Annotated in this window: 183 protein-coding genes and 1 tRNA gene (2 of these 184 running past the window's edge); 80 read left to right on the top strand and 104 right to left on the bottom strand. The window is 41.8% G+C overall.

Annotated elements, in window-relative coordinates; genetic code table 11:
- The 12 genes from ABH008_RS06480 to ABH008_RS06425 form a co-directional block, all read left to right on the top strand.
- Positions 1 to 1,066, top strand: the 3' end of a protein-coding gene (locus ABH008_RS06480; RefSeq protein WP_347989040.1) for an MdtB/MuxB family multidrug efflux RND transporter permease subunit. Its footprint begins 2,072 nt before the window's first position; 1,066 of the gene's 3,138 nt are visible here — the last part of the coding sequence; its start codon lies beyond the left edge, outside the window; its stop codon occupies positions 1,064 to 1,066.
- On the top strand, positions 1,066 to 4,194 hold the full coding sequence (locus ABH008_RS06475; RefSeq protein WP_347989039.1) for an efflux RND transporter permease subunit: 3,129 nt from the start codon (positions 1,066 to 1,068) through the stop codon (positions 4,192 to 4,194). The genes ABH008_RS06480 and ABH008_RS06475 overlap by 1 nt, the downstream gene beginning before the upstream one ends.
- 17 nt (positions 4,195 to 4,211) lie before the next feature.
- Positions 4,212 to 5,762: an efflux transporter outer membrane subunit gene (locus ABH008_RS06470; protein ID WP_347989038.1), complete on the top strand. Its 1,551-nt coding sequence runs from the start codon at positions 4,212 to 4,214 to the stop codon at positions 5,760 to 5,762.
- Positions 5,763 to 5,933: 171 nt separating this feature from the next.
- Positions 5,934 to 6,323: a GFA family protein gene (locus ABH008_RS06465; protein ID WP_347989037.1), complete on the top strand. Its 390-nt coding sequence runs from the start codon at positions 5,934 to 5,936 to the stop codon at positions 6,321 to 6,323.
- A gap of 176 nt (positions 6,324 to 6,499) precedes the next feature.
- Positions 6,500 to 7,039: a GNAT family N-acetyltransferase gene (locus tag ABH008_RS06460; RefSeq protein ID WP_347989036.1), complete on the top strand. Its 540-nt coding sequence runs from the start codon at positions 6,500 to 6,502 to the stop codon at positions 7,037 to 7,039.
- 661 nt (positions 7,040 to 7,700) lie between these two features.
- Positions 7,701 to 8,123 (top strand): DUF6152 family protein, encoded by a 423-nt coding sequence (locus ABH008_RS06455; protein ID WP_347989035.1) that lies wholly within the window; start codon positions 7,701 to 7,703, stop codon positions 8,121 to 8,123.
- A gap of 39 nt (positions 8,124 to 8,162) precedes the next feature.
- Positions 8,163 to 8,972: a hypothetical protein gene (locus ABH008_RS06450; protein ID WP_347989034.1), complete on the top strand. Its 810-nt coding sequence runs from the start codon at positions 8,163 to 8,165 to the stop codon at positions 8,970 to 8,972.
- Positions 8,973 to 9,003: 31 nt separating this feature from the next.
- Positions 9,004 to 10,020 (top strand): hypothetical protein, encoded by a 1,017-nt coding sequence (locus ABH008_RS06445; RefSeq protein ID WP_347989033.1) that lies wholly within the window; start codon positions 9,004 to 9,006, stop codon positions 10,018 to 10,020.
- An 82-nt stretch (positions 10,021 to 10,102) separates the two neighbouring features.
- Positions 10,103 to 10,600: a DUF6644 family protein gene (locus ABH008_RS06440; RefSeq protein WP_347989032.1), complete on the top strand. Its 498-nt coding sequence runs from the start codon at positions 10,103 to 10,105 to the stop codon at positions 10,598 to 10,600.
- A 36-nt stretch (positions 10,601 to 10,636) separates the two neighbouring features.
- Positions 10,637 to 11,110, top strand: coding sequence for a DUF6644 family protein (locus tag ABH008_RS06435; protein WP_347989031.1), 474 nt, complete (start codon positions 10,637 to 10,639; stop codon positions 11,108 to 11,110).
- A 4-nt stretch (positions 11,111 to 11,114) separates the two neighbouring features.
- The gene (locus ABH008_RS06430; RefSeq protein ID WP_347989030.1) at positions 11,115 to 11,720 is read left to right on the top strand and encodes a cytochrome c; all 606 of its coding nucleotides are present in this window, start codon (positions 11,115 to 11,117) and stop codon (positions 11,718 to 11,720) included.
- 286 nt (positions 11,721 to 12,006) lie between these two features.
- On the top strand, positions 12,007 to 12,942 hold the full coding sequence (locus tag ABH008_RS06425; protein ID WP_347989029.1) for a secA translation regulator SecM: 936 nt from the start codon (positions 12,007 to 12,009) through the stop codon (positions 12,940 to 12,942).
- Positions 12,943 to 13,204: 262 nt separating this feature from the next.
- Here ABH008_RS06425 and ABH008_RS06420 read toward each other — a convergent pair whose 3' ends face one another.
- Both ABH008_RS06420 and ABH008_RS06415 read right to left on the bottom strand, forming a co-directional pair.
- Complete coding sequence (locus ABH008_RS06420) at positions 13,205 to 13,369, bottom strand: hypothetical protein (protein WP_347989028.1); 165 nt, start codon at positions 13,367 to 13,369, stop codon at positions 13,205 to 13,207.
- Complete coding sequence (locus ABH008_RS06415; RefSeq protein WP_347989027.1) at positions 13,366 to 13,662, bottom strand: hypothetical protein; 297 nt, start codon at positions 13,660 to 13,662, stop codon at positions 13,366 to 13,368. Before ABH008_RS06415 ends, ABH008_RS06420 begins: the two co-directional genes overlap by 4 nt.
- A 644-nt stretch (positions 13,663 to 14,306) precedes the next feature.
- On the opposite strand from ABH008_RS06415, the gene ABH008_RS06410 reads away from it, so the two are divergent.
- Complete coding sequence (locus tag ABH008_RS06410; protein WP_347989026.1) at positions 14,307 to 15,431, top strand: helix-turn-helix transcriptional regulator; 1,125 nt, start codon at positions 14,307 to 14,309, stop codon at positions 15,429 to 15,431.
- A complete protein-coding gene (locus tag ABH008_RS06405) occupies positions 15,431 to 15,979 on the top strand; it encodes a DNA-binding protein (protein WP_347989025.1) in 549 nt (182 codons plus the stop codon). The genes ABH008_RS06410 and ABH008_RS06405 overlap by 1 nt, the downstream gene beginning before the upstream one ends.
- 598 nt (positions 15,980 to 16,577) lie before the next feature.
- On the opposite strand, the gene ABH008_RS06400 is transcribed toward ABH008_RS06405, so the two are convergent.
- From ABH008_RS06400 to flgA, 9 genes are all read right to left on the bottom strand, one after another.
- A complete protein-coding gene (locus ABH008_RS06400; RefSeq protein ID WP_347989024.1) occupies positions 16,578 to 16,904 on the bottom strand; it encodes an XRE family transcriptional regulator in 327 nt (108 codons plus the stop codon).
- Positions 16,894 to 17,262, bottom strand: coding sequence for a type II toxin-antitoxin system RelE/ParE family toxin (locus ABH008_RS06395; protein WP_347989023.1), 369 nt, complete (start codon positions 17,260 to 17,262; stop codon positions 16,894 to 16,896). Before ABH008_RS06395 ends, ABH008_RS06400 begins: the two co-directional genes overlap by 11 nt.
- A gap of 274 nt (positions 17,263 to 17,536) precedes the next feature.
- Complete coding sequence (locus tag ABH008_RS06390) at positions 17,537 to 18,421, bottom strand: hypothetical protein (protein WP_347989022.1); 885 nt, start codon at positions 18,419 to 18,421, stop codon at positions 17,537 to 17,539.
- 156 nt (positions 18,422 to 18,577) lie between these two features.
- The gene (locus ABH008_RS06385; RefSeq protein WP_347989021.1) at positions 18,578 to 19,342 is read right to left on the bottom strand and encodes a hypothetical protein; all 765 of its coding nucleotides are present in this window, start codon (positions 19,340 to 19,342) and stop codon (positions 18,578 to 18,580) included.
- 109 nt (positions 19,343 to 19,451) lie between these two features.
- Positions 19,452 to 19,528, bottom strand: a tRNA-Arg gene (locus ABH008_RS06380).
- Positions 19,529 to 19,660: 132 nt separating this feature from the next.
- Positions 19,661 to 20,443: a flagellar regulator YcgR PilZN domain-containing protein gene (locus ABH008_RS06375; protein ID WP_347989020.1), complete on the bottom strand. Its 783-nt coding sequence runs from the start codon at positions 20,441 to 20,443 to the stop codon at positions 19,661 to 19,663.
- A 35-nt stretch (positions 20,444 to 20,478) separates the two neighbouring features.
- Positions 20,479 to 20,973: a flagellar protein FlgN gene (locus ABH008_RS06370; RefSeq protein ID WP_347989019.1), complete on the bottom strand. Its 495-nt coding sequence runs from the start codon at positions 20,971 to 20,973 to the stop codon at positions 20,479 to 20,481.
- Between the two features lie 5 nt (positions 20,974 to 20,978).
- Positions 20,979 to 21,287 (bottom strand): flagellar biosynthesis anti-sigma factor FlgM, encoded by a 309-nt coding sequence (gene flgM / locus ABH008_RS06365; RefSeq protein ID WP_347989018.1) that lies wholly within the window; start codon positions 21,285 to 21,287, stop codon positions 20,979 to 20,981.
- Positions 21,288 to 21,357: 70 nt separating this feature from the next.
- Complete coding sequence (gene flgA, locus ABH008_RS06360; RefSeq protein ID WP_347989017.1) at positions 21,358 to 22,050, bottom strand: flagellar basal body P-ring formation chaperone FlgA; 693 nt, start codon at positions 22,048 to 22,050, stop codon at positions 21,358 to 21,360.
- A gap of 150 nt (positions 22,051 to 22,200) precedes the next feature.
- Here flgA and ABH008_RS06355 point away from each other — a divergent pair, with 150 nt between their 5' ends.
- The 4 genes from ABH008_RS06355 to ABH008_RS06340 all read left to right on the top strand — a co-directional run bounded on the left by ABH008_RS06355 (position 22,201) and on the right by ABH008_RS06340 (position 25,549).
- On the top strand, positions 22,201 to 23,133 hold the full coding sequence (locus ABH008_RS06355) for a chemotaxis protein CheV (RefSeq protein WP_347989016.1): 933 nt from the start codon (positions 22,201 to 22,203) through the stop codon (positions 23,131 to 23,133).
- Between the two features lie 6 nt (positions 23,134 to 23,139).
- Entirely contained in the window at positions 23,140 to 24,000 is an 861-nt protein-coding gene (locus ABH008_RS06350) for a protein-glutamate O-methyltransferase CheR (protein ID WP_347989015.1), read from the top strand.
- 287 nt (positions 24,001 to 24,287) lie between these two features.
- Positions 24,288 to 24,995 carry an aquaporin Z gene (gene aqpZ / locus ABH008_RS06345; protein ID WP_347989014.1) on the top strand — a complete coding sequence of 236 codons (708 nt, stop codon included), beginning with the start codon at positions 24,288 to 24,290 and terminating at the stop codon, positions 24,993 to 24,995.
- A 188-nt stretch (positions 24,996 to 25,183) separates the two neighbouring features.
- On the top strand, positions 25,184 to 25,549 hold the full coding sequence (locus ABH008_RS06340) for a hypothetical protein (RefSeq protein WP_347989013.1): 366 nt from the start codon (positions 25,184 to 25,186) through the stop codon (positions 25,547 to 25,549).
- A 31-nt stretch (positions 25,550 to 25,580) separates the two neighbouring features.
- Here ABH008_RS06340 and ABH008_RS06335 read toward each other — a convergent pair whose 3' ends face one another.
- Complete coding sequence (locus ABH008_RS06335; protein WP_347989012.1) at positions 25,581 to 26,486, bottom strand: PfkB family carbohydrate kinase; 906 nt, start codon at positions 26,484 to 26,486, stop codon at positions 25,581 to 25,583.
- The gene (locus ABH008_RS06330) at positions 26,487 to 27,962 is read right to left on the bottom strand and encodes a RimK family protein (protein WP_347989011.1); all 1,476 of its coding nucleotides are present in this window, start codon (positions 27,960 to 27,962) and stop codon (positions 26,487 to 26,489) included.
- A gap of 115 nt (positions 27,963 to 28,077) precedes the next feature.
- Here ABH008_RS06330 and ABH008_RS06325 point away from each other — a divergent pair, with 115 nt between their 5' ends.
- Entirely contained in the window at positions 28,078 to 29,175 is a 1,098-nt protein-coding gene (locus tag ABH008_RS06325) for a DUF2817 domain-containing protein (RefSeq protein WP_347989010.1), read from the top strand.
- Between the two features lie 246 nt (positions 29,176 to 29,421).
- Positions 29,422 to 31,242, top strand: coding sequence for a hybrid sensor histidine kinase/response regulator (locus ABH008_RS06320; protein ID WP_347989009.1), 1,821 nt, complete (start codon positions 29,422 to 29,424; stop codon positions 31,240 to 31,242).
- On the opposite strand, the gene ABH008_RS06315 is transcribed toward ABH008_RS06320, so the two are convergent.
- Positions 31,239 to 31,925, bottom strand: coding sequence for a response regulator transcription factor (locus ABH008_RS06315; protein ID WP_347989008.1), 687 nt, complete (start codon positions 31,923 to 31,925; stop codon positions 31,239 to 31,241). The two genes, ABH008_RS06320 and ABH008_RS06315, sit on opposite strands and share 4 nt — an antisense overlap.
- A 348-nt stretch (positions 31,926 to 32,273) precedes the next feature.
- Here ABH008_RS06315 and ABH008_RS06310 point away from each other — a divergent pair, with 348 nt between their 5' ends.
- Both ABH008_RS06310 and ABH008_RS06305 read left to right on the top strand, forming a co-directional pair.
- Positions 32,274 to 33,125, top strand: coding sequence for a S1/P1 nuclease (locus ABH008_RS06310; protein ID WP_347989007.1), 852 nt, complete (start codon positions 32,274 to 32,276; stop codon positions 33,123 to 33,125).
- A 136-nt stretch (positions 33,126 to 33,261) separates the two neighbouring features.
- Positions 33,262 to 34,731: an alkaline phosphatase family protein gene (locus ABH008_RS06305; RefSeq protein WP_347989006.1), complete on the top strand. Its 1,470-nt coding sequence runs from the start codon at positions 33,262 to 33,264 to the stop codon at positions 34,729 to 34,731.
- Between the two features lie 97 nt (positions 34,732 to 34,828).
- On the opposite strand, the gene ABH008_RS06300 is transcribed toward ABH008_RS06305, so the two are convergent.
- From ABH008_RS06300 to ABH008_RS06290, 3 genes are all read right to left on the bottom strand, one after another.
- Entirely contained in the window at positions 34,829 to 36,004 is a 1,176-nt protein-coding gene (locus tag ABH008_RS06300; protein WP_347989005.1) for an NnrS family protein, read from the bottom strand.
- Positions 35,997 to 36,797, bottom strand: a complete 801-nt coding sequence (locus ABH008_RS06295) for a ferritin-like domain-containing protein (protein WP_347989004.1) — start codon at positions 36,795 to 36,797, stop codon at positions 35,997 to 35,999. Before ABH008_RS06295 ends, ABH008_RS06300 begins: the two co-directional genes overlap by 8 nt.
- Before the next feature lie 94 nt (positions 36,798 to 36,891).
- Positions 36,892 to 37,281, bottom strand: coding sequence for a hypothetical protein (locus ABH008_RS06290; protein ID WP_347989003.1), 390 nt, complete (start codon positions 37,279 to 37,281; stop codon positions 36,892 to 36,894).
- 299 nt (positions 37,282 to 37,580) lie between these two features.
- Between ABH008_RS06290 and purB the strand changes: the two genes are divergently transcribed.
- From purB to mtaB, 3 genes are read left to right on the top strand one after another with little or no spacing between them, the layout of a single operon-like run.
- Positions 37,581 to 38,948, top strand: a complete 1,368-nt coding sequence (gene purB, locus ABH008_RS06285) for an adenylosuccinate lyase (RefSeq protein WP_347989002.1) — start codon at positions 37,581 to 37,583, stop codon at positions 38,946 to 38,948.
- Positions 38,949 to 38,965: 17 nt separating this feature from the next.
- A complete protein-coding gene (locus ABH008_RS06280; protein ID WP_347989001.1) occupies positions 38,966 to 40,195 on the top strand; it encodes a nucleoside recognition domain-containing protein in 1,230 nt (409 codons plus the stop codon).
- Positions 40,196 to 40,201: 6 nt separating this feature from the next.
- Positions 40,202 to 41,506 carry a tRNA (N(6)-L-threonylcarbamoyladenosine(37)-C(2))-methylthiotransferase MtaB gene (gene mtaB / locus ABH008_RS06275; protein WP_347989000.1) on the top strand — a complete coding sequence of 435 codons (1,305 nt, stop codon included), beginning with the start codon at positions 40,202 to 40,204 and terminating at the stop codon, positions 41,504 to 41,506.
- Positions 41,507 to 41,729: 223 nt separating this feature from the next.
- Here mtaB and xrtE read toward each other — a convergent pair whose 3' ends face one another.
- The 3 genes from xrtE to ABH008_RS06260 form a co-directional block, all read right to left on the bottom strand.
- Positions 41,730 to 43,340 (bottom strand): exosortase E/protease, VPEID-CTERM system, encoded by a 1,611-nt coding sequence (gene xrtE / locus ABH008_RS06270; protein WP_347989952.1) that lies wholly within the window; start codon positions 43,338 to 43,340, stop codon positions 41,730 to 41,732.
- 346 nt (positions 43,341 to 43,686) lie between these two features.
- Positions 43,687 to 43,884, bottom strand: a complete 198-nt coding sequence (locus tag ABH008_RS06265; protein WP_347988999.1) for a hypothetical protein — start codon at positions 43,882 to 43,884, stop codon at positions 43,687 to 43,689.
- Positions 43,885 to 44,084: 200 nt separating this feature from the next.
- On the bottom strand, positions 44,085 to 45,515 hold the full coding sequence (locus ABH008_RS06260) for an IS66 family transposase (protein WP_347985933.1): 1,431 nt from the start codon (positions 45,513 to 45,515) through the stop codon (positions 44,085 to 44,087).
- Positions 45,516 to 46,297: 782 nt separating this feature from the next.
- Between ABH008_RS06260 and ABH008_RS06255 the strand changes: the two genes are divergently transcribed.
- From ABH008_RS06255 to ABH008_RS06240, 4 genes are all read left to right on the top strand, one after another.
- Complete coding sequence (locus ABH008_RS06255) at positions 46,298 to 48,997, top strand: SdrD B-like domain-containing protein (protein ID WP_347988998.1); 2,700 nt, start codon at positions 46,298 to 46,300, stop codon at positions 48,995 to 48,997.
- A gap of 635 nt (positions 48,998 to 49,632) precedes the next feature.
- Positions 49,633 to 51,357, top strand: a complete 1,725-nt coding sequence (locus ABH008_RS06250) for a type I secretion system permease/ATPase (RefSeq protein WP_347988997.1) — start codon at positions 49,633 to 49,635, stop codon at positions 51,355 to 51,357.
- A 60-nt stretch (positions 51,358 to 51,417) separates the two neighbouring features.
- Positions 51,418 to 52,746 (top strand): HlyD family type I secretion periplasmic adaptor subunit, encoded by a 1,329-nt coding sequence (locus tag ABH008_RS06245; protein ID WP_347988996.1) that lies wholly within the window; start codon positions 51,418 to 51,420, stop codon positions 52,744 to 52,746.
- Between the two features lie 7 nt (positions 52,747 to 52,753).
- Complete coding sequence (locus ABH008_RS06240) at positions 52,754 to 54,079, top strand: TolC family protein (protein ID WP_347988995.1); 1,326 nt, start codon at positions 52,754 to 52,756, stop codon at positions 54,077 to 54,079.
- Positions 54,080 to 54,129: 50 nt separating this feature from the next.
- Here ABH008_RS06240 and ABH008_RS06235 read toward each other — a convergent pair whose 3' ends face one another.
- Positions 54,130 to 54,984, bottom strand: a complete 855-nt coding sequence (locus ABH008_RS06235; protein ID WP_347988994.1) for a VacJ family lipoprotein — start codon at positions 54,982 to 54,984, stop codon at positions 54,130 to 54,132.
- 36 nt (positions 54,985 to 55,020) lie between these two features.
- Between ABH008_RS06235 and rnt the strand changes: the two genes are divergently transcribed.
- Positions 55,021 to 55,653, top strand: coding sequence for a ribonuclease T (gene rnt, locus ABH008_RS06230; protein WP_347988993.1), 633 nt, complete (start codon positions 55,021 to 55,023; stop codon positions 55,651 to 55,653).
- Positions 55,654 to 55,755: 102 nt separating this feature from the next.
- Here the strand turns inward: rnt and grxD are convergent, their stop codons facing one another.
- A complete protein-coding gene (gene grxD / locus ABH008_RS06225; protein ID WP_347988992.1) occupies positions 55,756 to 56,082 on the bottom strand; it encodes a Grx4 family monothiol glutaredoxin in 327 nt (108 codons plus the stop codon).
- 224 nt (positions 56,083 to 56,306) lie between these two features.
- Entirely contained in the window at positions 56,307 to 56,696 is a 390-nt protein-coding gene (locus ABH008_RS06220) for a hypothetical protein (protein ID WP_347988991.1), read from the bottom strand.
- A 239-nt stretch (positions 56,697 to 56,935) separates the two neighbouring features.
- Here ABH008_RS06220 and ABH008_RS06215 point away from each other — a divergent pair, with 239 nt between their 5' ends.
- Positions 56,936 to 57,295 (top strand): VanZ family protein, encoded by a 360-nt coding sequence (locus ABH008_RS06215; RefSeq protein ID WP_347988990.1) that lies wholly within the window; start codon positions 56,936 to 56,938, stop codon positions 57,293 to 57,295.
- A gap of 2 nt (positions 57,296 to 57,297) precedes the next feature.
- On the opposite strand, the gene lnt is transcribed toward ABH008_RS06215, so the two are convergent.
- The gene (lnt, locus tag ABH008_RS06210; protein ID WP_347988989.1) at positions 57,298 to 58,812 is read right to left on the bottom strand and encodes an apolipoprotein N-acyltransferase; all 1,515 of its coding nucleotides are present in this window, start codon (positions 58,810 to 58,812) and stop codon (positions 57,298 to 57,300) included.
- 108 nt (positions 58,813 to 58,920) lie between these two features.
- On the opposite strand from lnt, the gene ABH008_RS06205 reads away from it, so the two are divergent.
- Positions 58,921 to 60,414: a hypothetical protein gene (locus tag ABH008_RS06205; RefSeq protein ID WP_347988988.1), complete on the top strand. Its 1,494-nt coding sequence runs from the start codon at positions 58,921 to 58,923 to the stop codon at positions 60,412 to 60,414.
- 101 nt (positions 60,415 to 60,515) lie between these two features.
- On the opposite strand, the gene ABH008_RS06200 is transcribed toward ABH008_RS06205, so the two are convergent.
- The 13 genes from ABH008_RS06200 to smpB all read right to left on the bottom strand — a co-directional run bounded on the left by ABH008_RS06200 (position 60,516) and on the right by smpB (position 72,371).
- The gene (locus ABH008_RS06200) at positions 60,516 to 61,703 is read right to left on the bottom strand and encodes an O-succinylhomoserine sulfhydrylase (RefSeq protein WP_347988987.1); all 1,188 of its coding nucleotides are present in this window, start codon (positions 61,701 to 61,703) and stop codon (positions 60,516 to 60,518) included.
- Between the two features lie 12 nt (positions 61,704 to 61,715).
- Positions 61,716 to 63,227, bottom strand: a complete 1,512-nt coding sequence (gene purF, locus ABH008_RS06195) for an amidophosphoribosyltransferase (protein WP_347988986.1) — start codon at positions 63,225 to 63,227, stop codon at positions 61,716 to 61,718.
- A 15-nt stretch (positions 63,228 to 63,242) separates the two neighbouring features.
- Positions 63,243 to 63,749, bottom strand: coding sequence for a CvpA family protein (locus ABH008_RS06190; RefSeq protein WP_347988985.1), 507 nt, complete (start codon positions 63,747 to 63,749; stop codon positions 63,243 to 63,245).
- 45 nt (positions 63,750 to 63,794) lie between these two features.
- Complete coding sequence (locus ABH008_RS06185; RefSeq protein WP_347988984.1) at positions 63,795 to 64,595, bottom strand: SPOR domain-containing protein; 801 nt, start codon at positions 64,593 to 64,595, stop codon at positions 63,795 to 63,797.
- 11 nt (positions 64,596 to 64,606) lie between these two features.
- On the bottom strand, positions 64,607 to 65,875 hold the full coding sequence (folC, locus tag ABH008_RS06180) for a bifunctional tetrahydrofolate synthase/dihydrofolate synthase (RefSeq protein ID WP_347988983.1): 1,269 nt from the start codon (positions 65,873 to 65,875) through the stop codon (positions 64,607 to 64,609).
- Between the two features lie 9 nt (positions 65,876 to 65,884).
- Positions 65,885 to 66,826 (bottom strand): acetyl-CoA carboxylase, carboxyltransferase subunit beta, encoded by a 942-nt coding sequence (accD, locus tag ABH008_RS06175; RefSeq protein ID WP_347988982.1) that lies wholly within the window; start codon positions 66,824 to 66,826, stop codon positions 65,885 to 65,887.
- Complete coding sequence (trpA, locus tag ABH008_RS06170; protein WP_347988981.1) at positions 66,827 to 67,651, bottom strand: tryptophan synthase subunit alpha; 825 nt, start codon at positions 67,649 to 67,651, stop codon at positions 66,827 to 66,829.
- Positions 67,648 to 68,850: a tryptophan synthase subunit beta gene (gene trpB / locus ABH008_RS06165; RefSeq protein WP_347988980.1), complete on the bottom strand. Its 1,203-nt coding sequence runs from the start codon at positions 68,848 to 68,850 to the stop codon at positions 67,648 to 67,650. The genes trpA and trpB overlap by 4 nt, the downstream gene beginning before the upstream one ends.
- Positions 68,843 to 69,475: a phosphoribosylanthranilate isomerase gene (locus ABH008_RS06160; RefSeq protein WP_347988979.1), complete on the bottom strand. Its 633-nt coding sequence runs from the start codon at positions 69,473 to 69,475 to the stop codon at positions 68,843 to 68,845. Before ABH008_RS06160 ends, trpB begins: the two co-directional genes overlap by 8 nt.
- Before the next feature lie 80 nt (positions 69,476 to 69,555).
- A complete protein-coding gene (locus tag ABH008_RS06155; protein WP_347988978.1) occupies positions 69,556 to 70,182 on the bottom strand; it encodes a DUF2231 domain-containing protein in 627 nt (208 codons plus the stop codon).
- Positions 70,183 to 70,284: 102 nt separating this feature from the next.
- A complete protein-coding gene (locus ABH008_RS06150; RefSeq protein WP_347988977.1) occupies positions 70,285 to 71,295 on the bottom strand; it encodes an FAD:protein FMN transferase in 1,011 nt (336 codons plus the stop codon).
- A gap of 24 nt (positions 71,296 to 71,319) precedes the next feature.
- Positions 71,320 to 71,886 carry an isochorismatase family protein gene (locus ABH008_RS06145; protein WP_347988976.1) on the bottom strand — a complete coding sequence of 189 codons (567 nt, stop codon included), beginning with the start codon at positions 71,884 to 71,886 and terminating at the stop codon, positions 71,320 to 71,322.
- Positions 71,886 to 72,371, bottom strand: a complete 486-nt coding sequence (smpB, locus tag ABH008_RS06140) for an SsrA-binding protein SmpB (protein WP_347988975.1) — start codon at positions 72,369 to 72,371, stop codon at positions 71,886 to 71,888. The genes ABH008_RS06145 and smpB overlap by 1 nt, the downstream gene beginning before the upstream one ends.
- Before the next feature lie 103 nt (positions 72,372 to 72,474).
- On the opposite strand from smpB, the gene ABH008_RS06135 reads away from it, so the two are divergent.
- From ABH008_RS06135 to ABH008_RS06110, 6 genes are all read left to right on the top strand, one after another.
- Positions 72,475 to 73,833 (top strand): sodium-dependent transporter, encoded by a 1,359-nt coding sequence (locus tag ABH008_RS06135; protein WP_347988974.1) that lies wholly within the window; start codon positions 72,475 to 72,477, stop codon positions 73,831 to 73,833.
- 2 nt (positions 73,834 to 73,835) lie between these two features.
- A complete protein-coding gene (locus ABH008_RS06130; protein ID WP_347989951.1) occupies positions 73,836 to 74,270 on the top strand; it encodes a type II toxin-antitoxin system RatA family toxin in 435 nt (144 codons plus the stop codon).
- Positions 74,260 to 74,544, top strand: a complete 285-nt coding sequence (locus ABH008_RS06125) for an RnfH family protein (RefSeq protein WP_347988973.1) — start codon at positions 74,260 to 74,262, stop codon at positions 74,542 to 74,544. Before ABH008_RS06130 ends, ABH008_RS06125 begins: the two co-directional genes overlap by 11 nt.
- A gap of 160 nt (positions 74,545 to 74,704) precedes the next feature.
- Positions 74,705 to 76,291, top strand: coding sequence for an HD domain-containing phosphohydrolase (locus tag ABH008_RS06120; protein ID WP_347988972.1), 1,587 nt, complete (start codon positions 74,705 to 74,707; stop codon positions 76,289 to 76,291).
- Positions 76,292 to 76,337: 46 nt separating this feature from the next.
- The gene (locus ABH008_RS06115; RefSeq protein WP_347988971.1) at positions 76,338 to 77,354 is read left to right on the top strand and encodes an ATP-dependent Clp protease proteolytic subunit; all 1,017 of its coding nucleotides are present in this window, start codon (positions 76,338 to 76,340) and stop codon (positions 77,352 to 77,354) included.
- A 648-nt stretch (positions 77,355 to 78,002) separates the two neighbouring features.
- Positions 78,003 to 78,752 (top strand): flagellar brake protein, encoded by a 750-nt coding sequence (locus ABH008_RS06110; protein WP_347988970.1) that lies wholly within the window; start codon positions 78,003 to 78,005, stop codon positions 78,750 to 78,752.
- An 8-nt stretch (positions 78,753 to 78,760) separates the two neighbouring features.
- Here ABH008_RS06110 and ABH008_RS06105 read toward each other — a convergent pair whose 3' ends face one another.
- The 4 genes from ABH008_RS06105 to ABH008_RS06090 all read right to left on the bottom strand — a co-directional run bounded on the left by ABH008_RS06105 (position 78,761) and on the right by ABH008_RS06090 (position 84,994).
- Positions 78,761 to 79,009 carry a hypothetical protein gene (locus tag ABH008_RS06105; RefSeq protein WP_347988969.1) on the bottom strand — a complete coding sequence of 83 codons (249 nt, stop codon included), beginning with the start codon at positions 79,007 to 79,009 and terminating at the stop codon, positions 78,761 to 78,763.
- A 79-nt stretch (positions 79,010 to 79,088) separates the two neighbouring features.
- Positions 79,089 to 80,579, bottom strand: a complete 1,491-nt coding sequence (locus ABH008_RS06100) for an efflux transporter outer membrane subunit (RefSeq protein ID WP_347988968.1) — start codon at positions 80,577 to 80,579, stop codon at positions 79,089 to 79,091.
- A complete protein-coding gene (locus ABH008_RS06095) occupies positions 80,576 to 83,776 on the bottom strand; it encodes a multidrug efflux RND transporter permease subunit (protein ID WP_347988967.1) in 3,201 nt (1,066 codons plus the stop codon). Before ABH008_RS06095 ends, ABH008_RS06100 begins: the two co-directional genes overlap by 4 nt.
- 3 nt (positions 83,777 to 83,779) lie before the next feature.
- On the bottom strand, positions 83,780 to 84,994 hold the full coding sequence (locus ABH008_RS06090) for an efflux RND transporter periplasmic adaptor subunit (protein ID WP_347988966.1): 1,215 nt from the start codon (positions 84,992 to 84,994) through the stop codon (positions 83,780 to 83,782).
- A gap of 105 nt (positions 84,995 to 85,099) precedes the next feature.
- Here ABH008_RS06090 and ABH008_RS06085 point away from each other — a divergent pair, with 105 nt between their 5' ends.
- The 4 genes from ABH008_RS06085 (at position 85,100) to ABH008_RS06070 (ending at position 88,176) form a co-directional block, all read left to right on the top strand.
- Positions 85,100 to 85,732: a TetR/AcrR family transcriptional regulator gene (locus ABH008_RS06085; RefSeq protein WP_347988965.1), complete on the top strand. Its 633-nt coding sequence runs from the start codon at positions 85,100 to 85,102 to the stop codon at positions 85,730 to 85,732.
- A 71-nt stretch (positions 85,733 to 85,803) separates the two neighbouring features.
- On the top strand, positions 85,804 to 86,541 hold the full coding sequence (locus tag ABH008_RS06080; RefSeq protein WP_347988964.1) for a hypothetical protein: 738 nt from the start codon (positions 85,804 to 85,806) through the stop codon (positions 86,539 to 86,541).
- A gap of 364 nt (positions 86,542 to 86,905) precedes the next feature.
- A complete protein-coding gene (gene hpnA / locus ABH008_RS06075; RefSeq protein WP_347988963.1) occupies positions 86,906 to 87,901 on the top strand; it encodes a hopanoid-associated sugar epimerase in 996 nt (331 codons plus the stop codon).
- Between the two features lie 119 nt (positions 87,902 to 88,020).
- A complete protein-coding gene (locus ABH008_RS06070; RefSeq protein WP_347988962.1) occupies positions 88,021 to 88,176 on the top strand; it encodes a hypothetical protein in 156 nt (51 codons plus the stop codon).
- 34 nt (positions 88,177 to 88,210) lie between these two features.
- Here ABH008_RS06070 and ABH008_RS06065 read toward each other — a convergent pair whose 3' ends face one another.
- The 10 genes from ABH008_RS06065 to pgaB form a co-directional block, all read right to left on the bottom strand.
- Complete coding sequence (locus ABH008_RS06065) at positions 88,211 to 91,468, bottom strand: EAL domain-containing protein (protein WP_347988961.1); 3,258 nt, start codon at positions 91,466 to 91,468, stop codon at positions 88,211 to 88,213.
- 690 nt (positions 91,469 to 92,158) lie between these two features.
- Entirely contained in the window at positions 92,159 to 93,226 is a 1,068-nt protein-coding gene (locus tag ABH008_RS06060; protein WP_347988960.1) for an OmpA family protein, read from the bottom strand.
- Between the two features lie 274 nt (positions 93,227 to 93,500).
- Positions 93,501 to 94,628: a sodium ion-translocating decarboxylase subunit beta gene (locus ABH008_RS06055; protein WP_347988959.1), complete on the bottom strand. Its 1,128-nt coding sequence runs from the start codon at positions 94,626 to 94,628 to the stop codon at positions 93,501 to 93,503.
- A gap of 47 nt (positions 94,629 to 94,675) precedes the next feature.
- On the bottom strand, positions 94,676 to 96,481 hold the full coding sequence (oadA, locus tag ABH008_RS06050; protein WP_347988958.1) for a sodium-extruding oxaloacetate decarboxylase subunit alpha: 1,806 nt from the start codon (positions 96,479 to 96,481) through the stop codon (positions 94,676 to 94,678).
- Positions 96,482 to 96,627: 146 nt separating this feature from the next.
- Positions 96,628 to 96,861, bottom strand: a complete 234-nt coding sequence (locus ABH008_RS06045; RefSeq protein ID WP_347988957.1) for an OadG family transporter subunit — start codon at positions 96,859 to 96,861, stop codon at positions 96,628 to 96,630.
- 265 nt (positions 96,862 to 97,126) lie between these two features.
- Complete coding sequence (locus tag ABH008_RS06040) at positions 97,127 to 97,594, bottom strand: peroxiredoxin (protein ID WP_347988956.1); 468 nt, start codon at positions 97,592 to 97,594, stop codon at positions 97,127 to 97,129.
- A gap of 4 nt (positions 97,595 to 97,598) precedes the next feature.
- Positions 97,599 to 98,123, bottom strand: coding sequence for an ACT domain-containing protein (locus ABH008_RS06035; RefSeq protein WP_347988955.1), 525 nt, complete (start codon positions 98,121 to 98,123; stop codon positions 97,599 to 97,601).
- Positions 98,124 to 98,182: 59 nt separating this feature from the next.
- On the bottom strand, positions 98,183 to 98,635 hold the full coding sequence (pgaD, locus tag ABH008_RS06030; RefSeq protein WP_347988954.1) for a poly-beta-1,6-N-acetyl-D-glucosamine biosynthesis protein PgaD: 453 nt from the start codon (positions 98,633 to 98,635) through the stop codon (positions 98,183 to 98,185).
- Positions 98,632 to 99,981 carry a poly-beta-1,6-N-acetyl-D-glucosamine synthase gene (gene pgaC / locus ABH008_RS06025; protein ID WP_347988953.1) on the bottom strand — a complete coding sequence of 450 codons (1,350 nt, stop codon included), beginning with the start codon at positions 99,979 to 99,981 and terminating at the stop codon, positions 98,632 to 98,634. Before pgaC ends, pgaD begins: the two co-directional genes overlap by 4 nt.
- An 11-nt stretch (positions 99,982 to 99,992) precedes the next feature.
- Positions 99,993 to 101,906 (bottom strand): poly-beta-1,6-N-acetyl-D-glucosamine N-deacetylase PgaB, encoded by a 1,914-nt coding sequence (pgaB, locus tag ABH008_RS06020; protein ID WP_347988952.1) that lies wholly within the window; start codon positions 101,904 to 101,906, stop codon positions 99,993 to 99,995.
- A gap of 273 nt (positions 101,907 to 102,179) precedes the next feature.
- Between pgaB and mutS the strand changes: the two genes are divergently transcribed.
- The 9 genes from mutS (at position 102,180) to ABH008_RS05975 (ending at position 116,084) form a co-directional block, all read left to right on the top strand.
- Positions 102,180 to 104,753 (top strand): DNA mismatch repair protein MutS, encoded by a 2,574-nt coding sequence (mutS, locus tag ABH008_RS06015; protein ID WP_347988951.1) that lies wholly within the window; start codon positions 102,180 to 102,182, stop codon positions 104,751 to 104,753.
- A 275-nt stretch (positions 104,754 to 105,028) separates the two neighbouring features.
- Positions 105,029 to 106,495 carry a glucose-6-phosphate dehydrogenase gene (gene zwf / locus ABH008_RS06010; protein WP_347988950.1) on the top strand — a complete coding sequence of 489 codons (1,467 nt, stop codon included), beginning with the start codon at positions 105,029 to 105,031 and terminating at the stop codon, positions 106,493 to 106,495.
- 30 nt (positions 106,496 to 106,525) lie between these two features.
- Complete coding sequence (gene pgl / locus ABH008_RS06005) at positions 106,526 to 107,236, top strand: 6-phosphogluconolactonase (RefSeq protein ID WP_347988949.1); 711 nt, start codon at positions 106,526 to 106,528, stop codon at positions 107,234 to 107,236.
- A gap of 454 nt (positions 107,237 to 107,690) precedes the next feature.
- Entirely contained in the window at positions 107,691 to 109,511 is a 1,821-nt protein-coding gene (gene edd, locus ABH008_RS06000; protein ID WP_347988948.1) for a phosphogluconate dehydratase, read from the top strand.
- Between the two features lie 24 nt (positions 109,512 to 109,535).
- The gene (locus ABH008_RS05995; protein WP_347988947.1) at positions 109,536 to 110,168 is read left to right on the top strand and encodes a bifunctional 4-hydroxy-2-oxoglutarate aldolase/2-dehydro-3-deoxy-phosphogluconate aldolase; all 633 of its coding nucleotides are present in this window, start codon (positions 109,536 to 109,538) and stop codon (positions 110,166 to 110,168) included.
- A gap of 501 nt (positions 110,169 to 110,669) precedes the next feature.
- The gene (locus tag ABH008_RS05990) at positions 110,670 to 112,523 is read left to right on the top strand and encodes a methanol/ethanol family PQQ-dependent dehydrogenase (RefSeq protein ID WP_347988946.1); all 1,854 of its coding nucleotides are present in this window, start codon (positions 110,670 to 110,672) and stop codon (positions 112,521 to 112,523) included.
- Between the two features lie 88 nt (positions 112,524 to 112,611).
- The gene (locus ABH008_RS05985) at positions 112,612 to 113,460 is read left to right on the top strand and encodes a quinoprotein dehydrogenase-associated putative ABC transporter substrate-binding protein (RefSeq protein ID WP_347988945.1); all 849 of its coding nucleotides are present in this window, start codon (positions 112,612 to 112,614) and stop codon (positions 113,458 to 113,460) included.
- A 63-nt stretch (positions 113,461 to 113,523) separates the two neighbouring features.
- A complete protein-coding gene (locus ABH008_RS05980; protein ID WP_347988944.1) occupies positions 113,524 to 115,065 on the top strand; it encodes an MBOAT family protein in 1,542 nt (513 codons plus the stop codon).
- Between the two features lie 185 nt (positions 115,066 to 115,250).
- The gene (locus ABH008_RS05975; RefSeq protein WP_347988943.1) at positions 115,251 to 116,084 is read left to right on the top strand and encodes a hypothetical protein; all 834 of its coding nucleotides are present in this window, start codon (positions 115,251 to 115,253) and stop codon (positions 116,082 to 116,084) included.
- Here the strand turns inward: ABH008_RS05975 and malQ are convergent.
- From malQ to glgC, 3 genes are read right to left on the bottom strand one after another with little or no spacing between them, the layout of a single operon-like run.
- Entirely contained in the window at positions 116,052 to 117,533 is a 1,482-nt protein-coding gene (gene malQ, locus ABH008_RS05970) for a 4-alpha-glucanotransferase (RefSeq protein WP_347988942.1), read from the bottom strand. The genes ABH008_RS05975 and malQ overlap by 33 nt on opposite strands.
- Positions 117,534 to 117,551: 18 nt before the next feature.
- On the bottom strand, positions 117,552 to 119,237 hold the full coding sequence (locus tag ABH008_RS05965; protein ID WP_347988941.1) for a glycoside hydrolase family 57 protein: 1,686 nt from the start codon (positions 119,235 to 119,237) through the stop codon (positions 117,552 to 117,554).
- Complete coding sequence (gene glgC, locus ABH008_RS05960; RefSeq protein WP_347988940.1) at positions 119,227 to 120,507, bottom strand: glucose-1-phosphate adenylyltransferase; 1,281 nt, start codon at positions 120,505 to 120,507, stop codon at positions 119,227 to 119,229. Before glgC ends, ABH008_RS05965 begins: the two co-directional genes overlap by 11 nt.
- A gap of 203 nt (positions 120,508 to 120,710) precedes the next feature.
- On the opposite strand from glgC, the gene glgB reads away from it, so the two are divergent.
- The 3 genes from glgB to ABH008_RS05945 are packed head-to-tail and all read left to right on the top strand — an operon-like array spanning position 120,711 to position 125,112.
- On the top strand, positions 120,711 to 122,891 hold the full coding sequence (gene glgB / locus ABH008_RS05955; protein WP_347988939.1) for a 1,4-alpha-glucan branching protein GlgB: 2,181 nt from the start codon (positions 120,711 to 120,713) through the stop codon (positions 122,889 to 122,891).
- Between the two features lie 9 nt (positions 122,892 to 122,900).
- Positions 122,901 to 124,334 (top strand): glycogen synthase GlgA, encoded by a 1,434-nt coding sequence (gene glgA, locus ABH008_RS05950; protein ID WP_347988938.1) that lies wholly within the window; start codon positions 122,901 to 122,903, stop codon positions 124,332 to 124,334.
- Positions 124,324 to 125,112, top strand: coding sequence for a type II and III secretion system protein (locus ABH008_RS05945; protein WP_347988937.1), 789 nt, complete (start codon positions 124,324 to 124,326; stop codon positions 125,110 to 125,112). The genes glgA and ABH008_RS05945 overlap by 11 nt, the downstream gene beginning before the upstream one ends.
- A gap of 20 nt (positions 125,113 to 125,132) precedes the next feature.
- On the opposite strand, the gene ABH008_RS05940 is transcribed toward ABH008_RS05945, so the two are convergent.
- Positions 125,133 to 125,699: a hypothetical protein gene (locus tag ABH008_RS05940; protein WP_347988936.1), complete on the bottom strand. Its 567-nt coding sequence runs from the start codon at positions 125,697 to 125,699 to the stop codon at positions 125,133 to 125,135.
- Positions 125,700 to 126,239: 540 nt separating this feature from the next.
- On the bottom strand, positions 126,240 to 126,761 hold the full coding sequence (locus tag ABH008_RS05935) for a DUF1097 domain-containing protein (protein ID WP_347988935.1): 522 nt from the start codon (positions 126,759 to 126,761) through the stop codon (positions 126,240 to 126,242).
- A 272-nt stretch (positions 126,762 to 127,033) separates the two neighbouring features.
- Here ABH008_RS05935 and ABH008_RS05930 point away from each other — a divergent pair, with 272 nt between their 5' ends.
- On the top strand, positions 127,034 to 128,305 hold the full coding sequence (locus ABH008_RS05930) for an HD domain-containing phosphohydrolase (RefSeq protein ID WP_347988934.1): 1,272 nt from the start codon (positions 127,034 to 127,036) through the stop codon (positions 128,303 to 128,305).
- Positions 128,306 to 129,029: 724 nt separating this feature from the next.
- On the opposite strand, the gene ABH008_RS05925 is transcribed toward ABH008_RS05930, so the two are convergent.
- The gene (locus ABH008_RS05925; protein WP_347988933.1) at positions 129,030 to 129,968 is read right to left on the bottom strand and encodes an HDOD domain-containing protein; all 939 of its coding nucleotides are present in this window, start codon (positions 129,966 to 129,968) and stop codon (positions 129,030 to 129,032) included.
- A gap of 325 nt (positions 129,969 to 130,293) precedes the next feature.
- Between ABH008_RS05925 and ABH008_RS05920 the strand changes: the two genes are divergently transcribed.
- From ABH008_RS05920 to ABH008_RS05880, 9 genes are all read left to right on the top strand, one after another.
- Positions 130,294 to 131,454, top strand: a complete 1,161-nt coding sequence (locus tag ABH008_RS05920; protein WP_347988932.1) for a methyltransferase — start codon at positions 130,294 to 130,296, stop codon at positions 131,452 to 131,454.
- 83 nt (positions 131,455 to 131,537) lie between these two features.
- On the top strand, positions 131,538 to 132,680 hold the full coding sequence (locus tag ABH008_RS05915) for an ABC transporter permease (RefSeq protein WP_347988931.1): 1,143 nt from the start codon (positions 131,538 to 131,540) through the stop codon (positions 132,678 to 132,680).
- Positions 132,681 to 132,682: 2 nt separating this feature from the next.
- Positions 132,683 to 133,465, top strand: a complete 783-nt coding sequence (locus ABH008_RS05910; protein WP_347988930.1) for an ATP-binding cassette domain-containing protein — start codon at positions 132,683 to 132,685, stop codon at positions 133,463 to 133,465.
- Positions 133,462 to 134,454 carry an MlaD family protein gene (locus tag ABH008_RS05905; protein WP_347988929.1) on the top strand — a complete coding sequence of 331 codons (993 nt, stop codon included), beginning with the start codon at positions 133,462 to 133,464 and terminating at the stop codon, positions 134,452 to 134,454. Before ABH008_RS05910 ends, ABH008_RS05905 begins: the two co-directional genes overlap by 4 nt.
- Entirely contained in the window at positions 134,444 to 135,070 is a 627-nt protein-coding gene (locus ABH008_RS05900; RefSeq protein ID WP_347988928.1) for a PqiC family protein, read from the top strand. The genes ABH008_RS05905 and ABH008_RS05900 overlap by 11 nt, the downstream gene beginning before the upstream one ends.
- 708 nt (positions 135,071 to 135,778) lie before the next feature.
- On the top strand, positions 135,779 to 136,366 hold the full coding sequence (locus tag ABH008_RS05895) for a hypothetical protein (protein WP_347988927.1): 588 nt from the start codon (positions 135,779 to 135,781) through the stop codon (positions 136,364 to 136,366).
- A 777-nt stretch (positions 136,367 to 137,143) separates the two neighbouring features.
- Entirely contained in the window at positions 137,144 to 137,536 is a 393-nt protein-coding gene (locus ABH008_RS05890) for a helix-turn-helix domain-containing protein (RefSeq protein ID WP_347988926.1), read from the top strand.
- A gap of 48 nt (positions 137,537 to 137,584) precedes the next feature.
- A complete protein-coding gene (locus tag ABH008_RS05885) occupies positions 137,585 to 138,895 on the top strand; it encodes a hypothetical protein (protein WP_347988925.1) in 1,311 nt (436 codons plus the stop codon).
- A 12-nt stretch (positions 138,896 to 138,907) separates the two neighbouring features.
- The gene (locus ABH008_RS05880) at positions 138,908 to 140,443 is read left to right on the top strand and encodes a hypothetical protein (RefSeq protein ID WP_347988924.1); all 1,536 of its coding nucleotides are present in this window, start codon (positions 138,908 to 138,910) and stop codon (positions 140,441 to 140,443) included.
- 103 nt (positions 140,444 to 140,546) lie between these two features.
- Here ABH008_RS05880 and ABH008_RS05875 read toward each other — a convergent pair whose 3' ends face one another.
- A complete protein-coding gene (locus tag ABH008_RS05875; protein WP_347988923.1) occupies positions 140,547 to 141,209 on the bottom strand; it encodes a peptidoglycan-binding protein in 663 nt (220 codons plus the stop codon).
- Positions 141,210 to 141,233: 24 nt separating this feature from the next.
- Positions 141,234 to 142,091, bottom strand: a complete 858-nt coding sequence (locus ABH008_RS05870) for a hypothetical protein (protein ID WP_347988922.1) — start codon at positions 142,089 to 142,091, stop codon at positions 141,234 to 141,236.
- Between the two features lie 425 nt (positions 142,092 to 142,516).
- On the opposite strand from ABH008_RS05870, the gene ABH008_RS05865 reads away from it, so the two are divergent.
- The gene (locus ABH008_RS05865; protein WP_347988921.1) at positions 142,517 to 143,221 is read left to right on the top strand and encodes a hypothetical protein; all 705 of its coding nucleotides are present in this window, start codon (positions 142,517 to 142,519) and stop codon (positions 143,219 to 143,221) included.
- A gap of 248 nt (positions 143,222 to 143,469) precedes the next feature.
- On the opposite strand, the gene ABH008_RS05860 is transcribed toward ABH008_RS05865, so the two are convergent.
- Both ABH008_RS05860 and ABH008_RS05855 read right to left on the bottom strand, forming a co-directional pair.
- Positions 143,470 to 144,117 carry a hypothetical protein gene (locus tag ABH008_RS05860; RefSeq protein ID WP_347988920.1) on the bottom strand — a complete coding sequence of 216 codons (648 nt, stop codon included), beginning with the start codon at positions 144,115 to 144,117 and terminating at the stop codon, positions 143,470 to 143,472.
- A gap of 617 nt (positions 144,118 to 144,734) precedes the next feature.
- Positions 144,735 to 145,199, bottom strand: a complete 465-nt coding sequence (locus ABH008_RS05855) for a GyrI-like domain-containing protein (protein WP_347988919.1) — start codon at positions 145,197 to 145,199, stop codon at positions 144,735 to 144,737.
- Between the two features lie 268 nt (positions 145,200 to 145,467).
- Between ABH008_RS05855 and ABH008_RS05850 the strand changes: the two genes are divergently transcribed.
- Complete coding sequence (locus ABH008_RS05850) at positions 145,468 to 145,668, top strand: hypothetical protein (protein ID WP_347988918.1); 201 nt, start codon at positions 145,468 to 145,470, stop codon at positions 145,666 to 145,668.
- 313 nt (positions 145,669 to 145,981) lie between these two features.
- Positions 145,982 to 146,560 carry a carbonic anhydrase gene (locus ABH008_RS05845; protein WP_347988917.1) on the top strand — a complete coding sequence of 193 codons (579 nt, stop codon included), beginning with the start codon at positions 145,982 to 145,984 and terminating at the stop codon, positions 146,558 to 146,560.
- A 46-nt stretch (positions 146,561 to 146,606) separates the two neighbouring features.
- On the opposite strand, the gene ABH008_RS05840 is transcribed toward ABH008_RS05845, so the two are convergent.
- The 5 genes from ABH008_RS05840 to ABH008_RS05820 all read right to left on the bottom strand — a co-directional run bounded on the left by ABH008_RS05840 (position 146,607) and on the right by ABH008_RS05820 (position 153,021).
- Entirely contained in the window at positions 146,607 to 147,824 is a 1,218-nt protein-coding gene (locus ABH008_RS05840; RefSeq protein WP_347988916.1) for an aspartate kinase, read from the bottom strand.
- Positions 147,825 to 147,905: 81 nt separating this feature from the next.
- On the bottom strand, positions 147,906 to 150,515 hold the full coding sequence (gene alaS, locus ABH008_RS05835; protein ID WP_347989950.1) for an alanine--tRNA ligase: 2,610 nt from the start codon (positions 150,513 to 150,515) through the stop codon (positions 147,906 to 147,908).
- Positions 150,516 to 150,618: 103 nt separating this feature from the next.
- Entirely contained in the window at positions 150,619 to 151,107 is a 489-nt protein-coding gene (locus ABH008_RS05830) for a regulatory protein RecX (protein WP_347988915.1), read from the bottom strand.
- Positions 151,076 to 152,128 carry a recombinase RecA gene (gene recA, locus ABH008_RS05825; RefSeq protein WP_347988914.1) on the bottom strand — a complete coding sequence of 351 codons (1,053 nt, stop codon included), beginning with the start codon at positions 152,126 to 152,128 and terminating at the stop codon, positions 151,076 to 151,078. The genes ABH008_RS05830 and recA overlap by 32 nt, the downstream gene beginning before the upstream one ends.
- A 179-nt stretch (positions 152,129 to 152,307) precedes the next feature.
- Entirely contained in the window at positions 152,308 to 153,021 is a 714-nt protein-coding gene (locus ABH008_RS05820; protein ID WP_347988913.1) for a TatD family hydrolase, read from the bottom strand.
- Positions 153,022 to 153,105: 84 nt separating this feature from the next.
- Here ABH008_RS05820 and ABH008_RS05815 point away from each other — a divergent pair, with 84 nt between their 5' ends.
- Positions 153,106 to 154,818: a glycosyl hydrolase family 17 protein gene (locus ABH008_RS05815; RefSeq protein ID WP_347988912.1), complete on the top strand. Its 1,713-nt coding sequence runs from the start codon at positions 153,106 to 153,108 to the stop codon at positions 154,816 to 154,818.
- 122 nt (positions 154,819 to 154,940) lie between these two features.
- Here the strand turns inward: ABH008_RS05815 and purL are convergent, their stop codons facing one another.
- The 27 genes from purL to ABH008_RS05680 all read right to left on the bottom strand — a co-directional run bounded on the left by purL (position 154,941) and on the right by ABH008_RS05680 (position 202,012).
- Complete coding sequence (purL, locus tag ABH008_RS05810) at positions 154,941 to 158,825, bottom strand: phosphoribosylformylglycinamidine synthase (RefSeq protein ID WP_347988911.1); 3,885 nt, start codon at positions 158,823 to 158,825, stop codon at positions 154,941 to 154,943.
- A 137-nt stretch (positions 158,826 to 158,962) separates the two neighbouring features.
- Positions 158,963 to 159,700 carry an outer membrane protein assembly factor BamC gene (gene bamC / locus ABH008_RS05805; RefSeq protein ID WP_347988910.1) on the bottom strand — a complete coding sequence of 246 codons (738 nt, stop codon included), beginning with the start codon at positions 159,698 to 159,700 and terminating at the stop codon, positions 158,963 to 158,965.
- Entirely contained in the window at positions 159,697 to 160,578 is an 882-nt protein-coding gene (gene dapA, locus ABH008_RS05800; RefSeq protein ID WP_347988909.1) for a 4-hydroxy-tetrahydrodipicolinate synthase, read from the bottom strand. Before dapA ends, bamC (ABH008_RS05805) begins: the two co-directional genes overlap by 4 nt.
- A 274-nt stretch (positions 160,579 to 160,852) precedes the next feature.
- Entirely contained in the window at positions 160,853 to 162,841 is a 1,989-nt protein-coding gene (locus ABH008_RS05795; RefSeq protein WP_347988908.1) for a type VI secretion system tip protein VgrG, read from the bottom strand.
- 48 nt (positions 162,842 to 162,889) lie between these two features.
- Positions 162,890 to 163,183: a PAAR domain-containing protein gene (locus ABH008_RS05790; protein WP_347988907.1), complete on the bottom strand. Its 294-nt coding sequence runs from the start codon at positions 163,181 to 163,183 to the stop codon at positions 162,890 to 162,892.
- 19 nt (positions 163,184 to 163,202) lie between these two features.
- Entirely contained in the window at positions 163,203 to 163,796 is a 594-nt protein-coding gene (locus ABH008_RS05785) for a hypothetical protein (RefSeq protein WP_347988906.1), read from the bottom strand.
- Between the two features lie 431 nt (positions 163,797 to 164,227).
- Positions 164,228 to 166,924 carry a type VI secretion system ATPase TssH gene (tssH, locus tag ABH008_RS05780; RefSeq protein WP_347988905.1) on the bottom strand — a complete coding sequence of 899 codons (2,697 nt, stop codon included), beginning with the start codon at positions 166,922 to 166,924 and terminating at the stop codon, positions 164,228 to 164,230.
- A gap of 150 nt (positions 166,925 to 167,074) precedes the next feature.
- Positions 167,075 to 168,127, bottom strand: coding sequence for a type VI secretion system baseplate subunit TssG (gene tssG / locus ABH008_RS05775; protein ID WP_347988904.1), 1,053 nt, complete (start codon positions 168,125 to 168,127; stop codon positions 167,075 to 167,077).
- Positions 168,109 to 169,995, bottom strand: a complete 1,887-nt coding sequence (gene tssF / locus ABH008_RS05770) for a type VI secretion system baseplate subunit TssF (protein ID WP_347988903.1) — start codon at positions 169,993 to 169,995, stop codon at positions 168,109 to 168,111. The genes tssG and tssF overlap by 19 nt, the downstream gene beginning before the upstream one ends.
- A gap of 2 nt (positions 169,996 to 169,997) precedes the next feature.
- On the bottom strand, positions 169,998 to 170,501 hold the full coding sequence (gene tssE, locus ABH008_RS05765) for a type VI secretion system baseplate subunit TssE (protein ID WP_347988902.1): 504 nt from the start codon (positions 170,499 to 170,501) through the stop codon (positions 169,998 to 170,000).
- Positions 170,501 to 171,307, bottom strand: a complete 807-nt coding sequence (locus tag ABH008_RS05760) for a type VI secretion system accessory protein TagJ (protein ID WP_347988901.1) — start codon at positions 171,305 to 171,307, stop codon at positions 170,501 to 170,503. Before ABH008_RS05760 ends, tssE begins: the two co-directional genes overlap by 1 nt.
- Before the next feature lie 76 nt (positions 171,308 to 171,383).
- A complete protein-coding gene (locus ABH008_RS05755) occupies positions 171,384 to 171,878 on the bottom strand; it encodes a type VI secretion system tube protein Hcp (protein WP_347988900.1) in 495 nt (164 codons plus the stop codon).
- Positions 171,879 to 172,042: 164 nt separating this feature from the next.
- Complete coding sequence (gene tssC, locus ABH008_RS05750; RefSeq protein WP_347988899.1) at positions 172,043 to 173,533, bottom strand: type VI secretion system contractile sheath large subunit; 1,491 nt, start codon at positions 173,531 to 173,533, stop codon at positions 172,043 to 172,045.
- A complete protein-coding gene (gene tssB, locus ABH008_RS05745) occupies positions 173,534 to 174,052 on the bottom strand; it encodes a type VI secretion system contractile sheath small subunit (protein WP_347988898.1) in 519 nt (172 codons plus the stop codon).
- Positions 174,053 to 174,096: 44 nt separating this feature from the next.
- Positions 174,097 to 175,134, bottom strand: coding sequence for a type VI secretion system protein TssA (gene tssA / locus ABH008_RS05740; protein ID WP_347988897.1), 1,038 nt, complete (start codon positions 175,132 to 175,134; stop codon positions 174,097 to 174,099).
- 452 nt (positions 175,135 to 175,586) lie between these two features.
- On the bottom strand, positions 175,587 to 177,926 hold the full coding sequence (locus ABH008_RS05735; protein WP_347988896.1) for a CHAT domain-containing protein: 2,340 nt from the start codon (positions 177,924 to 177,926) through the stop codon (positions 175,587 to 175,589).
- Between the two features lie 10 nt (positions 177,927 to 177,936).
- Positions 177,937 to 179,715 (bottom strand): POTRA domain-containing protein, encoded by a 1,779-nt coding sequence (locus ABH008_RS05730; RefSeq protein WP_347988895.1) that lies wholly within the window; start codon positions 179,713 to 179,715, stop codon positions 177,937 to 177,939.
- A gap of 46 nt (positions 179,716 to 179,761) precedes the next feature.
- Entirely contained in the window at positions 179,762 to 187,792 is an 8,031-nt protein-coding gene (locus tag ABH008_RS05725) for a hypothetical protein (RefSeq protein WP_347988894.1), read from the bottom strand.
- A gap of 238 nt (positions 187,793 to 188,030) precedes the next feature.
- Entirely contained in the window at positions 188,031 to 190,184 is a 2,154-nt protein-coding gene (locus ABH008_RS05720; protein WP_347988893.1) for a protein kinase, read from the bottom strand.
- A 121-nt stretch (positions 190,185 to 190,305) separates the two neighbouring features.
- On the bottom strand, positions 190,306 to 190,974 hold the full coding sequence (locus ABH008_RS05715; RefSeq protein WP_347988892.1) for an OmpA family protein: 669 nt from the start codon (positions 190,972 to 190,974) through the stop codon (positions 190,306 to 190,308).
- Between the two features lie 147 nt (positions 190,975 to 191,121).
- Positions 191,122 to 192,666: a type VI secretion system-associated protein TagF gene (tagF, locus tag ABH008_RS05710; protein WP_347988891.1), complete on the bottom strand. Its 1,545-nt coding sequence runs from the start codon at positions 192,664 to 192,666 to the stop codon at positions 191,122 to 191,124.
- On the bottom strand, positions 192,663 to 196,196 hold the full coding sequence (tssM, locus tag ABH008_RS05705; RefSeq protein WP_347988890.1) for a type VI secretion system membrane subunit TssM: 3,534 nt from the start codon (positions 196,194 to 196,196) through the stop codon (positions 192,663 to 192,665). Before tssM ends, tagF begins: the two co-directional genes overlap by 4 nt.
- A gap of 10 nt (positions 196,197 to 196,206) precedes the next feature.
- Entirely contained in the window at positions 196,207 to 197,508 is a 1,302-nt protein-coding gene (icmH, locus tag ABH008_RS05700; protein ID WP_347988889.1) for a type IVB secretion system protein IcmH/DotU, read from the bottom strand.
- A 6-nt stretch (positions 197,509 to 197,514) separates the two neighbouring features.
- Positions 197,515 to 198,855 (bottom strand): type VI secretion system baseplate subunit TssK, encoded by a 1,341-nt coding sequence (gene tssK, locus ABH008_RS05695; RefSeq protein WP_347988888.1) that lies wholly within the window; start codon positions 198,853 to 198,855, stop codon positions 197,515 to 197,517.
- 72 nt (positions 198,856 to 198,927) lie between these two features.
- Positions 198,928 to 200,538: a type VI secretion system-associated FHA domain protein TagH gene (gene tagH / locus ABH008_RS05690; RefSeq protein WP_347988887.1), complete on the bottom strand. Its 1,611-nt coding sequence runs from the start codon at positions 200,536 to 200,538 to the stop codon at positions 198,928 to 198,930.
- A gap of 154 nt (positions 200,539 to 200,692) precedes the next feature.
- Positions 200,693 to 201,466, bottom strand: coding sequence for a ParA family protein (locus tag ABH008_RS05685; protein ID WP_347988886.1), 774 nt, complete (start codon positions 201,464 to 201,466; stop codon positions 200,693 to 200,695).
- A 60-nt stretch (positions 201,467 to 201,526) separates the two neighbouring features.
- Positions 201,527 to 202,012 carry a zinc ribbon-containing protein gene (locus ABH008_RS05680; protein ID WP_347988885.1) on the bottom strand — a complete coding sequence of 162 codons (486 nt, stop codon included), beginning with the start codon at positions 202,010 to 202,012 and terminating at the stop codon, positions 201,527 to 201,529.
- An 82-nt stretch (positions 202,013 to 202,094) separates the two neighbouring features.
- On the opposite strand from ABH008_RS05680, the gene leuS reads away from it, so the two are divergent.
- The 4 genes from leuS to ABH008_RS05660 all read left to right on the top strand — a co-directional run bounded on the left by leuS (position 202,095) and on the right by ABH008_RS05660 (position 206,687).
- Positions 202,095 to 204,683: a leucine--tRNA ligase gene (leuS, locus tag ABH008_RS05675; RefSeq protein ID WP_347988884.1), complete on the top strand. Its 2,589-nt coding sequence runs from the start codon at positions 202,095 to 202,097 to the stop codon at positions 204,681 to 204,683.
- Between the two features lie 24 nt (positions 204,684 to 204,707).
- Positions 204,708 to 205,220: an LPS assembly lipoprotein LptE gene (gene lptE, locus ABH008_RS05670; RefSeq protein WP_347988883.1), complete on the top strand. Its 513-nt coding sequence runs from the start codon at positions 204,708 to 204,710 to the stop codon at positions 205,218 to 205,220.
- On the top strand, positions 205,210 to 206,256 hold the full coding sequence (gene holA, locus ABH008_RS05665) for a DNA polymerase III subunit delta (RefSeq protein WP_347988882.1): 1,047 nt from the start codon (positions 205,210 to 205,212) through the stop codon (positions 206,254 to 206,256). Before lptE ends, holA begins: the two co-directional genes overlap by 11 nt.
- Positions 206,257 to 206,342: 86 nt before the next feature.
- A complete protein-coding gene (locus ABH008_RS05660; RefSeq protein WP_347988881.1) occupies positions 206,343 to 206,687 on the top strand; it encodes a DUF6868 family protein in 345 nt (114 codons plus the stop codon).
- A 169-nt stretch (positions 206,688 to 206,856) separates the two neighbouring features.
- On the opposite strand, the gene glk is transcribed toward ABH008_RS05660, so the two are convergent.
- From glk to rlmH, 9 genes are all read right to left on the bottom strand, one after another.
- Complete coding sequence (gene glk, locus ABH008_RS05655) at positions 206,857 to 207,828, bottom strand: glucokinase (protein ID WP_347988880.1); 972 nt, start codon at positions 207,826 to 207,828, stop codon at positions 206,857 to 206,859.
- Complete coding sequence (locus ABH008_RS05650; RefSeq protein ID WP_347988879.1) at positions 207,825 to 211,052, bottom strand: glycoside hydrolase family 15 protein; 3,228 nt, start codon at positions 211,050 to 211,052, stop codon at positions 207,825 to 207,827. The genes glk and ABH008_RS05650 overlap by 4 nt, the downstream gene beginning before the upstream one ends.
- Before the next feature lie 28 nt (positions 211,053 to 211,080).
- Positions 211,081 to 211,647 carry a dCTP deaminase gene (gene dcd, locus ABH008_RS05645; protein ID WP_347988878.1) on the bottom strand — a complete coding sequence of 189 codons (567 nt, stop codon included), beginning with the start codon at positions 211,645 to 211,647 and terminating at the stop codon, positions 211,081 to 211,083.
- A gap of 139 nt (positions 211,648 to 211,786) precedes the next feature.
- Positions 211,787 to 212,476 carry an outer membrane protein assembly factor BamC gene (gene bamC, locus ABH008_RS05640; RefSeq protein WP_347988877.1) on the bottom strand — a complete coding sequence of 230 codons (690 nt, stop codon included), beginning with the start codon at positions 212,474 to 212,476 and terminating at the stop codon, positions 211,787 to 211,789.
- A 4-nt stretch (positions 212,477 to 212,480) separates the two neighbouring features.
- Positions 212,481 to 213,305 carry a carbon-nitrogen hydrolase family protein gene (locus tag ABH008_RS05635; protein ID WP_347988876.1) on the bottom strand — a complete coding sequence of 275 codons (825 nt, stop codon included), beginning with the start codon at positions 213,303 to 213,305 and terminating at the stop codon, positions 212,481 to 212,483.
- Between the two features lie 75 nt (positions 213,306 to 213,380).
- Positions 213,381 to 217,160: a YhdP family protein gene (locus ABH008_RS05630; RefSeq protein WP_347988875.1), complete on the bottom strand. Its 3,780-nt coding sequence runs from the start codon at positions 217,158 to 217,160 to the stop codon at positions 213,381 to 213,383.
- Positions 217,161 to 217,169: 9 nt separating this feature from the next.
- A complete protein-coding gene (gene rng, locus ABH008_RS05625) occupies positions 217,170 to 218,624 on the bottom strand; it encodes a ribonuclease G (protein WP_347988874.1) in 1,455 nt (484 codons plus the stop codon).
- Positions 218,621 to 219,196: a nucleoside triphosphate pyrophosphatase gene (locus ABH008_RS05620; RefSeq protein WP_347988873.1), complete on the bottom strand. Its 576-nt coding sequence runs from the start codon at positions 219,194 to 219,196 to the stop codon at positions 218,621 to 218,623. The genes rng and ABH008_RS05620 overlap by 4 nt, the downstream gene beginning before the upstream one ends.
- A 102-nt stretch (positions 219,197 to 219,298) precedes the next feature.
- Positions 219,299 to 219,763 (bottom strand): 23S rRNA (pseudouridine(1915)-N(3))-methyltransferase RlmH, encoded by a 465-nt coding sequence (gene rlmH, locus ABH008_RS05615; RefSeq protein ID WP_347988872.1) that lies wholly within the window; start codon positions 219,761 to 219,763, stop codon positions 219,299 to 219,301.
- A 202-nt stretch (positions 219,764 to 219,965) separates the two neighbouring features.
- On the opposite strand from rlmH, the gene ABH008_RS05610 reads away from it, so the two are divergent.
- The 4 genes from ABH008_RS05610 (at position 219,966) to pyk (ending at position 224,055) form a co-directional block, all read left to right on the top strand.
- A complete protein-coding gene (locus ABH008_RS05610) occupies positions 219,966 to 220,295 on the top strand; it encodes a Rap1a/Tai family immunity protein (RefSeq protein ID WP_347988871.1) in 330 nt (109 codons plus the stop codon).
- A 166-nt stretch (positions 220,296 to 220,461) separates the two neighbouring features.
- Positions 220,462 to 220,623, top strand: a complete 162-nt coding sequence (locus ABH008_RS05605) for a hypothetical protein (protein WP_347988870.1) — start codon at positions 220,462 to 220,464, stop codon at positions 220,621 to 220,623.
- Positions 220,624 to 221,587: 964 nt separating this feature from the next.
- Positions 221,588 to 222,601 carry a type I glyceraldehyde-3-phosphate dehydrogenase gene (gap, locus tag ABH008_RS05600; RefSeq protein WP_347988869.1) on the top strand — a complete coding sequence of 338 codons (1,014 nt, stop codon included), beginning with the start codon at positions 221,588 to 221,590 and terminating at the stop codon, positions 222,599 to 222,601.
- Positions 222,602 to 222,609: 8 nt separating this feature from the next.
- Positions 222,610 to 224,055, top strand: coding sequence for a pyruvate kinase (pyk, locus tag ABH008_RS05595; RefSeq protein ID WP_347988868.1), 1,446 nt, complete (start codon positions 222,610 to 222,612; stop codon positions 224,053 to 224,055).
- Between the two features lie 52 nt (positions 224,056 to 224,107).
- Here the strand turns inward: pyk and ABH008_RS05590 are convergent, their stop codons facing one another.
- The gene (locus tag ABH008_RS05590) at positions 224,108 to 225,079 is read right to left on the bottom strand and encodes a D-glycerate dehydrogenase (protein WP_347988867.1); all 972 of its coding nucleotides are present in this window, start codon (positions 225,077 to 225,079) and stop codon (positions 224,108 to 224,110) included.
- A gap of 557 nt (positions 225,080 to 225,636) precedes the next feature.
- Positions 225,637 to 226,803, bottom strand: coding sequence for an aminotransferase class V-fold PLP-dependent enzyme (locus ABH008_RS05585; protein ID WP_347988866.1), 1,167 nt, complete (start codon positions 226,801 to 226,803; stop codon positions 225,637 to 225,639).
- A gap of 215 nt (positions 226,804 to 227,018) precedes the next feature.
- Between ABH008_RS05585 and ABH008_RS05580 the strand changes: the two genes are divergently transcribed.
- The 4 genes from ABH008_RS05580 to ABH008_RS05565 form a co-directional block, all read left to right on the top strand.
- On the top strand, positions 227,019 to 227,972 hold the full coding sequence (locus ABH008_RS05580; protein ID WP_347988865.1) for a CoA ester lyase: 954 nt from the start codon (positions 227,019 to 227,021) through the stop codon (positions 227,970 to 227,972).
- A gap of 152 nt (positions 227,973 to 228,124) precedes the next feature.
- Positions 228,125 to 229,306, top strand: coding sequence for a malate--CoA ligase subunit beta (locus tag ABH008_RS05575; RefSeq protein WP_347988864.1), 1,182 nt, complete (start codon positions 228,125 to 228,127; stop codon positions 229,304 to 229,306).
- A 9-nt stretch (positions 229,307 to 229,315) separates the two neighbouring features.
- The gene (sucD, locus tag ABH008_RS05570; protein ID WP_347988863.1) at positions 229,316 to 230,203 is read left to right on the top strand and encodes a succinate--CoA ligase subunit alpha; all 888 of its coding nucleotides are present in this window, start codon (positions 229,316 to 229,318) and stop codon (positions 230,201 to 230,203) included.
- 287 nt (positions 230,204 to 230,490) lie between these two features.
- A protein-coding gene (locus tag ABH008_RS05565) for a sulfite exporter TauE/SafE family protein (protein ID WP_347988862.1) crosses the window boundary here: on the top strand, positions 230,491 to 230,686 show its 5' portion. It continues 530 nt past the right edge of the window; only the first 196 of its 726 coding nucleotides appear in the window; it begins with the start codon at positions 230,491 to 230,493; the stop codon falls past the right edge of the window.

Below are 230,686 nucleotides of genomic sequence, written 5' to 3'. Positions count from 1 at the left end.
AGTGGAATGGGTACAAGAGCAACCCGCATTTAGTGATGTTGCAAGTGACGTGCAGGATCAGGGTCAACAAGTTTACGTCAAAATTGATCGAAGTACCGCCAGTCGACTGGGAGTCAGTACTTCTGCGATCGATAACGCACTCTATGACGCCTATGGACAGCGTTTGGTATCTACCATTTTCACTCAATCCAATCAGTATCGGGTAGTCCTGGAGGTGGATCCAAGTGAACAAATAACGCCGAATATGCTCAATGATTTACGTATTCCATCTACCAACGGCACCCAAGTACCCTTGTCTGCCATTGCGGAATTATCTATTCAACCCACACCCCTTTCAATCAATCACTTGAATCAATTTCCGGTTTCCACACTCTCGTTTAATCTGGCTAAGGGCAGTTCTTTAGGTGATGCGGTGCAAACCATCGAACGAGGCAAACAAGAAATTGGTTTGCCGTTAAGTGTGCATACCAGTTTTCAAGGTGCTGCACTAGCCTTTAAAGCCTCATTAACTAACACGTTATGGTTAATTTTGGCCGCTATTGTTACGGTTTACATTGTATTGGGCGTCTTATATGAAAGTTATATACATCCTGTTACTATTTTATCTACCTTACCGTCCGCCGGTGTCGGCGCGTTGGTAGCACTAATGCTGTCAGGCACCGACCTAGATATCATTGGTATTATCGGTATCATTTTGCTGATTGGCATCGTTAAGAAAAATGCCATTATGATGATCGATTTTGCCCTGGAAGCTGAGCGTAAACAGTTTATGTTGCCCGCTGAGGCCATTTATCAGGCTTGCGTATTACGATTTCGCCCAATTTTAATGACTACTTTAGCAGCACTACTAGGTGCATTACCCTTAATGATTGGTACTGGAGTAGGTTCAGAATTACGTCACCCGTTGGGCTTATCCATGGTAGGTGGTTTACTGTTAAGTCAATTATTAACTTTATACACCACGCCAGTCATCTATTTGTGGATGGATAAATTAGCCAAAAATGTTGCTGGTTGGTTAAAGCTAAAACCCATTGATGAACAAACAAATACGGATTTGAATCCCTGATGAACATCTCCGCACTATTTATTAATCGGCCCGTAGCCACCAGCCTGCTAACGCTTGCCATTACCTTGGCCGGTGCCCTGGCATTTCTAAATCTGCCAGTGTCATCTTTGCCACAGGTTGACTTCCCAACCATTACCGTACAATCCAACTTGCCTGGCGCAAGTGCCGAAACTATGGCAGCAACCGTAGCTACACCACTGGAGCGAGCGCTTGGCCGTATTGCTGGCATTAATGAAATGACTTCAACCAGCTCACTCGGCTCTACACGTATCACAATGCAATTTGATCTGGCGCGTGATATTTATGGTGCGGGCCGAGATGTTCAGGCAGCTATTAACGCTGCAGCCACTTTGTTACCAACAGGCTTACCATCACGCCCCAGTTATAGACGTGATAATCCTGCTGACTCACCCATCTTGATTCTGGCACTCACCTCTGAAAAATTTGATCGTGGTCAGATGTATGATCTCGCCTCAACAATTCTGGCACAAAAAATTTCGCAAATTTCCGGTATCAGTCAGGTACAAGTGGGCGGTGCAGCCTTGCCCGCAGTGCGCCTGGATCTCAATCCAAATGCTTTGACCAAATACGGTATCGGACTGGAGGATGTTCGTAACACTATCAGCCAAACCAATATTAACCGCCCCAAAGGCGTCATAGAGAATGCTGAACAGCGCTGGCAAATACAAGCTAATGATCAGGCACGCCTGGCTAAAGACTATATGCCATTGATTGTCAGTTACAAAAACAATGCCCCAGTCAGAATATCCGACTTGGGAGACGTAACAGATTCTGTAGAAGATTTGCGCAATACCGGGCTAAAAAATGGTAAACCCTCTGTATTACTCATACTCAAAAAACAACCTGCTGCCAATGTCATAGAAACAGTAGATCAAGTATTGGCACTCGTACCGGAATTAAAAGCCAGCCTACCCAATAGTGTGGATCTATCTGTGGTGGTAGATCGCTCGTTGACCATTCGTGCATCAGTTCGCGAAGTTGAACATAGTTTATTTATTGCGATTGGATTGGTCATGCTGGTAGTGTTACTGTTTTTACAGGATTTACGCTCTACCCTAATCCCCATCGTTTCCGTGCCGGTTTCACTAATTGGTTCCTGTTTAGTGATGTATTTTCTGCACTATAGCTTGAACAATCTATCTTTAATGGCACTAACCATAGCAACAGGTTTTGTGGTTGATGATGCTATCGTGGTGGTTGAAAATGCAAAACGGCATATTGAAAATGGCATAAAACCCTACAAAGCAGCACTGATGGCTAGCAAAGAAGTCAGTTTTACCGTACTCGCCATGAGCGTTTCTCTGGTCGCTGTGTTCTTGCCGATTTTACTGATGGGTGGCGTGGTGGGGCGTATTTTCAGGGAGTTTGCCGTTACCCTGTCAGCATCGGTACTGGTATCATTACTCATTTCTTTGACCACCACACCCATGCTCTGTGCACGCTGGTTAAGTAAGGAAAATCCTAATCCTGGTCGTTTTTTTTATGGTATTAGTCGATCCATTGAACGCGTACAGAAATTTTATGAACAGTCACTAAACTGGGCGCTAAGGCATAGCCGCATTATGTTGCTACTATTGTTTGGCACCATCGGCCTAAATTTTTATTTATACATCAACATAGAAAAAGGATTTTTTCCCACCCAAGACGGTGGCCGATTAATTGGCGGCATTCAAGCTGATCAAGGCGTTTCATTTTGGGCATTACAGAAAAAATTGTTCGAATTTGCCGCCATTATCAAACAAGACCCAGCCGTAAGCAATGTGGTGGGATTTGCGGGTGCCCAACAAAATACCAATAGTGCCGACCTATTTACCGTATTGAAACCTCATGAGGAACGCGAACCCATTGAACAAGTCATGGAACGTTTGCGTGACAGTTTAAAACGTATTCCCGGTGCAAGAATACATTTATTTCCGGCACAGGAGTTACGTATTGGCGGAAGACCATCACCCAGTATGTTTGATTACGCATTGCAATCCGATGATCTGGATTTACTGCGTACCTGGACACCTAAAGTTGTCGAGGCCATGTCAAAATTACCAGAACTCAGTGATGTCAATACCAATCAACAGGATCATGGGCAACAAATTGGCCTAGTGGTAAACCGCGATGCTGCCGCCCGTTACGGAGTGACGCAAGCCATGATAGATGCCAGTTTAAATGATGCATTTGGGCAAAGACAGGTTTCTGTTATCTATAACCCCCTCAATCAATATCATGTGGTGATGGAATTGGCACCGGAATACTGGCAAAGTCCAGAAGCGCTGAAACAGATATTTATTAGTGTGCCAGCATCAAACTCAAAATCAGGGGCTCAGATACCCGCTCATCAGGTACCGTTGGCGAGCATAGCCAACTTTTCTCCCACCAGCACACCATTAACAGTGAATCATCAAGGGCAATTTGCCGCAGCAACTATTTCCTTTAATCTTAAAGAAGGCATATCATTATCTGATGCCACAAAAGCTATTGAAAAATCGATGATTTCTATCGGTTTACCCACCAGTTTAAAAGGTAGCTTTCAAGGCTCTGCGAAAGCTTTTAAAGACTCCTTACGAAACCAACCCTGGCTGATTCTGGCGGCACTAGTGAGTATTTATCTGGTACTGGGCATACTCTATGAAAGTTATATTCATCCACTAACCATACTCTCAACGCTACCTTCAGCGGGTGTTGGCGCCCTATTGGCCTTAATGGCTTGTGATACAGAATTCAGCATAATAGCCTTAATTGGTGTAATTTTACTGATCGGCATAGTCAAAAAAAATGCCATTATGATGATCGATTTTGCTTTACATGCTGAACGCACAGAAGGTTTGAGTTCTCGCGATGCCATTTTTAAGGCTTGTATACTGCGCTTTAGACCCATATTGATGACCACTTTAACCGCGCTGTTTGGTGCCCTGCCCTTGGCGCTAGGCTCGGGCTATGGTGCTGAATTACGCCAACCCCTAGGGATTTCAATAGTCGGTGGTTTAGTTTTTAGTCAATTACTTACGCTATACACCACTCCGGTAGTTTATTTATATCTGGATCGATTTCGTTTAAGTTTTCGTACCCGTTTTACCCACTCTGCATCCGTTCACCCTGCAGATACATCAGCTTAAAATTCGTCTATGTGCGCATGAAATTTCGTCCCAACAAAACTTTACTTTATACCGTTATAGCCACCAATCTAACAGCTTGCATGATGGGTCAGGATTATGTCCGTCCACCGCTAACCACGCCAACTGATTTTAAAGAAGCAAAAGGCTGGAAACAAGCGCAGCCCCGCGATAATGTGGTACTGGGTAACTGGTGGGAAATTTTTGCAGATCCCAAACTAAATGAGTTGGAAGAACAAGTAGCCAAAGCTAATCAATCCTTGGCAAAAGCTGAAGCGCAATTCCGTCAAGCAGAACACTTGGTATTATCGTCACAATCGTCCTTATTTCCGGTCGGCACGGGTACTGGGCAGTTTAATCGCTTTGTCGCTGCCAGTGGTACCAGTGTGGCTCCTGCCGGGGTTAGAAACCTCATTGGTAATGCAATATCCATGACCTGGCAACCGGATTTATGGGGTGGAGTACGGAGACAAATTGAAGCCAATACTGAATCTGCACAAGCCAGTGCAGCCACTATGCAGGCCTTACAACTATCCCTACAAGCCAGTCTGGCCGCTGATTATTTTCAATTAAAAATACTGGATGAACAAAAGAGATTGTTAGATGAAAATACTGCCGCTTATACAAAAACTCTGGATATTACCCGTAACCGGTATGGTGCAGGTGTGGCCGCTAAAAGCGACGTAGCCCAGGCCGAAGCACAATTGGAAGCCGTTCGCGCTCAGAACATCAACCTAGGCATACAACGCGCTCAACTTGAGCATGCGGTTGCAGTACTGATAGGCAAAGCCCCCGCCGAATTAAGCCTGTCTAACGATCTATTAAACGTGCAAGTTCCTGCTATTCCGGTGGAATTACCTTCCGAACTATTGGAAAGACGGCCCGACATTGCCGTTGCGGAACGCCAACTGGCTGCCACCAATGCCTTAATCGGTGTTGCGAAAGCCGCATATTTTCCGACTCTGAACCTGAGTGCCACCGATGGTGTGCAGAGTGGTTTTTTAAATTTAAATACGTTGTATTCGCTGGCTAAAAATTATTGGTCATTTCCTGCTGCGGGAGCAATAACATTGTTTGATGGTGGCGCAAAAAATGCCCAGTATAAACAGGCAATAGACAATTACGAAGCCAATGTCGCCAATTACAGGCAAACAGTGTTAACCGCATTTCAACAAGTGGAAGACAATCTGGTGGCTTTACGCATCCTCGCCGACGAAATCGAGGTACAGAATAGAGCGGTTGCCGCTGCAAACGAAGCGTTAATGCTGACTATTAATCAATACAAAGCCGGAACAGTCAATTATATCAATGTTATGACCGCACAAACCAATGCATTGAATAATCAGGTAACCGCAGTACAACTGAAAGGCTCTCGTTTAACGGCTTCTGTACAGTTAGTCACCGCACTGGGTGGTGGCTGGGATCTAAAAAAAGTGCCTAACTCCGATCAGATTGGCGGTGAAATCAAATGGACCGATTATTTGATCATTCCAGGTATGGACCAGGGAAAAAGCGAAAACACCTTTACAAATCCGTTTAGCGATATGCTGCAATTCCATTTTTTACCTTAATTAAACAATGATTGACTTTAATCTGTGGGATACGGTTAAAACCTATTCCAACTTATGAAAATAAACACTTTTTTGAATACGCTTTATGGCTTTTCTGATCAAGAAATTATCGTATGGAAGAGTTTTCGTTGGTAGATATAAGGTTAACTATCTAATCCCTTGTAATAAGTTATGACAAAATATAAAGGTTCGTGCCATTGTGGAAGAGTTCGCTTCGAAATCGAAGCAGAAATAGATCATGTGCGTGTTTGCGATTGCTCTATTTGTAAGAAACGGGGGGCATTGAATCACAGGATTCCAAAAGAGAATTTAAATTTGCTTACCCCATGGGATGATCTTGTTTTGTATCAATGGGGAAGTAAAACCGCGAAAGATTTCTTTTGTCCCTCTTGCGGCATCCTACCATTCAGACGCCCAAGTGATCCAACACCTGAAGAAATTCTCGAAGGCTCGAAGCCTTTCGATGGATGGGCAGTCAATGTCCGGTGCTTGGAAGGTCTAGATTTGGAATCGATTCCCATAAAAAAAATTTATGGAAGCAAAATCAAACACCATGCATAACATAAGTCCATAAGCCGCAATCATAATAGTGGTTACCCATAGGGCGTCAATAGCGAAAAGTATTGCGCAGAATGATCGAAGACACCTGCGCAATACGGCTTCACCTATTACGACCTATTCCTGCTTATCGAGTTGTAAATATATTAAAAACTTATTAAAAAATAGGAACCAACATCGTGCAGACCCGTACCCACATTCGATTCAGCTCAGTTACGATAAATGGTGTACGGGTAAAACTAATACCTATTGCTGATCAATATGCGGACATAATTTTTAAAGAGTTTACTGATGAAATAACGCAGTTTATGGTTCCATCAACACCTACTCATATTAATCAGATTTACGAGTTTATTCGAGCAAGTAATAAAAAGATGGAAGAGAACACTGATTTAACTTTTGCAATTCTTGATAATACATCGGATGAATTCTTGGGCGTTTGTGGGCTTCATGGAAAGCCTTCCCCAGACGAACCCAGCTTGGGTATATGGCTAAAAAAACAAGCTCATGGTAATCGTTTCGGTCAAGAGGCCATAAAAATTCTGGCTAATTGGGCCAGAGAAAATCTGATTTTCAGTTTTATGGTATATCCTTGCGACAGAGATAATATACCCAGCAGGAAAATTGCAGAAAAATTAAACGGCAGAATATTTAGAACTGGCAAAGTAACAAGTATGTCAGGTCGAATCCTTAATGAAGTTGCATATAAAATCGTTTAGATTGTTTTCTAACAATACTCTCGTTCCGAAAAAAAGGGGTCGTGTTGAATAAACTCAAAATCAACACACTCAATTTTAATACATCTCGCATGGTAAACATCAGTTCAAGAAATTACCAGCAAACAAAATTTCTACCAACAATCAATTGCATCCACAACAACAGCAAGTGCACATGGCTTGCTGATTTTTGAACAATCCCATTTAGCTATCGCGCAATATTTTACTTAAGCTACATCTGAAGCCTACAAATATTATAAATCCACTAAGTCTTAATAAATAAAGTCTTACCAATAAATAGCATCTATCTCAATGCACAAATAATAAGATTGGCTTATTTTTTGCTGTTACTAATCGGTTAAAACCTTAAATGGAGCAACGAAACAGCTTCCGGCTTTGATTTTATTAAACATTACTGTAATTACATTCCGCGTTTTTCAAAAACTGTTAAAAAGCTGACGAATTGGCTTTTGGCTATGGGATTTCTTGGCTGAGTTGTGCCATGCGTAGATTGGGTTACGCTCTATCGAGCCACCCCCAACCACCTAAAGAGATCAATAACTGGGTAAGTAGTTACACATTAACCATTTAATAAAAATACGCTGATTCGATGTGCTTCGTCGTGGGACAAAAAATTAGTTTCAATAACACTTTGGAGTGATTTATGCGTACAAACAGCAAGTTATTTGGCATTCTTGCATTAATGACTGCTTTCTGCCATGTGGTTCCAGCACAGGCTCATCATGCCTTCTCAGCGGAATTTGATGCAGAGCAGCCGATTGAATTGAAAGGCGTTGTCACTAAACTGGAACTGGTTAATCCACATAGCTGGCTATATCTAGATGTTAAACAAAATGACGGCAGTGTTGCTAATTGGGGATTTGAATTCGGCGCCCCATTCAGTTTGAAAGAAAAAGGTATCACTAAAGCCAGCCTACCGATTGGCAGCGAAGTCAGCATTCAGGGCTTTCGTGCCAAAAATGGCAAAAGTTTCGGCTATGCTGTCACCACCATACTGGCAGATGGTAGAAGTGTTAAAACGGGTGGCGCACAGGATGCGCCCGGTGCTCAGCCAGCAGCACAATAAACGAACCGTAACTGATTCGTTACACAAGGAGAACATTACTTGAATATACTATCGATGAAACCATCGTCACATAACGCCTGCCTCGGCATTATGCGGCTACTAGCTGCCAGTTTTATACTGTCAATGCTATGGACCAGCATTGTTTCAGCGGCAGACAAAAAAATTCCACGTTTAGCCAACGGCAAACCCGATTTCTCAGGTATCTGGCAAACCACCAGCGCCGCCGACTACGATCTTGAGCCGCATGGCAATCGTGCCGATGCTCCGCCAAGCGCAGGTATCGTAGAAGGGAAATTTATTCCCTATCTGCCAAAAGCTCTGGAACAAAAGCAGAAAAACTTCGCTGCCCGCACTACTAACGATCCCGCTTTAAAAGGCTATACCTTAGGTGTACCGCGCGGCATTTACTATCCAGAACCGTTTCAGATTTTCCAACGCAAACAAGATCTGACTCTGGTGCATCAGTTTGGACACTCGGTACGAAGCATTCATACCGACGGAACAGATCACCCCAAAGATCCTTATGACTGGTGGCTTGGTGATTCAAGAGCTCATTGGGAGGGCGACACGCTAATCGTTGATGTTAAACACTTTAATGATAAAACATGGTTTGACCATGCTGGCAACTTTCATAGTGATGCACTGCATGTCATCGAAAAATGGACTTTTCTGGATGCCAATACTATCGAGTACAAGGCCACGATTGAAGATCCCAATGTATTTAGCAGGCCATGGGATATCGATGTAATTCTACACAGACACCGGGAAAAAGACTTTCAGCTAATAGAAGATTACCGCTTTACGCTGGATTACGACCAATATTATCCGCCAAAGCCCGGCGCACAATGATGAATTCTATCGAACACATTTTGAGGATTATATGAACCACAGTAAGATTCATCTACTTATAGGCCTGTCGGAAGCAATAGCAGCAATACTGCTAATCACGCCTATGATAGGTATGGCGGCAGAAGATATCAAGAAACCGACTACGGAGCCAGCCGCTACGCAAAGACCGCTAAGCTTAGGCGGCCCCGGAATTCAGCAGGAACACAGTTTTGCTGCGATTAGCTCGGGCAAATGGACCGGCCCACGCTTGGCAGATGGACAACCGGACGTACAAGGCCATTGGTCAAACACCATCGCTAACCATGATAATTTTACCGACCCGCAAGGCGGCATCCCCAACGACCCCAATCCCAATCGTCGAGCTAAAGGTCCGCGAGAGCAACGCGCACCCAGCCGCGTTAGTGATCCTGGAGATGGGCAAGTGCCTTTCCAACCCTGGGCATTGGAGAAAGTTAAAGAGTTTCAGGCAAATTTCAATAACCCAATCAAACCTCAATACATTGAACCTTTAGCACGTTGTGCGCCAGCCGGTGTACCCAAATCGCTGTATTGGCATGGCTATGAAATCAATCAATATCCTGGCTATGTAGTGTTTTTGTTCAACTCTGGCACGCGTATCATTCATCTGGGTGACAAACCACATTTGCCGGAGAGCATAAAACTATGGAATGGCGACTCACGCGGCCATTGGGAAGGCAATACCTTAGTGGTAGATGTCGCCAATCACAACGGCAAAGCTTTGTTTGGCCGCTCTGGCGAATTCATCAGTGAAAACGGCCATATTCAGGAACGCTACATTTTTAGCAATGAGCAACGCGACCGTTATAATTACGAAGCGGAATTGACCGATCCTAGCGTTTATACCCGACCATTCACTATCACAATTCCCGCCCGCAAGTGGACCGAAAAAGACAAGCCCAATGGCTGGCATTTCGAGGTAGAACCCGCCACGCATGCAGGCAAAGAAATCATCCTTGATCAGTATGAACGCATTTGCGCAGAAAACAATGGCGGATTTGGCTTGGTCGCGGAAGAAGGAAAAAAATAAGCATGCTGTCCTTGTTCAATATCCTATTACACAATATCGGCTCGTCTAAGCGGCATGCGACAAATCCCATACGGCAGAAAATATGACGCTAATCGAATTTTCTCAATTACTCTACGATTCTGAAATAGGTACGGGGCTGCGTGAATCCGTGTACGCATTTCCTATCATAGAAGGCCTACACCTGATTGGACTAAGCTTATCTGTTGGCCTGATTTTGTTCGTTGACTTGCGACTAATGGGCTATTTTTTAGCGGATGTAGCAGTCGAGAATATCATGCAGCCGCTCAGACCCTGGTTGTTAGGCGGCTTTGCCACCACCATTGCTACTGGCATTTTGCTGTTTATTGCGGCGGCCTCCAAAATCATTCTGCTTACAGTGTTTATCTATAAATTGATTTTCATTGCCCTGGCAGGTCTTAATGCGGGGTGGTTTGAATATCGCTGGGGACGGCGTGTTAACGAATGGAGTACACAATCAATTTTACCCAAAGGTGTTCGCATCGCAGGCATTACCTCGCTAACCTTGTGGAGTCTGGTTGTAATTGCCGGCCGCCTGATCCCATATTTAAGTTACCAATAACACCCATTACTGGGGTTATATTAAGGAAAGCACGTCATGTCTACATTTGAAATATTCAAAATCATACAGACCAGCAGTATAGGCCGGGCAATCGGCGGTCTGGATCACCTTTTTTGCGCCGCCATCGAACTGGCACATATCCTCGGCATGCTGCTAGTGCTTTCGTCTGTCATACTGGTGAGCCTGCGTTTACTGGGACTTGGCTTGCACAACCAATCGCTTACCAGACTCTACCGTGCAACCTCTGGTTTTATATGGGCCGGATTAGGATTACTCGTTATATCAGGCCTGCTGATTTTTATACCTGCGGCCACTAGCTACTATCCCAATGAATTCTTCTGGATCAAGTTCATTCTGCTTGGACTGACCCTGCTAATTCATTTGACGGTATTCCGCAACATTAGCCTAGCGGATATGCCAAATTCCATTGCATCCAAACTCACCGCGTTACTCAGCTTGAGCCTATGGTTTGGTGTGGCTTTCGCCGGACGTTTTATCGGATTTTTTTAATTTAATGCCAATTATCAGCCAAGAAACGATAACCAATCTCCCCACATTTAGAGATATTACTTTGAAAATAAAACAGATTTTTCCAGCCATTCCATTTGCCGCATTGCTGGCCGCCTGTTCCCAATCGTCTCCGCCGTCGGCAACGCTATTCAAACCCATCGCCACACTGCAAGATATCATGCAGTCAATTATCGATCCGAATGTCGATTTTGTCTGGAACGCCGTATCCTCTGTTAGCACCGCAGAAGGTACGCAAGAACACCGTCCCGAGACGGACGAAGAATGGGAACAACTTAGACAACACGCGCTCACCCTAGCCGAAGCGGGCAACCTATTGTTGATAGAAAACCGAATTGTAGCGCATCAGAATGCCAACACCTCTTCTGGTGGCGCAGAACTCAATTCGCAAGATATTCAAAAACTTATCGAAAGCAATCGCGAAGATTATGTTCAACGTGTACATTCACTACAAAATGCTACAGAATTGGTCCTGGCAGCGATTGATAAAAAAAATGCGGATGAATTGGAAAAAGCGGGTGGTGATGTGGAACACGCCTGCGAACAATGCCATTCACAATTTTGGTATCCTAATGACAAACGACCTAAATAAATCTTTTATTGTTAGTAATTACTCAGAATCAATTCTTAAAAGTATAATAGTCAGCTAATCAATATCAAAAGCCAAAATTATTAGCACTTGCATATGCATGAACAATACTCTGAGCAATGACTATTACTTTAAACTTAAGCCTTTGTCGCACAATACGACTGGATATCAATAAAGCAAAAGTCAATCTACAGATTAACGTAAATCAGGTTATAAATCCGATTCAATCGATTTTAAAATCTTCAAAAAATAATCACTATCGGAATGATGTTGAATAGGGAAGCAATGAATGTTTAGATCTACTAAAGAATGTAATATACATCCGCAAAACGAAACTATAGTCGCTCGACGAAACTTTTTTAGTCGCCTGGCTTTTGGGGTGGCTGCGTCGATAGCGTTGCCGAATGTTGTGCAAGCTGCGAAAAATACCGCTGAGAATACTAAAATAAACCATCAAGCGGCCAAAAAAGCGGTGCGATTACCTAAACACACAACTCAACAAGCGAATAATGCCAGCAGAATTGCAACCTCTAGCAGTAAAAAGGCAACTTCCGAACAAAAGCACTTGAATGTCTCTGGTGCGGATCACCCTCATGCACAACACAACAACCGAGTAAAGACTGTTTACAACAGTAAAACTCAGGTACCACCGAATAAAAACCATACTCAGGTTGAGAACGGCAGATCGCACTCGATTATTCAACCCAGAGCAAAAACTTCGATGAGTAACTCAGCCTCAAATTCTGTGCTACAAAAGGATCACGTACAGTTGATCACGCAGCGCTCATTGGCATTTCAAAATCCGCATACAGGCGACAAATTAAGCCTGACTTATTATGAACAAGGCCGTTATCTGGACGATGCACTAAACGAAATAAGCTTTTTGCTACGTGACCACCACTCTGGCGAAGTACACCCTATCGACCCCGAACTCTTGGATCAATTACATGAAATAAAGCAAATGCTGGGGTTAAAGCAACCGTTTGATATAGTTTGCGGTTATCGATCACCGTTGACTAATGCAAAACTGCATGCCGAAAGTGTTGGCGTAGCAAATAATAGTTTCCATATTCACGGTCGGGCAATCGATATTCGTATCGAGCGTTACAGTCTAAGTCGTATCCACAATGCTGCACTGGCTATGCATCGAGGCGGCGTTGGCTATTATCCAGAATCTAACTTTATCCACTTAGACACAGGGACATTCAGAAACTGGACACTATAGGGAACTTCGAAAAACCTGGCTTTTGTGCTTAAATAGGCTCAGCACGAACGATAAGTTATTGATACATAAATACCACCGTTCGCCCTGAGCTTGTCGAAGGTTGGTTTTTCGAAGTACACTATAGATGCTTGCAGTGATTACAAAATGTTCCAACTACAAAAATTAAATTGTATTATTTAAACTTAAATTTCATTGGTTTCTACCAACTCACGCATGTAATCTGGCATTCGCATTGCGTCTGGCGGTAAATGCTCTGATTGAGCTATTCTGACAAGGTTTGTCGATAGGCTCCAGGTATTGCATCACCTTCACGCTCCAATTCTGTAACGGTAATACTATGCAGTTCACGAATAAAAAATTCGCTAAGCTCATCACCACTATGGAAATGTTCTTCAATATACGCCATAGCGACTTCAATATTGGTCATTTCACGTAATTGATCGGTAGGATTTTGCAGCCCCCCTCCAGCTTGCTTTCTACATAATCCACCAACGTTGCATGATTGCCCTCAATACGCACAGAACCCAAGCTCTCCAGCATGTGAAAAATCGCTTTCAGTTGAAAAAATACCTGTGGAAGGGTTGTACCCCCCAACTGCAAACGCCGTAAATGCTCCAACTCCGTCAATACATCCACCAATAGGGATTCGAATGCGGGGTTGAGCAAGGATAATTCATGGTGATTAAATTCAGGCATGGGTATTATTTTCTGTAAAGGCATATTTCAGGATCTTTAATACTCCAACATAAACCATTATTTTTCAATGCCTTACAGCTTTAATAGTAAAAGATAATCTCGAATAGAATATAAAATTATATTGATACGTTACTTAAGAGAACGGCGAAACGCAGCCTAACTTAAGGTTTAGCGTGTTGTGGGAAGGCACCAAAGGGTCATTGATTTAAATGGCGTCCCGGATACAATTTGAACGTACGACCCGCCCCTTAGGAGTAAGCAGATTACCTTTTCTGCATAATTCTAAATACCCTTATTATTTTGTTGATTTAAATAAATATATTAAGGGGAGCTTCGAAAAACCACCCTTCGACAAGCTCAGGGCGAACAGTGGTATTTATATATCAATAGCCTACCGTTCGTGCTGAGCCTGTCGAAGCACAAAAGCCAGGTTTTTCGAAGTTCCCTAAGGTTAGTGCCTCATAGCAGTTATCCCCATTGTTCTATAAAAACCCGTACTATTCTTGGCGCGATTACATCAAAATTACACAGAACATTGTGTGTATAAATTCATTGGCATAAGCGTAAAATCCAATCTTGAATCGTCTAAACTCTAATTTTCACCTTGTATTTACTCAAAAACAACACCATAACTTGACTAAACTTGACCAACATCTATAATGATTTTTATGCAAAATAAACTTAATCTAGACAATATTAGTCAAAAAATGACCCATAATGGGCTAACGCAAACAGCGTTAGCGAATCTGCTTGATGTCTCGAAAGAGGCAGTTTCTCAATGGCTAAGTCATAAAGCATTTCCAAGACCTAATAAATTATTGCAACTTGGCAAACAATTATCACTAAACTTTGATGAGTTAGTCATCAAAGAAAATACATATGAACCCGTTGTTGCTTTTCGTAAAATGAAAGGTACAAAAACGAAAGATCATCATATCGAAAAAGCCCAAGAAATGGGGCGCTTCCTTAAACATTTGGCTAACTATTTGCCGTTTGACACCTTGGAAATGCCGCCAATTCTAAAAAATCCGATCAATGATTATGATTATCTACAAAAGGTAGTTGAAAAAGTCCGAGCTGATATTCATGTTAGTCCTGAAGCAATAATAGATTTTCAGCATTTAATACGTCGTTTTAACGAACTGCAAGCCGTGTTGATTCCGATTTTATGGGGTAATAAGCAACGTCATGAGAACGCAGTACATATTTATCTACCAGACTCGGAAACGACTTGGATATATCTTAATCTTGATGTCAATATTCATGATTTTAAATTTTGGATGGCTCATGAATTAGGACACTGTTTAGCACCTAATCTTAAAGGCGAATTAGGTGAAGACTTTGCTGACGCATTTGCCGCAACGTTACTATTTCCAGAAATAAAGGCTAAGCAAGCATACAAGATTATTTCAAAATGTAAGACAGAATCAACAAGATGGCAAGCCATAAAAAAAATTGCTGAAGAAGAAACTATTTCACCTTACACTATTTTTTATCAAGTTAATGCTTTTGCTAACTATACGAATAACCCACCCATTGCATTAAAAACACTACATGCAAAGGTTAGCCTTTTTAACAATCAATATCAAAATGTCAGCCAATTGCTTTTTACTGACAACGAAAACATTACGGCTAAACACTATATAGAAACTGTAAAAGACGCTTTCTCAACCCCATTTTTTGATAGTTTAAGCACCTATCTTAAACAGCAAGAAAAAGGCTTTGGTTTTATTCAAGCTATTCTTGATATGCCGATACTGGATGCCCAGAGCATATATTCAGAGCTAAGCTAATGCCGCCGCAGTCCAAGATTCTGGTTGATACAAATGCTTATTTAAGGCTGGCAAAAACGATACGACCGTTATTATTTGTACCCTTTGGCGAAGAGCACTATTGTTTATACATTATCCCAGAACTCAATCAAGAACTAAGCAATAGACGCTTAGTATCAAGGTTTCCGTGGATAACAGAGAGTGAATATACTGAAAATCGCAAGCTTACCCCCACTCTCAGCAAGAATCAACGTCAGTCAATTGCCCAGACTTTTGACTTTATTTGGGATTATGTACAAACCGAATTTCCAGGTCCATCAAAAGTGGATGTCCGTTACCTCGCTTATGCCATAGAGCTTAATGTCCCAGTGGTCACTGATGATCAGGATATGACTAAACTCGCAGAAGTTTATGAAGTAAAGGTGATGTCAACGTTGCAATTACTCAAAATCATGTTTGATGCAAAGCATATAGATAAAAAAACCGTGACAGGTTTGGTAGAATTTTGGCGATACATTGGTGATAGACCTGCTAATCTGGAAGCAGACTATAAAAAATATTTCTCCTGACTAATGCTTCCTTTATTACCCGTAGTCTTCTGATTTCCTGCTTAACTGACTTCTTGGTAGGGGTTACTTCAATTAAATAGCGGTCGATCAATTCACCTAAGCAAGTATTATCAGCTTCTGATGTATCAATCAGGGTTCCAGTGTCTATCTTGGTTTCGATTGATCTAGCCAACTGTTTGAGCTAAGGGTTTACTAGGTAATGCTTTAGTGGTGGTAGGCTCACCCTTGCGTATGACTCTTGCTTGCCAAGCACCTGAGGGTCGTTTTCTGATGGTAGCCATAAGGTCGATCCATATTCATATTGGGCATGAATTGGGCACGACAGGCACTTATTTACTAATGAGTTAACACCAATCTATTGATAAATTTGGCGTCCCGGATACGATTTGAACGTACGACCTGCCCCTTAGGAGCGGGAAAATAGCCATAATTTAACTTATTTAACAACAACTTACATATTCCCGCTTTGCGTAGTTATGACAGAAACCGACACATTTACCCATCATCCGTCACGGTTACGTCACGTTTTGGTCACGGTCAACTTTAACCAAATTTTATAAGAAATTACCAATGAGAAATTAAATGCCGGAACAAAGAATCAGACCGCCACACCTTTTTCCAAGTCTGAAAAATTACTAATTTTGACCATACCATCAGGAAAACGGGCTACAACTTCAAGTTCTCCCCCCATCGCTTCAATATGGCTACGTAACGTGGATATATACATATCGGTACGTTTTTCCATTTTAGCTATTGAGGGTTGTTGAACATGTAAAACTTCCGCAAGCATTTTTTGCGATAACCCACGAGCCTGCCGTAATTCATTCAGCGGCATTTCCGCCAACATTGCTTGAGCTTTAGCTTTAGCCAGAGCTTGTGCCTCAGGTTTCATTTTCGCTTGAAGATCAGAAAATTTATTTGCCATTGATCAGCCCCTCCTTTAGAAGTTGCAGTAAGTGTTCGTCATAGAGTCTATCGGCAATCGGAATGTGGGCATCATACCATCGATTGTCGCCGGTTTTATCACCACCAATCAGCAAAATGGCACTTCGTCTAGGATCGAAGGCATAAAGTGTGCGTATCGGTCTACCTTCATGCTGAGTACGCAATTCTCTCATATGACTATGTTTAGAGCCGTTTATACCACTGCAATGCGGAAAACCTAATGCAGGCCCACGTTCTTCAAGCAAATGGACCGAAGCTGCTAGAGAAACTTGTTCATCTTCCGACAAACCATTCCACCATTCTTCGAATTCATTTGTGTATTCTACATCCCAAGTCATCTTTAAAATATAGCCTTGAAGGAATGTTTTGTCAATTTAATCATTTGTTAACTCCGAGCAGCCTGAATACCAGGAAACAATCTCGTTACATTTTAATAGGTTGGGTCATTTGTAATACCCCAGAACACTTATACTCATCGCAAGTCAAATATCGGCAGTCATAAGTTGCCAATACCTAACTCTAAGATTTCATCCCCCGCTAATCCTCCGTAAAAAAGCAATTTCGTCTGTACTCGGGATTAAATATAGATCGATATGGCGTACAACAACTATCTTAGCAATTAGTTGATTGATCTGCATAGCTTCTCAATTTTTCGACAAATGTTCCGTCTAATGTGAGCCCACTCCGCATTCGTTGCTGCATTTCTGAGAAGCTGTACATCCAATTTATGCAACCATCTTCTTCTATTTCTCCACGATTAATTTCGTTGAGTTGATAGGTTTTCTCCTCATCCGTTAAGCAATATACGAAGGTATCAATTATGCAAAAGTTATCGTCAAAAGCTTCGCCCTTCATCCCTATGTTAATCGTTCTAACATTCGCAACTCCCCGTGCCTTTTGAACGCTTGGATAGGCTAATCCACATAGGCAATAATCTGGAGCAACTATGTCTTTACTCAAAAGAAGTCTGGATATGGCAATCGTAGAATTATACTCATCGGCGTTTGTGGTGACTTTGATGAATTCACCATGCAAGTAGTTGTAAATTGTTTTTTCCGTTTTATTCTTCGGTGTTATGCTGCTTCGATAATCGTCAAGCAGCCCTACAATTTTGAAGAGCGGTTGTAATATCCCGCTCTTCGTACTAATTTTTGATATTGTAAATAGACTACCAATAGTCGGAACCATTTCATAAATTGTTCCGAGTTCGCAAAGCGCACCGTAAAAAAATGATTCTCCTACATCATTCATTCGTCCCTTGGCACTTGATAACCTAGGATGTTTTAATTCGCCGATATCGGTAAAGAGTCGGCCATACTCATTTTTTCTTGCTCTATATATAAATTGATCTCCGATTGGAAAGCAATTTATTGTAAATTTATCGAATAGTAATTTCTCAAGAACAGGCAAGAACTTATCTGGTATCGCATTTTGAGCAGATAGTTTTTTTAGAAGTTCGATTTTGTGTTTGACATCAAAGTAATCCGAGTAATTCATGTTCAAAAACTAACTCAGGTGAATACATTAACTGGCGTTGTTTCAGCATGTACCGACATATATTATCTCCACCTATAAACTAAATCGGTAATTCAAGATCTGGATGTATTTTTATCAAAACTCATGTGAACTTTCAACAGGATAAAACCTGAGTGATTAAGCGTTATTTTTACTGATGGCTACAAGCTGCTCGTATACCAATTCTTTATACAAAGAGAAAGTAAGCATAAGTTCTGAATGTTGCCTTTCTAGTAGCGGAATTAGGTTTTTTAGTTTAAGTGGTTCAATTCCACCAAAACCATAACTGACGAAACCATGCATATCAACATTACGCGTGACCAAAGACGTTATTCCAATCTCAATCCTAGGTGAATAACGGTGGTTATATTTGTTCCGAAAATCCAAGGTGTCTCGCTGGTATTCTTTATTGCAAACCTTTTCTAAAGCGCATTTTAACTTTTGATATTTTATCCACGACTTACCATGCAAATCAGCCTGCTCTTGATAAATTTTGGAATCAATTGGTAAATCATCATCACTCCACTGCGATTCGTCTACTCGATTAGCTTGATGACAAAGATGCGCAATTGAATAAAAAAACCTTGATCGAATGACATAAGGTAAATTAAGCGCCAAGGTCGCTAATGGGCAAACAAACTCATAAATTATAAAATGTTTTCTCTCAAGGTCTTCCCCTGTTTCCTCAAGAACTTCTGACCATGCTTTGAGATTAACAATAAATTGCCTCATCTCGTTAAGTGAATTTGCCAATTCCCTAGCATGTTCATCCAGCATTAGGCTGTAGGCTAACCAATCAATGTCTACACTATTTGGCAATTCAAACCAGTTATAGGGCGCAACACCTATTTCTGATTTAATAGCTTGCCGTATTTCCAGAAATTTCTGAAAAGCATCCAGCATTTTATCAATTCCATGAATATTCAATTACTTATAAGAATAAGAACACTTTTTTAGTCACGTTCGCCCCTAAAAAGGGGATTCTCTTTGATATTTAACTTGTTGATTTAAATGGCGTCCCGGAGACGATTTGAACGTCCGACCTGCCCCTTAGGAGGGGGCCACTCTATCCAGCTGAGCTACCGGGACTTTAATCATGCATTTTAACATAAGCCTAACAGTTTAGAATGATTGACTTTTCAGCAACCAATTCTATTCAGACTTTTATTTCTCACTTATACTGGATGCAAATATAAAAAATGCTTTACCACACCCAAACTATCAATACTTCAGCTTCCTAATCTCCACCCGCTCCAGCGAAGTTATAAAATAAGATAGCTTAGTTTCGCTTCGGGTAGACATATTTTCAAACAAGCCACCAATTAACATTTTGCTGCTGCCTGGCTGTCCAGGTTTAACAAAACGTACACTCAAATCAAAATCCATCACATAATCTTCAAAACTGATCTGGCATCCATGTATGGTATCGCCTCGTTGCAGACGGGCGCGGTTGGTAGGTAGTTGTATCCCGGCACCGCTTCTGGATAAATCGAAAAGATAACCTGAAACGGATGAACGCGTTTTTTCGGCAATACCACTAAAAGGAATATGCAAAGACCCAACATCAATGCGATGCGCACGACGTCGTTGCGGGTAATAAATTCGATCAGGTAAGTTGCATTTATAGTACGTAATACCGCGTGAAAAACCAATTTCAATTTCGGTTACATTAAATGCTAGATGGATCCCCTTATGCAATACCAAGACCTTTGCGGCTTTATGATTTTGCAGCAGCACATTACCTTCTCTGGGAACCAACTCGTCCAACATAATAAGGTGCTTATCGTCTTTTACACCCAGTATAGAAGAGCTAAATTCTCTGCTGTAACCCTCTATTTGTATTCCACACAGTGGTGAGCTGGACTCAATTTCATTCAATAATTTTACAATTTTAAGCGGTTCAGTAATGAAATTTGGATTTTCCTGTGTCGACAATTCGTCTGTATCTATTTCTTCTTCAACGGTTTTTGGCTTTACAAACAGACTTTTAATTTTTTCTAACATGCTAGACAGGCTAATGGTATTTAACTATAGCCAGTCTACACCGAAATAAGGGTTTTAGAAAACAACTCGCTTCTAGTTGAGCCGTCAGGCCCATAGGTGCTGGATAATGCTGAGTTGCCTCGTAAGATTTGTAGGGCGCGTTGCGTATGTCGACTTAACAATTCAATACAAGCCCCGTTTTGTTCATTGAGCATGCGGCATTTTTTTGACAGCGCAGTAAGATTCGCCCAATTAACTCTAGAATTGCCAATATTGATACCGGCTGCCTGTGCTTTGCTCAAGTAATCATTCATGCCAGTATGGTTCGCCAGCAATTGTTCTGTTGCCAAAACTTGCCCAAGCTGATCAGCAAATTGTTCAAGCTGAACAACCACTTCTTTTTTATATGCAGCAATGTGGGTAAGTGCTTGCGCATCTTTGCTTTGCAGCAGATTTTCGGCTTCACTATGCAATAATTCCAATAATTTTTGCGTAGCATTTAAACCGTTAATCAATAAATTTTCAGTAATGGGATACGTTTTTTCTATCATAGCGTTCACGTCGAATTAGATAGCTGATGGTCAAATTGCAGGATCTTACTAGCAATGCGCTCGGCATTGGGTTGATAAGTACCCGCTTGTATGGCAGATTTGATAGCGGCAACCCGATCTTCATTGATTACCGGCGCAGAACTGCCAGATGCTACTGCATTTTTAATATCCTGACGGGTATAAGTAACACCCACTGCTTCTGCCAATACTGAGCTGACTGCTGGCTGCTTGTTAGTGATGCTAGCATCCTTATCAACTGGTTTTGCAGGTAAGGATACACTGGGGGTTTGACCGGAAACAGATTCAATAGCCATGACGAAAGTCCTGTAAAGATTTTATCTGTATATTTTATCGGCAACATTAGCATATCCTTTAACGAAATTTTTAAAAATTAACAGAAACCTTTGCAGCATCAACCACCATAGCTTGAATAAGCTTTTGTGAGCTGGTATTTTTTACATTAATCCGATCACCTTTTGCGCCATTCATCATGGCAATACCGGCCATACTAATCGACATACCCGACTTACCCAACTGAATAGTAACGCGGTCACCGCGTTTTATCAGGGTTAAATCTTGATAACTACGACCATTAAGCACAGTGCCTATTTGCAGATTACGGGCGGCTTGTTTATTAACTACATCAAGTGGGTCCAACAAGTAACCTTGACTTAAAGCACTAATTTCGCGGTTTTCTCGCACAATATCTTCAGCATGAATAACTGCGTTGCGTTGCAACGGCCGAACCAAAACCAGTACTTCTTTATACGATTTAACTATCACAGAACTATAAATTTTCCAGGGTTGGCTGCCCTTACATTGCACTAACAAGGTGTTATGTCCGGCTTTAACTTCTGCTGCTTGCGGAGAAACGTCCAAGTTTTCATCACAAAAGGGCAATTGCAAATGCATATCCAAAGGCGTTACGTTAATCTGATAACGACCATTGGTATCCAAACTGGATTGCACATAACTACTGACTGCATTCTCTATAGCCTTAACGTCTTGTAACTGAGCGGCAAGGCTTATCTGTGGAACTAGCAATAGCGTCAATAACTGTCGTTTTATTATGTTCATAACTGTGTTGGAATTTTGACTATACTTAAAACTAAGCACGAAACATACCAACAGAATTATTATTAGCGAACCACGTCATAAATCGGCAATTTCTTAAGAAAACTTTAGCAATACCGCTATAATTAATTTCAACAAATTCAAGGGGGCATTATGGCTGGCGTTTTAGATGGTGTTGATCAACGAACCAAACTGGCAGGACACAACAGGTTTGAACTATTGCTATTTAAACTACACGGTCACCAGCGGTTTGGCATAAATGTATTTAAAGTACAGGAAGTCATTCAATGCCCGCCGTTAACGCAAATCCCAAATTCCCACTTCGTAATCTGTGGTGTAGCCCATTTACGCGGCAAAACTATTCCGGTTCTAGATTTATCCATGGCAATTGGGATGCGCTCTTTGTCACGCGAAGACGGTTGCTATGTAATCGTTACTGAATACAACCGTTCCATTCAGGGTTTTCTAGTAGGTGCTGTTGATCGAATTATCAATATCGGCTGGGAACAAGTCAGACCACCACCAACCGGTACGGGCAAAAGTAGTTATCTCACAGCGGTTACCGAGGTAGACGGAGAGCTGATTGAAGTAATTGACGTAGAAAAAGTCATGAAAGAAGTCATAGGTGGACGCGAAGAAGCCTCTGCTGAAACCATTGATACTCATATTACCAGTAGTAATAATCATATTCTGGTGGTTGATGATTCATCTGTGGCTCGAAATCAGGTTAAGCGCGTCTGCGAACAAATTAATATGCAGTGTACTTTGTTAAAAGATGGGCTAGAAGCTTGGGATCATTTAACAAATTTGGTAACCGAAGGCGTAAAAATTCAGGATCGTTATTTAATGATTATCTCTGATGTTGAAATGCCACGTATGGATGGCTATACACTGGCTACCAAAATTAAATCCGATGTCAATATGAAAGATGTTTATTTAATTTTGCATACTTCTTTAAGCGGCGTATTTAATACCAGCATGGTACAAAAAGTAGGTGCAAACGAATTCTTGGCTAAGTTTGACCCAGACTCTTTATTAAATGCTATACAATCCCATATTAAAAGACAAAATGGTATGAGTAACTAAGCTTCTATGCAATCCGTGTTCAGAAATTCCGGTTCGAATTCTGTTAATTACGAACTTAGCAATAGTAATTTTCAGATTATCCAGCAGTTTTTGAGCATGCAATGTGGAATTGTGCTCAACGAGAACAAACATTATTTGGTCAAAAACCGTTTAATAGCGCTGCTGGATAAATTTGGTTTAGATTCATTTACTGATTTAACCAACACACTGGAATCCAATTCCGCACAAAGTGGCACACTTAGAAATGCTGTTATTGATGCAATGACCACTAACGAAACATCCTGGTTTCGTGATGTAAAGCATTTCTCGGTACTTAAGGAAACTATTTTTCCTACGCTGTTGACTGAAAATAGCCAACCTTTAAAAATCTGGTCGGCAGCTTGCTCGTCGGGTCAAGAACCCTATTCCATCAGCATAACCGCTTTGCAAAACACACCTAAACCTTGTTCGGTGCAGATTCTGGGTACTGATATCTCGGAAACGATGCTCTACGAAGCAAAACAAGCGATTTATTCAGAGCTGGCGCTATCCAGAGGAATTGATGCTGCCACGCAAGCACGTTTTTTTCAAAACACGACCAAGGGTTACAGTTTAAATAACGAAGTCACTCAACAGGTCAGCTTTCAACAACTGAACTTACTTAAACCCTTTTCATCATTAGGATTATTTGACATTATTTTTTGCCGAAACGTGCTCATTTATTTTTCCGATACTGTCAAATTCGATATTCTTAATCGTATGTCTCAAAATCTAAAGCCGGGTGGCTATTTTTTTCTAAGTAGTACCGAGTCTATGCCTATCGGTTTAGACGTTTTTGAGCGCCAGCATGGCAGCTTAGTCAACTACTATAAAAAAACCCGATCATAACCCCCAAGTTCAGTGCATAAAGACATGATTTAGAAGTTGGCACTAATAAAATTGCTATGCTAATCCCACTACTTTATATAAAAACCCCCTGCATTAATCTAAGCAAAACCAAGCACCTATCCTCGGTATTTGTTTTACAGATTTTCCTAAAAAAACGTCTAAACTATTTTAATCTATCGTTATTTTGTTATAGTTATGTTGGGTGATTCACTTCACCCACATTGTCTATGGATGTTAGAAAAACAGTCATCAGACTAACTTAAATTCTAATAATATAGGGGTATAACATGAAACAATACGGAGCAGAGTTTTTTGGAACATTCTGGTTAGTGTTAGGCGGATGTGGTAGTGCAGTACTAGCAGCGGCGTTTCCGCATGTTGGCATTGGTTTGTTAGGTGTATCTTGCGCTTTTGGTCTTACAGTATTAACCATGGCTTATACAATTGGTCATATTTCCGGTTGCCATCTTAATCCCGCCGTATCCATAGGCTTATGGGCTGGCGGCCGCTTTCCAGCCAATAAATTAGCACCTTATATTGCAGCACAGGTAGTGGGTGGAATTGTAGCCGGCGGTGTTTTATATCTTATTGCCAGTGGTAAAGCCGGTTTTGATGTCACCGCAGGCTTTGCCTCCAATGGTTATGGTGAACATTCACCTGGACAGTATTCGTTGTTAGCGGGTTTGGTATCCGAAGTAGTAATGACCATGATGTTTTTACTGGTCATTCTGGGTGCTACCGATAGCCGCGCACCACAGGGTTTTGCTCCCATTGCGATTGGCTTATGTTTAACCCTAATTCATTTAGTCAGTATTCCGGTAACCAACACGTCAGTCAATCCTGCCCGCAGTACCGCAGTGGCTATTTATGCTGGCGATTGGGCTCTGGCACAACTTTGGCTATTTTGGGTAGCCCCCATCATTGGCGCAGTTCTGGGTGCCTTAATCTACCGTTTTATTGGCGCACCAGAAGCAATTGAAGTCGCAGAAGACTGATTTTTTAGGGTGTGGGGTTATCAGTAAATCAAATAGTTTTTTCATTTAGACCTTTTGCGAGACATTCAACCAAAATACACACGGTCAGAATAATGTATATACCTATGTGAAAAATGATTACTCCGCATTGATCAATATGCGCCCCCAGTATTAACTTTGTAAACTCCACGGTTATTGGACATAAAATTATGAGCTCAGCGTACTACATCGTTTTAGAAAAAGAGATTAATGATTTGGACACCATGATGGATGGCAAAAAATTGTCACACAACATAGAATTACTCGACATCTTGGCTCTTCAACTTGGCGTTCGCCCGCTTTCAGATTTCTTTTGTATGGATCCTGACGAGTTGGCTGATTTTATGGATGGCGATGATGAGATTGAACTGCCGCCGTTACTGCAATTCTCAGCACTGGATGGCTTGGTAACTGTAAGAACGTTGTTGTCCAGCTCTCAAGCACAAGAAGCACTTGAGGATTTACAAAGTTGTGAGCGAATTTTAACCGCCGCTGCTGAAGCAGGTGTGGGCTGGCATTTTCAGGTCGATCTATAATTTTTTTAGGCTTGTCGAGAAAATCAGTCAACTAATTAACAGACCAAGCAGCCAGAAGGGCATTCAGCTGTTGCCTATCAGGCAACCCCGTTCTGGCTCCTAATTTTGTACAGCATAAACCACCTGCCCCACTGGCAAAACGTAATATCTCTAACCACGACATACCAGCAGCCACTGCCGCAGCAAATGCACCATGAAAAGCATCACCAGCCCCAGTTGTATCAATAATATTTGATAACGGTGGCGCAGCTAAAGCACCTACTTCCTGTCCACGCCTCCAAATTAACCCTCTTTCCCCCAAAGTAATCACAACTACCGCACTTTGTGCCGATAATTGCGTTAATGCAGACTCAACACTTTCTGCATACTGAAGTGCAAACTTTTCAGAACACACCAGATAATCCACCTTGTCCGCTAATAATAAAGTACCTGTATGCACAGAACCTGCATCCAAAACACTGGACACCCCCTGTCCAGCCAAATAATCGAGCAGATCTAAACTGATCTGCGGTTCGTGTCCATCGAATAGTAATACTTTAGTTTGAAGATTGGCAAAATCTATACTTTTGGACTTTAGAGCTTGAATTTGGCATTTATAATTGATAAGCGCACGCTGACCGTCCGGTTTAACCAGCACTACGGATAAAGGCGTGGCAAAATCGCCTCTTACTACATACCGAGTATCTACATGCTGAGCTTGCAACTCCTGCCAATGACTTTCACCATAAAGCTCATTACCCAAATACCCACAAAAGCCAGCTTTAAATCCCAGTTTTGACACAATTACCGCAGCGTTAGCAGCAGGTCCTCCACCACACCCCAGCAAACCTTCTGCAACAATTTTTTCATCCGACAAAGGATGTTGTGGCACCGTAAACACCAAATCGTAACTGGCATGTCCAACACAAAGTACATCAAAATTGTTTGGTTTATACATTTAATTGATTCCCTTACTACGGTTTTCCATGCGCCGCACAAATTCGCTTAAAATAACCTTATACAATTCATCTCCCAAATATTTGTCTTCAATCCCACTATCAATATTGGGATTATCATTCACTTCAATGACATAGCCTTTACCCTTTATTTCTTTAACATCGACACCGTACAAGCCATTTCCTATGGGATGGGTAGCCTTTAGAGCCGCTTCCAGCACCGCTTTGGGTACTTCAAAAGTGGGTAATGTATCAAAATCACCACTATCAACGCGATTTCGGGAATGCCGATAAATTTGCCAATGATTTTTTACCATAAAATATCGACAGGCATACAACGCCTTGTTATTAAAAATACCTATACGCCAATCGAAATCGGTATACAGAAACTCTTGAGCCAACAACAAGGCAGATTGCTGAAATAACTCACTGACTTTACTATCAAGTTCCTGGCGATTACTTACTTTAACGATACCACGCGAAAAAGAACCATCTGGAATTTTTATCACTACCGGAAAACCAGCCGCTTGTTCCAATTGATCCAAATGCATAGCATTACCCTTATGTAAAATCCATGTTTTAGGCGAAGGTACCCGGTGAGTACGAAACATATCCGCTAGATAGACTTTATTGGCGCAGCGTAAAATTGAAGTTGGATCATCAATCACCAGTAATCCTTCTTTTTCGGCTTTTTTTGCAAAGCGATAGGTGTAATGATCAATGGCTGTCGTTTCGCGGATAAATAAACCATCAAACTCTGGAATACGCCCGTAATGCTGCTGGGTTATCAGCTCCACTTCCACTCCCATTTGTCTACCCAGATTAATAAACTTTTTGATAGCCCCCCGATTACTAGGTGGCAATTTTTCTGCCGGATTAATTAAAATGGCCAAATCATAGCGGGCCGCTTTACGCGTACGGCTTTTACGCCAGATTTTTTTACTAAATCTATCCAGGGCTTCGGCAAACAAAGTTTGCTCGGCATCGTCCAGACTGCGATGTGATACCGCTTTTAAGTCAATAATTTGCCATTGCAATTGACCCTGCAGGGTAATCTCAAGAATAGGACAGGGAAAACGCTCAAACAATAAACGGGTCAATTCCTGAAAGGTGGGATCAGGAGTGGTACCAAAAAAACTGTAAAGCTTAAAATCGGTAATTGATACATGATATTTAAAAGCACGCGCCAAGGTTGAACTCAAATCGTCCAGTTGCAAACTGTACAAAGCATTTTTGCCTAAGTCATTAATCACTTTTACCGAGGGTATCACATGGTGATTTCGAGCTTCCGCTAATAATGAGCAATAATAGCCATCGGAAAGATAAGCGTAACTACTACACAAATTAATAATACGCACACGCTGATCAGATTCAGCCTGTTCTATGCCAAGATAATCTTCAAATGTAATAACCTGATCACTGGGATAATAAGGATTCCAGTCGGATAAATCATCAACCACTAGTAACGTGCTTGCCATAGCAATATTATCCCCATGTAATGAATGAGTGGATCATTTTGAAACCAGACAGCCGTTTAAACAAGGCGTAATATTCATTTATTTGATTTTAACTAAAATTCATAGGTAATTAACGATGTTTAGCCGCTCAGAATTAACGGGTATTGATGTTTCTCTATTTCCTGACAATTATCGACAGGCTAGACAAGAATGGTTAAAGCGCTTACCTAACCTTAATTACCCTCAGCAATACCGAAGTTTTAATTGTGCAGGTGTTGGACCAATGGGAGAAGAATTAATAACGGATAGTGTGTGGCTGGGTGAAAATAATGCAAAACAAGTGCTTATTCTGCTGGCAGGCACCCATGGTATTGAAGGTTTTACAGGTAGTGCTATACAGCTTGATCTAATGGATAGATTGGCATGCCAACAAATATTATTACCAGACAATACAGCTATTTTACTCATACATGCATTAACACCCTGGGGATATGCATGGCTAAGGCGTTGCGATGCAGATGGGGTAGACTTAAATAGGAATGCAGTGGATTTCACGCAACCTTTGCCTGAAAATCCTGACTACCAGCAATTGCGATCAGCATTATTTTGTAATGATATATCTCTCAGACAAGAAATTTTAGCCAACTTTGCACATCAACACGGACGTCCAGCGTTGGAACAAGCCATCAGTGGAGGACAATACCAAGACCCTGCCGGCCCCTTTTACGGCGGCCAAAAACCTGCACATGGTCGTTTGGTGTGTGAAGCCTTAATGGCTGATTATGCCTTGGCGAAACGACGCTTAGCCGTCATTGATGTACATACGGGCTTAGGCCCCTATAGTTATGGCGAAATTATTTGTGATCACCAACCGTTTAGTGCCGGGGCAACCATGGCTTATCAATGGTATGGAGAAGGAGTGACATTACCATTTGCGGGCACATCCAGCTCGGTACCCAAACTGGGTTTACTGGATTATTTGTGGCATGCAGTCATGGATCAGCAAAGTTGCTTTGTCACGCTAGAATTTGGTACGTTTAGTACCGATCTGTTATTTGAAACCTTATTACGTGATCATCAATTGTGGTCAGAAACGAATAACCAAACTGAGCGGCAGGCACATAGTCTACGCATGCGTAAACATTTTTACCCTGAAGATATCGCCTGGCAAGAAATGGTGTTATTCAGAGCTAGACAGGTAATTATGCAAGGATTAAGGGGAGTAAGCAGATAATTTGCTCTGCGTTAATGGCTATAGTTGTTTGCTAATAACGACTAACCTTTTCAGCCTAAATACAAAAAGACTCCAACCTAAGCAAATAGTATTATTCATAGCAAGTTCTTTTGATGCATAAATATCTGGAACATACAATATAATTAGTTACAGACAAACTGATTGCTGAGTGTTTTACTATACCTGATTTCCAAAAAACAGCTCACTTAATTTATCAGGTTTTTTTGCCCTCTAGGGAAACAGGCCATGCCAAACTCAAACTCTTCAGTCTGTATTCAGATGCTGCGAAAATTGATATGGACAATTCAACCTTGCTTTCAAGCTTTACCTTTACATAACGGTTCATTAAGCTTCGATACTGAACATGAAAAATTATTCTGGCAGGAACGCCGCAGCGAAGCGCTGTCTAGTTTAAAATTTGCTTTAGCCATAGGCTCAATCGGTTTTCTGACCTTTATTGGCTTGGACATACTCAATAACACCCTGTCAACACCAAAACTCTTTGCCCGCTTGGCTATCGTGATTAGTTTCGGATCGTTACTGAAACTTCTGTACCAACGCCCTCTACAAAAAATCTGTATCAGCAAAATAACCAAACTAGCCATAACAGCTTATATTTTCAGTTTAATTGGCATTATGCTCAGCGAAACCGATTCACTGCTTTTTAATGTCCTGTGGACGGGGTTAATACCGATATATTTCTTGATTTATGGGCAGATGTTAATGACTCTCTCAGAAACCGTGCTATTCGGTTGGATCGCCATGCTGACTCTGCCTATCAGCGCATACCTGATAGACTTCACAGTCAGTCAAGTGATGCCTTCCGTTTTATTGTTAGTCATGGCAAATTTTTTTGGCTTTTGTACTCGTTACCAATTAGAACGTCAAACACGGCTTGCCTATCAGGCAAAATGTAAAGCTGAAATCGGCTTACTAGAAAAAACGGAATTTACGCAACAACTAAGTCACAATTTACGCCAACCATTACAAGCTTTAAGTAGTTACTCAAGTTTACTAGAAACCCTCTGCTGCGATAGATCAGATTACCAATTACAGCATATTGCAACACGTCTGGGGCATACCACAGATGAACTTATCAATACGTTTAACCAAATTCTGACCATTGGAAACCTTGAAAATGGCAAACAACAACCCTTACTAAAAGCGGTTGACTTAAATCTGCTACTAGCGGATATGAGTGACCAATTTACTCCGCAAGCGGCTAAACGTCATTTAAAATTGAAAATCAATTTACGTACAAAACCGCCGTTCAATGTCTACAGCGACGCTTGCATACTCAAACAAATTATTAGCAATTTGCTCGACAACGCTATTAAATATACGCAAAATGGCTGGATAATTGTTTCGACCGTAAAAACGAGTAATCAACAAATCAAACTGATTATCCGCGATACTGGCATAGGTATTTCTGAAGACGATAAACCGAAAATATTTAATGAGTGTTACCGAGGTACGCGTCGGCTTAATGATCCTTGTGGTAACGGTATAGGCTTAAGCTATGTGCAAAAGGCTTTGAATATTTTGCCTGGACACTCATTAAGCTTACACTCAAAGGTCAATCAGGGCAGTCGTTTTCAAATCCAGCTACCGGTAGCTAAGCATACCAACCCGGAAAAGCCAATCTATTCTCCCTTACCAGCCTGTAATTACTTTGTATTGATTGTTGATGACAATAAAGAGGTTTTATCCGCGTTGGCGGCACAACTTAACAAACGGGGTTGTTTGGTGCAAACCGCAACCTGTATAGAAGAAACCCTAATAAAACTCTCAGAAAACGAGATAGTACCAGACTTACTAATCACTGATTTTTATTTAGAAAATAACCAGACTGCCCATGACATCATTGCTGCTGTTAGCAAGCATTGCGGCTCACTACCCAGCATAATTTTGTCAGCTCATCCTATTCCCTACATTGATAAACAGAAATTTCCAGAACATACACTTTTGCTGCGTAAACCTGTAAATAATACCCTACTATTTGAAAAAATCTCCGAAACCTTGTCTGTATCGAATTCAACGACATTGCAAAGTTCTGCAAACGCTTAACAGGCTTGATCTTCCAAATTTTTTTGCCAACTTCCGGGTTTGCCTATTACGACACCCATTTCAAATAACTTGACCAGTAATTCCACCCTTCTGGTAACACTAAATTTTAAAAACAAAATACGCAGGTGATTTTTAACAGTTTGCTCACAAATCCCCATTAATCTAGCAATATCTTTATTACATAAGCCCTGCACTAACAGACTTAAAACTAAAAATTCACGCGGCGTTAATCCCAAAGTTTCGGCGTCGGTAACAGGTCGTAACTCAAGACCAGCGTTATTTAAACGCTTAGCACTTGTCACCGAAGACGGTAAATAGACTTTTCCTGATAAGACATCCAATAATGCTTGAATAAAATCCTGTCTGGACAAATTTTTAGTAATAAAACCCATAGCCCCCAGACGCAAGCATTCATAAACCATTGACTGATGATCCATGGCAGAAAACATAATCACGCTCAGTTTTGGAAATTCATTCCGGAAGATTTTCAATCCAACTAAGCCATCTTGATCAGGTAAATTAACGTCTAAAAATACTAAATTTAATAGCGAAGCGCGAGCAATGTTTAAGCCCTGTAGTACATCATCAGCTTCAAACACACGTGTTTCAGGAAACATTTGCTGTAATAAACCGGCCACTCCGGCACGGGAACAAAAATGATCGTCAATCAGTAGAATATTCATTACCATCAAAGTTTCAGGCACTCAGAGAATGGATAGTATACTGGCGAATAAATTAACGCGCCAGCTTGCACAAAACACTAACACTAAAAAAGAGTACAAAAAGCTATCCATGCTATGTTCTAGGCGATATTAGTCCGCAATGATTCTGCATTTTTTCATAAGATTGTCTTATTTTCCGCCTAAAATTAATCTTGAGGTCTGGCTTTTTATGCATTTTTCTAAGCACTACCTTACTTTAATGTTCACTTTATCAAACACTTTTATAGTGAACTTTAGGTACGTTATCGAATTTTTCCACCTACCTTATTCATAGTTATTTTTTCAATTTATCATTTATGGGAGTTAGACATGTCCAATTATTCAATCACTATGCTACTCAGCTTGCTGCTAGTCAATTCAACTGCTTCTGCCTGGGGACCAGAAGGTCACGCCATAGTTGCTGATATTGCCGAAGCACATCTTAACGCTGTTGCACAAAACGAAGTGCGTGCGTTGTTAGCACAAGAAGGGAATAGTAATCTGGACGACATAGCATCCTGGCCAGACCAATCTCCGCCTAAAACCCCTCAAACCGCTCCTTGGCACTATGTGGACATTCCTCTTGAGGAATCTCAATATAATGCTAACAGAGACTGCCCTCAATCATCTTGCGTAGTTGCCAAAATCAGTACTTATGCTCAGAAATTGGCAGATACATCACTAGACAATCGCTCACGATTGGAGGCGTTAAAGTGGCTGGTACATTTTATTGGCGACATACATCAACCCTTACATGCAGAAAATCGCAATGATCGCGGAGGAAACCAAGTTTCGCTTACCTATTATGACAAAAACACCAATTTACATAGTATCTGGGATGGCGCTATACTTGAGCATGCCCTGAATTTACATCTTGGCCCCCATTTTAGCTTTAATCATGCCCTGGTAAGACAAGCGGCAACTGATCTTGATAATGCTATTTCAAATGAAGATCGCAACACTTGGAGCCAATCGGGTCTACTCAACAGTATAGATAATACTGCTGTAACCTGGGCCGAGGAATCGCATGCACTGGCCGGGATTGCTTATAACAGTTTACCAAGCGTCATGAATGACCATTGGGAAGACAATTATCAAGCCACAGTCTGGCCGGTAGCACGAAAACAACTACAGAAAGCAGGCTTACGCTTGTCTGTAGTGTTAAACGAAGCACTTCAGTAACTCTACTAAGGGCTCTTCCTTAGACTCTGAAACTGAATTGACTGGTTAGGATAACTAAACTATAAAAATAAGGTGCTGTGTTTGTATAACACAGCCCAACAACTCACCTAACTCTCTACACAATTTTGGAGATACCATGCGAATATTAGCTGAAAAAATTGAACACATCGTGGTTCTGATGCTTGAAAACCGTTCTTTCGACTCTATGCTTGGCGCACTCTATCCGAAATCGGCAGCGTTTAATGGCTTAACCGGCCAAGAGACGAATCCGGTACAAAACGCAGCTGACGTACAAGTTTGGAATACAACAGGAACGGATATAAAATCAATGTCCATCCCCACTCCTGACCCAGGTGAACTCTGGACAGACATCAATATGCAGCTCTTCGGTCTGGATGCTCAACCCGGTCAGCAATTGCCGCCCATGACGGGTTTTGCGAATAACTATATTCGGCAAACAGCTTCTCCTGCACAAGACTATGATGCCAAAAATATTATGCATTATTACCAACCTGAGCAAGTACCAGTGCTTAGTCAACTAGCCAAGCAATATGCAGTCTGTGATCAATGGTTTGCTTCCGCGCCCTGCCAAACCTGGCCAAACCGGTTTTTTGTACATACAGGGACAGCTAACGGCTACCAAAATAATAGTCCGGTACATTTCCCTTATCTTATGCCGACCATTTTTAATCGCCTAAATACAGCCAATCACTCTTGGGGCATCTTTTTTCATGATTTTCCTCAATCACTGACCTTGACTGATTTGTGGACGCATCTTGAGCATTTTCATTTCATCGATGAGTTTAAAACCAAGGCAGAAGCGGGTGAGTTACCTGCCTACTCTTTTATTGAACCCAGATATTTTCCAGATTTAGAGTTGCCAAATGACCAACATCCCCCACACCATGTTGGTTTGGGGGAAAAGTTAATTGCCAAAGTTTACAATATCGTCAGAAGCGCTCCCAGCTGGGAAAAAACGCTGCTGATTATTACCTATGACGAACACGGCGGATGTTATGATCACGCAGCACCACCTGTGGCAATCCCCCCAGATAATTCAAACCCAAGTCCATTTGGATTTGACCGATATGGTGTCAGGGTACCTGCGGTACTCATTTCACCCTATATTAGCCCCGGCACTATTTTACGTGTTGTAGAAGAAGGTAATTTGCCTCACGAGGGTAAAACTTATCCATTTGATCATACTTCAATTCTTGCCACACTACGCAACTGCTTTCATTTGAACACCCCTCTCACTAACCGTGATGCCGTAGCGCCTGATGTGGAAAAAGTGTTTAATTTAGAGGCACCTACTAATAATGCTCTAGAGAGCATCGAAGCCTTAGCTTATCCCATTATGGACGATGAATTAAAAACAGCACTGGCAGCACCCATGAATGATTTTCAAAAAGCGCTACATCAAGCGGCGGCCCATCTACCTGATCTTAGCCAACTAGCAACAACTGAAAGTGAACTCGACAAAATTGAGCAGCATATTCAAAATCTTTCTAACCACCTAATAAAGAATATTGAGCTTCCGGACCATAAAACACCCTCTGAAGCTTTGCCATTTATAAAAGACAAACTGCAAAAGTTTCTACCTTAAATTATTTACATAGTGTTGCAGAATCTATAGTGCGGCATGTTAATCATCACATGTAGCCGCACTATAGTGCGGTAAATTTTAAGCGTGATTACAAAAATTAACCAGCTTGTCCATCCACGCGGGGTGTCGTCAGAATGGGTGTGTAAAAAAATACAAACAGAGAGAATGCCGCCAACCAGAAATAGCTGGAAACTAAAACAAGATTACCCGACCAGGCAGGCACCAGCACAGGAAATAACACTCTGCATAATGCAGCAAGATTTATCAATAAAAAGGCAATTGCCATAATGTTAGATGCTTTAAGGGCTCTTCCTGTATGACCTAAAGCCACTCTCGCCATCATACCCAACGTCAGAGTTCCCAGACCACCTACTGTAAAGGCATGCAAGGCCAATAAGGGAGATATCCATGCAAATGCGGCCAAACTTAATAATCCAAAACCCAAGATTATCCAACCATATCCCACAAACAGTACCCATAATAAGGGTACATACCAAATACGACCATCGTACCAACTGGCTACCCGCACAAGATTGATTAACAACGCCATGACAGCTGCAATCGCCAAATAAGTGCCGGAAATATCCAGTATCATTAATATCAATGCCAATAAGCTGACTAGAATAGTTATTCCATCCAGTAGGGGATTACGGATGCAAACCACCCCACTCAAGCCACGTTCAGTAAAATAGGGAAACAATCTGCCAGCTATAATGACAATCATCATAACAACCAGAGTCACCAACAATTTCAAGCCTAAACTGGCACTGTCGACTAATAAACCCAAAAACTGCGCATGTATCAAACCATTTGCCACAGCCATTAACAGCAATAACACTACAAAAATAAAATTTTTATAATTTGCCTTTTTCAACAAGGGTTTTGCTATAAAATAAGCTAATACAGGCAAAAACGCAAAATCAAGACCCGCAATGATAATATCGGGTAACAGATGCGCATAAAAGGGCGCTATACGGCCGTATATCCATAAAAAACCCAGTGCAGCCAATTCATCCGGCGTGACGGTTTGCAAACCAGTCCAATTTCTGACTGCAGTCAATAAAAAACCGGCAATCACAGCCGTGGTATAACCCAATAGCATTTCATGCGCATGCCAAATATTTTGAGGAAAATAATTAAGCAAGTGTAGTGAGCCATCGGAAATAGAGTTCCAAAGGGCGATAAAGGCCAATGCTGATAATCCTGCCAATGCAAAAAAGGTTCTAAACCCCATGGCAAACAGTGGATAATCAAAAATCGGTTTTTTATTCATGCAAGCCCGCCTCCAGCCAATCGATTTCGTTATGAGAGAATCCAGCAATTATACGCACTTCTCGATTAAATGGGCCTTTGGGTTTACCAATATATGTCAGTAATAATTTGGCAAAACACGATTCGGGTTCCTGACCTTGTTCAATTGCCAAACGTTTAAACCAGTACGAACCGCGCTCAACGTGACCAATTTCGTCCTGATAAATTCGAGTCAAAATATCTACCCCGGCGTTATCATTCATGCCTTTAAGTTTATCTATCATCGCGGGTGTCACATCCAGACCTCTAGCCTCCATGCAACGTGGCACCACCGCCAAACGGGCTAATAGGTTATTTGCCGTATCTTCAGCCTGCAACCATAATCCACGATGAGCAGGTAAATCGCCATAATCGACGCCCAAACTTAACATATGTGTACGGATCAAACTGAAATGTTGTGCTTCTTCGTCGGCAATTCGTAACCAATCGCTATAAAACTCAGGTGGCAAACCACGAAATCTATAAATAATATCCCAGGCCAGATTAATAGCCATAAATTCAATATGGGCTAAGGCATGGAAAAAAGCGAGTTTACCCGCTTCAGTATTCAGGCTGCGGCGAGGCATATCGCGTGGCATTAACCATTCTGGCTTTTCTGGAAAAGCCGTATTCGCTATTGGCAGTGGCGAATCAGTCGATTCCATACATAATTGTTGCGCCATATGTAGCTGCCAAGCTTGATGCGTCGCAGCCAGTTTGCCCTCAACGGAGTGAGTAAACAGACATTTTGCAGCGAAATCGAACAGATTATTCACAAAATCACTCTAGCTAGCTGTGTGTATTGCGCAATTTTTGACAAAGTCAGTTTGATTATTAACACTAGAATGACCGCCAAACTTGCTGTGCGCCTTACTTCTTAGTCATGAAAAAAAACACAGTCTGGCACTTTAACACCATTTTGCTAGCCTCTTTTTCGACTGCCATGCAGGTTTCCATTTTAGACCGCCCAGCTGCTGCCTGTTTTAAAATTTTACCGTTTTCGATACTGTAATTTAAGCTGGCGCGTAACTGCGTTACCCGGGCATGCTCATCAGCATCTTGAGAAATACCCTCCATGGTACCGTCTTCTTTAAAGGTCCAGGTAGCATTGCTGGCTTTTCCATTGCTGCCATCACTATGCATGGATTCTTTATCGATTTGCCAAGTGCCTAAAATATCACTACGAGACAAAGGTACTTCTGCCTGCGCTGCAAAAGAGCATATCAGCATTACGAGAACGGTCAGTTTATGAATTTGCATGAAAGTCCTTAAAGTAGGATGGCTAAGAAGTTAAGGATTGTAGCACAGGCCAACACTTAACAATTTTAAACACGGCAAGCTAGTCTGAAATGCAATTTGCGCTGTATAATATAAGGTTGACTATGACTAATAGCTAAAGAAATCTATCGGTACTGACTGGCAATAACAACTAAGTTAATGTCTATAAGAAAAAAGCTAAGTATTTAGCTTTCAACAACATAAAAGTGTAAGTAGCCTTGATAAATTATCTGCAATCCATACAGCCAACAATACGTTTTTAAACCTTTGGATCATCATTTATGACAAACTTTGCTCTTACCGCCATCTCCCCTATCGACGGCCGCTATGCTAACAAAGTAGATGCTTTACGACCCATTTTTAGTGAATATGGCTTGATCCGCTACCGGGTAGAAGTCGAGGTACGCTGGCTACAGGCTTTAGCAAATCAAGCTAATATCCCAGAGGTACCCACATTATCAAACTCTGCTCAACTAGTATTGAATAATATTGTCAGCGATTTCTCAATAGCTGACGCTGAGGCAGTAAAAAACATTGAAAAAACCACCAATCATGACGTTAAAGCGGTGGAATACTTTCTAAAGGAAAAAATAAAACACCACCCCGAATTGCAAGCAGTGAGTGAGTTTATTCATTTTGCCTGCACATCTGAAGATATTAACAACCTGTCTTACGCCTTAATGCTTAAAGCAGGACGCAGTCTAACCCTAATAGAAATAGACAACTGCATTGCGTCAATAACACAACTGGCCTTAGACACCGCTGAACAGCCCATGCTGTCGCGCACCCACGGCCAATCAGCAACACCCACTACCACAGGTAAAGAGTTTGCTAATGTCGTTGCCCGCATGCAACGCCAGCGTCAGCAACTGGCCAATGTTGAACTTTTAGGCAAAATAAATGGTGCGGTTGGCAATTATAACGCTCACAGCGTTGCTTACCCGCAAGTGGATTGGGAGCAATTTGCCAAAAACTTTGTTGAATCATTGGGTTTAAGTTTTAACCCTTACACCATACAAATTGAACCTCACGATTACATGGCAGAGTTATTCCAGGCACTATCGCGTTTTAACACCATTTTGCTGGATTTTGATCGCGATATCTGGTCATATATTTCACTCGGCTATTTCAAACAAAAAACCATTGCAGGGGAAGTAGGTTCTTCCACTATGCCACATAAAGTCAATCCAATTGATTTTGAAAATTCGGAAGGCAATCTAGGTTTAGCTAATGCTATGCTGGGCTTTTTAAGTGAAAAACTGCCAATTTCACGCTGGCAACGTGATTTAACTGACTCAACGGTCTTACGCAATATTGGGGTTGGCATTGCTCATACCAGCATTGCCATTCAATCAACACTTAAGGGTATTTCCAAATTGGAAATCAACCCACTACTGATTGATGCAGATCTGGATAATAATTGGGAAGTACTTGCTGAACCCATACAAACAGTAATGCGCCGCTATGGCATCGAAAAGCCGTATGAAAAACTAAAAGAACTTACCCGAGGTCAACGAGTAACAGGTGAAGCCATGCGCGCCTTTGTAGAAACACTTGATATCCCACAAGCTGCCAAAACCGAACTCTTAAAGCTAACCCCCCATAACTACACCGGTTATGCCGCTCAATTAGCACAAAAAATCGGTTAACGAATCAGACGGGGCTAGTGTTAAATTTTATCTGGATTTTCTTTTTCCTAAGTGCATTTATCACCGCATTATTTAAATGGCTGGTGCTGGGTGATCACAGCGTATTTTCTGGCCTGATGAACGCACTTTTCAGCCAATCAAAACATGCTTTTGAAATATCGTTAGGACTTAGCGGGGTACTGACTTTATGGCTAGGCATTATGAACATAGGCTCCAAGAGTGGTTGTATTGACCTACTCACTAAAGCCCTAAATCCGCTTTTCAGCCGACTGATGCCAGAAATACCCAAAGACCACCCCGCACTGGGTGCCATGGTTATGAATATAGCGGCTAACATGTTGGGCCTGGATAATGCCGCTACACCTATGGGCATTAAAGCCATGCAAGAAATGCAGAGCTTAAACCCACATCCTGATCGGGCCAGCAATCCGCAAATATTGTTTTTGGTACTTAATACCTCCTCTATTACCTTGTTCCCCGTCACCATATTTGCTTACCGCGCACAATTGGGTGCCATTAACCCCACCGATGTTTTTATACCGATTTTAATCTGCACCTATATGTCAACACTTTGTGGCTTACTGGCTGTTGCAACGGTGCAAAAAATCAATTTACTGGATAAAGTGATACTCAGTTATCTGGGCGGCATAAGCTTGATTGTCATTGGCTTACTCAGTTATTTTTCACAGTTAACCCAGACGGAAATGCTCGATCAATCCGCCTTATTGAGTCATATTATCTTATTCAGCTTAGTCATCAGTTTTATTGCCGCCGCCAGTTACAAACAACTGAATGTGTATGAACTGTTCATAGAAGGTGCCAAGCAAGGCTTTCAAACCGCAATCGGAATAATTCCCTATTTAGTTGCGATGCTGGTTGCATTTGGTGTATTTAGAGCCAGCGGCGCACTGGAATTGATTACCCAACTGCTACGGTTATGTGTCGACTTTTTTCATATTGACAACCGTTTTATTGATGGATTACCGACTGCACTATTAAAACCTTTCAGTGGCAGTGGTGCCAGAGCAATGATGATAGACACCATGCAAACCCAGGGCGCAGATTCGTTTGCGGGTCGCTTGGTCTCGGTATTACAAGGCAGTACCGAAACAACGTTTTATGTATTAGCCGTTTATTTTGGCGCTGTCGGTATCAGCCAGACTCGCCACGCGGCTGCATGCGGTATGATTGCTGATCTGGGTGGCATGTTAACTGCGATTTTTGTGACTTACTGGTTTTTTGGATAACCCGCCATGCTAAATATACATCTCAAAACCTTAGGCTGTCGACTTAATGAAGCTGAGCTTGAAACTTGGGCGCAGGCTTTTCAAGCCGCGGGCCATCAATTAACGCGCAAAGCGGCGGAAGCGCATGTCGTGGTAATCAATTCCTGCGCAGTTACTCAGGAAGCTGTACGCAAATCCAAACAATTAATACGCCGTATTCATCGAGACAATCCACAGGCCAAACTGGTGGTCAGCGGATGTTATGCAACACTAAACGAAGCAGAAGCCGCCCAGTTATTGGGTGTAGACTTAGTAATCAGCAATAAAGACAAACAGCAGCTAGTAGAAAAAACCCTTAACGAGCTGAATTTAGACAGCATGCCTAGCATGTCTACGGAACCCGGTGAAGTATCCTTGTTTAGCCGAGGCAGGCAACGTGCATTTGTTAAAGTACAGGATGGATGTCGCTACCGCTGCACTTTTTGCATAGTCACGGTAGCACGTGGCGAAGAGCAAAGCCGATCTGCATCAGCTATCATTGCAGAAATTAATGCCTTACATAGCCAAGGCATTAAAGAAGTCATTATTACCGGGGTGCATCTGGGTGGCTATGGTAGCGATATAGATTCTAATCTTAGTGAATTGATTAAGGCTATTTTGCAGCATACTCAAATAGAACGCCTGCGTTTAGGCTCTCTGGAACCCTGGGAATTGCCCGAGGGATTTTTCGACTTATTTAAAAATCCCCGCCTTATGCCCCATTTACATATGCCGCTGCAAAGTGGTAGCGATGCAGTGTTACGCCGCATGGCCAGACGCTGTAAAACCGAGGAGTTTGCAAGTATGGTGCAGCTGGCTAGATCCCGCATACCTCACTTCAATATTACCACTGATATTATTGTTGGCTTTCCAGGAGAAACTGAAACAGAATGGCAGGAAAGTTATGACTATATTAAAAACCTAGGTTTTGGGCACATTCACATTTTCAGCTATTCGCCTCGAGAAGGTACAAAAGCGGCAGGTTTAACCCCACAAATAACTCAGGCAATTAAAAAACAACGCAGCCAACAGCTACATGTTTTAGCAGAAGAAATGAAACAACAATTTATCAACACTACTCTGAATTCAACTGTTGAAATCTTATGGGAAGGGCAAACCGAACAACTGGAGAATAGTCGAACCCGTTATTTTGGTTACACCGAAAATTATTTACGCGTGGCATGTGATGTAGACAACTCAATAAATTTGGAAAATCAGATTTTAGCCGGCAGACTCATCAACAGCACAGCCGATTTTATCCATGTAGAATTACAGCCAGTTGCAGTCGTTTGAATAAAGCTATTATTCATTAAAGGGAACTTCGAAAAACCTGGCTTTTGCGCTTCGACGGGCTCAGCACGAACGGTAAATTATTGATATATAAATACCGCCGTTCGCCCTGAGCCCTTCGATACAACTCAGGAGAGCCTTGTCGAAGGGTGGTTTTTCGAAGTTTCCTAAAGTCGAAGGATGAATGGTCTATGCCACTCACATATTAATAAAACGCTTACTATTTCTACCATAATGACCAATGCTGGGTTGCCACAACATAAATTGCCAAGGCTAAATTAGTCACCAAATGCGCGATAACCGCATCAACTAATTGCCCACGTCGATATAAAGCCAAGGCATAGCAAATACCTGCTAAAAACCCAGCCAGCCATTGACCATGCAGAATACCAAACAAAAATGAAGAACCCAGTAAAGATAACCAAGTAAATTGACCAGGAGTGACTTTTTCAAAATTCTGATCCACTAATTTGGTAATCACATAACCGCGAAAAGCTAATTCTTCAATAATCGGCACAGTAATAGTTGCACCTAAAAACCGAAATAATAACCAGGTGTAACCAATTTGTTCAGGTTGTGCAAACAAGACCATCGCAAACTTTTCATCATCGCTTGCAGAAAACGGAACGAGCATCCACCATAAGACAAATACAAACAAACCAATCAATACTGACTGATAACTGACATCCAACGAATATTTACGATAAACATCACGAAAATACCAGAGCACAGCGGCGCTTATTAACACTTTTAACGGATATAACCAATCAAAACCACTGCTAAACGCCATAGCAATCAAAATACTAGCTAATAACACTACAAACGGCATAAGCAAAGCCATGGCTTTATCTGGAGAATACTGGCGTTCAACAACCAACTCTGATTCCTGATTAATAAAGTAAGGTACCTTTTGGCATACCACAATCACTAATACACTCAATGATACAAACAATATCCAGCCAGCAGTGGAATGAAAACCACTGACTGCAATGGCGGGAGAGATTTTATCCCCGATCACAACTAACACTACTATGCGCAAAACATTCAATAGCCACATAGCCAATATACTGAACGGAAACAAGCAAAATGTGCGCGGAAACCGTAATTGTTTGCGAAACATCCATACATATAAACTCAAAAACGCAGTAATCAAGCCCATCCCTTCGTAGCCTGAACAAGCTGCAGAGATTTCTACTTGAAAAGCGGGTGTGCCTAAAATGGCTCGCTCGGTGTCAGCCACTATTTGCGGATAAAAAACACCCAGTATAAATTGTGCCAAATTGAAAGTTGTTTTTAATAGCGGCTCCCAGGCTTCTTTGGCTAAAAAGCCAGTCTGCATAGACAATAAACCTGCTATTGCAGCACCCAACAAGACTTTATATTGACTCTTGACGACTATAAACCAAAACGATGGACGCGCCATCATCAGCAAGCAAGCTATACCAGCCAGAAAACCAGTCAACAACCATGCTATTCCAACAGCATTAACCCATAGAGAATTGAGAGTAGTGTTTGACGGAATATCTTCCAATAAACTGAGGCTTAGCAAATAAAAGATGACACTGGCAACTAACTGTAAAAACAGATAACGCCAAAAATTTGAATGCGGTAATTGTGTATCAATCACAGCCAAAACCTGTTTACGCCGCGCCAAGCTCAAAATAAACAGCACGCCGACAACACTGATTAAATACCTTAACAATTTACCCGCATAATAAAGTGAGCTATAAAACACATAAGGCGTTTGCGCAATGACTTCAGAACCACTATCAAATCGCAAAGTGACCACAAGAACCTCAAGTGCTATTAAGAGCAGTGCAGCAAGACAACGCCACATAAAATGAGTACGGTTTACGTTCCTAGTCGCTACCGGTAATTTTGGATCCAATACTTTTATCAATTTTATGTACTCAATGATTTAATTATCAGCGTGATTGCCAGCAACAATTAGAAATAAGGCCAAGACCGACCATACACAAGTTAGATATGCTTGATACAAACACTCAACCGATAATGCGACTTAACTTTACTTAAACGACAACGACATCAAAAATAAACTCGCAAAAAAAAAGCCGAGTGTTAAACATCTCGACTTTACTGCTGCTAGAACAGATTGCTAACAAACTATCCTAAGAGAATAACTATCACCATCCGGCTTAGTTTTTTATTTAGGTATACTAACCTTATTTACCGCGACGACGCTCAGCAACCAAAGCAATAACACCGCTCAACAAACCTAAGCCAATTATTGCAAAGTTCGCATCCATTTCAGGTGCAACTGAGACGCCACCTGGAGAAGGAAGTGGAGCTGGGTTAGCATTTGCCAAAAAAGTGACTGATACTAAGCTTAAAAACATAATAAACTGACTTAATTTTTTCATTTTCATTTCCCATTACGATTAATTAAAAAACCCAATCAGGATATATTCCTAATAAAGATTCACCAACAACACACTAAAAAAACAATTTCGAGAACATTGTACTACTTCACATTTATTTAAAGCAATAGCACTTTAGTCCCATATTTAAAAATAAAGGTAACTATTCAGCGTAATTTATCACGCTCAGCGAATTTTGGTCGTCACCGTATAAAATCCGGCAATTTGCCATTAAAGAGCAGTGTCAACGCTTCGCTGGCTGATATGTTGTTTTTCCGGCATGTTGATAAATAACTTCGAACACGGCAAAAAATATCAGCACCTTCCTGACTACGAAAACAGCCTGAAATCTTTTGGTGAACCTTGGTCATTCTGATGTCGTTCTCTCCTTGGTTATTGGTAAAGGGTACCTTGGCATCAGTCATAAACCTTAAGGTTTGCTGCTCAAAGTTGATTAACCGCTCCAATAAGTTTCGCGATTTACTGCGTTTAAGTCGTCCCCGTTGTCCTTCCTTTCTCTCTGGGAGCGGGGGAGGACATTCCTGCTCAGCCTCTTTAAGAATTGCCCGATATTGATCGGTATAGCCTGCCGCTATAGAATCGGATAAAACACCGCCCTGGGCCTTAACAGCCTCATTGATAGAAACAAGCAACTCTCGCATATCCTTAGCCCATGCTTGGTTCTCTTGTTCTTCGGCATAGGTCAGCTCGCGCAAATGGTGAGCGTTACATAAGGCATGCAGGCAGTTCAACTGGAAATAGGGCTTCCAGTGATCGTGGCAGAGAATACCTGTAAAACGGGTTAAAACATTCATAGCGGTTATTGCTTCCATGCCGCGTTTGGCGTGGGCGTAAAAGAGCGTCCATTGCTGGTTCGAAATACAGTGCAGCCAATGATTTTTCCCATTGATGTTGATCCCGGTCTCATCGGAATGCAATAGGGACGAGGCGAGTATTTTCGTGATGAGTTTCAATTCAAATTGTTCGAGCAAATGATAAGCTTGCTGGTTAAATTCAAAGATTGAGCCGACACTGATCGGTAGTTGGAATTGATCCTGAAATTGCTCTTGAACACGTTGGTAGGGAATGAGTTGATATTGAGACAAATACACGGCCTGTGCTTTGACGCCATTCCCGTATTGCACCGCTTTAGTGACTTCAACCGGAAAAGAGGCTGTAAAACGTTTGCCAAATTGATCTTCCAGAACTTGAGCGCGGTATTCGGTCACAAGGCGCTGAATCTCAATATCAAATACTTGGCGGATCTCAAAACCAACTTCCTGATAGTTCCCTGGTGGTAAAGTCGCCCGATCTAATTCCAGAATTTCAATTTCATCGGGATCGTCCACTTTTTTTAAAGTTGTACCTATCCGACCGAACTGCCCACCGCGCTTTCTATTTTTGCCTTTGTTCTCGTCATCGCCACTGACTTTGTCTTGATCTTTAAAACGATCCGTAGAAGGCGGTTTGCTGCTATTTCGGCTAGTCAGGCTTAAACGATTAGCCATTATTTGAATCAGCATGATCATGACTTCTAAGGTCGCACGCAAAGCTGATGACATATGCTCTTCATCAGCGATCAGTTGCTGAACTTTTTTGATGGTGTCTTCAATGTTGATATTATCGACAGTCAAACTAATATACCGCTAAACCGTTACTGTTAGCGGTATTATAAGGCCAGTTTTAAAAGTCGATTTTTGCCTTCGAGGTTGCGATGTAGGCCACGAACGACCAAGAGTCACTACCCTTCTATTTAATGTTGCAATTGAGGAATTGTAGTTGCCGAATGCGTAGCTAAATACGTCATTCCACTACAAGCTGGCAGTTCACTGAATTTTTTATTTTTCGACCAAAAACCTTGTCAAGCTTTTTTTTAATTATTTACGCTGAATAGTTACAAATAAAGTTACCTATAAACTTGCTCTATCTACAAAGCTAAATATACAAGCATTTGCCTCGCCTAAACAGAAAAATCGGCCCCATTTTTAATAACACATATTTGTATGCTAATGTCAATAGCACGCTCTTGTTAATTTTTTTTTGATCATTGCACCTTTGTACAATTGCATTACATACATAATTGTGAAAAAATTGAACTGTCTCACAAAAAATTATTATCAATAATTGTCATAAGCTATTTGATGCGCGATCAAAAGTTTTGGCATAAATGCTTATGTATTAAAACTGTCATGACTTTGTTGTACATTATTTGCCAGAGATAGATAGATCGTCAGTGGATTTGGTATGATAATTTTTGGATATTTGCTAACGCTATTTTGCTTTAAACTTTAAACTAAATAAAAAAATCAATACTCTTCAATGTACAGATTTATCAACATATACATTAGCGTCCAGAGATCGAAATTCAGCTTTACTTAATTACCCATCTTTAAACTTAAACAAGAGGTTTTGAAAAATGAGCATAAATACCTTAGGCACTTTAGCAGCTGATGTTACTAGTACCATCTATGGAAACACAGAGACACAATATGCTGGCGGCCCTGTATTAGATCCAAGCTTTCTCTACATAACTATTTCTAATAGCAATGTTCCGCAACTAGCTAATGGTTACACCTATGGAACTTTTTGCCTTAATATCAATCTGACCACCTACTACGGCAATTCATCTGTACATTCCATTTATACAAACGCAACAGCTTATGCTGGCTACACTGGCAATGACACAGATACCTATCAAGCAGCCAGCGCATTGGGCGAAAGCGCACCAGCAGTACAAATTCCGTTGACTGAAACACAAATTCAAGAAATCAACTGGATCGTTGAGCACAACTTCAACACCGACAGCCAATATGCAAGTGCTAACAATGGCGCTGGTTACACTTTTGGTGAAATACAAGCGGCAATTTGGGAAATTGAAGGATTGACTCCTGCAGAATATACCTCTGCAGCCGAATTAGATTTACTAACCAATAATAATCCAAGTGCATTTTTACAATCAGCAGCTGACGCCATTGCTGGATTTGCTAAAACGGCCATTGCTGCAGGCGCGGCTTCAGAATTACTCACCAACGCCAATGCCACCATCGTGCTGCAACCTGGTACTGCTAACAGTGCCATTTCACTACCTGCTGGCACCATTAGCCAACCGCTACTGGTCGAAGTAGGTTCAGGTAAAATCGATGGCACAGTTTGGCAGGATACTTTATGTACAGGCAGCGCACCTACTGGAACAGCACCCCTACTTAACGGCGTTACCGTTGAATTAATGGATAGCACTGGTACCAAAGTAATTGCTACCACTGTTACCAGCAATGACCCAGTAACTGGAGCTGCAGGCTATTACGAATTTACCGGACTAAATGCTGGCAATTACACAGTTAAATTCATTACACCAGCCAACTACTATTATAGTGATGACAACTCAGGCAAACCGGGTTCTGCGACCACTCTAAGCGACGATGCTAATTCCACCACAGGTCTGAGCAGCGTAATTTCAGTTGCACAAGGTCAATCAGTTTCCTATGTAGACGCTGGCTTAGTCCATGCTTCAATTCTTAATGGAACTGTGTTTTTAGATAGTAATGGCAATGGTGTAAAAGATACTGGCGATATCGGTGCAAAAGGCATCACTGTTGACCTGTTGGACAGCACAGGCAAAACAATTTTGGATCACACCGTGACAGATGCAAACGGCAAATACTCTTTTACCGAAGCACCGGGTACATACATTATTGAAGTAATAGCACCTAAAGGTGACGATTTTACACAGCCAACAACCGCAGGAGCATCAGGTAGCATTGTTTCCCAAGTGGATGATAATGGCTACTCCACAACCATTACTACATGCGGTACAACCACTACTACAAATGCTGGCATTACCCCTTGCACTGTCAATCTGGGCGGTGAAATCTGGAACGATACCAACGGTAATGGTTTGATTAACGCTCCATGCGAAAAAGGCATGTCTGGCATTCAAGTAACCTTGGTTGGAACGGGTGCCTCAGCAGGCTTTACGCCAATAACTGTTACCACAGACTCAACTGGACATTATAAATTTGCCAATGTCGCTTGGGGTACCTATATCGTTGAGATGAATGTACCTAAAGGTGAAAGCTTAACACTGGCTAATGTGGGCGGCTCCGCTAATGCAGACAACAATTCTGAGTTTACCTACCAAACCATATTGGGAACCACCAATCTGATTAGCAACGGCAGCTTCGAAACCGGCAACTTATCTGGCTGGAGCGACCCATCAGGCCATGCGCACGTGGTAACTGCCAGCTCACAAGGACTGACAGGTGCTACAGGCGCAGATGTACTGGAATTGCAAGGCGTCGGCCAGTTTTCATGCTGGTCTTCATGGTTTGGAGGCTCTGCTTGTTCTAGCGACTACGTAACACAAAATGTTGCAACTACAGCAGGCCAAACTTATCAATTGTCATTTGATGCAGCTGAAAACTACTGCAGTACCCATGCAGCAGCTGCGTCTATCGAAGTATTGTGGGGAGGTAACGTAATTGGAACTATTAACCCAACATCTTCTACATTCCATACTTATACATTTAATGTAACTGCTGGCTCTGGCACCTCAAGCACTTTGGAGTTCTTGGAACAAGGCACCGCAACAACAGGTGGCGCTTTCTGCTGTAGCAGTCAAAATACAAATTCCAGTGCCTTTATTGATAATGTTCATTTGGTCAGTGTTAATACCCTTGCAGAAACAGGCACTATTACTGTTAACTCTTGCAATGACAATCTGAATATTAACGGCGGCTTAACCAATTGCCACGTTAAAGGTAATGTATGGGTTGATAACTGTCATACTGGCGTATACGACTCAGGCCATGATACTAACTACTGCGGCGAAACTGTTAAACTTGAAAAATGCATCAACAATGTTTACCAAGTAGTTGCAACAACAACAAGTGACTGTCACGGCAATTATGACTTCGGCAATCTGGACTGCGGCAAATACGAAGTGGTATCACAATGCGCTAGCGGCTATGGTTTTACTACCCAAAACGCTTGCCAAACACCAACAGCCATTACTTCTTGTGTAGATACAACTGGCTGTAGCCATGAGATTGATCTGTGCGCTAGCCAACAATATTACACTGCTAATATTGGTGTATGTCACACTTCATATTGCTGGTAATGTTAAACAAGAGAGCATAAGCCTCTTTATATCGACTAGATCAAGCTGAGCAAGCTGTATCCGCTCAGCTTGATATTGATCGATAACTTGCAACATAAAGTGATATCCCAGCGTTCAATAATGATAGCTGGGCTACATTTTCAAAAAATACTCCCCACCACAACTCAAGTTTTTTTCAATGATTATTTTCGAAAAAAACCAATTAAACATGCATATCAGTCTATTTAAATCGTTTTCTGCGCATATCCAACAGGCAGCAACATAAATTTTATTTAATTATTTACTGCTATACTGTTTAAGGTATTTAGCCTGCTTATTCAGGACATTTAGATTGCATGTAATTAAAATCGAAGTTGTAAACGTAATTTTTAATTTTTTGTATTATCCTAAATATTAAAGCTAGGACAGCCATGTAACGCTAAACTTATAACTTATACCAAAGCGAGTAGCCAATTAAGAGTCTAAGTTGTAACAAATATTATAAGTAAACCATCAATATAAACACTATCAATATCTTATAAAATACTGGGATTTTTAACATAAAACTATAGATGTAGCATGGTTTGGTTTTACCAACCAAACTGAACCTCGGCATTGTTATACACCACTCTGCTTAACTCATTTTCTGCCTAAACATGGTCAATACTACTGACAGCAATCTATCCAAACCACAATCAGAAATTAAGCAAGCGCTACTGCTTTGCAAATCTGCCTTTATTTCAGTAGGTATATTCAGTCTATTTATAAACTTACTGTTACTCATTCCTTCGATATATATGCTGCAAGTGTATGACCGGGTCATGGCATCCAGTAGTGAATCAACCCTGCTAATGCTCACCCTAATTACCCTGTTTTTATTAATGGTCATGGGAGGATTGGAATGGACACGTTCACAGATTATGAATGTGACCGGCAACAAACTGGACAACTTACTCAACAGCCGCATTTATAATGCCTTGTTTAGCCAAAGTTTAACCTCCGGAAAAGGCATGACCGCACAGCCCTTGACCGATTTACAGATGGTAAGACAGTTTCTAACTGGACCGGGTTTATTTGCATTTTTCGACGCCCCTTGGCTACCTATTTTTATTGTTTTGCTATTTCTGTTCCATCCATATTTTGGCCTGACCGCGATTATTTCGGCATTAATATTAACCGGCTTTGCCGTCTGGAACGAATATGCAACTAAAGATGATCTGGAAAATGCGTCTAAAGAATCGATTGCGGCTCAGCAAATGACACAAGCCAATTTACGTAACGCCGAAGTCATCGATGCCATGGGCATGCTGCCACAGGTAAGAGAACGCTGGCGACAAAGACAAAACCAACATTTAGACCTGCAACTTCGTGCCAATGCTAAAGGTGGCTTGATTACCGCGCTATCTAAATTTTACCGCCTTAGCATTCAGTCTTTAATTTTAGGTTTGGGCGCTTATCTCTCCATCCACCGAGAAATAACCCCTGGCCTGGTCGTAGCCGGCTCAATTTTGATGGGACGCGCTCTGGCACCAATTGATCAAATTATTGCTCAATGGCGCAGTGTACTAATGGCACGTGACGCCTATCATCGTCTGGATAAATTGTTATTCAACCTACCTAATAACGAAGAACCCATGTTACTGCCTCCGCTAGTAGGCGAAATACGGGTAGAAAATTGCGTCATTATTCCACCCGGTTTATCAGTTCCAGTGATTAAAGGCATTAATTTTGCCATTCCAGCAGGTTCACATCTGGCCATTGTTGGCCCCAGCGCCGCAGGAAAATCAACACTGATAAGAGCATTACTAGGTATTTATGCACCAAGCGAAGGAGCAGTACGCTTCGATGGAGCCGAGGTTCGGCAATGGAATAAATCACAATTAGGCAATGCCATTGGCTATTTACCGCAAGACGTGGAGTTACTGGATGGCAGCATCGGTGAAAATATTGCACGTTTTGGAATCGTAGATCCAGAAAAAGTAGTTGCTGCGGCCAAACACGCTGGCATCCATGACATGATATTACACTTACCAGAAGCTTATAATACTCGCATTGAAGGCAGTGGCTATAGCTTATCTGCTGGACAGCGCCAGCGCCTTGGATTGGCACGGGCACTCTACGGAGAACCGAAGGTTTTTTTACTGGACGAGCCTAATTCAAACCTTGATCAGGAAGGTGAAATGGCCTTACAGCGCACTTTGCAATATTTAAAGCAAACTGGCCGTACAGTCATTATTATCACCCACAGAAGTAATATCCTAGCCCAAATGGACTATATTTTAATTCTGGCAAATGGTGAAATTATGCATTTTGGGTTTAAAGAAGATGTACTAGCCGCCCTTCAACAACAACCCCAAAAACCAGTTGAGCAAAAAGCCTAGCCCTATGTCATTAGCCTCAGCAACCAATTCTTTACCAACTTCTTAATACTACTGGCTATCATGTCTGATAACAAACCTCTTGTTAGCATTGAAAATACTGATGAACGGCGTTTTCGCCACATTGGCATCCTTATCATTATTATTGTTTTTGGCGGCTTTGGGCTATGGGCTGCAATAGCACCTTTAAGTAGCGCCGCACTAGCACCTGGCATTGTAGCCGTAGAAAGCTATAGCAAAACTGTTCAACATCTTGAAGGCGGTATCGTTAAAAGCATTATGAGTAAAGATGGTGACAATGTAGAACAAGGACAAGTACTCATTGTGCTGGATGACACACAACCTAAAGCACAACTAGAAATTTTGAATGGGCAATTTTATATTGCTTTAGCTAAAGAAGCGCGTTTACTTGCTCAACAAAACTTTGCAACAGAAATCAACTATCCAGACACATTAATTATCAATAAGGATGATAACCGGGCTAAGGAAGCCATGCAGGTACAAAACCATACATTTAGTGTACAGAAAAAGGCTTTTGAAGGTGAAATTGGTTTGTATAGACGCCAGATTGAGCAATTTGATTCGCGCATTACTGGCTTAGAAGTCCAGCGTAAAAGCCAAAAACAATTGATTCAATCTTTTCAGGATGAGGTCAATGATTACAATGCACTGGTTAACCTGGGTTACTCCGAAAAGCAAAAAGTCCGAGAATTTCAACGTAATCTATCACAATCAGAAGGAAAACTGGGAGAACTGGTATCCGGGATTGCGGAAACAAGTCAGCAAAAAGCAGAAACTGAGCTGAAAATTGTGCAATTAACTAAAGATATGCAACGTGATGTCGCCAAAGAATTGAGCGAAGTGCAAGCAAACTTATTTGAATTACGTGAACGCATTCAATCTTTACAGGATACAGTCATCCGAACCATCATCAAAGCACCTGTTGCTGGCATGATCATGGGACTAACGGTACATACCATTGGCGCAGTTATCCAACCCGGTGGCAAGTTATTAGATATTGTCCCTCAAGGAGAAAACTTGATTGTAGAAGCCCGCATTACGCCGATGGATATTGATCGAGTCCATATTGGCCAAACAGCAGAAATTCGCTTTAGCGCTTTTAAAACCAGAACTACCCCCAAAATTGACGGTACGTTGATATTTATATCGGCTGATCGTCTAACTGACGAACATGTTGCCAACGCCGAACCTTATTTTCTGTCACGAATTGCTATTAGCTCTAACGGATTACAAACCTTGTTAAAATCTGAACTAAAACTTTTACCGGGTATGCCCGCCGATGTAATGATTCATACCGGCGAACGCACAATGTTTCAGTATTTAGCGGCACCTTTAAAAGATAGTATTGCCCATTCGTTTACAGAGGATTGAGCTTCGTATGCTACGCAACGCATTCCGACTAAAACTATTAAGTGTGTTAGTGTTAACTTTGACAAGTCATCACACAAAGGCTGGTGTTTTGTTAGAGTTATACCAACAAGCCATCACCAATAACCCAACCATTCTCAGTAAACAATTTATTATTGATCAAACCAAAGCCCGGGAAGATTTAGCCTTCAGTAAACTGCTCCCCCAAATCACAGCCAATGGTAGTTACTCCAAAAACCAATACAACTCTATCTCGACAGGCGTACAAAACTACCCTGGTTTGCGTGGTGTCGTACAAGCCAGACAAGCTTTATTTGATTTAGCCACCTTTCTGCGCTATCGAAGTGCTGAGGATAGCACTAGACAAGCAACTGCGGAACAAGATGCTTATCGCCTAGAACTCTCTGGCGAATTGTTGGATCGTTACTTACTCACTCTTGAAGCTGTCGATAAAATCTCCTATTTGCAAGAAGAGAAAAATGCGGTTGACATGCAAGTCAAACGTCTTACAGAAATGCAAAAACGACAAATGGTAAAAATCACGGATCTTTATGAAGTCCAAGCTTATCACGAACAATTGGCTACTCAGATAATAGAAGCCGAAAATGAAAAGGCCATATCTTTAGAGCAGTTACGTGAAATTTCCGGCATCTTACCTACCAATCTTGATCTATTATCTGTGCAATTATTTCCAAAGGCACCAAACAATGTCGAGCAATGGATCAGCGATGCCATCAATTCCAATCCCGGCTTATACGCTCTTCACGCCGCCCTGGATTCAGCAGAACACAATATGGCAGCCAGTAGAGCTGATCACCTACCCGTTCTGTCATTACAAGCCATCGAAACCTATTCCGACCAAAGCTTCGATAACCGGCAAATTTCACCAACGGGCAATGGCTATCAAGTCAGTAGTGTTAATTTGCTAGTCAATGTACCTATTTATGAAGGTGGCAGGGTCGAAGCGGGTTACCATGAAGCTTCGGCAAAAAGGCAAATTGTTTTACAGGAATTTGAAAAGCTAAAACGCGAAATTGAACGCCAAACCCGTAGTGCATTTTTAAATGCGTCCTCGGGTGAATCCAAAATAGATTCAACCTTAAGACATTTGGAAGCAATCAAGAAAACCCATGCGGCCAAGCAGCAAGGATATGAATTGGGTGTTAATACGATAGTTGATGTACTAGAGTCGCAACGTGATGTCTACAAGGCACATATTGAATACCAAAAGTCTTGTTACGATTATGCTCGCAGCTTAATCATGCTTAGAGTCTGGTCTGGCGGACTGAGTGTGGAAAATATAGAAGAAATTGATAAATGGTTTAGCGGACACTAAATGACGGTTTCCAGACTTCCCCCGCTACAGGAGAAGTCTGACTACTTAACTTAATAAGGACTAATTGGCCCCATACCGTTACTGTTTTTCTCTTCGAATTTTAAAACATCATCTTCGTCTGATACCTTGCCATCATGTACCAAATAATTACGTCTGGAAATATAAGCGTTTTTGAAAAAATCATAACGATCCACAGCGGCCTCATTGATCACTTTTTCCAACCCTAAATTATTTGCACGCGTATCAATCGCTTTTAAGATCCCCAAACCGCCAGAGACTTCGTAGGATAAAGATGAACCTGAACCAAAATAAATACCTGTATAACTGATAGGATTTAATGCGGCATCGCCTAACAAACCAAACACAGCGCGTGGTGAACTGGGGCCAAAAAAAGGTAGAACCAGATAAGGTCCAGTAGGCACACCCCAATAACCTAGAGTTTGATCAAAATCCTCATTGTGTTTGGGAAGTTCCAGTAGTGTACCGACATCAATAAAACCAGCCAAACCGACGGTGGTATTAACCAATAATCGGGCGCTATCCATACCGGACTGAGAAAACTTACCTTGTAGGGCATCATTAGCAATTACATCTATATCATCAAGATTGCTAAAAAAATTGGTGACGCCTTTATGCGCAAAGCTCGGCATAATAGTATCGTAACCTTGAGCAACAGGTTTAACAATATAACTATCCAAACCGTCATTAAAGGATTGAGCGCCCCGATTCCATCCCACCCAGGGATCAGCAGGATCAGATACTTTAGTTGTTGTTGCACAGCCATTTATTAATGCCAAGGCGGCTACTGTAAACAGTATTTTTGTTTTTTTTAATTTTTTAATTTGCATCATATTCACCTGACTACCTTGAATAGTTTTTGAACCTACTGAAAACTCGCGTAACATAGCATACAACAGAGCTTTTTTATATTATCAACACTCATGGAAACCCGCCAAAACCCGCTAGGAAACCGCTTTAGAGGCTATCTACCCGTTATCATTGATATTGAAACCGCTGGTTTTAATGTCAAGAAAAACCCTCTGCTGGAAATTGCAGCCATCATTGTAGAACCTGATGAACGGGATCGACTGATTATTACCGAAAAACATCAATGTAATATTATACCCTTTAAAAACTCCGAGTTGGATGCCGCAGCACTAAAATTCACTGGCATAGACCCCTTTCATCCCTTTAGAATGGCTATCGATGAAAGTGCAGCATTAACCAAATTATTCGCCCCCATTAGGTCAGCCGTTAAACGCAATGCGTGCAAACGTGCCATATTGGTCGGACACAACCCTTCTTTCGACATTAACTTCCTGAATGCTGCAATTGAACGCACTCAATGCAAAAGAAGCCCTTTTCATCCTTTTAGCAGCTTTGATACTGCTACTTTAGGCGGCTTAGCCTTTGGACAAACGGTATTAGCAAAAATTGCCGAAGCAGCTGGACTGGACTGGGACAATGATAAAGCGCATTCAGCACTTTACGATGCGGAGCAAACGGCCAAGATATTCTGCCAAATTATTAATCGCTGGCAAACCTTATCGGAACTGGAAAAAACAATTCTATGATAGAGTTGGCATTATTTCCACTCAGTCGGGTTAGGTTCGTTGCTAACCCGACACACAATCATCGAATATTACCATCAGCAATTGATACTGGATCCAGATAAATTACACAGACTCAGAATGATAGGCTGCTACCAGCATGGGCGCGAGCTCTCCTTTGTTGTACAAATCCATAACAATGTCACAACCACCCACTAGTTCGCCTTTGATATACAACTGCGGATAGGTAGGCCAGTTTGAATATTGTTTCAAGGTTTCACGCAACTCAGGATCGTCGAAAATATTAACGGCTTTGTATTTGGCATCACACGCTTGAAGCACCTGTACCACTCGACCGGAAAAACCACACTGAGGAAAATCAGGTGTACCTTTCATATAAAGTACTACCCCATTCTGGTTAAGCTGATCTTGAATTCTTTCAATAACTGTCATATATTTCACCCCATTTTGTTAAAAGCTTAGCAATTTTATCAACTTTAATCCTTCCAGGGAAACATGTTTGTATTTTCCAAAAAATCAATTTATTTTAGTGTAAAAAAATAGACTATCCAAACCACTTGGATAGTCGTTTTATTTTCTCATTCTCCATAAAAACGCAAAGAACAAGCTACTCACTAATGCTAACCGGCTAAACAACTAGATCAAAACACCTAAAACTACTTTTTTGAAAAATGATAAATATCACCAAATTTTCCTTTTAACACCATGGTTTTATCGTCTTTTTCCAGCATCGAAAAAACATCAAACTTATCCGGTCTTCCTAACAGCCCTATTTTTAACTTTCCACCTTCAACCTCAAAACCAACGGGTGATTGATCATAGTAAGTGCCTTCACGCGGAATATGTTTAATAGTGACTTTACCTTCACTAAAACTCCAATTATCTTCGCGTTTAATTGTTTCAGCAGTCGTTGCGTTCTTTTTGGTATAGTCTAATGTCCAACTGCCTTGCACATCCGCATTGGATTGCAAGCTTACATCAGCAAAAACGCCACTATAAATACCTGACAATCCACAAAAAACTGTAGCTATTATTATTCTTTTCATACTAACCTCCTCATTGACTAATGCGAGTACCTCATTCTACGCGCACCTTAAGCTAAAGTATTCAATATTCGCTTGGCGCAATCACTGTTTACCTAATTCATCGAGCTACTCACCCCGAACAAAATGAAGCAGGTTGCATAAATACGTTAAAATAGCCATCGTTCCTGGCGCCATCTCCCCCACTTATAGTGTTAAAAATAGAGAAAACCGCTATCATTCTTAACCAGACACAGATAATTATGCGCAAACAATTAGACTTTTTGGTTTTAATTTCTTACTGCAGTTTGATTTATTGGCTATCTGCACAATCCGTGTTACCTGGTACCGATTTATTTGAAAACGAGGACAAACTGCAACATTTTCTTGCTTATGCCATTATGGGTATCTGCGCCTGGCGAGTATTAAGACATTTTATGCATAATAGCCTTCTGCTTATGATTTTAAGTTTTGGCTTTTGTAGCCTTTATGGGCTGTCAGATGAGTGGCATCAATCCTTTGTTATGGGCAGAACCCCAAGCAGTATGGATTGGCTAGCTGACAGTTTTGGCGGATTATTAGCTAGTATTGCCTGCGGCTGGCAGCACAAAAAAACGATTTAATATTAAGCTCGCTGCAGAACTTTTTGCCATTTATTGGATGCACACAAATTGATTATTAACACCACAGCAATCAATAGTGCAAACACAGCATTATCACCAAAGCGCGCATAAGGCGTAAGTCCAGTCATTGGCACTATGCTATCGGTCAACGTAGTCGCCGTAAATAACGGAGCCTGTTTCAGAATAGAGCCATTGGGAGCGACAAATCCGGTCACACCGGTATTCGTTGCTCTTACTAGATAACGTCCGCTTTCTAATGCTCTCATTTGTGCCATCTGCATATGCTGATAGGCTTGTGAAGAATCTCCGAACCAAGCATCGTTAGTCACATTGACAATATAGGCAGCATCCGTTAGTTGTCGTGTCACCTGCTCCCCAAAGGCATCTTCATAACAAATTGTGGTAATAAACGGATAGCCCCCGGCACGGAGTAACATTTGCCGATCTTCACCCGCGGTAAAACTGCCAAGAGGTATATTGACCAGATTCAGAATCCATCCAGACAAGGGTTGTAAAGGTAAATACTCGCCGAATGGTAGTAAATGATTTTTATGGTAAAACTGATCGAGATTATCTAGAACCAATACACTGTTAAAATATTCATTATCCTCTCCACTACTGGGCAAACTAACCACCACATCGACATTATGCTGATGAGCTATTGCGGCCAAAGGCTCCAGAAAAAAATTTTTAACCTGTGTATAAAATGCCGGGATGGCAGTCTCAGGCCAAATAATCACATTTGAATCCTGCCAATGCTGTTCAGTTAATTCTTGATAGCGCTTTAAAGTATTGATTTGTTGATCTGGTAGCCATTTTTGTTCTTGGCTAACATTACCTTGTACCAAGGTTATTTTAATGGGTGCACCTATACTGTGTGTCCAGGCAACTGTTTTAAGTATTCCCCCACCTCCCCAGCACAGTAATAAAAACAAAATGCCTTGCCTGACCGCCAATTGGGAGGTCAACATTTCAACCAAGACAAACGCAGATGCCGCCAAAAAAAAACCGACACCATACACACCCAAAACAGGTGCAAATCCGGCCAAAGGGGTATCTAACTGACTGTAAGCAATTTGTAACCATGGAAAACCATTCAACAACCAGTAACCACGAAAATACTCAACAGCCACCCATAATACAGCTATAGAAGTAATGCGTATCCATACTGATGTTGATTTTAAAAACGGAACAGCTATAACTGCTGTTAAAGCCGGAAATATAGCCCAGATACTGACTAATAACAAAGTTAACAATCCAGCACTAGTTATATCAGCTCCCCCATAGTCATGTACACTAATATATACCCACCAAATACCAGAGCCAAACAACCCTAATCCAAATAAATAAGCCAATATTACAGAATATTTTAATGGATATATTGACCACACTCTGTATAAGTACATAAGCGAAAATATTGAAGCAAATGCATAATCATAAGGCGCAAATGATAAAGTAAGCAATAGACCTGCTATAGGTGCTAACAGCGCCCATTTCCAATTTAATATTCTATTCATGATTTTGAAAGTGTAAATATAATATACTGTATAAAAAATTCGGATATACTCAAGCAATACCTACTTTTACAACTGGACTTAAGCTGAATTTTTGTTTAATCTTAAAGCATGAAAATATCTTTAACTCTGCCCTCGCCTCTGACCCCAACATCCTTGTCTGCATGGCTAGAAAACATAAAAGATCTGCCCATTAGCAGTTCATTCATGCAAATGTATGACACCCTCAAACAATTATCCAAACTTGAGAATGATCTTTGGGAGTTTTATCCTCTACTATTAGACTATACTCCAAATATTTTTTTACAGGCTAACAGTTTTGTAGAATATAGTAATCTCTTAGCTAAACAAAAATCTATAAAACTTGCGCAACTCGGAGCCGAGTTGATAAAACTATTATCTAAGTTATTTTGCCGCCTAGCTGAAAGTAACCAACTGGATTTAAGACAAAGGCAATTGGCAAGTTATTATGCATTACAATTCATTGGTTATAATCTACGCAACGATCACTTGTTACACCAACTTTCATCTAATGTATTATGGAAAAAAACAGCAAAACTATACAAGATTAGCATTGAATGTAATGATTTGGAAACTTTTCAAATCCAGAAAATACAAATATTCAAGTTTCAACCAAATATTATATCGGTCATAAAACGTAACTTGCTATTTAGCTTGTTCAAAGCCACACGTTATGCATCAACTGACATCAAAGAGTTTTTCAGGCTTAGCAACCAACACTACGATTTATTGGATATAAACCCAAGTTACACCAGTAATTCGAGTTACTACTGGGATCAAAAAAATTTACCTCAAGCAGTTAATGCCAGCAAACACAGTTTTGCCAAGGACGTGATAAAAATTGATTGTCATCGTTTTGTAGAAGCATTGCGAGACAACAAAATTACCACCAAATTGCGTATTGAAGTTCAACACAAACTCATACATCAACTAACCGGTTATAAACAGGTGTTGGCCGATATTCATCAGGGTGATCATTATGTATCACAATTATTAGTAGGCTTTGAATCTGTGTGCCAATATTTTCAGGCATTGGATAAAACTCAGAAAATTAGCATATTAAGTCGTCAGTTAAATCCTGTTAATTTGAAAATGGATACCTTGGCTTTATGGCCGATAGAGCAGGAAAGTCCTTTTTATCAATTTAACACACAACCTTCGCAACAATTATTGCAGGGTGACACTGTCAATATCATGCAATCTGAGAATAATGTGGTGGTTTTTACTGAAAAATACCATTTTGATACCAGTATTGGCGACCTAAGCTTATTATACAAACATAAAAACTCAGTATCCTTATGTATTATTCGACAAAATACAATGCATGAAGGGATGAACATCAAAATGACACTGCTGGAGCTCGTCTCCGGCTATTACTCAATATACAATATTACGAGTGTTTCTGGAAAAAACCTCCAAGCATTAATTATTAATGAGACAAGTAACAATCCTGAAGCGTTTCTTCCAGCAGGGCAATATAAAATTAACGGCAAAATCACGTTGAATATTGGCAAAACCTTTTATTTAATGACCTGCCTAGAACACAGCCAATATTTTTGTCGTTTCAGAATTCGATTTAAATAACTAACATCAACCTAAAAAAAAGCGTTAATAGAAATGATGCACTTTCAATGCTATAAAAACAAATATTAGCTTATACTTTCCATTTTATGCTAATTACTCTTTTAATCTACCAAACCTCTCATTAAATCTTGTTTAATATCCTCAATATTCTCTAAACCTACCGATATTCGCACCAAACTGTCTTTTATTCCTACTTCAGCCCTAAGTTCAGGCGAAAGGCGACCATGTGTTGTGGTGGCTGGATGAGTAATTGTGGTTTTCACATCACCAAGATTCGCAGTAATAGACAGCATTCGAGTTGCATCTATTAGTTGCCAGGCTTTTTCCTGACCACCAACCAACTCAAAACTGACCACCCCTCCAAAATGATGTTGCTGACGTTTAGCTAATTCATGCTGAGGATGCGTTTCAAGTCCCGGATAATGCACCTTACTGACCGCGGGTTGTTGTTCCAACCATTTAGCCAAGGCAAAAGCATTCTCGCAATGCGCTTGCATACGAATGGCAAGTGTTTCCAATCCAGACAGAAATATCCAGGCATTGAAAGCACTCATGGTAGCGCCACCCGTGCGTAAATAGGGATAAATTTCTTTTTCAATTAATTGCTGCCTACCAATGACAGCCCCCCCCACACAGCGCCCCTGTCCATCAATGTATTTTGTGGCAGAATGAACAACCAGATCAGCACCCAATGCCAAGGGCTTTTGTAAAATCGGCGTACAGAAAACATTATCCACCACCAGTAAACAAGAGTGCCGATGGGCAATTTCAGCCAGTGCAGAAATATCAGCTAATTCTATTAAGGGATTTGAAGGTGTTTCCAAAAACAAAAATCGCGTTGTTGGTCGGATAGCCGCTTCCCATGCAGCCAAATCGGTAAGGTTGACAAAATCCGTTGTCACACCGAATTTTCCAAAATAATTCTGGAAAGCCATAATAGTATTGCCAAAAACACTGCGAGAGCAGACTACATGATCACCCGCTTTAAGTAATGACATCCCCACGGCCATAATAGCAGCCATACCTGAAGAAAATGCCAAACAGGATTCGCCTTGCTCCAACAATGCCAGACGCTCCTGAAATGCTCTGACAGTAGGGTTGGTAAAACGTGAATAGATATTGCCTTCCTGCTTTCCTGTAAAACGCAACGACGCTTGTTCTGCACTATCAAATACATAGCTGGAGGTAGCAAAAATAGGCATACTATGCTCACCTTCAGAGGTACGTCTATGGCCTGCTCTAATGGCTTGCGTTTCGGATGAATAATCCTGCCAATCAAAATCGTTCATTTGCGTTACCCTTTAATCTTCATTCTGCATTTCCAGTAACAGATTTTGAGATTTTCGCTGTTCCTGGGCATTATCATTACGTAAAGATTCAATGCGTGCCAGATAAGCCTCATCAATATCTCCGGTAATATATTCGTTTGTAAAACAGGACGTATCAAAGTGTTTGATCGCATGATTACCTTTACCCACGGCATCAATCAAATCGTCAATATCTTGATAAATAAGTTTATCAGCCCCAATCGCTTCACAGATTTCTTGCTCAGTTCTACCATGCGCAATTAACTCATTGGCTGCAGGCATATCAATACCATAAACATTCGGATACCTTACCGGTGGTGCAGCAGACGCAAAATACACTTTTTTGGCGCCGGCATCTCTTGCCATTTGAATAATCTGTTCCGAAGTGGTGCCTCGCACCACCGAATCATCCACTAATAATACATTTTTGCCATTAAATTCCAACGAGATAGCATTTAACTTTTGCTTCACGGATTTTTTCCGCATTTTTTGCCCAGGCATAATAAATGTGCGGCCAATATAGCGGTTCTTCATAAACCCTTCACGAAATTTAACCCCCAAATCGTGCGCCATTTGTGCAGCAGCCGTACGACTGGTATCGGGAATAGGAATGACCACATCAATATCATGATCTGGCCAGTCTTTAAGGATTTTTTTGGCGAGTTTTTTACCCATACGCATACGCGCTTTATACACCGAAATATCGTCAATAATTGAGTCTGGGCGAGCAAAATACACGTATTCAAAAATACAGGGACAGTGATTGATTTCTTCAGCGCATTGTTGGGTATGCAATTTACCATTGGCTTCGATAAAAATAGCTTCGCCTGGCGCAATATCGCGAAGTAAATGAAAATCCAGCACATCCAATGCCACACTTTCTGAGGCGATCATGTAGTCAGTTGAACCATCATCATTTTTGCGTTCACCGAATACAATAGGCCGTATTCCGTGTGGGTCTCTGAAACCGAGTACGCCGAAACCCGCTATCATAACCACTACCGCATAAGCCCCTCGACAACGTTTGTGCACCGCACTGACTGCATCAAAAACATCACTCACATTCAGCGTCAATTTACCGGATTGTTGCAATTCATGCGCAAAGACATTCAGCAATACTTCCGAGTCAGAATCGGTATTTATGTGACGTTGATCATCCACAAACACCTGCGTTTTTAGCTCTTCAGTATTGGTTAAATTCCCGTTATGCGCCAAAGTGAGTCCAAAGGGTGAATTCACATAAAACGGCTGCGCTTCTGCAGAACTGGTACAACCTGCGGTTGGATACCTGACATGGGCAATACCCATATTACCTTTTAATTTCAACATCTGAGCACTGGAAAAGACATCACGTGCCAATCCGTTATCCTTGCGTAAATGTAGACGCGATCCTTCACAGGTTGCAATACCCGCGGCGTCCTGTCCACGATGCTGTAGAACCGTTAAGGCATCATACAGATCTTGATTAACATTCTGATTAGAAACTATTGCGGCGATACCACACATATTTGACTCAATAAATTAACGAAATTTGATATAGTCCGCCACATTTGACGGAATGCGATCTTTTAACCAAACGGCCAAAGATTGAAACGAAGGTAAAAATTTTGACTGTCTCCACCAGGATTGTTCCGGCAAGGGTGTAAAACCCGCCACCAAAACCAGCACACCCACCAATACAAAGCCACGCACCACTCCAAAACCCAAGCCTAACAATCTATCAGTAAACTTTAAGCCTGATTTTTGCACTAATTTACTGAGCAAAAAACTGATGAGACTACCCAGCATTACAGTTCCGATAAACAGTAGCACAAATGCAAGTGCCGTTCTAACAGCAACCTGGTTAATAGTATCTTGAAACAGTGCCGAAAATTCATGACAGTATTGACTACCCACCCAGAATGCCACTATCCAGATCAGCATTGCCAGCGCTTCTTTGATAAAACCCCGAAACAAACCCAATACCGCAGAAAACAATACAATACCAACAATAGTATAATCTACCCAGACCCAACTGTTAGTAGACAAAAAGTCTGTCATAAATAGGCGTTATTTTTTATGTAGCGAATTTAATCACTCATCAGGTGAAACAAAACTATTTACATTGATTTGTGACAATTTATTTTTAACTGCCTGGGCTTTGGCTTTATCTAGCATAGGTCCAATACGAACTTTATACACTATCCCTTTATCACTACCAATTTCTTTAAGCGTAGTTGCAAACCCTTGCTGTTTAAGACTATCCTGCAACGCTACTGCATTAGCCTTTTGGCTGAAAGAACCCGCATTTAAATACCAACGTGTTCCAGTGTCATTGCCAGTTCCCGGTTTTGCTATCGTTTCAACAGCTGTGTTTTCAACCGGCTTAGAAACTGGTTTTAATATCTTAGGCGCAGTAGCATTAACGGGTGGAGCAGGTATTACTGCGGGTGTAACTGGTTTTACTGGCTTTGCCAAGGGCATCACATCTTCAGCTTCGGCAACTGGCTGATCATCATCACCTATAGCGCCACTCGAAGGATGAGCTTGCGTCACTTTTGCTGCACTTTCACTCACTTTATTATTGGAAGACAAATGGGTTATATGCTTAGGTGGCGCAACAGACGCTTCACCATCATCTTCAGTCATAACAGGTGCAGATTTCAGTGACTTTTCAGTAGGTGCAGTGGTTTCTGTAACAATATCTTCGGTTTTATCAGGTAATGGAGCAATTTCCACTTCCTGCTCTTTAGTGGGGATTGGTGGTAGCGTGAGCATATTCACTTCTTTACCAACCTCATCAACGGCGTCGTCGAATAGCATCGGTATAAAAATAGCAGCTAAGGCAGTGATAACTGCTGCGCCGATCAAACGTTGTTTCAATTCTTGATCCATGTATATTACCTCTAGGCAAATTTGGTTAAATATTCCGACACTAGAAAAAATGAACCGAAAATCAGTATCAATTCTCCTTGCAATGCATTGCTGTAAGCAGCATTAAAAGCACTTGAAAAATCGGTAAAACCAGCGTTCACAGAATAAATTTGTTGTTGCTGAAAATAATTTATTAATACTTCTTCACTGGCTGCGCGTGGATTCTTCAATGGCGCCAAATACCAGTCTTGCACATAATCACGCATCATAGACACAACACTTGAGATATCTTTATCTTTCATCATAGCAAAAACAGCATGTATTTTGACCTTTGGAAATGAGACCAATAAATAATCAATCAAAGTTTGTACCGCTTGTGGATTATGCCCAACATCCAACAATACCGTTTTTTCGCCAAGGATGAGTTGAAAACGTCCCATTAACTGTGCCTGCTGCAAACCGTTACGAATAGCCAATTCAGAAATGGGTAATAGTGATTGTAGTGACAGAACCGTCATCAACACTGCTGAAGCATTCTTGAATTGGTGTTCGCCTTTAATTGCTGGTGCTGGCAATTCTTTAATGTGTTGTTGTTCACCAAACCAATCCCAGCTATCGACAGACTGCTTTCGGTAAAAAAAGTTTTGGCCTAATTGCAACAATAAAGATTGTTTTTCCAAAGCAGACATCGGCACAGAAGCAGGAGGATGTTCATCACCAATAACCGCAGGTACTCCCGAACGAAATATCCCGGCCTTTTCCCTGCCAATGGCCTCCAAAGTATTCCCTAACCAATCAACATGATCTATAGCAATTGTCGTCACTAATGCCGCATCAGGATCTATAATATTTACTGCATCCAAACGCCCACCCATGCCTACTTCCAACAATTGTACGTCAACCTGAGCTGTTGCAAATATTTTGAGTGCCGCTAAGGTACCAAACTCAAAATAACTAAGGCTAGTCTCTGCTCGTACACTATCAATCAAAGCAAAGGCTTCACAGATCTCCTCATCACACACCGCCTTACCGTTTATTCTGATACGCTCGTTGTAACGAACGATATGAGGAGAGGTATAAGCGCCCACTTTATAGCCCTGAGCCCGATAGATGGCTTCCAAAAAAGCAATACACGAGCCTTTGCCGTTTGTACCCGCGACAGTTATGGTAGGGATTTTTTTACGTTCAAATGCCAGCTGCTGATATACACCTGTTACTCTATCCAGACCTAAGTCAATAGGTCTTGGATGTAACTGTTCTTGCCAGTTTAGCCAAGCATCCAGCGAATCGAAACGCGCCATTACAACCTGTTATTGCGTAATACTGGGGGAGTGACTGTCAGCGCTGAATTCAGTACTTGCAAAAGCCTCCTCTTGAATAGTCTGAACAGGGAAAGCAGGATCTGAATAAAGCATTGCCAAAATATCTGCTATGGTGTCGCGCATATAACGGCGATCAATAATCATATCGATTGCGCCATGATCTTGTAGAAATTCACTGCGCTGAAAACCTTCCGGCAATTTCTCCCGCACCGTTTGCTCTATCACGCGTGGACCCGCAAAACCAATCAAGGCATTAGGTTCAGCAACATTAATATCACCCAGCATGGCTAAACTTGCTGAAACGCCTCCCATAGTGGGATCCGTCATATAAGAAATATAGGGAATTCCCGCTTTGGCTAACTTAGTGAGCGCAGCACTGGTTTTTGTCATTTGAAACAAAGAAAATAAGGACTCTTGCATACGTGCGCCGCCACTCGCCGTAAAAACAACAAACGGCGCGCGTAATTTAAGACTTTCGTTGATACCTCTTACAAAACGCTCACCCACAACTGAGCCCATAGAACCACCCATAAAACCAAAATCGAATGCGGCGGCAACAATGGGTTTGTTTTTTAAAGTACCTTTCATCACCAACAATGCTTCGCTTTCATTGCTTTGTTTTTGCGCTTGACTGAGTCTATCTTTATAACGTTTGCTATCTTTAAACTTTAAGGGATCATTAGGCTTTAATCCAGAACCTATTTCTTGTCTTTCGGTTTCATCCAAAAACAAATTCAAGCGTGCACGTGCCGAAATACGCATATGGTGATCGCATTTTGGGCAAACATTAAAGTTTTTCTCTAACTCTGCATTAAATAAAATGGCATCACAGCGTGTACATTTATTCCATAAACCTTCTGGCACAGAAGTCCGTTTTTGAGACGTTTCTGTTCTGATAATAGAAGGAACTAACTTTTCAAACCAACTCATCTACTGTTCTCCACTCGACTCGTTACTATCCATGGCTTGACGCATGGACTTTAACAATGCAATTATTTCGCTTTTAGCTTGTTCGGAATTATCAAGATTTGCTTCAATCTTACTAATCAATGCACTTCCAACCACTACTCCATCAGCAATATTGGCAATAATTTTTGCCGTTTCAGCGTCTTTGACTCCGAAACCCACACCGATGGGTAATTGAGTATTTTCACGAATTAATTGCAATTTTTGTTTAACTTCATCAGTGTTTAAATGCCCAGCACCTGTGACACCTTTCAATGAAACATAGTAAAGATAACCGCTACCCACAGCATCCATTTTCTGGATACGCTCACTACCGCTATTAGGCGCCAACAGAAAAATTTGATCGATTTCACGAGTGCGCAATAAAGCCACACACTGTTCTGATTCTTCTGGGGGTAAATCGACTATCAAAACACCATCCACCTCTGCCTGCTGTGCTGCATTAGCAAAGGCTTCGTAGCCCATAATTTCAATAGGGTTCAAATACCCCATTAATACCACGGGTGTCAGCTGATCGGTATGTCTAAATTCAGCGACCATAGTTAAAACTTTACGTAAACCAATATGATGTGCCAAAGCACGTTCACTTGCACGTTGAATAACTGGACCATCTGCCATTGGATCAGAAAAAGGGACTCCAAGTTCAATAATATCAGCACCAGCGGCAACCATCTCATGTAACAACGGTACTGTAAATGCTGGATAGGGATCACCCGCAGTCACAAACGGAATTAGCGCTTTACGACCTGTCGCTTTCAAATGAGCAAATTTATTAGCTAAGCGACTCATACTTTAATACCCTCTCGTTGCGCTATGGTGTGCATGTCTTTATCACCACGTCCTGACAGATTGACTATAATCACCTGATCCTTAGCTAGACGCGGTGCTAACTTAGTTACGTAAGCCATAGCATGACTAGATTCAAGTGCTGGAATAATGCCTTCCATTTTAGTGAGTGCATGAAATCCTTCCAAGGCCTCATTATCGGTAATGCTCACATACTGTGCTCGCCCAATATCTTTAAGCCATGCATGTTCCGGCCCCACACCTGGATAATCTAACCCGGCAGAGATGGAATGCGTTTCAATAATTTCACCATCATCGTCGGCCATCAAATAAGTACGATTTCCATGCAACACACCGGGGCGACCTGCAGACAGTGGAGCAGAATGTCGGCCGGTTTCAATACCATCACCCGCCGCCTCAACACCATACATTGCAACAGACTTATCATCAATAAACGGATAAAACAAACCAATTGCATTTGAACCACCACCGACACAAGCCACCAATGCATCAGGTAATTTACCCGCTTGTTCCAAACATTGCTGCTTGGCTTCGCGACCAATGATAGACTGAAAATCGCGAACCATAGCCGGATAAGGATGAGGCCCCGCCACAGTACCTATAATATAAAAAGTGTTATCAATATTGGTAACCCAATCGCGCATGGCTTCGTTAAGTGCATCTTTTAGTGTTTTAGAGCCAGATTCAACTGGCACTACCCGTGCACCGAGCAGTTTCATACGATAGACATTTAAAGCCTGTCTGGCAACGTCAACGGCCCCCATGTACACCACGCATTCCAATCCCAACCGGGCAGCAACCGTGGCAGTTGCCACACCATGCTGACCTGCACCTGTCTCAGCAATAATGCGCGTTTTACCCATACGTTTTGCCAACAGGGCCTGACCGACGGTATTATTAACTTTATGCGCACCGGTATGATTCAGATCTTCTCGTTTCAGATAAATCTGGGCACCACCAAGCACCCTGCTCCAGCGTTCAGCATGATATAAAGGCGAGGGTCTACCTACATAATGTTTTAAATCCGCATCCAGTTCCCGAATAAATTCCGGTTCTTGCAGATAACGTTGATACGCTTCATTCAACTCGTTGATTGCCGGCATCAGCGTTTCCGCTACAAAAATACCGCCATAGGGTCCAAAGTGACCTTGACCATTTGGCATATTGTATTTGTCAGTCATATATTTCTATCGCTTGATTAGTTTTTCTGATAAACGCAGCCATTTTTTCTGCATCTTTAATGCCTTTTTCGGCTTCAACACTGCTACTGACATCCAGCGCATAGGGTTTTACTACCTGGATTGCCTGCCCGGCATTTTCTGCTGTCAATCCACCCGCCAATATAATAGGCAAACTTCGTTTGGCTGGAATTAAATCCCAATCAAAACTATTGCCACTGCCACCTTGTAAGCCTGGATGGTAAGCGTCCAGCAACAACCCTGCAGCATCAAAATATTGCTGCTCTAATGCTGTCACATTGCTATTTGCCTGCATGCGTATCGCTTTAATATAAGGTTTGGCAAATCCTCTACAAGCCTGGGCAGACTCCTCCCCGTGAAATTGCAAACAATCTACCGGCACTTTACGTATTACTTCAGTAATAAATGCGGGTTCCGCATTCACAAACAAAGCCACTACACTCACAAAAGCCGGCAATGCGCGGACAATTTCAACCGCTTGGTCAATCTCAACGTGCCGTGGACTGGGTGGATAAAACACCACGCCAATAGCATCTACACCTAAGCTAGCAGCACACAGCGCATCTTCAACTTTGGTAAAACCGCATATTTTAACGCGGGTTCGCATAATTCGTCTCATAAAAATGGTCGGCTAGGATAACATAGGCTAAACTGAAATCCTTTATGCATTTTAAAAGCCTGCATTGATTACTCATCTTCGTGATGATGATGTGTATTTTCGGACGATTCGCTCAAAGGAGCTGCCGAAACTGCCACGCCATATTTATAGACCATCAATCCACCTAAATCGGCTGCAAACAACAATAACAGACATAAAACACCTGAAAAAAATTGAAAAAGCAGATTGGGCAATCCCTCTAAAACAGACTTTTGCAGTATCCGCCATACCGACAACCCAACAGCCAAACAAAAAATGGAAATTCCTAAATGCTCATGATTTTCCATAATAGCGTGTACTTCCTCGTCATGCGCAACTTCAGACGCTGCCTGCAAACCCGCCAGCATGGTAAAACCTGCAAAGAAAGTACCCAAATATAAAAACCAACTGGCCGTTTTACGCCAAACCGGTTTATTTAACACCCACGCACACACATCCAATAAAAAGAACAAACTTAACAAGGCAATTGGAAAATGCACAAGCAAGGGATGTACATTTTCCATTGCGGCCAAACCAGGAAATAAAGTGGGAAAAATATCGGGCGCGGATAGGCTCAACAAATTTTCCAGGCTGGTTAGCAGTGTATCGAGACTGTCAGCCACTCCACCACCGGTGCCATGCACGGCGATTACCCAATTACCAGTTACATCAAACATAATGTTCTCCCAAAAACAGGCCGTTGTGACTCCAATCAGCAATAAAACACACCCAATTGCTTTCTCTATTTAAAGCGCTAAGATTTGCGGTCCAGGCGGCTCTCATTGTATGGTCAGCGTATTGTTCACTCTTAGCGCATCACTTTGCGTTTCAAGTAACTCACTATCCTGCTGTCTAATAAAAATTGCATTAATTTTTTCACTGTTAGCAAGATTTAACCCATCTTGATAACCCAGACACAATAATGCAGTTGACCAAGCATCTGCTATGGTGGGGTTTTCATGCAGCACAGTCACCGCCACCAAATTATGCGTTACTGGCTTTCCCGTTCTGGCATCCAGAATATGACTATAGCGTTGACCGTTAGCATCAAAATAATGCCTATAAGTACCTGAAGTCATTACCGACATAGACTTGTCTTTGGGCATAGAAATCACTTTGTGGATACTGCGTTCTCCTGGCAAAGGTTTTTCTACAGCAATTACCCAAGCTTGCCCACCCGGTTTATGTCCATGCGTTTTAAGTTCCCCGCCGATCTCGACCATATAATTCTCAACTGAAAATTGCTCGAGGACATCGCTAATTTTACCCACACTATAACCCTGGGCCACCGCTGAAACATCTACCGTTACATTAGCTTGCTTTTTCTGTAAGTGGGTATCATCCACCACCTCCAGCTTTGACATACCCACCTGATCCAACGTTTTCTGAATGACATCCTGAGCAGGAATTTTCAACTCATCAGTGTTGAATCCCCATAGTTCAAAAATGGGTTTAACCGTCAGATCAAAACAACCTTGACTGAGTTGCGAAACCGTCTGAGACACTCGCACCAGAGTGACGATTTCATCGCCCACATCTTGTGGGGAGGTCGAGGTATTTGCATTAAACAATTCAATAGTTGAATCTTTGCGATAATTCGACAAATTTTTATCGATATCTTCCAAAACTTTTCCCACTTCGGCTTCAATGGCCTTTGTATTAACAGGCACTTCCGACCAATAGGTAATATGGAAAGTGGTACCTTGGGTAAGCCCTTCAATTTTCTGAAACTGTGGTTCAGACGTGCAAGCAGCTAAGAGTAAGAATAATAATCCGAACCGATACCACATGGACACTCTCCTAAAGATCCTAATTTAACGAATTAACGAGGAAATAGTTTTAAAATGCATATGTTTTGCATCTCTCAACCATTCAAACAATACTGATTCAACGCAAGACAGCGTTACCCCCTGCTGTTGCAATCGTTGCATAGCAAGTACCTTATGCTTAATACGTCTTGCACAAACAGCATCATCCAACACATAAACCTGGAATCCACGCGATAACAATTCCAAAGCTGTTTGTAACACACAAACATGGGCTTCCAGTCCACATAAAATCAATTGCTTACGACCACTAGCCTGCAAAGCCTCCAAAAATCCATCCGCCGCACAGCATGAGAACCCTGTTTTAGCAAAAACGCCTGTATCGTCAGGCAAATAATCCATGATCTCGGTTAAAGTAGCTCCTAGACCTTGTGGATACTGCTCCGTCACTAATACGGGGATTTCCAGAATTTTTACCGCTTGTAATATTTTGCCCAGTTGCGACACCATCAACGAGGCATCAGATTCCGACATCGCCGCAGTTAACCGCTGCTGAACATCAATAATGAGCAATAAGCTATCTCGGCTATCAAGTAAATTGGGATGTATCATCATTATCCATGCTTCATAATACGGGCCCTATCACGTTCCCAATCTTTATCTTTAGCAGAGGCTCGTTTATCGTGTAATTTTTTACCTTTGGCCAAACCAATTTTTAGTTTTGCACGTCCCTTGATCCAATACATGGATAAAGGAATCAGGGTATAACCTTTTCGCTCCACAGAACCAATTAATTTATTGAGCTCGCGACGATGTAATAATAATTTTTTTCTACGTACCGCTTCTGGATTTACATGCGTTGATGCCGATAATAAAGGCGATACATGCGCGCCACACAGCCAAGCTTCGCCTCGCCGTATGTCAACATAACTTTCTTTAAGCTGAACCCTGCCATCTCTTAGGCTTTTTACTTCCCACCCCTCTAGCACCAGCCCCGCTTCGAACTGTTCTTCGATATAATATTCATGAGTTGCCTGTCGATTGACGGCAATTGTATTGTCGGTTTGCTTGCTGTCCTTTTTGGATTTTTTAGCTGCCATGTTTGTGCATTAATAATTTAGACTGACGAAAAACAGGAATTTTGTTATTTTACCCAAATATTTGACAAGATAACGACTTAAATACAGACCAGGCAACTTTAAAATGATCAACACCCCAAAAACCACCCACAGCGAATGGTCTTCCCGTTTCGCATTTATCCTTGCAGCAACAGGCTCAGCAGTTGGTTTGGGTAATATCTGGAAGTTTCCATACATCACAGGACAAAACGGTGGCGGAGCCTTTGTTTTGGTGTATTTGGGCTGCGTACTGGCACTTGGCATTCCCATAATGATTGCAGAAATCATGCTGGGCAGGCGCGGCCATCTAAGTCCTGTCAACTCTATGCAAAGTTTGGCAATAGAAGCAGGTGCCGATAGTCGCTGGCGTTATCTGGGGTGGCTCGGCATGATTGCAGGGTTTTTGATTCTGGCTTATTACAGTGTTATTGCAGGCTGGTCAATGGCTTATATCAGCAAAGCCTTTTTCGGTAGTTTTTTTAGTAGCGATGCTAGCGACATTAAAAATTTATTTGATGATTTAATGCAAAGCCCAATCCAGCAAATATTCTGGCATACCGTATTTATGCTCATTACGCTCCAAGTAGTAATGCGCGGTGTAAAAGGCGGCCTGGAAAAAGCAGTACAATTGTTAATGCCGGCCCTATTTTTTATTTTACTGATTTTGGTAGGTTATGCCATGACATCCGGCGCCTATAATGAAGGCATTAAATTTCTATTTAGTCCTGATTTCAGTAAAATTAATGCCAATGCCGTACTGACTGCTATGGGTCATGCCTTTTTTACCTTAAGCCTTGGCATGGGATCTATTATGGTTTATGGCTCTTATTTGCCCAAGCATATTTCTATTGCCAAAACCACATTTGTTATTGCGGGAGCCGATACTATTGTGGCTTTATTGGCTGGTATTGCCATTTTCCCGCTAGTATTTGCCAATCAACTGGAGGTAGGGAGTGGTCCAGGCTTAATATTTCAAACCTTACCGCTCGCCTTTGGAAAAATGGGCGGCGGCTGGTTATTTGGTGTACTTTTCTTTGTGCTACTGTTTTTAGCCGCGTTAACCTCTTCAATCTCCCTGATTGAACCCACCATCGCTTGGCTGGAAGAAAGTCACCAATGGGATCGAAAAAAAGCATGTATTTGGGCTGGATCTGGCTGCTGGCTGTTAGGAATTGCAGTAGTATTTTCGTTTAATATTTGGTCGGGTCATAAACTGTTCGACAAGAATCTATTCGAATTACTGGATTACCTGACAGCCAACTTAATGTTACCTTTAGGCGGATTGGCAATTGCATGGTTTGCTGGCCGCATCATGAAAACCCGTGACAGTGCGCAAGAATTGGAAATGCCTGAGTCAGACTACAAAATTTGGCAATTTTTAATTCAATATGTTTCACCTGCGGCCGTGTTTTTGGTGTTTCTGCACGTACTAGGGGTGTTTTAATGATTACCGTGGTACAAAAAAGTGCATTAGTTAAATTTTCTGCATTACAAATGTATGAGCTGGTTGCAGATATTGAATCCTATCCGCAGTTTTTACCTTGGTGTAGTGGTAGTCGCATTTTACGGCGTGAAAATGACATTGTTGAAGGTGAAATTCAGATTGCTAAGGCAGGTTTTCATAAATCGTTTGCCACTCGAAACCGTTTGGAACGTGGCGGAAAAATCTATTTGAGTTTATTAGATGGGCCATTTTCTTCATTGGAAGGCGTATGGAACTTTTTAGCCTTACGGGAAGATGCCAGCAAAATTTCACTGGATCTGGAATTTGAAATTTCTGGCAAGCTGACCAGCTTGGCGTTTGGCCCGGTATTTAATCAGATTTGTAACACTATGGTCAGCTCTTTTACGCAACGCGCTAAAACAATTTATGGTACCTGAAACGATAGCAATTGAAGTAGTGTATGCAACCCTACAAAAACAAACTGTTATACCGGTGCAAGTACCTTTAAATTGCACAGCAAATGATGCGATTGAAACTTCAGGCATATTACAACTTTTTCCAGAAATAAATCTGCAACAGCATAAAATTGGAATTTTCAGTCAAATTTGCACTCTGCAAAAAATACTATCCGCGGGAGATCGAATAGAGATCTACCGTCCTTTAATACAAAATCCAATGGCAGCCAGACGCGAAAGAATGCACAAATCCTAGCCGAATAACTTTGCGCTTATACCGAAAATATCTAACAACCTTATTGCAAGATTTATTGAGCCAATTCACTATTTTCAGCAAACATTCGATAATTTACCGACCATATCAAGGTATGATAGCGCTATATTTTTATTAATCTGAAAACCTTTCGCATTTACTGATGACTGACCAGAATATTCTTGCCCAGCTTGAAATGCTGATTGACATTGGCATTGCATTATCGGATGAACATGATGTAGAAATACTGCTAGAGAAAATTTTGCTTTGTGCAAAGTCTATTACGGCGGCAGACGGCGGCACACTTTATCGAATTGAAGAAAACAATATCGTTGCACGTATTATTCACTCCGAAAGCCTAAAGATCCACCTAGGCGGCAGCTCCGAAAACGCAGTCAATTTGCCTAAAATGCCTCTTTACCATGCAGATGGCAGCATCAATCTTAGCCATGTTGTGTGTTATTCATTTCATAAACATTGCGTAGTCAACATTCCTGATGTGTACAGCACAACGGATGATTTTGATTTTTCTGGCCCTAAACAGTTTGATAAGCAATATAGCTACGTCACTAAATCATTACTGACTATTCCTTTAAAAAATCATAAAGGTCAGGTGATTGGTGTTTTACAACTGGTAAATGCCTTAGATCCCACTACCAAAACAGTGATTGGCTTTAACGCAGTTTCACAAAAAATCACCACGGCAATGGCTGCTCAAGCGGCCATAGTTCTTACCCAACAGCAACTAATTATTGATCTTGAAAACTTATTTCAATCATTAGTTAAATTGATTGCTACTGCGATTGACAAAAAATCACCTTATACGGGTGCGCACTCAAAACGGGTACCTATATTAACCATGATGTTGGCTGATGCTGTCCATGAAACTGATGACGGCTTATTTAAAGACTTTTCTTTAAGCCCTGCTGATCGCAAGGAACTGGAAGTTGCTGCCTGGCTGCATGATTGCGGAAAAATTACCACGCCAGAGTTTGTGATGGATAAAGCCACTAAACTGGAAACTATTTTTGATCGCATACAACTGATTGAAACTCGTTTTGAAGTATTAAAACGCGATAAGGAAATTGCCATGCTGAAACAAAAAGTTTTTGCATTGGAAAATAATCAGCTTTGGGATATCCATATTGAGCAACAATTTAATGACATGCTCAGTCAAATAGAAATGGATCTGGCCTTTATCAAACATAGCAACTTCGGCACTGAATCCATGTCGGCTAATGATCAAGAGCGCATTCATCAACTGAGTCAGGTTAGCTGGAAATTGCATCAACAAGTCTTGCCACTGCTATCAGAAGACGAAGTTAATAATTTATGCATTTTTCGCGGCACACTGACGGATAAAGAGCGCAAAATCATCAATAATCATATTAATGCCACCATCGATATGTTGGAATCTATAAACTTTCCAACACACTTAAAAAATGTACCTGAATTTGCAGGAGGCCATCACGAACGCATGGACGGCAAGGGTTATCCCAAAGGTTTAAGGCGCGAACAAATGTCTGTTCAAGCACGTATTATGGGCATTGCTGATGTATTTGAGGCGTTGATGGATGCGGATCGACCTTATAAAAAAGGTAAAAAACTCTCTGAAGCATTGGCCATTTTAAAAAGCATGAAAGAAAACGGCCATATAGATCCAGATTTGTATGAAGTATTTATTGATAAAAAAGTGTACAAACACTATGTGGATTTATATGTGCCTGCAGAACAAATTGATGTGGATTAATTTATCCTAATATTTAATTATTGCAATAAGGGTAATGGAGAAAGCGATGGAAAGTGAACAGGTAAAAAACAAAAAGAAAATTAAACAACCACCTGTTTTATTTGCAAAAACGCAGACCCTGATAAAAAATATTTCAAATGAGCTCGGAAGCCCTGTAATTTCATATTGGAACAATCCGCGTGGCTCAGTGTGTGCGAATGATGTAATTGCTTTAAACGCCCTTCTAGAAAAATTAGGGCATAATGAAACATTATATTTTTTTATAAAGTCTGATGGTGGAAACGGACAAGCATCCCTTCGGATGGTAAATCTTCTTCGTCAGTATTGCACTCGATTGGTTGCACTAGTGCCTCATGAGTGCGCCTCAGCAGCAACAATGATAGCTATTGGCGCTGATCAAATCCTAATGGGACCAACAGCATTTCTTACGGCTGTCGATACTTCACTTAATCACTCGCTATCCCCTGTTGACCGGGATAACGCTAGAGTCAGCGTTAGTCTCGATGAGTTGAATAGGGTTGTAAAGAGATGGCAATCTCAAGCTGGTCAAAATTCAACCAATCCTTACGCGAGCATCTTTGAGTACATTCACCCGTTAGTCGTTGGCGCAGTTGATAGAGCTGAATCGCTTTCAATAATGCTTTGCAAAGAAATCCTCTTTTACCATATTAAAGACAAGGAAAAAGCGCTAGAAATTGCTACTACCTTAAACTCGAAATATCCATCTCACTCATATCCAATTCTAATGGATGAAGCAAAAGAAATAGGGCTAAATGTTGGCTCACTTCCAAGAAAAATTAATTCAATGCTTCTAAATCTCAACATTCTATATAGCGAGATGGGGCAAAAGGCTATCACAGATCATAGTGAAATCCTTTCGCATGGTAATGAAATTCTCAATATTCATGAGACTAATGGCGTTCAATTGTTCTATCAAAATGATAAAGACTGGTTCTATAGAACAGAAGAGCGACGGTGGATAACCATGAATGATGAAAGTAGCTGGAGAATTGTTGAAAACATTGATGGAAAGATAAAAAAATCAATACTGCATATATCGTAATTTTCACTTTAAGAAATTGATAATAATAGATTACCCCCAATTCAGCACTACGACCCTCTAGCTTACGCGGGCAATTTTCGACATATCGCAGGGTTGTAGAGCTGTAGGATGTGCCAACCAACGGGCGGCGCATCATTCGAGTTCAATACCATCAAAATCTGGCGAAATTATGTTACCCCTTTTTTGGATAAATCATTCCTGTTCATAAAGTTGATAACTTGGATGATTGTGCGAAACGTCAACAGCATCCATGCGAAAGGAATGCCATTGTTTGGTCTCTGCAAAACTTTCCGTAATATATCAATATTACGATTTGCCTTGCATTCGGCATGATTAACGGTAAAACCGTTAGCATCATGAAGTTAAGGGCTACGGTATTTGGTCATGATGATAGATCACTATCAAATTTCAAACTTTCACGTACTATTTATCTAGTCGTCCCTCGATGGACGAACCCAGCCACCCAATATCAAACTTGTTAAATATTTTCCCTATTTCCAGCCCATACCCGAGCTAATAATCTTAACCACAAACTGAACAAATACAAAAGATTCGCTCACTAATGACGAAAATATTAAAATGCCTGCAGCATACATCTTTAACTCTGCTAAAATCTAACCTAATATTCCAACTTTAAGACCTGATTTAATGAAAAACGAGACTGATTATCTTATTAGCCACCCCAAACAGGTAGTTAATCATTTAACGGAGTTAATGACCAAAAAATGTATTATTTCAGCACAATTTGGCGATCATAATTTGTCTTTTCTAACCGTTTTACTTGAGATTGATGCAAAAGCCAAAGAGATTAAACTTGATTGCGCGCCAAACGAACAACTAAACAATCAGCTATTAAATGCTGTAAAAGTATTATTTCGTACCGAGTATGAAGGGATAAAGGTTTCTTTTAGAGGCCATAAAATCAAAAAATCAGTGCTTGATGGCTCACCTGTGCTGAGCATGCCCTTACCGGATGCCATTTTCTGGTTACAACGCCGCAATTTTTACCGCGTAAAAATTCCGCATTTTCATACTGGTAGCTTTTGCAGAATCTCATTGAGCCTGGAAAACGCTGAAAACGAAACATTTATCGATACTCAAGACTTCAAATTGCTTGATTTAGGCATCCGTGGGTTTTCTATATTAGTTACTAACACTGCCCTAGAAAGCAAATTTACTCCCGATTCTGAAGCAATGACATGTAACCTGTATCTACACGAACGCAGTTCTGGTTCCCTAAGTTTCATCGTAAAATATATCAAACAGGTAAAAACCAGCCCAACAACTAATGGACTAAGACTTGGCTGCTTGTTAACTGACATTCCTCCTGCTTTCGAATCCGTTATGCAATTATATATGCAAGATATTGAAAGACAGTTAAAAGGTGTTGGACAATAAGATTAAGCCTAAGCTTTAAATGAATCGTTAGACGTAACTATGCTTGAAATAAACGCCAAACAAAACAAGGAAGAAGCAAGAATAAATTCGCCAGAAATAGCTAAGTAAATACCGCTAAAAAATAACAAACTGGTAATAATGTGTTTATAAGATATATTTTGCCTGATCATAACTGCCTCTTGACTAATTAAGTCGTCTTCTGCACACAGAGTTACTATAACAGCTAAGCTGAATTGCACAACCACTATTTGGTACATTATCTATTTCCTAATTGGAAACAGATAATGTACCCGTTGCTTAGCCAAAAACTTTGCAGACATTTATTTTATGCCTGAACTAATTAACAGGCACTACCGCACTATCTTCCACAGCAGTTTCCCAACCGCCACCCAATGCTTTATACACTGCCGTTAATGCAGTAGCCACAGAGGTTTCGCTCTGAGCCAATTCGCTTTGATCCTGTAATAATCTAAGCTCTGTATCCAACACCGTTAAAAAATCTGCCACACCAGCCTGATAGCGCAAATGGGCTAATTGGTTAGCTTTTTCACTGGCATGAGCGGCTGTAGCTAATGCCGAACGGCGGATACGCTCCTGATTATAAGCAACCAAAGCATTTTCGGTTTCCTCCAAAGCATTTAGCACAGTTTGCTGATAGTTGGCTAAACTAGCTTCCTCACGAGCACCAGCGGCCTTAACACGCGCATAAACTCTGCCCAAATCAAGAAATGCCCAGCTGATTCTAGGGCCAAAAGCATAAGTATTTGACCCAGGTCCCGTTATATTTGCTAGAGTACTACCTTCAATTGACATATTACCTACAAACATCACTCGCGGAAAAAAGTCTGCGGTGGCCACGCCAATACGTGCGGTAGCTGCTGCCAATAAGCGCTCAGCAATACGAATATCAGGACGACGCTTTAATAATTGCTCTGGATTACCTATTTGTATGCTTTCGGGCGCAAGCGGTAACTTTTGCGGGGGAGATAACTTGTCATTTAAAGCACTCGGTATTTGCCCGCTCAGCACACTAAGGCGATGTATTGACTGGAAAACTGCTGTTTTTAAACCCGGTATAGTGGCACGCGTTGTTTCTAGTTGCGCCAAAGCTCTTGAGGTATCAAGCTCGGTACCTCGACCGTTGTCAAGTTTGATTCGAGTCAGTGCAAGCGTCTCTGCCTGATTCTCGGCATTCTTTTCAGCCACCTCAAGTTGCTGTTGTAAACCACGAAGTTGAAAATAATTTCTGGCCACTTCAGCTATTAAACTGACACCTATATCGCGTAAACTGGCCTCCTGAGTTTCAACTTCATCATTACTGGCTTCAACATTCCGCCGTATACGTCCAAAGAAATCCGCTTCCCAAGTTGCATCAAAACCAGTGTTATATAAATCCAATGGACGGGGCGCAAAGGCTCGGCCATTCAATGCAGAAACACTTCGGTTAAGATTATTATAGTTGGCGTGGGAGCTGATTTGCGGCAGCAAATTTAAGCCCGTCTCCAAATAAAGTGCTCTGGCTTCGGACAAAGTGGCACGAGCGGCTTGTATTTGATAATTATGCGCCACGGTCTGATTGATCAGCTCAACCAACTGTTGATCATTGAACAATTTCCACCAACCCACCTCAATATTATCAGTAGAAAACTCAGCATGTGTGCCGTTAGCAAAACTATCCGGCACAGGGGATTGCGGTTGCTGATAATCGGGACCTACTGCGCAGGCATTTAAAAACAAACAACTCAGTAGCAGTAAACTACGACTTTTGCTATCTATTCTTCGGCCTATAGTCTTTTTAGTCAAAGGTATTCCAGTAACGTATATCATAACGCACTATCCGAATCAGAATGTTGAGAGTCTAATGAGGCCGGTTTGGAACGATTAGTACGAATGCGCTGGGTAAGAGTCTGTACGGTTACAAAAAATACTGGCGTTAACAGTAATCCAAACAGCGTAACGCCTATCATGCCACTAAATACCGCCGTTCCTAATACTTGCCGAGATTCAGCACCCGCACCGGTAGCAACAACCAGTGGAAACACCCCCATAATAAAAGCAAACGAGGTCATTAGTATGGGTCTAAGCCTAATGCGCGCCGCTTCAGTAGCCGCCGACATCGGACTAGCGCCTGATTCTTGACGACGTTTGGCAAATTCGATAATCAAAATAGCATTTTTACTGGCTAACCCTACCAATACAATTAATCCAATCTGGGTAAAAATATTATTATCTAAATGCCTTATCCATATCCCTGTTAGTGACGATAGAATACACATGGGTACGATCAAAATGACCGCGAAGGGTAGAGACCAACTCTCATATTGCGCGGCAAGAGCTAAAAACACGAATATAACACTGAGTGGAAACACTAAAAACGCCACATTTCCAGCTAAAACCTGTTGCAAGGTTATTTCTGTCCATTCAAAATCAAATCCGGGAGGCAATTCAGCACTTAACAATTTATCCATGATAGAGATAGCTTGTCCAGAACTGACACCCGGTAACGTACTACCATTGATTTCGGCAGTTGGATACATATTGTATCGTGTAATTTTATCGGGACCACTGATCTCATTAACATCCAAAATCGCGCCCAAAGGCACCATGCCACCACGATCATTTTTGGTTTTAAGTTCGGCAATATCTTCAGGTTTCATCCTATAGCTAGCGTCTGCCTGCGCCACCACCTGATAACTACGACCAAAAGTATTAAAATCATTAATATAGAGCGACCCCAAATAAATTTGCAATGTATCGAATATATCCTGTAAAGGTATACCCATAGATTTAGCACGTGTACGATCGACATCGACAAACAACTGAGGCACACCAGAGCGAAAAGTCGTAAATAACCCCACCAATCCTGCTTGTTGATTACCTTTGGCGATCATCTCGGCAGTTACCCGTTGCAATTCATCCACCCCAACATTTGATCGATCCAATATTTGTAATTTAAAACCGCCTACCGTACTCATACCGCGTATCGGTGGAGGTGCAAACACAGCAATACGCGCATCGGCAATTTTTTCTAAGCGCTGCGTCAAATCTTTGATGACTGCGTCTGCATATAACTCAGGATGGCCAGCACGTTTTTCAAACGGAGCAAGGCGGGCAAATAATGTAGCGACATTCGATTGACTTGAACCCGTCATTACCGACCAACCTGCATATTCATTGACATGCCCCATGCCTGGAGTTTCCAAAATAACGCGATTGGCTTGTTGCACAACCTCCTGAGTACGTGACAAGGATGCTGAATCAGGCAGTTGTGCATATAGAATCAGATACCCTTGATCCTGCTGAGGGATAAATCCAGCAGGCACCTGCTGAAAGACAAAATAATCCAACCCAATTAATCCCGCATAGACCAATAAGACAATGCTAGACATACGTATCAAACGTCCCACTAATCTGGAGTAACCCTGACTAAACAAATCAAAAAACCAGTTAAAGCGCACAAAAAACCAGCCGAGTAAATGATCGACCAAACGGGTAAATGCATCCTTTTCTCCATGCGCTTTATCTAACAATAAAGCACATAAAGCAGGACTTAAGGTGACCGAATTAAAGGCAGAAATAACCGTTGATACGGCGATAGTCAAGGCAAACTGCTTGTAGAATGCCCCAGAAACACCAGTGATAAAAGCAGTGGGTACAAAAACGGCAACCAATACCAATGCAGTAGCAATAATTGGCCCGATTACCTCATGCATAGCCTTACGAGTGGCCAGCTTAGCAGACAATCCTTCAGCAATATGTCGTTCGACATTTTCTACCACCACAATAGCATCATCGACCACAATGCCGATAGCTAACACCAACCCAAATAATGACAAGGTATTGAGCGATAAGCCCATCGCAGACATGACGGCAAAAGTCCCTATTAAAGATACCGGAACGGCCAACAAAGGAATAAGTGCTGCACGCCAATTTTGCAAAAAAATGATGACAACGATCACCACCAAAACTATGGCTTCGAACAGAGTTTTAACTACTGCATCAATAGATTGTTGGATAAAGACTACCGTATCATAAACCACCTGATACTCAAGTCCCTCAGGAAAACGCGTTTTCAATTTTTCCATTGCCTGAACAATGGCTTTTTTGGTATCCAGTGCATTGGAACCCGGAAGCTGAAAAATGGCTAAACCAACCGTCGGCTCACCATCCAGAAACAGGCCAGAATTATAGTCTTTTGCGCCCATTTCAATCCGCGCTACGTCCTTCAAACGAGTAACTTGTCCAGTTTCACCTTGCTTAATAACAATATTTTCAAATTGTTCTGGTTTCGACAATCGCCCCAAAGTCGTTACTGTGTATTGAAATTCGGCATTATTGGGTGAAGGTTGCTGCCCAACTACACCTGCAGCCACTTGCACATTTTGTTCGCGAACAGCGGCAACCACTTCAGCAGCCGTCAAATTACGTGCCGCAATTTTTTCGGGATTTAGCCATAAGCGCATACTATAATCACGCGCACCGAATACAATAATATCACCGACACCGGGTAATCTGGCCAGAGTGTCTTTAATTTGCAACAAAGCATAATTACTTAAATAAATGCTGTCATAGCTTTTATCAGGTGAAACCAGATTCACTACCAAGCTTAAATCTGGACTGCGTTTTTTGACACTAATACCCTGACGTTTAACTTCATCAGGCAATCTTGGCTCAGCTAATGCCACGCGGTTTTGCACTAAAACCTGAGATTTATCCAAATTAGTGCCGGGTTTAAAGGTAATGGTTAACGCCATATTCCCGCTATTTGTAGACTGTGAAGACATATACAACATATCTTCCACACCATTCACTTCCTGTTCAATGGGTGTTGCTACAGTTTCCGCAACGACTTTCGCATCAGCACCGGGATAGGAGGTTGTCACTACCACGGTAGGCGGTGCAATTTCAGGATATTGTGCAATTGGCAGGGTTATCAAGGCCAAACCACCCATCAACACAATTACAATAGACAACACTGCTGCAAATATAGGTCTATCTATAAAAAAATTGGTAAATTTATCCATAACCTAAACACCTGCCTCTTTGTCACTCAAGGTAATTCGCTCAGGATTAACAATAATACTGGGTTTAAGTTTTTGCAGTCCTTCCACTATCACCCATTCACCACTGTCCAATCCCTGTTTTATTACCCGCATTTGCCCCATACGTACGCCGAGAATGACTTTGCGATATTCCACCTGATTTTGCAGATTCATCACCCAAACAAAACGTTGTGCCTGATCAGTCGCAATAGCGCGATCAGGGATTAACATTGCTTGATAAGCAGAACTACCCCGCACGCGTACACGTGCAAAAAATCCCGGACTTAATAATTCGTCCTTGTTTGAAAACACACCACGTAACGTAACGGTACCGGTAGCGGCATCTTCGCGAGGAGACACATAATCAATGTGCCCTTGATGGGGATAATCGGTTTCATCAGCGACAGCAAGATCAATAGGCGTGCCTTTCAAATCTACGCTGCCATGCGAATTTTTTTGAACTTGTCGCCGATATTTCAAAACAGATTGTTCATCGGCATCGACATACACATAGATAGGATCGGTGGAGACGATAGTGGTTAAGATAGTCGTATCGCCACCAGTGACCAAATTTCCGGCCGTCATTAACTCTCGACCAATACTCCCAGAAATAGGCGCACGAATTTCACAATAATCTAGATTGATTTTTGCAGTATATAAATTTGCCTCAGCAGAAGCGACTGCTGCAATTGCTTCTCGCCAACCTTTGCTGCGAGTATCAAACTCTTCGGTAGAAATTGCTTTTTCGCGGAACAGGTTTTCGGCACGCTGTAAATCATTTTTGGCTAATTCCTGTCTGGTTTTGGCTCTTTCTAATTCGGCACTAGCAAAGTTCATTTGCGCTTTATAAGGTTTTTGATCAATCAAAAACAATAAATCGCCTTTATTAACTTTTTCACCTGCAGTAAAGTTTATTTTTTCCAGATAGCCGCCAACTCTGGCGCGAATATCAACAGAACTGACGGCCTCAATTCGTCCTGTATATTCATCCCAGTCTGTCGTATTTAGCTGCAAAGGTTGTGCTATTTTTACCAGAGGCGGTGGTGGAGTTTCTGAATTGGTTCCAGATTCTGAGCGAGTACAACCACTAATAATTACCGGTAACACCAAACTTAAAATAAACCGACTTGACTTTTTCTTAAGATTTAGAATCTTACTTTTTTGCACATCCATAGTCGATATTCGCAATTTTATGTCCATTTGTAAGCGCCTCAAATTTCTTAAACTAAAAATGGTAATATATATTACCATTAAGTCTAGTGTATCATCTTCTGATAAGTCAACTTATTTTATGAGCAACAAAGCATGATTAGATGTGGACGCCCCTGCAAGGGTGATGAGCAATTAAGCCGGGATCGACTACTCGACTCTGCCAAACAATTATTCTTGGAATATGGATACGGCAATCTCAGCATGGAAGTCATGGCCAAAGAGGCCCGTGTCTCGCTACGTACCATATACAATCAATTTGACGGCAAGGCAGGTATTTTCGGCGCACTGATAAAACGTTGCAGTGACCAGTTTATTGATAGCTTGCCTTGCGATGGATCTCCGGAAGAAGCATTAACTTCATTTGCCAGAGTATTTCTGTTTCGCATGACCCGCCCAGATGCATTTAGAATTCGGGCTATTTTGATTGGCGAATCTGCGCGTTTTCCAGATTTAGCTTTTCAATACTATGAACACGGTCCTCGTCGTACCCTAGCCTATCTAACAGAATTTTTTAGAAACCAGCAATTAGCCGGATTTATTACGCAAATACCTCCTGAGTTTTTGTCTGATCAGTTTCTAAGCACCTTACGGGGTGAACGTTTCCACCGTTTACAACTGGGTTTGGAACCAGCCCCCGATGAATCCGAAACTGATGTTTGGGCAAAAGAAGCCACTACCCTGTTTCTACGTGGTTGTTTGGTAACGACACATCAGAGTGAATCGTAGAAAAATGCGATTGACACTTGCAACCAAAACACGACTGATTAGTTACACTAAAAATTAAAAGGTATTTATTTATGTCTAAACGTTATAACCGTTTTAGCGACATTTCTACCAGTGAAAAAATTTTAAACACGGTTTTTCTGCTAACTATTGGCTTGGCTTATCTCGTAGCTTTGATTAATATGTATTACACTCATCAAGCACGAGACGGAAAACCCGGTATTTCGATTGAGGATATTGTCATTTTGTATCATGGTTCTAATCAGCAAACTCGATTGGGATCAGCTATCAATGGCATCATGGAACCAAATCTACGTTTCAAAAGCGATAAAGAAGTCATTCTAAAATGGATACAAAATGGCGCAGAAGAATTTACATACAAAACTGATATAGCGCCAATTCTTAATCGTGATTGCGTGCAATGTCATAATCCAGCCAGTAATCCTAACCTACCAGATCTTACAAATTACATTGGAGTATCGACAGTAGCTCACGCTGGAGCGGCATCACTACCTTCACTCATCAAAGTTTCACATATTCATTTATTCGGTATTGCTTTTATTCTGTATTTCATTGGAAAGATTTTTCTACTTTGTGATATGAATATTTATGTTAAACGCATAGCGGTGGTTATTCCTTTTATTGCTATGTTACTTGATGTATTATCATGGTTTATAACACGCTGGTTTTCTGGCTTTGCTTACGTAGTGGTACTCAGTGGCACATTGATGGGCTTATCCATGGCAATACAAATTTTACTGAGTATTTATCAAATGTGGTTTTATAAAAAAACGTCTAACCTAACGTTGTAATTTGATTTGATTAAGCTTTGGAAATACATTTATTGTTAATAGAAAGGGCTTGCGACCATTAAATATCTATATCTATAGTCTATATCGCTAATTCTACTGAAAACTTATTACTAATTGTTAGTTAACGTAACCCTTAGCTATCAAAATAAACTATAATTAGAGGATAAACTGACTAATGGCAATACTGCTTATTTTATGTTCGGTTTTTTTTTTACTCAATTACCGCTAACGCTATAAGACAAGGTTTTCTCCCTAATTATTGCTGGAAGCCGCTCTTTTAAATTACATCGCCCATTTGCCCAAGGATCGGGCTTAAAGGACGGTAATCTTTTCACCATCCTTTTTTCTGCGCAATGATCTACGTATGTCCAATATTACTTTTCTTACCGGCTCAACTGGCTTTATTGGCGCAGCTGTAGCACGCCTATTAATTGCCAAAGGCCATAACCTGCGTGTATTAACTCGCGCCAACAATGATCGTAGAAACATAAAAGGACTAGATGTCGAAATCATAGAAGGTGATTTGGCTAAACCTGAATCTTATAGTCACGCATTGCAAGATTGTAACTACCTATTCCATGTCGCAGCCGACTACAGGATATGGGTACCAGACGCAAACGCCATGCATCGAGTAAATGTTGAAGGTTCTCGCGCTTTAATGCTGGCGGCTCTGGATGCCGGCGTTGAACGTATAGTTTATACCAGCTCGGTTGCAACCTTAGGTCTGCATAAAAACGGTACCCCCGCCACTGAAAATACTGTCTCTACCGTTTCGGACATGGTTGGCATCTATAAACAATCGAAATTTCTAGCTGAAGCAGAAGTTCGTAAACTTATTACAGATGAGAAATTACCGGCCATCATTGTTAACCCTTCATCCCCGATTGGACCACGCGACATTAAACCTACACCTACTGGGCGCATTATTGTTGATTCAATCAAAGGTCGCATACCGGCTTATGTAGACACCGGTTTAAATATTGTGCACGTTGACGATGTTGCTAATGGACACTGGTTAGCGTTCGAACGTGGACAGATTGGCCAACGCTATATTTTGGGCGGGGAAAATTTATCACTTTGCGATATTTTAGGGATTATTGCGGAAATTGAAAACCGTCCAGCACCTAGAATTAAATTACCCTGCAAAGCTATACTCCCACTCGCATTTGGAATGGAACTTGCCGCACGTTTAACGGGTCGTGAGCCCATGATTAGCCGTGATGCACTGAGTATGGCAAAAAACAAAATGTTTTTTAACTCAACAAAAGCTGAGCTGGAACTAGGTTATTCAGCGCGCCCTGCGCGCGAAGCCATACATGACGCCATCAACTGGTTTCGCGCTGAAGGTTATTGCGAATAACAACTAGTTCCACAGCTAATTGCGGTTCAATATGACTACTTTTAAATTAAGTTAGGCTTGAATACAACGGCATCCCATTAAATTAATTGGCTATTTGCATTCTAGGGTTGGAAATCAAAATGACTCATGTTTTCATGATTGCGCTGTTTTGTGCAAAACATGGTCGGATTGTTGCTGGGCGTAATAGCTTGTTATGTGCAAAAATTGGTTGGATAATCAATGCTTGTTATCGGCCAATTGCTGCTGATCGCGACTGGCCGCTTTATGGCTATTAATATGGCGGAACATAATGGAATAAATGAAAGCTATTTATTCTCTTTTCAACCCCCCAGCAATGAATATAGATATTTTCTTATCCTCTGTAGTGGTATGTGTTGTAAACCATTCAAAGAGAAAATCAACTAAGGCAAAATAGTCTGCTCGCTGTTGATTTACATCGTAAGCAATATCTGAGAGCCTAGATAGTAACCGTCTATGTAAAACTCGATGTGATTCAAGCTCCGGATAGTCAATTTCTTCCATGATATTTTCTTCGCTGACAAAATGAAATCTGGCATATTCCGTCAATACATGAAGCAAGCGTTTGATGCGCTGATGATCACAACGGCCATATGCCTCTTTGTTCACTTCAATAATCAAGCCTAAAAATATCCGGTGCTCGAAATCTATGCGTTCATGGCCAATTTCAAATTTACTATTCCATAATATTTCCCTATATTTTATTTCAGAGTTTGTAGCTTTATTAATTACGTTTTTCGTATTGCCTGAATACGCTTCACACCAAGATACAACCTCTTCAGCTGGCATAGGCCGGGCTATCCAAAAACCCTGACCTATATCGCACCCCATATCACGGAGTATTTCAAAATGTTTTAGTGTTTCCACTCCTTCTGCAACAGTAATGCGATTAAAGGAATGGCCCAATGAGATTACACCTTTGACGATTGCATGATCATCCTTATTAATGAGCATATCGCGAACAAAGCTTAGATCAATCTTTAAAGTTTCTGCTGGCAGCCGACGAAGATAGGATAAAGATGAATAACCAGTTCCGAAGTCATCCAGTCCAAAACTGACACCAAACTCAGCACATTCTTCAATAATTCTGGCAGCTGTCGGGATATCCGCCAGCGCAGCAGTTTCCAAAATTTCAATTTGTAGCAGTTCAGCCGGAACATCCGGATATTGAGTCAATATTTGCTGTAGTTTCACTACAAAAAGCGGCGATAACAAATGGTTAGCTGAAACATTGATGCCGACTTGAAGAGTCAGTTCTTCTTTAATCCAATGCTCTAGTTGCTTAAGGGCGGTTTTGATGACCCATTCACCACAAAAATTTTCTAATGGGGAATTTTCAATAATTGACATAAACTGATCCGGCGATAGCACACCGTGCTCTGGATGCCGCCAGCGGATTAATGCTTCCATACCAAGCACTTTGTAGCTGCACAGTTCAATTTTAGGTTGATAAAACAGTTCAAATTCGTTGTTTTGAAATCCCTGTTCAATACGCAGCAACTGTTCATATTGAATTTTAGTCTGGATTTCTTTACTGGGGTCAAAAATTGAATACCGGTTTTTCCCTAATTGTTTTGCCAGATACATGGCTTGGTCCGCATGCCTAAGCAAGGTATCAGAATCTTGATCGTCGTTTGGAAAAAGCGTCGCGCCAATGCTGGCCGTGACTGTATAGGCTTGTCCGCCATCATGCGAAATCGGTTGGGCGATAACATTTAGCAATCGGTCTAAGCTCCGGTTGCATTCATATGCATCATCAAGCCCGAGAAGCAAAATCACAAACTCATCACCGCCGAGACGAGCGACTGTGTCACCCCCACGAAGGGCATGCCCTATTCTTTTGGCAATTTCAACTAATACCTTATCACCAGCCTCATGGCCAAAAGTATCGTTAATCGGCTTAAAACCGTCTAAATCTAAATAGCAAACTGCAAGCAGGTTTTGTTCACGCCGTGTCTGCGCCTGTGATTGATGCATACGATCGATCAGCAGTATCCGATTTGGAATCCCGGTGAGCTCATCGTAATGCGCGATATGCTCCAGTTGTTTTTCATGTTGTTTCTGCAAGGTGATATCCGAAGATATACCTACATAGTGGGTGACGATACCTTTATCATTCTTGATGGCGGAAATTGTGATCAATTCAGGATATACTACGCCATCCTTACGGCGGTTCCAGAGTTCTCCGCTCCAGTGACCCGAGTTATTGATGGTTTGCCACATAGAGGCATAAAAGGCCTCATCCTGATGGCCCGATTTTAAAAACCCGGGATTTTTCCCGAGAACTTCGGTTCGCGTATAGCCTGTGATTTGCGTGAAAGCCTGATTAACATCAACCAAAGCCCTATTAGCATCTGTGATAATAATACTTTCCAGGGTCGTTTCAAATAACTGAGAGGTAAGGCGCAATTTTTCTTCGGCTCGTTTACGCTCGGTAACATCTCTAAAAATCCCCATAACATGCGGCTTACCATCCACTTCCAGTAAGGAAGCACTGTCGTCCATCAAGATTCTACTGCCATCCTTTCGTTTGAACGGCAATTCCAGGATTAATCCGGCATTTCCTTGTTTGAGGTTTTCAAGTTCAGTTTTTATCCGTGGAAGATCATCGACATGATGTAATTCCGGGATAGTCAGTTTGCTAAATTCTTCCTCACTGTACCCCAGCATTTGGCTGCATGCCGGGTTAAATAAAGAGAAACGCAAGGTTTCTAGGTTAGCTACCGCAATGCCGTCAATGCTGTGATCTACTATCGTTTTCAACATGAGTTCGGATTTTTTTAGCTGCTGTTCTATGCTTTTACGCTCAATGGAAAACTCTTGAAAATAGACATAACCGAGTATAAAAATCCCGGCAAGATAGTTTAACCGTGCGATAGGCGTAAACACATATTCATACACTTCATCCAAAGCCATATCAGGAATTTTCAGAAAGTCGCTCACTATGAATAAGAACAATGCCAGAGTCACCATGTTGCGTGTTTTCAGTCGCGATCGGCTGAAGATATAAAGGGTGGCTATGAGTAGCCAAAACGAACCATTACTATGAAAAAGCCAATCGCACCAGACTTTTCCAAACTTGGAAGTGGGGTTGGCCTGGATAAAATCGGCCCACCACCAAAAGCTTGCCAAATACACCAGCAGATTAGACACAATGCCCAATTGTAAATAACGATGTGCAATGTTAGCTTGGTCGACGAAAAAGCGCATGTAACCACAAGCGATAAAAATCATCGCATTGTCGTAGAGAAAGTGTTCTAAAGGGGGGAAAATCGTATGTAGTTTGACTGGGTCAACCCAACCCAAAGCATGAATCATTGCCATCAACAGCATGAATAGCTCTCGGCTTAGGCCGAAACCAAAACCCCACTGCAGCATATATTCGCGAGACTGCTTGTTTTCACGGTAATTCTTACGCGATATTGTGAACAAGACTATGTAAAAAATGCCGGCAATTCCGTAGTTGACGACGATATTATCTATCCCGCCCCGTCCCCCAGTAAATTGGGTGAGGATATCCAAGAGAATTTTTATGTGGTCTGGTGCCATCAGTAACTTTAGTTAGGGAAAGGCTAATCCGGCTAAGTTGAGGTATCTGAACAATTAAATCGTTACCTAATGTTTAGTCGGCTATTTAAGTTTTAAGCTTCAAAAAACTAAGCTGGCGGCTGATCAATGAATTTATATGCTGTATATTATCATCAAAGCGTTTTTTGAAAATAATCTCGTTTACTGAGCTTCGCGAATGGCGGGTTTAGGGAAACTAAAAACTAAAGCCGACCAGCAGCTTTGGGTCCAGGCTGTGTAAAAACACTAAAATAAAATTAAAAAATTAAAACTTATTCCACATTACTGGAAATTTCATGCGTTTTTGTTACAACTTTTCCCACTCAGCTATAAAATATAGCAAATAAATCTATCGATTTTTCCACCGCTTCTTGGATTTTTACGTTTTTACACTGCATGGGTCGTAACAAGACGATCAAACCCCCATCCAAACAAGCTATAAATATCCGAAAGTCAAATTCCAACCATTTGATCAAGTTCAATGATAAAACCTATCATTCATCATTCCAACCTCATTTTGCAAATAGCCAATTAATTTTACAAGTATCACTTTTCTTGCAGATATAAAAAAACCGCTTTTCAGCGGTTTTTTTATTGACCCTACTTTCCAGAGCTTGAGTCCAGAAAGTAGAGTCTATTACCAAAAGTATTTCCCCTAACGGAGATACTTTATCAGTTTTCAATCCAAATCAATTCAACACGACGATTTTCTGAACGACCTTCTTCGGTTCTATTATCAGCAATCGGTTTATTTTTACCAAAGCCTTTAACAAACAGTCTATTGGTAACACCTTTGCTTTTCAGATAATCGGCTACAGATTTAGCACGTCTTTCAGACAATTTCTGATTATGCGCTACACCACCTTCGCTACTGGTGTGCCCTTGCACATCAATATCATTTTTCAAAGGATAATTATTCAGGCTGTGAGCAACTTCATCCAGAATAGCTTTAGCAGGGACTGTTAACTCAGCAGAATCAACTTTAAAATTTGAGCCTTTCAAAATCAGTTTGATTGGACAGCCATTCACATCAACTTTACTGTTTTTTGGTGTGTCAGAACATTTATCCAGACAGTTATTGACACCGTCACCATCACTATCTAATGTTGAGCAATCAGCAACTGGAGTTGAGCGAGCTGAAGTAACCACGGGAGCAGGCGCATCAACTTTGATTGGTGCAGACACTGGTTTTGGGCCAAAAGGAATTACAAATCCAACGTTAACAACCATATCGTTAAATTCATTAGTACCGGATTGTACGTTAGCATTCAGATTATTATTATATCTGTAGCGAACATCACTACGGAACAATAAATTATCCATCAGCTCGTAGGTAAAACCCACACCAGCTTCGCCAATAAAACCACCACCACATTTGCCAGACAAACAGGTATTCATCGCACCCGCACCTAATACTGTGTAGGGTGAAAATTTATCGCGGAAGAAAAAGTATTGTACATCCGCTGTACCACCAGACATACTCCAAGCACCATTCTGACCGTTGAAACCCTGATAAAAACCTTCCAGTTCCACGTTAAAATGACGATCAATAATTTTTCCAAAGCCCATACCGCCACCCCAGCCATCATCTGCATTCCTATCTCCACCAGTGTGGACATAAGTGCCAAATGGGGCTATATACCAACGATTATCATCGATTGAGGTACCAGCCGCGTGTGCTGTTGGCAGCATTAAACTACTTAATAATAAAGCAATCGGAAGTAATTTGTTTTTTAGCATACTACACCTTCAGTTAAATAAAATTCGAAACTTAATAAATCCAAGGTTTGTTCAATCGAAGTTTTGCAGATCTAAAGACAAAAATACTGTTTGTCGACCAATAAGCATCCGCACATTCCACATGAATTCTTTGGTTTGTAAGATAACTATACCGCAAAATAACATTTAGGGATAGTTTTTTGTTGTTTTATCACCACGCATGTCACTAAAAAAATACATATTATGGATTAATGCAGACAAACATCTCAGGAGATTGACTTTACCCTACGTTTTTCTAATGTACCAGACTCAGCAGAACCCCTGCGGCTACAGCTGAACCGATAACCCCGGCAACATTAGGTCCCATAGCATGCATTAACAAAAAGTTATGTGGATTGCTTTCCAACCCTAATTTATTGGCTACTCTAGCTGCCATAGGTACGGCAGAAACACCTGCAGCACCAATCAATGGATTAATAGGCGTACTACTAAAACGATTCATCATCTTTGCCATAATAACGCCGCTGGCTGTACCAATAGCAAAAGCAATGGCACCAAGCCCCAATATACCCAAAGTTTCCAACTTTAAAAAGGCTTCAGCACTTAGTTTAGATCCTACTGACAAACCTAAAAAAATGGTGACAATATTAATCAATTCGTTTTGAGCTGTTTTACTAAGCCTATCTACAACACCACAAGCATTCATTAAATTACCCAAACAAAACATGCCAATCAAAGGTGCGGCAGAAGGCAATAATAATGCTGTCAGTAGAATGAGCACTAATGGAAACACTATTTTTTCTGAATTACTGACAACTCTTAATTGTTGCATTTCTATGCCGCGTTCTTGCTCAGTAGTCAACGCCCGCATAATAGGTGGCTGGATTAATGGCACTAAAGCCATATAGGAATATGCCGCTACTGCAATGGCACCCAATAGTTCCGGTGCCAGCTTTGAAGCCACATAAATCGCAGTAGGACCATCAGCACCACCAATAATTGCAATTGCTGCAGCTTGTTTAAAACTATAGTCCATACCGGGTACAGCATTCAGAGCCAGAGCACCAAACAATGTGGCAAATATACCAAATTGAGCTGCTGCACCGAGTAACAGCGTTTTAGGGTTGGCTATCATAGGTCCAAAGTCAGTCATGGCCCCTACCCCCATAAAAATCAGCAACGGAAACACTCCGGCCTTGATACCACCGTATAGATAATAGAGAATCCCACCTTCATCGATCATGCCAGCGACAGGAATATTACTAAGCACTGCCCCAAACCCAATAGGCAACAGCAACAAAGGCTCAAAGCCTTTTTTAATAGCCAAATAGAGCAGAAGAAAACCCACTGCCATCATAATAGCTTGTGGGCCAGTAAAATTATATAGCCCAGTACTTTCCCATAAAAGTTTTAGATTTTCCATGTAGTATCTTTAAAGTGTTGAAAACTAACTGCGGGTTTATTGCACATTTACAAGGTAACCAGTACAGTCCCGACAGTTACGGAATCTCCCTGACGGACATTTACCGCACTGACAATACCCGCTACCTTGGCACGAATTTCAGTTTCCATTTTCATCGCTTCCATGACCAAAACCACTTCACCTTCAGCAATATGCGATCCAACATTAACATTGACCTTAAGAATTACCCCAGCCAATGGTGAAATCACCACCCCACTACCACTCACAATAGGAGGCGTTACCAGCAAATCTGGACCCGTTGGAGCAGCAGGTGATAATTGAATCGAAAAATTGGTTCCAGCCGGACCCACAGCAACATGATAATTTCTTCCATCCACATTAACCGAATATTCTTCAGTTACATTTTTTACAGTAGTGGTAGACACAGACATTGGTAATTCGCTAACAACGACTTCTGAACCTGGTGCAGGCTCAAAAGCGGACGGATTGCCCCGATTTTGTATAAACTTCCATCCAACTTGTGCAAACATGCCATCTATCAAGGCATCTTCCTCAACATTTTGGGATAGTTTAAGACCTTCTGCAGCCGCTTTACGTTTAACTTCCGCAAGAATTCTATCCATTTCCGGCTCAAGTAAATCGGCTGGACGACAGATAATTGGCTCTGCACCGTTAAGCACTCGCAGTTGTAACTCCTGATTGACTGCTGCAGGAGTAGCACCGTATTCGCCTTTTAAAACACCCGCAGTTTCTTTACTAATGGTTTTGTAGCGCTCACCGGCCAACACATTTAAAACAGCCTGAGTACCGACTATCTGCGAGGTAGGAGTTACTAATGGGATATATCCCAAATCTTTACGTACTTTAGGGATTTCTAGCAACACTTCGTCAAATTTATCTGCAGCCCCCTGCTCTCTTAATTGACTTTCCATATTGGTGAGCATGCCACCAGGAACTTGTGAAACCAAAATTCGTGCATCTACACCTTTCAAACTACCTTCAAATTGCGCATACTTTTTTCGCACTTCACGAAAATAGGCGGCAATTTTTTCCAGCCTGATTAAATCCAAACCCGTGTCATTCGCTTGCCCCTGAAAACTGGCAACAATGGCCTCGGTGGGGCTGTGACCGTAAGTCATACTGAGTGATGAAATAGCTGTATCTGCATTATCCAATCCTGCCTCTACTGCTTTTATATAAGTACCGACACTTAAACCAGTGGTTGCATGGCATTGCATATGAATAGGAATGGCGACAGCCTTCTTCAATTTACTGACCAGTTCAAAAGCGTCGTAAGGGGTTAACAAACCAGCCATATCTTTGATACAAATGGAGTGAGCTCCCATATCTTCAATAATGCGACCTAATTCCACCCATTTAGCAATGGTATGAACAGGACTGGTGGTATAGGAAATTGTACCTTGCGCATGGGCATCAGTTCGTAATACAGCTTTTATAGCACGCTCAATATTACGCATGTCATTCATGGCATCAAAGATGCGAAAGACATCAACACCATTGATAAAACAACGTTCTACAAATTTATCGACCACATCGTCAGCATAATGCCGATAACCCAATATATTTTGCCCCCTAAATAGCATTTGTTGCGGGGTATTAGGCATGGCTTTTTTCAATAAACGCAGACGTTCCCAAGGATCTTCGCCCAGATAGCGCACACAAGCATCAAAAGTTGCTCCGCCCCAAGACTCTATTGACCAGTAGCCAACTTGGTCCAGTTGTTCACATATTGGCAACATGTCCTCAATACGCAAACGGGTTGCCAATATTGATTGATGCGCATCACGCAATACGACTTCTGTAATACCTAAAGGTTTTTTTACCTTTGCCACGCTTATTTCTCCTAAATGACGTTTTGGGTCGAATTATTTTTTACCTTGTGGGTAAAGGCAATTTCTGCATAAACATTCTCCGCAACGTGTTTTTGCTAGAATGATTGCTTAGTAATTGCCGAAATTACTAATCACTAGAAAAATGGTTAATTTTTTGGGTATTTTTTTCGGTATTGTTGCAAAGCGGCGGCAATAGCTGCAACGACACCCGCATCATCAATTGCTTGACGGGCGGGATGCTGAGTAGGCATGTCCGGAAAAAAACGCTGTATGAAAGTAGACATGCTACTAATCACAAAAACCAACATTGCCAAAAAAGCAAACACGATGCCCATACCAATTAACATTAGCTCAATGCCCGCCGTCAACAAATCATTCATGATGACCTAACCGTAAATCAAAATTAATTGCATTATCACTAAAACGCCAGAATATAACAATCCTCACAACGATTTACCCTGATATTTAACTTTCAGCTAAAAACGCTTTTAACTTAAACAAAGCTGAACACTCAAAAAATAAGCTGATAAATATACACAAATATTTAAATATCTCGGAACCAAGCAGTTGCTATCAGTACACAACATTGAGCATCACTTTGCCACAAAAAGCGGTTCCCAAAAAACAGCTAAGGTAATTACCTCATTAAATGGATTGCAAAAACTCAAGCACCTCAGCAACATGATTTTTGACCTGAACTTTACGCCATTCCTTAATTAGCACACCAGATTCATTAATCAAAAAGGTACTGCGCTCGATACCTCGCACCTGTTTGCCATACATATTTTTCATCTTGATAACAGCAAATAATTCACAGAGTTTTTCCTCTGTATCTGACAGTAAATCGAAAGGAAATTCCTGCTTGGCTTTAAATCCTTCATGCGACTTCAGACTGTCTCTGGATACTCCCAGTATCTCGGCGTTTAATTCCTTAAATTGCACATAATTGTCGCGAAAACCAATACTTTCTTGTGTGCAGCCGGGCGTATTATCTTTGGGATAAAAAAACAAAATTAGCTTTTTACCTTTGAAGTCGGAAAGCTGTATCGATTTATTACCTGTTGCCAAAGCTTGAAAATCTTCAACAACTTGATCAATTAATAGAATATTCATAATACTAACGTTTAATAGGTTCGAGTATGGCATCAATATTCAGGCTATCACAAAAGTCCAGAAATTCCTCACGCAAGGATAAGACTCTCACGTTATCTGGCACCAGTAACACAAATTTACTGGAAAACACCATGTTATTAAAAAAAGCAGCCTGATGTCGATTGGCATTGATTTCCTCAATCACAATACCGCGTTCAACCAAAAAAGAAGTAATAGCAAATAGCAAATCTTTTTTATCCATAGAAATGGTTTCGAGCGTATAAGGTACGCCCAAATGCAGACCATTAACCTCTTCAGGCCGCAGGAAACTTATCTGCATAAGTAATCTTTTTGCAATAGCATCCAAAATACCTTCTAATTTGGCAATTTGATTCCAGTTACCATCCATAAGCATGTATAGGCCTGTAACCTGCGTCAAACTAGATGTACGTAGCTCTAAAACATTACATTGGCAAATACTGACTGCAGATAATGTTTCAACAATAAAATCGTTGGCATTGTTACCTAAAACCGTAATAGCAAGTTGCATGGGGAAAAGTCCGTAAGTTATGCATGGAGTGTAACAGCAATGCTGCCAAAAACCATCCTCTAATTTTTACCAGTATCATCACAATTAATTGCAGTGATGATGGCATTATCGTCGAAATACACGGTTAACAATTTACCTGCTTTAGCTTCTTGCAGCAGCTCATTTTCCACTTTAAAGGCAACACATAATTGTGCATCAGTCACTGGAACTGTCAATTTGAGCTCTGGGTCTGAACGTAACCATGAAAGAAACAACGTCCAGACTATCCATAACAAGGCTATAACGACTATAATTTCGCCATATAGCTCCAACATTTCTAACAGAGTCTTATAACCGCCAAACCATCGAATCTCGTCAGATAGATTCTTCACACCCAGCAACCAGCCGCCTAATGTAAATAAAGGCAATAAAAAATATAGCCACAATCCCCAACTCAATACTGACAAAAACCATGACCCACATTTCTGTTGCAAACTTTGTAAATGTGGTTGATTAATAATGATATCTTTCATTTTTTTCTGAGCCCCCGATCCAAAGTCACCCAGACAGCGCGCTGACCCCGTTTTTTACGTAAAGCTTTTATACAACCATTGACAGTCGTGCCAACATTAATCATCCAATAAACAATGGGATACCAGATCATCCAGTAATAATGTTTAGCCGAACCGCCACTTTGCCGCTCATAGTGTGAGTCAATACTCAAACTGACTGCAAATTGAATTAGACAGGTAACACAGAGCAACATACTGGTCCAGCGTGGCGACAAGTCTTCTAATGCATCTTGAGGCTGATCCAAAGCCATCCATTGCACGGGTGTAGCCAGCAATATAGCTAAAACCAAAAACGCCCAGCATAGACTGACACAGCATTCGAGATATAAAAGCCACATTCCCCGAGAACGCCAACACCATAAGGCACGAAAATAGCGCAACATAACTTCAACACCGCCTTGCGCCCAGCGACTACGCTGTTTCCATAAGCCATTTAAGGTTTCTGGCATCAATACCCAACATAAAGCATTCGGTTCAAAACGAATATTCCAACCGGCTAATTGTAACTTCCAGCTAATATCTATATCTTCAGTTACCATATCCGGACTCCAGTAACCGACCTCATGTAATGCGGTTTTACGAAATCCTGCTATCACTCCTGAGATAGTAAATACATGCCCATATGCGCGTTGCGCACGCTTTATCATGCCAACAATGGCTGAAAATTCGCCCACCTGGATTTTGCCCAACAGGGTAGATCGATTACGTATTCTCGGATTTCCGGTGACTGCACCCACCTGCGGATTATCAATAAAATGTCTGACGATCCAAGCAGTAGCATTCGGAGCCAATAGTGCATCGCCATCAATACCAATTAAAATTTCACTTTTAGCTAATAAAGCAGCGGTACGTAATCCCACTGCTTTACCCTGATTACTGGCTAAATTGACAACTCGAATCAACGGATGTTTAGCAGCCAGTTCATGCAGAATTTCTAGCGTATTATCCTTGCTGCCATCATTAATAGCGATTATTTCATAATTTGGATATTGCTGATGCAAAAGGTATTCGATAGTTTCACGAACGTTTTCACCTTCGTTATAACAAGGGATTAATATCGAAACAGGTGGATATTCTGTCAAAACAGGTAAGTCTGCCAGTACATTTTGACGCTTACGCTCCCAGCGAAGATAATAAATAATACCGCCCAACATCCAGACATAAGCCATCAACAAGGGATAGTAAAAAATAAATCGTGACAACAACTCGTTGGCTGCTTCCCAAGGCAATTCTTCAAAACGCTCTTGAAATATCAACCACCAATCAATTAATTGTTGAAACCACGGTTGCGCGATAAGTTTGTCCATTGCCTACTTTATTAATCTTTTTTAGTCACTGGAAAGAAATTTTTCATCTCTTCCAGTTTGGGCTGATCGTGATAAACATTATCTGGGTAATAACCAATATGCTTAACGCCTAACTTTTTCAATAACTGAAATTGCTCTACAAACACAGGCATTGGAATATCTTGCTGTTTTACCCAGTCGACTGCCTGTAATTCGAATAACATCTTATCCAAACCATTAGGATAGGCAGCGGTTTTTTCGACTAACTCAGTTAACCATTTCTTAGGATCATCGGCCTTTTCCATGAAAGGCATGGCTTCCACCGCTACAAAATCGTAATGTTTAAGAAAGGCTGGAAAAGATTGCGCATACCACTCTTCACTATACGGCTTTAACAAAGGTAAGGCATAAAAGTTACGTGCGGTTTTGATATAGGGACGATAATAACGCACTTTATCTGCCAAATAATCAGTAAACTGCCCTATTAGCTCCGTTTTTTGCTGCGCCCAGCGCAAACGCAAATCACTGCTCGCGTGAATTTTGTCAAAGTCTGCTGGCAAATCCCAAACATTATGAGTAAATTCCATCGCTAATGGCGATACATCTTCATAATCGGACAAAATACCATCATCATGGAAAAGTATACCGTTAAAATCACAGTGTTTTGCCAAATCTTCATAGATATCCGCTATATACTGACGTGCCTCGGGATTAAAGGGTGATAAACGTGTATACACATGTCTAGCCAATTGCGGCTCACCATCGCGCCATTCCTTAACATACCATTTTAATGGCACATCTGCTTTATAAGCCATAATAGGCATCCACGCATAAACTTTTACCGCAGCACGGCTTCTCAATTGCAGGGATACATGATTAAACATGTCTCTCCTAACAGGCAGATGCCGATTGGGGAAATATAACTGATCGGCGTTACCATCGCCATCCGGATCAGAATATGCCTGTAAAAAAACAGTATTTGCGCCACTTGCCTTAATTCGCTCAACCAATGCTGACAAATTTCGCTCGGTCTGATCTTCGTCTTCATCATAGATATAGTCCATATCTACATGAGCTACCCGTAATTCCAATCCAGAACGTTGATGCTTAACTATAACCGCAAATTTGTCTGCATTCGGATCATCAGCGATCATCATGCGTTTCATGACACTGATATCAGACAAGTTATTAACCCCATCATTCAAACCCATAGTTAAACGCATACCGGCAAGTTTGGCCGCCTCAAGTGCAATAGCATTGTATTCACCATAAGGCCAAACCATCACCCGTGGACGCTTACCAATTAGCTGAAACAAACGTTCCGAACTTTTGTCCAATTCCTGAAAAATACGTTTGCGATAGCTTTCATCGTTTTCGTATTCATCGTATTCAGCACTATATAAACGTGAAGTAACAGCGCTTTCTTCATTACCTTGTGGGTTTGCAGGAATACTATGGTGCAAATCATGACTATGGGAAGCAATTTCAACCAGACCACTATTCATAACTTCCCTCAACTGAGGGATCGTCATCAATGGTTTCGGCGTGGATACATTTTGTTGTTCCAACCAAGTGCCGACCACCGCCACTGTTGCGGGATATTTGTACTTTTTCAATAAGGGCATGACACGCGTGTAAAAACTTTGATAGCCATCATCAAAACTTAAAATCACCGCTTTACTGGGCAACCCCTTTTGTCCGACTTGTGCATCGAGTAAATCCTGAATACTAATTACGTGATAATTATTGCTTTTTAGCCAAGCGAACTGTTGATCAAGGTTCGTTTTGTTAACAGCAAGACGATCAAAAGGCGGAGTTTTTTCTTCTACTTCTAAAATATCATGATAATTTAAGACTATAAAACTTGAATTAGCGACATCCGCCAACGCTAGCGGAGTACAAGTAAAGCTAAAAATGGCAAAAACTAATCGGGCAAAAATGCGCATATGGATTTATTAAATCGAGAAAAAACGGGAAACTGCTGGTTATCAGTTTGTTAAGAAGACCAGAATTGAGCTTGTGATTTTAACCGAAACACTGTTTTTTAGCGGGTTTTATTTGCCAGCCATGTCTCAATTCATTTTTTTAATTAACAACAAACCCTATTAATTTTAGCAACAATCCAGAATCATGCGAATTCTTGCATTTTCATAATGACCACTGGCTTTTATTTCACCTAAGAACGGACGATCAGCGTAGATTTAGTTAAAATAAAAACTATGACAGAACATAATACAACGCAACTTACCCCCATGATGCAGCAATACACTCGCATCAAAGCACAGCACCCAGAAACACTGCTTTTTTACCGCATGGGTGATTTTTACGAACTTTTTTTCGACGATGCCAAAAAAGCAGCGTATTTGCTCGACATTACGTTGACAGCCAGAGGCCAGTCAGCGGGTCAGCCTATTCCAATGGCAGGCATACCCTATCATGCTGCCGAAAACTATATTGCTCGCCTACTCAAACAAGGCGAATCCATTGCTATTTGCGAACAAATCGGCGATCCAGCAACCACTAAGGGACCCGTGGAGCGTAAAGTAATGCGTATAGTTACACCGGGCACGGTAACTGACGAAGCATTACTTGAAGATCGCAAGGATAATCTACTGGTAGCGTTGGCTACTCTCGAGAAATACTATGGCATTGCTAGTCTTGATCTAGGTAGCGGCAAGTTTATTCTTCAACAATTTACTGACGAAACCCAATTATTGAGCGAAATCGAACGTCTCAACCCCGCAGAACTACTTTATGATGAAAATTATAAATTGCCGATTGCCCTTAAAGAGCGTCGAGGTTTGTGTAAACGTCCTCCCTGGCATTTTGACCTTGATAGTTGCCGACAATTACTCCTAAAACAATTTAATTGTCACGATCTTAAAGGCTATGGTTGTGAACAGTTACCCGCGGCCATTTGTGCAGCAGGTAGTTTACTGCAATTTATTCGAGACACCCAGCAATGTAGCCTGCCACATATTCAAGGCATTCGAGTTGAATATATTGAGGATGGCATTTGTCTTGACGCTGCCAGTCGCCGTAATCTGGAGCTGGATACACATCCCAGTGGACAAATGCAATTTACTCTATTGGGTGTACTGGATAAAACAGTCACCGCAATGGGTAGTCGTTGTTTACGGCGCTGGTTACATAGACCTCTGCGCGATCATAATGTCATCAACGGCCGCTATGCCTGTATTGACAGCCTTACGCATAAACACTTGTATTTGACGGTACAGGAAAGCCTGCGCCAAATAGGTGACATAGAACGCATCAGCTCACGGATTGCTTTAAAATCTGCCCGCCCTCGTGACCTGTTAGTGTTGCGACATACGCTGGCTACTTTGCCACAATTACAATCACTACTTACCAATAGTGATAATGCCCACCTGGAAAACTTGCGGGAACAACTGCGAGAACAACCCGAATTATTGATGCTCCTGCAACGCGCTATTATTGACAACCCACCAGTCTTGATACGTGACGGAGGAGTCATCGCGCCCGGCTACCATCCTGAGCTTGATGATCTTCGCAATCTGAGTCAAAATGCTGATCAGTTTTTAATTGATATGGAGCAACGGGAACGCCAATCTAGCGGTATTACCAATCTTAAAATCAATTACAATCGGATACATGGTTATTATATTGAAATTTCCAACTCTCAAGCCGACAAAGTACCCGCGCATTACACACGCAAACAAACGCTAAAAGGCGCAGAACGGTATATCACCCCAGAATTAAAAAGTTTTGAAGATAAAGTACTAAGCGCCCGAGAAAAATCACTGTCCTTTGAAAAAGCTCTATATGAGGACTTACTAACCCGCTTATCCGCTTCTCTTCATGACTTACAACTTTGCGCCTCTGCTTTGGCCGAGCTGGATGTTTTAGTCAATTTTTCTGAACGTGCCGATACCCTTAATTTAAACCCGCCGCATCTCAGCCAGGAACCAGGACTAAATATTGTGGCCGGTCGACATTTGGTAGTAGAACAATTATCCAGTATACCTTTCGTGGCCAACGATCTAAGTTTTTGCGACGAAAAGCGCATGCTGATCATTACCGGCCCCAATATGGGAGGCAAATCAACGTATATGCGCCAAGCAGCACTAATCGTTATCCTTGCGCATATTGGCTGTTATGTTCCTGCTCAATCAATGCACTGTGGCCCCATTGATAAAATCTTTACCCGCATTGGTGCCTCAGACGATTTAGCCAGTGGCCGCTCGACCTTTATGGTGGAAATGTCAGAAACTGCCAACATTCTGCACAATGCCACCCGTAATAGCCTAATACTGATGGACGAAATTGGTCGCGGCACTAGTACCTTTGACGGCTTATCTTTGGCTTGGGCGTGTGCTGATTACCTGGCTCATCACACTATGGCGTTTACCTTGTTTGCTACGCATTATTTCGAACTGACCACACTGGCAGAAGAACAAAGCACCATTCGCAATATTCATTTGGACGCCATGGAACACGGTGACAAAATCGTTTTTCTACATGCAATTAAAGACGGGCCTGCCAATCAAAGTTATGGCCTGCAGGTTGCTGCTCTGGCAGGTGTTCCACAAGTGGTTATCGCAAAAGCAAAAAACAAATTACAACAATTGGAAAATCTGGCTTATGTTGATCAGAGCAATCAACGTGAGATCAACCAGCTAGACTTGTTTTCTAGCCAGGAATGCCACCCGGCAGTTTACTTTTTGGATGACATCGATCCTGACAATTTTAGTCCTAAGCAGGCTTTAGAAGTTTTATACAAACTAAAATTATTAGTAAAAAAAGCAAAGTAGTTAAGAGTACATGGAAAAAACTATAATTAAAACTAAGACAGCAGACTGACACATGAACTATAAAGAGCCTACTGGATTAAATTTTACTGACGTTATTGCCCTAAAATTTACCAAAATCCGTTTTTTTTAACATAACAATCCTTTCTTAGCTTGTTCCCAGGCCCTGTGGAACATTATAATGGAGTGCCTTACAATCATATTCTGAACTTTTGCCGATCAAATCACTCTTCATTTTTCTATTATCGCTGATCAGTCATCACTAAATAGCTTAAACCATGACAAACACAACATTTAAACCCTGCGATCTGGTCATATACGGCGCTCTAGGTGATTTATCAAAACGTAAACTATTGGTTTGCTTATATCGCCTGGAAAAACATAATCTTCTGGAACCTGATACCCGTATTGTAGGTGTAGACAGGCTGGACGAAAGTAACGAAAGTTTTATTGGAATTGCCCATACAAGCCTACTGGCTTTCTTAAACCATGAGATAGACGAGACTATTTGGCAAAAATTTTCACAACGCCTATCTTATTTAAAAATAGATCTTACACAGCCAGAACAGTATAAACAACTGGCCGGAGTGTTGGACCCTGAGCAACGCATTATGGTCAACTATCTTGCTGTGGCACCGTTTTTGTTTAAAAACATTTGCCATGGTCTACAAAGTAGTGGAGTTGTCAATGCAGACACACGCTTGATCATGGAAAAACCTATTGGTCATGACTTGCCTTCCTCCAAAGAAATTAACGATGTGGTTGCCGAAGTTTTTCACGAGGATCAAGTTTACCGCATTGACCATTATCTTGGGAAAGAGACTGTACTCAATTTATTAGCTCTGCGCTTCGCCAATTCCATTTTCACGACCAACTGGAACCATAATACTATCGATCATATTCAAATTACTGTGGGCGAAGACATAGGAATTGAAGGTCGCTGGGAGTATTTTGATAAAACAGGCCAGTTGCGTGACATGTTACAAAACCATCTGTTACAAATCCTAACTTTTGTAGCAATGGAGCCACCGGCGGATTTATCGGCTGAAAGCATCCATAGTGAAAAAATCAAAGTACTTAAAGCACTACGACCAATTACCGAACGAAATGTCGAAGAGAAAACCGTGCGAGGTCAATATAGCAGCGGTTATATTAACGGCAAGGCAGTACCAGGCTATCTTGAAGAAACGGGAGCCAATACCAGTAGCACCACTGAAACATTTGTTGCCATTCGTGCTGATATAGACAACTGGCGCTGGGCTGGCGTGCCATTTTATATGCGCACTGGCAAACGCACCCCCAACAAGCGTACGGAAATCGTCGTAAACTTCAAACAATTGCCGCACAATATATTTAAGGACAGCTTTCGAAGCCTACCTGCCAATAAACTGGTTATCCACTTACAACCCAATGAAGGCGTGGAAATCATGATGTTAAATAAGGTACCGGGTATTGATGGCAATATTAAGTTACAACATACCAAACTAGATTTAAGTTTTTCTGAAACTTTCAAAAATAGCCGTATTTTTGGTGGTTATGAAAAATTAATTCTAGAAGCGTTACGTGGCAATACCACTTTATTTTTAAGTCGCGAAGAAATTGAACAAGCCTGGATTTGGATAGATTCTATCCAATCAGCATGGTCAAAAAACCGCATCACGCCTAAAGCTTATCCAGCTGGTAGCTGGGGACCCTTAGCTTCTGTTGCTCTTCTAGCTCGCGATGGTCGCGGCTGGGAAGAATAAATTCTGCTTAGATTTTTGAGAAATACTGTTATGGTTAGAGAATTTCACTTTGAGCATCGTACTCATTTGTTTACGGCGCTAACAGCCGAATGTCACGATATTTTGTCCGAATCGCTTAGCAAAAACGGCTCAGCGACATTATTCGTGTCTGGCGGCAGCACACCAGTTCCCCTTTATGAATCTTTGTCTAAAGCTGAATTGGCCTGGAAAAAAATTAAAGTAGCTTTAGTGGACGAACGCTGGGTCGATCAGCAAAACCCAGCTAGCAATGAAGCGTTAATCAAACGCAGCTTGCTAATCAATAACGCCAAGGCAGCCACATTTTTTGGCATGAAAACCACCGATGATCGAGCAAATAAAGGACAGAGCCAAACAGAAAGTCGTTACCGAACTCTACCGCAACCCTTTACTGTAGCGATCGTAGGCATGGGTATAGACGGTCACACTGCTTCATTATTTCCTGGCGCTAAAGGTCTAAATACAGCACTAAAAATGGAATCTGAGCAGATTACTGCCGCTATAGTTGCCAAACAAAGCGCTGTTACTGGTGCGAATACAGAACGACTGACTTTAACTTTGTCAGCCTTATTAAAATGTGAACGCCTGATTATTCTTTTGACTGGAGAAGACAAACTGGCTGTGTTTGAGCAGGCCATGAAACCAGGTCCAATTGAGGAATTACCTATACGAGGCTTACTACATCAGGAAAAGGTACCTGTAGAACTGTATTGGGCACCCTAAGCATAAAGTAAAAACTAGATTACATCTCTTCCTCTGCACTAGCCTCTGTGCTGTTGATGCCGACACATCTGGCAGAGGATAGAGTGATTAGTTAAATAACAACTACTCACTATCCTTTAAATTATATTTCTTAACAATACTCAACTAACTAAGCAATTTATGGCAGATAAAGCTTAGCCAGCCTGAATATTTTCGCATTCTGTTACATTCTGACAATATACTTAAAAGTAGCCAAACTTCAACAGTAATAATGTATAGTAGACTTGCTATTTTTAGAACTGCATAAAATTGGTTTTGGTTTAGGAGTTCGTGCTTTTATACCTATATATCCACAACCTGAAAACATTTTCACCTCTTCACAAGTGGGTTAAACGCGCATAATTCTTTACTCTTGATTCAAAAAATAATTAAATTGGCGCACAAATTATTTCCCTCTACATAGCTCAGGAGCCTTATGCATCCAGTATTAGAAAATGTGACTACTACCATAAAGGAACGTAGCCACACCACACGCACCGCTTATTTAGCAAGAGTAGCTGACAGTATTGACAAAGGCCCGTACCGTGCCAAACTGGCATGTGGCAATCTGGCCCACGGCTTTGCAGCCTGCGGCACTGGCGAGAAACAAGATCTTGCGCAAGGTCAAAAACCTAATGTTGCAATAATCTCCGCCTACAATGATATGTTATCCGCACACGAGCCTTACAAAGATTATCCGGCAATTATTAAACAAGCCATCCACGATGCCGGAGGTGTTGCTCAATTTGCTGGTGGCGTACCAGCCATGTGCGATGGTGTAACCCAAGGTCAACCTGGAATGGAATTATCGCTGTTTAGTCGCGATGTAATTGCTCTCTCCACTGCCGTCAGCCTTAGCCACAATATGTTTGATGCCGCTTTATACTTAGGTGTTTGCGATAAAATCGTACCGGGTTTATTGATAGGCGCACTCAGCTTTGGTCATCTACCAGCGGTTTTTGTGCCTGCCGGCCCAATGCCAAGCGGCTTGCCGAATAAGGAGAAAGTGCGTATTCGACAACTCTACGCGGAAGGAAAAGTTGGACGCAAAGAACTGTTAGAATCTGAATCACAATCCTATCACAGCCCAGGTACTTGTACGTTCTACGGCACGGCTAACAGCAATCAAATGATGGTCGAGATTATGGGCTTGCACCTACCGGGCAGCTCTTTCATCAACCCTAATACTCCACTAAGAGACGAGTTAACCAAAGCAGCTGCTCAACAAGCATTGAAATTCACTGCACTTGGCAATGATTTTCGACCTATAGCCCATGCCATTGACGAAAAAGCCATCATCAATGCCATCATTGGCTTACTAGCTACAGGCGGCTCTACCAATCACACTATACATTTAATAGCTATTGCCCGTGCTGCGGGCATCTTAATTAACTGGGACGATTTCGATAAGTTGTCAAAAATCATCCCATTGCTAACCAAAATTTATCCAAATGGCTCTGCTGACATTAATCATTTTCAAGCGGCGGGTGGCATGGGTGTATTGATAGCAGAGCTATTGCGTAATGGCTTGTTACACGAAGACATTTTAACTATAGGCAACCATTCGGGCATGACACAATATTGCCAGGAACCCTATCTAAGCGACGGCCAACTACTCTGGCGTGATTGCCCAGATAAAGCACTGGACAACACCGTCATTAGCTCAGTCTCGCAACCGTTTGCAGCCGGTGGTGGTTTACATGTTATTCATGGTAATTTAGGTCGTGGCGTATCAAAAATATCAGCTGTTGCCGAACAACACCAAGTAGTAACGGCACCTGCCGTTGTATTCGATGATCAGGATGATGTAGTTGCGGCCTTTAAACGTGGTGAACTGGAAAAAGATTGTATTGTGGTACTGCGCTTTCAAGGGCCAAAAGCGAATGGCATGCCAGAACTGCATAAATTGACCCCCCCTCTTGGTGTGTTGCAAGACAGAGGCTTTAAAGTAGCTCTCATTACAGACGGCAGAATGTCGGGGGCCTCTGGAAAAGTGCCTTCCGCAATTCATATGTGTCCAGAATGCATAGATGGTGGCCCGTTGACCAAGGTACAGAATGGCGATGTAATTTCCCTCAACACTCAAACAGGCGAAGTCAATGTCTTAATTGATCAAACTGAGTTTGATGCACGAGTTCCCATATTAAACTCTGCAAAAAATCATCATTTTGGTATGGGGCGTGAACTATTTGGTGCTTTTCGCGCCAATGCTTCGTCAGCCGAAACCGGAGCAACCAATTTGTTTTTTGTTGATTAATTATAACTATAAAGAGAATTTAAAATGAGTGTATCAATTAAGGAAGTAATGACAACTTCACCCGTTATGCCGGTAATGGTGATAAACCAACTTGATCAAGCAGTCCCATTGGCACGAGCGCTGGTTGAGGGCGGTTTAAAAGTATTGGAAATTACCTTAAGGACTCCTGTTGCACTAGAAGCGATTCGTCGCATCAAAGCAGAAGTGCCGGGTGCGATAGTGGGTGCTGGTACTATTATCAATACAAAAACCTTGGATCAAGCACTGGAAGCAGGTGCTGAGTTTATTGTCAGCCCTGGCATAACGGACAGTCTGCTAACGGCTGCATTAGCCTCTGGCGTACCTATTTTACCAGGCGTTATCACGCCCAGCGAAGTCATGCGGCTACTGGATAAGGGAATTACTGCTATGAAGTTTTTCCCCGCTGAAGCAGCTGGCGGCATTCCCATGTTAAAATCACTTGGCGGCCCACTGCCACAAGTAACGTTTTGCCCCACTGGTGGAGTTAATCCGAAAAATGCACCGGATTATTTAGCATTAAGCAATGTTGCTTGCGTTGGTGGCTCATGGATGGCTCCAGCTGAGTTAGTTGATGCAGGCGATTGGGCTGAAATTACCCGCCGTGCAGCTGAAGCTACTGCATTAAAAAAGCAGTAATATCTATTTTAGATTAGTTACACCTGAGTTTTGGTTTTCTGGATACTAGCAGAGGTTGGTTTCACATCCTCTGCTGGTAATTTCTAATCTAAAAGTCTGCTTCCAACAGAAAATAGACTCATCATTTAAACCCAAAAACTAACACCCAAATTAATCTTATTTTTTATCTGTTCTTAAAAAAATCGATATGCATTTATAGTGCAACATCTGTTTTTTACTACAGTTTTATGAAGCCTTCTAATATGTAAATCACACACATCCCTTACATAAGTCGCTATTTGGCTTAGCATTATTTTACGCGCAGTATTTATTGCCCTTTTTATGGTTGACTTTTAAGCGAAAATACTTCAATTTACGCATCTGGTGTGGCTATCCAATGCCCTCGGCGAATGCCGAAACAGCCCTAAAAGATAGCCATCCAAACAGAGCATAAAACTAATATTAGTCTTAACAACATAAAATCGTACTCTGTCTCATCAACAGATTACCAGGAGGAAACATATGAAGAAGCCTGTAAAAAACTGGCTGCTTGCTTCGACTGTAGCTACTTTACTTGCTGCACCCACTGTATCTACTGCTAACAGCGACCTTGAAAAATTGACACAAGACCCTGCAAACTGGGCATCTTGGGGCGGTGATTACGCCGGCACTCGTTACAGCAAACTGTCGCAAATCAATACTCAAAACGTTAAAACCCTGCAACCAGCTTGGTCTTTTTCAACTGGTGTTTTACGTGGTCACGAAGGCGGACCTTTAGTTGTTAACGGTGTTCTGTACATCCACACTCCGTTTCCAAACACAGTTTACGCAATCGATCAAAATACCAAAGCAGTGCTTTGGGAATTTACCCCAACCATGGACGCCGACGTCACCATTCCTGTAATGTGTTGCGACACGGTTAACCGTGGATTAGCATATGGGGATGGCAAAATTTTCTTACAACAATCTGATACAGTTTTAACTGCATTAGATGCAAAAACCGGCAAACGCGTATGGAGCGTACAAAACGGCGACCCTAAATTGGGTATGACCAACACCAACGCACCTATTGTAGTTAAAGACAAAGTTATCACAGGTATTTCAGGTGGTGAGTTTGGCGTACGTGGCTTTTTGGCTGCATACAATATTCGTACTGGCCAGCTGGATTGGAAAGGTTACAGTATGGGTCCAGACAAAGACACTCTGATTAATCCAACTAAAACTACTGCCTGGAAAGATGGAAAAACACAAGTAGTTGGTACAGATTCTGGTACTAGTACTTGGAAAGGCGACCAATGGAAAATTGGTGGCGGTACAACTTGGGGCTGGTATAGCTACGACCCTAAACTGAACTTGGTTTATTACGGCTCAGGCAACCCTTCAACTTGGAACCCTGTTCAACGTCCAGGTGACAATAAATGGTCCATGTCATTGTGGGCTCGTGATGCAGACACTGGCGAAGTTAAGTGGGTATACCAAATGACTCCACACGACGAGTGGGATTATGATGGTATCAACGAAACTGTTCTGGTTGACCAAGAAGTTAAAGGCAAATTACACAAAACTATCGTGCATTTTGACCGTAACGGCTTTGGTTACACTTTAGACCGTGAAACTGGCGAATTATTGGTTGCTGAAAAATTCGACAAATCTGTCAACTGGGCTAGCCATGTTGATCTGAAAACTGGTCGCCCAGAAGTAGTGCCAGAATTTAGTACAGAAGCGCATGGTGAAGACGTTAATACTGTAGGTACATGCCCTGCTGCATTAGGCTCTAAAAACCAACAACCAGTTTCTTACTCTCCACAAACAGGCTTGTTCTATATTTCAGGCAACCATTTGTGCATGGAGTACGAACCATTTGAAGTAACCTATACAGCTGGTCAACCTTATGTGGGTGCAACACTGTCTATGATGCCTGCTGGCGCTGACGCCATCACTGGTAAAAAAGACGGTACAACTAACTTAGGCCAATTCACTGCTTATGATGCTAAAACTGGTAAAATTGCTTGGTCAAACAAAGAACAATTCTCTGTATGGTCTGGCTCTGTTGCAACAGCTGGCGGCGTAGTTTTCTACGGCACTCTGGAAGGTTATCTGAAAGCGGTTGATGCTAAAACCGGTAAAGAATTATATAAATTCAAAACCCCATCTGGCATCATCGGTAACGTAAATACCTGGGAATTCCAAGGTAAACAATATGTAGGCGTTCTGTCAGGTATTGGCGGCTGGGCCGGTATTGGTATCGCTGCTGGTCTGGACGATGGTTCTTCATCAACCAACTCAGAAGGTCTGGGAGCGGTTGGTGCTTACAGAAGCTTAAGCTCTTACACCAAACTGGGTGGCACATTAACTGTGTTTGCTCTGCCTAACTAATTTCTAAGCAATTAGATTAAAGTGAAGCTAAAGCCTTGGCCGAGCAATCGGTCAAGGCTTTTTTATGTATTGTATAAAGGATACTGCAATGAAAATCTTTTCGACTTCCACAAAACATCTAGCGCTACTGAGCTTGGTACTAGTAATAAGCAACGCGAATGCGCAAGATAAATTCAAGGTCTGTGCAGACCCGCTACATCCTCCTTACTCAACTAAAGATCTGACAGGTTATGAAAATAAAATTGCTGAACTTTTTGCTCAGCAATTAGGTCAGGAACTGGAATATACTTGGTTTCCTGAACGCATGGGTTTCATTCGCAATACCCTAAAAGCAGAAACTGACAACAACAAGGGCTTTAAATGTGACGTGGTGATGGGATTACCAACGGGATCAGATATTGCCGATACTACAAAGGCTTACTTACATTCCACCTATGTGTTATTAATTGCAAAAGGTCGGGGATGGGATGATATATCCGACCCATCGCAATTGTATAATCTGCCTTTACCAAAACAAGAACAAATAAAAATTGCCATGTTTGATAGAGGCCCTGGGACAGACTGGCTGCAAAAGCATGGTTTACTAGAGCAAGGTATACCCTACCAAAGCATGACCGGAGATGGTGAAAATAATACCGCAATGCACATTGAAAAAGACTTACGCTCCGGTGCTATTGATATGGTCATTTTGTGGGGGCCTATGGCAGGCTATATTCAGTCTCAAAACCCAAACAACTATATTTCCATACCTATGCAATCGGCTGAAGGCATAAAATTTGATTTTTCTATCTCCATGGCGGTACGTCAAGGTGATAACAAACGCAAACAACAACTGAATGAATTAATTACCCAGAATAAAGATAAAATACACGACATCATTGGAAGTTACGGCATTATCATGCTGCCAGAAGAGAGTCAAAAACAACAAAACCAGTAAATGTTATTTAACTCATATACATTCATATTCATTTTTTTTCCAGTCGTATTTCTAGGCTTTTTCTTGATTGGCAGGTATCGCCACACTTATTCATTACTGTGGCTTACTCTTGCCTCTGTATTTTTTTATGGCTGGTGGGATATCCGCTATGTTGTACTACTTTTATGTTCGATTAGCTTCAATTACGCTGCAGGCTATTTTATTGGCAAGAAAATAACACAGCCCTTACGGAATGGTGAATCAAAAATAGCTTTGATTCTGGCCATTTTTTTGAATTTACTGATGTTAGGCTACTTTAAATATGCCAACTTTTTGATGGTTAATTTTAACCAATTTTTAGACACCTCCTTCTCTATAAACTCTATCACTCTTCCTCTCGGCATTTCTTTCTTTACCTTTACACAAATCGCTTTCTTGGTAGACACCTACCAAGGTAAAGTTAAGGAGTTTAACTTTATACACTACACTCTATTTGTTACGTATTTTCCCCACTTAATTGCTGGCCCAGTACTGCATCACAAAGAAATGATGCCGCAATTTGCCAAGCAACAGGTGTGTCGAGCCAATATGAATAATATAGCAACTGGATTTACCATTTTCGTTATCGGTCTGGCAAAAAAAACGCTGTTGGCAGATTCTATGGCAGAGTTTTCTACACCCATTTTCAATGCCGTTGCACAAGGTGGACAGCCTATGCTCTTTGAGGCGTGGATAGCAGCTTTAGCTTATACATTCCAGTTATATTTCGATTTCTCTGCCTATTGTGATATGGCCATCGGCCTGTCACTGATGCTCAATGTCCGCCTACCTTTAAACTTTAACTCTCCATACAAAGCAACTAATATCATTGAGTTTTGGCGCCGCTGGCATATAACACTGTCTCGTTTTTTACGTGATTATTTGTATATTCCTTTAGGGGGTAACCGGCATGGCAAGTATCAACGTCATCTAAATTTAATGATCACCATGCTGCTTGGCGGGTTGTGGCACGGCGCTGGCTGGACTTTTATAATATGGGGAGGATTGCATGGCATATACCTGATTATCAACCATCTATGGCGCGCAATGAAAGCCTATCTGCAAATTGGTCAAGGAGGGAGAATGTTTAATTTTTTAAGCGGTATACTAACCTTTGGTGCAGTGGTAGTCGGCTGGGTTTTTTTTCGTGCAGACACCTACTCTTCAGCAATAACCCTTCTGCGTGGCATGCTTGGCATGAACGGCATATCCCTACCCTCCCTTTTTGAAGAAAAACTAAGCTCTTACCTATTAAACAACAATAACGTTATTTTTAAAGGGTTACATCCTTTAGTTTATGATCTAAACCCCAATGCTGCGATTTTTTTTATAACGGTATGTTGTTTGTTGGTTTGGGCAACACCGAATATAGCTCAACTTTTTCAAGACTATCATCCGACCTGTGAAGACTTGTCGAGTCACAACCACTCAGCATCAGGAACACCCTTAGTTGGGTTAACGAAAAAAGTGATGCCTTACTATCAATGGCAACCTTCTAAAATTTGTGCATGGCTGATTGGTGTACTATTTTGTTTTTCTATTTTGGAATTAAACCACGTAAGTGAGTTTTTATATTTCCAATTCTGAATATGCGCCAGTATCTCAACCACTTATTTTTAGCATTCTTAATCACCTTGTGCATATATGTTGGTTTTGCGTGGTGGGCACAGCCCATTTATGGTGATCTAACTCGCAGTGGACGCTGGCCCGAACATGAGTTTGGCCCGACCAAACAAGCTCCTGTTATTAACGTAAAAGCTAATGGCAACTTTATGAGCCCTCCTGATGTCATGGTATTAGGGGATTCATTTACAGAGCAGAATCTCTGGCAATCGGTATTATCAGAAAAAACCGGATTGGTCGTAAAGTCATTCAGCTTTGAAGGAGACTGCATACTGGATTGGATAGCGGCAGCCAAACAAACAGACAGTAAAATTATTATGATTGAAACTGTGGAAAGAAATTTTCTTAAAAAATTTTCTACTCTTACTACATGTTCCCAACATCCACTACTACCAATTTATATACCCGCAGGACTAAAAGAGACTAATCGACCTATCTGGCCACCGTCGCTAAACTTTTTCTTATTAACCCATACCGCATTGAATACTTTTAGATTACTTGTTCAAAACGAACACACACTAAAATCAAACAATGTAGTGAATACGCCCATCCTGAATACCTGTGCAAAATTTTCTCATCGCCGCAATGATAGACTGCTATATTTTGCTGACGATGACTTAAAACAAAATTGGCATGAGCAGGAAATACAAGCTGCAATTAAAAATGTACTGCAAATTCAGAAGGATATAAGTATGGGCGGTAAAAAGTTTATTCTAATACTCGCCCCTGATAAATCAACAGTTTATAGCAGTTGCTTTCTAGGTAAAAATGAACCCCAAAAATCCATATCAGAATATCTGATTTCGGCGGGAGTGAACACTCCAGATTTAACCAATCTATTTAAACAAGATATCAATAACATAATAGACCTATATGATCCAGACAACACACACTGGAGTCACGCAGGCTATCTGTTAGCCGGCAATGAAATCGGCCAATATGTAAATTCACTAGTTACCCGATCGGCCAAACATTTGAACTAAATGCGAAAAAAAACTAACTTTGTCATTCGATAGTTGCGACCACTCGAATCGCCACCGCCAATTTCCGTCAATTGTCCCCGGCGTATTCATTCTATCTGCCGAACCCAGCAATAAAATATCCTGCATAGGTATAATGGCTAAATTAGCTACCGATGCCATAGCGGCATTAATAAGACTATGTGGCATTGGCATACTAGGCCATCCCAAATAATCATAAATACGTTGCTTATCCCCATCATTTAAGTTTTCAAACCATCCCAGTGTGGTATCGTTGTCATGCGTACCCGTATAAACCACACAGTTAGTTGGATAATTCATCGGCAAATAAGGATTTCTAGGATTACCATCAAAAGCAAATTGCAAAATTTTCATGCCGGGTAAATGAAAATCGTCGCGCAAGGCTTCTACTTCATGGGTAATAATGCCCAAATCTTCAGCCACTAGGGATAATAATGGAAATGTGTTTTGAATGGCGCGTAACAAATTGCCACCTGGTGCAGTCACCCATTTTCCATTAATGGCTGTATCTTCTTCGGCTGGAATTTCCCAAGCAGCCTCAAAACCTCTGAAATGATCAATTCTAAGTATATCGAAAAGTTCATATTGACTTTTAATCCGGTCTAACCACCATTTAAAGCCCGTTTTCTGCAAATAGCCCCAATCATAGTGCGGATTACCCCAGCGCTGACCGTATTCTGAAAAATAATCAGGTGGTACACCAGCGACCACATCCATTTCGCCGTCTTTATTTAATTTAAACACATCACGATTGGCCCAAACATCGGCACTGTCATATGACACAAAAATGGGTATATCACCAAACAGCAACACACCTTTTTGTCCCGCATATTCTTTTAATTCATGCCACTGACGGAAAAAAATATATTGCTCAAATTTAATGGATTCCAGCACATCTTTAAATAAATGCCGTGCTTCACTCAACGCTTCAGCATTTCTTTGTTTTAAGGCTTCTGGCCATTGACTCCAACTTTTGTGAGCGAATAAATTTCTTAACGCAATAAACAAACTAAAATCATCCAGCCATGATGCCTTGTCCTGACAAAATTGAAAAAAAGCCGCCAGCTCGTCAGCATCTGCCATGGTTTGAAAACCATAAAATGCCTTAGTGATTAAACAACTTTTTATAAATTCATGACCGGCATGGCATTCACCACAATGTTCATTGATGTTTAACCAACCTTTATCTACCAGCCAATCAATGCTAATTAAAGCCGGATTACCTGCATGTGAAGATAAACATTGATAAGGCGATCCGTCACCATGTGGCATACCCAAAGGTAAGGTCTGCCAAACACTCAATCCGGTATCATGCAAAAAATTAACAAAATTATAAGCTTCCTTGCCTAAATCACCACACTCCCCACGCCCTGGTAAAGATGTAATATGCAACAACACACCAGCACGGCGTTTATCTAAAAGAGAAGTCATATTGGCCTAATAACAAAATTAAATTTCATTTCCACGTCGCATTGCTCCACCCATAGCTGGCGTACCAGAGCCTTGAGTAAATGCCAATGCCAAATAAGCTGGAGGATCCTCACCCAGTAATCGATAAAGATTGGTAAGATTTAATCGATATTGCTTTTCGAAATCGCTTACAGCCTCACCTGGGTTGTAATCGCCAAACCACCAAAACCAATCAGATCCTTCACACACCGCCAATTGCTGCTCCACAGCAGCAAGTTGCTGCCCAGTAAGCTTATTTTCGGCTACTACCTTGTCAAACGCCGCCTTAACGTCTCCCAGCATATCCCAAGCATAGTTTTTATCAACATCTCCAATCCAGGTAGAAAATGTTCCATAGACCCAACTACCTGCCACTAATTGCGACAAAGGTTTTAATACCAGACCATTATCAAGACATTCAGAAAAGGTAGTCATCTCTATTCTAGGATGATCGCTGAGGCGTTTATAAAGTGCACTTAGAAAGTGATAACCATTATCGGGAAAATACTCCCAAGCATTTTCGCCATCCATTATAATCGATACTACGGAGGGCAGGTCTTTTGCATCCAAAATATTTTCCAAATGCTGAATCAAATCCGCCACAGCATCATCTGCGTGCCATTTTGAATATTCAAACCCAATTAAATCTGACAGACCATCATCCCGAAAAAAACAGGCAATATCAGTGCCGTGTAATTTAAACGCATGATGAAAATTACCTATAGGCTCTGAAGCCGAAGCACGCAAACTGTTGTGTAATACATTACCACCACTAGCGGTCCATTTAAAACCGGCATTGGCTAAAATTTGCAATGTTTGCGTACTCACACTACCTTCTGAAGGCCAGCATCCGCTCGGCGCGAATCCAAAAAAATGCTTAAAAGTCTCTATGCCTTTCCGCAAATGCCATTCAACTCGCTCTTGCCCACCCGGATAAGCCGCTAACAAAGGCAAACTGACCTGCGACACTGCTTCGCGCGCACTTTGTAAATTTAACATGAGCGGCATAATCGGGTGCGCATAAGGGGTCACTGATAACTCGATACGCCCCTTCCTAGCCAAAGCTTTATAGCGATAAATGATTTTTGATAAAATTTCACCAATGATTTCTAAAACTTCTATTCTGTCTTCCGAGCTAAAATTTCCGGCTTTATCAATTAAACGCCTGATCCGAAAATCGCCAAGCTTTACAGTTTCACCCATCCATATCAAGTGATACCAAACTAAAACATCCGATAAAAACTGAGAGTTAAGATAATTAACGGCATCCTGATGACATTGCAACCAATCAATCAGATCGACTAATTTTCGAAATGCTGGATAACGGTTAATTTGCCGATCTTGATTGGCTTTTCTACAGTCTCTCATTAATTTAAGGCATTTTTCGGGATCAGATGAAACCGAGGGATCGGCCAAAGCAGCTAATAAACTATCTTTAATAACCGTACGATCTTGCAGATAAGCACTAACCTGATTAGAGTAATCTTCAATTTGTTCCAATAAAATGGGAGCAAAATTGACCACAGCTTTTGCTTCAGGGACTGCCTCTAAATGGCCAATCATATCTACGTAATCCTTAATTACATGTAAATACGTCCAGGGCAACTTAAACTCGCCACTTTGCATGTCACGGTACTCTGGCTGATGCATATGCCAGCAGAGCACCAACTTTAATTTATCTGACATAATGTCTTCGTTGCCCCAGCATGTCGGAAGTCACTAACACTACCCCACCCGCACTCACATAGAAGCGTTTTTCATCATCTTCCCGATTCTCACCAATAATAGTACCCTCTGGAACCATACAACCTTTTTCAATAATAGCCTTAGTAATCCGGCAATGTCTGGCAATATTAACATCCGGCATAACCACAGAATCATTAACTATACTGTAGGAATTGACCCTGACTTGAGAAAACAATAAAGAATGCCTGACAGTAGCTCCTGAGATTACACAACCTCCAGACACCATTGAGTCAATCGCCTGCCCGCGTCTATCGTCATCGTCAAATACAAATTTAGCAGGTGGTGTTTGCGCCTGATAAGTCCAGATTGGCCATGTATTATCATAAAGATTAAGATCTGGTTTTACCCCAATAAGCTCCATATTTGCAGCCCAATAGGCATCAATCGTACCCACATCACGCCAATAACTTTGCTGACCGCTTTGTAAATCCAGGAACGGGTAAGCATTAACTCGATATTTATCAATTACTGAGGGGATAATATCTTTACCAAAATCACGATGAGAACCTGGCATATCCGCGTCTTTAATTAACTGTTCAAACAAGAACTGTGCATTAAAAATATAGATACCCATGGAAGCTAACGCTGTATCCTCTCTACCTGGCATTACTGGCGGATTTTCCGGTTTTTCAATAAAATCCTTGACGCGTCTATTCTCATCAACATGCATCACACCAAATTCTTTGGCATCCTGTAAAGGCACTTCAATACAACCGATGGTTAAATCAGCATTGTTATCGACATGATCTGCCAACATCGCCGAATAATCCATTTTGTAAATGTGATCACCAGCCAGCACTAAAACAAACTCAGGGTTACGAGAACGCAATATATCAATATTCTGATAAATGGCATCCGCAGTGCCTTGATACCAGGAATGCTCATCGTGACGCTGTTGAGCAGGCAATAAATCGACATACTCGCCAAACTCGCCACGTAAAAACCCCCAGCCTTGCTGAATATGCCTAATCAATGAATCCGCTTTATATTGTGTTAAAACACCTATTTTACGGATGTCAGAATTGATACAATTAGATAAGGGAAAATCAATGATGCGAAATTTACCGCCAAATGGTACCGCGGGCTTTGCTCGCCAATCAGTCATATGCTTGAGCCGTGAACCGCGCCCACCTGCTAAAATCAGAGCAATAGTATTGCGGGTTAATTCACTCACCCGTCTTTGCTGATTTTGTGAATTCACGACTGTCATTTTTGTCCCCTAACAATAATTATTATTTCCATCAAAGTAAAATGATGGAGCTTTGTATCGACTTTTGCTTGCCGCCTAACAATATTATCGTTACTCTTCACTAAAAAGTAAAAAATCAAAACACTAAACATTGCCAAGCAGTCAGCATACAATACCGCCGACAAATTATAAAAAACAGATGCACTATAACTGGGGACAGCACGATGAACAAGCTCAGCGAAAAAAACACGCTTGATTCGAACATAATTGACATCATAGAGGCAAAACACCACGACCCATTTTCAGTTTTAGGCTTACATATTGAAAATAAAAAAACGGTGATTCGGGTATTTTTACCCTATGCTGAAACAGTGCGGTTTAATGCTGAAAATGGCCCAGAAATGCAACGTATATCAGGGACTGACATCTTTGAATATCACCCTGATAAACAGAAAATTGAGAGCCCATATCAGCTATTCTGGATAGACAAAGAAGGATTTGAACATCATCATTACGACCCTTATTGTTTTGAATCTATCCTATCCGAGTTTGATCGGCATTTATTCGGCGAAGGTAAACACTGGCAAATCTATCAAAAACTTGGTGCACATTTACACAGCATAAATAATATTGAGGGTGTTTACTTTGCAGTCTGGGCACCCAATGCGCAAAGAGTCAGTGTTGTCGGCGACTTTAACCGTTGGGATGGTCGAAATCACCCTATGCGCAATCTAGGCAGTTCAGGTATTTGGGAAATTTTCATTCCCGGCTTAGCGGTCGGCTGCCTATATAAATTCGAAATTCTCAGCCGTCATAACGGACAAATTCAAGTTAAAACCGATCCCTATGGTCAACAGTTTGAATTCCGCCCGCAAACGGCAGCGATTGTTATTCAAGAAAATGCTTATCTATGGCAAGATGAAAAATGGATGGATCGGCGTCAACAACAAAACTGGCTTCATGCCCCCATGTCGATTTACGAAGTGCATCTTGGATCTTGGCAACGTGATAGCCGTGGCAATTTTCTTAACTACCGGGAATTGGCTGTAATACTCGTAGAATATGTCAAAGAAATGGGGTTCACACATATCGAATTACTCCCTATAACTGAACACCCGTTGGACATTTCTTGGGGATACCAAACGACGGGTTATTTTGCCCCCACTAGTCGTCATGGCAGTCCTGATGATTTCCGATATTTTGTCGACATGTGTCATGAAAATGAAATAGGTGTGATACTTGATTGGGTTCCGGCTCACTTTCCAAAAGACAGTTTCGCATTAGCACGTTTTGACGGCAGCCCACTTTATGAACATGAAGACCCACGCAAAGGAGAGCATCGCGACTGGGGTACTTTGATATACAACTATAGCCGAAACGAAGTCAAAAACTTCCTGCTATCAAGCGCCTTTTTCTGGTTAGAAGAATTTCATCTTGATGGCCTAAGAGTGGATGCAGTCGCCTCAATGCTCTACCTGGATTACTCACGCGAAGCCAATGACTGGATACCAAACATTTATGGTGGCAATGAAAATCTGGAGGCAATAGACTTCCTGCGCCATATGAATACGGTCACGCATGAACAACATCCTGGCACCGTTATTATGGCTGAAGAATCAACTTCTTGGCCACAAGTCACTCGACCGACCTGGACTGGAGGCCTTGGATTTTCCATGAAGTGGAATATGGGTTGGATGCATGACATTCTGGCTTACATGCAACAGCAACCCATTCACCGTGCTTATCATCACGATCAATTAACGTTTGGCTTGCTCTATGCATTCTCAGAAAATTTTGTTTTACCTTTTTCGCACGATGAAGTGGTACATGGAAAACAATCTTTAATAAACAAAATGCCAGGAGATGAATGGCAACGTTTTGCAAACTTACGTTTGTTATACACAATGATGTTTACCTATCCAGGCAAAAAACTGTTGTTTATGGGGTGCGAATTCGGACAAGGCAGTGAATGGAGTGTCAATCGTACTTTAGATTGGTATGTACTCGACTACGCCCATCATCGCGGCATACAATCACTGGTTAAAGACCTGAATAAACTATACACCACCCAACCTGCTCTGTTTCAGTACGACTTCGACCATCAAGGCTTTGAATGGGTAGATTGCCACGATGTTCAGCAATCCATTATCAGTTATCGCCGCAAATCCACCGATGAAGACTTGATAATTATACTCAACTTTACCCCGGTACCTCGCGAAGGTTATCGTATTGGCGTACCTAAACCAGGCGTCTATTATGAAATTTTTAACTCCGATTCACACTACTATGACGGCAGTAATATTGGTAACGGTCAAACAATATCTTCACCGCAACCGTGGATGAATATGGATCACTCTATCCTTGTAACACTGCCTCCGTTGGCTGGAATAATTCTAAAAATGTAAATGCCGAATATGAAAAAAATTCTGTTCGCTAGTAGCGAAACTCATCCATTAATCAAAACAGGTGGCTTGGCTGATGTTGCCGGTAGCCTGCCGATTGCGCTCGCAGAGCTGGGTCAAGATATTCGTATTATCATGCCCAATTATCAAGCTATCAAAAATTGCGAAGCCGGCCATTATTTGTGCACCGTACGCGTCAATAACTGTGATGTACACCTACTTGAAACCCGGCTGCCAAATAGCGATGTGATTGTCTGGCTGGTTGATTACCCGCCATTTTTTAATTTTCCTGGCAATCCTTACCACGATGAATCGGGTACACCCTGGGCAAATATTGGTGACCGTTTTGCACTATTTTGCCGAATTGTAGTAGAAGTAGCCATGGATCGCGGCTATTTAAACTGGAAACCGGATGTAGTGCATTGCAATGATTGGCAAACCGGGCTCATACCAGCCCTACTATCATTGGAAGATAATAAACCTGCAACCATTTTCACCATACACAACATGGCTTATCAGGGTTTATTTCCTAGCAACACATACACATTGCTAAATCTTCCCGGAAAACTTTGGCAACAGGACGGCCTTGAGTATCACGGCATGCTATCGTTTATTAAAGGTGGTTTAAGTTTTGCCGACCGCATCACCACGGTCAGCCCTACTTACGCACAGGAAATACAAAAACCTGAATTTGGTTACGGACTGGAAGGCTTGCTAGCTTATAGGCAGGATGACTTATCAGGCATTATCAATGGCATTGACACCTCAATTTGGAATCCCGCTACAGACAGTTACATCAGCAAAACCTATAGCGTAAAAACCCTCAAACACAAACAAGAAAATAAACTTGCTCTCCAAAGTTCTCAGGGTTTACCTGTCGATGCTGATATTCCCATATTTGGTCTAATCGGTCGCCTGGTTGAACAAAAAGGCATAGATTTGGTGTTAAGCTGCCTAACAGAAATGGTTAGCATGCCAATACAGTTTGTACTTTTAGGCAGTGGCGATAAAAGTATTGAATTAAAATTGTATGATTTCGCTCGCCTCTATCCAGAGAAAATAGCCATTAACATTGGCTATAACGAACCCTTAGCGCATCAAATTGAAGCCGGTGCAGATATATTTCTGATGCCATCACGTTTTGAACCTTGTGGCCTCAACCAAATGTATAGTCAACGTTATGGCACCTTACCCATAGTCAGAAAAACCGGCGGACTAGCCGACACTGTAGTTGACGCCTTACCAGAAAGCATGCGTGATAGTACTGCCTGTGGCTTTGTTTTTAATGACCCAGTACCTTCAGCATTAATAGAAACCATTAAGCGCAGCTTGATTTTATACGCTGACAAATCTGCATGGCAAAAAATCCAGCGCAATGCCATGCTAAAAGATTTTTCCTGGCAAAACAGCGCCAATCAATATCTTGCACTTTATAATGAAATCTAAATCAGGATTGTTACTATTACTACTAACCCAGATTGTTTTCGCTGAAAACACAGTCACTGAAGTTATTAGTTTGTACAATCGCACAGCAACAGAATTATTACCGCTAATAGGCCCATTGCTAGAAAATACCGATACGGTTGTTGACAATGCAGATAGCTTGATTGTCAAAACTACGTCTGAGCGTATGCCCTATTTGCAAAATTTGATACATAAACTGGATAGTCCGATTAGCAATCTGGTTATCACTGTTTTGCAAAACAGCAGTGAAACTGCCGAAGAACTAAATGCTAAAGAATATTCGGCCAAAAACATGTCTGACGCCATACAGATGCATGGCATGAATGCGGATACCCGAGAAATAAATCATCAACAAAAAGGCCAATTTCTACGCGTTACCCCAGGACAACCCGCTTACATCAAAACCAGCCAGATCAAACAGGAACAGAATACAAATGGTTATGGCGTAATGAATGGCAATCCAATCTACAATAGCTCTTCACAACAACAAGAAATCAGTACTGGATTTGTTATAACGCCTCAAATTACTGGACAGCAAGTAATGATGGATATCGAACCCTGGTTCGAGCAATTTCAACAGGGCAACCGTATTGATACACATTCTACACATAGCCAAATTCGCACTAAACTTGGCGAATGGGTAGAGCTTGGCGGTAATTCAAATATTAACGTTGAAACCAACAGCGGATTTAACACCTATAACCATCAAATTAGCAAAAATAACTTACGCATTTTGATCAAAGTAGATAGGGTCGACTAAACAACGCCCTGATTAAGGCGTTATTTATTCTCAATCCGGTGCTTGCCTACGGCTAAACAACCCAATAAACCACTCAGAAAAACCCACACGGTTGCTGATAGGGGTACTTCTGAAATACTATAACTGCTACTAGCAGCAGAAACGACTTGCTGTACAGGTTCAATATTAGACACAGTAACCGACTCGGTAACACTACCATGTGCAGAATCGAGAAAAGTGAGTTCCCAAAGATTCGGGGTTGTCGCACTAGGCACAACATTTAACTCCGTCACCCATACACCATTTGACAGCCAAGCTAATTGAAACTGATTAGCGTTGGCCAGTGTTGCTGTTTTTCCTCCAACAGAAACATTCCAATTATGACCTTGCTGTACAAAAGTAACAATGGCATTACCCGTAAAGGTAGCCAGCGGTTCCGCAGTCAAGCCACGGCTATCGACATTAAAAATACCAATCTCGGCATTCTTCAGGCTACTTGCTTCGAATTTAACCGAACTGCCTGACGATGGTAGCCACTGATTAGCAAAAATTGATTGCGAGGCAACCAACAAACCAGCACACATTAAGAATTTAATATTAAACATCATTGCAGCATCCCTATAAAGTTGAAGGTTTAAAAACAATATCCGCTCAATTAGAAACTCACACAAACCATTGTAAGTGCTGAATATAAAACTAATATGACAATAGCTTTATTCCTTTCCCAATTAATTACTAATCTGGTAGTTATAGTTACATTTAAAACTCACTTAATCTATTGAACTAAAGTACAGTGGCAATATAAACACTGATTGCAGCACTGTATTCACAAAAGCATCTTTACTTGATTAATTGTTTAATAACAGAATGTTAACCACTTTATTTAGACAAGACACAGGCTTTTAACTGCGGATTTTGACGTTTTTCATGTGCGTTACACGACCATAAAAAAGCTAGAAATGTGAACTGTATTAATATTTAGCTGAATGCTGTAGAGGTCTACCAATTAGCAAGGAGTTGACACAGGTGCCAACTCCGAGTGATTGCTTACAAATAAAAAATGTATTATTAAGCGTTATAAGTTGTGCTGAATGGAGTGACGCGCAATTGGCGTAATTGATGCGCCTCCTATTCTTAAATCGGTGAATCTATTCTTTAGTCCATTTTGCAGCCAGTTGGCCTGAAAACTGACCAAAAAAGGTTCCAACGACAAACGAAATAGAGATAACCAATAACGGATTGCTTAAAGAAACACCCAACAAAACATCCTGACTCAATTTCTCAGGCGTTTGCAGTAGATAGGCAAATGTTGAAGAATAACCTAAAACACTGACAGGGATAGTGCCTAACTGCGGAATTCTGGCTGCCAAACACATTACAACCACAGAAACAGCAACAGTAATCGCTGCCATTATAGAAAATCCAGGTGCTGCATCAGGAGAAATCTCAGTTAATAAAACTGCAGTAATCCAGGCCATAACAACACCAAAAATTCCACAAACAATCGTATTAACCAAAGCTTCTTTAGTCGCCCCTAACAAAAAGTAAGCTGCCCAAGCAATGGTAGCCGCCCATATAAAAAAGATGCCACTAGCAGGACCCACTGCCAAAAAAGTTGCAACGCCCGCTAAAATGCCGATGCTTAAAGAAAGTGCTGTTAATTTATCCATTTGTTGCCTCTCAACTATTGCCTTATTGATTTTTGATTTAGTTAGTTTGCATTCTGTAAAATTTGCAAAACATCGCTCATATGTATAGTCAAACCAATTGAAAAAGCCTGACTAACTGGAATATTACCAGAGTTTAAACACCAAAGTCATATTTTGCTCACCGAGTTCAAGTAAATAGCGTTGCGTACCTAAACCAAAATGCTTAGCAGTTGCATCTTGGTTAAAAATTCGCTTAACTACTCACCAAAGCACAATGTCAGCATCTCGTATTCATGAAAAATAATCACGGCCCCGAACTTCATGTAATTTATCAAAAAATTGTTATTCGCTTGCTATTAGGCTGGTTGTTTTTATGTATTACAGTCGGTGCGGGCGTGTTATGGTCAGAAATTTATCGTGTTGAAGATATCGTACATGAACTGGCACTCAATGAGTCGCAAAGCATCAATGAAGTATCTTTTGCCAAAAATTCAGCAGAGCAAATCACTCAATTTGCGGAAAAATTAGTTAAACAACATTTTCTAATGGTTGAATTGTTCAATCAAAACAAACAACTGACGTTTGAAGCGGTACGCGGCGGACTCGAAATTACTGAACAGCAAATTAATCAGTATAGGCATCAATTTCCGCAAGCTGATAAGTTTTCTCATGAATTACACTTAATAAACGGGCATTTATGGCTCATTATTTTGTTACCCTTAAAAGACGAAACTCAAACAACGCCCGGCGGTTACTTCGAAGGCGTTTATGAGGTTGACGCTCAAACATTCGCTAGTATCAAACACGATATTTTACGCACATTAATTTTTGTTACTTTAGGCATTTCATTTACCAGCATCTTGATGTACCCCATTGTTTATGCACTGATTCGGGGCGTAATGAAATTATCTGGCGCATTACTACAAGGTAATCTGGAGCTATTAAATGTACTGGGATGTGCAATAGCCGAACGTGATTCAGAAACCAATAGCCATAACTACCGGGTCACTTTCTATGCACTCAAATTGGGCAAAGCCATCAATCTTGCAGACGAAAATTTGCGCCATCTTCTAGCAGGAGCATTTTTACATGACGTGGGTAAAATTGGTATTCGTGATCCCATTTTACTAAAACCAGACAAACTCAATCCCGAAGAGTACGAAGTCATGAAAACGCATGTATCATTGGGTGTAGAGATTCTTAAAAAATCCAGCTGGCTTTACGATGCAAGAGATGTGGTTGAGTTTCATCATGAAAAATATGATGGTAGCGGCTATCTAAAAGGCCTACAGGGCGAACAAATCCCCATCAATGCCCGAATATTTTCTATAGTTGACGTTTTTGATGCACTAACCTCCAAACGTCCCTATAAACAGGCCTGGTCGTTAAATGAGGCAATTGCCACACTAGCAAACGGCAGCGGTAAGCATTTTGACCCGGAATTGGTAAAGATATTTACCGCAATTGCTCCAGAACTCTATCAAGAAGTTTGTGACTTGGACGCAAATCAACTGGAAAGCCTATTAAATTCCATTATCGGCCCTTATTTCCTTTATAACAGTTAAATAAACCAATTCCTTAAATACCTGACATAGCTGTCTACCCAAAAAACAAAGCTGACCCGCCCAATAAAATATCGGGTAGTAGTGGTATAAATCATTATTTGGGCTTTATCTTAATTTATTGGACGACTAAATTTAGACTTAAACAGTTAAGGATAAAGCGGATTAACTTTGGTCAACACGTTTAAAACTAATTTAAACGCTCAGCATATTGCTTTCGCAAACGTGTTAACTGTTCAAGAAAATAGGTATCGTAGTGCCAGCCAATGCGTGGCGGTGGAGGTGTTCGTGGTGTTGGAATTGATTTTATCAATTTTGTTTTTCTTGGTTTGGGTTGAAAAATCCCCTCTGGTAATTAATGGCCCACAGTATGAGTCGTTACAAAATTGAACAGAGCGGAGAAAATATAGAAAAAAGCAAATGATATGTTGGTTAATAGCCTTGCATAGTACCTAAGTGTACGTTTACTAAGCTAATTAAAAACAAACTGAAATATTTCTGGTTTATATTTTTGCCAAAAATAAGATTTTATTTTATTCAAAATAAAAATAAACTCTTAATTAAGCATCATCTATTTATTACAATCTCATAGTAGCAAAAAAAAACAACAATGCAAGGAATAATTTCAGAAAAAATGGGGTATAGCGAAAATTTTGCATTTTTTTTACATGATTCAAATTAAAATTAAATTTAATCGCTTAGCAAATAGTCATTCCAACCACCCAAGCTATGCATGCCCACCTTTAGATAATTGCTCAGCGGTTGCAATAATATTTTCCATATCAGCGTGCAAATCTTGCAATAAGCGATGACAATCCTCTGAGTTTAAAGCAAGTTCCTGATAAACCCCATCAGGACAAATCTGATTTATTGCATCGCCAATGCCAATCTCACCTAATAAACAATCGCTAAGATAGGTAAGCAAATTCAAATGATAATTAACGCCCCGATAAGCAGAATTGTGATGATGGTAAACTATTTGTATTAGCACGGCAGGCATAGCCCAATCACGCATTAACCAGGCACCTATTTCGGTGTGATTATTCCCAAAAGCACTTGTTTCAAGATCAGTTACATTTGCCAAAGAATTTGCCTCTATAACAGTATTTAAGTGTGCAAACTCCGTTGGAAACAGGTGACCAATCAACGGAAAACCAATGTTATGTAATAAAGAGACCAAAAACACTTCGTCGCGTTTAATATTAAATGATTCGGGTAATTTCTCCGCAAGGCTCTTCATCAAACTCACGCTACTAAGCGCATGAATCCAAAACATTCGGGTACCCATTAATCCTTCCTGTGGCGATTTTAACGGTGCCAAAACAGCCAAGCCCAAGGCCAGATCTAATACAAAATTAAACCCTAATACTCTGGTTATTGCATCGAGGACAGAAGTTATTTTACCCCTGTACCCATATAATGATGAACTGGCCCAACGAATAATTTGCACGGTTAAAAGCGGATCAAGTTCAATGATTTCGGCTAAATCTAAGGCGCTCGCCTTGTGATCCTGAGCAAGATTGATAATACGCAGCGCACTACCCGGTAAAGGGGGTAACGCTTTGGTTTGAGAAATAACAGCACGAATATTGATATCGGGCAGGTGCGTATCAGAATTTATATTACTATTTTCCAGCTTACAACCGCTTAGATTGGAATTAGTCATTAGAATAATAAAATTCAATAAAATATTTTGATTAAAATAGCAGTTAAAACATCTACACTGCAAACTGTATATAGGGCATAAAAACACTTAGAAAAACCTGGCTTTTGGCTTCGACAGGGCTCTCCTGAGTTATATCGAAGGGTGGTTTTTAAAGCACCCTCCTAAAGTCTTTTCAGTCCATTAGCCTAAGCCTCAATCGTATTGCAAACAGTAACATTAATTGATGAAGCTGCAGTGTCAAACAACTAAACAGTATAACTTTATTCGTGTATATTGATACTTTCTCCCCAAACTTTGGCCAAATCAGCTTATTTCGAGCTAAATAGTGGCTGATTTGCTTATTTTTATAGTGATGGACACATTGTTAGAAGCTCCTCAAGGCCAATTCCAGATCAAACGCATGCCTTTTCGCAAACACGAATTGCTACGTGGTTGGGATGCGGCTGATGAATACCTATTAAAACAACTCAGCACTGAAAATCCGGCCACCTCTAGCCAGATTACCCTATTAAACGATAGCTTTGGCGCTCTGGCAGTGGCTCTAAGTCCCTATAAACCCGTTGTTATCTCTGACTCCTATCTCTCTCAACAAGCCACTCGCTACAATCTACAAGCGAATGGTATTGCTGCGGATCAGGTGCAGTTACTGGACAGTCTGACAACACCAACCACCAAAATAGACTATTTACTAATTAAAGTGCCAAAAACCATGGCACTACTTGAGCATCAACTTTACACACTAAAACCTCTATTAACAGCTGATAGCAAAATCATCGCTGCCGGTATGGTTAAAAACCTACCCGCCTCAACCTGGAAATTGCTGGAAAACTTGATAGGCCCTACTGTCACGTCTTTAGCCGTCAAAAAAGCCCGCTTAATTTTCGCAACACCTGATAACAATTTGACTGTGCAAGAAACACCTTATCCGCGCAGCTATCTTTTGGAAAACAGCTCATTACGTATCTGGAATCACGCCAATGTTTTTTCCCAAAATAGTCTGGACATAGGCAGTCGCTTTCTGCTCCAACACCTGCCCGACAATCCTGACTACCATGATATTATCGATTTAGGCTGTGGAAACGGTATTATTGGGCTAATGACAGCCTTGCGTTTACCTAACAGTAAACTTTATTTTGTTGACGAATCCTATATGGCCCTGGCTTCTGCAAAGCTCAACGTAGCATCAGGGCTGAAGACCGGGCAAGCAGTTGAGTTCCGTATGGATGACTGCCTGAGCAGCTTTGCCTATCAGAGTGCAGATTGTATTATTTGTAATCCACCATTTCATCAGCAGCAGACAGTCGGTGACCATATTGCTTGGCAAATGTTTCAAAATGCCTTTCAGGTCCTACGCAAAGGCGGAGAACTGCGTATTATTGGTAATCGACACTTGCAATACCATACCAGCCTGAAAAAGTTATTCGGCAACTGTCACATGATTGCCAGCAATCAAAAATTTGTGATTCTTAATAGTTTTAAACGCTAATAGATGGAACGTAACCCATTTTGCCGAGTCTTTTTATACTGATGATATATCTCACTTAATCGTACTGACCCAATAAGCAACTTATGCCTAACTCCGAACAACAAATCAGTCAGATTAGCAGCTCATGTCAGAATGACCTGCTAGTCATTACTGTAAAGGGTGATTGGCTGTTAACAGGTAACTTACCCTCCAGCGATGCAATACTATTAAATTTAAAATCCGACAAAGACATTAAGCGGATGCAATTTTCTACGGCAGAACTGGGAAACTGGGACAGCTTACTACCGACAGAACTGATAAAGCTAATTGATGCAGCACGACAACAAGACATCAGCGTGGAGTTAACCAGCCTACCTTTTGCCATTCAGCGATTACTGACACTGGTGTATGCCTCACCGGAACGTCACGATACCCAGCAAAAGCAAGATCCCTCATCCAAGCTAAATCTTCTGGGATTTAACCAAACAATAATCAACACAGAATGTAAACTGCTACTAACCTTTATTGGCGATCTATTTTTAAGCACTGTGGCTACCTTGCGTGGACAATCTTTTTTCAGACTGCAAGATTTTTACTTATATATACAAGAATGCGGGCCTTCGGCACTTCCGATTGTTACTTTAATCAGCCTGTTGGTCGGATTAATTTTAGCCTTTGTCGGCGCACTACAATTATCACTATTCGGCGCACAAATCTATATTGCAAATTTGGTTAGTCTGGGTATGACCAGGGAAATGGGCGGTCTGATGACCGCCATTATCATGACCGGCAGAACAGGCGCTGCCTATGCAGCCCAATTAGGTACCATGCAAGTTAATAGTGAGATTGACGCCTTAAAAACCATGAATTTAGAACCTATGGCATTTTTGGTCATACCCAGAGTGCTGGCACTGATTTTAATCATGCCACTGCTCTGTCTATATGCCGACTTAATGGGTATCGTAGGTGGCGGTTTGGTAACGGTTAATTTTTTCGACGTATCCATCACCGAATACTTGGATAGAACCGCGCATGCCGTACAACTAAAAGACTTTTTGGTGGGATTTGTGAAAAGTGCCGTTTTCGGTATTTTAATTGCCCTTTCCGGTTGTATGCGCGGCATGCAGTGTGGACGTAGCGCCTCAGCTGTTGGCAATGCAGCAACCTCCGCCGTGGTTACCGGCATTGTATTTATCGTAATGGCCGATTCTCTAATGACCATTATTTGTAACCGGCTGGGTATTTAAAAATGAGTAGCGAGTATCTAGCCGTTAAAAATTTAAGTATGGCTTATGGAGAGACCATTATTCAACACGGACTTGATTTCACCATTAATAAGGGTGATATTTTTATTATCATGGGTGGCAGCGGTTGTGGAAAAAGCACACTGTTAAGACATATGATTGGTTTACAACGCCCCCTGCTAGGCGATATTTATTACAATAAGCAAGCATTGTGGCAAGCCGCACCCCAAACACAGCGCCGTATTTTGCAACATACGGGTGTGCTTTTTCAAAGCGGTGCGCTGCTAAGCTCAATGACACTGGCAGAAAATGTTGCGCTGCCAATTTCTACCGCCACGCGCTTAAGCGCGCGAAAAATCAATGAAATTGTAAACTATAAACTGGCACTGGTGGGTCTGGCGGGTTTTGGCAACTATTATCCCGCCGAATTAAGTGGCGGTATGCAAAAGCGCGCTGGTTTGGCGCGCGCCATGGCCTTGGACCCCGAAATTTTGTTTTGCGATGAACCTTCCGCAGGACTTGATCCAGTCAGCGCCAAGTTGTTAGACGATTTACTGCTTAGTTTACGTGACAGCCTATCTACCACCATAGTGATGGTGACACATGAATTAGCCAGCATTTTCGCTATTGGTACCAATTCGGTATTTCTGGATGCCGAAAGCAAAACCATGCTAGCAGTCGGCCCACCAAAACAGTTGTTAAATACCTGCACAAATCCTAAAGTGCAGGATTTTTTGACTCGTAGTAATCCGCAGTCTGCCCATCCTAACCTCGGAGGTATTTTGTGAGTAAACAGGCAAATCCACTGGCTATTGGCACATTCTTAATTGGTGCATTACTCTTATTTACCATAGCAGTACTAGTCTTTGGCGGTAGCGATTTTTTTAAAAACAAAAAACGCTTTGTCATTTTTTTTGATTCCGCTTTAAACGGCTTGAATATTGGCGCTCCGGTTAAATTGCAAGGAGTACAAATTGGCAAAGTGGTAGAAATTTCTTTAGAGATGGACGTTGCCACTGGACGGATTTTTAAACCGGTTGTCATAGAAATAGAACCCGAATTGCTCCGCGACTTCTCAGGACATAATTCGTCTCCACATAACGACTCACAGCAGCAGCAGGAAAGACAGCACTTAATTGACTTAGGCCTAAAAGCGCGTTTGGAAACGCAAAGCTTATTAACCGGCTTACTGTATGTGGATTTCGATTTTTATCATGACAAACAGATTAATCTGGTTAATATGGATTACAAGGACTTACCCGAATTACCCAGCGTACCAACCACAGCGGATGAAATTAAAAATACTGCCGAAGAAGTGTTTAAAAAACTACGGCAATTACCGCTTGAAAAAATGGTCAAAGATTTATCCGAAACCCTGGAAGAAACCCGAAGTTTATTAAAATCTAATGATTTAAAAAACTCATTACTAGCCTTATCCAATTCTTTACAGGAAAGCCAAAAATTAATCCATACGCTAAATGCGCAAGTAGGTCCAGTGCTAATAAATACCAACAGCACGTTGCTTGAAACACGCGCCGGTATACAAGATATACATCAACAACTAGTGCCCATGGTGCAAGCTGCAACAATCAGCCTTAATACTGCATCCCAAGCCCTGCAAAATTCGCAACATACACTGAATGCCTTTGAAGAATTAGCCAACCCCGATTCGCTATTAGGACAAACCCTAAAAGAAATGCGTGATGCCTCACGTGCCATGAAAGATTTATCAGAATCGCTGGAGCGACAACCGAATGAAATTATTTATGGAAAATAAACTGTTTTTAACACTGTACAAACACAATAACAGACTGCGAATAGTCGCGTTAAGCTCACTTATGTTAAGTGCATGCAGTTCGCATAGCCCGGTTGAATTTTATATGCTGAATGCGGAAACGAGTGTAGACACCCCCTCTCCTAGCGTAGCCTTCAACTCTAAACTACTCATTGGTATAGGGCCTATACATGTGCCTGAATATCTGAATCGACCACAAATGGTAATAGCCAAGAGCGAAAACCAGTATGTTTTAGATGAGCAACATCGCTGGGCAGAAAATCTAACCGAAAACATTAACCGAAGCATAGCGCAATTTTTGGCTAAACGACTGGGTGTTGAACAAATTTTGCGTTATCCCTGGTCACAACGCCAACAGATTGATTACCAAGTCAGTGTGGATATTTTTCAATTCCATCAAAATGCCGACCAACACAGCCAACTCAACGCACAATGGCAGATTAAACATCAGGAACAAACCTTGCTAACACACAACTTTAGCTGCGATGTTGCTGCCCAGTCACAGCCAGAAGCAATCGTCGCCGCGCAAAGCACTTGTTTGAGTAATTTAGGCTTGGAAATTGAAGCGGGATTAAGGCAGTTGGCACAGATGAAATAATGAGTGGCTGCATAAATGAAGCTGATTAGCATTCTTTTAGGTGGTTTAAAATTGCATTAGCTCAATTATACGGTGATTGATGTAAAGGGTGGAGTACGGTTAGACCTATTCCACTCTATGAAAACAAGACTTTTTTGATTGCGCCTTATGGCCTTGTCAAAATTGAAGGTGCAAAATCGACCCCAAGCTGCCATTCAGCCTAATTTTTTAAATGACTCTTGATGTATACAAAGCTGTCGGTCAGTTAAGCATTAACAATTAAGGAGTATGAAATTTTTTGGATAGATTTTATTAGGCTCTGCAATCTGGCGATCGAGGGAAAGGGATTGTAGGGATGTCCATGTACTTACAATTCTACTGAGTTATTATAGGGCCTATCAATAATGTATATATATCAATTAGTTGCAACTATTTTTGAAATGTGATATAGAAAAACGATAGACTTGATTTTTTTTGGTTGAATTCTATCGCTTTTCCGCTCTATAGGCTACTTATTGATTATAGTGGTGTGGAGAATAGAAAAATATGTTAGGTACAATTGAAAATACCAGTTTTATGTGTTAAAACATCAACAAGAGTAAAGGCCAATTCTACCAAATGGTGGAAGCGGAAAGTCTTAGGGTTCTTGTTGCGAGGATTGCTGGATTGCCTCTTTGATCGGTTAAATTAGGTGAAAATTTATTGTAATAACCAATTCAAGGAAACATAATGCATTCAACTCAACTCAACTCAACTCAACTCAACTCAGATTGTAAGCGCTTTATAAAACTGCTGGTATTATTTACATTATTTGGCATCAATTATGCCTATGCTGATACCACTGAATATAAATTAGACTGGAAAATTGGCTCGGACGAAATTATTGCTAAGTTCAATGGTACCGCTACAGGTAACTTTATTACTAATATCTCAAATGCCTCTGTTTTTTTTGATGGTGTTGCGTTCAGTGGCAATGGAAGCTTATTCGTTGATAGCATCAGTCTGTTTGGGGGTTTTTGGTTATCAAGTGGTGCACAAATATCTTTCGATGGTACGTACAACAATTTCGTATTCGCCAATTCTAATTTAGCAATCGGTGATACCGCTACAAATTACTTTTACTCTATCGAAGTTCCCGGCCAGAGTTACAACTACCTCGTTATTGGATCAGAAAAGCATTATGGTTTCAGTAACTCAGGATATTCTGTATCCGCAGTTCCCGAAGCTGGAGAATGGGCAATGATGTTATTAGGCTTGCCATTATTAGGCTGGGTTGTTCGTCGTAAACAGTCTGCAATGCAAATCGCTACAGCATAAATCTACAGTTGGATAGCCAGAACGTTCTAAATCTGGCTATCCAGTGGATCTTGATTCAGAAGTTCATGCCTATTAATTTATTTTCAATGAATGGCAGCTATATAAATCAGTCCTGTCATTCGTTTAAATTTTTGACTGTCTCTTGATGGCCGATTGTGTGAGGTCACCAATGGCTGCTTTGTAGTTCTCCAGTTCGCAGAGTCTGGATTTTACTGACTGGCCGCTTTGGAGAAACGCGACCGGCAAGAATGGGTCCAGGCTGTGTAAAAACGTAAAATCCAAAAATATGGTGGAAAAATAAATCTATTTATCTGATTATTTTTATGTCTGGATGGAGATTTATCTTGCTTGAGAGAATTAAATAACCAGTCAAGTGGTGAATAATTTAATTTTTGTATTATATTTTTACGTTTTTATACAGCCTAGGTCGTTTGCGACAATTCGCCATGTCCAAAGCCGTCATTCAATACTGCTGTAATCATATCGGAATTGATGGCTTGGTTTACCTCGAAACAGGTGGCTGATTTGTAGTGGAATGTGCAAAATAGGTTTATTCAGTGTGGCAAAATTTTCTGGGGTTCCGGCTTACAACCCCGTTGAGTGATCAACCTCGACGCCTCGAACTTGTAAAAGTTGCGACAGAACCCTTAATTTGAGCCCGAAATAGCGTTAAATGTGTGCCAGATTGGTTTTAATTGCAAGCCGTTACATCTAGTAATTGATTCTTTGAAAATTTTGCACTATTCTCTACTATCTTGACATATCTTGGTCACTACTATGTCTAAAAATACAAGCGAGGTTGAGATCCTAACCATCATGCAGGTCGCCGACTACCTGAAGGTGACGGAACGAAGGATTGATAGGCTAGCAGCAACCAAGAAAATTCCCACTTTTAAAGTTCGTTTTACATGGCGATTTTCGTGTTCAGCTATCGACACCTGGATTAAACAGCAAACTATAGTCCATCTGGAACCGTTGTCTCAACACTCCGACCTGATTGCCACACTGAATAATTTTGGCTACCTTGCTGGGCCTTTGCCCAATAACAGCGATGCGGAAAATGCGACCAGATTCAAATTAGCGGTTGATGAATTTCAATGCGATCATGATTTGCAGATAGGCAGCGACCCGGCCTTCCAAACCAAGCGGCTGGAAATCCTAAGCTGTTGAGTAATGTCCTCATGAATTTTAATTAACTTTTAAATGGATAACAAAATCATGCAAAAGCAGGATTGTGGCTGTGCCAAGCTAAGCGGCGGCGGCACTAGCGGTCACCACCCGCAAAGCGAAGCACCTGATTTTGTGGCGGGTACCACCACCGATAGCGAATTTAATACTTATAAAGCTGGACTGGTGGCGGTGGCTTGCTGGAAAGTAGACGATATCCGTTTTCATTTCGGCTCCTCTTTTGTGGCTCCGGACATGCTGGAGGAACTGGCCGAACTTAAGGAATTAACAACCACGCATACCACATGGAGCAAGGCTGAAGACGGTGTAGGTTGTTCTTTGGCGATATTCGGACATGCTGATCCGGTGGGTGATGAGGCTTTCAACAAATCCCTAAGTGGCCGTCGCGCCACCGCAATCTATGCGCTGCTGACCCGCAATACGGCGCTCTGGGAGAAGCTGTACGCCACGCCTTTAGGTAATGACAACTGGGGTAAGCATAGTCTACAAGTGATGCTGGCCAGCCTTGGCCGCGGGCAAACCGCGTTGCACGCCATCTCGCAAAACGCCACGGAACGCCAAGCTTTATTTAAAGATTATATGGACAAACTATGTGGTGCAGATTTGCATTTGCAGGCTCGGGATTTTCTGGCCGGCGGCAGCCATGCCCATGGCAAAGGCGATTACCAGGGATGCGGTAAGTTCAACCCGTTGCTGATTTTTTCCAAACACGAGCAACAGCAGTACAACAACCATTCCGACCATACAGAACGTAATATCAGGAATGCCCCCAACCGCCGAGTAATGATTTTAATTTTTAGAAAAGGCACACGCGTTGAGCCGGATAAATGGCCCTGCCCCAGCGTAGAGGAATCCGCCGCCGCTTGCAAAAAACGCTTCTGGTCGGATGCTGACCGGCGGCTGCATACCCAACTGGACAACGAAAGGCGATTGTTTCAAAAATCCAGAGACACTTTTGCCTGCCGGTTTTACGACCGTCTGGTGCAGGACTCGCCTTGTGAACACGGCAATGACCAATATGCCCGCAAATACTTTATTTATTTGCCGGAAACCTTACGCAACAAGGCAAGGCTGTTGGTTACGGGCGAGGACGGTCAGCAGATTATGGAATTACCTGCCAGCGCGGCTGCGCAGGATGCTCAGAACAATTGCGTATTTGACTTGAGCAGATTGGATGCGAGTAAAAGCTACCGGCTGCAATGTATGGCCGGTAAAAAATGCATTTTGGCAGTCATGACTACCGACTTATCGGTATTACATGGTTTTGCAGCCAACCGCGACGCCTCCGCCATCCAAAATATGACCGCATTTACCGGCGGGCAATCTCCTACTCAATCCTAAGCCAACTAAGCTATGAGCGAAGAAGTCTTTATCCAGGTACAAGCTTTTAAATTACAACACAGCCATCATCACGAAAACTGTGGTTACGTGACGGAAAGTCAGGTGAATATCATCGTTAAATTAAACGATACGGAAATACCGGCCCTGACCATAGGCACCTGGGGCAATGCCGCTTTGTATTCTTTTATGGCCAATCCCGATGATTTTGTGGACATTTATATTGATCCCAAAGATAGAAGTTTGTACAACATTGAAGGTAACTTCGTCTACAAAGGCCAAGGCCGCTTCGACCGTAATATAAAGTACAGCCGTCAAGATCAGTGCGCCATGTTCGCCATGCCGGAAGGTATAGATTTGCTGGGCTCCGGTGCGCCGCGTTTCATACTCAACCTGTTTAGAGGATTTGTGACGCCATTCCGGCTAGTCAACGAGCAAGTTAAAAACATCATCCATGACGTATATCCGTCACTGGATGACGTGTTTGAAACCTTGGAGGAGCCTGAAGACATATACTTTCTCAAACCGCAGCCCATAGACCAGACAGCGCGAGCCCCTGATTACGAACGACGCACGGTAGACCCGGCAGCTAATGTCCGCTGTTTTCGTCTCAGCAAACCCTTTGCCAGCGTACCGGGTGTCGTATTTGTCAGCATGCCTAAAGATATTCCGGTCAAAATATTTGACGAAAGTACTCCCGGCTTGTCTTACCTAATCATGATACATCCGTTTTTGGGGCCTTATTACAACAACGATCGATATCCCACCGGACTTAAGCATTTATGGGACGTGGGCCTTAAATACATGGGTTTTCAAAGCTTTAACCCGATTATCTCCCGCTACGCCAACGGTACGGGCAGCAATCACACCAAGCTGGACTCTTCCAGGGAAGACATGGGCCTGCCTCACCAAGCCGCTGCCGCCGGTAAAAAAATGGCCGTAGTCATGCCCATGAATTACGGTAACTCCATAGGCAATTTTTTGAGCGGCCAGTTCGCCCACAGTTTGCTGCATGATTTTTACGCCTGGGAAATGCGTGCCCAGGAATATTATTTTGACCCTGACAATATTGGCCCTTGCGCTATTTCCGGATTTTCCAGCGGAAACGGCATTCTGGCGGATTTCTTAAATCACAATGCGGGTGATCATTTTTGCAACAACCTCATCACCGAATTGTATTCCATAGACCCCCCGGATTTAACTCACGTCCTGGATCAGATTGTAGATGCGGCGGAAAGTTGGAAAAACCGCGGCATAGCCGATAAGAAATTTAGAATCTACACGCAACTGCCTTTTCACGACAAACTAAAACACTTTAACTCACCCCATCAGCCCTGGCCCCATGCACCGTTTGCAATGGAAAACCCGGATGGTCATACCATGGTATCGATATCGGCAGGGGCATTTTCCAGAGCGGCAGCAGCCTTGGACCCGGAATTTAAATCCCGTTACCAGCAAGGATACACTGGCGGTGATGGTGATGCTCATCGCCTGCTCTGCCAAAGCGCGCTGACAGATGCCTTGCGGCGCAGTCAGTTTCCGGACTTATAGCCCGGCAGAGCAAATGGCTCAATGAGCGGCATGAGTCGATCGGATTAAAAAGCAACAACCCAGCTTCCGCAACCAAAATCGTTTGGTTTTGCGTTCATAATTATTAGCAACCATGTACTTTTTTCAGTTGATCTTGGGTTTTTGGGCCACAAATCCCATCTACAAGTAGCTCTTGGTCGCACTGAAACTCTTCCATGGCTGACTGGAACATGGCCTGATTAGCTTCGTTGGTAGCGTTTTGATCGGGACCTGCGTAATAACCTAAATTGTTTAGCCTAGCGGTTTGTCCGGATACTTGATCAACCGGATCCAAATGGCCGATATTTATGGTTAGCTGTGTATCATTAAATGGCGTCTCGGGATTTTTAATGTGTAAAACCGCTTGAGTCGCGGATAAGGGCAGGTCTTGCTTGATGTAGCCCTGACTGTCAGTCATTATTTTAATAGTTTTGCCATCAATCTGTAAGCTACATTCCGCGCTGGCAACGGGCTGATGGTAAATGTTCTCCACCATTAAATGCAGTTTTAATTTAGGGGGCTTTACTTTAAATACATGGCTTTGATCAGTAGGACGGGGAATTTCTTTATTTTTTTTGTCCCTGATGTAAATCTGATCCCCAGGGTACAATACATTGGGATTGTCTCGCAATTTTTTTATATCCGCATTATTGGGATCATCCCAAATGGTTTTAAAATCGTAAAAACCATATTGAGATGCGATGGACGACATATGTTCGCCTTGCTTTACCTCGTGCACTTTACTCATTGAACGCCTTTCTCACTTCGAATTTTAATTCCATTCCTGGGCATCAATTTCAGGAAAACTTATTTTACAACTGCCGCCAGAGGCCAAATCACCTATCCATGCCAAACCATTTTCATCAAGCAATCCATCCACATAGGAAGCATCCGGTAATTGAACGCGGTATTTTGCGTTCGGAACCGGGTTATTATAAGTGTCTACCAATTTAATTTCGATCCAATGTTTTTCTGATTTTACCACCATTTTAGCCAGTTGCGATGGAGATACAATCTCGCTGGCGGCGGTTGTTTTGGCGCGAACCATGGGTATGAACCGTAAAAGCAGTATGCCTGTTTCCGGCAAGGATTGCCGTACATCTGCAAGTAGTTCCATAGCGTCCAAGAGCGGTTTTTTTTCGGTAACCAACACCATGGGAGATACGGCCAATTTAGAAAGAATTTGTCTGGCCTGATCCTGTTGCATTACTTGATATTGGCTATCGATGCGAATTTTTCGCCATTGCGATACGTCAACCAGTCGGAATGTTTGGCTTTCAAACCGGAACTTTTCTGTTTTGGAAGCCAGTTTGCGTAGTATTTTATACACTGGATCGCCACCATGTACCTGGTCAAAGACCTGGCTATTGCAGAGGCACAGTTTACCTAGCCGCACCATTTGCTCTAGATGATTTACGACTTGATGATTGTCATATCTCGCCAAGGCAGGGTCGCGGATTAGCATGTGCAGCAAACCACGCAGATCCAGCATCAGCACAGCATTCTTTATGGCATCTTGCAGTGCCAGCTGCTCGGTAGCTGTAAGTGATGGTCTAATTAGATGGCGCTGTTCGCAATCTCGCTTAAGCCCTATGCTTATTGAACCAAATGCTAGGGTTACGCGTTTCATTGATATTTTTTTGGTATGTTAATTAACCTACAAATTTAAATTACCATAACTTGAATAAGCAGTCAATCCGATCAACTGAAGCACACACGTTCGGATCAAAATACTGTTATCATTATAATCAGAACCTAATATTAATGGATAGTATTGATGTCGACATCGTTACCTGACTATTTTTTGTCAGATTGATCCAATTTCTACAATAACCTGAATTACGCGAACCATCCCGCCTTAAGCCGACCGCGGGATATGGCAAAAATGTTTATACCAAGGATTTGGCTAAAGTAAGTTTCGACGAAACTCTACTTAGCAACCACTATCTGTGTGTTTTTACGCTAAAGTTGGGTGCAGTCCGCATCCGGTTAGGTAATCATTAGGGCTTGACCGAAATGATTTTTTTGTGATTGAAAGGCTGACGAGATCTTGAGATGCAACTTGCCCTTTTTGTTGTGATTGTGGTTTTTAGCTTAGTGCTGTATGTCATCATTAAGCAAAATATTCAAATTCGCAGAGCGGAGTTTATTCGCAAGGCAAGTTTCCCTCCAGGCTTGTATAAAAAACTGCGTCAACATCATCCTCATTTAACGCCCAAAGACTGCCAACTGGTAGGTCAGGCGTTACGCCAGTTTTTTTTGGCTTATCTTCACGGTGATTGCAAGTTTGTGGCCATGCCATCTCAGGTGGTGGATGATTTATGGCATGAGTTCATCTTATATACCCGGCATTATAAATTGTTTTGTCAGCAGGCTTTTGGCTGTTTTCTGCACCATACACCGGCGATCATGCTGGGAGAAAATCGCAAGGATAATAGTGGTCTGCGCTGCATCTGGTGGTTTGCCTGCAAAGAGGAAAACATCAATCCACGTTATCCCTTCCGGTTGCCGTTATTATTTGCGGTTGATAATAAATTTAAGATTCCCAACGGTTTTTACTATACTGCGGAATGCCAGGCATTAACACAGCATCGTTCAGGTCTGGAATTAACCACCATTCATTGCGGTGAAGATTTCTCCAGCACTCAGTATGACGGTACCACAGATGGTTTTCCAGAAGCGGAAAGGCACCATAGATTAGGGGAAGACGGTCTGGATTTTGACTGCGGTGGCAGTAGTTGTAGTGGTGGTGGAGATTAAGTTTAAGTTTAAGCGGGTACAGAGTTGGTCAGCGGCCAGGCTTATAATGTCGGGGTGCTGACAGAGGACGCCGTGAATACATGTAGTTTGATGCCAGCATCCCTGTTGGCATCAAGCCCGGCACCAAAAACGATGATTATCAACAATTTAAGGGTTTGAAAACTGGAGGTTAGTAGTTACCTTCGCTGAATGATTAAAAATAAGTTTACAATCAGTATTATGGTTGGGAGTTCATGCTGTTATGAAATTCAAGGTACGTCATGAGTAAAATACAAAATCTGATTTTCCGCAAAAGCCTTTGGATGACCAGCAAAGCCGACTAGGATACTGGTACTTTGATAATTTTCTAATCCGGCCTGGGTAATTTGCGGACCCTCCGTCTCAATTAGGCTAACCGGTTTGTCTGATGGTCGAACTATGGCTATATGACCAGGCTTGTCTTCGTTAGGGTTTTCATAGCTGGCTAGTACCAATTGTCCTTGATTGGCAGCAGCTTGAGCCTCTATACCGTTTGCCAGCTTTTTCCAGCCATGTCCCTTGCTGTCGTCCAACAGCCATTCCTGTTGCGCGTTCGCCAGCATGATTTGACCGTGCTCGGGCGGACGAAGCAAGTAAACCCCCACTGATTTGGCGGCAGCCGCGGCGAAAGCGCTACAATGGGTATGCTTACCCTCACTACTGACGGGTTTGCCATCGGGGTCGCCGGTTTCCCAATTGACATGGATTCCAGCAGACCAATGATTTTGCACATCCAGTCCGTCAATTACCGCAAAACGTTGTTGGGCAACAGCCGAAATTTCGGATTTCCCTGCGGCAAACGTTTCAACTGGGGTTAACGACAAAAAACATATATTCAATAGCAGTGACAAACTGCCCAACAAAATAAATTTATTCATAATTATACCTAATCTGTAATAAGGTTAAACTAGCTGTCTTTCAATACATTACGGTATCTTCAATTTATCATACTATGCAAATCCCACACATCAGGGGTAGTTACCACATAGCTGTAAAAACCGCCATCTTGGTTAAACTTAACCAAAAGCATCCAAAATGCAGTCTATCATAAGTCGAAAAATATCCTATTGAGAGTGATTTTAGGTATTTTGTGGCTTAATGATAAAATACTGGTTAAAATCTGTAAAATTCTTAAGCTATTGATTATATATAATTAATACACCAATCAGAAGAAGATGGCACTTTTTACAGCTATGTGGTAACTAACTATTTCATCGAGGCGTTCGCTTCGCTCATAATGTCGAACCACTCTTGTAAACGATGAACGACAGCTTTCTATTTTGCTACTGACATACGCTGAACCTAGGCATGGAAAATTTCGCCAGCATCCTCAATGGCCGGTTTTGGCCGATATTTCTCTGTCAGAGCCGCATCAATTCGAAACCATTTTCTCGAATTTAGCGATTGAATCTAGACTGTTAACTTTTACAACTTTATAAAAACTTGTACATATATCGTTTATAAACCATCCAATATAAAGCTACTTTCAAAACCACTAGTCATTTAGCGGCCTATTCAACTCGGTTTGCCATTTACTCGCATCTGGGCCAGACTCAGGCCCCACTAAATAGCATTCCCATAAGCTTTCTTGCGGATTTAGGCTTTTAGTTTCAATCCAAGCACAAAATTCACCCCAAGCCTTAGCCAGTCCGTCATATCCACCGTGGTAGATAGTGCGGGCGACTTTTACAACAGGTAAGTTGCTATTCTTAACCCGACCAATCGAAGTGATAGCTCTACTAATTGGAAAGCCCACCTCAAAATCAAAAATTTCAGACGGTCTTTTATAGTGATAAGAAAAACAAGGTCCAATAATATCTACTCCCTGATTAGCAATTGCAGCCATTATTTCTGCAATGGCTGGCCCCATCACATGACTAATTTCCGAAACAGGGACAGTTAAACGAATAACAGCAGTAAGCTGTTCGACAGTTTGGGTTAATTGTGGGTTATCAAGCATATAATCTCCCTTTATGCATAACTGTATCCTGCCATAATGCTAAGTGCATGGCAAACATATAAAATAATTATGTTCTATACTTGGCTTCGATTTAGTTAAACACCGATGGTACTGAGAGATACAGTGTATAAAGATTTTCGGCCTGTATAATTTTCTCAAGATTACTTGTATCAAAAGTTATATACTTTAACTGAGATAACCACTCCAACTGCTGCAAATTTTGTTGCAAGCCTTAATCGCTATTAACGAAAAAAATAATCAAAAATTAATGACTCCCATTACAGACACTAAACCAGAACCCATTGCAGCAAAACCAAACTGGCATTACGACTCGTATTTTATTGCTCAGCTAAAACGACTTAATCTACTTAGACCCGATAGCGCTTTAAAAAAACCACGAAAGATCATTGTAAAAACCGATGATCGCACTGAGGAACTTGAAAGCGAAACAAATTCCAACAAAGATTAATTGTGTGTTCTGACAAACACATAAAATCTGTTTAGAATAGATTTATCTCTTTTATGCGCTAAGATAGCAACAATCAGACTTTTGCAATCATTATTACCTACCTAACGACCGTTGCCAGATTTAAGCGCTGTTCGTCTTTAAACGAAACGATATACGCCAATTGTATTATAAACATATAGTTTATATTCCATAAACTGAGCCGCATCTTTAAACCTTAAAAATGCACGGTATAATACTTAGCGGAGATAGTCCTTATCGTCTGGCTTGAGTTTTGTTTAGGTCAGACGTTTTTTCAACACACTAACGGTTATTTATGAGCAAAATTCACAATGAAGTACTTTTAGCCAATCGGGAATACGTTGCCAATTTTGATAAAGGCGATCTGGCTATGCCGCCTGCTCGTCAGTTTGCCATTCTTACCTGTATGGATGCCCGACTTGACCCTGCTAAATATGCTGGCTTATCCGAAGGCGATGCGCATGTAATTCGCAACGCGGGTGGTCGCGCCAGTGATGACGCAATACGTTCCCTGGTTATTTCTTATAAATTACTCGGCACTAAAGAATGGTTTGTCATCCATCATACCGATTGTGGGATGGAAACTTTTACAGACGAAATTATGCGCAGATTGCTAGGCAGCAGTTTAAAAACAGCAAGTGTTGATGCTACTGGATGGCATGACCATGGCGAAGGCCCAGGTTCTGCAGAAGCAAAATACGTAGATTGGCTAACCATTAGTAATCAGGTGGAAAGTGTAGTGGAAGATGTCACCCGCATCAAATCCCACCCTCTGGTACCAAAAGAAATACCTGTATATGGTTATATTTATGATGTTAAATCAGGACGTTTAATCGAAGTTCCAGAAGCCACCGCAATTGGCCAAGCAAACTAATTAAGCAGCTAGACGGCGGATGTTTAAGCATCCGCCAATGTTGATTTTATTCTTTATCCAAGCCAAAAGCGTGGTGTAAAGAACGTACAGCCAGTTCTAAATATTTCTCATCAATTACCACAGAAATTTTAATTTCTGATGTGGATATCATCTGAATATTGATGCTTTCATCGGCCAATACTTTAAACATGGTACTGGCAATACCGGCATGAGAGCGCATACCAACCCCCACGATAGACACTTTAACAATACTATTATCGCCACTAACCTGTTTTCCGCCTAAATCAACACATAAAGTATCTAATAAAGCTCTGGCACGCAGATAATCATTACGGTTAACGGTAAAAGTAAAATCGGTGGTGCCATTTTCACCCACATTTTGCACAATCATATCCACTTCAATATTATCGGCGGCAATGGGGCCAAGAATTTTCGATGCCACGCCTGGCAAATCAGGCACACCGGTCAGCGTCAGTTTCGCTTCGTCCCGGTTAAATGCAATGCCTGAAATTAAAGCTCTTTCCATTTCTGATTCCTCATAGGTAATAAGAGTACCCTTGCCTTCGGAAAAGGAAGACAATACCCGTAATGCAACATTATATTTTCCGGCGAACTCAACCGAGCGTATCTGTAGTACTTTTGAACCTAAACTGGCCATTTCCAGCATTTCTTCAAAAGTAATCTTATCCAATCGACGTGCTTTGGGTACCACGCGAGGATCGGTGGTGTAGACACCATCCACATCAGTATAAATAAGGCATTCATCTGCTTTCAATGCTGCGGCCAAAGCCACTGCGGTGGTATCTGATCCGCCACGTCCTAACGTAGTAATATTGCCATTTTCATCCACACCCTGAAAACCCGCCACTACGACTACTTTACCAGCCTGCAGATCGTCATGCATTTTACTGACATCTATATCGCGAATACGTGCTTTGGTGTGACTGCTATCGGTTAGGATTTTAACTTGTGATCCTGTATAAGAACAGGCATCACAATCGATACTGTGCAAAGCCATTGTTAACAGTGAGATAGTCACTTGCTCGCCCGTGGACAATAACACATCCATTTCCCGATCGGTTGGCTGTTCCTGCATCTGTTTTGCCAGACCCACCAGACGGTTAGTCTCACCACTCATGGCAGAAACCACTACCACAATTTGATCACCCGCATCACGGGCTTGTTTGACGCGCTCTGCAACGGCTTTAATGCGCTCGGGCGTGCCCACCGAAGTGCCACCAAATTTATAAACGTACAATGCCATATCTATTTTGACCTTTTGGCTTTTAGGCTGGTTTAAGATGTCGCACAAGCGACGGTTATTTTATTGGGCTGACGAAAAAACTCAATCAAGCTTTGCTTTTACCCACTCAGGTACCTGTTGTAAAGCTGCCGCCAAACCAGATGGATCATTACCACCTGCTTGAGCCATATCTGGCCGACCGCCACCTTTTCCACCCACTTGCATTGCAACAAAATTAACTAAATCGCCCGCTTTAACTTTGTTCATCGTTTCTTTGGAAACGCTGGCAATTAAACTGACTTTATCGCCGCTAACGGTGGCCAACACCAATGCAGCATTGCCAAGTTTATTTTTAAGTTGATCAGCCAAATCCCGTAATGCTTTTGGATCAATATCGTCTAATTTGACAGCCAAGACTTTAACACCATTCACATCAACAGCTTGATTGGATAGTTCATCGCCCGCCGAGCTTGCCAGTTTAGATTTAAGTTTTTCCAGTTCTTTTTCTAGGCTGCGATGTTTTTCCAACAATTGCTGAACCTTGTCCGCCGCTTTGTCTGGCGCACTTTTCAACAACCCGGCAATGGCGTGCAACACTGTTTCCCGTTCATCCAACCAATCCAAAGCACCTTGACCCGTAACAGCCTCAATACGTCGTACTCCAGCGGCTACCCCAGTTTCACTAATAATTTTAAATACACCAATATCACCAGCTCTATCTACATGGGTACCACCGCAAAGCTCGGTGGAAAATTCACCAATCCTTAATACCCGCACTTCATCACCGTATTTTTCGCCAAATAGCGCCATGGCACCCGCTTTAACGGCTTGCTCCTTATCCATAATTTCGGCAGCCACTGGTTTATTCAAGCGAATCTGCGCATTAACCAAATGTTCTACGCTGGATAATTCTGCTGCGGTCATCGGCTCGAAATGAGAAAAATCGAAACGTAAACGCTCACTATTAACTTGCGAACCTTTCTGCGCGACATGTTCACCCAAAGTTTGGCGTAAAGCAGCATGTAATAAATGCGTAGCCGAGTGATTGCGCTCAGTCGCTTTGCGAATGTCAGCATTAACACTCACTTCACAAGCTTGACCTAAGTTGAGTGTTCCTTGCAATACCTTACCTTTATGCAAGAACAATGTACCGCCTTGCTTATGTGTATCTTCTACAGCAAAAACTGCATCGCCACAAACGATACGACCGGTATCGCCAACCTGACCACCGGATTCAGCATAAAAAGGAGTTTGATCCAGAATTACTACCCCATCTTCGCCAGCATCCAAGCTTTCTACGGCTTGACCTTGTTTAAACAGCCCAATAACCTGTACCGAACCTTCCAGATGAAAATAACCGGTAAACTCGGTGCAACTATCGTGCTTAATATCCTGATCGTAATCGGCAGCAAAACTACCACCGGCTCTGGCACGTTCGCGCTGGGCAGTCATTTCCACTTCAAAACCAGCGTGATCGACGCTCAGATTGTGTTCACGGGCAAAATCGGCAGTTAAATCAACGGGAAACCCATAGGTATCGTAGAGTAAAAACACCACATCCCCAGGAATAACATGACTATCCAATTTGGACACACATCCTTCCAAAATTTTCATTCCCTGTTCCAGGGTTTCCGCAAAGCGTTCTTCTTCTTTTTTCAATACTCGCTCTACCTGCTCCTGAGCTTTAGTCAGCTCTGGGTAGGCCGCACCCATTTCGGCAACCAATGGCGCAACCAATTGGTAGAAAAAAGTCTCATGGATACCCAAGCGGTAACCATGCCGAATAGCACGACGAATAATACGGCGTAAGACATAACCGCGTCCTTCGTTGGAGGGTAATACCCCATCAGCAACCAAGAAAGCACAAGAACGAATATGATCTGCCACTACGCGTAAGGAGCTATTATTTAAATCTTGCGTCCCCGCCAACTGCGCGGCGACTTTTAACAAAGGCTGAAACAGATCGATTTCGTAATTACTATGCACACCTTGCAATACGGCAGAAATTCGCTCCAATCCCATACCTGTATCTACAGATGGGGCAGGCAAAGGCGTCAGATTTCCGTCTTTGTCGCGATCATATTGCATAAAAACCAGATTCCAGATTTCAATGTAGCGATCACCATCTTCGTCTGCACTTCCGGGAGGACCACCAGGAACATGAGCTCCGTGATCGTAGAATATCTCTGTACAAGGACCACAGGGACCGACATCGCCCATAGACCAGAAATTATCTTTTGCGCCAATACGGGAAAATCGTAAAGGATCAATTTTGACATCTTCCAACCAAATAGCTTCGGCTTCAGAGTCTTCATCAAACACAGTAACCCATAGTTTTTCAGCAGGTATGCCCAATTCCTTGGTCAAGAAATCCCAGGCAAAATGAATAGCATCGTGCTTGAAATAATCGCCAAAACTGAAATTACCCAACATTTCGAAAAAGGTATGATGACGGGCTGTATACCCTACATTCTCCAGGTCATTATGTTTACCACCGGCACGCACGCAACGCTGGCTGGTGGTGGCGCGACTAAAATCCAGTTTTTCACGCCCCAAAAACACATCTTTAAATTGCACCATACCTGCGTTGGTAAACAACAAAGTGGGATCATTTCCCGGCACCAAGGAACTGGATGGCTGTACAGCGTGTCCGCGTTGGCGAAAAAACTCCAGAAAGGCGGTTCGTAATTCGGCACTTGTCATTTTTTTCATCATGCTATATTCGGTAAATTTTTGACTTTCAAACAAATTTTAGTAAAACGGCAATTATATATATGCAATTAAATAAAGGAACCAGAAAAATATCCTCATCCACTTACTGACTTAATTTAAGTTTTAACGTAGCAAACAAGGTTTTAATCATTTCAGCATTAAATCCACGCTGATACAAAAATCGATTACGTTTCAACCATTCAGCCGCTGACAAAACCTTTACCTGATCATATTTGCGCTCATAAACGCTCAATAATTGATTTTGCCAGCCATCGACATATTCATCTGCCAGTGTATCCAGATCGACATCATCAATACCTCGTTGCTGTAACTCATAACGAATACGCAACGGGCCATAGCCATCTGCAATACGCTGCCGAACATAACACTCAACAAACCGGCTATCGTTCTGCCAGTTTTGTGCGATCATTTCCTTTAAAATTGGCTCGACTTCCTGGCGCTTAAAGCCGCGCAAAGCCAGTTTGTCCAATAATTCGCGCTGACTATGTTCGCGCCTGGCCAACAAGCGCATACAAATCTGGGTTATTTTCTGATTACGTTCAATCGCCGTCTGCAAACTCGCTGTCATCATCTTCGATTATTGCCAACGGTGCTGTATGTCGAGAAGCAAAGGCTTTTTCCCGAATAGCTTTTTCCAAAACGATAGCTTTGTCTGGGTTATCCCGTAAAAACTGTTTGGCATTATCTTTACCCTGGCCAATTTTCTCATTATTGTAGCTATACCAGGAACCAGATTTTTGCACAAAACCATGCTCAACACCTAAATCGACCAATTCTCCCAAGAAAGACACGCCTTCTCCATACAGAATCTCAAAATCGGCCTGTTTAAACGGTGGTGCAACTTTGTTTTTGACAACTTTAACCCGAGTCTCGTTACCAATAACTTCATCACCTTTCTTAATCGATCCAATACGACGAATATCTAGTCGTACCGATGCATAAAATTTTAAGGCATTACCACCCGTCGTTGTTTCTGGATTACCAAACATGACTCCAATTTTCATACGTAATTGGTTGATAAAAATCACCAGCGTATTGGAACGTTTGATATTCGCTGTTAATTTACGCAAAGCCTGCGACATTAACCGGGCTTGCAGCCCCATGTGCGAATCGCCCATGTCACCTTCGATCTCAGCTTTTGGGGTTAAAGCAGCTACTGAATCGATAACTACGATATCTACAGCGCCGGAGCGCACCAGCATGTCAGTAATTTCTAAAGCCTGCTCCCCCGTATCGGGTTGCGAGACTAATAAATCACCAATATTAACACCGATTTTTTGGGCATATTCTGGATCCAGGGCATGTTCAGCATCGACAAATGCTGCCGTACCACCCAGCTTTTGCATTTGGGCAATGGTTTGTAAAGTCAACGTGGTTTTACCAGAAGACTCTGGTCCGAAAATTTCAACAACTCGCCCACGCGGTAAACCACCACAACCCAGAGCGATATCAAGCCCTAAAGAACCCGTGGACACTACATCGATATCACGCATGGCGGCTGCATCACCCATACGCATAACGGAACCCTTGCCAAACTGCTTTTCAATCTGCATCAAAGCGGCGCCTAGCGCCTTTTTCTTGTTGTCGTCCATTTTTCTGCCTGCCCTAAGATGATGATGTAAACCCTATCATTATCACATAGTCACAAGCTTGGAAACAGTTTTTATCTGGGATTTTTGAGGGGAAAAGACTGGTTAATATTGACTTTCCTTCTAATTGGTCTATCAACACATGCTATTCTGCTTAAACAGACATCAATGAGTAGCGCAAATTATGGCATAAACACATTGCGAAAATTCTCTGCCAACTGGTTTTGCAAGCTCGAAACATCCATGTCTAAACGATAGCCAGCGGCTGCATAAATTTGGCTTATATCCACATCACTGGCGTCTGTTTCTAAAAAGAATCGATTCAAAGGAAGTATGGATAATACTTGATTGGCATTACTATTCGTTTGTAATAAGGCTTTACCAAAAGAAAAATAAAAACCAAGTTTTAATAATTGTTGGGCGACAACTGGCTTAGCATTAAAGCCATGTATAATCCAATATTCTGGTGCATGACTGCGCTTTTTAATTTGCATTAACTCACTAAAAGCGCGTACACAATGAATGATGATGGGTTTATTGAGACGAGCCGCTAATTGCATCTGCTGGCTAAAAACGGCTAGCTGTTCGGGCAAGGGTCTATTAATGGCTTTATCTAAACCACACTCACCAATTCCCAGCACCTGCGGATGCTCCGCATTTTTTTCCAACTCTAACAAAGCCGCATGCACATCTTGCCTACCAATATACCAGGGATGCAAACCCAAGGTAATCCAGTGTCGATTGACCATATCAGGAGAATATTCATGTATATCAACACTGAGAATATCAATATGCTTGCCAATGGTTTTGCGATGACAGTGAATATCAATATAGCCATTATTTAGCTGTATTAGCGTGTCTGCATCCGCAAAATTTATAAAGTTACTGACAGGCATAATTATCGATAAAATAGCAGTAAAACTGTCTCATGAGTGATATTGTGGGCGTGTTGTTCTCAATTAAATTTAAATATCTTAAAAATGCAAACTGTCCGTCTATTATTGTGTGTCATTTTTGTCTTCTTTGCCCATGGTGCTTACGACTGGTTCAATAACCAGGCACAATACGTTGGTCCAGATGTGCCCTCAGGAAAACTTATCAGCTTGTCCTTTGCACCCTACCATGAAGGATACAGCCCGCTGACCAAAAAATATCCATTACCCGAACATATTGACAATGATTTAAGCCTACTAGCCGATAAGGTGTATAACACTCGCACCTATTCCAGCCTGGGCGGCATGCAACCGACACCGAAACTGGCACGTAAACATCAACTTACCATGCTACAGGGTGCTTGGCTGGGTGACAATCCTAAAGATAATCAAATCGAAATAGAAGCGTTAATCAATTCCGCCAACCAAAATCCGGATGTGGTTACGCGTGTTATGGTGGGTAATGAAGTTTTACTAAGACGTGATCTGTCCGTCGACCAATTAATTGACTACATCCGCACGGTTAAACGCGCTGTTAAACAACCCGTATCCTATGCGGATGTTTGGTCGATGTATATGAAATATCCGCAATTAATGAAAGAAGTGGATTTTATTACCATTCATGTTTTACCGTATTGGGAAGATGAACCTGTTGCGGTAGATGAAGCCGACGAACATTTAGAAAAAATTGTTAAACAAATTGAAGATAAAGCCCAAGAAATAGCTCCGGGCAAGCCTATTTTAATCGGCGAAACTGGCTGGCCAGGTGCAGGCAGGCAACGAGGCGCCGCCATTCCCAGCGTTGTGAATGAAGCTAAATTTATTCGCGCCATGATACAGGTCGCCAATCGGCATGGTTTTGATTACAACATTGTCGAAGCCTTTAATCAATCCTGGAAAAGCCATATGGAAGGTGTGGTAGGCGCTAACTGGGGGCTGTTTTCGGTAGACCGCAAACCAGTATTTCCGTTAACTGGACGGGTGTATGAAAATCCAAAATGGCAAAGTGATTTTGTACTAAGCACACTAGTTTGGCTGGGAATAATTGCCTGTTATTTCAAGAAACTTCAGTTTATCTCGCTAACCAGGAAACTGGTATTTCTCGGTATCACCCAGATTCTGTGCATTAGCTTGATCGACTTGGCTGGTTTTCTCTGGTACACCAGCTATACCAGTTGGGAACGCGCTTATACTGCGTGCATGGTGCTGGCAAATTCGGTATTTGGCCTTATTATCCTGGCACGCTATAGCGCCATTTTACAAGAAAAACACAGTTCTAAAACCTTAGTCACTTGGCTAGGTAATCTTTATTTATTATTTTTGCTGCTAGCCATTGTTAAAACTTTCGCACTGGCTAATAACGGTCGCTATTTGAGCTTCCCTATCGAACAATTCACCATTCCAGTTTGGGGTATTATCGGCTTGATGATTTGCCACAGTCTAAAGCTAGGAAAACACAATCTGCTAAATATAGCCATGACAGATTTACTCAACTTACAGATACCCGCTTATGTTTATCGTGGTTTATCTTATCTTGCTTATTTGGCTCTACCCGCTATGTTACTGGGTGAAATATGGGCATTCATGAACGGCAGCGATCTTCTATTAGCGCATCCAGGTGTTTCTGAAAGTCTACACTATGCTGTGTTATATACTGTCAGTAATCAACAGTTGCTAGTCTGGTTATTATTTTTGCTGGTGTTAGCTCTTCCAGTTTGGAGCAATCAACGGCAACCTACGATTAGCAATACGGTCAACTAATGCTAGTAACGGTTTTTTCGGGCATTCTTGCCAGAAAAAACCGTTACTATTAAAGTCAACATAAAACAAAAGCCACTACTCACCCAATTTTCAAAAATGCTAAATTGCGGACAATCTTGGCTTTATCCTACCCATACTCTAGCATTTCTGAACATTCGTAACCAAGCACCTTCTTCTGGCCAATCGGTGGGATGCCAGGAGTTTTGCAGGGTTCTAAAGCAGCGCTCAGGGTGTGGCATCATAATTGTGAAGCGACCATCCGCATTGGTTAATCCGGTTATACCTAAAGGCGAGCCATTCGGGTTTGCCGGAAAAGCCATACTGGATTGACCGTAATTATCCACATAACTGAGAGCCAGCAAAGATAGATCCGGTTCGCCAGTAAATTCAGCCCGTCCTTCGCCATGCGCGACCACAACCGGCAATACCGAACCCGCCATACCTGTGAAAAAGATAGACGCTGATTCTTGCACTTTAACCATAGCAACCCGTGCTTCAAACTGTTCAGAAGTGTTACGTTTAAACTGCGGCCAATGTTCTGCGCCGGGAATAATATCCTTTAGACCCGACATCATCTGACAACCATTACACACACCCAAACCAAAGGTATCAGGTCTGGCAAAGAAAGCAGCAAAATCGGCACGCGCCTGTGGATTAAACAGGATAGATTTGGCCCAGCCACCACCAGCACCCAGTACATCACCATAGGAAAAACCACCGCACGCCACCAGACCAGTAAAATCTGCCAGCGTAACGCGACCAGCAATAATATCAGTCATATGCACATCAATAGCATCAAACCCGGCTCTATGAAAGGCAGCAGCCATTTCCACATGTCCGTTAACACCCTGTTCACGCAAAATAGCCACTTTAGGCCGAGTTGCGTTTGCAAAGCAGGCGACAATGTTGTCATTGATATCAAAGCTTAACTGTGCAGACAAACCCGGATCTTGATCGTCGCATATTTGCTCAAATTGCTGCAGGGCACACACAGGATTATCGCGCAAGGCTTGCATACGATAACTGACTTCAGACCAGGTTTGTTGTAATTCGGCACGACTCGCGCGATACAGCAAGTGATGATCACGATAAATACTTAACTGCTGGCCATCGACCACTTTACCAATAATATGACTGCATTTTGCTAATCCTGCTTGCGCTAGATCAGTTAACACCCTATTCACTTCGGTTGTGTTAATTTGCAGTACCGCGCCCAGTTCCTCATTAAATAAAGCCGCTAAGTTATCCGAGCCTAAGGCATCCAATTGCAAATCAACCCCTTTTCGACCGGCAAACAGCATTTCTGCTACGCTAGCTAATAATCCACCATCTGAACGGTCATGATATGCAAGCAACAAGCCTTTTTCATTCAGCGCTTGAATAGCATTAAAAAAGCTTTTAAATAACCCGGCATCATCTAAATCGGGCGCTTGATTGCCTAACTGATTATAAACTTGCGCCAATACCGACCCGCCAAGCCGGTTTTTACCCTGTCCAAGATCAATTAACAATAAAACACTCTCTGTATTTTGTAATTGCGGAGTAAGCGTTTTGCGAATATCCGCTACCGGAGCAAAGGCAGTAATAATCAGAGAGACTGGTGAGGTCATCACTTTTTCTGCATCAGCTTCTTGCCAAACGGTTTTCATGGACAATGAATCTTTACCAACCGGAATAGCAATTTCCAGTTCTGGGCATAATTCCATGCCTACTGCTCGCACCGTGTCAAATAACACAGCGTCTTCACCTGGACTGCCGGCCGCCGCCATCCAATTAGCAGAGAGTTTAATATCATTGATTTTGTCTATCCGCGCAGCTGCCAGATTAGTCAGGGCTTCGCCTATTGCCATACGACCCGAGGCAGGACCATCAATCAGTGCTAAAGGGGTACGCTCACCCATGGCCATTGCCTCACCAATATGCGCATAATAGCCGGCTGCTGTCACTGCAACATCAGCCACAGGTACTTGCCAAGGCCCCACCATCTGATCTCTAGCTACCAATCCGGTAACCGAACGATCACCAATGTGGATTAAGAAACTCTTATCAGCAACGGCAGGAAAAGCCAATACGCGTTTAATGGCAGTTTCCAAATCAATGTCTGTCAGTTGCAAATCAGGCAGTTTTTTGGCTAAGCGCTTTACATCACGATGCATTTTCGGTGGTTTACCAAATAGCACCGACATAGGTAAATCAACGGGTTTACCACCCAACCAAGCGTCACTCAAACTTAAATGCTCTGCATCGGTAGCATGGCCGATGACGGCATATAAACAATGTTCACGCTCGCAAAACGATTTAAACAACTCCAAAGCATCAGGCTTAATGGCCAATACATAACGCTCCTGGGCCTCATTGCACCAGATTTGCATGGGTGACATGCCTTTATCGGCATTATGCACCTTGCGTAATTCAAATTGGCCGCCGCGATTGCAATCATGAATAATTTCCGGTACGGCATTCGATAAGCCGCCTGCGCCCACATCATGAATAGAAATTATCGGGGTGTTATCACCTAAAGAATTACAGTGATTAATCACTTCCTGACAACGACGCTCCATTTCTGGGTTTTCACGTTGTACTGAAGCAAAATCCAGTTCCGCAGAACTTTGACCGGATGTTTGCGAGGACGCTGCGCCACCCCCTAAACCAATCAGCATGGCTGGCCCGCCTAACACAACAATCAATGATCCAGCAGGAATTGGATGCTTATCAACCAACATAGGCCGTATATTGCCCATACCGCCAGCGATCATTATCGGTTTGTGATAGCCGCGAAATTGCTGAATAGCACCTGTTTCCGATGCTTGTTCGAAGCTGCGAAAATAGCCAGCGATATTAGGCCGACCAAACTCATTATTGAAAGCAGCACCACCAATCGGGCCAGCCAGCATAATGTCTAAAGCCGAAGCAATACGTTCCGGCTTTCCATTTTCAATTTCCCAAGGCTGTGCATAACCCGGAATTTTCAGATGTGAAACGCTAAAACCTGTTAAACCCGCTTTGGTGGCCGACCCCCGCCCTGTAGCGCCTTCATCCCTAATCTCTCCACCAGAACCGGTAGCCGCACCTGGATGCGGTGAAATAGCGGTTGGGTGATTGTGAGTTTCAACTTTCATCAACAAATGCGCCGCTTCTTCGACGTACCCATAACGCTGGGTAATGGCATCACGAATAAATACTTGGCTAACACCACCTGCCACAACTGAAGCATTATCACTGTATGCCGATAAAATATTTTGCGGATGTTGGCTATGGGTATTGCGAATCATGGCAAATAAGGATTTGGCTTGCGTCTCGCCATCTATGGTCCAACTGGCATTAAAAATTTTGTGTCTACAATGCTCAGAGTTGGCCTGCGCAAACATCATTAACTCAACATCGGTAGGATTACGTCCAAGTTGTATAAAGCTATCGGTGAGGTAATCAATCTCGTCTGCAGATAACGCTAAACCCAAATCAGCATTTGCTTTCAGCAAGGCGGCACGCCCCTGCTCTCGACCTAAGCCTATAATAGCAACGCTGTCCAAAGCCTGAGGCTGATGCTCTGCAAACAACTCAATTTCACTCAAGTCATTAAGCACTTGCTGCGTCATACGATCGTGCAGTACTGCGGCAATTTGTTGCTGAGCCGCTTGACTAAGTACTGAAGAACTCCCTAATCGATATTCGATACCCCGTTCAACTCGGCGCACGGCAGACAAACCACAACGTTCTACAATTTCTGTGGCTTTACTGGACCATGGCGAAATACTACCCACTCTTGGTACAACCCAAAATGATAAGACCTGTTTGGACTGAATTTTAGTTACCGAATCACTAAATCCATAGTCTAACAAACGTTGCAACATGGTAAATTGCTCAACCTGCAACTCTGCATCAACTTGCACAAAATGCTGAAAACTTGTGCTTAGTTCATCAATACTTGTCTCTATAATTTGCAATTCGCTTAATAACTTTTTAAGACGAAACGGGGAAAGTGCAGCAGTGCCAGGAATAATCAACATGATAGTTATATAATCGATTGCTAAATCAGGTTACAAAAAACGGGATGAGTAGAGTTGTAGCGGTGGTTATGCATTAAATGTCAGATAAACGCGCTTTTTTGACGTTAAATTTAACAACTCCTGCCTATACCTAGTATTTATGGAACAGCCTTTTCCGTTGCCTCTGAACCTGCTGGCGTATCAAGATTAATACCATCAGCAATTAATTTAAGTAAGCGGGTAGCTGGTGAATTGGAAACTGTTTTACCTTCACTATTCTGTACGGTTACTTCAGTAGATTGCGGCGTAATTTCCAGCAAACTTATTCGATACTGCTGTTCATGGCTGGGATCCTCCCCAAACAAGAAAGCCATTTCATCCCAAAAACTATTGTCTTCGGGTTTTATGGCATCAGGATCATATTTGACATAGAAATAAGCATTATCCAGATTACGTTCCACAATTTCTATCCGTTGCCGACTGAGGGCTCTGGCAACCAAACGCCAAGCTGGAATTTTAGCCTGATCTATTTGCAAGCTGCTAACTGCAGCGCTAGTCACCTCAACCTGAACTGGCTCACTAGTCTCGACGGCAGTAGTAGAAGCAGTTTGTTTGGGTTTTGCAGGGATAGATTCTTTAACAACTGTAGCAGTTTGTACTGGAATAGCGGGCGAATCCGGGGCTTTAGGAGGATTAACTGGCATGAGTCCAGTCATTCTACTGTTGGCTGTGGCTTGTGGTTTAAGATCATCGGGAATAAGCAAATCAGGAACTTCCGTTCTGAATTGATAATCACGCTCTTTATCTGGAAACAACCCCCTAATGTACGAGCATCCCGACAAAGCTTGCAGGATAACCAGTATCAGCAAGCAACGCCAACATTTAGCAGACCTCATGATAAAGACACACCAGCCTGACGCATGGCATTACGCACCGCATCGTGACAATCTTCTGTTAACCAGGTTAATGGCAAACGAATACCTTTGTTGATTAATCCCATTTCTGCCACAGCCCATTTTACTGGAATGGGATTCGACTGGATGAACAAATTGCTGTGCAATCCTCTCAGCGGAGCATCAATAGCTTCTGCTAGCTCTCTATCACCCCGCATTGCGGCAAATAACATGTCATGTACCTGCTTGGGTGCGACATTTCCAGTAACAGTAATGCTGCCATTTCCACCCAACAAACAAAACTCCATACTGCTGGCATCATCACCTGTATAGATAGCAAAATCATCACTGGTTAAATCTCGGATTAGTTTGACACGTTCCAATATGCCTGTGGCTTCCTTAACGCCGACTATGTTTGGAACTTTTGCCAGACGAGCAACAGTTTCTGGCAGTAAATCACAAGCCGTACGCCCAGGGACATTATATAGAATTTGTGGAATATCCACCGCCGCCGCAATGGCCTGATAATGCAGAAACAAGCCTTCTTGAGTCGGCTTATTGTAATAAGGCGTTACCAGTAAACAAGCATCTGCCCCAGCCAGTTTGGCCTTTTTTGTCAGTGAAATGGCTTCACGAGTACAATTAGCACCCGTGCCTGCAATCACTGGAATGCGTCCGGCAACACAGTCAACCATCAATTTAATCAGAGCACAATGCTCATCTTCATCTAAAGTTGCTGATTCACCAGTAGTACCTACGGCTACCAAAGCATCGGTACCTTGCTCAATATGAAACTCAATCAGCTTTTTAAGACTGAGTTCATCCACTGCACCATTTTCGGTCATAGGAGTTACCAGTGCAACGATACTACCTTGAATCATGAAATCTCTCTTCTTGGAAATGCTAAACTTTATATTATACCAAGCACAAGCCAAAAACTCAGCTTGTTAAATTTTTCTATAAGCACACCGAGCAAATTAATGCGCTTAAACAGCTGGACATGACTAGCCTATTTGTAACCAAATTAGCTTAGATAGCAGCCTAGTAGCTCTGTTTTTCAAGCTCCCTAACTTAGCCAACTACACATACAAAACAGAACCTTACTCGTGTTTTAGAAAAACAACTAAGAGATAATTTGATGATAATTTTTAGCAACTAATTAACCATTACCATGGCACCTTTAACATTAGTAGTAGTCTCAGAATCGCCAACATTAGTCATAGTACCTTTTAGCTCTGCAGACACTTGCCCTTTAATGGAGACTTGCATGGATTTTATAGTGACACTTGAAGCATCCATCTTAATACTGCTTTGACCCACCGTTAAAGTAATTGAAGAGGTATCCATCACAATGGTATTTTGTCCCACTTTCAAATTAATAGATTTTGCAGCTGTTTCAGAAATTTTTCCGGCACTGACATCAACAGTCCGATCACCTTTTTTTACCGTAAGGGAATCATTGCCCTGTTCAAGAGAGACGGTACGGTTATTATAGATTTCAACTGTCTGATCGCCAGCGGATTTTTTAATAAAGCCCACTTTTCGCGTTTCGTTATTTTCTATAACACAATTAAAGTCTTTTTCGGCTTGAATAAAAATCTCTTCTGAATCTTTTTTATCTTCAAAACGGATTTCATTATAATTATCTGTCGAGCCATTCGGCGTACTTTGCGTTTTAATACCACTTTGGGTTTTATTGGCATCTAAACCATAGGGCGGCATTTGCTCATTATTGTAAACGCTACCCGTAATAATTGGACAATCTGGATTGCCTTCCAAAAAATCCACAATCACTTCCTGACCAATACGGGGAATAAAGACACCTCCCCAGTTTTTACCAGCCCATATTTGCGCAACCCGCACCCAACAGTAGGTATCTTGATCGTTTGTTCCAAGCCGATCCCAGTGAAACTTAATTTTGACACGACCATACTTATCGGTTGTTATATCATCACCACCAACAACGGTTGTTCCTTTTGCACCAACCACAGTAGCCGTCTGCACACCTTGGACTACAGGTACCGGACTAATACGTGGCGGCCGATAAACTGAACTGGCACTTATTACAGTGTAACTGCATTGATAATCTTCACCACTATCTTGAGTACCATACGTACTGTAAGAATTATTCTGAAATTGAAAATGGGTAGAAACCACTAAATATTTGCTATTCTGATCCTCACGTGGAAACTCTGTCAGAGTAAACTTGCTGCCAGTTGCCAAACGTCGGATATTACCCCGAGCAGTAACCTGTTGAAACCCAACGTCCTGTTCTTCCATACGAATTTTGGCATAACTTTTACCATCTGCAACCGCTTTATATTCACCAGGATAATCGTAAACCTCTTTATCATTATCGGTATAGGTTAGCGCAGTAACAGAATCACCCTTTAAATCAGAACCAGGGTTTTCAAAATCAAAATCATTTAAAGTATATTTACCCGATTGAATTTGCTGACTTAAACTCCAGTCATAGATATGTTCTTCATCGCGACGCTGTTGATTATCCATAGGATAATACTTAATAGTCGCATTACCTGACGTATCTTGATGCGCGTCCATGTTGTCACATAAAACCAGGGTATGTGTACTATCTGTATGGGTAAAATAATAATAAATCCCCTCTTCTTCCAAAAGACGACTGATAAAATTGAAATCAGTTTCCCGATATTGCACACAGAACTCGCGAGGCTGGTAAGTCGTGGTGAATTGGGTAGTTATATCCGTATAACCATAAGCAGAAAGTACGTTTTTGACTAAATCCGGCACCGTAAAAGTTTTCACAGCTCCTTCAACAATTTGAGGCGACTGTACCTTACAGTTACTCGTACGCGTCAACAACCATAGCTTGGGATGCACCACCGCCCGGTAATAATAAAGATTACCGAGCATACCGTATTGATTTACCTGGGTAACAATACCATTAAAATCACGCTCACCACCTTCGGCCAGATATAACTTGATCGTGGCACTTTTGCCAAGCATGCTTTTTAGATCAACACTTCCATTTTCACTGAGCAACTCCAGCTCATATTCAAATAAGCGACTAAACTGCTCACTGCCCGTGATCCGGTAAAGTAATAAAGTGTCGGATATTCCAGTAAAAGTGACTGAAGCCATCCGATTATCTTGTGTATAAGCCATGATTCTATCCTACTATGCAGCTATGATTTAACATCACAATCACTCCAGTTAACCACCGATCAAAACTGTTGGCAATCCTAAAACAATGGTTCCGCCATGACCTGCAGAGTCGCCCATTCGTGCAGCAGGCATTTTCCCAATAAATACGGTAGCCGAACCCTTTGCAATTAAATCTGGAGGTCCCACACAAGTAATCAAATCGGTAGCGCGAGCAGCGGGTAATTTACCAATTAACACCGTTGGCGCCCCTGGCGGCAATATAGGGCCACCCACATGAGGCACTAGCGCAGTGAACATTGGACAAACATGCATATCAGTGATTCGAGCAGCGGGCTGTCCCATAAATTATTCCCCTATTTTATTAAACTTGCCAAACTTTGCCATTGCCACCATTTGCTATATCAATAGCTTGCTCAATAAAAAACACATATTTTTCATCTGCTTTATCCGGCTGTGTTTGCACCGCTGCCAACATCACTGCACCTGCGACCGCTTTACAACTTAAATTATCAGGTGGCGGCACTACAGCAGGAACATCTTCAGGAGCCATATTACCCTCACTCCAAAAAGCCGCCATTGCCGCCCACGACATGGCATTATCAAAGTTAGCGGCTTGTGCAGCTGTATGCGATTTGCGACGATTGGGCTCTGTCGGGCTAAACACCCAAGCCTCTGCCGCAGTCAATGCAGCTAACAATTCTGGCGGGGATTGCTCATTTAGCGAACTACGGGCACTTAAACAAGCCCACCAAGTAGCTTCCCGTTTAGGTAAGGCACGAGCCAAAAAACGTACCGCATCTACATATAGATTCTGCTCTATCAATGCATTTAAATAAGTAACAGGATCGGGCTCAGCTTCCAGACATTTTTTTGCCTCAGGACCCACATCAATATCTTTACAAATGGTTTGTGCCTGAGGAATTAAAATTTTTTTTAATGATGTCGCGACTGCCATATAAATCCCCTAATACCCTATCGCTTTTTATAACAATAAATTTTTATTATCTAGCAAATGTTTTTTGTAATGCAATGTCAAAATCAAACCCTAAACTCAGTGCATTCTTCATAGTCTATCCACAGCTAACAATCTTTGTTTATCGCGCAGATAAACCACTATTCAGCTAGTTTATCAAAAAACAGATACTTAGCTAATTACTTTGACGATTAGAACCAAGAAGCCTGAATAGATATTTGCCCGGAAAGTATAGAGAATTGCACATGCATACTCAACACGCACAACCCAGAACTAAAGCTTAAATCCTTAGAAAGAATTACGCTGATAGGCTCAGCACAAACAGTCATTTTAGTTCACGTTTGTACCGAGCATCTCAATTTGTATAGCGAAAACCAAACAAATAAGGTTAAGCCCCAATTAATTAGTTCGACTTAAAACTCGTAAACAAATTCCCCATCCACAACGCCGACATGCACTTTCTCAACAGCATTACCTTCCATCATACGCGTTAAGAATTCAGAACTAATGCTCGGCAGCATAGTATTGGTCAGGATGGCATCTATCATACGCCCACCACTTTCCAATTCCGTACAACGGCTGGCAATCAGCTTTATGACATCATCACTATAACTGAATGGAATTTTATGATGCTCCACAATGCGTTTTTCGATGCGGCGCAATTGTAGCTTAGTAATTGAACCTATCATTTCATCATTCAATGGATAATAAGGAATCACCACTAAACGACCTAATAAAGCCGGTGGGAACACTTTTAACAAAGGTTCACGTAAAGCTTTAGCAATACCTTCAGGTTCTGGCATTAGATCAGGATCTTTACACAAATTGCTGATGAGTTCGGTACCTGCATTGGTAGTCAGTAAAATTAAGGTATTCTTAAAATCAATGACACGTCCTTCGCCGTCTTCCATCCAGCCTTTATCAAATACTTGAAAAAATACTTCATGTACATCTGGATGTGCCTTTTCCACCTCATCCAGTAATACCACACTGTAGGGACGACGTCTTACCGCTTCGGTTAAAACCCCACCTTCACCATAACCCACATATCCAGGAGGAGCCCCTTTCAGCGTAGATACGGTATGCGCTTCCTGATACTCACTCATATTAATGGTAATAACATTCTGCTCACCACCATATAGAATTTCTGCCAGAGCCAAAGCGGTCTCGGTTTTACCCACACCAGACGTACCAGCCAGCATAAACACACCTATCGGTTTATTGGGGTTATCCAATCCGGCTCTTGAAGTCTGAATGCGTTTGGCTATCATATCCAAAGCATGACGCTGCCCAATAATACGCTGCTCTAATAAATCAGCCAGTTTTAACACCGTTTCGATTTCATTTTTCACCATACGACCAACAGGAATACCCGTCCAATCTTGAACTACCGAGCCGACTGCGTGCTGATCAACAGTGGGCAGTATTAAAGGCGATTCACCTTGCTGGGCGTGTAACTGGTCTTGTAAATCTTTTAATTCCGCAAGTAATGCTTCGCGTTGTTCTGGCTCTAAAGCTTGTGATTCTGCTGCCTCTACTGTCGAAGCACTATCTACAGCGTGCCCTGCAGCTCTAAGTTTGCTACGCAAATCTAAAATTTTGCCAACCAATTCTTTTTCAGCATTCCAACGCGTTTCAAGCTCAGCTAAAATCAGCTTCTCTGCATCCAATTTTTCACTAGCCAATTGTTCTCTAACAACAACATCGATACCTACCGCTTTTTCCCGCCCAATAATTTGTAACTCAGTTTCCAAAGCCTCTATGCGCTTACGAGAATCATCCACTTCAGCCGGAACAGCAAATTGACTTATTCCCACTCTAGCACAGGCTGTATCTAGCAAGCTAACAGCTTTATCGGGAAGTTGTCTGGCAGGAATATAACGATGAGATAATTTAACGGCAGCTTCCAGGGCCTCATCCAAAATTAATACTTGATGATGTTTTTCCTGTACAGAAACTACGCCACGCATCATGCGTATAGCTTTTTCCTCACTAGGCTCATGCACTTGTACAACTTGGAAACGACGCGTTAACGCTGGATCTTTTTCGATATGCTTTTTATATTCGGCCCACGTTGTCGCTGCAACCGTACGCAAAGCGCCACGCGCTAAAGCCGGTTTTAACAAATTAGCCGCATCACCTGTTCCGGCAGCACCGCCAGCACCTACCAGCGTATGCGCCTCATCTATAAATAAAATGATGGGTTTTGGCGAAGATTGTACTTCTTCAATAACTTGTCGCAAACGGTTTTCAAACTCGCCCTTCATGCTGGCACCCGCTTGTAGCAGTCCGACATCCAAAGTACGTAAGCTAACGTCACGCAAGGCAGGAGGCACATCACCAGCCACAATTTTTAATGCAAAACCTTCCACGACCGCCGTTTTACCAACCCCTGCCTCACCAGTCAAAATTGGATTATTTTGGCGACGACGCATCAGGATATCAATTACCTGCCTAATTTCCTCTTCCCGACCTACAATGGGATCGATTTTTCCATTACGCGCCTGCTCTGTCAGATCAACGGTAAATTGTTTAAGCGCTTCTTGTTTACCCATTGCAGCAGGAGCAATAGCTCCACTCGCTTCGCCTGGCGTTGCGCCAGATTGAAAACCATCCGAAGCAGCCAATCCGTCTTCCGGTGAACCCGCGGTGATACCCGCCAACTCATCGGTCAGCAAATCTGGCTTGATTTTTTCGAATTCTTTAGAAATACTCACCAATTCGTTACGTAATGCCTTGGTTTTCAACATACCAACCAATAGATGTCCGGTCCGCACTTGACCTTCACCAAACATCAAAGTGCCATAAACCCAACCCCGTTCAACACTGTCTTCAATATGCTGCGAAAAATCAGAGATCGAGGTAGATCCGCGTGGCAAACGATCCAGTGATTCAGTAATTTCTTTGGCAATACGCGAAGTATCCAAACCGTAATGTTTGATCACTCTATGCAGATCTGAATCGGGTAGTTGTACAATCTGATTCAACCAGTGAACTAACTCCACATAAGGATTACCTCTCAACTTACAAAATACCGTTGCCCCTTCGATAGCTTTGTAACCTAAACGGTTTAATTTTCCAAACAATTTGACTCTACTAATATCTGCCATTGTGTATATTCCTATTTGGTATCAATTTTTTGTTCAGCGATCAGTTTAATAATTAAGCCCTAGCCGCAACGAGCTAGCTATGCATAAGTCAGGCAATCATCTTCGATCCGAATTAAACCGAAGTAAAATTGTGACTTTTGTAACATCTATCTAAGAAGTATTAACGCAAAAAAAAGGGTTTAGCATCAAATCATCTGCATCCGACTGACTGGATCTTGGCCCCAACCACATACTCCAACCCAACTGGGCTTCAGTATTAATGTTCAGATTTTCTGAAACTATCGGTTTGCCCAATGCTAATTCCCTAGGTACTTCGCAGCTTTCCAATATGAGCTGTGTATCCCAAACGAGTTCGTTGCCTATGTAATTACTCACAATAGCAATCAGCTTTGTTAATAACTGCTCTCCAGGTAACAAAGCCAGATATGTTGTCAGCTTTAAAGGCCCAAGCACCAATCTGAATTTATGCTGACATCCCCAAACAGATGCCCCAATTAAGGCCGATTGTCCTAAACTGGCAATGTCAGCACTCATTCCCAAGCGGGTTTGATCGGCTCGCATAATGGCCATCCATTCCCCCACAAACTCCTCAATACGTACACGCAACCTAAGCGCATCGGCAACAATAGCTAGCAATCCAGCCGCATGTTTAGTCTTAGCAGAAAAATGTCCGCTATAAAAAAGCTTTGCACGATCATTCAGAGCGTCACGATCTTGATTAGCTGCGTTAGCTATTCCCAAAAAGCTACCAATATAAAACTTGAACCGATCAGATTCAGGTCTATCATATTGCACAGTTGGCTGCGTATTAGCCCAGGCTCGATAAAACAGACTAATCATACGATGATGAAAAATATCTGCAAAGCGTGAAAAAGTCGGATCGTGGTTATGTCTTAATCTTTCACGCACATATTCTGTTATATGCAAGGGCAAAGGTCCATTTGGACCGAACAACCCCATAAAATTGACCGCTAAATGCGGTGTACCTGATGAATGATCAGCAGAGGTGTAGCTATTCAATGTTGAAGCAGGAAATTCCAGCTCAGGAAATTGAGTTAAGCGCACGGGATCATCACTGACTTTAAGACTGGTGCCCAAGCGCGGCTTGTCTGCATTTAGGCACTCGATCAAGCGCAACGCTTCGAAAAAATCGAAGCGGGTAGCATCTTCTTCAAGTTGACTAATTAGAAAGTTTGTCGACATCCGATTCTCACAGGCCAGCGCGCTACTTCACCACGATCAGTTGTGCATATCACTGTTTCAATAAAAGAATTAATCGAGACGTATTGGACAAAAAACTGCTCCAATACGGTTCCTAATAGAAAATAGCCACCACCTTCAAACGCGGATTCATCCAAAAGTACAGAAACTTCGAGTCCCCGACCAAACACCAACGGGCCTTTGGAATCAATGCGTCGAACCACATTTTTTGCACTCACTGAAATTACCCCTTCAATCTGCTTTTTAACTGAGGGCTCCATATTGTCAGCGTACAATCTTAACAATTCGCGCAACGATGCAGCACCGGTCTTGGCGTCGGTATCCAGTAAAGACAGGTAATTTAAGGAAAGATGGTTGATCAATTTCCAGATAGTTTCGCCTTCATAAGCAGCTGGAATCGGTCTGGTTGGACCCGCAATACAACGAATAGACTTAACAGGAGAACTAATCTGTAAATTAAAATCGGTTTCGCCTACACCGACAGGCATCACTAAGGGCAAATCACGATTACTGCATAATGTTTCCAATCCAAGTTGCGTAATTGAACTCGCATAAGGGGCTTGGGCAGAATCAACCAGCGAAATAAATAATTCACTGCCGATAAAACTAGAACGCACACCTTCCCGGCGTTGCTTTGCAGATAAGATACGTTTCTGTCTATGCAAGGTGAAAAAAGCAGTTTCACCGAGATTTTGATAAGCAGTTTTAGATCCATAAAAGGGTAAAACAGGCTGTTCACTGTTTTGACTTACACCATAGGCAGCCACATCATTAACACTGAACACTTCATAGTCCATAGGCCGCGTACGATCTACCACAATATGATATTCTGATTGACGATGATCTACGTGAATACGATCTGATCTTTTAGGGAACAGATTAATTGCGGGCGTGCAAAATAAAGCAAAATTAGATTTATCGAGCGCATTAATCAATTGTGCGTCACTACGATTCAGCAATACAAACAATTCGATTTCATCGCTATCACATTCCGCTATTAATTCAGCCAAGCCATTCAGTTCAACAAACAAGTAACGTTCAGGAAAAGAGAAATATTCCTGTAAAATCCGATAGCCATGAAATGAACGCGGCGTGTGTTTTAACAAGGCTTCTTCTGGATCAAAGCCCATACTTCGTATTAAACGCCCGTCAGCATAGTGAACTTGGCTGGCATTACCTTCACCAAACTTAGCGGCTAATGCATGCGTATTTGCCAAAAATTGTTCATATAAACGATAAGGAACACCGCCACCTCCCCTTAGAAATATGGCTAATTTTTCCAACGGCAATTGCTGAAAGCTGATTCCGGTGGTGGTTTTTAGCACAATGCGAATAGCGGCTTTACTATGCTGCAAATGTTTAGCAGAAGCCAACCCACAATTAGAAATAGCTGCCAAGGTAGGCAAATATTCAACTTGAGAAATTTGCAAGGGAAATATTTGTACGGGATGACCTGTACGATATTCGCAAGCGGTTTGCTGCCCTTTACTTATCTGACTGCGCAGACTGGTATCTTTCGGAACCATAAAGCCTTTCGCCAACCCTGCATCTGTCAAGTCCGGCTTGAACTCAACAATGGTCATAGAAGGCGTTGCCGCTAGGTAATGTGGATAGATAATCTGCAGTAACTGTTGAGTAAAATCAGAAAACTCCGAATCGATTTTCAGCTGCACACGCGCAGCCATAAACGCAAAACCCTCCAACAGCCTTTCAACATAAGGGTCAGAACAATCAAAAGCATCCAAGCCTAATCTGGCCGCGATCTTAGGAAACTCAGCAGCAAACTCCATCCCTACTTCACGGACATGCTGCAATTCTCGGTTATAGTATTTCAGCAGTCTCGGATCCATAACTAAAACCCTAAATCTTTAACTGTAAATTCACCTGTTTCCAGATCAATATCTGAACGAATATATAAATGCAATGGCAAGGGTTGCGCCCATAAATCGCCTTCAATTTGAAATGACAGAGCATTATCACTCATCTTTTTATCGTCAACAACCAAATCAACTTTCAGAGTATTTGCTATGATTCTTGGTTCAAAATCGATAATGGCCTGTCTAACTTTTCTGACGATTTTAGACACATCAATACCGGAAAGAGTGACACCCGATATCAGCGGTGAACCATAATTGACGACTGAATTAGCTACAAAAGGGTAGTCGGTTAAATCAATTATATTGTCAATACCAGTGGTATTTAATAGCCAGCGTAGATCGCGTAACACACTTTGTCTCAGCTGACGCGATGACAAAACGCGTTGCTCACGGGATTCATTATGTGCGAGAGGGTCTTCATCAGTAAGCCGATCAAGCAAAGAAGGCTGTAAACGCTCCGACTGCAAAAGTTCTGCCATTACTCGATCTCTGGTACGGTCATAAACTCAATTTTACGCACATCAAGTAAAGCGTAATCATCAACATCAGTTGCAAACAAACGTTGCCCATAGCCTCGGGAAATACCTTCACCACTATCAAGCCAATCTGTCAGACGTGATAACTTAATGCGGGCATCATCAGCCAGTTCTGAACCAGGATAGCGACAAGGGATAAAGCCACTGGCTTCGCCTTCGTTAACCCATGTAAAATTAGCAGGTATCCAGACCATATCACGTAAATCCACTGGCTTTTCAATGACAATTTGGCTTATTTGCTGAAAAGGAATCCAATAATAACGCCCATTAATCATCGCTTCCAGCATAGGTCCCAAGCGACTATCCGCATCGGCAATCCATGCGAAAGGCACACCATCAATTTGACCAGCACTGGCTGGCACTTGCTCTAAAGCTTTTTGCCGTAAAGACTCTGACTGCAATAACTCGCCTCTACTTTCCAGAGCTAAAGCTTCCAACATGAGTGCAATCCATTCCTGCGGCTCCCCAAAAATTAAAGGGGTTTGTTTAGCTAAAAATACTTGTTTACGTAAAGCCTCACACAATAATACCTGCTCGTAAGTTTGCACCATTAGCAAACTCAACGCATCTAAATCACGTAACACGTTTAACTGATTTAGGGCTTTATCCCATTGCCCCAGCACACAGAGCAACTGAAATAATAAAATTCGCAACTTGGGGTCGGCCGGATTTTTCCGGATGTTTTGCTGCGTGTTTTGCAATGCGCTATCCAGATTTCCATCAGTGATTAGCTGCAATACGTCCTGCATAGTATGGGCTCCTTAATTAGGAGTAATTGAACTGACAGGCTTAGAAGAAAGCCTGTCAGGTTTACATCATCACTTACTATTTAATTGCCGTAGTATAGGCGTTTGTTTTCAAATCATATCCTTTGAAAGCACCCGCTACGACGGTTTTGCCATCTTTGAAAGTACTGTATTTCATAACTAATTGGTTAAAATTGATAGAAACACTTTCTTGAGGCCTATCACCACCAGAAGACTGCGAATAGGAACTAACAATACACTCAGCAAGCTCAATTTCTAAATAAACCTGTGATTTAGCATCTGAACCACCCGTTTGTATAAAATGAATTTTGCCAGTGCCTAAACTTTTTCCACAAGTTGCCTGCGAAAACAAATCGACAGATGCTACGTCCATTGATTTCGTGAGGGTTACTTCTGAAAAAGACGGATTACTTGGGTCACGGTCTTTACCTTGACCACTAGCAGAAATGGCTCGACCTACGCCCCATTGCAGAGAGTCAACAGTAATCCAGTCAGTGTGAGCATCAACAGTGGAATCGCCTTTAATTTCTGTTGCAAAACTTAATAAAATCATAATGTTTCCTTATCAATAGTTGATTTCAAAATAAACAGGCACATTAGCCTGATAATTCACCTGCCCGGCAAGCCGGGCTTCAAAATATATAGTCACCTAGCAAAAATAACTTAAGGTGAATATTCAAATGCTTACTACAATTTACATAAAAACACAGTTTATTGCTATCCTTTCTGAGACGGTAACTTAGATGTCAATCGCAAAGAAACGGTCAACCCTTCCAGCTGATAATGCGGTCTCAGAAAAAATTTGGATTGATAATAGCCGGGGTTGCCTTCTACTTCTTCCACGACGACTTCAGCACCCGCCAATGGGCGAATAGCTTTATCTTGCTCTGAAGCAACTGCGGGATTTTGCAACACATATTGACTGATCCAGCTATTAAGCCAGACTTCCATATCATCTCTTTCTTTAAATGAACCTATTTTATCGCGAACCATACATTTTAAATAATGCGCGAAACGACAGGTAGCAAATAAATACGGTAAACGCGCGGCTAAATTGGCGTTAGCGGTCGCATCTGGATCTTCATATTCAGCAGGCTTTTGTAATGACTGAGCACCAATAAACGCTGCAAAATCAGTATTTTTCTTATGTATCAATGGCATAAAACCACTTTTTGCCAATTCAGCTTCACGCCTGTCGGTAATGGCAATTTCAGTTGGACATTTCATGTCCACCCCACCGTCATCGGTTGGGAAGCTATGAACTGGCAAACCTTCCACTGCACCACCCGACTCAATACCGCGTATGCGTGAACACCAACCATACATCTTAAATGAACGATTGATATTGACGGCCATAGCGTAAGCAGCGTTAGACCAAGTATAGTTACTGCTGCTAGCGCCAGAAGTGTCTTCTTCAAAATCAAACTCTTCTACCGGATCAGTTTTGGCTCCATAGGGTAAGCGACTTAAGAAACGCGGCATAGCCAAACCGAGATAACGAGAGTCTTCTGATTCGCGTAACGATTTCCAAGAAGCATATTCCGGTGTCTGGAATATTTTGGTCAAATCGCGCGGATTAGCTAACTCTGACCAGCTTTCCATTTGCAGAACGGTAGGTGCTACACCGGTAATGAAAGGCGTATGCGATGCTGCACTAATTTTAGACATTTCAGTCAATAATTCCACATCTGGCGGACTATGATCAAAATGATAATCACCAACCAAACAACCATAAGGTTCGCCACCAAAGGTACCAAATTCTTCTTCATACAATTTTTTGAAGAGTGGGCTTTGATCCCAAGCAGTACCTTTAAATTTTTTCAGGGTTTTGCCTAATTCGGATTTAGAAATATTCAAGACCCGAATTTTTAACATTTCATCAGTTTCGGTATTGTTAACCAGATAATGCAATCCTCGCCAAGCGCCTTCCAGCTTTTGGAAATCCGGGTTATGCAAAATCAGATTCAATTGTTCGGTAATTTTTTGATCTAAACCGGCAATAATCGCTTGTATAGTCTTAATAGCATCGTCAGAAACTTTGGAAACATCTTGTAAAGCATATTGAGCCAGCGTAGATACGGCGGAGGTAACCTGATTGGCTGCTTCTGTACCTGGCTTAAACTCCTTGGATAACAATGCAGAAAAATCATCATATTCAAGAGTTTGTGTTGCGCCTTGGCTGCTTTGGCTATCTAATTCGGCCATCATTTATTCTCCTGCCGAGTCTGCAGCATCAGCTGGTTTTGCCGAAGCCGCTAGGGTTTGTAATAAAGCGGGATCATTCACCAGTCTGGCAATCAGTTCTTCTGCGCCTGTTTTACCATCCATATAGGTAATCAGATTATTTAACTGAGTTCTGGCTTCCAGAATTTTATCCAAACCAGCTACTTTTTTAGCCACAGCAGCAGGTGAAAAATCATCCATGCTTTCAAAAGTAATATCAACATTTAGGTTACCCTCACCTGTTAATGTATTCTCTACTTGAAATGCAACTCTAGGCTTCATGGATTTTAGTCGGTCATTGAAGTTATCCACATCAATTTCCAATAATTTACGATCCGCAACAGGAGGAAGGGCTTCACTTGGCTTACCAGATAAATCAGACAATACCCCCATCACAAAAGGTAACTGTACTTTTTTTGCAGAACCATAGACTTCAACATCATATTCGATTTGAACGCGAGGCGCCCTATTTCGCTGAATAAACTTCTGACTACTATCAGCCATACTATTCTCCTGTACTTATAATTTGATAAAAAAAACCAACAACACTAATTGGATTCTGACTCAGGTCCTTTGATATTTTCAATTTGGTTTAACGCATCTGGCGCTAAATTCATAATTATTTCCATAAAATTGGCTACAGCAAGCTTTTTTGCCCGTTCCAACAAAATAGGCACCGGGCTAGACGGTTCATTTTCTGCATAATATTTACAAATTAAGTCGAGAGTTTTTATGACATCGCTTCTTGAGCTAATGTCACCAATACCCTTGTTTGCAGTTTTTCCTCGGCTTTGTGTTGTTGATGAATCATCACCAACTTCGTCCTGCTCTTTAGTGTTATTGTCATCAGCAGAACTTGCTTCCACAAATTGATCAAAGCTGAAATGCATTTCCTTAAGTAAGGATTTTAAAGCCTCTAAATTAACACCATTGCCAATGCCAGTAACATTATCAGCAACAATACTTTCAATCTGTTTGACTAATTGTTCTGAGTCAAGAATAGCCTGATAAAGAATTTGTAACTGTTCAGGATCATTATCATCGAAAACTGCTTTAATTACATTAACTTCAGGCTTGGTAATACCGGCAGGGACAGGCAATTTTTCATTGGCATACTGTATATCACGTAATGAAACACGTCCAATCGACTTCGATTCAACTAATATACACACCGACAAAGGATTGAGAATATATTCCCAACTACACAGTTCTTCAATAATATTAAGTCTTTGAGTGGGATCATTATCATCCGGATCCAACAAAGGGTAAACAACTGGCCAATAAGCTTTTAAAGTTTGTTCCAGTAAATTAAGCCCATCGCGCAACCCGCAGACACCTTCCAAAGGAATTAAGGCTCTGATTAAATATAGAATAACTTGTAAGTCTTTAGATTTTTTTAACAGGGTAACGGATTGTTTTTGAATTTCTCGCCAATTAGGTGGCTCAAATTTTTGCCCTGAAAACTGATCTTCAGGCGTACCCTGAATAGCTGTATTGAGTGCCAAACGACCACTATCGTACTCCAGGTCAGAGCCACAAGGTAAGTCGGAGCTAATTTCACTGGTTAATTCGGATATATCTGCCATGATGTTTCTTCTTATTTTTATCCAGTCTTAATTTTTGTCAAATTTCCTGCGCTTGGAATAGGCCGGAAAGCACTAACGTTTTTGTTGCTGGGAATAGCCTTTGAGTATTAAAACACTCAGTCGATCATCATTTCTTCATACTAAAATACATAGGTATTAATACCATAAAAACAGGATTTTTGTCTAGCTTTTGCTAGCAAAAGCTAGTATCTGATTTTCGCTATAAAGCAAAACCTTTTGCCTAACCTGATACTTACAACATTTGCCGTTCTAAAACAGATAGCTTGAGTATTATAAATCTTTCCACATAGAGAGTATCCCCCCAGAAACCAACCTTTGCTCGATTAAAAATATGGGTTATCAGCGATATTAACAACACAACTAATCCATACAACCTGAGCAGAAAATATGATTAACCCAAACCAACCGACTAATTAGCCACACATTAAAAGTTAACGCCAATTTCCAGTCAGAATAAAGGGTGACCAATAATAGGGATGTTTAAATTTAGGCGATTTAATCATTGCTACTTGTGCTTGCTGTAATGCTTGTGCTTTTGCCATAGATTTATTAACGCCCTGATAAAATAAAGTCATAAACTCCATAGCGCCTTCATCATCTATTGGCCATAAACTACCCAAAGCACTCTGAACATTGCTTTTAATTGCCATACCACTAAAGCCAAGCAACATTCTGTCATTACCTTGTGCCGTTTCACAAGCGCTTAAAGTTAACAAACTAATAGGACTATCTTGCAATTTATTTACACTTAAACTGGTTTGTAAATCTTCCAACGACAATATTTCATCGTAAGCCAGTATAAAACTATCTTTAGCATTATTTCCAAAAAAACCATGCGAAGCTATATGAACTTTCTCAAAATCTCCGGATTCGAGATACGACTTAAATGAAGAGCTTGTAAATTGACTATTCATCAGAATTTTGCTGGATTGTTGGGCAGACAAAACATCAATTTCTTTTTCAACACTGGGTAAACTTAAGTTTTCTGCCAATATGCCTCGCTGAGGGCGACTCGCAATGACAGATCTATTTTTGCTGGGCGACTCCGAATTTGTAATTTCAGCCACCACTTTTTTAGGTAATTTATCTATTGATGGACCATCCGCCACACTAAGACCGGCAAATAACTCCTGACTTGCAGCACTCACTTCCCGCAAATGCTGTAAATTTTGGAACGCCAAACTAGGCATAGTCACCACACCAAATTCTTCAACCACAAAGTGCTTACCATCATTAAAAGCCGCAAAGGGTATAGCACGCATATCTCGATCAGGCACATACACCAAAGTTTTGACCTGATCATTTTCTAATTGACTAAGCACAGGCTTAAGCAGCCATTCATAAAGCTTTTCGGCAGATTTACGAAAGGGCTTTCCGTTCTGTAAAGCTTGACCAAATAACTGTATCTGTTCTTTAACTTCACCAGCAGGAACATTGATGGTACGTCGAAAAATTTCCTGATCAGTTTTAATCACCACCTCAACTCTATCCGGTAACAGAATGGGATAGAAGATGGCAGCGTCCTGTAATGGCGTCGTCTTCCAATCTAAAGGCTTAATGGCATTAATGGCGCATTTCCCTAGAAAAAAATCTTGCATATCGGCTTCTTTAATCACTTCCATGTTACCAACTACCTTGTAGAGTATAGTGCGAACTGTCTCCTCATCCTTCCCATCTGCACTTTTTAACAGAAGATCTGCATAACCACGATGAATGGGGTCTATCATTACATTAATAGAAGACCGACCATCTGGCATGGTTAAAGGTAAATCTGCACGAATATCAAACAATTCATGTACCGCTAATTCATAAGCCGCTAAGGCATTCACATTATCGCCTTGCAAGCGCAGTAAATCGCCTTTTTGCGCATATAACTGGGCCAATAACTCTTTAGCTTTACTCTGCGTAGCTAGCTCAATCGCTTTATCCGTCAGAATCAAAGCATCTGCATTTTTGGCATTTATTCGGTATAAATGCGCCATACTGGCATAAGATTCTGCTCTGAATCTCTCCTGCCCCTGGTTAAGGGTATAGGCCAATAAAGAATTCAGCGTTTCGTAAACAGCGCCATTCAACAAGGCCCAAGTTTCTGATTGCAATGAATTCTTATCCAACCCTAGCGCATCCTGACTAAAGGCTAATTGTAATTTGGCCTTAACAAAATCATCGGCTAACGGCTGAAAACGCTTAGCAATGCTCAATAGAGAATGCGCTTTAATCTCATTTGATTGATCAGATAAGTTAATATTCAGCAATTCCAAACTTATTTGTAAAGCCTGATCATTGGTTACTTTTGCGGCTTTAAGCGCTTCTGAATAATAACCTGCAGCTTCTGCAACATCACCATCAGACTGCGCCATATTCCCTAAATACTCACCCGCCAATGCATGCAGATAAGGCAAGCCCTCTGCTGTTTTTTGATAGGCATCCAATAATTGTTTTTCTGCAGCTTCCTTTCGATTTAATAAAAATAAGTTATATCCTGAAGCTGTTTCTATTGCCGCTAAAACCGCCGACTCTAATGATGGGCTTTTATCAGCCAATTGCTTAGCCAAATCAAATTTTTTCTGTGCATCGAGTAAATTACCGGTACTTCTAAGACTTTCCCCTTCAGCTAACAAAGTTTTATAATCGTTTACAGACAAATTTTCTGTTTCAGACTCCAGAGCAGCATAACTCTGTGTCACATTGCCTAAAAACAAAACACTCATTAAAGCCAAATTTAGCAACTTCAATTTTTTCAGCTCCGATTTAAACAATGATTGACACATATTCAATTCCTTAAAAAGCGTTAACATTAACACGGAAGTGAATACCTTCGTCCTGTATGCTTTTAGTACTCGGCTTGGGTACTACCGAATTAAAAGCATGCCCCCAATAAAAATCGGTAGAGACTTGCTTGTATTGCCAATTAAAGCCAAGCCCGCTGGAAAACAGGTAATCAACAGGAGGGGAATTACCTGCATAAGCAACATTCCAACCACCTGCATAATCGATAAATGGCACCAAAAATAAATTATTTTTGTCGCTACTGGTACCACCATATAGCGGATATTTAATTTCCGCAGTCGTATTAAATCCATTATCGCGAATATATGAATTTTCTTGATAGCCGCGCGCGGTGTTTACGCCACCCACTGAAAATCGCTCTAAAGGTAACAAAGGTGAATTTGCTATTTGCACTGCTCCTCTTAGCACCAATTGCGTACCATTGTCCAAAATACGTTGATTAAACATGGACTGAGCTAACCAACTAAAAAACTCCCCACCCTGACCACCTAAGGGCTGATAGGTAGTTGCACCTAAAGCATTAATTCCAACGTTGAAAGTTGAATAAAAAGCAAAACCCGTTGATTCGACCCTATGCGTATACCGTTGGGAGACTCTTAACACTGTTACTTGTGTGTTACAGGAATGATCTCCATCAACACCCGTAAAAAGCGCACCTGAATCACAACGACCTGCAAGCAAGGTTTGGCTCTGACGAACAGCAAAATTCAAACCTAACTTTAGATTATCATTCAAGGTTCTGTAAATGGGATGTAAAATTCCACCATCAAACCCCGTAATCTGGCTCTGTAGATTCAAAGGATTACTCGCACGTTCTGTTAAACTACTATGTGTATCGCTATAACGAAAGCTTACGCGTGTATCCTGGGCAGTTATCGGCATAGTAATGCCCATGTTATAACCCAGCGCAGTACCATTAACGATAAATTGACCATCAATACGCTCACCCAGCGTCATCAAATTATCCACCCAGCCACCCATGCGTCCAGCATAAGAACCCACTGCGGGGGTTGAATAATCATCTGCACCTGCATAGGCCTGATAAGGTCTGTTACGCGTAACTTTAACATCCAAAACTGCTTCACCGGGGTGTACACCTGGCAATAAACTACCATTTAATTGCTGAATCAAAGGATCGGACAATAATTGTCGATAGCTGTTTTGTAGATTCTGAACATTTAAAGGATCACCACTCCCTTCCAGCAGACGGTCACGAATATAGCCTTCCCGTAAACGCTCCTGCCCCGATTGTCGAACTTCTGTCAATTTACCTTCAACCACAGTTAGGCTCAGCACTCCTTCTGCAACTGACTGGGTAGTTAACAATGCGCCCGAATTAATATAACCATGATCAATATAGTATTGCGTCGCTTTGCTGCGCATACTTTCTAAATCGACGGCAGATAAGGGTCTATTTAAGTAGGAAACTAGTAAATCCTGTAACTCCTCATTAGTGAACACCGTATTCCCAGTAAACACTACCTGTTTAAGCTGAATGGTTTTAGCGCCTTTTTCCTGATCGACATGCTTGGGCAAGGCGGGCAATTCAAACCCTTTACCTTTCTTTTCAGGCAAAGGCAGTAAATCGGGTATAGCTTGTTGGGTTTTAGTAGGATCATTACTAATGGCAGGCATACTGTCTTGCGCCACAAGTAATTCTGGAAACATGACAGAGAAACCAAATAAACAGATAAGTGCGTAATTAGCATTTCTATCCATTTGAAAATAAACAGTCCTACCAACTTTGCAATCACCTGACTTATGTTTCATTTTCATTTTTTATAAACTATAAAGAGACGTTTTATAATCCGCTAAATCACGCCTTTCCACAAGAAATTTTTGTGTAAGTATTATTAGCCAAATTATGACTGATAATCTGCGAAAGCATCGGACTTGTATTCTGTAAATTCTGCCCAGGTACTACTGAGAAAGGTAATATTTCCGCAAATACGGGTAACACACCATAACTATTCTTCATTTCCAAGCTACTACCACTGCCAGCTGAACAAGGATCTGTGGGTAGCGCTGGATATTCTTCTGGATGATTAACTACTGGCAATACTCCGGCAACAACTGTCGTTGAAAGTGGCGTTAAAAAACCAAAACCAACAAAAACAGTGTAATTCTCTAAGCCATTAGTTGAAGAGCCAGGGGGTAAATACAAAATATCTTGTTGCTGACTAGCCAATACCTGCTGTAAATAACCTAAATTTCCTTTCAAAACATTATTATTAGCATTACCGATAGTCACTCCATAATTGGATGAGCGCCCCCCAAACTGTCCTGCAGCAGAAAAATAATTTCCACCATTTACATCCAAGACAACTTTTAAGTTTGTAGGATTCGCTGGAATTAAAGGATTTGTAGAGACTGCTGCTGCAGTACCCAAGCCAACCGATCCCGCCGAAATAAACGAACTATCTTGCATTAACAAACCAATCGAATTATTAATTGCGGTGAGTTTCGGCAATAAAAGTGAATCAGAATCTATCTTGATAGAACCACCACTTTGGATTAAGGAATGGTTTACAACACGAATATTATCAGGAATAGCACTAAGGGCTTGACTAGCCACAACAATAGACATATTCCCAATGCTATTTAATGTACCATTATCCAATATTAACTGACTCGCGGGTGAACTGGAGATTTGATCGCCGACAATAATCGACAAATCACCAGCAGTTGATATGCTGCTTCCTGTATTTATATTCAGTTTACTGCCGGCTTTCTCGGGATCAATCGTTAATAACCCTAAACCATTATCTCTGATAGACCCATGATTCTTGATAGTCATATTATCAACAGAATCCACTTCAGCCTTATGAGTAATATCGTTTGATAAGATAATGGCACCGCCGTCTATTGTCATATCGCCATACGCCTTAATAACAACATCGGCGCTAGCATTTTCGGCATTGATTGTGCCCTTGTTAACTAAATTACCAACAATACCAGCACTGCCCGCCTGAACAATTTCTGATCCTGCAGCATTGAGAATTATTTGCCCGTAATTATTTATATCGGCTCCAGCAATTACGTTTCCGGTAATGGTAGCCGCAGAGTTGTTGGCAACAGAAGCAGAAGAGTTACCGTCCCAGCCATTATAAATGGTTCCCGCCTTTGCATAACTACCGATACCCGCTAAATTATACAAAGCTCCGCTAGTCGCATTAGCAAAACCGATGATGTTCGCCGAAGCATTATAATCTGCAGCTGTACCATATTTAGCCGTATTACCATCCCAACCATTATAGATATTACCAGCGGTGCTAGTAGCGCTGCCTCCAATGCTGGCTAAGTTATATAGGTTTCCACTTACCGTAGCATCAGTCATTATGAATGAGGAATGGTTATAATCAGCAGCCGTTTCGGTAGTGGTATTACCATCCCAACCGTTATAAATTGTCACAGCCTTGGCATCACTACCGATACCCGCCAGGTTATACAAAACACCACTATTAGCATGTGCAAAACCAACGATGTCCGCCGAAGCATTATAATCTGCAGCTGTACCATATTTAGCCGTATTACCATCCCAACCATTATAGATATTACCTGCCATGCTAGTAGCGCTGCCTCCCACACTGGCTAAGTTATATAGGTTGCCACTCGCTGTAACATCACTAACAATAAATGCAGTATAGTTGTAATCAGCAGTCGTTTCGGTTGAGGTATTGCCATCCCAACCGTTATAAATTCTTCCCGCCTTTGCATAAGTACCGATATTTGCTAAGTTATACAAAGCACCACTACCTGCATTCGCAAAACCAACTATATTTGCAGAAGTGTTATAATTAGCGACTGTACCGTATTTAGCTGTATTGCCATCCCAACCATTATAGATATTACCCACTGTACTGGTAGCGCTGCCGCCAACCCTGGCTAAATTATACAAACTCCCACTCACGGTAGCATCAGTGGTTATTTGTGCAGAATGGTTATAATCTGCAGCTGTTTCGGTAGAAGTATTGCCATCCCAGCCGTTATAAATTCTTCCAGCTTTGGCATATGTGCCGATATTTGCTAAGTTATACAAAGCACCACTACCTGCATTCGCAAAACCAACAATATTTGCTGAAGCGTTATAATTAGCGGCTGTACCGTATTTAGCTGTATTGCCATCCCAACCATTATAGATATTACCCGCTGTGCCAGTAGCGTTACCGCCAACACTGGCTAAGTTATATAAATTCCCACTCACGGTAGCATCAGTGGTTATTTGTGCAGAATGGTTATAATCTGCAGCTGTTTCGGTAGCAGCATTGCCATCCCAACCGTTATAGATTGTTACCGCTTTAGCATTAGTACCAATGCTGGCTAAATTATACAAAATACCGTTACCTGCATTTGCAAAACTGGTAATATTCGCAGAAGCATTATAATCTGCCGCCGTACCGTATTTAGCCGTATTACCATCCCATCCGTTATAGATGTTGCCTGTCAGGCTTGTAGCACTGCCGACACTCGCCAAGTTATATAAACTCTTACCGGCACTCGCATTTCCACTAATGCTGGCTGTACTTTGATAATTGCTGGCACCGTCCCAACCATTATATAAAAAGCCATTACTGGCTGTAGCTGTACCCTTTATGGTATTCAGGTTGGTTACATTCTGGCTGGCGGTCACATTACCCGTAATACCACTACTATTCGCGCTATTTAACACCGATCCATTATTAGCATTGACGGTGGCTATGATAGAACCGTTATTGATCAACGCATAACTACCGCTAGGATCACTTCCGTAGACATTCACTGTGTTGCCTGCGCCAGCTGTACCGATGGCACCATCATTAAGCAGATTGCTACCTGTCGTACTTAAACTATTGCCCGCCGTGGCACCGCCTTTAATTTGGGCGCCGCTATAAATAGTTGTACCATCCCAACCATTATACAAATTGCCGTTTGCTGCTTTCGCTGCGCTACTGGAGGCATTGGTTTGGGCATTGCCCGTTATACTGGCCACATTATACAAATTGGTGTTGGCGTTGGCACTTAAACCCGTACCGCTTACATAACCCGAAGTTGCGTTTCCACCAATACTGGCTGCGGTATTGTAGTCACTGCTGGTCGCACCTGTCGCAGTTCCATCCCAACCGTTATACAACACCCCACCTGCCTGAGCATTCCCAGTTATGTTGGCCAGATTGTATAAATTTCCATTGGCATTGGCTGTGCCTGAGATTTTGGCATTACTATTGTAATCTGTGCTGGATTTACCGGTACCATCCCAGCCATTATAGACATTGCCTGTCGTGCTGCTAGCACCGCCAACACTGGCTAAGTTATATAAACTCTTACCGGCACTCGCATTTCCACTAATGCTGGCTGTACTTTGATAATTGCTGGCACCGTCCCAACCATTATATAAAAAGCCATTACTGGCTGTAGCTGTACCCTTTATGGTATTCAGGTTGGTTACATTCTGGCTGGCTGTCACATTACCCGTAATACCACTACTATTCGCGCTATTTAACACCGATCCATTATTAGCATTGACGGAGGCTATGATAGAACCGTTATTGATCAACGCATAACTACCGCTAGGATCACTTCCGTAGACATTCACTGTGTTGCCTGCGCCAGCTGTACCGATGGCACCATCATTAAGCAGATTGCTACCTGTCGTACTTAAACTATTACCCGCCGTGGCACCGCCTTTAATTTGGGCGCTGCTATAAATAGTTGTACCATCCCAACCATTATACAAATTGCCGTTTGCTGCTTTCGCTGCGCTACTGGAGGCATTGGCTTGGGCATTGCCCGTTATACTGGCCACATTATACAAATTGGTGTTGGCGTTGGCACTTAAACCCGTACCGCTTACATAACCCGAAGTTGCGTTTCCACCAATACTGGCTGCGGTATTGTAGTCACTGCTGGTAGCACCTGTCGCAGTTCCATCCCAACCGTTATACAACACCCCACCTGCCTGAGCATTCCCAGTTATGTTGGCCAGATTGTATAAATTTTCATTGGCATTGGCTGTGCCTGAGATTTTGGCATTACTATTGTAATCTGTGCTGGATTTACCGGTACCATCCCAACCATTATAGACATTGCCTGTCGTGCTGCTAGCACCGCCAACACTGGCTAAGTTATATAAACTCTTACCGGCACTCGCATTTCCACTAATACTGGCTGTACTTTGATAATTGCTGGCACCATCCCAACCGTTATATAAAAAGCCGTTACTGGCTGTAGCCGTACCCTTTATGGTATTCAGGTTGGTTACATTCTGGCCGGCGATCACATTACCCGTAATACCACTACTATTCGCGCTATTTAACACCGATCCATTATTAGCATTGACGGTGGCTATGATAGAACCGTTATTGATCAAGGCATAACTACCGCTAGGATCACTTCCGTAGACATTCACTGTGTTGCCTGCGCCAGCTGTACCGATGGCACCATCATTAAGCAGATTGCTACCTGTCGTACTTAAACTATTGCCCGCCGTGGCACCGCCTTTAATTTGGGCGCCGCTATAAATAGTTGTACCATCCCAACCATTATACAAATTGCCGTTTGCTGCTTTCGCTGCGCTACTGGAGGCATTAGCTTGGGCATTGCCCGTTATACTGGCCACATTGTACAAATTGGTGTTGGCGTTGGCACTTAAACCCGTACCGCTTACATAACCCGAAGTTGCGTTTCCACCAATACTGGCTGCGGTATTGTAGTCACTGCTGGTAGCACCTGTCGCAGTTCCATCCCAACCGTTATACAACACCCCACCTGCCTGAGCATTCCCAGTTATGTTAGCCAGATTGTATAAATTTCCATTGGCATTGGCTGTGCCTGAGATTTTGGCATTACTATTGTAATCTGTGCTGGATTTACCGGTACCATCCCAGCCATTATAGACATTGCCTGTCGTGCTGCTAGCACCGCCAACACTGGCTAAGTTATATAAACTCTTACCGGCACTCGCATTTCCACTAATGCTGGCTGTACTTTGATAATTGCTGGCACCATCCCAACCGTTATATAAAAAGCCGTTACTGGCTGTAGCTGTACCCTTTATGGTATTCAGGTTGGTTACATTCTGGCTGGCGGTCACATTACCCGTAATACCACTACTATTCGCGCTATTTAACACCGATCCATTATTAGCATTGACGGAGGCTATGATAGAACCGTTATTGATCAACGCATAACTACCGCTAGGATCACTTCCGTAGACATTCACCGTGTTGCCTGCACCAGCTGTACCGATGGCACCATCATTAAGCAGATTGCTACCTGTCGTACTTAAACTATTGCCCGCCGTGGCACCGCCTTTAATTTGGGCGCCGCTATAAATAGTTGTACCATCCCAACCATTATACAAATTGCCGTTTGCTGCTTTCGCTGCGCTACTGGAGGCATTAGCTTGGGCATTGCCCGTTATACTGGCCACATTGTACAAATTGGTGTTGGCGTTGGCACTTAAACCCGTACCGCTTACATAACCCGAAGTTGCGTTTCCACCAATACTGGCTGCGGTATTGTAGTCACTGCTGGTAGCACCTGTCGCAGTTCCATCCCAACCGTTATACAACACCCCACCTGCCTGAGCATTCCCAGTTATGTTAGCCAGATTGTATAAATTTCCATTGGCATTGGCTGTGCCTGAGATTTTGGCATTACTATTGTAATCTGTGCTGGATTTACCGGTACCATCCCAGCCATTATAGACATTGCCTGTCGTGCTGCTAGCACCGCCAACACTGGCTAAGTTATATAAACTCTTACCGGCACTCGCATTTCCACTAATGCTGGCTGTACTTTGATAATTGCTGGCACCATCCCAACCGTTATATAAAAAGCCGTTACTGGCTGTAGCCGTACCCTTTATGGTATTCAGGTTGGTTACATTCTGGCCGGCGGTCACATTACCCGTAATACCACTACTATTCGCGCTATTTAACACCGATCCATTATTAGCATTGACGGTGGCTATGATAGAACCGTTATTGATCAAGGCATAACTGCCGCTAGGATCACTTCCGTAGACATTCACTGTGTTGCCTGCGCCAGCTGTACCGATGGCACCATCATTAAGCAGATTGCTACCTGTCGTACTTAAACTATTGCCCGCCGTGGCACCGCCTTTAATTTGGGCGCCGCTATAAATAGTTGTACCATCCCAACCATTATACAAATTGCCGTTTGCTGCTTTCGCTGCGCTACTGGAGGCATTGGCTTGGGCATTGCCCGTTATACTGGCCACATTATACAAATTGGTGTTGGCGTTGGCACTTAAACCCGTACCGCTTACATAACCCGAAGTTGCGTTTCCACTAATGCTAGCCGCGGTATTGTAATCCGCCTTGGTCGCACCTGTTGTCGCTCCATCCCAGCCGTTATACAACACCCCACCAGCCCGGGCATTACCGGCGATAGTATTCAAGTTAACTAAATTCTGGGTTGCTGTTACGTTATTGGCTGTGAGAGCGCCTGAATTATTAATAGTATCGGCTGAAATCTGATCATTGCTATTCCCTCCAGCACTGATAACATCAGTGCTGGTAACATTCAATTGTCCGACCACATTAACTGATAAAGCACCATTTTTATCGGTTTTGCTGATCAGATCATTACCTGCTAACGACAATCCACCTGACTGTACAGATACATTCAAAGCACCGCCACCGGTACTGGTGTCTTTAATAGCAGAGTGTGCAGTCATGGTAAGAGTGCTATTACCCGATGATGCATTACCTACATTAAGAGTACCGCTACTGGGCGAGGTACTACTGACATCGCTATGATAAATACCTCCTTGAGAACCATCAGCAATAACACCAATCTCCAGTTTTTTAGCTGCATTGATATTTGTCACCCCGGTAGATTGCTGATCAGTAATGACACCGCTAGTAGTACCGTTACCACTAAGAACCAAATTATTCTCTGCAATCACCTGCGATGCCGTAGTCAAACTGCCCTGACCAGCCAAGGTTAGTGAACCGTTATTATTAATAATAAGATCACCATTATTACTAATCGGCACACCATTAGCATCGACTGCAGTTGCATTGATTCGCGCAGCTACCGTAACGTCTGAGCCAGTTAAGGTGGTTGTAGTATTACCCGTAGTTGTAGAAGAGACGATATTGATTGTCGTACCTTCGATGTCAATGGTAGCAGAACCACCACTAGCGGTAACGGTGCTTGCCGACACAGTCACGCCTGCCGTTATCGAACTAGCATCCAAAGTAACGCCATACGTTGTACCTGGCGTTTGCTCGCCGCCTGTACCCGAAAAACCAAATGAACTGGGGTCAGTTGCCGACAAAGTACTGCCTGAATTATTTGTTGAAATAACCGCTGGACCAAAAACAGTCTTGCCAGACCCATTAATTTCATTCGCATTACTGACATGAAATGCGCCGGGTACATCAATGGTTACATTATGACCGAACACCACCCCGTTAGCGTTGAAAAGCCAAAAATTGGCATGACTACTGATACCTGCACCACTAAACGCTATAGCTCCATCAATATAAGATTCACCTTTACTGACCAGTGCACTGGCAATGGCGTTATCATTCAATCCACTGTCGCGAACGAGAACATTATTGACACTATTTGCGGCACAGTTAGTACAGGTAAATGTACCCGTATCACCGCTACCTAACTGAAATGCGGATAAACCATAAAAAGCATTTCCGCCGGCATGTTGACTACCCGCATCTATAGTTGCAGAATTCTGATGACCACCCGTAACTGTTGTTCCAAAACCATTTTCAGCCTGTATATTGGTATTTGGATTGCTCTGGGTTTCCAAGGTATAGCTGGCTAATACCGCACTGATGGCGAATTTAAGCAGCGACTTTTCTTTTAATTTAAATTCCATAGTACACTCTGTTTTGGCCAACACTATGCAATTAGTTAACTTTTTATCAGTAAACTAACTGGGTATCAGTAAGGAATTTTAATCATGTATCAAAAACATCCTTAACTATAAATACTTCGCCAAGTATAAAATTATGTGAACTATTTCTCAAACCTGGCTACTAGCATCTAGCTTACAACAGTATACGTCTAAAAAAAAGTGACAATTAACACTAAATTATTGTGATGCCATAGTCAAATTATCTCACCACATTATATTGAATCATTTTAGAAACTATGTTTTGGTTCTGCAATTCGGCAACCACCACACCATTGGCATCTATCACATTCTCAACTGTAGGCAATGGCGATTCACTAAACACAGCCACTATCCTATCCACGCCCACCGGGCCACCAACTTCCAACTTAAATTTCCCCGATTTTGGTGGTACCTGATAATCAGTGTCTGCTTTAACGCGGCCCGTCTGATACGGATTAGGCAAAATCTCACTAATCTCGCCAGAAGAACTCAGATAAGCAACACGCAAATAACCTGTTTTTGTCATATGAATAAGCAGCTTAAGCTCATCACCAACTTTATAACTGGGCTTTCCAACAGATAAAAACACCACGCCTTCAACCGTAGTAAGGTCAACAGGCGGCTGGATAGCTGCAACCCCGGTTACCGTAATTGCAACATTGGCTGGTAACGAGGAATTATGCTTATCCCAGACAAATAACTCCGCTTGATACAAACCGGGTTTATCAGGCAAAAATTTCGGTGTTGCAGAATTAGCATTTTGCAAAATAGCTTTACTGCCTTCTGGTAATTGCGCCAAGCGCCAGGAGTAACTTATTGCATCACCATCCCCAGACTGTGAAGCTGTACCATCCAATGATACTTCCCCACCCACCTGAGCTTGTTGTTCGCAACACGGTTTCGCCAAGGGTATTTTAAAAGTAACAGGGGCCTGAACAGTTTCGGTAACAGGGGGATTTTTTGACATCCACCAATTTACACCAAAACCAATGATTAAAAAACTACTCAACCCAATAACGCCCAAGATGGTCAGCGACCATTTTGCCGCAGGATCAAATTCTTTTAACCATTCATCCAGATTTCTCGGACGCTTGGCTTGTATTAACTCTAAAGCTGATTTCAAAGCCAACCATTGCCGACGACTTAGTTTTTTAACGGGTTGCAAGCTATTCTTACCCGTCTTGATCTGCTGATCATAAAATACTTGATCGGCGGAGCGCCTGGCATACGGATGTTGGCCCGTGAGTAATTCGTAAACCACTAAACCAAAGGAATAAATATCATCTCGCGCATCTGGCAATTCGCCGCGTATCATTTCCAGACTGGCATAAGTCGGTGTTAAACCGGTACTGACCAAGCGTGTAGGTGTATCAATCTCGCCTGACATATCAACAGCTTCTGCTTCTGAGGTTTCAATTTTAGTGGATATACCAAAATCTAGTACCTTGATATCGCCCTCTTCGGTCACAAACACATTGGCGGGTTTAAAATCGCGATGCACTATGTTCTTTTTATGAGCATAAGCCAAGGCTTCGCCCATTTTTCGTATCATAGGCCAAGCCCGCGCCAATTTTACGCCGCCAGCCAAAGCCGATTCCTTGATAATATCACTCAGTATTTGTCCAGATAGAAATTCCATGGACATAAACACATACTCGCCATCCTTATCAAAGTCATAAACACTGATTATATTTGGATGCGCCAATGCTTGCGTTTTTTCACATTCTCTTTGCAGTGCAGCGACCAACAAATGATTACTGGCTAATTCAGGACTCAGCACCTTGATAGCAACATACGGATTACGGGCTTTAGTCTCCACTCTGCGCAAATCCAGAGCTTTAAAAACCATCCCCATACCACCTTTGCCCAAACTTTCTACCAACTCGAAGCGTTTATTGAGCACATCGCCAATTGCCAACTGTACTGATTGCAATTCAGAACCTTGATTTTCTATAGTTTGATACTGGGTATCGGCCATGGCAGAAGGTTGATTAGGTGGCGTAGAAACTTGACTCAGCTCTGTTTTATCATCGGCAATACTCACTTTAACAGCAGATGTTAAACTGGTATTCGACGAAAAATTACTTTCTAATTGGGTAGCCTCATTTTCAAAAGAAACAACCCTATTTTGAATATCAGACGCCAAAACGATGGCTTCAGTTTGATTAACTTCCATCGATTCAATGGCAGTAAACTCTTCTGCATGCACACCAATGCCTAACTCAGGTTGGTTATTACTTACTAAATCGGGCGATATTACACTCTGCGCTGGCAGCTCAGTTTTTAAAATGTTTTCTGCATTTTGCGAATCAACTTTTTGCAATCGCCCCACATCCGAAACTAGTAAGGTTTTATCTTCATCTATGCTGGACATTAGAAATCTATTATATGATGGACATTTCTAACCAATTTGAGCCAGCTAGTTTTGCATAACTGCAATCGGTTGCGTAAAGCAGGCTGGATTGATATTAAACATCAACCAACCTATAAACTGTTTACCCCCCCACTTTAACCAGCCTGACACGCCGATTAGTTTCACTGGTAGGCGCAGTAGGATCTGCAAGACCCGCTTTCCCTCTACCTTCCACTTCAATCGTATCTGAACTAATGCCATAGGCATGTGTCAAAAACTCCTTTACGGCTTCCGCTCTGCGTAGTGATAAATTATTATTGAAATCATCACTTCCTACAGCATCCGTATGACCTTCAATACGAAAGCGCATTCCTTTCATTTCAGGTGATAACAAAGCTTGGGCAATAGGAACTAACTGTTCTTTTGCCTTTTCGCTCAGATAATAAGAATTGTAATCAAACAAAACTTGCATGGAAACGGCGACTTCATCTGATTGTGTTTTTGCCACATCAATAATAGCGGGTCTACCCGGCTTTACAGACTTATTGTTTTTTTGCTCAGTTGATTTAATAACCAAACTACGGCTTTTATTACTGGAAATCTGACCGGAAATATCATCAGCATCATCAACAGAATCTGTAGCAGCAGGCGCTGCACTATCAGTACTATTAGCACTAGGAGTAGTAAAGTGAGAAATAATCTCTGTACTGGTTGCAGTTGATTTTCCAATATTCAACTCTTCAGCGTTTGCACAAGGAAATACCAACAAAGCCGCGATACTCAAGTACAAGGTATTTAATTTAGTTTTCATACATCCTCCCCATGAACTTAATTAATAACCCAGATGCTAACATTATTTATAATCCAATTCAATGTCTGTACTTGATATTAAATATTTAATATGGCCTTATAAACTCCCCACAAAGCCAATAAAAAAATACACTTATAAAACAATTTATTACAAAAAATCAGCTACAATTGCGGTAATGTTATCACGTCCATTTTTAGCCAAGGCCAGATTAATAAGATTCTCCACTGTTTCCTGACAATTTCCGCTCATCATTAGCACAGAAATTTCGGCCTCAGACAATTCTTTATCTAAACCATCACTACAAAGCAGATAACGATCACCCGCTTCAGCCAAAAATGGAATTTCTTCTAACTCAAGCTCCGCATGACCACCAATAGCACGAGTAATCACATTTGCGCCAACCTGAAGGGAAGCTTGTTCTCGACTAATATTATGCACTATCATCATTTCATCGACCATGGAATGATCACGGCTAATTTGTTTTAATCTGCCCTGCCGAAATTGATATAAACGACTATCCCCGGCCCACACCACTTTACATTGATTACCTTGAGCCAATAAAATCACTACTGTTGAACCTACAACACAGTTTTGATTAATACTTGCAGCATATTTACATAAATCAGTATTAATTTGCTTAAGACTCTCACAAACTTTATTAGACTGTAGCTCAATATTCGTAAAGGGTTCAAGTATGGCAAGCGCGTCTACAATCGAACGACTAGCAACATCGCCTGCATGATGTCCACCCATACCATCTGCCACTACCCACAATCCAGTTTTGGGACTATCAAGCATGGCATCCTCGTTATGTTTTCGATGATTACCTACCACTGTCATGCCAAATGAAACCCAACCTGACGTAACAGCAACAGACCTATTCATTTCCATGGGTGGCGCTGACAATACTGAAGGTAGATCTACAACCGGAATTAATTGCTGATGTGGCTTATGCTGGTGTGTCTGCATTTTCCAAATCGGATGCTGAGGCAATCCATTTAAAAAACTGGCATAGGCATCAATGGGAGGCAAACTCTCGCAACATAAAAATCTGGACTTTTTTAGTTGTCCATCGGTACTTGCCCAAAAACTATAACTCGGAAATAATTTTCCCAGCAAATTCAGACTAAGATTTGAAAAAACGCCTGAAATCTGATTAAGATTATCCATATCGTAGCGAAATGCTTGCTTCCCCAGTGTTAGGTCAAAACTTTCAGTTATCGGCGTTTCAAACGATAAAGGGTGTAAATGATTTTCGAGTGACAACCCAGCGACTAACTGATCAAAGTTATCAAAATCAAATTCTTCATCTAAAACTGAAAGAGCCAGATCCTCTAACTGATCAAACCAATCAGACTCGGGCAAAAAAAGAGATGACATAGCTTGAGCATCAATACTCTGTACCAGTGTTAACGGATAATATCGACCGACTCTGTCCACACTGGGCATAACCACACCAGCCCATGCCGTTGCTCCACAAATACCAGGACTCAGTGCAAAGCGCCAAATGGGACTCACTAAATAAATCGATAACCAATCATCACCTAGTGTTTGCTGACTAGAGCGCATTGCTGATTGTAACCATTGATCCCAAGTATCTATAAAAGCTCTTGATAATCTCCGACTAACAAAGTCACCTAATGCCGGTATTTTTCCATAAAACCCGAGGCTGGCATTCTCAGCTTTGCTCATAGGTCCTCCGGACAGTGAAATGATTGATAATTCGCTATACCAAATGGATTATTCACACTAGCCGCTCGCAATTCAAAATGCGCACTATAGCCTTCAACCTGTACGGTTAAATTAAATTTATCAGGCAAGGCAGTTCGCTCAATATTAAATTCTGATAGCATTCTGAATAATGCCCAGGCCCCCTCTTTAGAGCGACTAAATTGCTTTCCATCCAGTGTTTCAAATACGACTCTTACCCCTGAGCTGGTGGCTCCCGGCCATTGAAACTTGGTTAATTGTTCAGGGCCATGTCGATAAACTAATTCTTGCCCGTCTATAGTGAGTCTAAACGTACCTATACGGCTATCCAGATCCAAAGGTTTAAGTTCAAATGAAACAGAAGGGGCCGCACCCCCTGAAGCAAAAAATGCATCGCGAATTTTTGCAGCCATCTGAAACTGCTTAATACTAACAGGCGACAAGCCCAAAGACTTATCAGAATCCATTTCTTTCCATTCTGCAGCAGTGGTATCAACAAATGCTTTCAGGTTAGTATTAAAAAATTGATCTAACACCCCATTGCTGGCAAAGGTTTTAACAAAATCAGCCATCAACACATCTTGTGGAGCATTTGCAGTAAATGGATATCGACCAGCCAATGCAGTTTTACAAGGTATGGAAACGGCTGTCTTGAGCAACTCGTTCAACTGGCCTTTTGCACCATTCTTAATTTGTTCGCCGCCGGTACTCGTTAAGGAAGACAAAGAAGCCGCAACAGGGCCAGGTAACCGCGCAAAATCCTGCTTAGCAGCCTGAATAGGGTTTATACCCCCACCGGCAAATTTTGCCGCTTCGCTAGAAATACTATTGGGTGCAGAACCCACTTGCAACAGATAGTCGTGCAAATTTTTAAGGGTTGCCAAGGTTGAATCGATGGGCATGGGTTTATCTGCCCCGCCTCTAACTTGCATATTAAACGGCTCAAAATAAGCCTCCAGGGTTTTAACCGGATCAACCCCAACATTACTATTTTGTTTTGCCATAGACAACAGCTTTTGTGCCGAATCGGGTACAGCCAAGGCCGCACCGGCAGATTTAGCCAAAGTATTACTTAATTCTGCCGACAATTTGCTTAATGCGGTATTTTTTTCAACCAATACCAACAACATTTTCAGTGGCGAATCTGGACGCGACAATAAATCCAAGGTTTCAACCAATTGGTTATTAGTAGGCTGCGGCCTGAATTTAACATTACTGATCACACCATCCCAGGTTTTTTGATATTCCGCCAGATATAAACGTTTCAAATCGCCATAAAGACGATCAACTTCTAACTGATTATCCTGAGCTTTAACACCCAACACCCAATTCTGATCGTTAGCTTCCTTTACATAATCCATGCCTTTTTTCAAGAACTGTTCGACATAGCCATAATTACTAAACAAACCGGGGACCACAACACTATCCAGTTCCTTAGCAGAAGCAGCCATATATACCCGACTGCCATTCGGTAATAATTGCGCACCAACATTTACATCATGATCATGATCTAACAACGATTCACTTTTAAAACGACTATATACCTGATTAACCAAAGGTATTTGTGTCAATTTATTTCTGACCGCGTCAACAAAACTGCTATCGGCAGTCACAGGATCCAACTTTAAAGCCAACAAATTATCCAAATGCTTTTGTAAACTGGCTTGTGCTGTAACATCATTCGCAAACAAACTTTCCCAATCCAGTTTAATCCATGGTTGTGCCAATTTGGCATCCATATGGCTAGGATCTGTAAACATCAAGTACACACTGAGCAATTGGTAAAGAACATCCAGATTACCCCCCTCACTGCTTTGCATGCGCTCTTTCAAACGCTGAGTAATCAAGGGTACAAAACTTTCTCTTAACAAATGTTCGTAAGCTACTTCTATACCTGAATTTATTTTATCGCCCTGATAAAGACCAAAACCGCTACTCCAGCCCGTTTGTGGATACACCTCTTTCGCCGTCTGCAGTGCATTTAATTTAGGCAGCAGCGCGGCAAAACCTGAGCGTGTATCACTGGCAACCAGATTAGTGCTTCGATAAATTTCAACCTGCTTTTCAACCTCTGCAAGCGCGGCTTTATTAGAGGTAAAACTGACTACCCAAAAAATCAAAGCAATTGCCAGTACAGCAAAAGTACCCGCATAAGCGGCATAGCTTAATAACCGATAACGACGTTCGATATTTTGATCAACACCCACCAACTCTGCTTCAGGAAATACCACTTGCTTAAGTAAAGTCTGCAGGAAAAAGCTTTTCCCACGCCCGCTCATCAGGGGTTGTAACTGTCTATCTAATCTAAAACTTGCCGCCAAAGACGACATAATCCGATCAATGGGCGTACCTTCCTGAGTACCACTAGTGAGATAAACACCCCGTAAGTGAAACGGCTCTTCATAACGATTTGCAGAAAACACCGCATCCAAAAATCTTGTGACAGCGGGTTTAAGCAAAATCATCTGTTGCGGAAAATCAAAAATAGCCGTTCGACGCTGAACATCACGCTCGTCCTGCAATCGTTTGATTCTACGCTGCAACAAACGTTGAATTAATTCATCAAAGCTAAATTCAAATTGCTGTAAAACGACAGCTAAATCGTCATTATTTTGCGCCGATACAAACGTCTCGCCCCAAACCTGATTACGTTCAGCCTCGGTTAAATTTGCAAAAAAATCAGTAAATCCGGCCAATAAGTCTGCTTTTGTAAACAATACATACACAGGTAATTTAACACCCAGTTGGCCATTTAATTCAGCTATCCGCTTTCTGACAGCAGTTGCATGGCGCATTGATTCTTCTTCGCTTTGTTGCAACAAATCACTAATACTTACCGCCAAAAACACACCGTTCAATGGACGTCGTGGGCGATATTTTTTAAGTAATTGTAAAAAACCGTGCCAAGCACTTGCATCTACTTGTTGATGACTGTCCTGAGTGGTGTAACGACCAGCAGTATCTAACAGAATCGCTTCATCTGAAAACCACCAATCACAATCACGTGTGCCACCGCCACCTTTTACGGTGTGTTTACCCAGCCGCTCAGTTAATGGAAAATGTAAACCAGAATTGATCAATGCTGTGGTTTTACCCGAACCAGGCGCTCCAACAATCGCATACCAGGGCAGTTCGTACAGAAACTGTTTACCGCCTTTTTTATTACGCGTTGACTTTAATAGATTTAAGGCTTCCAGAAAACCACGGTTCAAGACATCCAGTTCAGCCACTGAAAGTGACGCTGGATCGTTCTCACCGGCTCCACCCCCAGATAAGTCCTCCATTAACTGTTTATCACGTTTTGCAGATTGCAGATGTTTAATAACCCTATAAAGTATCCATAATGCAACTATGATCAGAATAAAGATTAGACGACTTAAAACTGATTCTAAGGGAACACTGCCAGCAATGGCTATCAAAGGGCCGACAAACCAAATTAAAACCGATAAAACTAAAATACCGATTAATTCAATAACCCAAGACTTTTTAAAAAAGCTGATAATCTGATTCATTGGGGATTTCTCACTTTACCAAGATGTCGACACGCCGATTCAAGGCGCGATTTTCGGCACTGTCATTAGCAGCAAGAGGCTCGGCATCTGCCCGCCCCTCAGCCCGCGCAGCGGTTAAATGTGCAGTTTCTTGCAAAACTGTTAGCACATTCTTGGCACGCGCCAGCGACAAATGCCAGTTTGAAGGAAATTTTGCTGAAACAATGCGTTTATCGTCGGTATGTCCAGTAATTAGCACTGAATCCTGCTGACTTTCAAGCTCCTTGGCTATTTTATTCAGCATGGGGATAAACTCCGGCTTAACCTGATCGCTACCTGAAGGAAAGGAATTGCGAATACGCAAAATACTATCATCAACCACTTCCACCATATTATTGGCAATTTCATTCTGCAACAACGGCTTAAAGCGCTCTAATTTTGGCCGGGTGGATACTGGCTGGCTGACCGGCATGCTTGGCTGCGCAGATAAAGCAAGCGCAGGATCTCTGGCTAATTTTAATATTTCTGTATAAACCGGATCAGACGCAGTATTAACAGCATACGAAAACCCAAGATAACAAAGTAATAACAAACCAGCCGCAACACTGGCAAACACCCACAATGGCAAATGGCTGATTAATGAACTCTGATTTGTATTTTGTCCTTGCCACCGAGGTGATAATTCAGCAACATAATCACCACTGACTCTTTGAATTAATTGATACAGTTCCTGTCTTTGTTTTTCCAGGCTATTCATACCATTGGCGATCAATCGATATTTGCCTTCAAAGCCAAAACTCAGTAATACATAAAAAAATTCGATAATCTGTAAATTTTGTGCAGGTTGTTTAACCACATTATCAATAATTTGAAAAAACCGTTCACCACCAAACGCCTCTTTATGAAACAAGATCAGTAAGCTTTGATGCCCCCAATTACTTTGTGCTCCCCACGGCGTATTTTGAATAACTTCATCCAGAAAAGTACACAAGGCATAACTGGCCATACGCACTTTTTCTTGCTGAATGCCTTTCGCTAGCGACTGCCGCTCAAATTCGCTGACTTCCTTGGCCAGCTTTTGCTTCAATTCGTTAACAGCATCATAACTTGCAGTGACACGCAATCTGGCCGCCAAAGACAAAATTCCTGCCGACAAAGCCAGAAAAGATCCCGACTTATCCCCGCTTAAAGACTCTGCAATAAGTACATCACTAACAGCTTGGGGTGGTGGCGCTGGATTGCGGGGTGCAGCTTGCTGCGCAGAAATACGGCCTCCCGGTGTTGGGCGGAGTACGGTTTTATCGTCGTTATTGAAAGGACCTTCTTGTGCCATCACTCATCACCCTTTTTTAATTGCCCAGAATTCCAGTTCTAACCCCGGAAAGTTGCCACCAATATGAAAAGCAAATCCACCTGCAGCTGCCATTTTCTTCCAATAAGGACTTTGCTTATCTAATTCAAAATAAGACAATCCGGCGTGGTAAGGTATCTGTCGAGGCGCGACTGGCAAAGCCTGTATAGGAATACCAGGTAAAGCAGAAGACACCAATTGTGCTATTTCTTCTACCGGACCTATTTTTACCTGTGGAGGAAAATGTGTTCTTAACATTTCGGAAGATACTTGCGCGCCTACAGCAAGAATAAAAATTGCATTATCTAACAAACCGCTCTCTGGTCTGGCCGACCAATAAACATTTTGATTATGTTTGTTGAGTGGTAACTGGATTGCATTTTGTTCGAGTACCATACTCAACAAGCGCCTTAATTCTTCAATCAAGGGTATAAAACAACTACGCAAATCATCATGCTGATAGCCCGGTATTTGCGCAGGGCGTTTACTTGGTCGATAAAACGTCGATAAATCGCCCATTAATTGTAAACACAGCGAAAACAAGCTTTCTGGATGTAAGTAGGCATGTTTAGCAAAATGCTCCAATTCAGGTTCATATCGATTGATAGTCTGTAACAACATAAAATCAGCAACTTCTGCAACTCCTGCCCCCTGAGAAGCACCAGCAACGCGCGACGCTAACGCCTCTCCTCTGGTGTGAAGCAAGCCGTGTAATTCACGCAAAAACCCACTCAATATAGGACTGGTTACAGATTGTAAAACCACGGGAATATATTTTTCATCGAGAACTACAGTTTTATCCGCCCTTACCTCAATAACATTGGCAATACCCAAACACAAATACCCAGAGCGTTCTTGACTGTGCAACATTAATTTGGGACGAATATGCCCTACTTGCACTGGATAAGAGCCATCAAACCCCGCATTGTTATCTTTTACATCTCTGTGAGCAATTCTATATCGCGCCAAGCCTTCTGGACTTGTTTCGCTATCAACTTCAGCAGCTTCTGGACGGCTTAATGGAAATGCCAAATAAACAATTTCATTCGCTATACCAGTCGTTAAATCTAGTGGCAGAGGCAACTCATCTTCATGAGGTAAATAAAATGGCGTACCATCTTGAAAAATCCCTCTGGCTTCCAACAATACTAGTTTACCTATAGCTAATTGCGGACTATCTAGTTTTAATAACGAGAACCCCCAATCAAATGACCTGATCCCATGGCAGCGACCATGAATACGACTTTCTATATAGCGATCATGTTGCTGAAAATGCTGCGGCCTGAGAAACATTCCTTCTGACCATACAATTCTGTTATTGCTTGACATAATTTAGTTAGACTCTCGTGATATGTAAGAATAAATATTGCAGAACAAGCAAATATTCACACCCAATATTGCTCATGATCTGGCAAATAACTGCATTTGCTTTTCATAAGCGTCTGCAAACTCTTCCCCAAAAAACTCTTCCATCGCCATCGACTTGAATTCTGGGTACTTTTCGCAATAAAGCTCCCAGCACTTAGTCTTTTTCTGGAATACTAAGCCTTCTGCATACACCTTTTCAAATCCATCAGGATCAAATTTATGCAGAATTTCTGCCAAGGAAGCCTGAATACCAGCCGTCATAGCCAACTGATGGTATTTAATATCTTTAAACGCTCCCTTTACCGCATCTTCTGACTTAATAAAAGCTGAATTATGCGGTCCCATCAATAATTTTAAAACACTTTCTACATCAGGATTAAATTTAAGCGGGTTATTATCAACGGAACGTAGCGTGGTAACAGAAACCCTAAATTCACTTTTCATCTCTGCTCTGGCTCGTAACACATCCATTAATCCTTCCACCATCAATCGAAATAAAATACCGGCAGTTTTCATGGCCTCAGCACAATTATCGGCGGGTAAAAAATTAGCATCCCTAATACCTGCGCCTGTCAGAAATTGCTGCATAAGCGAAATATCTAGCGGCGTAGCACTACTAGAAGCATGACTACTTACCACAGGAGGTGCTACAAACGCTGGTGTAGGCGGCGTTGTTGGCTGAGAAAAAGTCTGTGTAGCGACTGGAATTATGGGCGGAGGACTGACAGTTTCAAAGTGACTCTGTTCGGTCTTTGGTTCTATATTGGGAGCAGAAGCATCCAAACCGGCAAAAAAATTCGCCATATCGGGTGCCGGACTTAAGGGTGTCTCAAACACAGCAGGCGGCGTAAAGTTATCATGCATCACAGAACCAGAATTCAGCTCTGTTGAAGAAAACACTGGACTCGGTGTTGAACTTGCAAAAGGATCGCCAGATAAAGATTCATTACTCAATAATTGCGAGTTTGCTTCTCCAAACGCAGGAATAGCATCAATCCCGGCTAAAAAATTGGAAATATTTTCATTTCCCGCTGGGCCAGATGTTGAAAAAGGTGAATGCATTTGCCCTGTACCACTTAAGCCACTGACTGCATTTAAATCACTTTCAAAATCATCTGAAAATGGACGTTGACTAAAAACGCCTAAATCCCCAGAAGACTCCATGCCATCGCCCCAAGCGGATGGCGTATCTATCCCAGTTAAGAACGAAGCAAAATCCCCACTGTCAGATTGAGGAGAAGCCATGGGCCGCTCAGCAAACGGTGCGGGTGTATTTGCAAAAGGTCCACCTGAAAAACTATTCAAATCTATAGGGGCTGGTTCATCGGCAAGCATGTCTACCAGAATTTCATATTCACCAATTCGTAATACTTCATTCGGTTGCAAAACCGCTTCGGCATTACTCAAACTTAACCCCGCTTTAACCAGATAGGTGCCGTTTGAGCTGGTATCTTTAATAAAAAAATGGCCATTAGCAAAATATATATCGGCATGCTGTCCAGAAACAATTTTATCGTTATCTTCCAGAACCATTGTTCTATCAGCTTTACGTCCTATGCTGCCGCCATCCTGACTATATTCAACCCTTATTTCTTTTGATACCGGCAAGCTTTTATATGTAATCACTTTCAAAACCAGACGCATAACAATATTCCTAGCGTTATTTCAATTTTACCCTCTTAACAAACAGAGGCATTGATTTAGCAATAAATAGAAACCCTCGAACCCTATACTTTGGCTAGTTCAACCCAAAAGAGACTTAGTAATCATTTTAGATTTTAATTAAAACTTTCACACCTTAACTATGAATTTCCAGATGCAGGGCCAAATATTCTTCAGTCAACTTGTGTGTAGGTGCATAGTGAATTAATGGCTGAGAATCAGAATGAGACTCTCTGACTTTAACTGAAGAAGAAATTTTTGCTTCCAAAACCGGCAATCCTTCGGCAATTAATTCTTCAACCAACTGGCGTGGCAGATTAGCCTGCTTTTGATACTGATTAACGACAATTCCTTCGATTTCAAGATTTTGATTATGATCTGCTTTGACTTCAGCGATGGCGCGCATTAATGTATATAGTGCTTCACGTGCAAACGTATCGCAATCAAAAGGTATGAGACATTTTTCAGCCGCAATTAGGGCTGATTGGCTGTAGAAGTTGAGTACGGGTGGCGTATCAATATAAATTTGATCAAAACCAGTTAACTTTTCCAGAGCTTCTTTTAACTTAAAAATTTTATAACGTGATTCAAGCCTGCTTTGCAAGGCTTCCAATTCTGGATGAGAAGGAATCACAAACAAATTGGGGAAAGGTGTTTCATGGATGGCACTTTCCAATCCTTCCTTTCCACCACCAAATAGACCTATACCCAGATTATCTTTAAAAAAGTGCGCAATGGTTTTATCCGCATCGCTAACTTTGGCACCCAGCAAATACTGAGTAGAATTACCTTGAATATCAAGATCAATTACTAGCGTTTTTTTACCTTGTACCGCACTAATAGCGGCTAAATTACAAGTAATAGTGGATTTACCAACGCCGCCTTTTTGATTAAAAATCACCCTGCGCATAATCGCCCTCGATAAACTGAAAAGTTAAGAGCGTCCATTATAAGGTTAATAGTTACAATATCAACAACGACTAAAACTATTGGTACCACAGACCGGACAGACTGGGATCACACTGGTGGATTTAAACGATATTTGTTTCTCGCAATGATCACAGGAAAAAGTACCGGGACTTGCAATATCTCCACTTTGATAGGGATGATATTGTTTGGCATCCATTTCCAGAGCAGCCAGTTTTACACGAGTTTTATCAGCAATATCCAAAAATGCAGTTAGCGCAAAATTTTCAATCAGATGTATATCAAACTTTAACCAATCGCTAAGCGAATCGTTATTGCTATTTGGTGAGGTGACGGCGGCATGCTCTACATCACGCATCACAAAGTCTGCAATTTTATTAATTTCTTCCTGCGAATGTATGCCTAGCCTAGCCGATTTTTCTTTAGCAATTTCCAATGCATCAGCAACACTATGCAAGGTATCATCCATCGCTTCATAGAGATGACCCATCAGATCATCATATGCTTTGATCAATTTGTTTTCGCTCATAGTTTCTCCATATCAATTCACACTTTAGATTTAAGCGCTGGTAAGGTATTCTACTGCTTTTTTACAATAAAAGACGAATAGGATGGAAGAGCAATACAAACCACAGGCAATAGAGCAACAGGTGCAAGCCGATTGGGAATCTTCTGGTGTTTTTACCGCCAAAGAAGATACCGGTAAAGAAAAATACTATTGTCTTTCCATGTTTCCATATCCGAGCGGCAAGCTACATATGGGCCATGTGCGTAATTATACGATAGGCGATGTCATCAGTCGCTTTCAGCGCATGCAAGGTAAACATGTTTTGCAACCTATGGGTTGGGATGCGTTTGGTTTACCCGCTGAAAACGCAGCTATGCTTAATAAAGTACATCCTGCCGACTGGACGCACAGCAATATCAGCTATATGCGTGAGCAATTAAAACGCTTGGGCTTTGGTTATGACTGGCAACGTGAACTAGCCACCTGTGACCCCAATTACTACCGCTGGGAACAATGGTTTTTTATCCGTTTATTAAAAAAAGGCTTGGTTTATAAGAAAACCGCCCCGGTTAACTGGTGTCCGCACGATCAAACCGTTCTTGCCAATGAACAAGTAATTGATGGCTGCTGCTGGCGCTGTGACACACAGGTTGAGAAAAAAGAAATATCGCAGTGGTTTTTAAAAATTACCGCTTATGCCGATGAATTACTCAGTTCCCTGGAAAGCTTACCAGGTTGGCCGGAACAGGTTCGCACCATGCAAGCCAACTGGATAGGCCGATCTGAAGGTGTGGAAATGGATTTTGCGGTGCAAGACAGCACAGCCACAATCCACATTTACACTACCCGACCAGATACAGTAATGGGCGTAACCTATTTGGCGATTGCCGCAGAACATCCCTTAGCCATAAAAGCAGCCGAAGCGAATACAGCAATTTCTGAATTTCTGGAGAGTTGCAAGTTGATGGAAACATCAGAAGCGGCCATGGAAACCATGGAAAAGCGCGGCATTTATTCTGGCATTCAAGCTACGCACCCCCTTTCAGGCGAAGCAGTGCCAGTATGGATTGCCAACTTTGTATTGATGAACTATGGTACTGGCGCAGTGATGTCTGTTCCTGCTCACGATCAACGCGATTATGAATTTGCGCAAAAATACAACATCGCTATAAAACCTGTTATTCAGGCAGCTAATGACTCTGACGACAAAATAACTGAACAAGCATTTACTGATAAAGGTATTTTGTATAATTCTGGTGAATTTAATGGTTTAAGCTCGGCTGAAGCTTTTTCCGCCATAGCGGAAAAACTTACCAGCCAGGGTAAAGGCAAACGCAAAACCAACTTCAGGCTACGTGATTGGGGTGTGTCACGCCAACGTTACTGGGGCGCTCCCATACCGATTATTTACTGCGAAGACTGCGGCACGGTGCCGGTACCCGACGCACAATTACCGATTATTTTACCGCGTGATGTAGTTCTAGATGGATCACAATCACCGTTGGCTGCCCATCCCACTTTCCGCCACACCCCTTGTCCAGAGTGCGGAAAACCAGCGCAGCGTGAAACGGATACTTTCGATACTTTTATGGAATCATCCTGGTATTTTGCGCGTTATGCCTGCCAAAATGCTGATATGGCTATGCTGGATTTCCGTGCAAATTATTGGTTACCGGTTGATTATTATATTGGCGGTATTGAACACGCGATTTTGCATCTGCTCTATGCCCGGTTTTATACCAAGCTATTACGTGACGAAGGCTTATTAGTTTGTGACGAACCCTTTAAAAACCTGCTAACTCAAGGTATGGTGGTTGCAGAAACCTTTTATCAGTTGGATGATCACGGTCATAAACATTATTTTAATCTCACCCAAATTGACGTTGAACGCGATAGCAAAGGTAAAATTATCGCCGCTAAATTAATGAGTGATGGTTCCGCAGTTACGGTGGGCGCTGTGGAAAAAATGTCAAAGTCAAAAAACAATGGCGTTGATCCTCAGGTATTAATTGATAAATACGGTGCAGATACCGTACGCTTGTATACCATGTTTACCTCTCCTCCAGATCAATCGTTGGAATGGAACGATGCTGGCGTGGAAGGAGCATCCCGCTTTCTGAAACGTCTGTGGAGACAAACACATTTGCATGTTGAAAGTGGTTTATCTACTAAAGCGTTAGACACATCGAGTTTAACCGACTTACAAAAAGGCTTGCGTAGACAAATACATCATACCTTGCAAAAAGTAACCGATGATATGGGACGCCGGCATACCTTTAATACCGCCATTGCCGCTAATATGGAACTGTTGAATACTTTGGGTAAATTTGATGACGACAGCGATGTCGGGCGTACCGTTCGTCAGGAAGCTCTTGAAACGGTTGTTTTAATGCTGGCACCAATAATTCCACATATCAGTCAGGCTTTGTGGGAGCATTTGGGACACAGTAGTGATATTGTCACAGCCGCCTGGCCAGTGTTTGATGCATCCGCATTACAACAAGACTCGATAGAGATGGTTATCCAGGTGAATGGCAAACTCAGAGGCAAAATCTGCGTAGCTTTGAATGCGTCTAAGCAGGATATCGAAACCCAGGTACTAGTCGATGAACATGTTCAACGTTACATTGAGGGCAAACCAATCAAAAAGCTGATTGTGGTGCCAGAAAAACTGGTAAATATCGTTGTTTAAAACTGCATTAACGGGGAATGTTGCATGAATCAGGCAGTCAGAACAGTCTTGATTTACAGTTTGTTATTATTGAGTGGCTGTGGCTATCACTTACGCGGTTCAATTCAGATACCTGAATCTTTGAAAAACGTATATGTAGCCAACGCTTCTAGCGGCTTACAAACTGAGATGGCTTCTCTACTGAGAGCATCTAACGCCAAATTAGCACCTACATTGGCTGATGCGGGTATCGTTATCAAGATTCTGAAAGAAGAGATGAAAAACCGCGTGGTATCGATAGGTAGCACCGGTAAATCTACTGAATCAGAAGTAAATCTGTATATGCGGTTTCAGTTTTTTAACAATAAAGACGAACCCATTATGGATGAACAAACTATGGAATTATCCAGAGAATACTTCAACGACCAAACGGCAGTGTTAGCTAAATCGAGCGAAGAACAGATGATTCGGGCAGAAATCTACAAACAGGCGGCGCGATTATTAATGGGACGCGCCGGCATTGCTGTAGAGAACCCCAAGAAAATAGATGCGCATTAGTGGTGAACAACTAAGGGCTAACCTGCAAAAATCGTTAGCCCCGGTTTATTTAATCAGCGGAGACGAACCCCTGCAACTGGGAGAATCTGCTGATGAAATTCGTCTGGCCGCCAAACATGCTGGTTACAACACTCGAGAAGTGATCAGTATTGATAGCGGTAACGAATGGCAACAACTGACAGACGAAGCCAGTTCCTTATCCATTTTTTCTGATAAAAAACTGATCGACTTAAGGTTACCCTCCTCCAAACCCGGCAATGAGGGCAGCAAAGCCTTGATCAGTTACTGCCAAAACCCAGCCCCAGATACCTTATTACTGATCACTACAGGAAAACTGGATAGCAATTCCCAAAAAAGCCAATGGTTCCAAGCCATAGATAAAATTGGCATTTTTGTTCAGGTTTGGCCGCTGCAAGGCATACAATTACTGCAATGGTTGCAATCACGCGCGGAACGGCGCGGCATGCAAATGGATGGCGACGCATTAAAATGCTTGGCAGCGAGAATTGAAGGCAATCTGTTAGCTGCTGCCCAAGAGATAGAGAAACTGTATATTCTGCATGGCAAAACGCGCATAAACAGCGCCATGGTAGAGGATGAAGTGGCCGACAGCGCAAGATTCGATGTATTTGGCTTAAATGACGTCCTACTGGCAGGGAATCTGAATCGCGCCATTAACATTCTTAATAATCTAAGAGCCGAAGGCATCGCCGCCCCCATCATACTCTGGGCTTTAAGTCGCGAAGCCAGAACCCTGTTTAATATCAAAATGGAATTAAAACAAGGCAATCAAACAGATGCGGTGTTTAAAAAGTTTCAAGTTTGGGACAAACGTAAAGCGTTAGTTCAGCAGGCGTTGAGCAGACTTAAATCTAATGATTTACAAAGCATACTAAAATTAAGTGCCATTGCCGACCAGCAAATAAAAGGTCAATTAAAGGGGAATTGCTGGGAGAGTTTGTTTGGTATTTGTTTACGGTTTGCAAAGGCTGATCAGATTACGTTACAGCAAAACTCGCTTACCAATTCGCTATAACTACACCTTACAATTAATAATAATGGCGTTGACAAACATACTTTAGGTTTGCCATATTCAACGAATAAAACCGGGATCGGCTCGGGGTGACGCCCGTCACCCCGAGCCACACCACCGGGCATGCGATTGAACCCCGTGAAGGTGTTACCCAATTTTTTACCACTCAACAACATCAAGCAGATGAACTTATGACATTGGAATTACTTAAAACCTTGTTGCTCTATTGCCTAGTATTTAATCTAGCATTTGTCAGCAGTTGGTTTTTGATTTTTACCTATGCGCATGACTGGATGTTCAATCTACACCGCAAATGCTTTCAAGTTACACTGCCACAATTTGATGCACTCAATTATGCAGGGATGATGCTTTACAAGATAGCTACATATTTTTTAAATGTAGCTCAAATGATAGCACTTTGGTTGACCACTTAGCAATAAGTTTCAGGTAACTACTCAGCGAACTATCGGACACCCGAAAGTGTTAGGCAACTCGGCAGTTTACTGATGCCCTCGGTGGGTTTCGATGCGCACAGAGACTTTAGAAACTTTATAATTCTATTAAACCCATCCTACGCTGAGTAATTACAGTTTCAGAACCCTATTAATCCACAAAATAATACATAGCCCCCATTAAAGGTGTTCTGGAATTTAAAGCCAGTTTTACCGAGACTTTATCCAACACTTTCTGAAAACGGCCTTTGGCGATAAAGCCTTGTATAAAACCACCGGCTTCCATAGCACTCCTAATTTTAGGACCTATACCACCACCGATAAACACTCCACCAGTAGCGAACGACTTCAGCGCCAGATTTCCGGCTTCTGCGCCGTAAAGTTCCACAAACAACCTGACTACTTCGCTACAAACTTCATCTTCACCCGCAATTCCAAGGCGGGATATAACTGCACTGCGATCAGGATCACCAATACTGGGTACAATCGGACAAGGCTTGCCAAACTGACTGGCCACTAAAAAGTCATACAGATGACTGAAACCAATACCTGACAATATTCTTTCGCAACTAACATGCTCTGGAAACTTATCGCGTAAAAAGCTTAACAGTTTATCTTGTTGTTGATTTTGTGGTGCAAATGAACAATGCCCACCTTCGGTAGCAAGAGGTTGATAGCGCTGACCATCCCAATACAAAAGGGCTTCGCCCAAACCGGTGCCAGCAGCAATAACAGCTATATTGCCGGTTTGGGTTTGCGCATCTGGATTAAGCTCGATAAATTCGTGCTCCTGCAAATGTAACATGCCTAAGGCCATGGCCTCCAGATCGTTAAGCAGTTTTACCCGTTGTGTACCCAGCGTAATTTTAAGTTGCTCTGCATCCAGTATCCAAGGTAGATTGGTAGTTTGGCAACGTTGGTTAATAACTGGCCCGGCAACGCCAAAGCAAGCTGCACTAATAGTGGGTTTATGCGCTAAAAATTGGCTTAGTAAATCGTCAAAATCGTGAAAATCGCCACTGGCAAAAGTTTGTTCATGCACACATTCCACACCGGTGTCTGGGTGATGATTGATTAAGGCCAGAACTGTTTTCGTTCCACCGATGTCGCCTGCTAAAATCATACGCTTACCTGTGCGGGTGCTTTGTTGAGATCAAGGAGATAAATCAAGGCATCTAAAATACCATTTGCCACCGCATGCGGAGGTAATTGGTAAAAAGCCTGCCAAGCCATAGAGACATAGTTTTCATAGCGCTCCCGATGTTCAGGATAGAGCTGTAACCAGTATATACGTACAGCATGACCAATCAGAATATCCGTAAATATACTGTCGTCAATACGTAGTGCTGGATTGTCTTGAAAAATTAAGGCTAAAGCACGCAAAGTTTCTACCGTTAATTGACGAAAAACAGGAGCCTGTATTTTATTCAGCAGATGATTAACATACAATTTAAAGGTTTGTTCTCCAGGCGTCATTTGTGACAGCGTTTCGTCACTGTCTATGCGGTGTTTACTATTTATTTTCTCGCCGATGATCAAACCTTGGCAATGCTGTAGCAAAGTCCAGACACCCGTATAAAAGGCTTCGTTTTCCCGCCCGACACTGCCCTGTTGTTCTCTCCATTCGTACCAGTCTTCGGCTTCACCTCTATCTTTGGGGTTCATACTGTTAGGAAAGCGTGCCGTATGAAGTTGCCGTTGCTCGCATCCATAATGCAATGACTCAACGTCTCCCAACTGGGTTTTACTACTGCTGTAATCTTGCAACGTTTCTTGCAATAACTCGGCGAGTTGATAAGGCGCTAATGCTAACACCTCATTAAAAGCCCTGTCCAAAGCACTACCCGTCTGACGTTTCTGGCGGGCAATAATCAATTGCAGAATATGACCAACGCGGATAGTGTGCATATCGGCTAATAATTCTGGATGTAATTTGATTACCATGCCTAAATGGATTATCAGTTCCTGAATGATGATATGCAAACTGGTATCGTTACTATTATAAGCACGTATGGTTTGCAAAATTTCTGAAGAATCGGCGGGGCGGCGTAAGGTAGCCTTACCGCTATAAGCATGTCCAACTGTCAGTCCGTGTTGACGAACTAAAATTTCGGTAGCCGCATGTTCCAGATTAATATCGTATTTATTTAGTAAACCAGCACAACGTCTAACAATCTGCCATAAGTGTAAATCCCCAGCACGCGCATAAACTTCTTCCAACACATCACGCACCCGACAGTTGTATCCATCGTTAGTTTTTAAACCCGTTTCAAAATCTAAACCATGACGCTGACTTAACAGACTTAACGCTTCCAATTGTGCATATAAATTGGCGTTAAGGTGCAATTGGCTAATCAGACTTGCATCGTCACCAATTTCCCAACTGGTCAACTCAAAACTATTAATGGCTTCTGGCGAAAAGTCGTTAACTGGCAAGGCACTAGCAAAAGGACGCTCACTCTCTTCCCAAGTTTCCTCAGGAAATTTAAAATCATGCAGATAATCAATTTTTTCGCGACTGGAGTTTTGTACAAATTGTGTCAACAAGCCCAGGTTTACGCTAACCCCAGCTTGCCCCCCCTGCTGTAATTGTGCAATAAAGTCCAGCAATACCTGACGGTCGGCACTGTCTAGCATATTATGTTTAATATGGATAACCAGCAAGGGAGGTTGCGTACTATCCCAATGTCGACTGATATAGGTTAACTCCATACGTAAACGCTGAATCAATAGGCGATTATCCATAGCGATATAAAAGCCTTTTTGATTCATGAACTGTGGCAGAAAAATCAGGGATTCTCCGGCCAACAAATAGAGGCGTGAAGTGGCAAGAGTGCGTAATTGTCTTAACGGACGCCCGCTCAGCCCAATACGATCATTACGGCCAACCTGCGTATATGCAGCAGCTAACTGACTGGCATCTCGCACTTGAATGGGTGCAATTTCTGCAGGTGTTTGCGAAGGAATATTATAGTCTTGCAAAATGCCTTGCACTGCTTCATCTTCAGCAAACAAAGCGATTTGCACCGCAACGCCGCTTTGCTGTTTTACCGCTTTGTAACGACCCAGTGGATCAATATCATCCGCTGTTATTAAGCCGTCATTCAATAAATCACTTAAAATCAACAGGCTTTGCGCCCAAACCAAAGGCACATTCTCATTGGCTATACGATCCTGACTATGTGGATGCTGTTTTTCTGCTGCGACTGCTTCTGCCGGAACGACATAAAGCTCAGGTACCAAATATTGGCCATTTTGTTCCACCAGCAGATTTTGCAAGCGACGGCGATAATCCTGTGCAGCATCCTGATTTCCAGCAAACAGATGATTGAGTAGTAAATAACAGAAAAATAACGGCCATTCACATTCAACCCCCATAAACTGCTTTAACTCATGCGGTTCATAATGCAAACGTTGCTGATCTTCCAGAACGGTTTGATGACCATCCAGTAAAAAGCGTTTACAACCGTAACGACCTTGTAATTTGTCAACAATTAATGCTTCAGTTTTAAGCCTTAACGATGGATCATCCACTGCAAATGCAGGAAAACCCGTGATACTTAACAATGCTGAGTCGACTTCTTTGGAAATGGATTCTCTGGGCAATAACGATTCTAAGGTAATACGGGTACGCGCAATATCATCACTAACCACATGAATAACAGCGGTCTGTCCGGCCTTTTTACCAAACAGATTACAGCCTTGCATCGCTTCTAATGCCGCTTTTGCCATGCCAATAGAGCTAGCATTCAATTCGGCAATGCCGTGATTCATTTTATTACCACGCTCCCAAATCCCATAATCCGGGGTTCGATAAGCACGGCTAATATAATGCACCAAATTCTGTACAAAATTGACTTCATCAATACTAAACACAATACGCAAACCGGAAGCAGTCATTTGCGCCAGCATCAACAAAAACAAAGAGGTGGCGTCCAATTGTAAATGCCCCCATTCATTATCTGCAACCACCACCATGCCAGTTTGAGTATTGTACTTGGCATGCAGTGCATCCAGCGGGTCCTGGGTGTGTTTAAATTTTTCAACTTTAGCAGCTTGCCGCATCATCGCAATCAATAAGCCTCGCATCAATTTAACGACGCTTTGCTCAAGAATATAAGTCCGGTCTACCTGATCAGGGCATTTGCGATAGGCCAATGCCAATCCCCAAGCAGGTAGAATGCTATACACATTATCTCTAACCCAGGCATCAGTGTAATTACCATGACTATTAACCGCCGTACTGGCTGGTAACAAGCCACTGATCCAATCCTGTCGACTTAGAATAATATTCTGCACATCTTGATAATAACGGTTTAAGGTATCGACTTGGTTGGTTATCGTCATGTTAGGAGTGATCAGTTAATGAAAAAAACTAGGCTTTAGGTAAAGTTACTCCTGTCTGCCCCTGATATTTGCCACCTCTATCCAGATAAGAGGTTTCACAGACTTCATCTCCGCCAAAAAACAACATTTGCGCCACACCCTCATTGGCATAAATTTTGGCAGGCAGTGGTGTAGTATTAGAAAATTCCAGAGTTACATGCCCTTCCCATTCGGGTTCTAAAGGCGTTACGTTGACAATGATGCCACAGCGAGCATAAGTTGATTTACCGAGACAAATCACCAGTACTTCGCGAGGAATACGAAAAAACTCTACTGTACGGGCTAGCGCAAACGAGTTTGGAGGAATGATACAAACATCTGATTTTACATCTACGAAACTGGCTTCATCAAAGTCTTTGGGATCGACTATGGTGGAATTAATATTAGTGAATATTTTAAATTCGTTAGAACAGCGTACGTCATACCCATAGCTGGACGTTCCATAGGAGATTATCCGCCCCTGAGGGGATTCACGAACCTGCCCAGCCTGAAAAGGTTCTATCATGCCGCGCTCTGCCGCCATGCGTCGAATCCATTTATCTGATTTTATACTCATATTTAGTTATTAACTGATGGAATTAAAAATTGGCATACCATGCTGGTAATGCCAGTAACAACAAAGATATTACTCAAACTATTTTGTCTTGCGCTTTAATCGTCAAAAATCCAGCAATTTTCCTTGTTTCTACTAGCACTCACTTTTCCAAATTGGCGATAATAGTTTTATGCACTAATTTCATTAGGGCAGCAGAATCATCGTTATTAAAAGTGTCCTTGCCGCTATCAGCACTGACCACTTTATCAACGTGCACATCGGTTATTTTTTTGTCTTTATCCACGGTTAAGGTATATTCAGTGTCCTTAAATTCGTCGCTAAAAAACGATGTTACCGAATTGATTAAACCCCGCCCCTTACCTTCACCTTGCGCAACATAACGCACTCGAAATACGCCAGCATCATAGTCAGTATTGGCAACTTCAATATCAGCAGCACTTAAAGCATCTCCTACCAGAATCCAAGCTCTTTCAAAGCCGGTTTTCAGTTCCACAATAGGTTTTTTCTCACTGCCAATCAGTAAAACCAATCGTGCCAAATCAGCGTTAACGGGTTTATCGGTTGGTTTACTGACAGCTTTTTCAGCAACTTTATCTGTACTGTCTTCTTTCTGGGTATCATCAGACTTTTCTTCGTCCTTATTCTTAACTGGTGGAAAATCTGGCAATTTTGAATTACTAGAAGAATAACTAGACTGATTAGCACTGTGTTCGATAGCCAATGTCGGAGGAAATTCCAGATTTTTGGTATCTTTATATTTATCAGGCCCGGCGCTGCTACAGGCCACTAATAAAAACCAAGGCAAACTATATAAAAACTGTTTATACATCAATTTACTCGCAAAAAAAACGGCGGTGTTGTAAAACCGGAAACGAAGTACGCGTTTTTTCCAGACGATGCCCATCAATCTCTGCTGATACAAAACCAGAACCCGTTTTATAACAATCCAACACTACCCCCCATGGATCTACGATCATACTGTGACCATAGGTTTGACGACCATTTCTATGAAAACCACCTTGATTAGGTGCAATGACATAACACTGATTTTCAATAGCTCTGGCGCGTAACAACACCTCCCAATGCGCAGCTCCGGTTTTGGCGGTAAATGCTGAAGGGATAACTAAAATATCAATGTTTTGATGGTCTTTATTCATTAAACGAAAAAACTCTGGAAACCGCAAATCGTAGCAGACAGCAATGCCAAGCCGACCAAAGGGGGTGTCCAGCACACAAATGTCATTACCCGCCTCTACAGAATCTGATTCACGATATTCTTCACTGGTATCAGGAACACTAACATCAAACAGATGAACCTTATCGTAACGTGCAACTCGTTGGCCCAATTCGTTATACACTGGACAAGCAGCACGCACTTTGCCACTTTGCTCAGCCACTAGCGGAATAGTGCCCCCTATCAACCAAACATTATGTTTTTTGGCTGTAGCTGCTAAAAAATCTTGAATAGGACCAATACCATCCGGCTCACGTACCTTGACTTTATCCTGTTCTTTCATACCCATAATTGCAAAATTTTCAGGTAAGGCTACTAATTTAGACCCCGCTTTTGCAGCTTCTGCGATCAATTTATCTGCTTCGAGCAAATTGGCACTTACTTGTGGACCTGAAGCCATCTGGATGGCTGCACATATTGTCATATTCAATCTCTTTTTTACTAATTTGAAAATTATTCGTTCAAATAATCGCTATTCAGTGTAAACGGCTAGGTCAAATTATTTTTTCAGCCAATCAAAATCAGTCAACCCATGCCATGTTTTGTTTAGCAAACCATCATTTTCCTTTAGCGGAGTCACTTCAATATTACCCCATTGCCCCGCAACTTTATATTCGGAACCAAAAAAATATCCTTCTTTATAATCGTTGATCACTGCGGAAGTAATAATGGTCGCAATACTATCTACAATTGTACCAGCAATAGGCAAGGCATCAGAACTCTTGGGAACCACCACAACTCGCTGCTGCACAAATTTTTTAACCAGATCTGCAGTTCCGACCATACGCATTTTGGCAGAGACAGCATCAATCAACAAATTGTCTGTATACGCAATACCATTGGTAATTTTAAAATCGCCAGAAATTTTGTCAAAAGCTAAACCCTGCCGATAAATATCACTGAAATCCAGACTTAATCGCTTAGCCCATTGCTCCATAGAGATTAACCCAAGTAAACGCCCAAATCCTGGTTCTATGCTGGAAATACGACCATCATAAAGCTTTACCTGTAACTGTCCATTCAGTTTATCAAGTGAAAACTGCTGCGGATCATCATTCCAGCCGCCCGTAAAACTAAGCTCCGCTCGTGTTTCCTTAAAGTCATCACTGTAGCCCAAATCTGACAGAAACTGGCCAAAATTATTCACTTTCAAACTGCCATTAAGCAGTGTAGAAGTACCATGCACTTGCTTGATCCAATCCGCGGTGAAATCTATGTCTTTATCGGCTCCAGTAAACGAAATTTTCTTGAAGTGCGTACCGTTGTTCAATCGCTCCGTTTGTAGTTTCAGTTTACCCAGATTTACCGAGCGCCACAGCACTTGCCGGCTATCAATATCTATCAGAGGCAGAATTGAAAAGACTTGCTGTGCCGCATTAATATTAAACGCACTCATACTCGACAAATTAAGAACATCCATATCCAGTTTAATCGGTTCGTTTCCGGCATATTGATCTGGAATACTTAAGTTACCTTTTGCCATGACATTATTGATAGTGCCTTGCCATACCTGATCGTGGTGCTGAAAATGGCATTCCATTGCGCCCAAATTCTGTCCTTGCCACTGCATGTTCTGGGTTTCCAATAGAAACTCACGCAGTGGCGGCCATCGGTCATCATGCTCGTTCAACGCATCCATTGCATCAGACAACTTGAATTCAGGCTGTTTTATTTCTACAAACAAACCTGCATTTTGAGGTAAATTTGCTACCTCATTACCCAAAATTACATGTGCCGCAAACAAATGACTTTGCTGTGTATCAATTAATAATGCAGCATTTAGCCTATCACCATACTGTATCTGCAAAGGCAGAAAAGTTTTACTATCGAATAAAAAATTAAGTTTTAACAGACGCTGTTCTTCTGCTTTCTTTGCCAGATAGTCCTGCCCAATAATCTGAAAACCTTGCAAATTACTAATAATCTGTAGCGAACTGGGTTGACTTATAGCATATGGAAAACTTAAATCAGCCTGATAGCTTAGTGAGCCAGCCGTCATGTCGTTATTCAGAAAGCTAAATTGCCGCCGCAAATTTGCCATATCAGTTGAACCTGCCATTTTCAAATGCGCTGCACTAGTATCGCTATTTAATACTGCCAGAACTGGGTAGCCCAGAGTGCTGGCGGTAAGACTCTGGCTATTAACCCGATCTGCACTAAAATTGATATTACCTTTGATATTACTAAACTTCAAATTGGTCGGTTTAACCAAGGCATGGGCATTATTCAAATGAGAAACGACATTCACCCACAATGGGTCGGTTTCGTAATATGGCAGGTTTAAATCTAGATCTATTTGCGTATTACCATCAAAACTCAATGTTTTGAGTAAAGGCTCAGCCCTTGAGCGTAATGGTGTTTGTTGCAAAAATATAAGCGCATCCTGAATCTGACTTTGTAAAACACCTTTTACTTGTACATTTTTACTGGTTTTTAAAGCTGGAATATTAATTAAGGCCTGACTGATATCCACGTTTTTACTAACACCATGCTGAATGGCAACTTGCAAATCACCTTCACTAAAATGAATATCTGCATTAATTTCCTGTAGCATTGGCCACTGAGGATTATATTGAATTTCGGCATTTTCAATAGTAAACAAGGCATCAAAACGACCACGGCCATTTTCAAAAGGAAATTCACTCAAATCACCCTGAATGATCACCTCGCCTTGATTGATTTGCCCAGAGACGAATGCCTGATCTAACCAGTTAACGGCATCCTTACCCATTGCTTTTGCAGGTAGATAAGTTGAGATTTTGCTGATATCCGTAAAATCGCTAAAACTCATTAGCAAATTCAGTTTTGGTGCATTTTTAAGCTTCGGCAGTGTCAGATCAAAATCAAACTCAGTCTGAAAGTCAGGACTATTGATCTGTAACTCTCGGCTAGTTAACAACCAACTGTCGGCAAATTGCTGCCAATCTATACTACCATTAATTACATTATTAACGAGCGGATTCCTGAATAAGTCTGGTGTATCGATTGATACCTTATCGCTGACTAAATTGATACGCCCCCAGGTATTGGTGCCTTTAATATAGCCACTCAAACCTTGAATGTGTGGAATGCTATTAACACTTGCATTACCTAAATCACTGAAACTGCCTTGTAAAGCAAATTGCTGAAAATCAGCTTGTACATAAACAGAAAAGTTACTCAGCCAACCACTAGGATTAAGTTGCAGCCATTGATCTAGCTGTTTATCTTCCGATATAAATAGAGGGGTAACATGGGCTAGTGCGGCTAAATTCAATTTCTTGATCACCATGGCAAGATTACTTTGCAGGTCTTTATGAAAATAAAACTCACCATCGGTCCAATGTTGTTGATCGGCGACAATATCCAGATCATATGCACTTAAGCGCCAACCTGTTTCGTTGTTTAACCAACTTAGATGTCCTTGCAGTGCATCCAGTTTCAATATTTTGCCAGCCGAATTAGCCAGATTGAATTGTTGTGCCTGGAAATAAGCTGCTATTCGATATGCACTACCCTTATTCCAATCACTCCACACCCTGATATCGCCTGATCCAGATTGAAGTTTAAAATCTTGCACAACATTACTTTCACCCCATGCTGGGCCTTGTAGCCCCTTGCCTTCAATATATATCTGGCCATCCAGCTGTTGCACATCAAAAATGTTACCGGTAAGTAATGCTGAAATACGTAGGGACTTGCCAAACTGTTCTGGCAAAGTGGTCAAGGCGTGAATCTCATGCTGTTGCTGATCATTTTTTAGCAACACATCGACATTATGAAAAATGACTGTCTCTTGGTGATTTTTTAAATCTTCCCAACTAATATCACTGTGCAGGAGCTGATATTTTTTAGCCTGCATCAGCCAATCGGGTTTGCTATCACTACTTTTGATACCTGCAATGGCAATATTGCCATCTTGATAACGGACCAGCTTCAGCTTGGCACCAATCAAAGAAAAAGAACTGGCGTTTAATATATCTGCGGTGCTTAGTAATTGCAGTAAATTGATACTCACCACAATTTCTTTTAACTCTATTGCGGGTTGAGTAGCCGAATTATCCTTTTCAACTTCAATATCTTGCAACATAACACTAGGCGTAAAATAGCTAACAGATGCACGTAATTTACCAATGTGCAATGTAATATGCGTTGTTTCCCTAATTTTTTGCTCCAGTTCAGCTTTAAATTCACTAATATCTGACAAAAAAAATCGCACAAAGCTTGTTATTAAAGCTAAGAGAATTAAGCCACCCAACAACAGATATCGCGCAACCCGCGAAAGGTGAAGAATTACCAAAATACTTGCCTACAATAAAACCACATCGTAATGTTCCTGGCTGTATTCGGCTTCTGCTCTAATTTTTATCCCTACCCCTAGAAACACTTCCAATTCAGCCAACATATCGGCTTCTTCATCCAGCAACATTTCAACAACCTGTTCAGAGGCCAAAACCATAATCTGTTTCACATTGTACTGCCTTACAACGCGAATGATTTCTCTAAATACCTCCAGACAAATAGATTCAGGAGTCTTCAATACTCCACGTCCACCGCAAGTCGAGCAAGGCTCACATAAAATATGCTCAAGACTTTCACGGGTTCGCTTACGCGTCATTTCGACTAAACCCAATGCCGAAACTTCTGTAATTTTAGTTTTAGCATGATCCTTATCCAGCGTGCGCTGTAGTGCAGTCAATACTTGTTTTTTGTGTTCATTACTCTGCATATCGATAAAATCGATAATAATGATGCCGCCCAGATTTCGTAGCCGTAGCTGTCTAGATATGGTTTGCGCTGCTTCCAGATTAGTTTTAAAAATAGTTTCTTCAAGATTACGCCCACCCACATAGCCACCGGTATTAACATCTACCGTTGTCATGGATTCGGTTTGATCAAAGACCAGATGACCACCGGATTTCAGCTTCACTTTCCGGTCCAAAGCCTTGCTGATTTCATCTTCGACATTATAAATATCAAATAAAGGTCTTTCCCCGGAATAATGTTCAATAATGGCTACCATTTCTGGAACAAAGGTTTCTGCAAACTCAACTAAGCGTAGAAAAGTTTCGCGAGAATCAATACGTACCTTTTCAATGCCCTCTTTGTATAAGTCGCGAAGTGTACGAATACTTAGCGGTAAATCTTCGTGAATTAGGGTTTTAACCTTTGCAGATAAACTTTTCTCAAGGATAGATTCCCATAATTTATGCAAAAACCTCATATCAGAATGCAGAATGACTTCTTCAACACATTCAGCTGCAGTACGCGCAATGAAACCACCTGTTACGGCGTTTTTTTGCAAATAGTTCTCAATACAAACCCTTAAGCGTACACGCTGCTCATCACACTCAATACGTTGCGATACTCCTGAATTATTTGCATAAGGCATATAAACCTGATACCGGGAAGGAATCGAAATATCAGTGGTTAATCGCGCACCTTTATTCCCGAGCGGATCTTTGGTGACTTGAACGACAAGATTTTGTCCCTCTTTCAAGTAATGTTCAATATTGTCAGAACCCATCGCTAATTCTTGACTATTAAAGTCTGACAAATGCAGAAATGCTGCTTTATCAAGGCCAATATCTACAAAAGCGGCCTGCATACCAGGCAATACTCGACACACTTCACCCTTATAGATATTACCAACCAATCCTTTCTGTCTTACTCGCTCGATAATCAGTTCCTGCAAAACCCCATTTTCGATCAATGCAACACGGGTTTCAGGCGGGGTAATATTAATTAAAATTTCTTCACTCATGTGATTACTTCGATCCCTTGTTGGGCTAATAGTTGCGCGGTTTCAAATAACGGTAAGCCCATCACGCCGGAAAAACTGCCAGTAATCGATTCAATAAAAATGCTGGCCAGACCCTGTATTGCATAGGCACCCGCCTTATCAAGCGGCTCACCTGTATGACAATAAGCAATAATTTCATCCTGACTCAGCATCCGAAATCTAACTTCGCTAATACTGACAGCCTGCCAGTGCTGATTTCCTCGCAAAGAAATAGCGCTATACACCTGATGAGTACGCCCCGATAATCTGCTTAATAATTCAACAGCATGTTGCTCATTATCCGGCTTCCCCAAAATCATACCGTCGCAAACGACACTGGTATCCGCAGACAATATGGGTAATTTTTGATTCATTACAGCCAGACAAGCAGCGGATTTCTCTGCAGCAACCCTTTGGACATATCTTAATGGTAACTCTCCAAGCAACGGCGTTTCATCAATATCAACCACCTGGATTTGATGGGAAATACCAATCTGTTTAAGTAATTCACTACGACGTGGCGAAGCAGAAGCAAGTATAATTTGTGCAGACATTAAAACTATGAATCGAAAATATTAATATTAGACAGTTTAGCGCATCTCTTAACAATGCGGTGATTGTAACCATACTTGATACAAAAATTAAATCTGCAAATTTTACCGATGATACGGATGTTTGTTTAACAGACTCCAGGCTCGGTAAATTTGTTCCGCTACGATCACTCTAACTAAAGGATGCGGAAAAGTCAGGGGAGATAAACTCCATGATTCGTTGGCTAATTCTTTAACTTGTTGCGACAAACCTTCTGGCCCGCCCACCATTAAGGCTACAGGAGAACCATTCCCAAGCCAGCGTTGTAAGGATAAAGACACATCTTGAGTTGTCCATGGTTTACCGGGAATATCCAGGGTTACTATATGGACCCTGTTCGGCAAGGCAGCAATCATGCGCTCACCTTCTTCCTTAGTGATACGATCAATATCACCACTGCGACGTTTATCAGGAGCAATTTCTTTTAATACGAGTTCGCATTCCCTGGGCAGCCTTTTGGCGTATTCATTATAGCCTTGCTGAACCCAATCCGGCATACGATTTCCAACGGAGATGAGATGTATTTGCATAGCTCGACAGGATACACATTCACAATGATACTGACAATCGGCACTTTGGATTTAAAAATAAAACCTGTTGCCTAATCAGTGCTTAACTATTATAAATTAGAAATACAAAAATTTTTTAAGCACCCTTTAACCTTAATACCGAAACAGGCACACTTTGCGCCTTGTGTGTATTACATTCGCTTATTTTCAAACATCTTCTTTTATGAAAAAACTCTGCCTAGCTTTTTTAATTGTATTTTCTACTCCTGTTTCTGCCGTATTCTTTTCAAGCACAGACCTGTATCAATGGCTTGATAATGACTTGCGTGGTGTAGAAACCTACCAAGGCGGAATGGCAAAGGGTTATCTAATGGGAATACTGGATATGTTATCCAGCATAAATCCTCCGCTGGTTTGTTATCCAGAAGGTATTAGTGCATTAAAACTAAAAATGGTGGTGTACGACTATCTACACAGCAATCCTGACTTAAAGCATCTAAGCGTCGATAAATTAGTCTATAAAGCCTTGCTAAAAGAATGGCCTTGTCAATAAATTCAACTACCTTGTAATTTTCTACAATCAGACAAAAGCGCCACCATCATTACATTGTTTCTTAATAAGAAACAAACCATGCATAACATGCATTATTGTAATTTTTTTAAAATACTATATAGTTAAACCATCATTAATATTCGACTCTAAAGTCAAGGTAATTAACATGGAAAAATCAAAAAACTTATATAGAGATATTTTTATCGGCTTCTCATTTATCACCGGTATCTTTGGATTTATGTCAGGGGAATTCATCATTTCCACCCTACTGTTTGGCATGGCTTCTTTGTCCAGCAATCTGGATTTTGAAAAACAAATACAGGCGTAGCTTACTATTGGAATTTACTTTATTTTAATCCACGAACACTCTTATCCGTATCATCAGATACTCGTAAATAATATTTAGCCTATGACTACGCTCACATAGGTAGTATTGATATTTAAACCTAAATAGACTAATAGAGGAAAAATGGGGATTGACATTAAGCCCCTCTACTTACCAAGTAGAGGGGCTATAAAAGAAGTAAGCTACTTTAAGAAAACCACCAGTATCGAGGCGATTGGTTTAGCAAAAAGTTGGTTTTTGAAAAAATCATACAGTATTAACTATTTTTTTCATTTTGACAGTTGCACCTCTCCAGTAAATATTCAGAATTAAAAACAACCTGCAAACCACTCAACAGACTCCACCAAACGGATTAACCTTATTGTGAGAGTTTACCGTTACCATTTATACCATCCACCCTACAAGACTACAGCCCTAAAAATCTCACAACAACCGTAATGAGACACTACCAAAAAACAAAATCCCGGTCCATATAAAGAAAACTGCTGTTAATAGAAAATAAGCTAAATTCATGTAATACACCTAACTTAATACAAGCCATTTAAAATATTTAGCTCCATAGCGAATCTGCAATAACGGGTTAAACAACTTAATAAGTTGCCTACAACCTTATAAACGGCTTTTTTTTACTCATTTAACTATGGAGCCGTTTCTTTTTAAAAAGCAGAAATCATGCCTATATTTATTTTATTTACAATCAAACACTTACAGATAACAACACCGTAAACACGTTTAAAATTGGTGCAAATGCACCTTGTCGGTGCGAAAAACACCATACACACTAACCGCCCCTCTGATTGATCAACGTGCAAAATCGTTTTTCTCCTCACAGAAATACCACTGTCTTTGAGTCAAGGTAGACGCTGCTTACTACGATTTGCTACAATCGGCTTAATTTGTGCTTCTATCAATCCAAGTCTTTCACACTCTTTCTGGAGAAAACTCTATGGCAATTAAAATTGCAATTAATGGTTATGGTCGTATTGGTCGCAATATCTTGCGTGCATTGTATGAATCAGGTCGCACTAATGAATTTCAAGTGGTAGCTATCAATGATTTAGGCGATTCCAAAACCAATGCTCATTTAACAAAATATGATACAGCGCATGGACGTTTTCCTTTCGACGTAAGCGTTGATGGTGACTACATCGTTGTCAATGGCGACAGAATCCGTGTACTGGCAGAAAGAGACCCCGCCAAACTTCCTTGGGGTGAATTAGGTGTTGACGTTGTTCATGAATGTACTGGTTTTTTTACCAGCAAAGCCAAAGCTTCTGCCCACATTCAAGCTGGCGCTAAAAAAGTGATTATCTCTGCTCCAGGTGGTAACGATGTTGATGCTACTATTGTTTTCGGCGTTAACCATCACACATTGAAAGCTTCTGACACTGTTATCTCAAATGCCTCTTGCACGACCAACTGTTTAGCGCCTCTGGTTAAACCTCTGATCGACACCATCGGTGTTGATCACGGCTTAATGACTACCATACATGCTTATACAAATGATCAAGTTTTAACTGACGTTTACCACAGTGACTTACGTCGCGCCCGCTCGGCCACGCATTCCATGATTCCTACTAAAACTGGCGCTGCCGCTGCTGTTGGCCTAGTTCTGCCAGAAATGGCAGGCAAATTAGATGGCTTTGCAATGCGCGTACCCACTATCAATGTTTCTGTTGTGGATTTATCTTTCCAAGCTTCCAGAAATACCACTAAAGAAGAAATTGATAGCATCTTACGCGAAGCGGCAAACGGCTCATTAAAAGGCATTTTAGCCGTGAATGACGAACCACTTGTGTCTATCGACTTTAATCACAATCCGCATTCTTCCATTTACGAATCTTCTTTAACTAAAGTTACCAGCGGTAACTTTGTAAAAGTACTGTCCTGGTATGACAATGAATGGGGTTTCTCAAACCGCATGCTTGATACCACTGTTGCTTTAATTAACGCCAAATAAGGGTTTACATGCAACTTAGAAGAACCAAGATCCTAGCTACATTAGGACCATCGACTGACAAGCCGGGTGTACTTGAAGACTTATTCGAAGCGGGCATTGATGTAGTACGGCTGAATTTTTCACACGGCTCGGCACAAGATCATATTGATCGCGCTAACCGGGTTAGAGAACTCAGCAAACTATCCGGGCGTAGAGTCGGCATTCTAGCTGATCTACAAGGCCCTAAAATCCGCATAGCTCGCTTTAAGGATAAAAAAATCTGGCTGGAAGAAGGTCAGAACTTTGCCTTGGACATCAATCTCGACAAAGATGCGGGTGATAATACCCAAGTTGGCATTACCTACGAACCTTTGGCTCGTGAAGTAAAGCCAGGCACCCGCTTACTTCTTGATGATGGTCGCGTAGTATTAGATGTTGTTAATGTCGAAAATAATACCCGTGTTAACTGTACAGTTGTAGTGGGCGGCGATTTATCCAACAACAAAGGCATTAATTTGCTTGGTGGTGGGCTTTCTGCCGCTGCATTAACGGATAAAGACAAGGAAGATATTAAAACTATTGCCATTATTAACGCTGATTACGTAGCAATCTCTTTTCCACGTACAGCCGCAGATATGCACGAAGCTCGGGCGCTGCTTTTGGCTGAAGGCTGCCATGCTGGACTGGTTGCAAAAGTTGAACGCGCAGAAGCCATGGAAGTAATTGACGAAATTATTTTGGCTTCAGATGCCATCATGGTAGCACGTGGTGATTTGGGCGTAGAAATTGGTGATGCCAATTTACCTGCTGCTCAAAAATTACTGATCAAACGGTCAAGAGAATTAAATCGAGCTGTTATTACTGCCACACAAATGATGGAATCAATGATTGAAAATTCAATTCCAACCCGTGCCGAGGTATTCGATGTCGCGAATGCTATTGTCGATGGAACTGATGCTATCATGCTCTCAGCCGAAACCGCTTCTGGTAAACATCCAGTTAGAGTGGTAGAAGCAATGGTTCGTATTTGTATGGAAACAGAGAAACAACCCAGTGTGATCAAGTCAAAGCACCGTATGACCGATAGTTTTAGTCACATTGATGAAGCTATAGCAATGTCAGCCATGTATATGGCAAATCATACCAATATAACAGGCGTAGCGTCGTTAACCGAAACTGGGTCAACTACTCTATGGATGTCACGCATTAGCTCAGGCATACCGATTTTTGCATTCAGTAATCATGAGAAAACTTTAGGACGGGTAACCTTATATAGAGGTGTGTTCCCAATTCCGTTTACGCATGAAAAAATGGCAAATGCTGATGTTAATCGCTACATCATTGACAAACTGAAATCGCGTGGACTGGTCAAGAATGGTGATTCTTTTATCATCACCAAAGGCGATGCAACCGGACATCAAGGCGGCACCAACTCGTTGAAAGTAATTACTGTTGGTGAAGACCCTATCCGTTAATTAGATAGAGGACACTGCGCAGGCGTTAATAAATGCCTGCGCAGCACTTAGTTTAGACAACCCGATCAGGCAAGGCATGTCCGGCAAAAAACACAGCCAGATTTGCAAGCACTTTTTCGCCCATCGCGGTGCGGGTGGCAATAGTGGCACTACCCAAATGTGGCAACAGAGCCACATTCTCCAAACGTAAAAAACCCGAATCAATAGCAGGCTCGCCCTCATACACGTCCAACCCTGCACCAGCAATACGTTTTTCCTGTAAAGCCTTAATCAAGGCTTTGCTGTCCACTACATCTCCACGAGCGGTATTAATTAGATGCGCAGTAGGACGCATTAAATTTAAGGTCGCATCATTCATTAGATGTCGAGTTTCAACACCACCAGGACAATGCAAAGAAATATAATCGCATTGCGGCAGCAATTCTTCCAATGTTTCACAGCGTACAGCCTGCAAATTTTCAACGATAGCAGTCTCTGCCAGTGTTGGCTTAAAGAACAAAATTTTCATGCCAAATCCGTGATGGGCTTTTCTAGCCATCGCTTGTGCAATTCGACCAAACCCCACCAAACCCAGAGTAGCACCAGTCACATCACTACTCATCATATGAGTTGGACACCAGCCACTCCATTGCCCTGCTCGCACTAACCGATCACCCTCAGCTCCGCGCCGTGCGGTCATCAACAACAAAGTCATGGCAATATCTGCTGTGCTTTCAGTTAATACACCCGGTGTATTAGTCACAATAATGCCCTGTTGTTTGGCGGCCTGAATATCAATATGATTAAAACCCACCCCAAAATTACCGAGAATTTTGCAGCGTCGATCATTAACATTAATTACCTCTGCGGGCAATAGATCGCAGACACTTGGACATACAGCATCGTAGTTTTGTAAGGCGGTTTTTAATTCATCTATACTGAAACTGTGATCATCATCATTTAAGGTAACATCATAGAGAGTATTGAGTTTAGCTTCTACCGTCGCTGGCCAGCGACGGGTAATAAGAACTTTAGGTTTGTTCATAATGGTCTGTTCAATCTCAAAGTCACTGGAAAAACATGGCATAAAATTATTCTAGAATCAGCAGTTGAGCGCATCTGAGGCTTTCTATTCCAGCTTATCTGACGGCATGATAACTCCACGCTTTACACCTCCACTACAAAAAAAGCAACGCAGTAATGCTAACTGAAACTGTGATCATCGAGCGCGAAGCTTGCATTCCATTTTTCAAACAGAATTAAAGACTTAATTCATTGATTTACTATATTTAACTCGTTTACGAAGCGTTTAACTGCCCATTTTAGAATTATAGATTGCAGCTTGAGCTAAATGCAATAAAACCTATAAAAATCTTTCGCATCCCTTTTTAAGGTATCGGGTAAATTTGTTAGGGTTACAAATTGAGTAAAAATTTGACTATGTTGACAAAACTATTCCCAAAGTTAGTCCTTTACTATTGGAAAACAACTTTAAAATTCACAGAGGGAGCTTGATACATTTTGATAGACTTAAGCGGAAACGTCCATGATAAATAGGCCGATGTGGCTGTCTATTCCGCATCGGCTTCAGTTGAGTATGGACTATTGAGCCGTAGAGCGATAATACTCGATGGCAGCAGCCACACCGCTACCGGGTTTAATGTCGAAACCATTATCCAGCATAGCCATCTCAACGCCAGCTAGCGCCCCTAACAAAGACACATCGTTCATATCACCAATATGTCCAATACGGAAAACCTTACCAGCCACTTCAGTTAAACCAGCTCCAAGGGATATATTATATTTGCTAAATGCAGTACTAATAACATGTCTGGCGTCTTTATCAGCAGGCACCACTATTGCTGTAACGGTATCAGACTCAAATCCAGGATGAGCGCAAAGACGCAAACCCCATGCAGCCACTGCACGACGCACACCTTCAGCTAAACGATAATGACGAGCATACACATTATCCAGCCCTTCAGCTAACAACAAATCCAAAGATTTACGCAAACCATGCAACATTGGCGTTGAAGGGGTATAAGGCGTGTAACCTTCTTTATTTGAGTTTATTTGATCCTTCAGCGACAAAAAAGCACGTGGATAAGTAGTGGTTTCAGAAGCAGTTATTGCTTTTTGACTGAATGCCAGAATTGCAGCTCCAGCAGGCAGCATAAAGCCTTTTTGGGAACCACTTATGGCTGCATCTACGCCCCATTCATCCATTTTAAACTCTAGGCTGGCAATAGAGCTAACCCCATCAACAAACAACAAAGCAGGATGCGAAGCTGCATTCATGGCTTGACGTACACCTGAAATATTACTGGTAACACCGGTAGATGTTTCATTGTGCGTAGCTAGCACCGCTTTAATTTCATGCTGACTATCTGCTTTCAGACGTGCTTCCAATACATCTAGAGGTATACCTTTACCCCACTCAACTTCATGACACTCAACATCAAAACCCAAACGACGTGCCATATCCATCCATAAATGTCCAAATTGACCAAAGCGATAAATTAAAACTTTATCACCAGGATTCAAACAATTGGTAAGCGCTACTTCCCAACCCGCCGTACCCGTTGCCGGATAAACAAAACATTGTCCAGCCTCAGTACGGAAAATCTTTTTCAGATCCGCCAGTATAGGTTTAAATAAATCAGGAAAAATAGGCGAACGATGATCTTCCATCGGTAGGTGCATTGCACTTAATACTTCGTGGGGGGTATTCGTTGGACCTGGTATAAATAAGTGGTTACGACCTGCCATCAGGATTCTCCTATAATAATTGAAGCAGCTATAAATCGGCGGATAGTGGCATATTTAGCATGATTCGGCAAGTCGTTTACACTGTTTTTATTCTAAATCTGTTTATTTATAAGGAATCAGATGATTGACATTGCTTGCCCTAAAAGTAAAATGTCTGTTTATTTAAATTATTTGAGATTTAATCTCAGCATTCCGCATACGCAAGGAAACCATACATGAGTCATACACTATATGAAGCCAACGCCCAGCGCGTTCAACGCTGTGAACTGGCAGTCCCAGGGTCGAATCCCGACATGTTCGAAAAAGCCCTGCAAAGTGGTGTAGATTTTGTGTTTCTTGACCTGGAAGACGCTGTTGCACCAGACGACAAACTTCAAGCTCGTAAAAATGTCATTCAAGCCATAAATGATCTTGACTGGGCAGGCCACGGCATAACTCTGTCAGTGAGAATCAACGGCCTAGATACACAATATATGGTTCGCGATGTTGTGGATCTGGTTGAACAGGCAGGCGCCAAGATTGACACTATTCTGATTCCTAAAGTCGGTGTTTACGGCGACTTATATATGGTGGAAGCCATGTTAAACCAACTGGAAATGCAACAAGGCCTTAATAATAAAATTGGCATTGAATGCCTGATCGAAACAGCTCTTGGCATGGCCAATGTTGAAGACATCGCCAAACAAGGTGCCATTGGTGGCCGTCTGGAAGCGCTGCATTTCGGTGTTGCCGATTATGCGGCCAGCAACAGAGCACGCACTGTCAATATTGGCGGTCTCAATCCTGATTATCCGGGGGATCAGTGGCATGCGGCTATCAGCCGTATGACCGTTGCTTGTCGTGCCTATGGTTTACGTCCAATTGACGGACCTTTTGGCGATTTTAAAGACCCCGATGGCTTTAGAGCAGCTGCGCGAAGAGCAGCAGCATTAGGCTGTGAAGGCAAATGGGCCATTCATCCCTCGCAAATTGCCTTGGCTAACGAGGTATTTACGCCACCTACAGCCGAAGTCGAAAAAGCCAAACGCATTTTACTTGCGTTACAAGAAGCGGCTGCACAAGGTAAAGGCGCAGCCGCACTTGATGGCCGATTAATAGATGCAGCCTCAGAACGCATGGCGAATAACATCGTGCGTGCAGCTGAAGCGATTGCCGCTAAAAGCCGTTAACCAACAAACTTCTGAATCAGAACCCGAGGGCGCTAAACGCCTGGACTGCCATACATGGCAAATGTCTGATTTAAACTTCAAAATCCCGGTTCGTTAACTTTAAGTTTGTGCCGGGATTCAAATGAATCCGAAAATTAACCAAGAGAGATGCTATGGATATTCATGAGTACCAAGCAAAGCAATTATTAGCCGAATATGGCATTAAAATCGCCGACGGAGGCTTAGCTTACAGCCCGGAAGACGCAGTACAACGCGCCAGAGAAATTGGCGGCAATGTTTGGGTCGTTAAAGCCCAAATTCACTCAGGCGCTCGCGGTAAAGCAGGCGGCATCATCGTTTGCAAAAGCCATGACGAAGTCAGTGCTGCCGCTGAGGATTTATTAGGTAAACGCTTGGTTACCCATCAAACTGGTCCTGCTGGCAAAGTTTGTCTGCGTCTATATATAGAAGCAGGCACAGATATAGCCAAAGAACTTTATCTAAGCTTTCTGGTTGACCGTGCTCACGAGCGCATAGTCATGGTAGGCTCTGCTCAAGGTGGCATGGACATTGAAGAATTGGCTGAAACCAATCCAGACGCCATCAAAAAAATTTATATTGAGCCTTCAGTCGGCTTACAAGACTTCCAGGCGCGAAAAATGGGCTTTTATCTAGGTCTGGATGCCTCCCAAATTCCGCAAGCCGTAAAACTAATTCAGGGCTGCTATCGAGCCATGCGCGACCTGGATGCAAATATGATCGAAATCAATCCTCTGGTAATCACCCAGCATGGCGACCTGATTACACTAGATGCCAAAATGGGATTCGATGATAACGCCTTATTCCGCCGCCAAAAAATTTCAGAATTGCGTGATAAAACCCAGGAAGATCCTCGCGAGATGGCGGCAGCAGATCGTGGCCTTAGTTATGTTGGCCTGGATGGTGATATTGGCTGCATGATTAATGGTGCTGGGCTTGCTATGGCAACCATGGACATGATTAAACTGTCTGGAGGTGAGCCAGCTAATTTTCTGGATGTTGGCGGCGGAGCTTCGGCAGAACGCACAGAGAAAGCGTTTCGCATGGTATTAGCGGACAAAAATGTTAAAGCCATGTTGGTCAACATTTTTGCTGGTATTAACCGTTGCGACTGGATTGCCGAAGGCGTGGTGCAAGCGGTGAAAAAAATCGATATGCAAGTACCTTTAATAGTGCGTTTATCTGGCACCAATGTCGAACAAGGCCGAAAAATTATCGCTGACAGCGGCTTGCCTATCATTATGGCAAACACCTTGGCTGAAGCGGCCGAGAAAGCAGTACAAGCACGTAACGAAGTCGTCGCAAGACAAGGTTAAGGAAACGACATGGCAATTTTTATCGACAAACAAACCCGCATTATCGTACAAGGCTTTACAGGCAAAATCGGCTCATTTCATGCTCAAGACATGATTAATTATGGTTCCAATGTAGTCGGCGGCATTACACCTGGCAAAGGCGGCCAAAAACATCTTGACCGGCCAGTGTTTAATACTGTTAAGGAAGCTGTAGAGCAAGCAGGTGCGGAAGCCAGTATCGTTTTCGTACCACCTGCCTATGCAGCTGATTCTATTATGGAAGCTGCGGATGCAGGTATTAAATATTGCGTGGCAATTACCGATGGCATTCCTACACAGGACATGATGAAAGTCAAAATTTTCCTCAGTCGTTTCCCCAAAGAACAACGCATGATACTCACGGGGCCTAACTGTGCGGGCACCATTAGTCCCGGTAAATCCATGCTAGGCATTATGCCCGGTCATATTTACATTCCAGGAAATGTGGGCATTGTTGGTCGCTCTGGTACGCTAGGCTATGAAGCCGCTGACCAGATGAAATCACTAGGCATTGGCATTTCAACTTCCGTTGGTATTGGAGGAGACCCGATTAACGGTAGTTCACATCGAGACATTCTGGAAAGGTTTGAACAAGACACTGAGACTAAAGTGGTGGTGATGATAGGTGAAATTGGTGGTCCTCAGGAAGTAGAAGCAGGCTTATTTGCCAAAGAACACATGAGCAAACCAGTAGTGGCTTATATTGCCGGCCTGACAGCACCTAAGGGCCGTCGCATGGGCCACGCGGGCGCTATTATTTCCTCTTCAGGCGAGTCTGCAGCGGAAAAGGTTGAAATACTGAAAGAGCTAGGGGTCATTATCGCTCCAACACCTTCAGCCATGGGAGAAACAGTAGCCAAAGTATTGGCAGGACTGTAATTTGCGCAACAGACTTAGCGCGCTGTAAAACGACTGCGCTAAGTCTGTTAGCATAAACTTTAGAGATGGTGAAAAGTACGATCAATACTATCACATAAATTTTCTGAATTAATCACTCAGCGCCCCATTTAAACAGCCAACTTTGTCTAAAAACCGATTAATTTTGCAGTAAATTAACATTAATACTTTGTACCGTTAGCAGTTAACCAAGACTAATCCTGCTTTTCCAGAGAGAATGCGTCTATAATTGCCGCTTAACCTATCTAACATACCGCCATCTACTTTACATGCATCTTTATCTTGATTTTAATGCTTCCTATCTTACCGCACTGTTAATGGGATTATTCAGCAGTCTGCATTGTATTGGCATGTGTGGTTCAATTATTGGCACATTGACATTCAGCCTAAGTCCTGAACTACGCAACAACAACAGTCGCTTATTCTGCACCGTACTTTCTTATAATGTGGGTAGAATCATCAGTT

The sequence above is a fragment of the Methylomonas sp. AM2-LC genome, assembly GCF_039904985.1.
Classification (GTDB): domain Bacteria; phylum Pseudomonadota; class Gammaproteobacteria; order Methylococcales; family Methylomonadaceae; genus Methylomonas.
The sequence above is the reverse complement of the archived record's forward strand: the minus strand, read 5'-3'. Positions and strand labels throughout refer to the sequence as shown.

Excerpts from the sequence above, each read along its gene's own strand:
- ABH008_RS06475 (WP_347989039.1), top strand. The coding sequence starts at position 1,066 with ATGAACATCTCCGCACTATTTATTAATCGGCCCGTAGCCACCAGCCTG.
- ABH008_RS06470 (WP_347989038.1), top strand. The coding sequence starts at position 4,212 with ATGAAATTTCGTCCCAACAAAACTTTACTTTATACCGTTATAGCCACC.
- ABH008_RS06465 (WP_347989037.1), top strand. The coding sequence starts at position 5,934 with ATGACAAAATATAAAGGTTCGTGCCATTGTGGAAGAGTTCGCTTCGAA.
- ABH008_RS06455 (WP_347989035.1), top strand. The coding sequence starts at position 7,701 with ATGCGTACAAACAGCAAGTTATTTGGCATTCTTGCATTAATGACTGCT.
- ABH008_RS06445 (WP_347989033.1), top strand. The coding sequence starts at position 9,004 with ATGAACCACAGTAAGATTCATCTACTTATAGGCCTGTCGGAAGCAATA.
- ABH008_RS06440 (WP_347989032.1), top strand. The coding sequence starts at position 10,103 with ATGACGCTAATCGAATTTTCTCAATTACTCTACGATTCTGAAATAGGT.
- ABH008_RS06435 (WP_347989031.1), top strand. The coding sequence starts at position 10,637 with ATGTCTACATTTGAAATATTCAAAATCATACAGACCAGCAGTATAGGC.
- ABH008_RS06430 (WP_347989030.1), top strand. The coding sequence starts at position 11,115 with ATGCCAATTATCAGCCAAGAAACGATAACCAATCTCCCCACATTTAGA.
- ABH008_RS06425 (WP_347989029.1), top strand. The coding sequence starts at position 12,007 with ATGTTTAGATCTACTAAAGAATGTAATATACATCCGCAAAACGAAACT.
- ABH008_RS06420 (WP_347989028.1), bottom strand. The coding sequence starts at position 13,369 with ATGACCAATATTGAAGTCGCTATGGCGTATATTGAAGAACATTTCCAT.
- ABH008_RS06415 (WP_347989027.1), bottom strand. The coding sequence starts at position 13,662 with ATGCCTTTACAGAAAATAATACCCATGCCTGAATTTAATCACCATGAA.
- ABH008_RS06410 (WP_347989026.1), top strand. The coding sequence starts at position 14,307 with ATGCAAAATAAACTTAATCTAGACAATATTAGTCAAAAAATGACCCAT.
- ABH008_RS06405 (WP_347989025.1), top strand. The coding sequence starts at position 15,431 with ATGCCGCCGCAGTCCAAGATTCTGGTTGATACAAATGCTTATTTAAGG.
- ABH008_RS06400 (WP_347989024.1), bottom strand. The coding sequence starts at position 16,904 with ATGGCAAATAAATTTTCTGATCTTCAAGCGAAAATGAAACCTGAGGCA.
- ABH008_RS06395 (WP_347989023.1), bottom strand. The coding sequence starts at position 17,262 with ATGACTTGGGATGTAGAATACACAAATGAATTCGAAGAATGGTGGAAT.
- ABH008_RS06390 (WP_347989022.1), bottom strand. The coding sequence starts at position 18,421 with ATGAATTACTCGGATTACTTTGATGTCAAACACAAAATCGAACTTCTA.
- ABH008_RS06385 (WP_347989021.1), bottom strand. The coding sequence starts at position 19,342 with ATGCTGGATGCTTTTCAGAAATTTCTGGAAATACGGCAAGCTATTAAA.
- ABH008_RS06375 (WP_347989020.1), bottom strand. The coding sequence starts at position 20,443 with ATGTTAGAAAAAATTAAAAGTCTGTTTGTAAAGCCAAAAACCGTTGAA.
- ABH008_RS06370 (WP_347989019.1), bottom strand. The coding sequence starts at position 20,973 with ATGATAGAAAAAACGTATCCCATTACTGAAAATTTATTGATTAACGGT.
- flgM (WP_347989018.1), bottom strand. The coding sequence starts at position 21,287 with ATGGCTATTGAATCTGTTTCCGGTCAAACCCCCAGTGTATCCTTACCT.
- flgA (WP_347989017.1), bottom strand. The coding sequence starts at position 22,050 with ATGAACATAATAAAACGACAGTTATTGACGCTATTGCTAGTTCCACAG.
- ABH008_RS06355 (WP_347989016.1), top strand. The coding sequence starts at position 22,201 with ATGGCTGGCGTTTTAGATGGTGTTGATCAACGAACCAAACTGGCAGGA.
- ABH008_RS06350 (WP_347989015.1), top strand. The coding sequence starts at position 23,140 with ATGCAATCCGTGTTCAGAAATTCCGGTTCGAATTCTGTTAATTACGAA.
- aqpZ (WP_347989014.1), top strand. The coding sequence starts at position 24,288 with ATGAAACAATACGGAGCAGAGTTTTTTGGAACATTCTGGTTAGTGTTA.
- ABH008_RS06340 (WP_347989013.1), top strand. The coding sequence starts at position 25,184 with ATGAGCTCAGCGTACTACATCGTTTTAGAAAAAGAGATTAATGATTTG.
- ABH008_RS06335 (WP_347989012.1), bottom strand. The coding sequence starts at position 26,486 with ATGTATAAACCAAACAATTTTGATGTACTTTGTGTTGGACATGCCAGT.
- ABH008_RS06330 (WP_347989011.1), bottom strand. The coding sequence starts at position 27,962 with ATGGCAAGCACGTTACTAGTGGTTGATGATTTATCCGACTGGAATCCT.
- ABH008_RS06325 (WP_347989010.1), top strand. The coding sequence starts at position 28,078 with ATGTTTAGCCGCTCAGAATTAACGGGTATTGATGTTTCTCTATTTCCT.
- ABH008_RS06320 (WP_347989009.1), top strand. The coding sequence starts at position 29,422 with ATGCCAAACTCAAACTCTTCAGTCTGTATTCAGATGCTGCGAAAATTG.
- ABH008_RS06315 (WP_347989008.1), bottom strand. The coding sequence starts at position 31,925 with ATGAATATTCTACTGATTGACGATCATTTTTGTTCCCGTGCCGGAGTG.
- ABH008_RS06310 (WP_347989007.1), top strand. The coding sequence starts at position 32,274 with ATGTCCAATTATTCAATCACTATGCTACTCAGCTTGCTGCTAGTCAAT.
- ABH008_RS06305 (WP_347989006.1), top strand. The coding sequence starts at position 33,262 with ATGCGAATATTAGCTGAAAAAATTGAACACATCGTGGTTCTGATGCTT.
- ABH008_RS06300 (WP_347989005.1), bottom strand. The coding sequence starts at position 36,004 with ATGAATAAAAAACCGATTTTTGATTATCCACTGTTTGCCATGGGGTTT.
- ABH008_RS06290 (WP_347989003.1), bottom strand. The coding sequence starts at position 37,281 with ATGCAAATTCATAAACTGACCGTTCTCGTAATGCTGATATGCTCTTTT.
- purB (WP_347989002.1), top strand. The coding sequence starts at position 37,581 with ATGACAAACTTTGCTCTTACCGCCATCTCCCCTATCGACGGCCGCTAT.
- mtaB (WP_347989000.1), top strand. The coding sequence starts at position 40,202 with ATGCTAAATATACATCTCAAAACCTTAGGCTGTCGACTTAATGAAGCT.
- xrtE (WP_347989952.1), bottom strand. The coding sequence starts at position 43,340 with ATGTGGCGTTGTCTTGCTGCACTGCTCTTAATAGCACTTGAGGTTCTT.
- ABH008_RS06265 (WP_347988999.1), bottom strand. The coding sequence starts at position 43,884 with ATGAAAAAATTAAGTCAGTTTATTATGTTTTTAAGCTTAGTATCAGTC.
- ABH008_RS06255 (WP_347988998.1), top strand. The coding sequence starts at position 46,298 with ATGAGCATAAATACCTTAGGCACTTTAGCAGCTGATGTTACTAGTACC.
- ABH008_RS06250 (WP_347988997.1), top strand. The coding sequence starts at position 49,633 with ATGGTCAATACTACTGACAGCAATCTATCCAAACCACAATCAGAAATT.
- ABH008_RS06245 (WP_347988996.1), top strand. The coding sequence starts at position 51,418 with ATGTCTGATAACAAACCTCTTGTTAGCATTGAAAATACTGATGAACGG.
- ABH008_RS06240 (WP_347988995.1), top strand. The coding sequence starts at position 52,754 with ATGCTACGCAACGCATTCCGACTAAAACTATTAAGTGTGTTAGTGTTA.
- ABH008_RS06235 (WP_347988994.1), bottom strand. The coding sequence starts at position 54,984 with ATGTTACGCGAGTTTTCAGTAGGTTCAAAAACTATTCAAGGTAGTCAG.
- rnt (WP_347988993.1), top strand. The coding sequence starts at position 55,021 with ATGGAAACCCGCCAAAACCCGCTAGGAAACCGCTTTAGAGGCTATCTA.
- grxD (WP_347988992.1), bottom strand. The coding sequence starts at position 56,082 with ATGACAGTTATTGAAAGAATTCAAGATCAGCTTAACCAGAATGGGGTA.
- ABH008_RS06220 (WP_347988991.1), bottom strand. The coding sequence starts at position 56,696 with ATGAAAAGAATAATAATAGCTACAGTTTTTTGTGGATTGTCAGGTATT.
- ABH008_RS06215 (WP_347988990.1), top strand. The coding sequence starts at position 56,936 with ATGCGCAAACAATTAGACTTTTTGGTTTTAATTTCTTACTGCAGTTTG.
- lnt (WP_347988989.1), bottom strand. The coding sequence starts at position 58,812 with ATGAATAGAATATTAAATTGGAAATGGGCGCTGTTAGCACCTATAGCA.
- ABH008_RS06205 (WP_347988988.1), top strand. The coding sequence starts at position 58,921 with ATGAAAATATCTTTAACTCTGCCCTCGCCTCTGACCCCAACATCCTTG.
- ABH008_RS06200 (WP_347988987.1), bottom strand. The coding sequence starts at position 61,703 with ATGAACGATTTTGATTGGCAGGATTATTCATCCGAAACGCAAGCCATT.
- purF (WP_347988986.1), bottom strand. The coding sequence starts at position 63,227 with ATGTGTGGTATCGCCGCAATAGTTTCTAATCAGAATGTTAATCAAGAT.
- ABH008_RS06185 (WP_347988984.1), bottom strand. The coding sequence starts at position 64,595 with ATGGATCAAGAATTGAAACAACGTTTGATCGGCGCAGCAGTTATCACT.
- folC (WP_347988983.1), bottom strand. The coding sequence starts at position 65,875 with ATGGCGCGTTTCGATTCGCTGGATGCTTGGCTAAACTGGCAAGAACAG.
- accD (WP_347988982.1), bottom strand. The coding sequence starts at position 66,826 with ATGAGTTGGTTTGAAAAGTTAGTTCCTTCTATTATCAGAACAGAAACG.
- trpA (WP_347988981.1), bottom strand. The coding sequence starts at position 67,651 with ATGAGTCGCTTAGCTAATAAATTTGCTCATTTGAAAGCGACAGGTCGT.
- trpB (WP_347988980.1), bottom strand. The coding sequence starts at position 68,850 with ATGACTGACAAATACAATATGCCAAATGGTCAAGGTCACTTTGGACCC.
- ABH008_RS06160 (WP_347988979.1), bottom strand. The coding sequence starts at position 69,475 with ATGCGAACCCGCGTTAAAATATGCGGTTTTACCAAAGTTGAAGATGCG.
- ABH008_RS06155 (WP_347988978.1), bottom strand. The coding sequence starts at position 70,182 with ATGTTTGATGTAACTGGTAATTGGGTAATCGCCGTGCATGGCACCGGT.
- ABH008_RS06150 (WP_347988977.1), bottom strand. The coding sequence starts at position 71,295 with ATGTGGTATCGGTTCGGATTATTATTCTTACTCTTAGCTGCTTGCACG.
- ABH008_RS06145 (WP_347988976.1), bottom strand. The coding sequence starts at position 71,886 with ATGATGATACATCCCAATTTACTTGATAGCCGAGATAGCTTATTGCTC.
- smpB (WP_347988975.1), bottom strand. The coding sequence starts at position 72,371 with ATGGCAGCTAAAAAATCCAAAAAGGACAGCAAGCAAACCGACAATACA.
- ABH008_RS06135 (WP_347988974.1), top strand. The coding sequence starts at position 72,475 with ATGATCAACACCCCAAAAACCACCCACAGCGAATGGTCTTCCCGTTTC.
- ABH008_RS06125 (WP_347988973.1), top strand. The coding sequence starts at position 74,260 with ATGGTACCTGAAACGATAGCAATTGAAGTAGTGTATGCAACCCTACAA.
- ABH008_RS06120 (WP_347988972.1), top strand. The coding sequence starts at position 74,705 with ATGACTGACCAGAATATTCTTGCCCAGCTTGAAATGCTGATTGACATT.
- ABH008_RS06115 (WP_347988971.1), top strand. The coding sequence starts at position 76,338 with ATGGAAAGTGAACAGGTAAAAAACAAAAAGAAAATTAAACAACCACCT.
- ABH008_RS06110 (WP_347988970.1), top strand. The coding sequence starts at position 78,003 with ATGAAAAACGAGACTGATTATCTTATTAGCCACCCCAAACAGGTAGTT.
- ABH008_RS06105 (WP_347988969.1), bottom strand. The coding sequence starts at position 79,009 with ATGTACCAAATAGTGGTTGTGCAATTCAGCTTAGCTGTTATAGTAACT.
- ABH008_RS06100 (WP_347988968.1), bottom strand. The coding sequence starts at position 80,579 with ATGATATACGTTACTGGAATACCTTTGACTAAAAAGACTATAGGCCGA.
- ABH008_RS06095 (WP_347988967.1), bottom strand. The coding sequence starts at position 83,776 with ATGGATAAATTTACCAATTTTTTTATAGATAGACCTATATTTGCAGCA.
- ABH008_RS06090 (WP_347988966.1), bottom strand. The coding sequence starts at position 84,994 with ATGGACATAAAATTGCGAATATCGACTATGGATGTGCAAAAAAGTAAG.
- ABH008_RS06085 (WP_347988965.1), top strand. The coding sequence starts at position 85,100 with ATGATTAGATGTGGACGCCCCTGCAAGGGTGATGAGCAATTAAGCCGG.
- ABH008_RS06080 (WP_347988964.1), top strand. The coding sequence starts at position 85,804 with ATGTCTAAACGTTATAACCGTTTTAGCGACATTTCTACCAGTGAAAAA.
- hpnA (WP_347988963.1), top strand. The coding sequence starts at position 86,906 with ATGTCCAATATTACTTTTCTTACCGGCTCAACTGGCTTTATTGGCGCA.
- ABH008_RS06070 (WP_347988962.1), top strand. The coding sequence starts at position 88,021 with ATGACTCATGTTTTCATGATTGCGCTGTTTTGTGCAAAACATGGTCGG.
- ABH008_RS06065 (WP_347988961.1), bottom strand. The coding sequence starts at position 91,468 with ATGGCACCAGACCACATAAAAATTCTCTTGGATATCCTCACCCAATTT.
- ABH008_RS06060 (WP_347988960.1), bottom strand. The coding sequence starts at position 93,226 with ATGCTAAAAAACAAATTACTTCCGATTGCTTTATTATTAAGTAGTTTA.
- ABH008_RS06055 (WP_347988959.1), bottom strand. The coding sequence starts at position 94,628 with ATGGAAAATCTAAAACTTTTATGGGAAAGTACTGGGCTATATAATTTT.
- ABH008_RS06045 (WP_347988957.1), bottom strand. The coding sequence starts at position 96,861 with ATGAATGATTTGTTGACGGCGGGCATTGAGCTAATGTTAATTGGTATG.
- ABH008_RS06040 (WP_347988956.1), bottom strand. The coding sequence starts at position 97,594 with ATGAATATTCTATTAATTGATCAAGTTGTTGAAGATTTTCAAGCTTTG.
- ABH008_RS06035 (WP_347988955.1), bottom strand. The coding sequence starts at position 98,123 with ATGCAACTTGCTATTACGGTTTTAGGTAACAATGCCAACGATTTTATT.
- pgaD (WP_347988954.1), bottom strand. The coding sequence starts at position 98,635 with ATGAAAGATATCATTATTAATCAACCACATTTACAAAGTTTGCAACAG.
- pgaC (WP_347988953.1), bottom strand. The coding sequence starts at position 99,981 with ATGGACAAACTTATCGCGCAACCGTGGTTTCAACAATTAATTGATTGG.
- pgaB (WP_347988952.1), bottom strand. The coding sequence starts at position 101,906 with ATGCGCATTTTTGCCCGATTAGTTTTTGCCATTTTTAGCTTTACTTGT.
- mutS (WP_347988951.1), top strand. The coding sequence starts at position 102,180 with ATGACAGAACATAATACAACGCAACTTACCCCCATGATGCAGCAATAC.
- zwf (WP_347988950.1), top strand. The coding sequence starts at position 105,029 with ATGACAAACACAACATTTAAACCCTGCGATCTGGTCATATACGGCGCT.
- pgl (WP_347988949.1), top strand. The coding sequence starts at position 106,526 with ATGGTTAGAGAATTTCACTTTGAGCATCGTACTCATTTGTTTACGGCG.
- edd (WP_347988948.1), top strand. The coding sequence starts at position 107,691 with ATGCATCCAGTATTAGAAAATGTGACTACTACCATAAAGGAACGTAGC.
- ABH008_RS05995 (WP_347988947.1), top strand. The coding sequence starts at position 109,536 with ATGAGTGTATCAATTAAGGAAGTAATGACAACTTCACCCGTTATGCCG.
- ABH008_RS05990 (WP_347988946.1), top strand. The coding sequence starts at position 110,670 with ATGAAGAAGCCTGTAAAAAACTGGCTGCTTGCTTCGACTGTAGCTACT.
- ABH008_RS05985 (WP_347988945.1), top strand. The coding sequence starts at position 112,612 with ATGAAAATCTTTTCGACTTCCACAAAACATCTAGCGCTACTGAGCTTG.
- ABH008_RS05975 (WP_347988943.1), top strand. The coding sequence starts at position 115,251 with ATGAGCCCTCCTGATGTCATGGTATTAGGGGATTCATTTACAGAGCAG.
- malQ (WP_347988942.1), bottom strand. The coding sequence starts at position 117,533 with ATGACTTCTCTTTTAGATAAACGCCGTGCTGGTGTGTTGTTGCATATT.
- ABH008_RS05965 (WP_347988941.1), bottom strand. The coding sequence starts at position 119,237 with ATGTCAGATAAATTAAAGTTGGTGCTCTGCTGGCATATGCATCAGCCA.
- glgC (WP_347988940.1), bottom strand. The coding sequence starts at position 120,507 with ATGACAGTCGTGAATTCACAAAATCAGCAAAGACGGGTGAGTGAATTA.
- glgB (WP_347988939.1), top strand. The coding sequence starts at position 120,711 with ATGAACAAGCTCAGCGAAAAAAACACGCTTGATTCGAACATAATTGAC.
- glgA (WP_347988938.1), top strand. The coding sequence starts at position 122,901 with ATGAAAAAAATTCTGTTCGCTAGTAGCGAAACTCATCCATTAATCAAA.
- ABH008_RS05945 (WP_347988937.1), top strand. The coding sequence starts at position 124,324 with ATGAAATCTAAATCAGGATTGTTACTATTACTACTAACCCAGATTGTT.
- ABH008_RS05940 (WP_347988936.1), bottom strand. The coding sequence starts at position 125,699 with ATGATGTTTAATATTAAATTCTTAATGTGTGCTGGTTTGTTGGTTGCC.
- ABH008_RS05935 (WP_347988935.1), bottom strand. The coding sequence starts at position 126,761 with ATGGATAAATTAACAGCACTTTCTTTAAGCATCGGCATTTTAGCGGGC.
- ABH008_RS05930 (WP_347988934.1), top strand. The coding sequence starts at position 127,034 with ATGAAAAATAATCACGGCCCCGAACTTCATGTAATTTATCAAAAAATT.
- ABH008_RS05925 (WP_347988933.1), bottom strand. The coding sequence starts at position 129,968 with ATGACTAATTCCAATCTAAGCGGTTGTAAGCTGGAAAATAGTAATATA.
- ABH008_RS05915 (WP_347988931.1), top strand. The coding sequence starts at position 131,538 with ATGCCTAACTCCGAACAACAAATCAGTCAGATTAGCAGCTCATGTCAG.
- ABH008_RS05910 (WP_347988930.1), top strand. The coding sequence starts at position 132,683 with ATGAGTAGCGAGTATCTAGCCGTTAAAAATTTAAGTATGGCTTATGGA.
- ABH008_RS05900 (WP_347988928.1), top strand. The coding sequence starts at position 134,444 with ATGGAAAATAAACTGTTTTTAACACTGTACAAACACAATAACAGACTG.
- ABH008_RS05895 (WP_347988927.1), top strand. The coding sequence starts at position 135,779 with ATGCATTCAACTCAACTCAACTCAACTCAACTCAACTCAGATTGTAAG.
- ABH008_RS05890 (WP_347988926.1), top strand. The coding sequence starts at position 137,144 with ATGTCTAAAAATACAAGCGAGGTTGAGATCCTAACCATCATGCAGGTC.
- ABH008_RS05885 (WP_347988925.1), top strand. The coding sequence starts at position 137,585 with ATGCAAAAGCAGGATTGTGGCTGTGCCAAGCTAAGCGGCGGCGGCACT.
- ABH008_RS05880 (WP_347988924.1), top strand. The coding sequence starts at position 138,908 with ATGAGCGAAGAAGTCTTTATCCAGGTACAAGCTTTTAAATTACAACAC.
- ABH008_RS05875 (WP_347988923.1), bottom strand. The coding sequence starts at position 141,209 with ATGAGTAAAGTGCACGAGGTAAAGCAAGGCGAACATATGTCGTCCATC.
- ABH008_RS05870 (WP_347988922.1), bottom strand. The coding sequence starts at position 142,091 with ATGAAACGCGTAACCCTAGCATTTGGTTCAATAAGCATAGGGCTTAAG.
- ABH008_RS05865 (WP_347988921.1), top strand. The coding sequence starts at position 142,517 with ATGCAACTTGCCCTTTTTGTTGTGATTGTGGTTTTTAGCTTAGTGCTG.
- ABH008_RS05860 (WP_347988920.1), bottom strand. The coding sequence starts at position 144,117 with ATGAATAAATTTATTTTGTTGGGCAGTTTGTCACTGCTATTGAATATA.
- ABH008_RS05855 (WP_347988919.1), bottom strand. The coding sequence starts at position 145,199 with ATGCTTGATAACCCACAATTAACCCAAACTGTCGAACAGCTTACTGCT.
- ABH008_RS05850 (WP_347988918.1), top strand. The coding sequence starts at position 145,468 with ATGACTCCCATTACAGACACTAAACCAGAACCCATTGCAGCAAAACCA.
- ABH008_RS05845 (WP_347988917.1), top strand. The coding sequence starts at position 145,982 with ATGAGCAAAATTCACAATGAAGTACTTTTAGCCAATCGGGAATACGTT.
- ABH008_RS05840 (WP_347988916.1), bottom strand. The coding sequence starts at position 147,824 with ATGGCATTGTACGTTTATAAATTTGGTGGCACTTCGGTGGGCACGCCC.
- alaS (WP_347989950.1), bottom strand. The coding sequence starts at position 150,515 with ATGAAAAAAATGACAAGTGCCGAATTACGAACCGCCTTTCTGGAGTTT.
- ABH008_RS05830 (WP_347988915.1), bottom strand. The coding sequence starts at position 151,107 with ATGATGACAGCGAGTTTGCAGACGGCGATTGAACGTAATCAGAAAATA.
- recA (WP_347988914.1), bottom strand. The coding sequence starts at position 152,128 with ATGGACGACAACAAGAAAAAGGCGCTAGGCGCCGCTTTGATGCAGATT.
- ABH008_RS05820 (WP_347988913.1), bottom strand. The coding sequence starts at position 153,021 with ATGCCTGTCAGTAACTTTATAAATTTTGCGGATGCAGACACGCTAATA.
- ABH008_RS05815 (WP_347988912.1), top strand. The coding sequence starts at position 153,106 with ATGCAAACTGTCCGTCTATTATTGTGTGTCATTTTTGTCTTCTTTGCC.
- purL (WP_347988911.1), bottom strand. The coding sequence starts at position 158,825 with ATGTTGATTATTCCTGGCACTGCTGCACTTTCCCCGTTTCGTCTTAAA.
- bamC (WP_347988910.1), bottom strand. The coding sequence starts at position 159,700 with ATGAGGTCTGCTAAATGTTGGCGTTGCTTGCTGATACTGGTTATCCTG.
- dapA (WP_347988909.1), bottom strand. The coding sequence starts at position 160,578 with ATGATTCAAGGTAGTATCGTTGCACTGGTAACTCCTATGACCGAAAAT.
- ABH008_RS05795 (WP_347988908.1), bottom strand. The coding sequence starts at position 162,841 with ATGGCTTATACACAAGATAATCGGATGGCTTCAGTCACTTTTACTGGA.
- ABH008_RS05790 (WP_347988907.1), bottom strand. The coding sequence starts at position 163,183 with ATGGGACAGCCCGCTGCTCGAATCACTGATATGCATGTTTGTCCAATG.
- ABH008_RS05785 (WP_347988906.1), bottom strand. The coding sequence starts at position 163,796 with ATGGCAGTCGCGACATCATTAAAAAAAATTTTAATTCCTCAGGCACAA.
- tssH (WP_347988905.1), bottom strand. The coding sequence starts at position 166,924 with ATGGCAGATATTAGTAGAGTCAAATTGTTTGGAAAATTAAACCGTTTA.
- tssG (WP_347988904.1), bottom strand. The coding sequence starts at position 168,127 with ATGTCGACAAACTTTCTAATTAGTCAACTTGAAGAAGATGCTACCCGC.
- tssF (WP_347988903.1), bottom strand. The coding sequence starts at position 169,995 with ATGGATCCGAGACTGCTGAAATACTATAACCGAGAATTGCAGCATGTC.
- tssE (WP_347988902.1), bottom strand. The coding sequence starts at position 170,501 with ATGGCAGAACTTTTGCAGTCGGAGCGTTTACAGCCTTCTTTGCTTGAT.
- ABH008_RS05760 (WP_347988901.1), bottom strand. The coding sequence starts at position 171,307 with ATGCAGGACGTATTGCAGCTAATCACTGATGGAAATCTGGATAGCGCA.
- ABH008_RS05755 (WP_347988900.1), bottom strand. The coding sequence starts at position 171,878 with ATGATTTTATTAAGTTTTGCAACAGAAATTAAAGGCGATTCCACTGTT.
- tssC (WP_347988899.1), bottom strand. The coding sequence starts at position 173,533 with ATGATGGCCGAATTAGATAGCCAAAGCAGCCAAGGCGCAACACAAACT.
- tssB (WP_347988898.1), bottom strand. The coding sequence starts at position 174,052 with ATGGCTGATAGTAGTCAGAAGTTTATTCAGCGAAATAGGGCGCCTCGC.
- tssA (WP_347988897.1), bottom strand. The coding sequence starts at position 175,134 with ATGGCAGATATATCCGAATTAACCAGTGAAATTAGCTCCGACTTACCT.
- ABH008_RS05735 (WP_347988896.1), bottom strand. The coding sequence starts at position 177,926 with ATGTGTCAATCATTGTTTAAATCGGAGCTGAAAAAATTGAAGTTGCTA.
- ABH008_RS05730 (WP_347988895.1), bottom strand. The coding sequence starts at position 179,715 with ATGAAACATAAGTCAGGTGATTGCAAAGTTGGTAGGACTGTTTATTTT.
- ABH008_RS05725 (WP_347988894.1), bottom strand. The coding sequence starts at position 187,792 with ATGGAATTTAAATTAAAAGAAAAGTCGCTGCTTAAATTCGCCATCAGT.
- ABH008_RS05720 (WP_347988893.1), bottom strand. The coding sequence starts at position 190,184 with ATGTCCAGCATAGATGAAGATAAAACCTTACTAGTTTCGGATGTGGGG.
- ABH008_RS05715 (WP_347988892.1), bottom strand. The coding sequence starts at position 190,974 with ATGAAAACTAAATTAAATACCTTGTACTTGAGTATCGCGGCTTTGTTG.
- tagF (WP_347988891.1), bottom strand. The coding sequence starts at position 192,666 with ATGAGCAAAGCTGAGAATGCCAGCCTCGGGTTTTATGGAAAAATACCG.
- tssM (WP_347988890.1), bottom strand. The coding sequence starts at position 196,196 with ATGAATCAGATTATCAGCTTTTTTAAAAAGTCTTGGGTTATTGAATTA.
- icmH (WP_347988889.1), bottom strand. The coding sequence starts at position 197,508 with ATGGCACAAGAAGGTCCTTTCAATAACGACGATAAAACCGTACTCCGC.
- tssK (WP_347988888.1), bottom strand. The coding sequence starts at position 198,855 with ATGTCAAGCAATAACAGAATTGTATGGTCAGAAGGAATGTTTCTCAGG.
- tagH (WP_347988887.1), bottom strand. The coding sequence starts at position 200,538 with ATGCGTCTGGTTTTGAAAGTGATTACATATAAAAGCTTGCCGGTATCA.
- ABH008_RS05685 (WP_347988886.1), bottom strand. The coding sequence starts at position 201,466 with ATGCGCAGGGTGATTTTTAATCAAAAAGGCGGCGTTGGTAAATCCACT.
- ABH008_RS05680 (WP_347988885.1), bottom strand. The coding sequence starts at position 202,012 with ATGAGCGAAAACAAATTGATCAAAGCATATGATGATCTGATGGGTCAT.
- leuS (WP_347988884.1), top strand. The coding sequence starts at position 202,095 with ATGGAAGAGCAATACAAACCACAGGCAATAGAGCAACAGGTGCAAGCC.
- lptE (WP_347988883.1), top strand. The coding sequence starts at position 204,708 with ATGAATCAGGCAGTCAGAACAGTCTTGATTTACAGTTTGTTATTATTG.
- holA (WP_347988882.1), top strand. The coding sequence starts at position 205,210 with ATGCGCATTAGTGGTGAACAACTAAGGGCTAACCTGCAAAAATCGTTA.
- glk (WP_347988880.1), bottom strand. The coding sequence starts at position 207,828 with ATGATTTTAGCAGGCGACATCGGTGGAACGAAAACAGTTCTGGCCTTA.
- ABH008_RS05650 (WP_347988879.1), bottom strand. The coding sequence starts at position 211,052 with ATGACGATAACCAACCAAGTCGATACCTTAAACCGTTATTATCAAGAT.
- dcd (WP_347988878.1), bottom strand. The coding sequence starts at position 211,647 with ATGAGTATAAAATCAGATAAATGGATTCGACGCATGGCGGCAGAGCGC.
- bamC (WP_347988877.1), bottom strand. The coding sequence starts at position 212,476 with ATGTATAAACAGTTTTTATATAGTTTGCCTTGGTTTTTATTAGTGGCC.
- ABH008_RS05635 (WP_347988876.1), bottom strand. The coding sequence starts at position 213,305 with ATGACAATATGTGCAGCCATCCAGATGGCTTCAGGTCCACAAGTAAGT.
- rng (WP_347988874.1), bottom strand. The coding sequence starts at position 218,624 with ATGAGTGAAGAAATTTTAATTAATATTACCCCGCCTGAAACCCGTGTT.
- ABH008_RS05620 (WP_347988873.1), bottom strand. The coding sequence starts at position 219,196 with ATGTCTGCACAAATTATACTTGCTTCTGCTTCGCCACGTCGTAGTGAA.
- rlmH (WP_347988872.1), bottom strand. The coding sequence starts at position 219,763 with ATGCAAATACATCTCATCTCCGTTGGAAATCGTATGCCGGATTGGGTT.
- ABH008_RS05610 (WP_347988871.1), top strand. The coding sequence starts at position 219,966 with ATGAAAAAACTCTGCCTAGCTTTTTTAATTGTATTTTCTACTCCTGTT.
- ABH008_RS05605 (WP_347988870.1), top strand. The coding sequence starts at position 220,462 with ATGGAAAAATCAAAAAACTTATATAGAGATATTTTTATCGGCTTCTCA.
- gap (WP_347988869.1), top strand. The coding sequence starts at position 221,588 with ATGGCAATTAAAATTGCAATTAATGGTTATGGTCGTATTGGTCGCAAT.
- pyk (WP_347988868.1), top strand. The coding sequence starts at position 222,610 with ATGCAACTTAGAAGAACCAAGATCCTAGCTACATTAGGACCATCGACT.
- ABH008_RS05590 (WP_347988867.1), bottom strand. The coding sequence starts at position 225,079 with ATGAACAAACCTAAAGTTCTTATTACCCGTCGCTGGCCAGCGACGGTA.
- ABH008_RS05585 (WP_347988866.1), bottom strand. The coding sequence starts at position 226,803 with ATGGCAGGTCGTAACCACTTATTTATACCAGGTCCAACGAATACCCCC.
- ABH008_RS05580 (WP_347988865.1), top strand. The coding sequence starts at position 227,019 with ATGAGTCATACACTATATGAAGCCAACGCCCAGCGCGTTCAACGCTGT.
- ABH008_RS05575 (WP_347988864.1), top strand. The coding sequence starts at position 228,125 with ATGGATATTCATGAGTACCAAGCAAAGCAATTATTAGCCGAATATGGC.
- sucD (WP_347988863.1), top strand. The coding sequence starts at position 229,316 with ATGGCAATTTTTATCGACAAACAAACCCGCATTATCGTACAAGGCTTT.